A 228,119-nucleotide genomic window follows, 5' to 3' on the forward strand; every position below is an offset into this window, starting at 1 on the left:
CTGGTCTCGGAAATCTCCGCCGCCTGCCGCGAGCAGGACATCGGCGCCTCGCAGATCAACGAGGCGATCCAGCAGCTCGACAAGGTGACCCAGCAGAATGCCGGCGCCTCGGAAGAAATGTCCGGCACCTCGGAGGAGCTGGCCGCCCAGGCCGAGGAGCTGCAGACCTCCATCGCCTTCTTCCGCGTCGATCGCGCCTCCGGCGCCCCGCTCGCCCAGCAGCGCCGCCCGGCGCCGGCCGCGTCGCGTCCGGTCGCCAAGGCGCCCGCCGCGCCGCTTCGCAAGTCCGACAACAGCGTCAACGGCCAGCAGGCCCGCGCCCGCGGCTTTGCCCTCGACATGTCGATGGGCGGCCCGGATGCCGACGACGCAGACTTCAGGGAAAGCGCTTGATCATGGCCGGCACATCCTCCGAATCCCAATTCGTCACCTTCAGTCTCGACAGCGAGGTCTTTGCGGTGCCCGTCTCGGTCGTCCGGGAAATCCTCGACCACGAGGATGCCTTCAAGATCCCGCACGGGCCGGAATACCTGCTTGGGCTCCGGGACGTGCGGGGCCAGGGTGTGCCGGTCATCGACCTGCGTCTTCGTCTCGGCATGACGAAGACCGAGAAGACCCCGCATACGCGGGCCCTGGTGCTCGACGTGCCGATCGGTGAGAAGATCCTCACCCTCGGCCTCGTCGCCGACCGGGTCTTCGAGGTCATCCCCTTCCGCACCGACGAGATCGAGGGTGCGCCCGACATCGGCGTGCGCTGGCCGTCCGACTACATTGCCGGCGTCGTGCGCCGCAACGGCGGTTTCGTCGTCATCGTCGATCTCGCGCGCCTGTTCTCCGGCGCCGAGATGGCGATGATGGGTTCGGCGGGTCGTCTCGCCGCAACGGCATAGTTTCGGGAGCATGGGTGTGGGAGCAGCATTGCGGACGCAAGGGGCGGAGGACGGGTTAAGCAACCGGAACTTCGAAGCCCTGTCGCGCTATATCTACGACTACAGCGGCATCAAGATGCCGATCACGAAGCTGACAATGCTGGAGGGCCGGCTGCGCCGGCGCCTTCGGGCAACCGGCATTGCCAGCTTCAACGACTATTGCGACTATCTCTTCAAGCACGGCGGCATCGAGAAGGAAGCGATCTTCCTCATCGACGCCGTGACCACCAACAAGACCGACTTCTTCCGCGAGCCAAAGCATTTCGAGTACATGGCCGCGACCGGCCTGCCGGAAATGGTGGCGGCCGGCCACAAGCGGCTGCGGCTGTGGAGCGCCGCCTGCTCCATCGGTGCCGAGCCCTATACGATGGCGATGGTGATGCAGGATTTCGTCGATGCGTCGTCCGGCCTCGATTATCGCATTCTTGCCACCGACCTTTCGACCGAAGTGCTTGCCGCCGCCCGGCGCGGCGTCTATCCGCGCGACATGATCCAGCCCGTCCCGGCCGAGATGCAGCGCCGCTACGTCATGGTCTCGCGCCATGCCGGGCGCGGCGAGGTGCGAATCCATCCGCGCCTGCGCTCGACGATCGGCTTTGCCCGCATGAACCTCATGGACAGCGTCTACAAGGTGGGCGACCCCATGCACATGATCTTCTGCCGCAACGTATTGATCTATTTCGACAAGCCGACACAGGCCAAGGTGCTGTCGCGGCTCTGCGACTGCCTGGTTCCCGGCGGTTTTCTCTATGTGGGCCATTCCGAAACGGTCACCGGCATCTCCCTGCCGGTGCGCCAGGTCGCCAACACGGTTTTCAAGAAGATCTGATGGTCCTTCCCGGCAAAAAGATCCGCGTTCTCATCATCGACGACTCGGCGAGCGTGCGCCAGGCGCTGACCCACGTGCTGGAGCAGGATCCGGAGATCGAGGTGATGGGCGCGGCCTCAGATCCCTTCATGGCGGCCAAGAAGATCCAGGAAGAGGTGCCCGACGTCATCACGCTCGACGTGGAAATGCCGCGCATGGACGGCATCACCTTCCTGCGCAAACTGATGTCGCAGCGGCCGATCCCCGTCGTCATGTGCTCCTCGCTCACCGAGGAGGGCTCGGAGACGCTGATGCAGGCGCTGGAAGCCGGCGCTGTCGACATCATCCTGAAGCCGAAGATCGGCGCGGCCGACCACCTCGCCGAGTCCGGCACGCGCATCCGCGAGGCCGTCAAGGGCGCGGCCGTCGCCCGCCTTGGCCAGAACCGGCGCTCGGCCGCCGCCAGCGGGCCGACCGCAAAGCTCACGGCCGATGCCGTGCTGCCCCCGCCCTCCGGCCGCGCCATGGCCAAGACGACCGAAATGGTCGCCTGCGTCGGCGCCTCGACCGGCGGCACGGAGGCGCTGCGGGTTCTGCTGGAACAGTTGCCGGCCAACTCCCCCGGCATCGTCATCGTGCAGCACATGCCGGAAAAGTTCACCGCCGCCTTCGCCAAGCGCCTCAACAGCCTGTGCGAAGTGGAGGTCAAGGAAGCGGTCCATGGCGATCCCGTGCTGCGCGGCCATGTGCTGATCGCCCCCGGTGATCGCCATATGATGCTGGAGCGGCAGGGTGCGCGCTACCATGTCGCCGTGCGCGAAGGCCCCCTCGTCTCGCGCCACCGGCCGTCCGTCGACGTGCTGTTCCGCTCCGCCGCCCGTTCGGCCGGAGCGAATGCCATGGGCGTCATCCTGACCGGCATGGGCGACGACGGCGCACGCGGCATGAACGAGATGCACCAGGCCGGCGCCTATACGGTCGCGCAGGACGAGGCGAGCTCTATCGTCTTCGGCATGCCAAAGGAGGCGATCGCCCATGGCGGCGTCGACAGGATCCTGCCGCTGGATCAGATCGCCCGCGAAATCCTCGCCGCCGACCGGCGGAGATAGCCTGTCCCAGCGGCTTGCACGATGGTTCTGCGCCCGGCAAAGCAGGCGCCTTCATCGGGCATTAACCACAATCACCGAGGATGGCAAAGCACCATGCGAGGTGCTTTGAGAGCGATGACCGGCTCGACAACCGTTCCGGGGAGCCCCATGCCCGTCATCACCTTCGCCAACACCAAAGGCGGCGCCGGCAAGACCACCGCCGTGCTGCTGCTAGCGACCGAGCTTGCCCGCCTCGGCTTTCGCGTCTCGGTACTCGACGCCGATCCGCAGCACTGGATCACCCGCTGGCACGAGAACTCCAAAGGTCTGCTCGGCAATCGCCTCGCGGTGGTGCCCTATGTGACGATGGGCACGATCGACCGGCAGCTCGCCGAAGAGAAGGCGCGCGCCGATTTCGTCTTGATCGACCTGCCGGGATCGCGCAGTTCGCTCCTCGCCAAGGCGGTGGGCTATTCCGACTACGTGCTGATCCCCGTGCAGGGCTCCGCCATGGACGCGCAGGGCGGCGCCAATGTCATCGAGCTCCTGCAATATCTGGAAGACAAGGCCGATATCCATATCCGCCATTCCGTCGTGCTCACCCGTGTCAACTCCATGGTGACGACGCGCGCGATGCATGCGGTCAAGGACCTGCTCGCGGCTCGCCGGGTCCACCTTCTGCAGACGCCGATCATCGAACGTTCGGCCTTCCGCGACATCTTCGGTTGCGGCGGCACGCTCTATACGATGGACGCCCGGCGCGTCAGCAATCTCGACAAGGCGCAGGAGAATGCAAGGGCGCTGGCGCTGGAAGTGCTGCAGCAGATCCCTGCTGCGCTGCGGCCGACCGCGGCGGAGAGGCTGCGAAGCGTCGCCTGAGGCGCCCGCTTTCATTGCAGAGGCCGCGGAAACCGCGGCCTCTTTTCGTTTCAGCCGAGGCCTGGCTCAGAGCGCGGCGACGACGATGACTTCGACGAGGTAGTCCGGCGTTGCCAGCTTGGATTCGCCGGTGGCGCGGGCCGGGGTGTGGCCCTGCGGTGCCCAGACATCCCAGACGGCGTTCATCTTGGAGAAATCGGCCATGTCGGCGAGCCAGATCTGGGCGGAAAGGATGCGAGTCTTGTCGGTGCCGGCAAGCGCCAGCAGGCGGTCGACTTCGGCCAGCGCCTGCTTCGTCTGCTCGGTGACGTCCGAGCCCGCCTCACCGACCTGGCCGGCCAGATAGACGGTCCCGTTGTGCACGACGGCCTGGCTCATGCGCGGGCCGGTTTCAAAGCGTTTGATGTCCATGTCTCATTCCTGTCAGGCTTGAAATTCTTCGCGGGAGGCCGCGGGCACGCAACGGCCGGCGGTGGCCGTCTATACGAGGCCCGGCGCACGGACGCCAGTGGCCCGGCGGGAAATTCGCATGCACCGTGGGTCAGCCGACAGTTTTCAATCCATCGAGCGCCCTGGCAACGATCGTCTCGACGGCGGCGTCGATGCCGACAGTCACGACGCCAGCCTCACCGGACGGATCCTCCAGCGTGGCAAGCTGGCTGTCGAGCAGGCTCGCAGGCATGAAATGGCCATGCCGCGCAGCCATGCGGGCCGTGAGCAGATCGCGGCTGCCCTTGAGGAAGACGAAGGTCAGCGCTCCGCCGGCCGACTGGCGCAGACGGTCGCGATAGATCTTTTTCAGGGCCGAGCAGGAAACGACAACGCTCTTTCCCGCGTCGAGGCTGCCGGCGAGCGCCTGGCCGATCGTATCGAGCCAGGGCCAGCGGTCCTCGTCCGTCAGCGGAACGCCGCGGGACATCTTCTCGACATTGCCGGCGGGGTGCAGGCTGTCGCCTTCGATGAAAGCGGTGCCGAGGGCGGCGGCCAGACCATCGGCGACCGAGGTCTTGCCGGAACCGGAGACGCCCATGACGACGATCGCGCGGGTCGCCGTCATGGGCTGTTCGTCCTCACGCCACGCGCTTGCGGCGTTCGACGCGGGCGCGGATGGCGTCCACGTCGACGCGGGGCGTCGCGGCGAAAAGGGTCTTTGTGTAGTTGTGCTGCGGGTTTTCGAACACCTGATCACGGCTGCCGTATTCCACGGCTTCACCGAAGTACATCACCATCACGTCGTCGGCGATGTGGCGCACCACCGAAAGGTCATGGCTGATGAAGACATAGGTGAGCTTGAACTCGTCCTGCAGGTCGGCGAGCAGGTTGAGCACCTGGGCCTGAACCGAAAGATCGAGCGCCGAGACCGGCTCGTCGAGCACGAGCAGGCGCGGATTGAGCATCAGCGCGCGGGCGATCGCCACGCGCTGGCGCTGGCCGCCGGAGAACATGTGCGGGTAGCGCCCGTAATGCTTCTCCTCGAGGCCGACCTTCTTCAGCATGGCCATGGCGCGATCACGCCGCTCACCTGCAGGCACCTTGGTGTTGATGACCAGCGGCTCCGTGAGGATGTCGCCGATCTTCTTGCGCGGGTTGAGCGAGCCATAGGGGTTCTGGAAGACGATCTGCACCTTGCTGCGCATTTCCGCGGTCAGCGGCTCATGCGCGATGTCGACCTTGCGGCCGTCGATCAGCATGTCGCCCTCGGTGATCGGATCGATCATCGTGACCATGCGGGCAAGGGTGGACTTGCCGCAACCGCTTTCGCCAACGATGGCAAGCGTCTTGCCCTGCTCGACCTTGAAGCTCACGCCCTTGACGGCATGGACGGTCTTGGCGGGTTTGAACAGGCTTCCCGGGATATGGTAGTCGCGTTTCAGGTTCTTTGCTTCAAGAACAGGGGTCATCGGACTGCTCCTGCAAAAATCTCGGCGTCGGTCAGCTTTTCCGTGATCGTCGGCAGGCGCTCGCCGGTGGCATTTTCCGGCAGGGCCGAAAGCAGCGCCTTGGTGTAGACGCTCTTCGGGGCCGAGAAGAGCGACAGCACGTCGGCCTCCTCGATCTGGCGGCCCTTGTACTGCACGATGACGCGGTCGGCGGTTTCGGCGACGACGCCCATGTCATGGGTGATGATGATGAGGCCCATGCCGTGTTCGGCCTGCAGCTTCATCAGGAGGTCGAGGATCTGCTTCTGGATCGTCACGTCGAGCGCAGTGGTCGGCTCGTCGGCGATCAGCAGCTTCGGATTGCAGGCGAGCGCGGTCGCGATCATCACACGCTGGCACTGGCCACCCGACATCTGGTGCGGATAGTGGCCAAGGCGTTCTTCCGGGTTCGGAATACCGACCGACTGGAAGAGCTCGATCGCCCGGTCGCGGCGCGCTTTGCGGGAGAGATCCGTGTGGATGCGCAGCACTTCCTCGATCTGGTAGCCGACCGTGAAGCACGGATTGAGGCTGGCGATCGGCTCCTGGAAGATCATGGCGATATCCTTGCCGATGATCTTGCGCCGGTCGCTGTCGGACATGGCCTGCATGTCGCGGCCGTTGAAGGTGAGCACGTCGGCGGTCACCTTCGCCGTCCACGGGAGAAGCCCCATGGCGGCGAGCATGGAGACCGACTTGCCCGAGCCGGATTCGCCGACGATGGCGAGCACTTCGCCTTCGTCGACCTTGAGCGAAACGCCGTCCACGGCGCGGAAGGGACCGGAAGCCGTCTGGAATTCGACGGTGAGGTTTTTGACTTCGAGAAGCGACATCACGACCTCTTCAGCTTGGGATCGAGGGCGTCGCGCAGGCCGTCACCCATGAGGTTGATGGCAAGCACGGTGATGAGGATGGCAAGACCGGGGAAGGTGACGACCCACCAGGCGCGCTGGATGAATTCGCGCGCTTCGGCGAGCATCGTGCCCCATTCCGGCGTCGGCGGCTGCGCGCCCATGCCGAGGAAGCCGAGCGCCGCCGCGTCGAGGATCGCCGCCGAGAAGGCGAGCGTCGCCTGGACAATGAGCGGAGCGAGGCAATTCGGCAGGATGGTGAGGAACATCAGGCGCAGCGTGCCGGCGCCCGCGACCTTCGAGCCGACGACATAGTCCTTCGACTTCTCGGTCATCACGGCCGCGCGCGTCAGGCGCACGAAGTGCGGCTGGTTGACGAGCGAGATGGCGATCATGGCGTTCAAGAGGCCCGGCCCCAGAACCGCCACCAGCACGAGGGCAAGCAGCAGCGAGGGGAATGCCAGGATGATGTCCATGATGCGCATGATGAACGTATCGACCTTGCCGCGGAAATAGCCGGCGATAAGACCGATCAGCACGCCCGAGACCACCGAAAGCGTCACGACGACGAGACCGATGAAGAGCGAGAAGCGTGCGCCGTAGATGAGGCGCGAGAGGATGTCGCGGCCGACGGCGTCGGTGCCGAGAATATGCCCCCACATGCCGCCGTCCTGGAAGACCGGCGGCAGCAGGAGAAGTTCGCGGTTCTGGCTGCTCGGGCTGTGCGGCGCGACGAAGGGTGCGAAGACAGCGACGAACAGGATGACCAGGAAGAACGCGAGGCCGATGACGGCGCCCTTGTTGCGCGAGAAATAGAACCAGAATTCGGAAAGACCCGAGGGCGGCGTGCCACCCGTCTTGGTGTCGGCCGTGTTTTGAACCGTGCTCATGGATCGCCTCCTAGTGCCGGATACGCGGGTTGACCCAGCCGTAAAGCAGGTCGACCACGAGGTTGACGATCATGATGACGGCAGCGATCAGCATCAAGCCACCCTGCACCACGGCATAGTCGCGCTTGAAGACACTGTCGACCATCCACTTGCCGATGCCCGGCCAGGAGAAGATCGTCTCGGTAAGGATGGCGCCCGCGAGCAGCACGCCGACCTGAAGGCCGATCGTGGTGATGACGGGGATCATCGCGTTGCGCAGCGCATGCACGCCGATGACCCGGAACGGCGGCAGGCCCTTGGCGCGGGCGGTGCGGACATAGTCCTCGCCGAGCACTTCAAGCATGGCCGAACGGGTCTGGCGCGCGATGACGGCGAGCGGGATCGTCGCAAGGACGACCGTCGGCAGGATCAGGTAGGTCAGCGCCGATTTGAACGCCCCCGCCTGCCCGGAGATCAGGCTGTCGATCAGCATGAAACCGGTGACCTGCGGGAAGAAGTACATCAGCGAGATGCGCCCCGAGACCGGTGTCCAGCCGAGATAACCGGAGAAGAAGATGATGAGCAGCAGGCCCCACCAGAAGATCGGCATCGAATAGCCGACGAGGGCGACGCCCATGATCGACTGGTCGAGCCAGGTCCCGCGTTTCACCGCGGCGAAGACGCCGGCGGGAATGCCGAGCACGACGGCGACGATGATGGCGCAGAGCGAAAGCTCCAGCGTTGCCGGGAAGAGCAGCATGAAGTCATCGAGCACCGGCCGCTTGGTCACGATGGACGAGCCAAAGTCGCCCGTGAGCAGGCCGGCGAGATAGTCGAAATACTGGATGTACATCGGTCGGTCGAGGCCAAGCTGGTGCATGAGCTCGGCGTGTCGTTCCGGAGACATGACGCGCTCACCCGACATCAGCATGACCGGATCGCCCGGAAGAAGTCGAATGAAGGAGAACGCGATGAGCGATACCCCGAGGAACGTGGGTATCAGGACGGCGAGCCGTCCGAAGATAAAACGAAACATGGGAGCCAATCCCTTCATTTTTGTGAAAAACCGGCGGCCCGAATGTCTTCGAGCCGCCGGCCAATGCACGCTCTTTGCGGCGTGCGCTTTCTCGTAGCCGATATTACTCGGCGATGTCCACGCCTTCGAAGACGAAGTCGCCAAGCGGGGACTGGACGAAGCCCGAGACCTTCTTGCTCATCGGAACGACGGCGAGCGAGTGGTCGAGCGTGTTCCAGGGCGCTTCGCGCTTGAAGATGACCTGGGCCTCTTCATAGAGCTTGGTGCGCTCTGCAACGTCGGCGGTTTCCTTCGCCTTCGTCATCAGGTCGTCGAACTCCTTGTTGCACCACTGCGCACGGTTGTTGCCGCCGACGGCGTCGCAACCGAGCAGGGTGTCAAGGAAGTTGTCCGGGTCGCCGTTGTCGCCCGTCCAGCCGAGGATGGCCGCGCCGTCGCGGTCCTTGGCAGACGAGAGCTTCAGATACTCGGCCCATTCGTAGGAGACGATCTCGACTTCGACGCCGATCTTGGCAAGGTCAGCCTGCATCAGTTCTGCTGCGCGGCGGGCGTTCAGCATGTACGGACGCGCGACGGGCATCGCCCAGATCTTCATCTTGAGGCCGGCAGCGCCAGCGTCTTCAAGCATCTTCTTGGCCGCTTCCGGATCGAACTTGTCGTCGACGACGGCGTCGTTGTACGACCACATGGTCGGCGGGATCGGGTTCTTTGCAACCGTTGCCGCGCCCTGGAAGACCGCGTCGACGATGGCCTGGCGGTTGATCGCCATGTTGAGGGCCTTGCGGACCTCGACCTTGTCGAAGGGCGGAACCAGCGTGTTGTAGGCGAGGTATGCGACGTTGAGGCCAGCCTGCTCGGAGATGTGCAGGTTCGGGTCGGCCTTCAGCTCGGCGACGTCAGCGGCGTTCGGATAGGACATCAGGTGGCATTCGCCAGCCTTCAGCTTCTGCGCGCGAACGGCAGCGTCCGTGGTGATTGCGAAGACGAGATCGTCGATCTTCTGCTTGCCGCCCCAGTAGTCCGGGTTGGCCTTGTAGCGGATCGCGGCATCCGGCTGGTAGGCAACGAAGGTGAACGGGCCGGTGCCGAGCGGCTGCTGGTTCATCAGCTCCATCTTGCCGTCAGCCTGCAGCTTGTCGGCATATTCCTTGGAGACGATCGAGATGAAGGGCATGCCGAGGTTGGCGAGCAGCGGTGCTTCCGGGCGCTTCAGCGTGATCTTGACCGTCAGGTCGTCGACCTTCTCGATCTTGTCGAGCACATCGGGCAGACCCATGCCGGAGAAGTATTCCCAGGACGCGCCCGGCACGTACTTGTTCCAGGCATTGTCTTCCTTGTACTGACGCTCGAAGGAGAAGATCACGTCGTCTGCGTTCAGCTCACGCGACGGGGTGAAATACTCGGTCGTCTGGAACTTCACGCCCTTGCGGAGCTTGAAGGTATATTCCTTGCCATCGGCGGAAATTTCCCAGCTCTCGGCCAGCGCAGGCTCCAGCTCCGTCGTGCCGCGCTTGAATTCCACCAGCCGGTTGTAGACCGTGTGCGCTGCTGCGTCGAAGGTCTGACCGCCGGTATAGAGGCCGGGATCGAAGCCTTCCGGCGACGCTTCCGAGCAGTAGACGAAGGTCTTCGACCAGGCGGCCGTACCCATCAACGAGGCAAGCGCCGTCGCTGCGAGGAGAGTAGTCAGCTTTTTCATAGTGAGCTTCCCAGGTTTGCTTTTTTGTTCTCTTGTGCAGGCTCGGGTACACTTCCGGCCCCGACCTTGCCGGGGATGGAACGACATTTGCCGCAGGATTGCAATAAGTCCGCGAACAAATTTGTCCAACCGGAAAAAACCGCGGAAGATTATTCTCCACAGCATTAGAAACGGCTTCAAAAGCAACGCGAATCACCCACCCCCCGCCTTGTCAATCCCGACCTGAATGGATAGCGGCGACGCCGGCGTCGTGCCATAACGGGACATCGAGGCAAGAGGGACTGTCCTTCGCTGTTTCCCCCTGTGGCGGCGGGGCGAGACGAAAAGAGCGAAGGGCAGTCCTTCTTTCGTTTCTTCCTTTGTTTTCAGCACCTTGTTCGAACGACCACAAAAAAGTGGACCGCCATCACGAAATTGTCCGGCAAAACCCTTTGCCGCCAAAGATTGTGGCGCTAGATTTGACGCGTGGAATCCCTGGGGATAGAGACCACGTGCCCGTCTTGAACAAACACTACCGGCGCTATGATTTCGAAAGCGATCTTGAGAAGGCTCTCAATCGCGTTGATTTCTTTCGCATTTTCCATACCTTGGCGCTGCGCTACGGTTTCGAGCATTTCGGAATCCTGCAGCTGGCCAACGAACACGAGACGAGCCACCTTGCAGGCCGCCTCGTGCTGCACGACCTGCCAGCCGGCCTTGCCGAGGCCTATGACAAGCGTCATCGCCTGAACGATTCCGCCATCTTCAAAAGCTTCTACAAATCGACCATCCCGACCGTGTGGCTGAGCGATGACCCGGTGGAGAACGGCGCGGTCGGCAGCGGCGACTTCCTCGAGCAGATCGGCTTCGACATGGCGCTTGCCATTCCGGTCCACTCCATCGGGGGCATACGGTATGTGGTGCTCTTCCTGGGCGACGGCGAGGATATCGGCCGCAGCGCCCACTACGAGATCTGCTACGAGGCGAACTGCGCCTTCGACTACTTCTACCGCAAGGTCCTCGCCAACAAGGCAGGCATGGGTCTGACGCCGCGCGAGACGGAAATCCTGCGCTGGATCTCCTACGGCAAGACGGCAAGCGAGATCGCCCTCATCGTCTCGGTTTCCGAGCACACGGTGAACTCGCACACGGCAACGATCCTGAAGAAACTCGACGTGGTGAACCGTACGCAGATGGTGGCAAAGGCAATCCGCGAGCAAATCATCCAATAATGCCGCAAATCAGGTCCGCGGCGTTACCGATAGCAGAGTTAGGGACTTGTTAATGCGTGCCGCGTGGATGAGAGTAGCCGCGGCTTCCGGCCAACCATTCGATGCAATCAGGTTCACCCACCACTATGACCGCAACCGTGCATATCCTGCTTGTCGATGACGACCCTGCGGAAAACGTCATCCTCAGCGCGCTGATGCGCAAGGTGACAAGCTATGCGATCACCCTTCATTATGTAGAGACGGTGGAAGCGGCGCTGGATTTTATCCGTGCTGACGGGGTGCGGCTCGACATGATCCTGATGGACAACCGGCTCCAGCCGCAGGCGGATTTTCGCGAGACCGTGCCGGAACTCCGGCGCAACGGCTACATCGGCCCGGTCGGCGTCATTTCCTCCTCGATAAGCGATGCCTATTTCCAGAAGATCGACGATTACGGCGTCGACTTCCGCATCGACAAGGCCGAGCTCGACCCGACAGCCGTCGAGTTCATCCTCAGGGAATATGTCAGGCAGGACACAAGCGCCGGAGAGTAACCTCCGGCGTCTGGTGCACTTTCAGAAATTTGTGAAATGGATATGCCGCCAGCGCGATACCAAGCTGGAGGCGCCGGGCATTGCACCCGGCGAAGAAAGCGGAAAGGCCCTGTCTCAAGCCTCAGGCGGCGGGCTGCCGCACGGCCGCATTTTCCAGGCCAAGCAGCATGCCGATCTGCGGGCGGGCCTTGACCAGATCGTCGATCGTATATTGCTGCAGCACTTCGAAGAAGGCGTTGAGCGCCTTGCGCAGCGCCGAATTGAGGCCACAGCTATCGACCAGCGGGCATTCGATCTCCCCCGCCTCGAAACATTCGGCCATGGCGAAGGAATCCTCCGTCACCCGCACGACGTCGAACAGCGTGATCTCCGCCGCCGGCTTCGGCAGACGTACGCCGCCGTTGCGGCCGCGCACGGTCTCGATGATGCCGGCCCGCGTCAGCGGCTGGAGGATCTTGAACAGGAACAGCTCGGATACGCCATAGGCCCTGGCGATTTCCGGAACGCGGCTGAGTTTGTCACCATTCGCCGCGCAGTACATCAACATGCGCACCGCATAGTTGGTTTGTTTCGTCAGACGCATCGGGAACTCCGAATCCGGTTTTCTAGTCCGCACACATATAGGACACTTCGCTATTTAGAACAATTCCAAAAAGCGGAAAATCACATTCATGTTATGGCGGGGATCGCACGGTTGACTGCGAGGGGCAAGCCGTTAAACACGACTTTAGCAGTTAAGAATAAATGCACCAGGAGGACCCGATGCAACTGCTTAAGACGTCTCTTGCCGCCCTTGCCCTCTCGACCGCCGGTCTGGCCCTTGCCACACCGGCCTTTGCAGATGGTGAAGTCAACATCTACTCCTACCGTCAGCCGGATCTGATCAAGCCGCTGCTCGACGAATTCACGAAGGAAACCGGTATCACCACCAACGTGCTCTTCCTCGACAAGGGCCTGGTGGAGCGCATCCAGGCGGAAGGCGCGAACTCGCCGGCCGACGTCATCCTGACGGTCGACATCGCGCGCCTGACGGAAGCCAAGGAAGGCGGCGTCACGCAGCCGGTCCAGAACGACGTCATCAACAAGGACATCCCGGCGCAGTACCGCGATCCGGATGGCGACTGGTTTGGCCTGACCACGCGTTCGCGCGTCGTCTACGCGTCCAAGGATCGCGTCGCGCAGAACGAGATCACCTACGAGGAGCTTGCCGACCCGAAGTGGAAGGGCAAGATCTGCACCCGTGACGGCCAGCACTCCTACAATATCGGCCTGATCGCCTCGATGATCGCCCATCACGGCGAAGCCGAAGCCGAGAAGTGGCTGACCGGCCTGAAGAACAACCTCGCCCGCAAGCCCGACGGCGGCGACCGCGACCAGGCCAAGGCGATCCTCGCCGGCGAATGCGACCTCGCACTCGGCAACTCCTACTATGTCGGTCTGATGATGACCAACGAGAAGGAGCCGGAGCAGAAGGATTGGGCGGCAGCCATCAAGGTGCTGTTCCCGAACACCGCCGACCGCGGCAGCCACGTCAACGTCTCCGGCATGGCGCTCGCCAAGAACGCTCCGAACAAGGACAATGCGCTGAAGCTGATGGAATTCCTGTCGGCCGGCACCGCGCAGAAGATCTATGCCGAGCAGGTCTACGAATACCCGGTCCTGCCGGGTGCCGAGCCGTCCGAGGTCGTCAAGTCCTTCGGCACGCTGAAGCCGGATGCCCTGCCGCTCGTCGACATCGCGGCGAACCGCAAGAAGGCATCCGAGCTGGTGGACAAGGTCGGCTACAACGACGGCCCGTCGCAGTAACAGGAATGCCTCCCAAGGCCAAACCAGGAAACGGCGGCTCTCGGGCCGCCGTTTTCGTTCATTGCAGGTCCGGATCCGACTGGCCGGAGATGATCCGGCTGTAGTCGATGATGTCCTTCTTGCGCTGCGGCGTGCCCGGATGGGTGGAGAGGATGGTGGTATCCCCCTTGTCGCCGAGTTTTTCCTCCAGGAGACCGAAGAAGCGGGCGATCGCGGTGGGGTCGTAGCCGGCCTTTGCCATCAGCTCGACCGAGCGCCGGTCGGCTTCGGCCTCCGCACCGCGCGAATAGGAGAGCGCGAGGAGGCCGCCACCCTGCACCAGCACGTCCTCGACCGCCGAGCCGACGTCGCCGGCAATCAGCATGATGAGGCCGGTCATGCCGGCGGCGCGGTAGAACTGGCGCAGGCTGTGCTCCAGCTCGACATGGCCGATCTCGTGCGCGAGCACACCGACGATCATCTCCGTATCGCCACCTGCCAGTTCGACGAGCTGGTCGGTGAGGACGAGCGTGCCGTCCGGCAGCGCGAAGGCGTTCGGTCCGATCAGGCCGCCATCACGGAAATTGAGGGTATAGGCCCCTGCCCCGCGCGGCGACTGGGCAGCGATGCGGGCAAAGCCGTCGGCGATCTCCTTGCGGCGGCCGTCCGGCAGCTTCGTCGGCGAGAAGGTCGTCTGGTCGAGCGCTTCAAGCGTGCCCTGCGCCATCAACTGCGGCACGATCGGCGGCGTGGTGAGGATGGCGACCTCGACGAGCGCCGGCACGCCCCAGCGATAGACCACGCCACCCAACACGAAGGCGGCGAGCACGATGACGATCAGGCGGAGCCGGAACTGCTCCAGCCAGTGCACGAGGCCGGCGCCCCCCTTGCCGCGCGCGGCAAGATAGCGGTCGATGCCGTCATTGTCCCAGGTCTCGAAGACCGAGCCGTCCGGAAAGGTCACCCGGCGCGGGATGGCCCCGACGCGGCCGGAAATCTCGACCCAGGAGAGGCCCGCGCCGGCAAGCGGCTTCTCGCCGCCGACCGGCACCGCCGTGATTTCCCCGGCCCGCTCGACGAGGCGGGCCTCGACCGAGCGGCTGGAGCCGGCGGGATGCCAATCCCCGCCGGCGATGGTGGCATTGTCAGAAGCCAAAGTCGAAACCTTCAAAGTCCATGAACTCCGAGCCGACGGCCGAGCCCTGCGCCTCGATGCGGCTGAACAGCTCGCCGACATCCCCCGTGAAATGGATGCCGGTGTGCTCCCAGGTATAACGCGCCATGCGCACCGCCGCCCAGGGCCGCATCAGGCCGAGGGTCAGCAGCGTGACGATAACGTTGGAAATGGCGATCCAGGTGTAGCGGGTGCGCGAGACGTCGCTCAGCATGCGGTGCTGGCCATCGAAGGTGGTCGCCGACCAGGCGATGTTGCGCACGCCCGCGCGATAGAAGAGGCCTGCAATGCCGAAGGTCGCGAAGAGCACGATGTAGCCGATGACCGCGCTGATGACGAGCGGGATCTGCTGTTCCGGCGTCAGAGCGCCGGGCGTCTCGATCATCGGCAGGATCAGCGAGAGATTCATGAAGACGATGAGCGCGATGATGCCGAGGCCGACCAGCGCGATGAGGAACGACAGGAGCCAGGACTTATAGAGCGGGCCGAGCTGCGGGTCGGTATCGAAGGCCTTGCCGCCGTAGCGCAGGTTCGTGCCGACATAGCGCGAGACCCAGCGGCTGGCGAGCGGCGTGAGGATACCGATGGTGATGACGGCGAGCAGGCTGCCGAGAATGAAGGCCTTGAACGCGCCGCCCGCACCGCCGACGAAATCGAAGCGAACATTGCGGTAGCTCGTGACACGTGCGCTGAAGCGCAGGCCCTTGGCGACAAGCCAGGGCAACGCGATCAGAACGACGAGCGTCGGCAGCAGGACGAGAATCGGCACCAGCGTCGCAACCACGTTGAGCGCGATAAAGGCACCGAGAACGATGAGGCGGCCGATGAGGATCTGCAGACCCTTGGCGTGGTATTCAAAGGACCGGCCAAGCAGCACGGTATTGCCGTAGAAATAACGATTGCGCCGGACCTTGGCCCAGGCAGAATAGATGCCAAGCGTGATGATCGTCAGCAGCACATTGACGATCCAGATGCCAAAATATTCCGACGCCTTGCCGGTAAACGTGATGCGGTTAAAACCGCCCGCCTGTCCCGCGGGCGCAGCAGATGCTGCGAATGACATATCGTTTGCCCCTTCCGAATGCATAGACACGAGGGCTTAACGGGCCGGGATCGATGGCTATTCTTCGCAGGGCACAAAAAACTCGCAATGCAAAAAGGGCCCCCTTGCGGGAGCCCTTACAATCCTTCCGGCGGGACGGATCACTTCATCGTCGGCATGACGAATTCGGCGCCGTCCTTGATACCCGACGGCCAGCGGCTGGTGATCGTCTTGGTACGGGTCCAGAACTTGATCGAGTCCGTGCCGTGCTGGTTGAGATCGCCGAAGGACGAGGACTTCCAGCCGCCGAAGGAATGGTAGGCAAGCGGAACCGGGATCGGAACGTTGACGCCGACCATGCCGATGTTGATGCGGCTGGCGAAGTCGCGGGCCGCGTCGCCGTCACGGGTGTAGATCGCGACGCCGTTGCCGTATTCGTGCTTCATCGGCAGGTCGAGGGCTTCCTCGTAGTTCTTGGCGCGAACGACGGACAGGACCGGGCCGAAGATTTCGGTCTTGTAGATTTCCATGTCCGGCGTGACGTTGTCGAACAGGCAGCCGCCGACGAAATAGCCGTCTTCATAACCCTGAAGCTTGAAGCCGCGGCCGTCGACGACGAGGTTGGCGCCTTCTTCCACGCCCTTGTCGATGAGGCTCAGGATGCGGGCCTGGGCTTCCTTGGTGACGACCGGGCCCATGTCGGCCTTGTCATCGGTGTAGGGGCCGATGCGCAGGCTCTCGATCATCGGCGTCAGCTTTTCGATCAGCCGGTTGGCGGTTTCCTCGCCGACGGGGACGGCAACCGAGATCGCCATGCAGCGCTCGCCGGCCGAACCGTAGCCGGCACCCATCAGCGCGTTTGCGGCCTGGTCGAGGTCGGCATCGGGCATGATGATCATGTGGTTCTTCGCGCCGCCGAAGCACTGGGCGCGCTTGCCGTTGGCGGCAGCCGTGCCGTAGACGTAACGCGCGATCGGCGTGGAGCCGACGAAGGAGACGGCGGCGATATCCGGATGCGCCAGGATGCCGTCGACCGCACCCTTGTCGCCGTTGACGACGTTGAGGATACCGGCGGGAAGGCCAGCTTCGATCATCAGTTCGGCAAGGCGGATCGGCAGCGACGGATCGCGCTCGGAGGGCTTCAGGATGAAGGCGTTGCCGCAGGCGATAGCCGGGGCGAACATCCACATCGGGATCATGCCCGGGAAGTTGAACGGCGTGATCCCGGCGCCGATGCCGACCGGCTGGCGGATCGAATACATGTCGATGTTCGGGCCGGCGCCTTCGGTGAATTCGCTCTTGGAGAGGTGCGGAATGCCGATGACGAATTCGCAGACTTCCAGGCCGCGGATGACGTCACCCTTCGAATCCTCAACGGTCTTGCCGTGCTCGCGGGAGATCAGAACGGCAAGCTCGTCCATGTTCTGGTTCAGAAGCTCGACGAACTTCATGAAGACGCGGGCGCGGCGCTGCGGGTTGGTGGCGGCCCACTTCGGCTGCGCGGAAAGCGCGCTGTCGATCGCGGCCTGCAGGTCGGCGTCGTTGGCAAGTGCGACCGTCGCCTGGACTTCGCCCGTCGCCGGATTAAAGACGTTCGCGGTGCGGCCGCTGGTGCCGGCGACCTTCTTGCCGTGGATGAAATGGCCGATCTCGTACATGGGGAGCTCCTCCGTTGGTATGAAGAGATCATTGCACTTCAATTTGCACAACTCAATCACCTTGGATAAGGAACCGTTGTGCAAAAATTAAAGTCGGAGGCGGAAATGAACTGGGATGACGCCCGCATGTTCCTGGCGGTGGCCCGTACCGGGCAGCTGCTTGCCGCCTCCCGCCGCCTCGGCGTCAACCACGCCACGCTCAGCCGCCGCGTCAGCGCGCTGGAGGAAGCGCTGAAGACGCGGCTCCTCATCCGCCGCACCAATGGCTGCGATCTCACCGCCGAAGGCGACGCCTTCTTTCGCGCGGCCGAGCGGATGGAGACGGAGATGCTCGCGGTGCAGGCGAGCATCGGCCGTATCGATACGGCCGTCGCCGGCACGGTGCGCGTCGGGGCGCCGGATGGTTTTGGCGTGTCGTTTCTGGCACCTCGGCTCGGGCGGCTGACGGCGCGGCATCCGGAACTAAAGATCCAGCTCGTGCCGGTGCCGCGCTCCTTCTCGCTCTCCCAGCGCGAGGCCGACATCGCCATCACGCTGGAACGGCCGGAACAGGGACGCCTCGTCTCCTCCAAGCTGACGGACTATACGCTCGGCCTCTATGCCTCGCGCGCGTATCTCGCGGAAAACGGCACGCCGCAGGGCGTCGAGGACCTCAAAGCCCACCGGCGTGTTGGTTATGTGGAGGACCTGATCTTCACCGCCTCGCTCAATTTCACCGGCGAGGTCATGCGCAGCTGGGATGCCGGCTTCGAGATTTCCAGCGCGACCGGCCAGACGGAGGCCGTGCGTTCCGGCGCCGGTATCGGCATCCTGCACGACTATATCGCCCGGCAATATGACGAACTCGTCCGCCTCCTGCCCGGCACCGCCATCCGCCGCGCCTACTGGACGACCTGGCACGAAAGCGCGCGGGATCTCACACGCGTGCGCACCGTCGCCGAATTCGTGCAGGAACTCGTGCAGCAGGAGCACCACATCTTCTTGTAGGCGTCAGTCGCCCGTGGTCAGTGCGGCGGTTTCGGGCATCGGCACCAGTGCACTTTTCGCCCGGGCCGTCTGCGCGTCTTCCAGCGTTTCCACCGGCTTTTCAGAGACGGCAACCTTCACCTTCTCCTGGCCGGCCTCGCCTGGGAGCGGCACACGCACGGCATTGCGGATGACGGCCGGCTCTTCGGCCCGCTTCTCCTCCACGAGCCGGCGTTTCGGCGTGCGGCGCGGCACCACGCCGTCGTCGACAACCGCCACAGGCTCGGCGCGCACCGCGACGGGCTGGCTGCGCAGGACGCCGCTGCCGCCGGCATAGCGCAGCATGTCGAAGGTCTGGTCCGTCACGGGCTTCAGCCGCATTCCCGCCATCAACGCGGCGATGCGCTCTTCCGGCATGGAGGGATGGCAGAAGCGCAGGCGTACCTGCGCGGAATAATTGCCGTCTCCGAGACGGCCCATCGCCGTTTCGCTGAGCGGCGCCGTCCGTTTGGCGAACTGCCAGGCGTAGAGGCAGCTGCCGGAGGCGCCCAGCGGACCCGTCGCATAACCATAGATGCCGTGCGTGTTCTGGCCGGCGGCGGCGTTGATCCTCATCGCGACATCAGGCAGGGCCTGCCGCATCTCGGCGAGGATCGCCCGTCGCGTCGGGGCGCGCAGGAAGGAGACACCCTCGGAGGGCGTGCCGACCCGCACCGTCAACACGTTCTCGCCGGCAGAAGCCGTCGCGTTGGAATAGACGATCGCCTGCTCGAAGAAATCGCCGCGTACCGTCTGGCGCACACTTTCGATACGTCCGGAGATCGACGGGAGGTAGGCAGCGGCGAATTCCGGCGAGACCTCCGTCGAGATCGGCGGCGCGTCCGGACGGATGGATCCGGTTTCGAGGAAGGGGTCGTGCACGGCGGTGCAGCCCGTGGCGAGGAGCGGAAGTGCAGCGAGAAACAGCCAGCGCATGAAGAACCTATCGGATGGGAGCCGTGGAGACGGCGAGGCCGCGAGCGGCCGCCGGATCATAAAGATGCATGTTGAGCCGCGCGAAGACCGCCTGCGCCTGGCCACGATTGCCGAGATGGTAGTAGGCCCAGCCACGCAGCTGGCTGAGATCCGCCGGTTCGGCGACGAGGCTGGCCCGAGCGTTCAACGCATCGAGCACACGCTGGTACTGCTTGTGGTCGAAGGCCGAGCGGGCGCGCTGCCAGTAGATTTCCGCCCGGACCTCGCGGTCCCGCTTTTCCGCCAGCGGATAGAGGCCGACCATCGCCTCGGCATCGTCGGTCAGCCGGCCGCGCAACAGGGTCAGCGCCGCGCCATAGGCGGCGTCCGCCTGGGTGCGGCTGTTGCCGAGCGCCGCCTCAAAGGCGTTGCGGGCCTCCGCGAGCCGGTTCAACTCGAGATGGCACCAGCCCTTGATCAGCATGGCATCGGCAGAGATCGTGCCGCGCGCCTCCAGCGCGGAAATCTCCTTGATGCAGGCGCTGAAGCGCTTCGCCTTGAATTGCGCGAGATAGCCGGTGCCGCCGCCAGTCGCAGTCGCGACAGGCATCTCGACGGCGACGCTGCGCCGGCCCTTCGGCGGTGTCGCGACCTTTATCTCGGCCCAGATTTCCGGGTAGACTTCGCGGTATTCCGCCTCCAGCGCCGCATAGTCCTTCTTTGCAGCCAGACGCAGCAGGCTGAGGGCAAGGCCCTTGACGCGCACCGGCGCGCTTTCCCAGTCGAGTGACTTTTCAAACCAGGCCTTCGATGCCTCGTACTGCCGGGAATTGTAGGCATACCAGGCGAGGATTTCCGCATGGTCGGCATTCGACGTCGCGAGGATGGCGTTGCTGTAGGCGGTGACCGTCTTCACGTCCGCGTCCGGCTGGTCGGGCTTGGAAAAGCGCAGCGACAGCGCATTCATCAGGAATTCGGGATCGGCGGAGAGGTCGTCGACATAGTCTTCCGCGACGGCATAGGCCGCGTCCTGCTTGTTCTGCGCAGCAAGCGAGAGGTAGAGGCCCTTGGCGTTCTCCACGTCGCGACGCTTGGCGAGCGCCGCCTTGAACCAGCGTTCGGCATTTTCAGCCGACTTGAGTTTCAGGTCGTACCAGCCGAGCAACGAGAGGTCTTCGAGACGCTCGCCCTTTTCCGCCACCGCACGCAGCCGGCCGACCTCGCCTTCGGCAATCGGTGTCTGGCGCTTTTCATCCGCGTTGAAGTCCGCGACGTCCTTGCGGGTGAGGTCGAGTTCCACCGGCTGCAAGCCGGCCTGCAGCAGCGGCGAGGTCGCCAGCAGGTTCATCGCCTTACGCACGTCCTCAGCCGGGAAATCCCGCGTCGATTTTTGGAGGGTGGTGAGGATCTGCTGATCCGGCAGGCGCCTGTCGCCCTCCCGGAAGAGCAGGCCACGATAGGCACCCGCCAGCGCATCCTTGGCGCCGGTCTGCGCATAGGCGTCGAGCAGCATCCAGACGAGATCGACTTCCGTCTCGCCTGCGGGGTCGATGGTCTTGCCAGCCTCGATGACGCCCATCCAGTCCTTGCGGGCGGTTGCAGCCATCATCTCGACGCGCTGCTTGCGGCGGGCAAGCTTTCCTGAAAAATCCGCACTCGGCGCCCATTGCGGGTTTTCCGAACGGCGGCGGCCGATTTCGGCCTCGATGCCGTTAAAATCGTTCTTGTCGTAGAGCGTCCAGAGAGCGCTTTCATCGACCTGCCGGGCGGCGGGCGAATAGACGTCGGCAGGCACGACGAAATCCGGATATTTCAGCCGCAACCGGTTCGTCTCGGCCTCCAGCCGGTCCTGCTGCTTCTGCTCGGCATAATAATAGAGCGCGGCCAGCTCGACCTCGCCGGGGCCGGCCTTTGCATCGGCCGCCAGCGCCATCGATGACAGGGCCGGGGTGCCTAGCAGCAGGGTCGCAAGGAAAAGCGTTCTCATCGGTCGGACCTCACGCCCTTTTTCGGCACCGTCAGGCCGAGCCAGGCGGCGAGGGCACCGAGGCAGGCAAGCACGAGCAGCACATAGATCTGGAAATTGTCGGAGAACCACGCCGCCGCGACCCGGCGCAGGTTGCCGGGGCTGCGGTCCGACAGGTCGGCGATGTAACGATCCGCGGCCGGCAGGCTGACGAGCGAAAGGCTCGCCGTCTCGATCGCCGCGGTACCACCCTGAAGATCGCGCCAGACGGCGGGCTCGACGAGCCGGTTGACGCCCGCCTCCACATCCCGTGGCGCATCGGCCTTGATGACGGTCCAGGTGGCCAGCCCATCGGGCGAGCGCATCTGGGAAAGCGTCACCAGAGAGCCCTCGCCATGGGGCGCAAGCCGCGCCTCGTCCTCGCCTTCGTAGTTCAGCCAGCGGCCGAAACTGTTCGTCGCGGCGGCAAGCCAGAGCTGCGCCCGGGCGCCGAAGGAAAGCTCATCCTCCCCCGCCGCCGTGGAATCGTGGAAGGCCTGCAGGAGATCGGCGGTCTCGCTACCCGTCGCAGCGCCGCCGGATACCGAGGCGGTGACGACCGTGTCGGGTTTCAGGAGATCGGCGACCGACGCGCTGATGTCGTCCGCAGTCGGGAAGGCCGCTTTGTCCGCCGGCCCGAGTTCGGCGAAATCGTTCTGCGAGGAGACGACCAGCGCATCCCGCCCGGAACCCTCGGCGGGCGTACCGATAGCGATCCGTGCGTTGAGCGGCGCGCGGGCGGAAAGGGCAAGCCGCGCGAGCATGGTCAACCCGGCGCCGACCGACTGGTGATCCGCCCGATCGACGACGAGATCGAAGGGCTTGCCGCCGCCATAGGGATAGGCCTTGCCGGCAAGCGCCGCGAGATCAGGAAGCCGGCCGACCCGGGCAAGCGCGGGGACCTCGATGGCCGTCGTATCGAGCAGGATGAAGCGCGGCTTGCCGTCGTCACGCTCTTCCGGTCGGCAGGCATTATCCGCCGCGGTCGGCAGTTCGGCCAGCAGCTCTACGCGGTTGACGCCCGGGCGGAAGGCACGCAGCGGCAGTTCGATGCGCTTGCCGTCGAACTGCTCGCCTTCGCGGTTGCGGAAGGGATAGCTCTTCACGACCTTGTCGTTGACGCGCACAAGGAGCTGGGCGGTCTGTTCGAGGCCCGGCGAGGTGGCGGCGGAAAGGCGCAGATCGAGCGTCGCATATTCCGCCGGATAGAAGTCTGCCGGCATCTCCACGGCGAAATCGGTGCGCGAGAGGCGGCCGGAGAAGACGCGGGTCTCGTAGCCCGCCTCCCGGAGCGTGCGGCGCTCGCCGGCATCGACCGAAAGCAGGGCCCGGCCCTTCTCGAAGATGCCGGATTTGAGCCCGTCGGCCATCGGCCCCTTCACGGCAGCAAGCACCGCGGCATTGACATCGCCGAGATTGGCCGCGCGCAACACGACCGCCGCACGCCCGGACGTGGCGCCGGCCTGTACGGACAGTCCGCGCGGGGCGGCAGAAAGGCCGAGCCCGGCAAGCACTGTGCCGCCGCTGCGGTCCATCGCCATGACGAGGTCGATGCCGGGACCCGTGCCCGGCTTGTCCGCGATCGCTACGGTGATGTCGTCGCGATTCAGGAAAAGCACGAGGGCCTGCAGCACCGGCGCAACCTCGTTCAGCGCCTCGGCACCGGACGCGCCGGGAAGGACGACGCGGATTTCCGTGCGCTGCGCCGAATTGCGGCGAACGGCGAGCAGGCTGTCGAAATCAGTGAAGGGTGCGGCAACGCCGGTGGCAAAGCCGCTCAGCGCCGGATCGAGCTTCGTCCAGAGCTCGTAGGTCGCATCGAGCGAGCAATCCACACGGTGATGCTGGCGCGCGCGGACCTGCACGACATTACGGCCGGCCCGGAGGTATTCCGGAGCGACGGCGATCCTTTGCGTCAGGGTGCCGTTCGGCGCGGCGATAGCGAAATTGCCGACATCCCGGCCGTTCACCTCGACATCCACCTTCGCCGTATCGGGAAGCACCGAGACGGCGTTGATATAGGCAAGGTTCAAAGCACCGCCGGCGGAAACCTGCGGGCCATCCAGCTGGAAGGTAAAGGTCGCGACATCGTCCTCGCCGGCGAGCGTGAAGGCGCCGGCCGATTGCTCGAAGGGCACGAGCGTGATGGCCGCGGCGTTCTCCGCCGTTCCGGCCTTCTCGACATTGACCGGCCCGGGCAGCAGACCACCGGCAAGCGCCGTTCCCTCGAGGAGCGGCTTGACCGCATCGGCGACCAGGCCCTCTGCCCGGCCGGAGGCGGCCGAGGCGACGAGAAACGCAAGGCCGAGTGTAGCAAGGAGAGATGTCTTAGCCATAGGCCTGGGTTCCTGTGAGGACCGGCGGCAGATCGGCTGCACGGCCTGGGATCTTGGCATTGTTTTCCTTCACCACGATGGGAGCATCGGCGAAGGACTGGACGGCGCTTTCACGGATGAGGCCGGCGGAGTATCGCAAGGCACGCAGCGTCTCGCGGATGCTCCAGAGAGCGAAACGCGAGGTGCCCCAGAAGAAGCTGCGGCGCACCTGGCGACGGGCGATACGCTCCTGCAGTACCGCCTGGTCGGAATACATCAGCTCGGCGATCGCCAGGAAGGTTTCCGGCGTGCGCTCCTTGTAGGCGAAACCATGCACCGCGCCCTCGCCGGCTTCGCGGCTGGAACGGCAGACGACGTCGAAGGTGATGACCTGGCCGGCGCGGCGAAGCTCGATCGTCGCCTCAAGCGGTTTCTCGAGATCGATCTCCGGCGCCTTCTCGACGAATTCCACCGAGACGCCGCCAAAGGAAGCATCCTGGATGATGACGTTGGAGAGCTTGCCACCGGCCTTCATCAAGGCGTGGCGCTTGACCGGCAGGCGCTGGTTGCGGCGCAGTTCGCGGCGTTCGGCGACAGCACCGAGGGCAGCGCCGGCAAGGCCGAGATTGATGAGGTTCCAGCCCGCCACGATCATCAGCAGTTCAGTCGCGACCGGTTCCGTCAGGAAGCGGTAGCCGGAATAGAGCGCGGCCGCGAGAAGCAGGAAGAAGATGATGAAATAGGGTCGTGCCAGCGGCGAGAGCATGCTGCGGTCGAGCGTCTGGCCCTTGGCCGTCACATTGAAGGTGGGCTTGCGCGGGTTGCGGATCACGCTGACGATCGAGCCGAAGAGCAGCACCGACTGGACGTATTCGTAGAGCTCGGAGACCCAGGGCCAGCGCACGCGGCCGTAGAGGTAGCTCTGCATGGCAAAGGAGCCGATGAGATAGGTCACCGCATAGGAGGCGAATTCCAGGATATTGGCCTGGTAGATCTCCAGCGAGAAGAAGATGTAGAGCAGCGGCGAGAAGACGAAGGCAAGTCGCGACAGCGGGAACAGCCAGAAGAGATTGATGCCGGCATAGCAGATGCGCTGGGCGAGCGTCAGCCCCTTGGCGAGGAACGGCCGGTTGAGGATGAGGATCTGCAGCATGCCCTGGCACCAGCGGGCGCGCTGGCCGATGAAGGACACGAAGGTTTCCGGCTGAAGCCCGGCGATCAGCGGCTTGTCGACATAGAGGCTGTGCCAGCCCTTGGAATGCAGCGCCAGCGCCGTTTCGCAATCCTCGGTGATCGACTGGCCGGAAAAGCCGTTCGCCGCGACGAGCGCCGCGCGGCGCAGCACCGCCGCCGAGCCGCAGAAGAACGAGGCGTTCCACTTGTCGAGCCCGCGCTGCAGGATCGAATAGAACATCTCGTTTTCCGAGGGCATGCGCGCGAAGGTCTGGAGGTTCTTTTCCAGCGGATCGGGATTGAGGAAATAGTGCGGCGTCTGGACGAGGAAGAGCTTCTTGTCCTTGCGGAAATAGCCGACCGTCTCGCGCAGGAACTCGCGCACCGGGGCATGGTCGGCGTCGAAGACGACGACCAGTTCGCCGTTCGACACCTTCAGGCCCTCATTGAGATTGCCGGCCTTGGCATGGTCGTTCTGCTTGCGGGCATGATAGTGCACGCCGAGCGAGGCGCAGAGCGCCTTCAGCTGCTCGTGCCGGCGGATCGCCGCAATCGAGATGCGCGGATCCTTGTGGTTGCGCTTGGCCTCCGTGCCGCCGTCATCGAGCAGATAGACGTTCAGCTTGTCCTTCGGATAGCGCAGCGACTTTGCTGCCGCGAGCGTGCCGGCGAGCAGTTCCGGCTCCTCGTTGTAGGACGGGATGAAGACGTCGACAGTCGGTAGGCTCGCCGCATCGCCCTCCTCCGGGCTTTCGCGCTTCACCGGATCGGCCAGCATGAAGAAGCTGATCGCCAGCATGGCGAGGCAGTACATTTCCGCCAGATAGAGGACCAGGCCGGGAATGAAATTCAGCGGCTCGTAGATGCTCGGCAGCGTCTCTGTGGTGCGCCAGAACGCGTAGCGCATGGCAAGGATGCCGGCAAAGATGAAAGTGACGAGCCGGAAGGTGGCGCTCTTCGGGCGGGTCATCGCCAGAAACATCACGCCGAGCACAGCAAAACTCAAGATAAGCTGTGCCTGAAGGCTGATCGGCAGCCAGAGAAGGAACAGCCCGAACATGCCGGCGGGAATCGCCAGCCATTTGACGCACGTCATGTGCATTTGAAGAACCCCATTTGCATCGCGGCAGCGCGTCATGCGGACCGGTTCCGAACAGGAACGGGAGGACATTAGGGATCTATTGGTCAATGGATTCCTAATGGAGTGCCAAAACGGGAATGGCGCCAAAAGCGTGGTAAAGGAAGGGTTTACGCAGCGTCAGGGGTGGGCGGAAACAGGAGATTGCGGTCGTCCGGGCAGGCCAGGATTTGGCGAACGAAGAGCAGTGCCGACGGGAAGCCCGGCAACAGCTTCGAGCAGGCAGTCCCAACTATGGGCGCGTTCGGCGTGATCGACCCAGAAATCGAAAACCACCGGTAGCCGCTCCCGCGGCGTTGGGAGAAAGGGGAGGAACGACGGCGCCATGGTGCCGAAGCCGACTGCTGCGAATGAAGGGAGGGATATTCCTCTCTCCCGATAAGTCCTATCGAAAACAACTTATCAGGAGAGAGGAATGGTACGGTTGAGTGGGGTCGAACCACCGACCTCAGGTGCCACAAACCTGCGCTCTAACCAACTGAGCTACAACCGCACAAGGGCGCGTCAACCGCGCTTGGTGCGTCACATACGGGCAGTCGCACCATTTTTCAAGCCTTTTTTTAGAGGCTTGCACAAACGAAAATGGCCAGACGATCGTCTGGCCATTTTATCACGACGTGGAAAACCGCGCTATCGTCCGTATCAGACGGCCTTGAAGGACTTCATGGCCTTCTCGGCGGCAGACTTGCCGGGAGCGGTGACCTTCTCGGCAACCTTCTTGGAGGTTTCCTGCAGGGTCTTGGCCTGCTCGACGGCGACCTCAGCCTGCTTGCGCAGGAAGGCGGTCTGCAGTTCGAAGAGTTCGGAAACGGACTTCACACCAAGCAGGGCTTCCATGTGCGAAAGCGAATTTTCGGCATTGGTGCGCAGCGCTTCGATGGCCTTGAGACCGAGTTCGACGGAGCCGGCCTGGGCGCTTTCGAGCGTCGCTTCGACGGTCTTGGTCGCGTCTTCGGCAGCTTCCTTCATCTTGGCATAGGCTTCCTTGGTCTGCGCGGCGCCCTTTTCGGCGAACTCGCGGAAGCTCTCGGAGAACTTGCTCGGGTCGATGGATGCGATGGAGAATACGTCGTCGGTCTTCTTGGTAGCCATTGTCTGCGCTCCTTGGTTTGGCCCTCTCTAGAGGCGCCGTGTTCTTGGATGGCTTCTATATAGTCGATCTTCTTTTGCATTGCAACAAAATTGTGCAACGCACAAAAACCCACATGGCCGTTAACCCTTCTGCCTGAAAGCTCGGGGCTTTGCGGGCCAGGCGCTGGACCCTCCGCCTGTGCGTCGCTATTAATAAAGCGTTAATCGAAAGCCGGGACGCCGGAAGCCAGAACAGGCCTGAACATGTCCGCAAAACAGTATCCCTTTATCGACGTCGCCGTCCATGAACGGGTGCGCCTGCCCTTCGCCCGGGGCGAGGCGGTCGTGCTGTTTTCCAGGAACATGGCACGCGTGCTCTGGGCAAACGGCCGGGGCGCCGCCCTCTTCGGCCACGACAATATCTACGACTTCCTCGATGCCGGACCGGATCGCGCCGATGTGACCTTCCGCCAGCTGGCCGCGACCGCCCAGCAGGTGCAGGCGCCGGGCGATCGCCGTACCTTTCTGATGCGCATCGGCAGCGGCTTTCGCAGCGTGCCGGTAACGGCCGCCGTCGAGACCGTCACCATCCGCGCCGGCGACGACGCGATCCTGTTCAGCGCGCCCATCGGCACCGGACGGCAGGACCTGCACGAGACCGCCGCCGCCATGCTTACCGGGTTCGACGACCCGGACACGCACATGGCCGTGCTCGACAGCGCCGGTGCGATCGTTGCCGCATCGGAGGGTTTCGGTAGCCTCTCCATCAGCCCGGAAACGCGCCGTGCCCTCGTCGAGGCCACCGGACGCAGCATCGAGCGCCTCGTCAAACGCCCGATCGCCACCGGCCGCGGCCATCTTCCCGCCGCCATCGGCCGCATCGCCACCGATCCGCCACTCCACCTGCTCTTTGCCGTCGAAACGATTCTCGGCCATCTCGACCCGGCCGACGACGCGGCAGAACCCGCCGCCGCAACGCCGGCAGCAGCCGCTGTGGACACCGATATTCCGACGCCCGCCTTGGAGGCGCCGGCAGAGCCCGAGCAGATCGTCGAGACGGCAGAACCGATTTTTGAAACCGAAACGGTCCTCGCAGAGGACATGCCGGCAATCGAGGACGCCGCGGCGACGGGAAGCCCGGCTGAGATCATGGCCACCTCCGACGAGGGCGCCATTGAAGCCCCGGTTGCCGACGCTCTGCCGCAGGCTGCGGAAGCCGTGGAAAACATGCCGGACGCAATCGCCGGGCAAGAAGCCGTGGCGCATGCGGATGAGATCGCCGCCGAACCCGAGGCGGTTGCGGCAAGCGACGGCGCGGTAGACGGGAAGACAGCCGGCTTCACCTTCAATCCGCAGGGCCGGCCGATCCGTTTCGTCTGGAAGATCGACGCCGAGGGCCGGTTCAGCGAGATATCGGACGAGTTTGCCGCCGCCGTCGGCCCGCATGCCGCCGCCATCTCCGGCGAGCGCTTCTCCGACGTCGCCGCGCGCTTCGACCTCGACCCCGACGGCAAGATCGGCGACCTCCTGCGCCGCCGCGACACCTGGTCCGGCAAGACGATCCTCTGGCCGGCCGAGGGCACCAACCTCGTCGTGCCCGTCGATCTCGCCGCCCTGCCGACCTATTCGCGCAACCGGGAATTCGACGGCTTCCGCGGCTTCGGCATCGTGCGCATCGCCGATGCGGCTCCGGACTCGCATGCCCGCGGCCTGACGCTCGGTGTTACCGAGGATGAGCAGGCCGCCGAAATGGAGGAAGTCTTCGCCGAAGAAGCCGGCACCCTCCTGGAGAGCGCGGCCGAGGAGCTGGACGACACGGTCGAGCCGACGGAAGACCTTGTTGCGGACGCTGCAGACACGCCTGCCGCGGTCTCCACCGTGCCCGAGGAGATCGTCCAAGCGGACGAGCCGGCCCCGACGGCGCAGGACGCCGACGAAACGGCCGCGACAGCGGCTGCCCCTGCGACCGAAGACGAGGGCACGCCGGCAGCCCCTCTTGAGGACGAACAGGACGCCTTCCGCGGCGAGCGCCCGGCGCTGCGCCTTGTCGAGACACCGGCACGCCGGCAATCCGACAAGATCGTGCAGCTCGAGACCCGGCGCAATCGCGGTGGTCTTTTCGACGGCCTTTCGACTGGCGAACAGGCCGCCTTCCGCGAGATCGCCCGCCAGCTCGGCGAAACCTTCGGCAAGCGAAAGCCGGAGGACCAGCCGCCGGCCACGCCCGTGGAAACCGCAAACGGCAGCGAACAGCTGAACGAAACCACCCGCGACAACCAGCCGGAAACGGTTGAGAACGAGGATACCACCGTTGCGCTGGCAGCCGGCGAAAACGATGCGGAAGTGCCCGGCCTCGAAATCGGCCCGCATGCCGACGATCTCCTGAGCGAGCCCCAGGCCGAGACGCGCACGGCCATCGCCCCACCGCGTCGGCAGATGGAGTATGGCCTCACTGCCCCCGTCGTCGATGTTCTACCCGTTGCCCTGCTGGTGCATGTCGGCGACCGGCTCATCCATGCCAATCCGGAATTCTACCGCCTGACGGGGTATACGAGCCTTGAGGATCTTGAGGCATCCGGTGGGCTCGACATCCTTCTGGCCGGCCCCGACGAGGATACAGAGGATAGCGACGGCACGATGGCCCTGCGCCATGCCGACGGTGAAAACACGAGCGCCGTGCACGCCCGGCTCCAGTCGATCCGCTGGGAGGATGGCACGGCGCTGATGCTGGCGCTGACGCCGCTGCACGCAAGACCGGCCCTTTCGCTGGTCGAGACCGTACCGGCGCCGGCGGTCGAAACCGAGGAGCGCAACGCCGACCAGACGAGCGCCGCCGCGCTGCGCGTCGAGGTCAGCGAGTTGCGCTCGATCCTCGAAACGGCAACCGACGGCGTCGTCGTGGTCGGACAGGACGGCGACATCCGCTCGATGAACCGCTCGGCCAGCGCCCTCTTCAACTATGACGAGGACGAGACCCGCGGCCGGCCCTTCGCCATGCTGTTTGCCCATGAAAGCCAGAAGGCGGTGCTCGACTATCTCGCCGGGCTTTCCGGCCACGGCGTCGCAAGCGTGCTCAATGACGGGCGCGAGGTCATCGGCCGCGAGGCGAGCGGTGGTTTCATCCCGCTCTTCATGACCATGGGTCGCCTCTCTTCCTCCGCCGGTTATTGCGCCGTCATCCGCGACATCACCCAGTGGAAGCGCACGGAAGAGGAGCTGCGCAACGCCAAGCGGGCCGCCGAGACGGCGAATGCCCACAAGAGCGATTTCCTCGCCCGCGTCAGCCACGAGATCCGCACGCCGCTCAATGCCATCATCGGCTTTTCCGACATGATGGCGACGGAGCGCTTCGGACCGATCGGCCATCCGCGCTATATCGAATATGCCAATGATATCGGCCGCTCCGGCCGCCATGTGCTCGATATCGTCAACGACCTGCTCGATATTTCGAAGATCGAGGCGGGCGAGATGGAGCTGGAATTCACCGCTGTCGGTCTCAACGAGACGATCGCCGAGGCGGTCTCGCTGGTGCAACCCCAGGCGAATGCCCAGCGCGTCATTATCCGCACCTCGCTTTCGGCCACCGTGCCGCAGATCGTTGCCGACCTGCGCTCGATCAAGCAGATCGCGCTCAACATCCTGTCGAACGCCATCCGCTTCACCCTGCCGGGCGGGCAGATCGTCGTATCGACCGCCTACGAGGCGAACGGCAGCGTCGTTCTGCGCATTCGCGACACCGGCGTCGGAATGACGCGCAGCGAACTGGAGCAGGCAATGAAGCCCTTCCGTCAGGTGACGACCGGCGCGCGCAAGCGGGGCGACGGCACCGGCCTCGGCCTGCCTTTGACCAAGGCGATGGTCGATGCCAACCGGGCGAACTTCGCGATCAGCTCCACGCCGAACGAAGGCACGCTGGTCGAAGTGATCTTTCCTTCGCCGCGCGTGTTGGCAGATTGAACCGATTGGATTAGAGCGGGGGAACGAGGGCAAGGCGCAATGACGACCCCCTCGCCCGGCTCCCGCCGCCTCGTCCGCGAGGTTTCCGCGTGACGCAGGGTGATGGGAAACCGTTCGTGGCGCCTGCCCGCCGAAGGACCCCTTTTCCCGAGGTGAACGCCTTGCAGGTATCTTCCGAAAGCGCACCCAGGCCGGTGCTCGGCCGCAGGACCGGTGCGCGGCGCCATCCGTTCTTGTCGGCCTCCGCCATACTGGCAGCCGCCATCGTGCTGATGCCGGCGATCGCCATCGTCGTGATCGCCGCGACCGGCGGCACCGACAACTGGCCCCATCTTCTCAGCAACGTGATCCCGCGCGCGACGTTGCGCACGCTGATCCTTCTTGCCGGCGTCGGCACGATCACGGCGATCGTTGGTGTCGTCACGGCCTGGCTGGTGGCGAGCTGCGAGTTTCCCGGGCGGCGCCTGCTCTCCGGCCTGCTCGTGCTGCCGCTCGCCATTCCCGCCTATCTCGGCGCCTATGCCTTTGCCGAATTCTTCTCCTTCACCGGTCCGGTACAGACGGCCTATCGCGCACTGTTCGGCTTTCAGACGAGCCGCGACTACTGGTTTCCGGAGGTGCGCACCACGGGCGGGGCGATGCTGGTGCTGTCCAGCGTGCTCTATCCCTATATCTACCTTTCCGCCCGCTCGATGTTCCTGATGCAGGGCCGGGCGGCGGCCGACGTGGCGCGCACGCTCGGCGCGGGGCCACTTAAGGTGTTTGCGAAGATCCAGATTCCCATGGCGCGGCCGGCGATCATGGTCGGGTTGACGCTGGTTGCCATGGAGACGCTGAACGATATCGGCGCAGTGGAATATCTCGGCGTGCAGACGCTCACCTTCTCGATCTTCGACACCTGGCTCAACCGTGGCAGCCTTGCCGGGGCGGCGCAGATCGCCTGCATCATGCTGGTCTTCGTCATCTGCCTGATGATGGTGGAGCGCGCCGCGCGCCGCCGGCAGCGCTTTTCCAGCCAGAAGACGACGGCGGCCGTACACGATTCCGTGCGCCTGAAGCTTGCCGGCTGGACGAAATGGGCGGCCAGCCTCGCATGCCTCCTGCCGCCACTCATCGGCTTTGCCATTCCCGTCTTCGTGCTCGGCGGATATGCGGCGCGCCGGCTGGAGCAGTTCGCCTCCACACGCCTTCTTTCCGCGCTCTGGCACAGCGTCCTTGTTTCGGGCTCGACGGCCCTTGTCGCGGTTCTGCTCGCCTTTCTGCTCGCCTACGCCGCACGCACCACCCGCTCGCGCCTGAATGCCGCCGCCGGACGCTTCGCCTCCTTCGGCTATGGCGTGCCGGGCACGGTGCTGGCCATGGGCGTGCTGATCCCGCTTGCCAATTTCGACAATGCCGTCGACGCGTTCCTGCGCGCACAGTTCGGCATATCGACCGGCCTTTTGCTCTCCGGCACCGGCTTTGCCATCATCTATGCCTGCACGGTGCGCTTTCTCACCATGGCGGAAGGCACGATCGACGCGGGCTTCCACAAGCTCTCCCCGCATCTCGACATGGCGGCGCGCACGCTGGGGCGCACCAGCAGCCAGACCCTCTGGAGCGTGCTCCTGCCCATGATGCGCCCGGCAACGCTAACCGCAGCGCTGCTCGTCTTCATCGAGACCATGAAGGAACTGTCGGCGACGATCATGCTACGCCCGTTCAACTTCAACACGCTGGCGACGCTGGTCTACGAGGACGCCTCGCGGGCGAAGGTGGAGGATGCCGGTGTGCCCGCCATCATCATCGTCGCGGTCGGGCTCATTCCCGTCTTCCTCGTCTCGCGATCACTCGACCGGAAGGGTGAATAAAAAATAGGGCGGCATAAGCCGCCCCGATAGTTGGATGCTGTCCAACAAAAGCGTGGTGAACGGCTTCATGCCATCGGGGTCGGGTGCGACCGGAACGCCCGTCATCGGGCGCGCTCAAGTTGGCACGACCTTGCGCCATTCCGGCTTAACAAATCCTTACCTGACCAGTTCCGGCACAAACCTTTCGTTCACAACTTCGAAAACTTGGTTAATGCCGAAGGCCGAAATCGTTAACGCGCAAGACGCTTACGATTTCAGTGCCTCCAGATTGGCGAAGAGCTCCAGCGCCTCCGGATTGGCAAGCGCCTCCTTGTTCTTGACCGGCCGGCCGTGCACCACCTCGCGCACAGCAAGCTCGACGATCTTGCCCGACTTGGTGCGCGGAATGTCCGCGACCTCGATGATCTTCGCCGGCACGTGGCGCGGCGAGGCACCGGTGCGTATCTTCGTGCGGATCGTCTTTTCCAATGCCTCGTCCAGCACCTTGCCCGGGGCGAGGCGTACGAAAAGCACGACGCGCACGTCATCGTCCCAGTCCTGGCCGATGCAGAGGGCTTCGACGACGTCTTCCAGCTGTTCGACCTGATTGTAGATCTCCGCCGTGCCGATGCGCACGCCGCCGGGGTTCAGCGTCGCATCCGAGCGCCCGTGAATGACGATGCCATCATGGCTGGTCCATTCGGCAAAGTCGCCATGGCACCAGATATTGTCGAAGCGCTCGAAATAGGCGGCACGATATTTTGCGCCGTCCGGATCGTTCCAGAACATGACGGGCATGGAGGGGAAGGCCTTGGTGCAGACCAGCTCGCCCTTTTCGCCACGCACCGGATGGCCGTCCTCGTCCCAGACATCCATGGCAAGGCCGAGGCCCGGCCCCTGGATCTCGCCGCGCCAGACGGGCCGCAGCGGAACGCCGAGCACGAAGCAGGAAACGATATCCGTGCCGCCGGAAATGGAGGCGAGCTGCACGTCGGGCTTGATGCCCTCGTAGACGAAGGAGAAACCTTCGGGCGAGAGCGGCGAACCGGTGGAGGTCAGCAGGCGCAGGCTCGAAAGGTCATGCGTCGTGCGCGGCGTGAAACCGCCCTTGCGCACCGCGTCGATGTATTTGGCAGAGGTGCCGAAGACGGCGAATTTTTCGTCCCGGGCATAGTCGAACAGCACATTGCCGTCCGGATGGAAGGGCGAGCCGTCGAACAGGCAGAGCGTGGCGCCGACCGCAAGGCCGGAGACCAGCCAGTTCCACATCATCCAGCCGCAGGTGGTGAAATAGAACAGCCGCTCGCCGGCGACGAGGCCGCAATGCAGGTGGTGCTCCTTGAGATGCTGCAGCAGCGTGCCCCCGGCCGAATGCACGATGCATTTCGGCACGCCCGTGGTGCCCGACGAGAACAGGATGTAGAGCGGGTGGCGGAACGGCAGCTGCGCGAAGACGAGCGGCTTTGCCTCATAGGGTGCCATCAACGCATCGAGCGTGCGGCCATCCGGCAGGGCGCCTGCAAGCGCCTCGGCGTCGCCGGCATAGTGCACCACCACGACGGGGGCGCCAAGCTTCCCGGCCACGGCATTCACCTTGGCGGAGACGTCCTGCAGCTTGCCGGCATACCAGTAGGCATCGCAGGCAATAAACAGTTTCGGCTCGATCTGGCCGAAACGGTCGAGCACACCCTGCTCGCCGAAATCAGGAGAACAGGAGGACCAGATGGCGCCGAGCGAAGCGGCGGCCAGCATGCAGGCAATCGTCTCTGGCATGTTCGGCATCATGGCGACAACGCGGTCGCCTTCACCGATACCCATTGCAGCAAAAGCCTGCTGGAGCTTCGACACCCGGGCGCGAAGCGCATCCCACGACCAGCGATAGGACACCTTGTCCTCGCCGCGGAAGACGATGGCGTCGTCCGGACCACTCGCCTTCAGGAGATTTTCCGCAAAGTTCAGCCGGCCCTCGGGGAAGAACCGGGCCTCCAGCATGCGCTCGCCGTTTTCCAGCGCGACACCGCCCTTTTCGCCAAGGACGGCGCCGTCATCCCAGACCGCGGTCCAGAACGCCGCACGGTCCTCTACCGACCAGGCGTGCAGATCGTCGTAGGATTTCAGGTCGCGCCCGGCGATATGGCTGCCGGCCTTCATGAACAGGGCCATCGGGCTCTTTGCCAGGATGTCCGCCGAAGGTTTCCACAAGGGCATTTCTGACGTCATGCTTTCCTCCACTCCATGGCTTTCGTATAGCATGTTGCGCCGCAGTATAAAGTGGCGAACGCCGGTTCACGCCGTTGCCGGACGCAATTCCGCCATGGCGCCATTTGATTTCTTCGCCCCAAGCGCCTATCCCCGTTCGCTTGAAATGATGTGAACGCTGCCGGCAAAGGACCTGCATCCGAATGACCCTTTCCCGTTTCATCCAGTCGCGGCATTTCGTGCGGGGAATTCTTGTCGTTCTGGTGCTGTTTGCCGCGGTGCGCATCGGCTTTCCCTTCCTCATCCAGACCGACACGGTCGGCAGGGAGATCGAACAGACGCTCGAAGCCTGGACGGGCGCCGATGTGGATATCGGAAACGAAGCGGAGTTCGCGTTCTGGCCCTATCCGCGTGTGACGCTCGGCAATGTGCGGATCACCGCCGCGGCCGACGGGAGCGAGCTTGCGCATGTCGACGCCATATCGGCGAGCTTCGACCTCTTCGGCGCGGTGCGCGGCAAACCGGTCTTCAGCGATTTCGATCTGATCCGGCCGACGATCCATGTCGGCTGGGATGCCGAGGGGGTCTTCAACTGGCGCCACAGCGGCTGGCTGATGCAGGCGATCGACGCGACCAAATCAGCGCCGGAGGGGCAGGCGATACCGGAGCTGCCGGAGGAGCGTATCGGCACGATCAACGTGGTCGACGGCGTCATCGAGGTCGCGCAGGACGACGGGGCAGCGCCTTTCCGCATGTCGGATATCAACGGCAACATCGACTGGCCAGCCCTCAGGCGGCCGCTTGACCTCACGCTCTCCGGCATCGTCAACGGCGAGATGAGCCGCTGGACCTTCGGCTGCGACCAGCCGCTCGCCCTGCTCGCCGGCCTCAATGCCAATGTGCGCACCAACCTTTCCGCCGACCCGACGACGATGACCTTCGAGGGCATCGCCAATCTTTCGACCAACGCCTTCATCGCCGGCAACATGACGCTGTCGACGCCGTCGCTCGGGCATCTGCTTGCCTGGCAGGGCAAGGAAATCCCATCCGTCGGCAATCTCGGCCATATCAATGCCGAGGCGAAGGTGACGACGGCGGGCTACACGGCCAAGCTGGAAAATCTGAAGCTCACCCTCGACAATGCGCAGGCGACCGGCGTGCTGGACGTCAACATGCCGCCGGACGGCCTGCCGCAGGTGGGCGGCACGCTGGCCTTCGACCGGATCGACCTGCGCGCCTTCCTGACCGCCCTCTCGCCGCTTCCCGGCGCCGACCAGACCACGACCGGTATCGACACCGCCTTCATCCATCAATTCGGCATGGACCTGCGGCTTTCCGCCAAAAGCGCGGACTTCGCACCCTTCTCCCTGCAGGACCTTGCCGCCGGCATGCGCATCGAAAATGGCCGCGCCTCCTTCGATGTCGGCGACAGCCAGTTCATGGACGGGCGCATGACCGGGCGCATCGCGCTCACCGAACAGGGCTTTCGCGGCGGCGGGCGCCTGCAGATGTCGCTGAGCAACGTCGATATCGGTGCGATCGTCAACACGCTCGCCCTGCCCGGGCCGCTGCCTTCCGGACGAGGATCTGCGGATTTCGAACTGTCGACGGATCGGCCGCTCTGGGCGACGACGGCTTCGGACATGTCCGGCCAGTTCCGGCTGGCCATGGGACCGGGCACGCTCACCCATTTTAACCGTCAGGCCTTCGAGGAACGGGCGGCGAAAAACGCGTTCTTCAATTTCTCGGAAGCTTCAGAGGGATCGTTTGATTTCGTGCGGGCCGATGTGGAGGCCAAGCTCGACCGGGGCCTTGCCGAACTGACCAAGGCACAGATCGAAGGCAACGATAAGCTGCTGACGCTGTCCGGTATGATCCCCTATCGCAGCGGCAGCGTGGCGCTGGCCGGCACGCTCGCCGACCGGCCCCAGGCGGATGCCGCCGCCGTCGTCACGCCGGCAATCAGCTTCTTCGTCGGCGGTTCCTGGCCGGAGCCGGTGATCTCGCCGATCTCCATCCTGACGGGGCAGCAACCCCGCCAGTAGGCTTCCTGAGGCAAGCCTCAGCGGCCGGCGAAGGCCGCCTGTTCGTCGCGCAGGCGCTGCACCTCGCGCCGCTTCGTCATGATCGACGCGATGACGACACCGATGGCGACAAGGCCGATGAGCAGCGTACACGCCGCGTTGATCTCCGGCGTCACGCCGAGGCGTACCTGGCTGTAGATCTTCATCGGCAAGGTCGTCGCCCCCGGACCGGAGGTGAAGCTGGAAATGACGAGGTCGTCGAGCGACAACGTGAGGGCCAGCATCCAGCCGGACAACACGGCAGGCGCAATGATCGGCAACGTCACCTCGAGGAAGGTTTTCACAGGAGTGGCGCCAAGATCCATCGCTGCCTCCTCGACCGAACGATCGAAGGAGAGCAGGCGCGACTGGACCACGACGGTGACGAAACACATCGAGAAGGTGATGTGCGCCAGCGTCACCGTGACGAAGCCGCGATCAAAGCCGATGGCAACGAAAAGCAGGAGCAGCGAGAGGCCGGTGATGACCTCGGGCATGACGAGCGGTGCGTAGACCATGCCGGAGAACAGCAGCCGGCCGCGGAAGCGCGTATAGCGCGTCAGCGCCAGCGCTGCCATGGTGCCGAGAGCGGTCGCGACGGTCGCCGAGAGCAACGCCACGCGAATCGTCACCCAGGCGGCATCCATCAGGCCCTGGTTGTTGAAGAGCGAGACGTACCACTTCGTCGAAAAACCGGCCCAGACGGTGACCAGCTTCGATTCGTTGAACGAGAAGACGACCAGAAGCACGATCGGCAGATAGAGGAAGGAAAAGCCGAGAACGACCGAGGCGATGTTGAAACGGGACCAGGTGTTCATGGGTTTACCTCCCCTGCTCTTCGGCTTTCGCCTGCGCATTCTGGAAGAACACGATCGGCACGACCAGGATCAGCAACAGGATGGTGGCGACGGCGGCCGAGACCGGCCAGTCGCGGTTCGCGTTGAACTCGTTCCACAGCGTCTTGCCGATCATCAGCGTCTGCGATCCGCCGAGCAGATCTGGAATGACGAATTCGCCAACGGCCGGAATGAAGACGAGCATGCAGCCCGCCACGACACCCGGAATGGAGAGCGGGAAGGTTATCTTCCAGAAGGCCGACATCTGCGGGCAGCCAAGGTCCTGCGCCGCCTCGATCAACGTGTTGTCCATCTTCTCCAGCGCCGAATAGAGCGGCAGCACCATGAACGGCAGGTAGGAATAGACGATGCCGATATAGATCGCCCAGTTGGTGCCGATGATGATCAGCGGCTCGTCGATGATACCGGTGCCCATCAGAAACTGGTTGAGCAGGCCTTCCGGCTTCAGGATGGCGATCCAGGCATAGACGCGGATCAGGAAGCTCGTCCAGAACGGCAGGATGACGAGCATCAGCAGCGTGGGCCTGAGCGTGCGCGGCGCCTGCGCCATGCCATAGGCGATCGGATAGCCGATCAGAAGCGTGATGAAAGTGGAAACCCCGGCGATCCAGAGGCTCGACAGATAGGCGTTCAGATAGAGCGCATCCTCCGTCAGCCAGACGTAGTTGTCGAAGCTGAACTGTCCGATCTTCGCAAGGATGCCGGAAAGCCCGTCCGCCAGCGCAAAAGCCGGCTCATAGGGCGGCTGCGCGATCGCGGTGGTCGACAGCGAGATGCGGAAGACGATGAAGAAGGGAATGAGGAAGAAGAACAGCAGCCAGGCATAGGGAATGAGGATGACAAGGCGGCTGAAGATGGCGGAGCCGAGCTTGGTCATCAGGTCAATCCTTCAGCACGACGCCGGCCGTTTCGCCGAAGGAGACCCAGACCTTCTCGTCATAGGCGATCGGATCCTCAACTTCGCGCTGGGCATTCAGCATGGAGGCCTTCACGACCTTGCCGCTGTCGAGCTTGACGTAGAAGACGGTCATGTCACCGAGATAGCCGATATCCCAGATCTCGCCCGGGGCCGCATTGACGGAAGCGTCGGCAGGGGCGGCCCGCGTCACCTTCATCTTTTCCGGCCGGATGGCAAAGCCCGCGGCAGCGCCCGGCGCAGGGCCGTTTCCCGTCACCGTGCGGATGGTGAAACCCTCGTTGACGGCAAGCTCGATCTTGCCGTTGCCATTGGCCGAAACCTTGCCATCCAGGATGTTCACGTCACCGATGAAGTCGGCGACGAAGCGGGAGTTCGGGGCTTCGTAGATTTCCGCGGGTGTCGCCACCTGGATGACCTTGCCGTGGCTCATGACGGCGATGCGGTCGGCCATGGTCATCGCCTCCTCCTGGTCGTGCGTGACGACCACGAAGGTGAGACCGAGCTCCTGCTGCAGGTCCATCAGTTCGAACTGCGTTTCCTCGCGCAGCTTCTTGTCGAGCGCGCCAAGCGGCTCGTCGAGCAGCAGCACCTTGGGGCGCTTGGCGAGCGAGCGGGCGAGCGCCACGCGCTGGCGCTGGCCGCCGGAAAGCTGGTGCGGCTTGCGCTTGGCAAATTTCTCGAGCTTCACCAGCTTCAGCATCTGGGCGACGCGCTCGGCGATCTCGTTCTTCGGCATGCCGTCCTGGCGAAGGCCGAAGCCGATATTGCTCTCGACCGTCATGTGCGGGAAGAGCGCATAGGACTGGAACATCATGTTGACCGGCCGCTTGTACGGCGGGATGTTGGCAATGTCCTGGCCATCAAGGATGATTTCACCCGAAGTCGGCCGCTCGAAGCCGGCGAGCATGCGCAAAAGCGTGGACTTGCCGCAGCCGGACGCCCCGAGAAGGGCGAAGAATTCGCGGTGATAGATGTTGAGGGTGAGATCATCGACGGCAGTGAAATCGCCGAACCTCTTCGTGACATTGCGGAACGTGATGAATGGTTTTGCGTCCGGATCCGTCCAAGGTGCGAAGGAACGACGGATATTGCCGAGAGATTTCATTGCCTGTCCCCATCTCTTATTTTCTGGCGGCATAAATGAAATTGCCCGGAAGAGGCTTCCGGGCAATTCGTTCCGGACCGGTTATTGACCGGTCACGATCTTGGTCCAGGTCCGTGTGAACAGGCGCTGCGTCTTTGCGTCCAGCGTCGTGTTGGTGAAGAGCTTGGCCAGCGTCGCATCGTCAGGATAGATCGTCGCGTCTTCCAGGATCTCCTTCGGCATGACGGCCTGTGCCGCCTTGTTGCCGTTGGCATAGTGGATGTAGGTCGAAGCCTTCGCGATCACGTCCGGGCGCATGATGTAGTCGAGGAAGGCATGCGCCTCGTCGACATGCGGCGCATCGTTGGGGATCGCCATCTGGTCGAACCACATCTGCGTGCCTTCCTTCGGGATCGTGTAACCGACCTCGACGCCGTTGCCGGCTTCCTCCGCACGGTCGCGGCCCTGGAAGATATCACCCGACCAGCCGACGGCGATGCAGATGTCGCCATTCGCAAGACCGTTGATGAATTCGGACGAATGGAACTTGCGCACGAAGGGGCGGATCTTCATCAGCGCTTCTTCGGCCTTGGCAATGTCGGCCGGGTCATGGCTATCGGGATTGAGGCCGAGATAGGCAAGCGTGACGGGAATGATGTCGGTCGGCGAATCCAGGAGATTGATACCGCAATCCTTCAGCTTCTCGGCGTTGGCCGGGTCGAAGATCGCGCTCCAGCTATCGATCGTGTCCGTGCCGAGGGCTTCCTTGATCTTGGCCTTGTTATAGCCGATGCCGATCGTGCCCCACATGTAGTTGATCGAATATTCGTTGCCCGGATCGAACGGCTGCATGCGGGTGGCGACCATATCCCACATGTTCTTGAGGTTCGGCAGCTTGGACTTGTCGAGCTTCTGGTAGACGCCGGCCGAAATCTGGCGTTGCAGGAAGGTGTTGGTCGGCACCACCACATCGTAGCCCGTGCCGCCGGCAAGCAGCTTCGTCTCGAGGATCTCGTTCGAGTCATAGACGTCGTAGACGACCTTGATGCCGGTTTCCTTGGTGAAATCGTCGATGATCGAGGAATCGATATAGTCCGACCAGTTGTAGACGTTAACGACTTTTTCCTGCGCGAGCGCACCGCCCGCGCCAAACAGCGCAAGCGTGGCGGCAGTCGCCAAAAGAGTACGTTTTATCATTGATTTTTCTCCCAGTTTTTCTCTCGGACCTATGAGTTCGTATGAAGAACAGTCACCGATTATGGATGTTTTTCAAGAGGCGACAAGCGGCATTCTACTCAAACACAGGGCGAATTTTGATATCACATTGTTCCCATTCCTATCAGATTTGAAGCCCTAACGGCGGCGGAAATCAAGCAAAAAGTCACTGGAAGTCGAAAAGGCTGAGGCCAGCGACCATTTCGTCAAGGCCGAGAGGCCGCGTGACGGGCGGTTCGGCGCGGGCAAGACAGCCCTGCCGCTCGCAGAGCCGGCAGGCCGTTCCGACCGCCACCGCGCCCTCCCGCCGCACCGCTTCGCCGTAGACGGTATCCTCCGCATGGGCGGCATCGCAGCCGATCAACAGCGCGGTCCGGCGCACCCGCTCGGCAAAAACGCCCTGCGGCCCTTCCAGCGTGCGCGAGATGGCGAGGAAGGCGGCACCGTCAGGCATTTCCACCCGGTCGACGAGGATCTGCCCGGGCTGCGAGAAAGCGGAGTGAACGCCGAGCTTGGGACAGCTTCCGCCGAAGCGCGCCTGCGGAAAGCCCTGCGCGCCCGCCCGACGAAAGCGGTTGCCGGCATTGTCGATCTCCAGCATGAAGAAAGGCACACCCGCCCTGCCGGGCCTTTGCAGCATGGTCAGCCGGTTTGCCGCCTGCTCGTAGGAAACCCCGAAGCGCGAGCGCAGCACGTCGATGTCGTAGCGCACGCGCTGGGCCGTCGAATGGAAGGTCTCGTAGGGCATCATCAGCGCGTGGGCAGCGTAGCGCGCCAGCTCGAAACGGGCGATGCGCTTCGCCTCCGCCGTCGAGAAGGCGAGCTGGTCGAGTTCGGCGAAGATCTCGTCCTGAAGGGCGAGCTGCACCGTTTCCATGGCGATCTCGCGCAGCTGGTCGAAGGGCGACAGGCGCTCCGACAGGAAAAGCCGCATGGAATGTCGGTCGAAGCGACGGCGCAGGTTCGGCATGGTGTGGACGGGCAGAAGCCGCACGACGACGCCGTGCTCCTTGCGCAGCCAGCCTTTCAGGGCGGCGGCCAGGTCGTCGCCGGGCGCCAGCGCCGCATGAAACCGCTCCGCCGCCTCGTCGATGGCGCCGAAATAGTTAGGGCGCCCCTCCAGCTTGTCGCGCACCTCGTCCATCGGCAGCAGCGCACCCGACAGCGTCGTCGCATGGCCCTCGCGGGCCAGAAGATCGGCAAGGTCGGTGAGACGCGCAGCCTGTTCGCGATAGGCACGGTAAAGCTTCAGGATGCCACTTGCCACGTTAGGCGCCGCTTCGGCGATTTCCACCAGCTCTTGATCGCCGGGCAACTCTCCCGAAAGCAGCGGATCGGCGAAGACCTCGCGCAGCTGGCGCGCATTGCCAGCGCTTTCGCCCTGCAGCTCATCGAGATCCACCTTGTAGACGGAGGCGAGGCGCAAAAGCAGCTGGACCGTCAGCGGCCGCTGGTTGCGCTCGATGAGGTTGAGATAGGACGGCGAGATCGACAACCCCTCGGCCATTGCCGTCTGGGTAAGGCCGAGCGTGTTGCGAATGCGCCGGACTTTCGGGCCGGCAAAGATCTTGTTCTCCGCCATGTGTCAAATCCTTTACACCGATGCCACCACCGGAAGATTTACAATTTTTACTTTTTTACAGAGCACCTTTGTCAAAGACAAGACATCATTACCCGATTGCATCGCTGATTTTCCGGTTTTCTCTCGCCCTATTGTGCGCTGCGATGTAAATACTGTCACATGAAATCGGGCAACGAAGAAAGCCAAGCCCGATCCCGAGACATCGTACCGGAGGATATTATGACCGATTTTTACAATCTCGTCCCGAGCGCACCGAAGGGCCGGTTCGACGGCATCGAGCGCCCCTATACGGCCGAGACGGTCGAGAAGCTGCGCGGCTCCGTCCAGATCCGCCACACGCTGGCTGAGAACGGTGCGAACCGCCTGTGGAAGCTCATCCACGAGGAAGATTTCGTCAATGCGCTCGGTGCCCTCTCGGGCAACCAGGCCATGCAGATGGTCCGCGCCGGCCTGAAGGCGATCTACCTCTCCGGCTGGCAGGTCGCCGCCGATGCCAATACGGCCTCCGCCATGTACCCCGACCAGTCGCTCTACCCGGCCAATGCCGCACCGGAGCTCGCCAAGCGCATCAACCGCACGCTGCAGCGGGCCGATCAGATCGAAACGGCAGAAGGCAACGGCCTTTCGGTCGACACCTGGTTCGCCCCGATCGTCGCTGATGCGGAAGCCGGTTTCGGCGGCCCGCTCAATGCCTTCGAGATCATGAAGGCCTTCATCGAGGCCGGCGTTGCCGGCGTCCACTTCGAAGACCAGCTCGCCTCTGAAAAGAAGTGCGGCCATCTCGGTGGCAAGGTCCTGATCCCGACGGCAGCCCATATCCGCAACCTCGACGCCGCGCGCCTTGCCGCCGACGTCATGGGCACCTCGACGCTGGTCGTCGCCCGCACCGATGCGGAGGCCGCCAAGCTTCTCACCTCCGATATCGATGAGCGTGACCAGCCCTTCGTCGACAGGGACAAGGGTCGCACGGTCGAAGGCTTCTACCAGGTCAAGAACGGCATCGAGCCGTGCATCGCCCGCGCCATCGCCTATGCGCCGCATTGCGACCTGATCTGGATGGAGACCGGCAAGCCGGACCTAGAACAGGCCCGCAAATTCGCGGAAGCCGTGCACAAGGCGCATCCGGGCAAGCTGCTCGCCTACAATTGCTCGCCCTCGTTCAACTGGAAGAAGAACCTGGACGACGCGACGATCGCCAAGTTCCAGCGCGAGCTGGGTGCGATGGGCTACAAGTTCCAGTTCATCACGCTCGCCGGCTTCCACCAGCTGAACTACGGCATGTTCGAGCTCGCCCGCGGCTACAAGGACCGCCAGATGGCAGCCTATTCCGAGCTGCAGGAAGCGGAATTCGCCGCCGAGATCAACGGCTACACCGCCACCAAGCACCAGCGCGAAGTCGGCACCGGCTACTTCGACGCCGTCTCGATGGCCATTACCGGCGGCCAGTCCTCGACGACCGCCATGCATGAATCGACCGAGCACGAGCAGTTCCGCCCGGCCGCCGAGTAACCCGACCCGTCAACCTTTCAAGAACCCCAACAGAGCCGCATTCCTGCGACGGCAGGCGTACCACCTGCCTGCAAATGCTCAAAAGAGGAGAAATGCCATGACAGTCCAGACCCGAGTCAAGGAACGCGCGGAAGAACAGGCCTCCGCCATGACCCCCGACCAGCAGGCCATGATCCGCATGGTCGCCAACGACCTGCACCGCCTCAACCAGTCCGTCATGAAGGCGGTCGAGGCCGGCGTTTCGGTGGAGCTGGTCCGCTCCGCCCGCCATCATGGCGGCGAGGGCAACTGGGGCGACCTCCTGATCCCCGTGATCGTCACGCAGGGTCGCGGCTGACAGGCACCATCCAGTCGAAGCAAGATCCCCGGCGCTCCCTGCGCGCCGGGGATTTTCGTTTGAGGCCGGCCCTTAGGTCAGAGCTCTCGGCACCTCAGCCGACTGATAGAACGACACGATCTGGCCATCCGGATCGCGAAAGTCGGCGAACCAGCCGCCCGGCGCGTGCGAGACCGGCGTGACGATCTCGACGCCGGCCGCGGCCAGCCGCTCGATCACCGTATCGATGCCGCCATCGGCAAGACCGAAGACCACATTGGGCGTGTTGCCGGGTTGCGGATCGCCCTTGAAGACCATGAGATCCACCTCCGTGCCGATCTTCGTCATCAGGAAGGCGCCGGCATCCTCGTCCTCGTGGCGCTCGAATTCGATGCCGAGATACTCCCTGTAGAACCTTCGCGTGCGCTCGATATCGGCGACGTTGAAGATGATGGTGACGCCGTTGAAGTTTATCGTCATGCAAGCCTCCTGTTGTTGCGCCGGCTAGTTGCCGTCACCGTGCGAAACGTGATCGCGCCTCGAAAAGAAAATGGGAATGCCATCAGGATCGCGGATGGCGAAAGCGCGCGGGGCATGCGGCTTGAGGGCCTGCTTCAACGATCGCCGCGCAGGGCCGCCGGCCGAAAGCAGTGCAAACCCGTCCAGTGAAGCCGCCTCGCCACCGAAAGCGTCGAACGCGCTGCGCAGCCCGCTGAGACGCTGGCGGAAGGCCATGTCGCTTACTCCAAGCAGGTGTGTGATCTCGGCACGGCCGAGGCCGAGATTGACGAGAAGCGCCAGAACGCGCTGGGCGGGCGGCAAAGATGCCATGAAGACCGCCGCGAACAGGGGCGCAGGATCGGGCATGTCCTGCGGCGCTTCGAAAGCGGCTTCACGGACCCGTCGCCGCACGGCCGTCCTCGCGGTGAAGCGGGCGTGGTTGCGGATCGCACCCTTTGCCCAGGCCACGAATCCCGGATCCGTGATGCGCCGGCCGGCAGCGAGCGCCGACAGCAGGACGTCCTGCATCAGGTCGTCCGCCTCGTGCGCGACGCGGCTGTGGCGCCGGGCGCATTGCCGCAATGCGGCCAGGATCGTGCGGTGGGTCATGCCGGCCATGGGATCACAGGGCGCAGGGTTGGGCAACCTTGCCGGACGGAAGCAGCGAGGCTTCTGGCGGGCGCGGCTGCACGCCACGCCCGCGGGATGCACACCATCAGGCGGCGCGGTACATCGTCTGCTCGTCCGCCTCCAGGCGGAACTGCTCGACCAGCATCATCAGCGTATCGGCCTCATTTGCCAGCTTGCGGCTCGCCGCGGTGGTGATATCGACCATCGAGGCGTTCTGCTGGGTCATCTGGTCCATCTGGTTGACGGAGCCGTTGACCTCCTGCAGCGCTGCCGCCTGGTCGCGGCTTGCCGTCGCCATCATGTCCACATGCTGGCTGACCGTGACGATCTGCTGGCTGATCGCGGCGAGCACTGCGCCCGTTTCCTGCACGAGATGCGAGCCGGCGCTGACCTCGCTCGTCGATTTCTCGATGAGGCCCTTGATCTCGCGCGCAGCACTGGCCGAACGCTGGGCGAGCTCGCGCACCTCCTGTGCGACGACGGCAAAACCCTTGCCGGCTTCGCCCGCACGGGCGGCTTCGATGCCGGCGTTGAGGGCAAGCAGGTTAGTCTGGAAGGCGATGTCGTCGATCACCTCGATGATCTGCTCGATCTGGCGCGACGCCCCCTCGATACGGCCCATGGCGGCAATCGCATTGCTGACGACGGCGGCAGAGCTGTCGGCGCTGCGCTTGGTCGTGCCGACGACGATGTTCGCCTCATGCGCCCGCTCGGCGGAGGAGCGTACGGTCGCCGTGATCTGCTCGACGGCCGCGGCGGTTTCTTCCAGCGAGGAGGCCTGGGATTCGGTGCGCTTGGCCAGCGCATCGCCCGACTGCAGCATCTCCGCGCCGCTGCGCTGGATGGACAGCGCATTGTTGCGGATCTGGCCGAGCGTATCCTGAAGGCGCGTCAGCGAGACGTTGAAGTCCTGGCGCAACTGCTCCAGACGGCCGGAGAACGGCGTGTCGATCTGGCGCGACAGATCGCCCTGCGCGAGGCGCTCGAGACCGGCGGCCAGCGCGCTGACCGCAAAGTCGATCTCGCGGTCGAACGCCTGCTTTTCGACATCGTTGCGGGTGCGTTCGGCCTCCGCGGCCTTGCGCTGCTCTTCGCTTTCGGCCTCAACGCGGATCTTCGAGAGGGCGTTCTCCTTGAAGACGCCGAGAGCACGGGCCATGTCGCCGATCTCGTCGGCGCGGCCTTCGCCGGAAATACCCGTGTCGAGGAAACCGTCCGCCAGGCGGCGCATGGCGCCGGTGATCTGGCTGATCGGGCCCTTCAGCGTCAGCACGAGGGCGATGCCGGCAAGAACGGCGATCGCAGCGCCCGCGACGGTCGCGAGGATCGAAACCTGGTTGGCCTTTTCACGCTCGGTGCCGGCGCTGGTCTTCTGTTCCTCGGCAAACTGGCTGAGGAGATTCCAGATCGTATCGATGGACTGGCCTGCGGCCTCGAAATCGGCGGCGCGCTCGGTGCTGATCTTCACCAGTGCGGCGCTGTCCGCATCGATGCGGTCGAGCACCGGACGCAGCGCGTCGTCAACGGCGTCGAAGAAGGGAAGATCGCTCGCGCTGCCGCTGAGCGCCTTTATGTCGATGCGCAGGATAGACAGGTTGCCGAGCAGCTTGACGCGGTTCTGCTCCGACGTCTGGCCGAGGAAGCGCGCGGCGGCGACCTCGATGTCGTCGATCGAAGACACCAGCTTGCGCGTGGCCGACAGCACCGCCTCGGACTTGATGATCGGCGCGTCGAGTTCGCTGAAGATGCGGGTTGCTTCACGCATCTTTTCCGATGCGGCGCCCTGGAGCTGGATGGTGACCTGACGGAAGCGGTTCACCCGGCGTGCGATTTCCGGCACGGTGACGCTCGCCGGATCCGACGAGGACAGGAAACCGCCGAGTTCGTCGATCGTGTTGCGGATGGTGATGGATACGACCTTCTGGTTCTTCGGCAGGATCATCGCGATCGAACGTTCGGTCTTCGAAATGAAGGGATAGCGCTCCTTGATGACCTTCAGCTGGTCCTCCGGCGTTGCGCCGCGGCTGAACTCCGACAGAAGATCACCGAAGAACTTGCTGGCATTGGTCAGGCGCTCGGCCTCGCGCAGCATGCTCTTTGCGGAATTTTCGTTCTGGCGCACGGTGCGCTGCAGCTTCGTCGCCTCGTCGAGGATCTTCACCTGCTCGCTGGAGAGATAGTTGAGGTTCTTGGCCATGGTCTCGTGCAGGCCGTTCTCGTTGACATAGAGCGACCACAGCCCGTCCATGCGGGCCTCGATATCCTTCGTCTGGGCCTGCGCATCCACCAGCTTGGACTTGTCGGCATCGGGCGCGAGGCCATCCATCGTCGCCTGGAGAACCGCGTCCTGCGCGGTCAGGCGCTGGTGCACGGCGTCGCGGTTTTCTTCGCTGGTGTTCTGCAGGAACCGGTTCATGCCGGCATAGACATCCTTGAAGCCGCTCAGCGACTGGAGGACGCTGTTGGAAATCTCCATGCGGCCCTGCAGCAGGCCGGAGGCATAGAGCCCGGTGAAGCCCACGGCGCAGATGCTGAGCACGAAAGGCAGGATGAAGACCAGGACCTTGGTCTGGATCTTGAAGCGGGCGAGAATCTTATCAATGAACATGGCGGAACATCCGTTGTCGGCGTGCTCCACCCCTGCCCCTTTTTGAGGCCTCCCCAGGATTCGGACGCCGGATTACCGACTTCATGCGGCCGCAATGCCGCGTATCCGGGGGAGCAGTCATTGCCAGCCGTGTCGACATCCGTCATGGGGACGCGGCATCCGGAACCCTATGCGGCGGATGATCGGCGGCAATCTTTAAAATTCCATCACTATTTAAACCGATTTATGACAGGTGCCTGTCAGAACGCGGCAATAGCGAGGGCGATGACAAGGCTCGCGGCAAGCGAGCAATGGATGCCAATCGCAACGAGGCGCCGGCGGCTTTCCTCGGCGGTAGCGGCAATCGCGATGGCACGGGCGGGGCGGCGTCTTGCAGGCATGCGGCGATACTCCGTTACGCGGATACAGACACCCGGATGATCCGGCCAGCCGGCCCACATCATGTTGCCTCCGCCTTCACGAGGGAAGGTTGGAAACGCCGACATAGCGAGAGCATCCGCCCCGAGGTCTTAAAAGACGGTAAAGACCGTATCGCGAGGTCAGGCGTGCCCGCCCGCGGCATGGCCCGATGCCCAGGCCCACTGGAAATTGTAGCCGCCGAGCCAGCCCGTCACATCCACCGCCTCGCCGACGAAATAGAGCCCCGACACCGCCTTCGCGGCCATGCTGCGGGAATCAAGAAAAGCCGTATCGACACCACCGAGTGTGACCTCCGCGGTCCGGTAGCCTTCCGAACCGGGCGGGCGCAGGCGCCAGTCCCTCAGACGCTGAAGAAGCGCATCGATGCGGCGCCCCGGCTGTTCGGCGAGCGGCCCGTCGATGCCAAGCTCGGTGACGAGAAGCTGGGCAAGCTTCTTCGGCATGTGCTCGGCAAGAACGGTCTGCACCGCCTGCCGGCCGTTTTCCCGTCGCGCTGCGGCGATCACCGTCGCAAAATCCACATCGGGGCAGAGGGTGAGCGCAATCTCCTCCCCTTCCCGCCAATAGGACGAGATCTGCAGGATCGCCGGGCCACTGAGCCCGCGATGGGTGAAGAGCGCCGCCTCGCGGAATTCCGTCTTGCCGTGGCGGGCGACGACATCGACCGCCACGCCCGGCAGGCCTTCATGGGCAGCAAGTGTCGCGGGATCGAGCGTCAGGGGCACGAGGCCGGCGCGGGTTTCGGTAACCGCAAGGCCGAACTGTTCGGCAACGCGGTAGGCAAAGCCGGTCGCGCCCATCTTTGGGATCGACTTGCCGCCCGTGGCGATGACCAGCGAGGACGCTTCGACCGTTCCATGCTCTGTCCCCACGCGGAAGGATTGACCGTCATGCTCGATGGCGCTGATCGGCATCGACAGCCTCAACTCTGCACCCGCCGCCTTCATCTCGGCAAGCAGCATGGCGATGATGTCCTTCGCCGAACTGTCGCAGAAGAGCTGGCCCAGCGTCTTTTCGTGCCAGGGGATGCGGTGGCGCTCGACGAGATCGAGGAAATCACGCGGCGTATAGCGGGCAAGCGCCGACTTGCAGAAATGCGGATTGGCCGAAAGGAAGTTCTTCGGTCCCGCATGGATATTGGTGAAGTTGCAGCGTCCGCCGCCGGAGATGCGGATCTTCTCGCCCGGCGCACGGGCGTGGTCGATGACGAGCGCGCGGCGCCCGCGCCTGCCCGCCTCGATGGCGCACATCATGCCCGCCGCGCCTGCCCCGATGATGACGACGTCCCGCCGTTCTGCCACGTGTGCGATCCTTGTTTGCCTCTCCTTTCCGCTATCGCGACCGAAAGTCAATCGGGACGGGAAAAACAGATTTTCTTGAAGAATTCGCGTTTTCTACCCCCCGGGGGGAGCTAGCCAAGCAATAAACTCCGTCTATGATGGCATCATCATCAACCAAACCCGGTGTCTCATGCCGTCCAAAAAGAAAGTCGTTATCCCTACAATCGAAAAAGCTGCACGCTCTACCAAAATCCCTCCCGCCATCAGCGTGCCGCGCGGGGTAAAGACCTGGAAGGACGCCGCAGACTGGCTTCGCGCCCGCGGCATCGAAGACATCGAATGCATCACGCCCGACCTCGCGGGGGTTCCGCGCGGCAAGATGATGCCGTCGTCGAAGTTCACCTCGAACACATCGCTCGCCCTGCCTTCCGCCCTTTATCGCCACACGATTTCCGGCGACTATCCGGAGGAAACGGGCAATTTCCGCTATGAACCGCGCGACAGCGACCTGAAGCTGCTGCCGGATCTATCGACGTTGTCCGTCGTGCCGTGGGAGAGCGACCCGACCGCCCAGGTCATCTGCGACATCGTCGGCTCGACCGGCGAGAACGTGCCCTATACGCCGCGCAACGTCCTGAAGAACGTCGTGCAGATGTATCGCGACCGTGGCTGGAAGCCGGTCGTTGCGCCGGAGATCGAGTTCTACCTCGTCGCCGTCAACGACGACCCGGACTATCCGCTGCATCCGCCGAAAGGCCGGTCCGGCCGCGCCATCCAGGGTGGCCAGGGCTACTCCATCGCGGGGATCAACGAGTTCGACGAACTGATTGACGACATCTATCACTTCTCCGAACGACAGGGCCTCGAGATCGATACGCTGATCCACGAGGAAGGCCCCGCGCAGCTCGAAATCAACCTGCGCCACGGCGATCCGGTCGAGCTTGCCGACCAGGTGTTCCTGTTCAAGCGGACGATCCGCGAGGCGGCGCTGAAACACGGCATCTATGCCACCTTCATGGCCAAGCCCATGCAGGGACAGGCGGGTTCGGCCATGCATATCCACCAGTCTGTGGTGGAGATCGAAACGGGCAAGAACGTCTTCTCCAATCCGGACGGCTCGCCCTCGAAGGAATTCTTCCAGTTCATCGGCGGCATGCAGGCCTATGTGCCGAAGACGCTCGTCATGATGGCGCCCTATGTGAATTCCTACCGGCGCCTGACGCCCGACATGTCGGCACCTGTGAACAATGCCTGGGGTTACGACAACCGCACGACGGCGTTCCGCGTGCCGGTGTCGGATGCCGCCGCACGCCGCGTCGAAAACCGCCTGCCGGGTTCGGATGCCAATCCGTATCTCGCGCTGGCAGCTTCGCTCGGTTGCGGCCTGCTCGGCATCATGAACGAGCTGGAACCGACGGCGCCCACAGAAGACACCGCCAACGAAGGATCGATCGACCTGCCGCGCGGCCTGCTCGAGGCTGTATCGCTGCTCGAATCCGACCCGGCGCTGGCCGAGGTGCTGAGTGCGGAGTTCATCGGCCTCTATGCCGGCGTGAAGCGTGGGGAATTCGAGACCTTCATGCAGGTGATCAGCCCCTGGGAACGCGAGTTCCTGCTGCTCAACGTCTGAGCGGCCCCGGCGGTCCGGGCCGCCCGACAAGATCTGAGCCTGAGAGCGGCCGGCGCCCCGGCGCGCCGCCGCACCCTCTTGAACACGAGTGTGTGTAATGCCCTGGCAAAGCCCGATTTCTCCCGGCATCTCCTGGTATGAGACCAGTGTCGGCGAACGCCCCGAATATGCCCCCCTCGACGGCTCCGTCGATACCGACGTCGCCATTGTCGGCGGCGGCTTCACCGGCCTGCAGGCCGCCTACAATCTCGCGAAGAAGGGCGTGCGCGTCACGCTCATCGAGGCGCATCGCTTCGGCGACGGCGCGTCCGGCCGCAATGGCGGCCAGCTCGGCACCGGCCAGCGCGCCGAGGCGGAAAGCCTGGAAGCCGAACTCGGCTTCGAGCGCGCCAAGGCATTGTTCGACCTTGCGGAGAACGCGAAGCGCTACATCCACGATTTCGCCGAAAGCCAGACCCTCGATATCGACTATGTGCCCGGCCAGCTCAATGTCAGCCACAAGACAAGCTACGAGAAGGAATTCCGCGACCATATCGAGATCGCCGCGACCCGCTTCGGCTACAAGCACCTGAGCTACATGGACCGGGCGGAGACCGAGGAGCGCGTCGGCTCGAAGCGCTTCTTCTTCGGCCTGCGCGACACGGGCACGGGCCACATCCACCCCATGAAACTCCTCGTCGGCGTCGCCCGCGCGGCCAAGGCAGCCGGCGCAGACCTGCATGAAAAGACCCCCGCCCTGAAGATCGAACGGGCGGGCGGCAAGGCTGTCATCACCACCGCGCGGGGCACGATCCGCGCCGACAAGGCGCTGATTTGCTGCAATGCCTATATCGGCAATCTGGAACCGAAGACGGCCGCGCATGTCATGCCGATCCGTTCCTTCATCGGTGCGACCGTGCCACTCGACAAGTTCCCGTCGGTCATTCCCGGCGGTGAGGCGATCGCCGACACGCGTTTCGTCGTGCGCTATTTCCGCAAGACCCGCGACGGCCGCCTGCTTTTCGGCGGACGCGAGGCCTATTCGGAAAACCTCGACGACATGACGCCGCCCATCCGCAGGCAGATCGAGGAAGTCTATCCCGAACTGAAGGGTATAGAACTCACCCATGCCTGGGGCGGCTCCGTCGGCATCACCATGCCGCGCAAGCCCTATGTGCGCGAAGTCATGCCCGGCATCACCACGATCGGTGGCTATTCCGGCCATGGCGTCATGCTGTCGAACTATTGTGGCAAACTCTACGCCGAGGGGGTAACCGGCGGCAGCGCGGAACTCGACCAGCTGAAGGCCCTGAAAATCCCGGCCTTCCCCGGTGGTGCCCGGTTCCGCTCGCCGCTTCTGTTCCTCGCCATGACGTGGTACGCGCTACGCGACAAGCTCTGATCGAGTCGAAAGCACCGATTTTGTTGCGTTGCACGCTGGTGTTTTTAAATCGATTAGATTATAACACCCGGCAACAGAACGAGATCGAGATATCCGATGAGCAGCCAGATCATTCCCGTTGAGCCTTTCGACTATGTCGTCTTCGGCGGAACCGGCGATCTTGCGGAACGCAAGCTCCTTCCGGCCCTCTACCACCGGCAGCTCGCCGGCCAGCTTTCCGACCCGACGCGCATCATCGGCGCGTCGCGCACCGCCTATACGGATGCGGAGTACCGCAAGTTCGCCGTGGATGCGCTGAAGGAGCACCTGAAGCCCGGCGAATTCGACGAGGCCGAAGTCAAGACCTTCTGCGACCGGCTGTTCTATGTCGCCGTCGACGCCAAGTCCGACGGCGGCTGGGACAAGCTGAAGGAGCTTCTCGATGAGGGCAAGGAACGCGTGCGGGCCTTCTACCTCGCCGTCGCCCCCGCCATCTTCGGCGACATCTCGGAGAAGATCCGCGACCACAAGCTGATCACCAAGCAGACCCGCATCGTCGTCGAAAAGCCCATCGGACGCGACCTTGCCTCGGCCAACGAGCTGAACAACACGATCGGCAAGGTGTTCCGCGAAGAGCAGATCTTCCGCATCGATCACTATCTCGGCAAGGAGACGGTGCAGAACCTGATGGCGCTGCGCTTTGCCAACGCGCTCTACGAGCCGCTGTGGAACTCCGCCCATATCGACCATGTGCAGATCACCGTTGCGGAGGCCGTCGGCCTTGAAAGCCGCGCCGGCTACTACGACAAGGCCGGTGCGCTGCGCGACATGGTGCAGAACCACATTCTGCAGCTTCTCTGCCTCGTGGCCATGGAAGTGCCCTCCTCCATGGACGCGGAAGCCGTGCGCGACGAGAAGCTTAAAGTTCTGCGCGCCCTCAAGCCGATCGACCAGTACAATGTCGAGCGCCTCACCGTACGCGGCCAGTACCGCGCGGGCGCCTCGGCCGGCGGCCCGGTCAAGGGTTACCTCGAGGAGCTGGAAGGCGGCGTTTCCAACACGGAGACCTTCGTCGGCATCAAGGCCGAGATCGGCAACTGGCGCTGGGCGGGCGTGCCCTTCTACATCCGCACGGGCAAGCGGCTTGCCGCGCGCATGTCGGAAATCGTCATCACCTTCAAGCCGATCCCGCATTCGATCTTCGACCCCTCGGCCGGCCGCATCGAGGCGAACCAGCTGATCATCCGTCTTCAGCCGGACGAAGGCGTCAAGCAGTCGCTGATGATCAAGGACCCCGGCCCGGGCGGCATGCGCCTGCGCAACGTCTCGCTCGACATGAGCTTTGCCGAAGCCTTCGACGCCCGCAATGCCGACGCCTACGAGCGCCTGCTGCTCGACGTCATCAGGAACAACCAGACGCTCTTCATGCGGCGCGACGAAGTGGAAGCCGCATGGCGCTGGATCGACCCGATCCTGAAGGCCTGGGAAGCGACGGGCCAGCAGGCGCAGGGCTACACCGCCGGCACCTGGGGTCCGAGCCAGGCCATCGCCCTCATCGAGCGCGACGGCCGCACCTGGCACGAAACGTAAGGAAGCCCGATGAGCGCGAGACTGCATGAATTCAGGGATGGCGCAGCCTTGGCCGAGGGACTGGCAGACCGGGTTTCCGGCGTGCTGGCCGACGCCGTTGCCAGCCGGGGCCGCGCCAGCATCGCGGTCTCCGGCGGCTCGACGCCAAAAGCCTTCTTCAAGGCACTGTCGAACCGAGACATCGACTGGGGCAAGGTGACGATCACCCTTGTCGATGAGCGTTTCGTTCCCGCGGACAATCCGCGCTCGAACCACCAGCTCGTCGCCGACAACCTGCTCCAGGGCAAGGCGAAGGCCGCAGGCTTCCTGCCGCTCTATCGTGACGCCGGCAGTGCGGAGGAAGCCGCGACGATCGTTTCGGGGGACGCCGAGGCTCTTGGCCATCCTTTCGATGTCGCCATTCTCGGCATGGGTACGGACGGCCACACCGCGTCCTTCTTCCCCGGCGGCAGCCGGCTTGCCGAGGCGATCTCGCCGGAAACCCCGCGTGGCGTAATCACCATGGAAGCGGAAGGCGCAGGCGAGACCCGCCTCACCTTCACCTTCGCCAGCCTCCAGGATGCCCGCCTTCTGGTGCTTCATATCGAGGGCCAGGGCAAGAAGGACGTGCTTGCCGCGGCAGAAGCCGACGGACCGGAAAGCGACATGCCGATCCGCGCCATGCTGCGCCGCGCAGCAACGCCGATCGATATCTACTGGGCGCCCTGAAGCACCCTGCCGGGTAATACCGGTTTCACCCGGCGCGTAACGCCGATGATTGAAGCGGACAGCGCAGCTCTCCCGCGCGTTGCCGCATGCGAAAATGCCATCGAGAGAGGTAAGGATAGCTCCCATGTCCGCCGATAAACGCATCGAAGCCATTACAGCCCGCATCGTCGAACGCTCGAAGCCGCATCGCGAATCCTATCTCGCGCGTGTGCGCGCCGCCATCTCCAAGGGCGTGCACCGTTCGGTGCTCTCCTGCGGCAACCTCGCGCACGGCTTTGCCGTCTGTTCCCCCGCCGAGAAGGATGCGCTCGCCGGCGACCGCGTTCCGAACCTCGGCATCATCACCTCCTACAACGACATGCTCTCGGCCCACCAGCCGTTCGAGACCTATCCGGCGCTGATCCGCGAGGCCGCGCGGGAGGCGGGCGGCGTGGCGCAGGTCGCCGGCGGCGTGCCGGCCATGTGCGACGGCGTCACGCAGGGCCAGCCGGGCATGGAACTGTCGCTCTTCTCGCGCGACCTCATCGCCATGGCGGCCGGCATCGGCCTGTCGCACAACATGTTCGATTCGGTCGTCTATCTCGGCGTCTGCGACAAGATCGTGCCGGGCCTGACGATCGCGGCCCTCACCTTCGGGCATCTGCCCGCCATCTTCATTCCTGCAGGTCCCATGACCTCGGGCCTGCCGAACGACGAGAAGGCCCGCGTGCGCCAGCTCTATGCCGAAGGCAAGGCCGGCCGGGAAGAACTGCTGGAAGCCGAGTCGAAGTCATACCACGGCCCCGGCACCTGCACCTTCTACGGCACCGCCAACTCCAACCAGATGCTGATGGAGATCATGGGCTTCCATATGCCCGGCGCCTCCTTCATCAATCCTGGCACCCCGCTGCGCGACGCACTGACCAAGGAAGCCGCCAAGCGCGCGCTCGCCATCACCGCACAGGGCAATGAATTCACCCCGGCCGGCGAAATGATCGACGAGCGCTCCATCGTCAACGGCGTCGTCGGCCTGCATGCGACGGGCGGCTCGACCAACCACACGCTGCACCTTCTCGCCATGGCACGCGCCGCCGGCATCGTGCTCACCTGGCAGGACATTTCCGAGCTGTCCGACGTGGTGCCGCTGCTCGCCCGCGTCTATCCGAACGGCCTTGCCGACGTGAACCATTTTCACGCCGCCGGCGGCATGGGCTTCCTCATTCAGGAGCTTTTGAAGACCGGCATGCTGCATGACGACGTGCGCACCGTCTACGGTCAGGGCCTGCAGGCCTATACGATCGACCCGAAGCTCGGCGAAAACGGCGCGGTCGTGCGTGAACGCTCGCCGAAGATCAGCCACGATCCGAAGGTGCTCGCCAATATCGAGACACCCTTTCAGCCCACGGGTGGCCTGAAGATGCTGACCGGCAATATCGGCAGCGCCGTCATCAAGATTTCGGCGGTAAAGCCGGAGCGCCATGTCATCGAGGCGCCGGCAAAGGTGTTCCACGACCAGCAGGAACTCAATGTCGCCTTCAAGGCCGGTGAGCTGACGGGCGATTTCATCGCCGTCGTGCGCTTCCAGGGGCCGAAGGCGAACGGCATGCCGGAATTGCACAAGCTGACCACCGTGCTCGGTATCCTGCAAGACCGCGGTCAGCGCGTTGCCCTCCTCACCGACGGGCGCATGTCCGGCGCATCCGGCAAGGTGCCGGCAGCCATCCACGTCACGCCGGAGGCTGTCGACAACGGCCCGATCGGCCGCATCCGCAACGGCGATATCATCCGGCTGGATGCGACCCACGGCACGATCGAGGTTCTGGTGAATGCCGCCGAGTTCGCCGCCCGCCCGCAGGCGACGGCCGATCTCTCGGGCAACGAATTCGGCATGGGGCGCGAGCTTTTTGCACCCTTCCGCGCCATCGCAGGACCGGCCGACCATGGGGCGAGCGTGCTGTTTGCCTGATGGGTGGTCGGGGCGCTGCCGCCCCTCATCCGGCCTGCCGGCCACCTTCTCCCCGTAAACGGGGAGAAGGAAACAAGAGGCCAAGCCCCACTATCTCTCCCCGCTCATTGTTTGGGGAAAGCATCGCCACATTCCCCTTCTCCCCACCTGCGGGGAGAAGGTCGCGGCAGCGGGATGAGGGGCAGCCCCCAAAACGTCAGCTATAAATATCCAGCGTCCGGCCGTGATGGTTCCGGTGCGTCGAATAGACGAAGATGCGTTGCAGATCCTTGTCGGAGAGCAGGCGCAGGAAGCGCGCTTCGACGATGTCGTTGGTGTAGACGCGCTGCGTCAGGCAACCGATCATCGGCAGGCGGGCGCTGACGATGTCGAGGTAGAAGTTGCGTGGCAGCTGGAACTTCGTCGTCATCGTGATGACGGCACCGCTGCGCGACAATTTGGTGATCAGGCAGCGGCGGGAGACCAGGTTGACGAGACCGCCGTTCTCGGTGAACTCGATGCGCGCCTCGTTGCAGGTGTCCTCCATCGGGAAGCTCTTCTCCCGATCGTACATGAAGGACTCTTCCTTGTTCAGGTAGTTGTTACGCGGTACGGATCCCTGAATACCCATCGGCCTGCTGCCCCCCGGCACTGTCTGCTTTCGGCAAAAGCCTAGGGGAGCAACGCTTAACATCGGGTTGAGCGGCAGGGCTAAATCCTGCCGCTTCCCCTTCGCCTTCAGGATGCGCGATAACTCTTTCCGGCCGCATCGAAGAGATGCAGCTTCGCCTTGTCCGCCGTGAACCGCACCCGGTCGCCACGCTTGACGTCGAGGATGCCCGGGATCTTGGCGATGATCGGCTCGCCCTGCACGAGACCGTCGATATACAGCAGCGTCACTTCGCCGAGCGCCTCGACGATCGACACCGTACCCTCGAAGAGGAAATCCTCGCCAGTCGTGATCTGAAGGTCTTCCGGCCGTACGCCGAAGCTCGCGGTCTTGCCGACTTCGGAAGCCGCCGTCGGGATGTCAACGCTGGAGCGGCGCCCGCCCGTCAGCTCCAGCTCCGTCGAAGCGCCGGCCGCCGTGATCTTCGCGGGAATGATGTTCATCGCGGGCGAACCGATGAAGCGGGCGACGAAGAGGTTTGCCGGGCGCTCGTAGAGTTCCAGAGGCGGACCGACCTGTTCGATATGGCCGGCCGAGAGCACGACGATGCGGTCGGCAAGCGTCATCGCCTCGACCTGGTCATGCGTCACGTAGATCATCGTCGTGTCGGCCATCTGCTCGTTGAGCTTGGCGATCTCGATTCGCGTCGCCACGCGCAGGGCAGCGTCGAGGTTGGACAGCGGTTCGTCGAACAGGAAGACCTTCGGATTGCGGCAGATGGCGCGACCGATGGCGACGCGCTGACGCTGGCCGCCGGAGAGCGCCTTGGGCAGGCGGTCGAGATATTTGGTGAGCTGGAGGATATCGGCAGCCGAGCGCACGCGCCGGTCGATCTCCTCCTTGCTTTCGCCAGCGATGCGCATGCCGAAGGCCATGTTGTCGAAGACGGTCATGTGGGGATAGAGCGCATAGGACTGGAACACCATGGCGATACCACGCTTGGAAGGCGGCACGTCGTTGACGCGCTCGCCGTCGATCGTCATCTCGCCGCCGCTGATCTCCTCAAGGCCCGCGATCATGCGCAGCAGGGTCGACTTGCCGCAGCCGGACGGGCCGACGAAGACGATGAACTCGCCCTGCTTGATATCGAGATCGATGCCGTGGATCACATCCACCGCGCCGTAGGACTTGCGGATATCCTTGAGTACCAGCCCTGTCATGTCTCTCTCCCCTATAGTCCCTGTTTGGCGCAGTTCCGGAGGCGACCCGCCTTCCACTTTCGCCGGAATTGTTCTGACCGGTTACACGAAGCGCGCGAAAAACCCGCTCCAGGCCGGAAGTTCGATGCTTTCCGCATGCATCATGCTTTCAAACCCGTGGCCCTCCAGAACCTGCAGCGTGCCATCGGGCAAATCCGCAAGGCGCGCGATCGGGCTCATGTTGAAAGCGCAGAAAACCTTCTCGTTGCCGTGCGTGCGCACGAAGGAAAGGATCGCGCCTTCGGCCGACTGAAACGCAATCTCGCCCTTCACCAATGCCACGTGCTCCTTGCGGAAGGCAAGAAAGCGCCGGTAGTGCGCAAGCACCGAGGCCGCATCCCCCTCCTGTATGTCGACAGCGCGCTCGAGATGAACGGCCGGCACTGGAAGCCAGGGTTTTCCCTTGCTGAAGCCGCCGGACAGCTCGGTGCTTTCCCAGACCATCGGCGTGCGGCAGCCGTCGCGGCCCTTGAAATCCGGCCAGAACTGGATGCCATAGGGATCCTGCAGGTCCTCATAGGCAAGCTCGGCTTCCGGCAAGGCCAGCTCCTCGCCCTGGTAGATGCAGACCGAGCCGCGCAGCGACATCAGCAGGCTGGCCAGCAGCTTGGCATGGGCCTCATGATCGGTGACGGCGCTGCCCCAGCGGCTGACATGGCGCATAACGTCGTGGTTGGAGAAGGCCCAGCAGACCCAGCCCTCGGGCGCCGCCTTTTCCAAGGCATGCTGCGTGTCTGCGACGAAGGCCGGTGTCAGCGGTTCGGGCGCAAGGAACTCGAAGGCGTAGCACATGTGCATCTTGTCGCCGCCGGACGTGTATTCACCGGCGATTTCAAGGCCGCGCTGGCTGTCGCCCACCTCGCCAACGGCAGCGATGGCCGGAAACTCCTCCATGACCGCACGGAACCGTTTGAGGAACTCCAGATTTTCCGGCTGGTTCTTGTCGTAGAGATGTTCCTGGTAGTTGTAGGGGTTCACGGCCGGCGCGGTCTGGGCGTTGCGGCGCTCGGGGGCGAGCGACGGGTTGTCACGCAGCTCCTTGTCGTGGAAGTAGAAGTTGATCGTGTCGAGACGGAAGCCATCGACGCCGCGCTCCAGCCAGAAGCGGGCAACCGAGAGCAGCGCATTCTGCACTTCCGGATTGTGCAGGTTGAGGTCCGGCTGCGAGGTCAGGAAATTGTGCATGTAATATTGCAGGCGCGTCGGATCCCATTGCCAGGCCGAACCGCCGAAGATCGACAGCCAGTTGTTCGGCGGCGTGCCGTCCGGTTTGGAATCGGCCCAGACATACCAGTCCGCCCGCGGATTGGTGCGCCGGGAACGGCTTTCGACGAACCAGGGATGCTTGTCCGAGGTGTGCGACAGCACGAGGTCGATCATCACGCGGATGTTGAGGCGATGCGCCTCGGCGATCAGCGCATCGAAATCGGCGAGCGCACCGAAGATCGGATCGACGTCCTGGTAGTCGGAGACATCGTAGCCGAAATCCTTCATCGGCGAGGTGAAGAAGGGCGATATCCAGATCGCATCCACACCGAGGGAGGCGACATGGGAAAGCCGCTCCGCAATCCCCCTGAGGTCGCCGATCCCGTCACCGTTGGTATCCTGATAGGAGCGCGGATAGATCTGGTAGATCACCGCGCCACGCCACCAGTCCTTGTCCGGTACGAGAAGGGTGGAATCCGACATCGTCATGCTGCTTGTCCTGTGCATCTTTGATTTTTTACGCGATTGCGAATGCAAACCGCTTCACGCTTTTGTGGCAACTGCCTTCGTCAGCCACCCTTGACCGAGCCCGCCAGCAGGCCGCGCACGAGATAACGCTGCAAGCTGAAGAAGACGATCAGAGGAACGACGATGGTGATGAAGGCGGACGCCGTAAGGATTTCCCAGTTGCCACCGCGCGAGCCCAGAAGGTTGACGAGACGCCCGGTCAGAACGAGCTCCTCGTTGCCCGCGCCGAGGAAGACCATGGCGACGAGCAGGTCGTTCCAGGTCCACAGGAACTGGAAGATGGCGAAGGAGGCGAGTGCCGGGAAAGACAGTGGCAGGATGATCTTCACGAAGATATCGAAATCCGACGCACCGTCGACACGGGCCGATTCCATGATCTCGCGCGGCAGGCCAGCCATGTAGTTGCGCAGGAGATAGACCGCGAGCGGCAGGCCGAAGCCCATATGGGCGAGCCAGATACCGACATAGGTCTTCGCCGGCACGCCAAAGAAGGCGCCGACGCCGTTATAGAGCCGCAGCAGCGGGATCAATGACATCTGCAGCGGCACGACGAGCAGGCCGACGATGACAGCGATCAGGATCGCCCGGCCCGGAAAGGGCATCCAGGCGAGCGCATAGGCGCAGAAGGCGGCAACGAGGATCGGGATGATCGTTGCGGGGATCGCCACGGTGAGCGAATTGATGAAGGACCTGCCGATGCCCTCGGCATTCAGGACTTCGCGATAGTTGTCGAGGGTAAAGCGCGGCGGCGCGGAGGCGGTATAGAAGATGCGCTGGCCGCGCGTGCCCTCCATCTTCGTCGGCGAAACGATCTCGTAGCTGCCGTCCTCCTTGACGGTCAGCGTCTGGCCGTCGCCGATATCGGCGGCAGCGCCGGCCTCGAAGGCGGTCGGCTGCAAGGGGCGGAAGCCGAAGGCGGAGACCTTTGCGTCACTGCCTTCCAGCAAATTGCCGGATATGACGAACTTGCCGTCACGCTCGACCTGCGCCTCCGGGGCGGCAGCGCGGCCGGTCAGGTTCTGTGAGGAGGTGGAAAGCGCGGTCCACCAGCCGGAGACGGCGAGCTGGTCCTTGTCGCGCAGCGAGGAGATCAGGAGGCCCGCCGTCGGCAGGGTCCAGAGCGCGACGAGCAGAAGGACGGAAAGATGGACGGCGAAGACGAGCGGCGAACGGGACGAGGCGATCATCTCAGTGGCCTTCCATTTCCTTGGTGGCGTTGCGGATGTTCCAGATCATGATGGGTATGACCAGGATCATGATGACGACGGCAATGGACGCGCCGCGCCCGAAATCGCCGCCGCCGCGGAACATCCAGTCGAACATCAGGTTCGCCAGAACCTGCGTCTGCCATTGGCCGTTGGTCATCGCGAGCACGATGTCGAAGACCTTCAGCACCAGGATGGTGATCGTCGTCCAGACGACGGCGATCGTGCCCCAGATCTGCGGCACCATGATCTTGAAGAAGATCTGGAAACCATTGGCACCGTCGATGACGGCCGCCTCGATCGTCTCCTCCGGAATGCCGCGCAGCGCCGCCGAGAGGATGACCATGGCAAAACCCGTCTGGATCCAGATCAGGATGACCATCAGGAAGAAGTTGTTCCAGAAGGGGATGGTCATCCACGCTTCGGGCGAGCCGCCCATGGCGACGACGATGGCATTGAGGATGCCGATCTGCTCGGAGCCTTCGGCGCGGTAGTCGTAGACGAATTTCCAGATGACGGCGGCGCCGACGAAGGAGATCGCCATCGGCATGAAGATCAGCGTTTTCGCGATGTTGCCCCACCAGATGCGGTCGGTCAGCGCGGCGACGATCAGGCCGAAGAAGGTGGAGAGCGCCGGCACCACCAGCAGCCAGAGGAAATTGTTGAAGATCGACTGGCGGAACTCGCCGTCGTTGATCATCCAGGCGAAATTGCTGAAGCCGACGAACTGCTGGCCCGTGCGGTCATGGAAAGCGAGTCGAACGGACTCGAAGACGGGATAGACGAGGTAGATCGTCAGTGCGAAGAGCGCAGGCGCCATGAACAGCCAGGGCCGGATCGCATTGGTGATGCGCAGGTTCTTCGAAGCCTGCGCGCCCGTCAGCCCCTTGGAGGGAAACATCCTGTCGAGCAGGAAATTCGTCCCGAAGAAGTAGAGGACGCAGGCGAGAACGCCCCCGACCATCGTGAAGACGGCGAATAACAATTGCTGCACGGCAGTCCCTCCCCTGGAAAAGTCCCCTACGGCTTCTTTTCGTGCAGCGCGGCCTTCGCTTCAGGTGTTTGCTTGACGTCTTCCGAAGCCACATCGACTGTTCACGCGGCTTGGCCACCGCATGGTCCGGCTGCACGTTTGCATGCTCGGGAAAACCGGCCGGCGGCTGCCGGCCGGTTCGCCAGGATGTTACTTGATGGCGTCCCAGGCCTTCTGCACGCCGCCGGCGACATCGGCCGCGGACTTGCCGCCGACGAAATCGACCATACCGGTCCAGAATGCACCCGCGCCGATCTTGCCCGGCATCAGGTCCGAACCGTCGAAACGGAAGGTCGTCGAATTGAGCAGGATCTCGCCCTGCTTCTTCATCGGCGCATTGGCATAGGCCTCCTTGTTGGCGCTCTTGTAGGGCGTCAGGAAGCTGGTCTGCGCCATCCACAGTTCGTGCGCGATTGGCGTCTTCAGGAACTCGATGAACGCGCGGGCGGGCGGCGTGTCCTTGGTGATCATCGCGAGCGTGCCTGCGCCGAGCACGGGATTGCCGAGTTCCGGCTTGCTGGCATAGGGCGGCATGTAGAAGAAGTCCGCATCCTCGCCGACAACGGTGCCTTCCGGGAAGAAGGACGGGATGAACGACGCCTGATGGTGCAGGTAGCATTTCGGCGGCGAGGCGAAGAGGCCCTTCGGGCTGTCGCGGAAGTCGGTGGAGGCGACCGCCGCCGCGCCGCCATCGACGAACTTGTCGTTCTTGGCGAACCAGCCGAATTCATCGAGCGCGCCGACCACCGAAGCATCGGTGAAGGGGATTTCGTTCTTTACCCACTTGTCGTAGGTTTCCGGGGAAGCGGTGCGCAACATCAGGTCTTCGACCCAGTCGGTCGCCGGCCAGCCGGTCGCGCCGCCGGAACCGAGACCGATGCACCAGGGCGTGCCGCCGTCGGCGACGATCTGCTCGGTCAGCGCCTTCAGGTCTTCCATGGTCTTCGGCACTTCGTAGCCGGCATCTTCAAAATTTTCCGGCACGTACCAGACGAGGGACTTCACGTCGATCTTGTAGGGGAAGGCGAAGAGCGCGGCATTGCCGTCCTTGCCCTTGTAGGTCGAAAGATCGACCCAGGACTGGCCGGCGGCGTAATTGTCGAGCAGCCATTGCTTGGTCTCGTCGCCGAGCGGGGTCAGATAACCCTTGGAGGCAAGGTCAGCGATGAGGCCCGGCTGCGGCAGGATGGCGACGTCAGGCGGGCTGCCGGCCTGGGTGTCGATGACGATCTGCTGCTCGTAGTTTTCGGAAGAGGAATATTTGATCTCGACGCCCGTCGCCTCGGTGAAATAGGCGTAGACGATCTTGAAAAGCGCCTCGTCCTCACCGCGCCAGGGGCCGAAAATGGTCAGCGTCTGACCCTTGAGGTCGTGGCCCTTCTTGAAATCCTCGAAACTCTGCCAGTTGAACTTGGAATCCTCGCCCGGCTTGAATTTCAAGTCGGCCGCAGCGGCGCCGCTCGCCATCAAAAGAGCGAGCGCGGCCGTCATCAGCAATGTCTTTTTCACGAGATTTGCCTCCCATAGCAAACCCGCCCTCTCCCGGGGCAGGCATTCTCTAAAATACCCCAAAATTCAAAGCGCTTTGGATTTCCTTTCATCCCATTTCCTTCCGAGCTTCGTCAAGTACCCCTCAGAGGTTTGTGGATAAAAACGCAGGATTTAACGCAGTGCAGCGTAGTTTTGCGGCGCAAAAAGGCCAAATCCGCTTTTCCTAAATGATTTGCTGATGTTACATGCCAAAACGCTTTGGGACATATCCAGGGAACGAAAAGAGAAGACATCCAAAGCGCTTTTAATGTTTCAAGAAAGCTAAGCATGTGAATCTCAAGCAATTATCGCAGTTGCTGGGCCTCTCCCAGACAACCGTGAGCAGAGCATTGAACGGTTATCCGGAGGTCAATGCCGAGACACGCCAGCGCGTGCTCGACGCTGTCCGCGAGACTGGATACCGGCCGAACCGGGCGGCGCAACGGCTGGCAACGGGCCGGGCGGGCTCGATCGGCCTTGTCATGCCGACGGCCGATGGCATCGAATCCGACGTGCATTTCGGCGAATTCCTCGCCGGCCTCGGCGACGAGGCGGTCAAGCACGACTTTCATTTCGTCATCAACCCGAGCCATCCGGAAGAAGAGGTCGCCACCTGTCGGCGGCTGGTGGCGAGCGGCAATGTGGATGCGCTGTTCCTCGCCTATATGCGCGAGAAGGACCCGCGCATTGCCATGATGAAGACGTTGAAGACGCCCTTCGTCGTGCACGGTCGGTCGATCGGCGTGCCGACGGACTATCCCTATCTCGACATCGACAACACCGGCGCCTTCTACGATGCGACACGGCTGCTGGTGCAGCTCGGTCACCGGCATCTCGCGCTGATCAACGGACCGGATTATCTCGCCTTCTCGATCCGCCGCAAGAAAGGTACGGAGCGGGCGCTTGCCGAGCACGGCCTCACCTTGCGCGACGACTGCGTGCAGCATTCGCAAATGACGGACGAACACGGGTTTCGCGCCATGGAGCGCTTCCTCCAGCTTGAAGCGCCGCCGACCGCGGTCCTGTGTTCCAGCACGGTCCTGGCGCTTGGCGCCGTCCGGGCGATTAACCAGGCAGGGCTGAAGCTCGGCGTAGACATTTCGCTCATCGCCCATGACGACGTGCTGCCCATGCTGAAGCCGGAGAATTTCATGGTGCCGCTGACGACGACCCGCTCGTCGCTGCGTGCCGCCGGCCAGCGCATCGCCCGCCGCCTCATCGCCGACATCCTGACGCTCGAGACGCTCCCACAGCAGGAGCTCTGGAAGACGGACCTCATCGTGCGCGCTTCGACAGGCCCGGCGCCGGCGGGGAAGTAGGCTTCTGAGGAGGGCACTGCGCCGGGCCCTGCCCCTCACCCGAACCCTCTCCCCCCAAGGCGGGGAGAGGGGACGCCCCCACGAATGACGAGTGACTGAAGAAGGCGGCGCGGCACTTCTTCCCCGCTTGCGGGGGGAAGGTGGCCGGCAGGCCGGATGAGGGGCCGCTCTGGACCGATGATGTTTCCGCTCAGAACTTCGGTGGCGTGCGCCCGGCCTTGCGATAGGCGGCAATGACCGTGTTGGCCATCAGCATGGCAATGGTCATCGGACCGACACCACCGGGAACCGGGGTGATGGCACCGGCAACCTTGGCAACCTCATCGAAGGCGACGTCGCCGACGAGGCGGGACTTGCCCTCCCCCTTTTCCGGCGCGGCGATGCGGTTGATTCCGACATCGATGACGGTCGCGCCCGGCTTCACCCAGTCGGCCTTTACCATTTCCGGGCGGCCGACAGCAGCAACGAGGATATCAGCATTGCGGCAGGCGCCCGCGAGATCCTTCGTGCGCGAATGGGCGGTCGTCACCGTCGCGTTTGCGGCGAGGAGCAGAGCGGACATCGGCTTGCCGAAGAGGTTCGAGCGGCCGATCACCACGGCGTTGAGGCCGGACAAGTCCTCGCCATGCGTGCGGCGTACGAAAACCATGGCGCCGGCCGGCGTGCAGGAGACGAGCCCTCCTTCGAGATCGCCCGTCGCGACCTTGCCGGCGTTGACGACGTGCAGGCCGTCAACATCCTTTTCCGGCTTGATCGACTGGATGATCGGCTCGGAATCGAGGTGCTTCGGCAGTGGCAGCTGGACCAGGATGCCATGGATGGTCTCGTCGGCGTTGAGCGTCTCGACGAGGCGGGCAAGCTCCTCCTGCGTGGTCTGCTCCGGCAGCGTATGCTGGATGGAGGTAAAGCCGCATTCCTTGGCCATGCGGCTCTTGGAAGAGACATAGGCGTGACTTGCCGGATCGTCGCCGACGATGATGACGGCAAGACCAGGCTTCACGCCGGCATCCTTCTCCAGGGCAGCGGCAGCGGACTTCACGGTGTCAATCACGGAAGCGGCAACCTGCTTCCCATCGATAATGGTGGTCACATTTCTCTCCCTGGATGAAGTGCGCCCACTCTAGTGGGACGCCCGCGCGGCGGGATGGCCTCTTAACGCCCTATGCTGTCCAAAACGCATAATTTCAAGCATATCCTGCCGGAAAGCACAGATCCGGCCGACGAAAGTGCTTTTTCCTGTCAGCAATGAAAGGCAGGACCGCGGCATGACGGAACCGCGCACAGCCATGCAGAAAGTCCTTTTTTGACGCAGATTGCGGGATTCTTTTTCTTGAAGCAGCCGGAGTACGAAAACTCAAATGGTTGTTTTTCAAAGAATTTATCGGCAGCGTACCATCATGGTTAGCAATGCGTGAACACGGTCCGCCGCCTTTTCGGGAAATCCTTAAACGGCCTTTCAGGGGAACTTGCTAAATCGGCAGGCACCAATAGCAGCCTTGCGGGAACAGCATGACGCCCTATCCCACAGATCCCGTCGAACCCGCCGCTTTCGAGGTCATGACGACCTTGAAGACCGGCCGCTGCCCGCCTGCGGACGTTTCGAAAGGACCCTTGCCATGAACCTCGTGTCCGGCAACATCACCGCCTCGCAGCGGGATATTCTCGGCCTGCCGGTCTGCGATCTTGGCTGGGCGGAAGCCTTCGCCTTCGCGGAGGAGGTGGCGACCATGCCCTTCGGCCAAAGCGTCATCGCCTTCATCAATCCCGGCAATGCCAACCTGATGATGCGCGATCCCGAATACCGTTCCGTACTGGAGCGCCAGGTCGTGCTGCCCGACGGCGACGGCGTCGATATCGCCTCCATGGTGTTCCACGGCCGCAAGTTCCCGGCGAACCTGACAAGCATCGCCTTCGTTCCAGCGCTCCTCACCTATATTGCAAAACCGATGCGCGTTGCGCTGATCGGTGCACAATCCGAGACGCTGGTGCGCGCCGCAGACACCCTTCGCCAGCATACGCCCTGGCACGAGTTCCTGCCCATCGCCGACGGCCATTTCGACCAGGGCCAGTCGGATGCGATCATGGAGCGGGTGCGGGAGGCGAATGTCGACATCCTGCTCGTTTCCATGGGTAGCCCGGCGCAGGAGAAATGGATCGACCGGCATGTCGGCCCCGGCCATGCACGGCTGGTGCTCAGTCTCGGCCCGCTGTTCGATGCGCTCGCCGGTAACACCCCCGCGATCCCCGAGGCCGTTCGGCGGTTCCGGCTCGGCTGGTTCTACCGGCTGATGAAGGCGCCGTCGCGCCTGCCCCAGCACAGGGCACAGGCTGCCTTCGCCTATCATGTGCTGCGCTACAAGCTGTCCGGCACGGTGATGGTACGGGACGACGGTCACACGGCAAAGGCCGGCTCGCTCTGAGGCGGCCGGCCAGACTCATACGAATGCATGTATCCGCGCTAAGCGCCTGAAGCCTCTCCGGTTCCCTTCGGCCGGAATTGCCTTAGTGGCCGCCGCTCTTTTCCGCCGGTTTGCCGGCCGGAACCTCGCCCTTGACGAGCGTCTGGCCACGCTTGGGCGCGGGGTCCTGCACGGATGCGGTGGTGATGTAGTCGATCTGCTCGACATAGACCTCGGCTATGACCTCCGCCCCGAAACGGCGGTTCAGCCCTTCCTTGACGATGCCGCGGAAGGCTTCGACGTCGAAGCTGCCAACCGTCGCAACGTCGATCATCTTCTTGCCGACGAGCAGTGTATAAAGCTCGTCGGTGATCATCTGCGGCAGGGGAACGGTCTGCTTGGCCGCCAGCTCCTTGTTCGCCTTGTAGGCAAGCTTGGTCAGCAGGTAGCCATTGACGCCGCCCTCCCCGATCACAGGCACCGTCGTCGTGTATCCGCTGACGAATTCCAGCGCCGCTTCGCGCTCGGCCGCGGCCGTGTCCACCTTGGGGGCCGAGGCCATCTTCAGCGAAAAATAGACCGAGGCGAGCGTGATGGCGAGAATCCAGACGCCGGTGCCGATGAGCTTGATCATGTGCCGTAACCCAGGCGGAACTGCTCCTGCGAATAGGTACCGTCCGCCTCGAGATCCTGCACGGCATTCTTCAGGATAGAGACGACTTCGCGCACGGCCTCCAGATGGGCGGAAACACGCTGGGCGTTGGTGGCGAGCTTTTCACGCACCCGGCCGAGCTGACTGGAGAAGGTCTGCGGCACCTCGTCAGGGCGCACGTCGCGCGTCAGCATCGCCAGCTCATAGAGGCAGCGGCTCTTGTGGGCGTTCGAGGTTGGCAGATCGAAATCGGGATCACGACCGATATTGTCGTTCTCGTTGTCGATGATCGTTTCGAGCCGGCCGAGGACGGTGCGGATCCGCAGTTCGTTGGTTGCCTGTTCCATTTTGTTGTTCTCCGCTTAGATCTTCGTCTCGTGTTCCTTGATGCCCGGCGTCAGATCGGCAAAGGCTTGCCGCTGCAGGGCCTGCACCATGCCGGCTGCGACACGGTCGGTATTCTTGTCCTTCTCGGGCGAAGCCGCGCCGATGCCGCTGCTCTTGGCAAGGCTTTCGGCAATGCCGATGCCGCCGCCCTTGGCAAGCGCCTCGCCGAGCTGATCGGCCATCATTCCGCGCCACATTTCGCCGGCCGTGCCCTTGCCGTACATTTCCTCGCTGTCGGTCGGCAGCATGGACTTCACAAAATTCTGCAGCACCATCGATTCGAACTTGCGCATATGCTCCGGCACGGCCTTGCCGCCCACGGCGGACACGCCTTGTGCCGACTGGGCGCCGGCCGCATCCCGGTTGAGAATGCTGCCGACGGTGGCCTGGAAGCCTGCGCCGGCCTCGGCAAGGCTCGTCGCCTCGAAGGCGGCCTTGTTCGACTTCAGCCTGGCTTGCGCTTCCTGAACCTGGGTCGGGTCGGCAGCACGCACGACATCGAGCACCAGGTCGCTGGGGGGAGAAATTGCCACGTCCTTGAGCCTTTCAGGTGATCCTCGTGAGCCGAACCCGTCCTCATGGCGGTTCGCCGGCCTCTGACCGTTCAGGACAGCAGATCCGCCCGCGCCGCACCTGCGGCTGCTTCGGCAAACCCCGTCATCGTCCTGATGCGACTATCGCTGCTCAACCTTACGGGAGGCTGGTGGCAGATGACGAAGTCGTGACGCGGCTGCAGAGTAAATCCATATTGACGCAAGCTTGAAAAGGCCGCGAGAAATCGCCTGTCCTTACAGCGCCTTATTCCAAAACCACCTAATCGTCATTGCCCTTGTAGGCGATGTGCTGGTCGATGAGGTCGTAGATCGAATTGTCGGCGGCCTCGCGCTCCTCGGCGCTGCGGGCTTCCTTGCGATGCTCTTCCATGCGGTCGCCCTTGGTGCGCTCGCGCACCACGCGCATCTCGTGCATCTGCTGCACATTGGCCAGCATCTGGTCCTGCTGCTGCAACTTGCTGTACTGGCCGGAATAGTGCCGCGAAAAGCCGCGATGGATCGGATCCAGCGAGTTGATGGCGCCCGCGACGACCTCCATCGTCTCGCTGACCTCCTCGCGCTGGCGCGTGGTATTGGCAAGGTCGATCTCCGCCATCTTCTCCAGATGGCGCTGCACGCTGACGAGACGCTTCAGCTTGTCCGAGCGGTTCTGCGCCATCGCTATTCCCCCCGGAAGACCGGGGTGAAGCCGGCCGCAAAGATCTCGAGCAGAGAGGAGATGCCGAAGTAGAGCAGGAGCAGCCCCCCGGTGATGATGAAGGGCAGCGAGACGAAATAGATCGGGATCTGCGGCGCCAGCTTGTTGATGAGGCCGACGGCCACGTTGAAGACAAGACCGTAGAGGATGAAGGGGCTCGCGAGCCTCAGCATGATCATGAAGGTCTGGCTCAGCGTATCGGTGAGCGTGATCAGCGCGCCCTGCGGATTGAAGCCGGCACCGATCGGCATGACATTGTAGGATTCCACCAGCGCCCGCATGACGACATGATGGAAATCTAGCATGAAGAGCACCATCAGGCCGGCAAAGGAAAGCAGGTTCGTCAGCTGGTTTTCTGCCGTGTCCTCAAGCACATCGGGCGTCGGCGGCGCATTGAAGCCCATCATCATCGTCAATACCGTGCCGGCGAATTGCAGGCCAAGCACATAGTAGCGGGCGATGAGGCCGATAACGGCGCCCGTCAGGGTCTCGAAGACGATCAGCGAGAGATAGCTGTCGAGCGAGCCCGACGTGCGGGGGTAGATCGTGTCCCACAGGATCGGCAGCACCGCCATGGAAACCGCCACCGCAAGGAACAGACGGATCTGTACGGTGAGGCGCGCGGAAGAGAAGCCCGGCAGCAGCATGAAGCACCCGCCGACACGGCAGAAGGCGGCGAACAGCGCCAGCACCGTGCCCTGCGGGTCCGTTATCATGAAATGGAGCCGAGGATCTTGATCTCGATGCCCTTGGCGAGCTCGACATGCGAGAGAACCGGCAATGTGGCGAAGAGGCGCTCGATGATCATGCGCACATAAGAGCGGGATTCGGGCGACGTGACCAGTACAAAGGGCGTGCCGCGATCGAGAAACTCGCGGATAACCCGGGTTGCCTGCTCGGAAAACTCCTCAAGCTGGCGCGGATCGATATCGAATTCGACGATTTCGCCCTTGGTGTCGCGCTTGAGCGCCTGGTGGAAGACCATGTCCCACTTGTTGCCGAGGCGCAGCACGGGCAACACGCCGTTCTCCGCAAGGTCACCGCAGATCTGCTGCGACATGCGGATGCGCACGTGCTCGACGATCTGCTCGGTCTTGCGCACATGCGGGGCAAGCTCGGCGACCGCTTCCAGGATGAGATGCAGGTTGCGGATCGAGACGCGCTCGGCGAGCAGCAGCTTGAGGACGGCTTGAAGGCCGGAATAGGACATGTGCGACGAGCAGATCTCGTCCGCGAGCTTGCGGTATTCCGGATCCAGGCGCTCGATGAGCACCTTGACGTCCTTGTAGGACAGGAGCTGCGGCAGGTTGTTGCGGATGACTTCGGACAGGTGCGTGAGAACCACCGAGACGTTGTCGATCGGGTGGAAACCTTCACGGCGCAGGTCGTCTGCGAAGGTTTCAAGGATCGACACGGCCGGCATTCCGAAGGCGGGTTCGCGGATATCGTCACCCGGCACGCTCGGCTTGCGGCCGCCGCCGGTGACGACGAGGACTTCGCCGACGCGCACGATGTTGGATGCGATCGTCGTGCCATGGATTCGGATCTGATAGGACTTGTCGGGAATGGAGATGTCATCCGACACCTTGATTTCCGGCACGACGAAGCCGTACTGCCCAGCGAACTTCTTGCGCATCTTGCCGACGCGGAAGGCAAGCTCCTGATGCGCGCCGAGAAGGCGCGTGGAGACCTGCTTGCCGAGCAGAAGCTCGATTTCGGCAGTCTTCAGCACCGACTTGACCGAATCCTTCTCCTGGTCGCGGCTCTGCTGGACCTGCTGGGCCTCCTGCTCGCGCTTGACGCGGTTTTCCTCGGCAATGCGGCGCGGAATGATCCAGGCGCCGAAGGCCATGAGACCACCCAGTGCCATGAACGGGAAGAACGGCAGGCCCGGCATCAGCGCCAGCAGGATCATCAGGCCGGAGGCGACGAAGAGCGCGCGCGGATAACCGGACAGCTGGTTGACGACGGCCTGGTCGGTGGAGCCCGCCGTGCCGCCGCGCGAGACGATAAGGCCAGCGGCGAGCGAGACGATGAGGGCCGGGATCTGCGAGACAAGGCCGTCACCGACCGACAGCTTGACGAAGACGTCGGCGGCTTCGCCCAGCTCCATGCCGTGGCGGAAATAGCCGATGATGATGCCGCCGAAGACGTTGATGGCGGTGATGAGCAGGCCGGCAATGGCATCGCCGCGCACGAATTTCGAGGCACCATCCATCGAGCCGAAGAAGGAGCTTTCCTCTTCCAGTTCGCGGCGACGCAGCTGCGCCTGCTTCTCGTCGATGAGGCCGGCCGAAAGGTCGGCGTCGATCGACATCTGCTTGCCGGGAATGGCATCGAGGGTGAAGCGGGCGCCGACTTCCGCGATACGCGTCGCGCCCTTGGTGATGACGATGAAGTTCACCACGATGAGGATCATGAAGACGATGATACCGATGACGAAATCACCGGACATGACAAGGCTTGCAAAGCCGGCGATCACCCCGCCCGCGGCATCGTGTCCCTCGTTGCCATGCGAGAGGATGACGCGCGTCGTCGCGATGTTGAGCGCGAGGCGCACCATGGTCGCGATGAGGAGAACCGTCGGGAAGGACGAGAAGTCGAGCGGGCGCTGGATCCACAGCGCGACCATCAGGATCAGCACCGAGAAGGCGATGGAGAACGCCAGCCCGATGTCGATCATGAAGGCCGGGATCGGCAGGAAGAGGATCGACAGGATTGTCAGGATGCCGACGGCGAATGCGATATCGCGGCCGCTGGGGCTGACCTTCGGAAGGTTTATTGCCGGTACTTGCGCCATCTGAATGCGTCCCGTCTCGTCATGAGAGGCGGCGGCGCGTCACACGCGTCGCCCATTTCATCTCATGACCTACCCGGCGAAGCTTGCGCGAGGGTGGCAGGAGCGGACTAGAAGCCGCTTTCTATTCGGGAGAAGACGATGTTCGTGAAAATGGAGATCTGCGAGCCGATGAACGGGGCAGAGATGGCGATCGTCACGAAGATCGCCAGGATTTTCGGCACGAAGGTGAGGGTCATCTCCTGCACCTGGGTCAGCGCCTGCACGAAGGCAATGGCGACGCCGACGATCATAGCCGCAAGCACGGCCGGGCCGGAGGCCACGACCACCGTCCAGATGGCGGCTTGCGCTATATCGAGGGCGTCTGCCTCATTCACGTTTCGGGATCACTCGCCTTGGGTTCGCTGATCTTCACGCCGGGGCCGATGACGAGGGTCTTGCCCGAATCAAGTGTCGCGACGATGCCGTCATTGTATAGCGTGACTTCCTTGACCACGCCAGAAATCTTGCCGTCCTCGCTGGTAACGGTGCGACCGATGACGGAGTTGGCTTCCTGCAGCGAGGTGCGCTGCAGCAGGCTTTCCAGGTTCTTGTTCGTCTTGATGGTCTGCTCGACCTGGGAGAAGGTCGCAAGCTGCGCCATCTGCTGGGTCGCATCCATCGGCTCGGTCGGATCCTGGTTCTTCATCTGCGCCACGAGCAGCTTCAGGAAGCTCTCGTAGTTGATGGTCGCCGACTTCTCGTCGGTGCCGGATTCGGCGCCGGTGACGGTCGGAGTGTAGGGCTTTTCTGCCGCCGATGCGGCGCCGACGGGCGTTACCATGGTGCAATCTCCCTGCGGATCTGTTCGATCGTGGCCGGTGCCATTTCCTGGTTGTTGAGGATGCGATCCTCGATCGGGTAAAGCGCGCGGATCGCCTTCAGGGCTTCGAAGGCGCGGCCCTGCGTGACCAGCGCGTCGACGCGCTTGAGCTCCGCCAGCACTTCCTCGTTTTTGAAGCACGAGAGCAGCATGATCACCGACTTGCGGAACATGGCGATCGACTGTTCGGCGCCTTCCGGATTGATCAGCGACATCTGCGCGATGAAATAGAGCTGGCGAAGCGGCGTGGTCGCCTGTTCCGGCTGCAGGACGTGGTTCTCCAGAAGGAACGTGACATCGTTCAGGAACTCGATCGCGACCTTACGATCGACCCTGAGAACTGCGCCGTTGACGAAAATGCGCTCACCAGACTTCAGCGATATACGCAGTGTACTTTTCATTTTATGCCATCCTTGATGATGGTGGTGATGTCGATGATGCCCTGGAAGTTCGAGGATTCGCGTTTGCGGATCTTCTCGATTTCCTTGAGTATCCAGATGGCGATGGAGATGAGGTTGGCTCGCAGCTCCGCTTCGAGCTGGTTTTCCGAATCTCCGAGATCTTCGATGAAGCGGATCCAGACGCGGCGCGTGAAGTAGATCGCCTCGATAGCCTCCCGGCTCTGGTTGCCGCCATCGCTGGCCATTGCCGCTTTCAGGAGCGCAATCGACCGATCGAGGACCTGCCGTTCCCGATCTTTCGAGACGGCGACGCCTTCCTCCATGATCTCGGCATATGAAAACTGGTACATTCAGACATCCTTCATGTGTGTCCGTACCCTCTGGTTCATCAGAGGTAGTTCAGCAGGCTCAGGTTCTGGATCCTCGACGTGAGCGTGTAAGCGAGAGAAAGCTGCGATTCGAGTGTGGTGACGCGCGTCGCCGCTTCGTAGGTATCGATGCCTTCCATGTCCTTGATGCTGGTGCTCAGGATGGTGACCTGAGCATCGAGCGATGTATTGGCCTGGCTGACGCGCGCTTCGGAAATGCCGAGCTTCGAACGCTCGCCATCGATGCCGGAGATCGCGCGCCCCATGTAGTCGATCGCGGCATCGCTGACGGTCTTGCGGGCCTGTTCGCTGATGCCGAGCGACAGCATTTCCTGGCCGATGACGAGGCCGAGCGCCATGTAGCGCATGCCGTCGACATTGGTGTTGGTCGAGCTTTGCACCGTCTCGGCGGCGCTGATGCGGCTCTGCATGTTCTCGTCGGACGCATTCGACCAGTTCGTCTGCCAGTCCACCGGGTCCATGAAGCTGGTTTCAAGACTGTCGATGAAAGCCTGCATATCTGTCGCCGAAATGGCCGCGACGGCCGGATCGGTCTGCGGAAAACCGAAATGCGCGGCAAACGCGGCATCGAAGGCGACCTTCGCATCCGAGGCCGGCGACGTTTCCAGATAGTCCTTCAGCGGCATCACGTCGGTATTGATGCCCGCGAAGAGATACTCGCCGCTGAACGAGGTGTTGGCAGCCGAGGTGAAGGTGGAAAGCGCGTTGCCGAGGTTTTCCTTGGCGAGATCCAGCTGGTCCTGCGAGGTGATGCCGGAAAGCGCAATCAGCACGCCCATCGCGTCGTTCGCCGCCGTCGACATCTGGCCGAGCGCCTCCTGCGAGGCGGCGAGGCGCTGCGTCGTCAGCGCGTTTGTGCTCTTCAGCGATTCCATGCGCTGGAGATCGCGGTGCAGGTTCAGCGTGCGCGCAGTCTTGGCACCCAGTACGGCGCCGACATCGGCATGACGGCCGGTGACCGTTTCTTCCTGGAGCTGCAACATCTCCTTCTGCGCGCTGGCCACGGTGAGCCGCATCGCATTTTGAAGGGACATGTTGGAAACGAAAGAAGTCTTCATAACTTACCCCGCCGCCTGGAGGAGAGAGGCGATCATCTCATCGACCGCCGCCACGAGTTTGGCCGACGCCTTGTAGGACTGCTCGAGATCGAGCAGCAGGGCCAGTTCCTCGTCGAGGCTGACGGCCGTGACGTTGAGAAGCGCTTCCTGAGTGCGACCGAGCAGGGCAGACTTGTCTCCACCCGCCGTCGTCGCCGCGCTGCGGATCTCTTCCAGCCAGCCGACCGAACTGCTGGAAAAGGAAAGCAAGGTCGTTGTCGTTTCGATGGACGCGTCCGGATCGAAGGACATCGGTGCCTCGAAGGCCGACGCATAGCCGTTCAGAAGCTCGGAGAAACTGGCATTGTTGTCTGTGTTGTAGACGGCGTTGATCCCGTCCCGCAGCTTCGTCGGGTTTCCGCCTTCGCTGGAGATGACATCGGGATTGACCCTGATGACCGCAGCAAGACCCGGATCCGTAACAGCGGGCAGGCCGTTGCTGGTGAAGAGCCCCTCGACCCCGCCTTCGGAAAACACCTCGATCGCACCGCGCGCGATCTCGTCGAGTTGCTTCTGGAAGGTCGGCGCGACGTAGTCGCGAACCTGCAGCAGGGCGGCGATCGACCCTTGTGCGCTGGTGTTGCCGCCGGCGCCCGCCTGGACCGGCACCCCGTCGATGAGGACCTGGTTGCCGTCGACGGCCGCGGTGAAGGTGGTCGTGGGCAGGAAGCTCACGGTGCGCGGCACCGTTTCGAACAGGACCGTGCCGTCGCTGGTATAGAGCGCAAGGTCATTGTTCGTGCGGTTGACTGTCGTAACGCCGATGAGACCCGAGATTTCGGTCAGCAGCTTGTCGCGCTGGTCGAGCGCGTCGTTGACATCGGTGCCGGCAGCCGTGCCCTGGCGGACCTTGTCATTGTAGGTCTTGAATTCCGTGAGCAGGCGGTTGAGTTCCACCACCGCCGTATCGATGTCGGCATCCGCCTCCGCCCGCAGCTTCTGCAGGGCGTTCGACGTGCTGTTCAGCGCATTGGCGACGTCGATCGCATCCGACACCACCGTCTCGGCGAGCGAGACTTCGCTCGGCTTGTCGGCAAAGGTCTGGAGATTGTCGCGCAGTTTCGCCAGATAGGTGGAGGGGGCGAGTTCGTAGTCCTCGCCGCCCATCATCATCTTCATCTGCGTGAGACCGGCCAGGAGTGTTTCCTGGCCGCTCGACTTGGAGATCGAAAGCAGGTTCTGCTTCAGCAGCGCCTCGTTCTGGGCACGCTGCGTTTCCACCACGGTGGCACCGGAGGACGCCGTGGCGAGGATCGCCGCGCGGCGCGCGTAGTTCGGGTTGCTTGCATTGGCAATGTTCTTCGACGCGACGGCCGATTGCAGGCCTACGTTGGAGAAACTGGACTGAGCAGTCTTCATTGCTGCTGAAAGCGACATCGGATCTACCTAACTCTCGAATGCACGCGCGGCGTCATGCCGGCTTATCTCTTCAGATTGACGAGGACTTCCATCAGCTCGGAACCGGTCTGGAAGACCTTCGAGTTGGCCGTGTAGTTGCGCTGCGACTCGATCATGCTCGTCAGCTCTTCGGCGATGTCGACGTTGGAGTCTTCCAGCGCGCCGGAGATGATGGTGCCGTAGCCGCCATTGCCGGCGTAACCCATGACGACGACGCCCGAATCGCTGCTCTGCGAGTAGACGTTGCCCGGCAGCGGCTTGAGGTTGTCCGGGCTCTGCACGTTCGCCATCGCGATACGGTACTTCGGCGCAAGGTCACCGTTCTCGTATTTCAGGTAGACGATGCCGTCGTCGCTGATCTCGTAGCCGGCAACGCCGCTCGGGCCGATGCCGTCGATGTCGCCCTTGGCCGCGAAGTCCGCCGCAAGCTGCGTGCTGCCGCCGGTGGCGCCGCCGATTGAGATTTCCAACGGGTTGAGCACGCCGCCGCCGATGGTCGTGGGACCGGCGAGCGTGATGTCCGTCGGAGAGACGAGCTTGCCGTTCGTGTCGAAGGTCAGGGTCGTCGCAGCCAGGAGCGGCGTGACCGTGCCGCTGTCCGGATCGGTGTAGCTGACTTCCAGGCTCCACTCGTTCGGCGTACCGGTAGTGGAATACTTGAAGTCGAGCTTGCGCGTGTTGCCGAGGCTGTCATAGGCGACGAGCGAGGTGGTCTTGGAGAAGGGATCCTCGGCATTCGACGGCAGATTGGTGTGCAGGTAGCCCTTTTCGGACGCCTTCACGTTCAGTTCGCCGGATGCAAGGTTGATCTGCTCGAGGCCGGCAAAGCCGTTGATGACGATCGTCGGATCTTCGGTCGAGGAATAGGGGTAACCCATCAGCGTGAAGCCGGACGAGTTCTTCAGCGTACCGTCGTTCATCGGCGTGAAGGCGCCGGCGCGCGTCATGTATTCGACGCCGTCGGAACCCTGGACGATGAAGAAGCCCTTGCCGTTGATGGCAAGGTCGGTCGCCGAGGTAGTGTAGGTGAAGGTGCCCTGTGCGGAGATGGAGTACCGCACGTCCGTGTTGACGCCGCCGGAATTGTAGGCGCCGCCAGTGGAGGGCAGGATAAGGGAGGAGAACTGGGTTCCGGCCTTCTTGTAGCCGGTCGTGTTCGCGTTGGCGATGTTGTCGGCAACGGTGCTCAGGCGGTTCGCCTGTGCGTTCATGCCGGAAACACCCGTTCTCATCGTACCGTAGAGGCTCATGTCATTTCCCCGTTCGTCTCGTCACTACGACCCTATGGGACGGGCCTTGCGTGAAGCTGGCTGCCGGGGTCCGCCTTCCCCGCCAGCCGGCAATGTCGTGTCAGCTCTGCCAGTCGATGCAGTAGCCAAGGAAGCGCTTGGAATCGATCGGGTCGAAACCGAGCTTCTTGCGCAGCTTTTTCCGCAGCTTGCTGATGTGGCTCTCGACCACGTTCTCCTCGACGTCCTCGTCGAAGATGCCGTAGATCGCGTTGAAGATCTGGGTCTTGGAAAGCCGGCGGCCGCGGTTGGCGACCAAGTATTCGAGGATGCGGCGCTCACGGCGCGGAAGGGGGAAGACGTCCCCGGTGATTTCGGGATCGCGGCCATCGGAGAAGACGCGGATCGGACCGATATCGGTGTAGTTGGACAACGCCTTCAGGCGGCGCCGGATGGCCGCCGCACGGGCCAGGATTTCACGCGGATGAACCGGCTTGCGCACGACATCGTCGACGCCGCTGTCGAACAGCGCAAGGGTGGTTTCCAGGGAGGGCGTGTCGCTGACCGCGATCACGGGGGCCTGCGAGCGATCACGGATCGCGCGCGGCAGCTCCATGGAGAGCTGGCCCTGCCCGATCAGGAATGCCTCGACCGCATCGATGTCCGAATCGGCAGCGGTATTCACCCACTCGCCGAACTCACGGGGATCGAACCCCGTCGAGGGCACGCCCTCGCGACCAAAAAGAGAAGTATAGCCGTCTTTAACGAGCTCGCGCTCATCAACCACTACGATCATTCGTCCGCCTCCGAATCAGTGTGGTGCCTCGTTCAGGCAGTGGTACGAATCGGGCGAATCACCGGCAACTAGAGGAAGTGACTGGGTGGAATTAACAGTTGATTAAGAATTGCGTGCCGATTTGATCTATATATAGTAGGTTAATTCGGATTTTGCCACAATTTTACGGTGGAAAAGTTAACAAAGGTTAACGCTTCGCCTTGTCATCCCAAAACAGGGCGCATTCCTGCCACAATACGGCACAGGCCCCATCAAGGTCGAAATCTCAACTTTTAATAGAATTACTGACAGAACTGTTTCGCGTTCGCCGTCCAGCTTCCATAGCCCGTCGCGACCAGGTTTGCGATCACCCGGCAGACGTAGCGCTTCTGCGCGGGGTCATTGTTGGGACCGGCGTGATAGCGCGCCACGGCCATCGTCCAGGTCTCGTGCCGGGCGTGCAACCGCGCGAGGAATGCCGCCGCATACTCGACATTCTTGCGCGGGTCGAACATTTCCGCAGGCGAGGAAAACTGCTCGCCGTGGAAGTAGTGGTTGATCTGCATGCAGCCGAGATCGATCAGCTTGGCGCCCCGCGCCCGTGCCGCCTCGAAGGCCTGCAGGGCGTCCTGCCGGTCGCGGCCGAAGAAGGCCTTGCCTTCGATGTTCATGGCATAGGGTTGCAGCGAGCCCTTCCGGCCGGTCTCGGTGAGACCGACGGAATAGAGGATGCCGGCGGGGATGTCGTATTTCGCGGCCGCGGCCAGGATTTCCCGCTCGCACGCCCCGACGGAGGCTTCCGCGTCAGAGATAGACACCACCAGAGCGCTGAGGCTGGCCGCCAGCAAGGCCAGGAGCGTTGTCCGACGTGGTGCCTTCATGGGATGGTCCCTCGTGTGAAAAATTGCCTGCGCCCTCTCCATTGCTCCCCTGACGGCCATTGCCGCCCTCGCGGGCCTGCGGCTGGTTGGAGAACTGCTGTTGCTGCTGGCTCTGGCTGTCACCCTGCTGCGCATTCGAACTCCTGTCGGCCGGCGCGAGCTGGACGTTGACCTGATCGACGGCAAAGCCCTGCCCGCGCAATGCGCGCACGATGGCGTCCTGATCGTCGGTGAGCTGGCGATAGGCCTCGCCCGTCTCCACCTGCAGCGAGACGACGAGATCGTCGCCATGCAGGCGCAGCGTCGCCGTGACGAGACCGAGCTCGATCGGATGCATCTGGATCTTTAGCGTGTTGACGACCTTGCCGGTCGCTGCGGCCTCCGAGTGGCTGAGCCCGCCGGTGGCGCTCAGCGACGCCGCCCATTGCGGGTCCTGCGAAATCGCCGTCGTCACGGCAGCCGCGTTGCCGGCCTGAGCAAGGCCGATATAGCGGCGCGCATCGACCACGGTCACCGTCTCACCCTTCGGCCCGGTCGGGGTGGCATCCCGGAAGGTCGCACGATCGCCCTTGTCGGAAAGACTCATGTCGAGGTCCCGCCCCTTGCCATCGGCACGGATCAACCGGAAGAGCTGATCGGTATCGGACTGCGGCACCTCGCCGGCATCTGCCACGTGGGCTCCGTCGGCCTTGGCAGCAGCGTCGGCATGGGCATCGACCTTGGCCGATCCCTTGCCACCCGTCTGTACTTTTCCATCCGCCCCGGCGCCCGGAACGCCAGCCTTGGCGGCCGCCTCCAGCGACACTGCATTCGGCGCGGCCAGCATTTCGAGAAGATTGCCGACATCCGTCCCGACTTTCGGTGCAGCCTCCTGCGTTCCGTCCGCCGCCGCAGCGTCCGCGTCCACGGCCGCCTCCTCATCAAGGTGCGCGGCGGTCTTGCCGTCACGCAGTTCGCCCTGTGTCTTGCGCCCCTGCCGGCTCGCCGCCTCCAGCAAGGCAGCCGCCTTCTCGTCGAAAGGCCTGCTGTCCGCGTCGGCGGCATCCACCGCATGCTTGCCGGCGGCCTCCGCCGATCCCGCGGCATCACGGCGCCCGAGCTTTACACGGGTCTGATCCGTTTCTCCGCCGTCCTGCTCACCGCGGACAGCCGCACCGGAAATCGACAACCGCGCGCCCTTGCGCCCGCCGTCGCCTTCGCGCCCCGAAAGGCTGGCGATCGCACTGGCGAAACCGCCGTCCTCCGAAGCGCCGGCGGTTTGACCGTGGCTGGCCTTGCTCTTCCCGGGTGCCTGCCCCTGCACGACGCCCAGAACTCCACTACCGATGGTGCTCAACTGCCTTCTCCTTTCAAGAGCGCGTCGATTTCGTCGAGCTTGGACCTGCCGCCCGAGACGAATGTATCGAAGGCCGGGTCGATGCCGGCACTTTCTGGCTGCTCTTTCTTTTCCTGTTCCGGCTCGACCGCGGCGGCGACCGGCGTCTCTTCGCCACCCGCCCGCGGATCCATCGCCCGGTCTGCCAACTCGGCTTCGCTCAGTCCATCGGACGAGGCGTCCTCGGCCTGCTGCACGGGCTTGGCGAGGTCCGTCTCGGTCTGCGTCTCCGCCGCCACGGATACCGCCGGTTCGCGCAAGACCTCCTCGGCCACCGCGCGGGCCGCCGCCTTCAAGGCGCGGTCCTTGGTCGACAGTTTGTCGTCGGGAATTGCGATGATCGATTCCATCGCCTCCGCAACATCCCCTGATGGCACCGAGGCAAGGCCCGAATAGAGGTCTGCCAGCACCTTCGGCACGCTCTCCCCGTCGCCGGACAGCACCTGAGCCCGCTCGGCGGCAAGCGAAGCAAGCTTGTTCTTGCCCGAGATCGCCGCAAGGCGCGCCATACGCAGATAGACCTCGCGCTGGCGCGGCACGTCCATGAAGGAGAGGATTTCAAGGATGTCGTCCTCCTTGATCGCCTCGAAGTGATCGACCGCCAGTTTTACGAAGAGATCCGCGAACTGGCTGGCATAGGGCGAGCGCAGGTAGCGCCGTGCGTAGCGGTTGGCATAGGCCATGCTCTTGTCGATCCAGTCCGCCTCGCTGGCGATATAGATCGAGCGGCGCAGCGCCGCCTCCTCGACGATCGTGCCGGGGGCAACGAGCCGCGCCCAGTCGAAATAGGTAAGCGCGAGTGCCGGGTCCTTGCGCATGACCGAATTGGCCGACACCAGCGCCAGATAGGGGCCGACGCGCGAGCGCTTGTATTCCGGGAAGATTTCCGCGAGCGACTTGACGCTCTGGGTGCCGCGGCCGCTGAGGTAGCTGCGCAGGGCATCGGTCAGGCGGGAATCGAAGTGCCCGTCGACATCCTTCTTGATGAGCACTTCCAGCGTCTCGGGGTTGCCGCCGCTCATCGCATAGACGAGCGCGGCATCCACGTTGCGCGGATCGTCGAAGAGCGCGGATTCCCCCGTTCGCAGGCGCTCATCGATGGTGCTCAAAAGGAAACGCTGCATCTCCATTGCCGAGTGATCGCCAAGCGCCACCGTGTCCTGCACATATTGCAGAGAGCGGATCATCTTGTAGGGCGCAAGATCGTCGAGGTCTTCGGCGCGCGCGGGTGCGACGGCAGAGAGCGCTGCGCACAAGACCGTACCTGTCAGGAGAAAGCGCCGCAAGAAACCCATGGCGTCAACCGCCCTCGGCCTGGATAAGGATTTCGATACGGCGGTTGGCATCGGCCATCGGATCGGCCGGAACCTTCAGCCGCCGATCGGCAAAGCCGGTCACCTGACTCACGCGCTTCTCCTCAAGGCCGCCGCGCACCAGCATGTAGTAGGCGCTTTGCGCACGATCCATGGAAAGCTTCCAGTTGTCGTTCTTGCCACCGGCGAAGGGACGCGCATCGGTATGGCCACGGATGGCAATGGCGCCCGGCCGGCCCTCGAGGACCTTGCCGATCTTCTCCATCGCCAGCACCATTTCGCGCTTGGGAACGGCCGAACCGACATTGAACATCGGCGTGTCGAGCTGGTCGGTGAGGCTGACGAGCAAGCCACCCTCGGCCGGCGTCACGCTGAGCCCCTCGGCCAGCTTGCCAAGCGTGCCGATCTGCTCCGCCAGCTGTTTCTTCAGTTCGTCAGCCTTCTTTTCCTCGGCGGTCTTCTTCTCGTCTTCCTTGGCCTTGGCAGCCTCGGCAACGGCCTTTTCCGCTTCGGCCTTCGCGGCAGCAGCCTTCTCCGCCTCTTCCTTGGCGAGGGCCTCCTTCACGGTGTCGTCGCTCGCGGCCGCCATCTGCTGGCCGGTCTTGCCCTCGCTGCCGGCGTCCGTCGCCTGCGAGATCTCCACCTGCTGGGTCCAGAAATCAGGATCGAACGGATCACGATAGGCTTCGCCGCCATTGGCGCCGGTCGCCGGGCCGGACGTGGCTGCCCCGCCCTCGCCCTTGGCGCTGACATTGGCCTGCTGGCCGACTTCCTGTGCGATCTCCGACAGGACGGAATAGGGGTTTTCGAAGAAGTTGGCCTCGGAATACTTCGCTTCCTCGCCGGCCGTCGTCTTCTCGTCCTTGCCGCTTTCCGCGCCGTTGCCGCTCGCCTGCTGCTGGCCCTGCTCCTTGGATTTGTCCTGTGTCGCCTCGCCTTCAGCACTGTTGGCGGGCTTCTTCACCGATTTGTCGGCCGGCTTGTCGTCGGTCAGCTTGATCGGGTTGAAATAGGAGGCGACCGAGGCCTGCGTCTTCTCGTTTGCGGCATTGACGAGCCACATCACGAGGAAGAACGCCATCATCGCGGTCATAAAGTCGGCATAGGCGATCTTCCAGGCGGCCGAATGGTGGTCGCCCTCATGATCGCCATGGCGTTTGACGATAATGATCTCGTTCTTGCCGTGGTGGTGATTTTCGCCTTCGCTCATGCAAGCACCTTGCGTACGGTGTCAGCCCAGGCCGCCAGCCGCGTTACCAGGACGGTTTCGCCGAACTCCACCGTCAAATCGACATCCTGCATCTCGACATGCCGGAAGACCGGCGCGGGTTCGTCGAAATGCGCTTCCAGTTGCTGGAAGAGGTTTGCCGGCCCCTTCACGGTTATCGTCATGCCTTCGTCGCCCTGCAGGCCCTCGGTGATCATGCGGGCGAGATCGGCGACAGCCCCTCTTGCCAGTACGTCGTTCATCACCGGCGCCAGAACCTCGGCCGTATCGGCGGCGACGCGCTCGGCCACCTCGCCCGTCAGCGTGGAAAACCGCTCGGCAAGGGCACGGGCGTAATCCTTCTCGTAGCGCGCCTTCAGACTGTCGAGTTCAGCCTGGTGCGCCTCCTTGAGGGCTGTGATCTCGGCATCATGCTTGCTGCGAAGCTCTGTTTCGGCTTCCGCCTTGCCATCCGCAAAGGCCTCGGCGCGCTCGGCGGCCAGGTCCACCGGCGGCTCGGCCGGCGGCATGGCAAACGCCTGTGCCGCAACGCCGCCCCCCTCGTCGCCAAAGGACGGCGGCTGGAAGGTGGGCATCTTGGGGCGCGGCGGCGCGCCGAAATCCTTGAGGTAACGGGCGAGCTGCACGCTCATCGCGCATCCTCCCGTCCTGCCGCGTGCCGGACGAACGCAGGAACGGCCCGGCGGGAACCCCGCGGACCGTTTTGACGCTCGCTCTCGAAAACACTGGAACCTGACACCACCGCTGACCTGTCTCCTCGGACACGCACCTTCCGCAAGACGCAAGGCACACAATCTTCCTGATCGTGCCACCGAGCCTAGGGCTCCAAACTTGTGCGAGGATGAAGATGAAAGGTGTTGGGCCGCGCCAGGGCAAATAGCGCGGCCCAACCGCCCGCCTCGGCCGATGACCAACGGCCAGGGCGGAAGAGAAGAATTCACTGCCCTTACTGGCGGAAGAGCTGGAGGATGTTTTCCGCGCTCGAATTGGCGATCGACAGCGACTGGATGCCGAGCTGCTGCTGCGTCTGCAGCGCCTTCAGGCGGGTCGATTCCTCGTTCATGTCCGCATCGACAAGGCGGCCGATGCCCTTGTCGATCACGTCATTGAGGCTGCCGACGAAGCTCTCCTGCATCTCGATGCGGCTGCTGATGGCGCCGAGCGTGGACGCCGCGTTCGTGAGGTCCTTGAGAATATCGTCGACGACGCTGATCATGTCGTCGAGATCGGCATAGTCGGTGTTGCCGTCGATCTCGATGGGATCCCCGGAGGCCACCGGATCCGATGCGATCAGATAGTATTCCCGGGCGGTGCCCGTCGGATCGTCCACCAGTTCATCGGCGTCGATGGGCCGGGTGAGGTAACCCCGGGTGGGGTCCTGCACGTCGATCAGCACGGAATTCTGGGTGTCGAAATCGAGCGTGGCGACCTTGACGTTGCCGCTCGCGGTTCGAACGAAGGAGGCGACGACGGATTTGACGCCGAGCGGATCCGTGCCGGAATTGTAGAGCCAGTTCTCACCGGAGAAGGAGGCCGACTGGGCGGCCGAGACGAGCTGGTTCTTCAGCTCCTTCAGTTCGTCATTGATCTTGTTCTTGTCGACGCCCGGCTCGCGGGCGGCCACCAGCTTGGCCTTGATCTCGCTCATCACCTCGATGACGTTCTCGAGCGCCGTATAGGCGGTATCGACCTTGGCAGCACCGAGGCCGAGAGCGTCGGCGACGGTCGAGATGGCGCGATTGTCGGAACGCATCGTCGTCGCGATCGACCAGTAGGCGGCATTGTCGGCGGCGGTTTCGACGCGCATGCCGGACGAAACGCGGCCCTGGGTGGTTTCGAGTCCGTTGTCGATGGAACGGAGGGTCTGCAGCGCCGCCATGGCGGCGGAGTTGGTCAATATGCTGGTCATTGGCACTTGCCCTGAAAAGGAATTGTCGGGGACATGCCGGAGTGAGGCGGGAACCGGTAACGACGAAGGGCTTCATGCATCCGGCGCCGCTCGTTTGCCCTGGGCGCCAGTCCGTCGTTCTTAACAAAGGGTTAATGCTGAATGGTTAACAAATGGTTAACGCAGGAGATACGACAGCAGAAAGATAAAAATACAGTTTATTTCCGAAAGCCAGTTTTCGCCGTTTTTGAAGAAAGGCGACGCTACGGGGCTCCTTCCCCCATCGTCCTTTCACGAGGCGCCGTGCCGTCCCCGGACACGCCGCCCTACAACCAGCACGCTTCCACACCGAGGGCCTGCCTATCGGGGGATGGGGCAAGGTGGGATACAACCTGCGCTGCGCGCCTGTTAACCCAAAATTAAAAGCTGCCGATTAGAACTTAACGTGGTCGAAAAGGGCTGGCTGGGGCAATTTTTCTGCCCGGCTCGGTCTGCCCTGAAAAAGCATAGCCAATGGATGGCGTTTGCGACCGATGGCGTAGGGATCGGGGCTGCCATCAGCCCCGCGCATGATGCCCTTCCAATGCGCTGGCTCGTTCGAGCCATGTTTCATGTGACATTGTTTTCGTCCAACCGGACGTCCGGACCGTTAGCGCCGAAGATGGCGCTCGACCGAGCGGTATACGGCGGGTGCTTTGCGCGCCTGGGGACCCGAGGAGAAGATCGAACCTCTTCCCGCACGGTCGGTGGAACGAAAACGACGTTTGTCATCCGCTAACACAAGGGCGCGCGTCCATGACTTCGATTATCACCAATCTGACTCCCAGCCAGATCCGGAACCTTTCCACGAATGCGATCCAGCTCCTCAACACCGAGGACGTTGCGGCACTGACCTCCGAAAAGGTCGCGGCGCTCAGCGCTGCCCAGCTCAACGCCTTCACGTCGACGAGCCTGCTTTCCTTCACCTCGGACCAGATCGGCTCGATCGCCGTCAAGTCCATCGCCGGCCTCAGCGCCGCGCAGATCTCGTCGCTGACCTCCGGCCATATTACGGGCCTCAAGGCCACCCAGGCCGCGGCCCTCACCAGCGCGCAGGTTGCGACCTTCACCACGGACGAAATCGCCGTTCTGAACTCCTCGCAGATCGCAGCCCTCGGCTACCAGGTCCTTTCCACCATTGATTCCGCGGAAATCGCGCTCTTCACCACCGATGAGCTCGGCGCCATCAACGTCAAGGCAATCGCCGGCATCACCACAGCCGCCCTCGCCGGCATCGCGACGGCGAGCATCGCCGCCCTCGGTACCGCACAGATCGCCGTCCTCTCCAGCGGCCAGCTCAACGCCCTCTCCACCGGCCAGCTCGGCGCCCTCACCACCGGCCAGCTCGCCGGCCTGACGGCAAAGCAGGTTGGCACGCTCTCCTCGACGCAGATCGCCGCTCTCAGCACCGCCCAGATCGCATCGCTCTCCAGCGCGCAGATCAGCGCCTTCACCAGCGGCCAGGCTGCAGCCCTGTCGACGGGCCAGATCGCCGCCCTCACCTCCACGCAGGTCGCCGGCCTCAGCGGTGCGGCAGTCAAGACCCTCGATTCGGCGGAGCTTGCCCTCTTCAGCACGGACGAACTGGCAGCCATCAACGTCAAGGCCTTCGCCAGCCTCGACGCCGCCGCCCTCGCCGGCATCGCATCGGGCAGCATCGCCAGCCTGAACAGCGCGCATGTCGCCGCCCTGACCAGCGGGCAGGCTGCAGCCCTGTCGACGGCCCAGATCGCCGCCCTGACCAGCTCGCAGGTCGCAGCGCTCAGCGCCGCCGCCCTGAAGACCATCGATTCGGCGGAACTGGCCCTGTTCAGCACGGATGAACTGGCCGCCATCGGCGCGAAGGCCATCGCCGGCCTCGACACCGGTGCCCTTGCCGGCATCACGACCGCTGCCGTCGGCGCCCTCGGCACCGGCCAGATCGCAGCCCTCTCCAGCGCTCAGCTCAACGCCCTGTCCACCGGCCAGGTCGCCGCCCTCGGCACAAGCCAGCTTGCCGGCCTGAGCGCCAAGCAGTTCGCGACGCTCTCCAGCGCCCAGGTTGGTGCCCTCAGCACCGGCCAGATCGCTTCGCTGAGCAGCGCCCAGGTCGGCGCCCTGACCAGCGGTCAGGCAGCGGCCCTCTCGACGGCCCAGATCACCGCCCTCACCAGCTCGCAGGTTGCAGCACTGAGTGCAGCCGCTCTCAAGACGGTCGACTCGGCGGAAATCGCCCTGTTCAGCACGGATGAGCTGGCCGCCATCAACGTCAAGGCTCTTGCCGGTCTCGAAGCTTCGGCTATTGCCGGCATCACGACCGCCGCTATCGCCGCCCTCGACAGCAAACAGATCGGTGCCCTCACCAGCACCCAGCTGAACGCGCTGTCCACCGGCCAGCTTGCAGCCCTCACCAGCGGCCAGATCGCCGGCCTGAGCGCCAAGCAAATCGCGACAGTCAACAGCTCGCAGATCGCAGCGCTCAGCACCGGCCAGATCGCCGGCCTGTCGAGCGGCCAGATCGGCGCCCTGACCAGCGGCCAGGCAGCGGCTCTGTCGACGGGCCAGATTGCAGCTCTCACCAGCTCGCAGGCTGCAGCGCTCAGCGCCGCGACCCTGAAGACCATCGACTCGGCCGAACTCGCCCTGTTCAGCACCGATGAGCTGGCGGCCATCAACGTCAAGGCTCTCGCCGGCCTCGACGCCGCAGCTCTCGCCGGCATCACCACGGCTGCCATCACCGCCCTCGACAGCAAGCAGATCGGTGCCCTCACCAGCACCCAGTTCAATGCCCTGTCGACCGGCCAGCTCGCAGCCCTGACGACCGGCCAGCTCGCAGGCCTGAGCGCCAAGCAGGTCGCCACGATCAGCTCGACGCAGATCGCAGCCCTCAGCACCGGCCAGATCGCCTCGCTGGGCAGCGCCCAGATCGGCGCCCTGACCAGCGGCCAGGCAGCAGCCCTCTCGACGGGCCAGGTTGCAGCCCTCACCAGCTCGCAGGTCGCAGCCCTCAGCGCCACCGCGCTGAAGACCATCGACTCGGCCGAACTCGCCCTGTTCAGCACGGATGAACTGGCTGCCATCAACCTCAAGGCCCTTGCCGGCCTCGAAGCCTCCGCTCTCGCCGGTATCACGACGGCCGCCATCGCAGCCCTCGACAGCAAGCAGGTCGGTGCCCTCACCAGCACCCAGCTGAATGCGCTCTCCACCGGTCAGCTCGCAGCTCTCTCCAGCGGCCAGATCGCCGGCCTGAGCGCCAAGCAGGTCGCCACGATCAACTCGACGCAGATCGCAGCGCTCAGCACCGGCCAGATCGCCGGCCTGTCGAGCGCCCAGATCGGCGCCCTGACCAGCGGTCAGGCAGCGGCCCTCTCGACGGGCCAGGTTGCAGCCCTCACCAGCTCGCAGGTCGCAGCCCTCAGCGCGGCGGTCGTCAAGACCCTCGACGCGGCGGAACTGGCTCTGTTCAGCACCGATGAACTGGCCGCCATCAACGTCAAGGCCCTCGCCGGCCTCGAAACCTCGGCCCTCGCCGGTATTACGACGGCCGCCATCGCAGCCCTCGACAGCAAGCAGGTCGGTGCCCTCACCAGCACCCAGCTGAATGCCCTGTCGACCGGCCAGCTCGCAGCCCTGACGACCGGCCAGCTCGCAGGTCTCAGCGCCAAGCAGGTTGCAACGATCAACGGTTCGCAGATCGCAGCCCTCAGCACCGGCCAGATCGCCTCGCTGGGCAGCGCCCAGATCGGCGCCCTGACCAGCGCTCAGGCAACGTCCCTGACGACCGGCCAGATCGCAGCCCTGACGAGCTCACAGGTCGCAGCCCTCAGCGCCGCCGCCCTGAAGACCATCGACTCGGCGGAACTGGCCCTGTTCAGCACCGATGAACTGGCCGCCATCAACGTCAAGGCCCTCGCAGGTCTCGAAGCTTCGGCCCTCGCCGGTATCACGACGGCCGCCATCGCAGCCCTCGACAGCAAGCAGGTCGGTGCCCTCACCAGCACCCAGCTGAATGCCCTGTCGACCGGCCAGATCGCAGCCCTCGGCACCGGCCAGCTTGCAGGCCTCAGCGCCAAGCAGGTTGCAACGATCGACGGTTCGCAGATCGCAGCCCTCACCACCGGCCAGATCGCCTCGCTGGGCAGCGCCCAGATCGGCGCCCTGACCAGCGGCCAGGCAGCGTCCCTGACGACCGGTCAGATCGCAGCCCTGACAAGCTCGCAGGTCGCAGCGCTCAGCGCCGCCGCCCTGAAGACCATCGACTCGGCGGAACTGGCTCTGTTCAGCACCGATGAACTGGCTGCCATCAACCTCAAGGCCCTCGCCGGCCTCGAAGGTCCGGCCCTCGCCGGCATCACCACGGCCGCCATCGCAGCCCTCGACAGCAAGCAGATCGGTGCTCTCACCAGCACCCAGCTGAATGCCCTGTCGACCGGCCAGCTTGCTGCTCTCTCGACCGGCCAGATCGCCGGCCTGAGCGCCAAGCAGATCGCAACGGTCAACAGCTCGCAGATCGCGGCCCTCAGCACCGGCCAGATCGCCGCTCTCGACTCCAAGCAGATTGCGGGCCTGACCAGCGGCCAGATCGAGGCTCTGTCGACGACCCAGGTCGCGGCTCTGACCAGCTCGCAGATCGCGGGCCTCAGCGCAGCCGCCATCCAGGCAATGAGCTCGGAAGACATCAAGACCTTCACGACCGACGAAATCGCTGCAATCGGCCTGAAGGCCCTGCAGGGCCTGGCCACCGAGGACATCGCAGCCCTCGGTTCAGCCCAGATCCTGGCCCTCAAGGCCGAGCAGATCGCCGCGATGAACTCGGCACAGGTCGAAGCGGTCATCCAGGCCTACGCCGCGATCTAATCCAGACATGCAGCGGCGCGGTCCACACCGCGCCGCTGCTCTTTCTTCCGCCCCCTGCGGCGGCCTTCCCTTCCCGCAAAACGACCAGCCCGACGCAAGTCAACTCCGATAGCAAGGCAGACGAGCTCCTTTCGAGCCGTTCAACCGCCCGGCCAGCAGGCCCCCTTGCCGCAGGATGTCATGACCGTCAGCACCCCCATTCTCGCCGATCCCGCCGCATCGTTCCTCAACATCCTCGGGCGGGCCCGCAACCAGCAGCTTTCGCTGGCCGAGCTGTTCCAGATGACGGAAGGCCTGACGGCGGCCGGGGCGACAGTGCAGGCGGGCGAACTCTACAAGATCTGGATCGCCTTCAACGACAGCAACCCTTTGCTGCACCTTGCCTATTTCAATTATGCGGTTGCACTCTCGAAGGCCGGCGATGCAGCCGGCGCGCTGCAAGCCCTTCGCGCCGCGGTGCGCATCAACCCGCAATTCGGGCAGGCGCATATCAATCTCGGCAGGACGCTCGAAGACTGCGGTTTGACGGGACAGGCCGTACAACAATGGCGCATCTATGCCGATGCGACCGCCGACGTCACGCCGGACAAGATCAGCAATCGCCTGCTCAGCCTTCAGCATATCGGCCGCGTTCTGGAGGGCACAGGACATCTGGAGGAGGCCGAGGCCGCGCTCTGGCAGGCCATGGAGCTGCAGCCATCGCGTCCCGAGGCGGCACAGCACTGGATCTCGCTGCGCATGCGCCAGTGCAAGTGGCCGGTCTTCACGCCCTCCCTCCACGTCACGCCACGTCATTTCATGGATGCGACCTCGTCCATGACGATCGCCTGCTACACGGACGATCCCATTTTCCACCTGGCAAAGGCCCACCGCTACTGCCGCACGAATGTCGGCCGCCCGGCCGATCTCCAGGACTTCGCGCGCAATCCGGTGCAACAGAAATCCGGAACCGGGCAGCGGCTGCGCATCGGCTACGTCTCCTCGGACCTGCGTCAGCATGCGGTCGGTTTCGCGCTCAGCGAAGTGCTCGAATTGCATGACAAGGCGAGTGTCGAGATCTTCGCCTATTATTGCGGCGACCCGGCGCCTCTCGACCAGACCCAGGCACGCATCAAGCAGGCTGTCGACCATTGGCGCGATATCACCGCGCTCAGCGACATCGACGCCGCCCGCCAGATCGCTGCCGACGCGATCGACGTGCTCGTCGACGTCAACGGCTATACCAAGCATGCCCGCACCAAGATCTTCGCCTACCGGCCGGCACCCGTCATCGTGAACTTCTGCGGCTACCCGGGCACCGTCGCAAGCCCCTACCACCAGTACATGATCGCCGACGAGCATATCGTGCCGCCGGAAAACGAGATCTACTACACCGAGAAGGTCCTGCGCATCGCGTGCAACCAGCCGGTGGACCGCAAGCGTGCCGTCTCTCCGCGCCCGACACGCGCCAGTGTCGGCCTGCCCGAAAACGCCTTCGTCTTCGCGAGCTTCAACGGCATGCAAAAGATCACCGCCGCCTGCTTCGGGCGCTGGATGGCGATCCTCCTTGCAACGCCCGGCAGCGTATTGTGGCTGCTTGCCGGCGACGACAGCGTCAACGAGCGCCTGAAGCAGATCGCGACCCAGAACGGCGTTGCGCCGGAGCGCATCATCTTCGCCGGCAAGGCACAGAACCCCGACCACCTCGCCCGCATCGGCCTTGCCGATCTCTTCCTCGACACCTTCCCCTACGGCGCCCACTCGACGGCGGCCGACGCCATCACCCAAGGCCTGCCGGTGCTGACCATCGAGGGCAAGAGCTTCGCCTCGCGCTTCTGCGCCAGTATCGCTTCGGCCGCCGGCATTCCCGAGATGATCTGCTCCGGCCCGGATGACTACGTGCACAAGGCCGTCGCCTTTGCCCGGAACCCGGCAAGCCTCGCCGCAGTGAAGGGCTCGCTCCAGCGCCAGCGGGAGACCTGCGCACTGCGCGACATGCCGGCCCTTGCCCGCCGCCTCGAAGCGCTGTTCTGGCAGATGCAGGGTGACGCCGAACGCGGTGAAACGCCGGTGCCAGACCTGCGCAACCTCGACGTCTACTACGAAATCGGCGCCGAGCTTGCTGCCGCCGGGATCGAGTTCGAGACCGACGAGGCCTACCGGCTGCGCTACCGTGAGGCACTCGCCCGCCTCGATGAACACGCCCCGCTCTGGCCCGATGCCCGCCTCTGGCCGGCACCGGCCGCCTGACCCTTAGGCCCGCCCGCAATCCTGAAGTTCTGAATGACGAGGACAGCATGACCCCCGTAATCCTGGTGACCTTTGCCGGACGGCAGAAGCGAATGGAAATCCTCACCCAGTATGTCCGCCGGGCGATGGATCTCGGGATCATCGACGAGTGGCACATCTGGGACTTCACCCGGTCGGCTGAAGACCATGCCTGGGTGAGCCGGGAGTTCGGCCCGGTGCGCTACATGGGCTCGAAAGTGCCCTACCAGCCGGTCGGGGGCGTTTCGCGCCAGGCCTCGTTCCGCACCAGTGCCCGCATCCGGCACGACCTGCACATCACCCTCACCCCGCATGACCGGCCGAACGACCACTATGAATTCGTGGTCGGCGGCTGGCGGAACACCCATTCGGCGATGCGCAAGATCCCGCGCGAAAAGCTGGAGAACCCCGAGCGCGGCGACGATACCAACCTGTGGAGCGCGCCGACGCCCGGTGTGCTCTCTCCCGGCCGGCCGAACGATGTCGTGCTGTCACTCGATGCGGCCGGCGCACCGACGCTGCGCGTCAACGGCGTGACCATCGGCAGCTGGCCGGAACTCGACTTCTCTGCCGGCGCGGGCGTGCAGATGCGCGGCGGCTGGGGCGCGGACCTCGAGCTCTGCGATGCCGGCACCGCCACGCGGCGCTATATCGGCAATCCGAACGAGCAGATGCCCTACTGGCAGGCCTACGACTATTATGCCACGCGGCTGGAGGCCTTCTCCGATGCGGTGTTCCTGAAATGCGACGACGACATCGTCTATCTCGACATCGACGAACTTGACGGCTTCATCCAGTTCCGGCGGAACAACCCGCATTACTTCGTCGTCTCGGCCAATGTGGTGAACAACGGCGTCTGCGCCTATTTCCAGCAGGCCGCCGGCTCCATTCCACCCGCTGTCGGCCATTTCGAGTTGCCGCCGGGCGGCTTCGGCGGCAGCCTCTGGGAGAGCGCCGAGCGGGCCGTGAAACTTCACGACTTCTTCCTCGGCCAGGGTGGCAGGACGCTCGCCCTTCCGGCCAGGGTCGTCGACTGGACGGAGCGGCAGTCGATCAACTTCATCGCCTGGCTCGGCCGCGATCTCGTGCACATGGCCCTGCCCCAGGGCGACGACGAGCACGCACTGACCATCGGCGTTCCGACGCTCCTGCAGCGCCCGACGGCAATCTATTCGGACTTCACCGTGAGCCACCTGAGCTTCGGTCCGCAGGAGCGCGGATGGGACCCAAGCCCGCTCGTCGAGGCCTATGAAGTGCTCATGCGCGAACGCCTCTTTCCGGTTGACGAGGCGCCGCAGCTCGCCCTGCGGGCGACAGGCTGAGGGCCGGGTTCCATGCGCATGAAGGAAAAAATCCTCATCGTCGGCGCCGGCCTTTCCGGCGCCGTCATCGGCCGCACGCTTGCCGAGGCCGGCTACACTATCGAGATCGTCGACCAGCGAAACCATATCGGCGGCAACTGCCACACCGAACGGGACGAGGCGACCGGCGTGATGGTGCATGTCTACGGGCCGCATATCTTCCACACGGACGACACGGAAGTGTGGGACTATGTGAACGGTTTCATGACCTTCATGCCCTACAAGAACCGCGTGAAGGCGACGAGCGGCGGGCAAGTCTATTCGCTGCCGATAAACCTGCATACGATCAACCAGTTCTTCGGCAAGAGCTTCCGGCCGGACGAGGCGCGCGCCTTCCTGGAAGAGCAGGCGGACAAGACGATCACCGACCCGCAGACCTTCGAGGAGCAGGCACTGCGCTTCGTCGGGCGCGACCTCTACGAGGCCTTCTTCAAGGGCTATACGCAGAAGCAGTGGGGTTGTTCGCCGACCGAGCTGCCGGCCTCGATCCTGAAGCGCCTGCCGGTGCGCTTCAACTATGAGGACAACTATTTCTTCCACAAATACCAGGGCATGCCGGAGACCGGCTATACCGAGATGATCGCACGGATCCTCGATCATCCGAACATCACGGTGGCCCTGGAGACCGGCTTCCGGCGCGGCGAGAAGACCGGCTACAGCCATGTCTTCTATTCCGGTCCGCTCGACGGCTACTTCGACTACGAACTCGGCCGGCTCGGCTATCGCACGCTCGATTTCGAGCGCTTCACCTATGAGGGCGACTATCAGGGCTGTGCGGTGATGAACTATGGCGACGTCTCGGTGCCGTACACCCGTATCACCGAGCACAAGCATTTCTCGCCCTGGGAGAACCCCGCGGGCTCGGTGTGCTACCGCGAATTCTCGCGCGCCTGCGAGCCGGACGACATTCCCTACTACCCAATCCGCCTGGTGGACGAAAAGGCGCAGCTTGCCGACTATGTCGCCCGCGCGGAACAGGAGGCCGACGTTACCTTCGTCGGGCGCCTCGGCACCTACCGCTATCTCGACATGGACGTGACGATCCGCGAGGCACTCGATACGGCGCGGCTCTATCTCTCCCGCCGCGCGGAGAATGCGGCAATGTCGACCTTCCTGCACCCGCCACTCTGACGCGGACCAGCCAAACGAAAGAAGGCCCCGGATAGTCCGGGGCCTCCTGGGAACCGTGAAACGTCCTGTCGTCTTCCGATTAACGGAAGAGCGTGAGGATGCTTTCCGAAGCCGAGTTGGCGATCGACAGCGACTGGATGCCCAGCTGCTGCTGCGTCTGCAGCGCCTTCAGGCGGGTCGACTCTTCGTTCATGTCGGCGTCAACCAGACGGCCGATACCCTTGTCGATGGATTCCGTCAGCTTGGAGACGAACTCTTCCTGGAGATCGATGCGCATGCCGAGCGAACCGAGGTCGGCGGCCGCGCTGGTCATGTCTTCGAGCGCCGTGTCGACCATCTGGATCAGGTCGTCGAGTTCGGCACCAGTGGTGGTGTTGGTGATCGTGAAGCCGGAAACGGTGGCGTCCGGAATGGTGGAGGTCGCCGTCTGCGTTTCGTCGATGGCCCACACAGCACCGCCGCTGTCCGTCGCGAAAATCTCGTGGTCCGTTGCACCGGACTGATCAACCGCAGCAACCCACGTATCATCGGCGACCTTGACGTAGCCGGCAAAACCGTTCGTGCCGCCAGAAGCCACGACACCGAGGGAGTCAAACGTCGCACCGTCTGCGATGACCTCAGCGGTCGTGTAGCGAATGACATTGTAGGTGTCGGTCGTACCACCGATGTTGACGTTGACGGCCACGCCGTTGCCGTCAATGGCGGTTTCGCGGTCGAGGATACCCTGCTTGCCGCCGGTCGAGTCGAACAGGACCGTGGTCGCGTCTAGGTCGTAGTCGACCTTCTTCACCGACACATTGCCGCTGGCATCACGAACGAACGACGCAACGACGCTCGTTTTGGTACCGACATCCGCCTTCAGCCAGTTTTCGCCGGAGAAGGAGGCAGCATCGGAGATGCTGACGAGCTGCTGCTGCAGCTGGGTGATTTCTTCCTGGATCTTGTCCTTGTCGACGCCGTCTTCCGTGGCGGCGACCAGCTTCTTCTTGATTTCCTTGACGACTTCGACCGAGGAATTCATACCGGCATAGGCGGTATCAACCTTGGCGGCACCAAGGCCGAGGGCGTCCTGAACGGCGGAGAGTGCCATGTTGTCGGAGCGCATGGTGGTCGCGATCGACCAGTAAGCGGCGTTGTCGGACGCGCTACCGACGCGCAGGCCCGAAGATACGCGCGCCTGCGTTTCTTCCATGCTGCTGCTGATGGAGCGCAAGGTCTGGAGCGCGGACATGGCCGCAACGTTGGTAAGAATGCTCGTCATAAGAGTACTTGCCCCTGATTGGCTGAACGATAAGGGACATTCCGGGTTTCACCGGGAGCGGCAGTCAGCATCATGCCCACTAAATCCTTGATTTTTCAAAGATCAGTTTGCCGCTTCGATGGCCTTAGCTAATGCCAACATGGTTAAAGCTTTCCTAAGCGGCGCAGAAATTCGGGGGCAGGTGGAGTTTTTTTACAACCTTCGCGCGCACGCGCGTGCCAGAAAAGGGTTAAAAAAACGATAAGGCCGCCCCCTTTCGGGAGCGGCCTTATCGAGGTGTTTGATCGAACGGTCAGCCCCCGTTCGTCATTCCCATGTGCTTGCCGATTAACGGAAGAGCGACAGGATGTTCTGCGACGAGCTGTTGGCGATCGACAGCGACTGGATGGCCAGCTGCTGCTGCGTCTGCAGCGCCTTCAGGCGGGTCGATTCTTCGTTCATGTCGGCGTCGACCAGGCGACCAACGCCCTTGTCGATGGATTCCGTGAGCTTGGAAACGAACTCGTCCTGGAGGTCGATGCGCATGCCGAGCGAGCCGAGGTCAGCAGCCGCGCTGGTCATGTCTTCGAGCGCCGTGTCGACCATCTGGATCAGGTCGTCGAGTTCGGGACCCGTCGTTGCAGCGGTGATCGTGAAGCCCGAAACCGTCGCATCCGGAATGGTGGACGTCGCCAGCTTCGTTGCGTCGATGGCCCATACGGCACCGCCGCTATCCGTTGCGAAGATCTCGTGATCCGTCGCGCCGGACTGGTCGATCGCTTCTACCCAGGTATCGTCAGCAACCTTGACGTAGCCGGGGCGACCGGCCGTACCGCCAACTGCAACGTCGCCGCCAGCGTCGAATGCTGCGTTGTCGGCGATTACCTCGGCGGTCGTGTAACGGACCACGTTGTAGGTGCTCGTCGTGCCGCCGATGTTGACGTTGACTGCAATACCGTTGCCGTCGATCGAGGTCTCGCGGTCGAGGATACCAGCTTTGCCGCCGGTTGCGTCGAACAGAACCGTCGAAGCGTCGAGGGCGTAGTCGACCTTCTTGACCGAAACGTTGCCGCTGGCATCACGAACGAAGGATGCAACGACACTCGTGTTGTCGCCGACATTCGCCTTCAGCCAGTTTTCGCCGGAGAAGGAGGCAGCATCCGAGATGCTCACGAGCTGCTGCTGCAGCTGGGTGATTTCTTCCTGGATCTTGACCTTGTCAACGCCATCTTCCGTTGCCGTTACCAGCTTCTTCTTGATTTCCTTGACGACTTCGATCGAGGAATTCATACCGGCATAGGCGGTGTCAACCTTGGCGGCACCAAGGCCGAGAGCGTCCTGAACGGCGGAGAGCGCCATGTTGTCGGAGCGCATGGTGGTCGCGATCGACCAGTAAGCAGCGTTGTCGGACGCGCTACCGACGCGCAGGCCCGAAGATACGCGCGCCTGCGTTTCTTCCATGCCGCTGTTGATGGAGCGCAGCGTCTGGAGGGCAGACATGGCTGCTGCGTTGGTGAGAATGCTCGTCATTATCGTTGTCCCTTTGAACATAATACTGGTGGGGGACATACCGGACTGAAAACTTTACCGGTTACGGCGGTTCGGCATCATGCCAACTCGGTTTCTCCAGGGATCTGAAGGGATACCAAACCCGTCGTGTCTGAGCAAAACTCGCAGCCAATCATTGCCAACTCCTTAAATCGACAAAGTGCTTTCGAGCGACCGCCAAGTATGGTTAACCGCTGGTAAAATTTTATGGTTAAGAAAAGCTGACGCGCCTGAGCAACGCCAGGACGGCCACGCGATTTTACTGCCGGAATACTTTAGCTGAAGGAGCGGACCAGGCTGCCAACGAGCAGGTTCCAGCCGTCGATGAGGACGAAGAACAGGATCTTGAAGGGCAGCGAGATCGAGGTCGGCGGCAACATCATCATACCCATGGCCATGGTGATGGTGGCAACGATCATGTCGATGACGAGAAAAGGCAGCACGACGAGGAAACCGATCTCGAAGCCGCGGCGGATTTCCGAGATCATGAAGGCCGGGATGACGACGCGCAGGTCCGCGACGTTGTTTTCGACGACCGTCTGGCCGCGCTCTTCCGCAAGCGAGATGAAGAGTTCGAGGTCCTTGTCACGGGTATTGGCGACCATGAACTCTCGGAAAGGTTCGGCGATGCGCTTGGCCGCCTCCGTCTCGTCGATCTGGTTGGCGATCAGCGGTTCCACGCCGTTCTGCCAGGCCCGGTCGAAGGTCGGAGCCATGACGTAGAAGGTCATGAACAGCGCCAGCGAGACGAGGATCATGTTGGAGGGCGTCGTGGCGAGGCCCATGCCGGAACGAAGGATCGAGAACGCGATGACGAAGCGCGGAAAGCTCGTCACCATGATGAGGATGCCGGGCGCCACCGAAAGCACGGTGAGCAGGCCGAAAGTGCGGATGATCCAAGAGGCGACCGACCCGTCGACCTGCGCGTTCAGCAAATCACCCGGCAGCTGCAATTGCTGCTGGGCGTAGGCCACGCCGGTCATCGCCATCATGGCGACGAAGGTCAGAAGGGCTCGAATCATTCGATCACAAAGGTCCGGAACATGACGTTGGTTACGCGCCCTTCGGACCGAAGGTCAACCCGCTCCTGCAGGTCTTCCCGGAGATATTGGAACCCGCGCGGCCCCTGCACCTGCTGCAGCGAGACCGTGCGCATGTAGGCCATGATGTCCTGGTGGATTTCCTCGGCCAGCTTGACGTCGGGCACGCCCTTGAACATCAGCGCCACTTCGAGGCGGATGCGGTTGTCCGAGGGATAGGCGAGGTTGCTGGTGATCGGGTCGAGCAGCACGATGCCGTTGGCCTCGGTCGAGATATGCGGCACTTCCTGCGCCGCCTCGCCTTCCGCACCTCCCTCGCCGCCGGCTTCCGCCTTCGCCACCTCTTCCGCCGGCTTTTCGGCGGGCGGCGGGGCCAGCATGTTGCCCACCAGCCAGCCGCCACCAGCCGCGAGCAGCGTCAGCACGGCAATGGCCGCAATGGTGATGACCAGGGTCGGCTTCTTCTTTTCCGCGACGACCTCGTCTTCGTCCGCCATGTTCGTCTTCCAGTCTTGTCAGGGCTTGGTCAAAGCGGCGAGAGCAGGTCGACGGCCTGCTGGCCCCATGGCGGCTGCTGCACTTCGGTCAGACGACCACGGCCACCATAGGAGATGCGGGCTTCCGCAATGCGCTCGTAGGCGATCTGGTTGTCGGCATCGACATCCTGCGGGCGCACGATGCCGGCGACGTTGAGGATGCGCAGCTCGTGGTTGACGCGCACTTCCTGCGAACCGCTGATCAGGAGATTGCCGTTCTCGATGACGCCCGTCACGACAGCGGCAACGAGCAGGTTCAGTCGCTCGGACCGTTCCGTCGAGCCGTCGCCCTTGGTGCTGGTCGAGGAGCCGTATTTAAGGTCGGCTTCCGTATCGACCTTGAAATTGTTGCCCGAGCCGCCGAAACCGAAGTTCATGCCGCTTTTGTTGGTACGCGAACGGTCGGTCTTGTTGTCGAACGTGGCGCGATCGTTGACGCGGATGTTGACGGTCAGGATGTCGCCGACCTTGAAGGCGCGCGAATCCTTGAAGAGCGCAGACTGCTGGTCGCTCCAGATCGAATAGCCGGCGACCGCGGTGCGCGGCTGCTTGGGATACATGGCCATCTGCGGCGTTTCCGCGTAGTTGAGGCCGCTGCCGATCGGGCTCATCGAGGGAGCCCTGCCGATTTCGTCGATGGCCTGGCTCGTGCAGCTCGAAAGCGTGAGCGCCACGGCGAGTGCGGAGGCGATCTTCTTCATGACGGATCCTTTGCCTTTGACGTATTCGGATCGCCCGCAATGGCGATGAGACGGGTGAGCAGCGCAGCCTTGTCGGCCGGCATTTCAGCCAGAATGGTGCTCGACTGGCGCGGCGGCAGCTTCATGACGATCGCCGAGGCGATCTCCGGATTGATTTCGGCAAGCTGCGCAGCCGCGGCGTCAGGCTTCATCTTGCGATAGATCTCGACGAGCCCGCCCTCGGCCGTCTTGAGGAAGTTGTTGCGACGGTTCAGCCAGTCCTCGTATTCGGCGCGACGGGTTTCCAGCGTCTTGATGCGCGCGTCGATATCCTTCTGGAGGTTTTCCAGTTCCTGCTTCTGAAGCAGGTAGCGCTGGTCGCGCGCAGCGTCTGCGATATTCGTGCAGAACTCGCGGATCTCGTCGGCGGTCGCCTTGGTCGTCATGATGACGGGACGCTCCTCGGCGAAGGCGCCGGGAATGGCCATGAGCACGAAGCCGGCCAGCGGCAGTGCGAGCTTGCGCGCCAGCGTCTTCACGGCAGTAAGAGTCGTGACATCGGTCATTGCAGTACCAGTTCTGCCTGGAGGGCGCCTGCGGTCTTGATGCTCTGCAGGATGGAGATGATACCGTCCGGCTTGACGCCGATACTGTTGAGACCGGTGACCAGCGAGCGCAGGCTCGAACCGTCGAGCAGGGCGACCGTGCCGCCATCCTGCTGGACGAGGATGTCCGTGCTCGGCTCGATCGCGGTCTCGCCTCTGGAGAAGGGTTCCGGCTGCACGACCTTCGGCATTTCGTTGATCTGCACGGTCAACGTTCCGTAGCTTACCGCGACAGGTGAGATGCGGACGTCCTGGCCGATAACGATCGTCCCGGTACGCTCGTTGACGACGACACGCGCGGGCGCATCGGTCTCGATGACGAGGTTCTCGATATCGGCCATCAGGCGGGAGAGATCCGCCATCTTCGGCTTGGAAACGTAGACCGACTGCGAATCGCGCGACTCGGCGATCGGCGACCCGTACTGCGCGGCCGCATAGCGGTTGATCGCGTCCGCCATGCCGACGGACGTGGAGAAATCGGGGTTGCGCAGCTGCAGCACGAGATCGGAGCTGTCCTTGAAGCGCGAGGGAAGCTCACGCTCGATGATCGCGCCGTTCGGTACGCGGCCGGCCGTGGTGACGCCCTGCTGCACCGTGGCGGCCTCACCACCGGCGCTGATGCCGGTGACGACGATCGAACCCTGCGCGACTGCGTAGATCTGGCCGTCGGCGCCGGAGAGCGAGGTCATGACAAGCGTGCCGCCACGCAGCGACGAGGCATCGCCGAGCGAACCGACGGTCACGTCGATGCGGCTGCCGGGGCTCGCGAAGGGCGGCAGGTTGGCGGTGACGAGCACGGCCGCGATATTCTTGGCGCGCGTCTGGGTGCCAACCATGGAGATGCCGAGATTCTGCAGCATCGCCCGCATGGACTGTTCCGTGAAGGGCGAGGACCGCATGCTGTCGCCCGTACCCTGGAGGCCGACGACGAGGCCGTAGCCGATCAGCTGGTTGTCGCGGCCGGCCTGCAGCGAGGCGACATCCTTGATGCGGGCTGCCGGCAACGCCGGCCCGGCTGCCAGCATGAGGCAGGCGAGGACGGCAAGGGCACGGGAGAATAGATCACGCATCATTTCGCCACCACATGCACGGTTCCGTCCGCCATGACCGTGCCGGAGACGATCACGCCCGAATCCTTGTTGCGGACCCGGATGAGTTCGCCGACAGCGGCATCCTGCAGAGGCGTGCCGTTGGTGCGGATGACGAGCGAGCCATCGTCGAAGATCATCTGCACGGTGGTGCCACGGTTCACGAGAAAAGGTTCACGCAGGGCCGAGACGAGGATGACGCGGCCGGGCAACAGGGTGCGCTTGGTGATGAGCCCGTTGACGTCGGAGATGCTCTCGGCAAATCCCTTGACGATGTTCGGGTTGGTCACCTCGACCACCTCGAGCTGCCCCGCCTGGATCTCCTCGCCGGGATAGATGATGCGCTTGGGCACGACGGCGGTGCGCACATCGGCCAGAGCCGCATCGGCCACGAGAAGACCGACGAGCGCGGCGGGCGCGACGAGGGCCGCGCGCCACCGGGCTGACAGGGTCTTTCCACTCCGAAGAGCTGCTTTCAGGCGAAACATCATGTTCCCCGCGTGTTGGGTGTTATCTCAGGTTCTTGCTGACCACGGCCGCCATTTCGTCCGCGGCCTGGATGATCTTGGAGTTCATCTCATAGGCGCGCTGGGCGGAGATCAGATCAGTGATTTCCTTGACCGGATCGACGTTGGAGGCTTCGAGGTAGTTCTGCTGGATATAGGCGAAGCCCGCTTCGTCAGGCGCGCCGACATTGGCCGGGCCGGAGGCAGCGGTTTCGCGGAAGAGGTTTTCGCCGAGCGGCTCGAGACCGGCTTCGTTGACGAAATTCGCCAGCGTGATCTGGCCGAGTTCCTGCTGCTCGCCGCCGACCGTCGCATAAACCTGGCCGGACTTGCTGACGGTAATCTCTGTCGCATCCTGCGGCACGTTGATGCCCGGCACGACCGTATAGCCGTCGAGGGTGACGAGCTGGCCTTCGGCATTGGTGTTGAAGGCGCCGGCGCGGGTGTAGAGCGTCGACCCGTCTGCGGCCTCGATCTGGAACCATCCACGGCCGATCAGCGCGAGGTCGAAAGAATTGCCCGTGCTCGTCAGGCCGCCCTGGAGATGCAGGTTGCGGATGGCGGCCGTCTTGACGCCGAGGCCGATGATGGCACCTTCCGGCACCACTGCCTGGTTGGCACGGTTCGGCACGCCGGCGGCGCGTTCGGTCTGGTAGAGCAGGTCGGAGAATTCGGCGCGGGCGCGCTTGAAGCCGGTCGTGTTGATGTTCGCGATGTTGTTCGCGATGACTTCAAGGTTGGTCTGCTGCGCGTTCATGCCTGTGGCGGCGATGGCAAGGGCTTTCATGTCCGGTCCTCAGATCTGCATTCTTGCGACTTCGAGATAGGCGGTGACGACCTTGTCGCGGATGGCGATCGCGGTCTGCAGCGTCTGCTCGGCACTCATGACGGCATCGACCACTTCGCGGGTCGTCGCCTTGCCCTGGATGGCTTCGAATGACTTGGTCTCGCTGAGTTTCAGCGCGTTGGTCATATCGGTCGCCATGTCACCCATCACCTGGGCGAAGCTCATCTGGGTTCCCGTTCCCTGCACGGCCGCACCAGAGGCGGAAACCGAATTGGACGTCTCGGTGGTGACGCCCGAGAGGGCGTTTGTGGAGAAGAGCGAACCGACGCCCTTTACGCTTTCGATCATTGCGAGGCCCTCAGGAGGTCGATGGTCGCCGAGATCAGGTCACGCGACTGCTTGATGCTCTGCAGGTTGGCTTCATAGGAACGATTGGCTTCCCGCATGTCGGCCATTTCGATCAGCATGTTGACGTTCGGCATCTTGACGATGCCCTCGGCATTGGCCGCCGGGTTGCCGGGATCGTACTCCGTCGAGAACTCGCCCTCGTCGAAGCCGAGGCGTTCGACCTCGACGAGCGAGGCACCGGACGCCCGGTCGAGTTCGGCCGCAAAGGTCACCGTCTTGCGGCGAAAGGGATCGGCACCGGGGACGTCGCCGGTCGAACGGGCGTTCGCCAGGTTCTCCGAGACGATGCGGATACGGGTGGATTGCGCCTCAAGTCCCGAGGCCGCGACTTTCAGTGAAGCTAAGAGCGGATCCATTTTTTACCTTCTGACTGTCATCAGCATCATGCGATGAAAGGCCTTAACGAGGCCGGCATTCAACTCGAACTCACGCTTGACCTGGCCCTCTTTCATGAGTTCCTCGGCAAGGCCGACCGTGTTGCCGGACTCCTGCACGCCGATCCCGTCGGTGGGCTTGGTTTCGACGACGCGGCTCGCCATCTCGCCGCCATCGGTGAGATGGCCCGGCTGGGTCGCCGCCATGCGGATGCCCGTCGTTTCGAGCACCGCCTGAAAGGGCGTGACGTCCTTCGCCTTGAAAGCGGGGGTGTTGGCGTTGGCGATGTTGCCTGCAACCACACTCTGGCGGACGGATAGCCATTCGGCTTGTTTCGAGGCCAGTTCAAACAGTTGTATCGGTTGCATGACAAGCTCCATCCTTGTTCATGGCGAACCTACGGAGCCAATCTTGCGTCAGACTTGCTGCGCGGCGGTTTATCGGCAACCTGCTGAATTTGCGGGAGAATAAGTGCTGCGTCTTTCGCATACGCGCGGGGCGCGCGCCCTCATCCGGCCTGCCGGCCACCTTCTCCCCGCAGGTGGGGCGAAGGGATATGCCGTACCGGTTTCCTCAACCCAACACCCGCTCGAGGCGGCAAGCCTCCTCTCCCGCTTGCGGGAAGAGGGCTAGGGTGAGGGCAAAGCCACGAGCAATCGCCTTGCCCGCGGAGGTTCGTCAGTTGCGCTTGATGATGTCGCCGTTCGAGGTGACGATGACCCACGCGCCGTCGCGCTGTTCGAGGGTCGCAAGACGGCTGTTGTCCGGCAGGATCGAGCCGACGCGCACGATGTACATGCCGCTGGCATCCTCGATCAGCGCCCGACCGTTCGCCACATGCATCAGCCGAAAGCCGGACGAGGCCGGCAGCGGCTGGTCGAGGCCAGTTTCGACCGGTGTGCCGAGCGCCTTGTCCTTCTCGCCGACGCTGGGCGCGGTGGCCGTCGAGACCGGGTCGAGGCTTTCCAGCCCCGGATCGTTGTCGTCGTCCACCATGGCGGCGGGCGAAACGCTCATAACTTCCTTTGCCGCCGTTTCCGGCAGGTCGCGCGTCGTGCCCTCCCAGAGCGCCGGCACGGAGAATTTTTCCGGGTTCAGGAAGACATACCACGGGAAGAAGGCCGCCATGGCGGCGAGCAGCACGCCCGTGCCCACCAACAGCTTGTCGCCCGTCGAATAGCGTCCCTTTTCCGCGCGCTTCATCGGCTGAATGGTCTGGTCCGCGTCGAAATCCGTCACTGTCATCCCCTTCTCGTTGCCGGCGCACCGCCCTGCCCGGCCGCATTCTTCAGCGCCGTGGCAAGATCGGAGAATGCATCGCCGGCAGGCCGTTCGCCCGGCGTCTGTTTCAGAACCTCATAGATGATCGGCACTTGCTTGATCGCCATGTCGAGATCGGGATCGGCTCCCGGCCGGTAGCCGCCGATGAGGCGCAGGTCGCGCGTTTCCTCGAAGCGATGGATCAGCGCCTTCAGCCGTGCGACCAGCCGCTCCTGGTCCGGCGTCCAGGCCTTGCGGGCAAGACGCGAGATCGAGGCGAGCGGGTTGATCGGCGGATAGCGGCCCTCTTCGGCAAGGCTTCGCTCCAACACGATATGACCATCGAGGATACCGCGCGTCGAATCGGCGATCGGGTCGTTGTGGTTGTCGCCGTCGACGAGGATCGAGATGATCGCCGTGATCGTGCCCGCGCCCTCCGCACCCGGCCCGGCCCGCTCCAGAAGGCGCGGCAGCTCGGTGAAGACGGAGGCAGGATAGCCGCGGGCGATCGGCGGTTCGCCGGAGGCCGTCGCCACCTCGCGGATCGCATGGGCGAAGCGCGTCACGCTGTCGATGATCAGGAGCACGTTGTCGCCCTGGTCGCGATAGTGTTCGGCGATCGTCACGGCGGTCAGCGGCGCCATCTTGCGCAGCATCGGGCTTTCGTCACTGGTCGCGACGACCGCGACGGATTTCGCCAGGTTGTCGCCCAGCGTGTCCTCGATGAATTCGCGCACTTCGCGGCCGCGTTCGCCGACCAGCGCAATGACCACCTTGTCGAAGGCATCGGCCCGCGCCAGCATCGAGAGCAGCGTCGACTTGCCGACACCCGAGCCGGCGAAGATGCCGAGGCGCTGGCCGAGGCAGAGCGGGGCGAAGATATCGACCGCGCGCACGCCGGTGGAAAACCCCGTCTCGACACGCTTGCGCGTCATCGAGGGCGGGGCGGAATTGGAAATCGAGCGCCGCACGCCGCCCTGGACGAGCGGGCCCAGTCCATCGATCGGCTCGCCGAGCGCATTGATCGTACGACCGCACCAGTCCGATGTCGGCGCGACGCGGAACGCGCCCTTGCGGATGACCACGTCGTGGATGCCGATCGGCTCGCCCGGCTCGATCGGGCAGACGACGACCGTCTCTGGTTCGACGCGGACGACCTCGCCGAGATGGATGCCGGTCGGGCTGCGATGCGCGACGAACTCGCCGAGCCGCACATGGCGCGACAGGCCGCTGACCGTGTAGTTCCCGGCCGCAATGGTCTGGACATGGCCGCCATGCGCCACGGAGAATTCCGGGGAGGAGTACCGTTTGACGAGGCCTGCCAGCGCATTCAGCTTGCCGCCGGCCCTGCCCGTTTCGCTGCTCATGCCGTCCTGTGCCGAACTCATGGGCGCTTACCGGTTTCCGCCGAAGGTGCGGATGGCTTCCTTCAGCGATTCTTCTGAGTCGCGCATCAGCGAGGCGACGCTTTCGAAGGCGCGCGTGACCTGGATCAGCTGCGTCATCTCGCCGATGGCATTGACGTTGGATTCCTCGATGTAGCCCTGCACCACACCGGCATCGATGCGATCGACGACCGGTTCCGGCGGGATGTTGGTGATGATGCCGCTGTTGCCGGCGCGCACGAAGCCGCCGGAAAGGTCTGCCTGGAACAGGCCGAGTGCGGCGATGGGCTGGCCGTTCTGGTTGAGTTGGCCGTCGGCGCTGAGCAGGATCGGACCATTGGCGAGATCGAGCTGGATCGGTCCGCCGCCGGCATCGAGCACGGCATAACCGTTGAGGGTGACGAGCTCGCCGGCATCCGTCACCGTGAAGCGACCGTCGCGCGTCAGCGTCGGGCCGGAAGGCGTCTGCACCTGGAACCAGGCATCGCCCTTGATGGCGAAGTCGAGCGTGCCGCCCGTCTCGGTCATGCCGCCGCTACGCGTGGAGAGGAACTCGTTGCCCTGCGACACGAAGGCGACGTCGGCGACCTTCTGGTCGCTGACGACCTGGTTGAACTTTATTTCCGTGGCGCGGAAGCCGACCGTCGTCGAGTTCGCGACGTTGTCGGCCAGCGTCGTCAGGCGGCGGTCGAGCGCAAGCTGGGACGAAAGCGATACATAGAGTCCGGTCTGCACGTCAGCGACCTCCGAGTTTCAGATTGTTGATGGAAATGAGGAGATCCGTCGAAATGCCTGTCAGGCTCGACGGCTGGAAAGCGGTCATCGGGTCATAGCTGCCCGACGGGTTTTCCAGTTCCCACATGGAAGTGAAGCGCTCGAGGAACTTGCCGACCTTCGAGGTGTCCTTGAAGTCCTCGAGATTGAGCACGTCCTCGTAAAATTCCGCCTGCCGGTCGATATCGGTGGCCGCAAATTCTGCCGGAAGCTGCAGCGCGGTGCGCACGACCTGCGCCAGCGCATCATCGGCGATGATCGAGTAACCCGATGTGATGGAAGTTGCCATACGCTCGAAGTAGAGCGCGAGCCGCACGCCGGTATTGTCCTCGCCGGCGCTGACCTCCAGCGTCTGGCGGGTATATTTGTCGACGACGCCCTTCTGCGCACGCTCGAAGGTGGTGGCAACCTCACCGTGTCTGGCGAAGTTCAGCGACTGCGCCAGCTCCTTGTAGCGCGTGTCCGAGAGCTGGTTGGCGAAAGCCGCCTTGTCGTCCACGCCTTCCGTCAGCACCTTGCGCATGAAGGCCTTGGCATAGGCCATGTCCTCCAGCCCGTGCGCCTTCATCGCGTAGTTATAGAGCCTGGCATCGGCGAAGAAATCGTCGACCGACTTCACGCTGCCGATCTTGGCGAGATAGTATTCCGTCTCGCGCTTGACGTCCGGCTGCTCCGAAACGCGCTTCAGCGACGTCTGGAGGTCTGCGGTAATCAGCTTGTAGCTCGTATAGGTGGTCGTCACGATGGGCCGCCGATCAAGGTTCGGGAGGGCATGAATGCCCGTTTTGAACCATGATCCTCGCGGCTTTTGCTTGCGCGAACCTGATCGGTAAACCTGCCGTTAGGTACAGCTTCACGCAAGGCTGGAACCGTATTTCCGGAACGGTCAGAATTGTGTCGGGACACCTGCGCTCATGAACATCATTATCGGTCTAATCGTTACCTTCGGCTGCGTCCTTGGCGGCTACATGGCCATGGGTGGTCATCTGGAAGTGCTGAACCAGCCCTTCGAACTCCTGATCATCGGCGGCGCCGGGATCGGCGGCTTCATCGTGGCCAACACGATGAAGGTGATCAAGGAGACCGGAAAGGCGCTCGGCGAGGCCTTCAAGCACAAGGTTCCGAAGGAGCGCCACTACCTCGATACGCTCGGCGTGCTCTACAGCCTGATGCGGGACCTGCGCACCAAGTCGCGCAACGAGATCGAGGCGCATATCGACAATCCGGCCGAATCGCCGATCTTCCAGTCCGCCCCGACGGTGCTCGCCAACAAGGAACTGACCGCCTTCATCTGCGACTACGTCCGCCTCATCATCATCGGCAATGCCCGCAGCCACGAGATCGAGGCGCTGATGGACGAGGAAATCCAGACAATCACCCGCGACAAGATGAAACCCTATCATGCGCTTGGCACGATGGGCGACGCCTTCCCGGCCATCGGCATCGTCGCCGCCGTTCTCGGCGTTATCAAGGCCATGGGCGCCATCAACGAGAGCCCGGAAGTGCTCGGCGGCAAGATCGCCGCCGCCCTCGTCGGCACGCTGCTCGGGGTGTTCCTGTCCTATTCGATCGTCACGCCGATCATCACCAACATCAAGGTGGTGCGCGAAAAGCAGAACCGCCTCTACATCATCGTCAAGCAGACGCTGCTCGCCTACATGAACGGCTCCGTGCCGCAGGTGGCGCTGGAATATGGCCGCAAGACCATCTCCTCCTACGAGCGCCCGTCGATCGACGCGGTGGAACAGGAAATGATGAATCCCGGCGGCGGTTCGAAGGCGGCCTAAGAGATGAAGGATGCACGCGTGACCGAAGCCCCTTCAGCCATGGACCCGATCGTTCTCGCCCGCCTCACCGGCCGGCTCGGCGACCAGGCGACAATCTCCAAGCTCTGCGCCAGCCTCGGCGACGTCTTCGCCGAATTCCTGCCGGACATGCTGGAAAACGAACTCGGTTTCGAAGTTGCGGTCTCCTATGCGGGGTTTGCGACGGGCAAATACGGCCCGCTGGTCGAAGGCCTCGGCGGTGCCATGGCCTGCTGCGACGCGTCGCTGCGCAACTGGTGCGATCGATTCACGCTGATCTGCGACAGCCCGATGATCATCACGCTGGTCGAGAACATGCTTGGCGCCGTCAGCGATGCGATCGACGACCCGGAACCGCGCCCGCTCTCCAAGATCGAGCTCGACCTTGCGGCGATGATGTTCGACCGGATTTCCGGCGTTCTGAAGTCCGCGGTCATGGGCGCCAACGGATTTGAACCCTTCCTTGGCCCGGCGCACAATGTGGAAACCCGCAAGGCCTGCGAGGACGGTACGGACGAGGCCTTCGTCGCCATGGTCAACATGGCCGTTGGCATCGGCCCGGTGCTTTCGACCTTCCACGTCATCGTGCCGCAAGCCGTTCTCCTGAAATCGAACATCACCGCGCCGAAGCCTGCCAATGCGCCGAAGACCCGCGTCGAGTGGAGCGAGCAGCTCGGCGAGCAGGTCCGCCGCTCCAAGGTGTCGCTCGAGGCGCGCATCCGCCTGGAAGCGCAGACGCTCGACACGATCAGCCGCCTGCAGGCAGGTGACATCATCCCGTTCAACGAGGCCGGCGACGTTCGCGTGGAGGTCAATGCGAACGGCCGCAACCTCTATGTCTGCGAATTCGGCCGCTCCGGCGCCCGCTACACGGTTCGCGTCAAGGATACATACGGCTCGGAGGAAGACATCCTCCAGCACCTCATCGGATAGTTTGGGCATGATGCCTGCCTGGCGGCACGCCTCGGGCAAGTTTCGAATGGAATAGTGGTCTTATGGCATCGAAGAAAACACCCATCGTTGACGACATGACGTCTTCCCTCAATGCAGGCGACCAGGAACTGGAGCAGGCGATCGACGACCTGCGCGGCGTTCTTCAGAAAGATACTTCCGGCGGATTTGCCGCCGACCTTCCGGCGACCGTCGACAACGACCCGCTGGCCGCCTTCGGCGGCGATTTCGGCTCCTCGGACTTCGGCGGTGGCGCGACCACCCCGGATTTCGGCGCCGGCGCTGGCGCCAGCTTCGGCGGTTCGGATTTCGGTGGCGGAACCGATTTCGGCGGCAGCGACTTCGGCGCCGAGCCGGGCGAAGCCGCACGGCCGGGCAGCGCATTGCAGTCCAATCTCGACCTCATCATGGATATCCCGATCGATCTGCAGATCGTGCTCGGCTCCTCGCAGATGCAGGTCTCCAGCCTCATGAACCTTTCCGAGGGCGCCACGATCGCGCTGGACCGCCGCATCGGCGAACCCGTCGAGGTCATGGTCAACGGTCGCGTCATCGGCCGCGGCGAGATCACCGTTCTTGAAAACGACGACACCCGCTTCGGGGTCAAGCTCATCGAAGTGAAGAGTACACGCAAAGTCTGATACCGGTTGAGGTCTCAGGGGGATGGATCCATGATGGATTTCGAAAATTTCGGCACCTCCACTGCGGTCGGTGCACCGCTGTCGCAGGTCGAGAAGGCGGCAGCCGTGCTTCTCGCCATGGGCAAGGGTGTTGCCGGCAAGCTCTTGAAATATTTCACACAGAGCGAACTTCAGGCGATTATCGCCGCTGCGCAGAACCTGCGCGCCATCCCGCCCCATGAGCTGATCGATCTCGTCAACGAGTTCGAGGACCTCTTCACCGAAGGGGCCGGCCTGATGGACAATGCCAAGATGATGGAAGGCATTCTCGAAGAGGGCCTGACGCCGGACGAAGTGGACGGCCTGCTCGGCCGTCGCGCCGCCTTCCAGGCCTACGAGACGACCATCTGGGACCGCCTGCAGGATGCGGATCCGGTCTTCGTGGCAAAGTTCCTGCTCAACGAGCACCCGCAGACCATCGCCTACATCCTCTCCATGATGCCCTCGGCCTTCGGCGCCAAGGTGCTTCTGGAAATCCCGGACGATCACCGCGCGGACATCATCAACCGCACCGTCAATCTGAAGGATGCGAGCCCGAAGGCGACCGCGATCGTCGAGGCACGCGTCATCGAAATGATCAACGCGCTGGACGCCGAACGCAATTCGATCGGTTCGAACAAGGTCGCAGACCTCATGAACGAGCTGGAGAAGTCGCAGGTCGACGAAATGCTCGCCTCGCTCGAAACGGTCTCCACCGAATCGGTCAAGAAGGTCCGTCCGAAGATCTTCCTCTTCGAAGACGTGCTCTACATGCCGCAGAGAAGCCGCGTGTCGCTGTTCAACGACGTTTCCGGCGACATCATCACGGCGGCGCTGCGCGGTGCCTCGATGGAACTGCGCGAATCGGTCCTCTCGTCGATCGGCGCACGCCAGCGCCGCATGATCGAATCCGATCTTGCGGCCGGCGACCAGGGCGTCAACCCGCGCGAAGTGGCGATCGCCCGCCGCTCGATCACGCAGGAAGCCATCCGTCTCGCCGCGGCCGGACAAATCCAGTTGAAGGAAAAGGACGAGGAGCGCCAGGCGGCCTGATCCTCCTTGACACGGTAGCGCCACAGGCGGAGCGTATCTGCGGCCCGAATCTCCAGAATGGGGGTTCGGGCCGTTTGTTTTTGGCCGCCCTCGACGGCCCGGGAGCGCGACGTGTCGGACGACGACAAGGACAGTAAAACAGAACTTCCGACCGAGAAGAAGATTCGCGACGCGATGGAGAAGGGCAACACACCCTTTTCGCGCGAGATCACCATCTTCGCCTCGACGCTCGCGATCTATCTCTTTCTCGTCTTCTTCATGCCGGGCGGCGTTTCCCGCATGAACGAAACGCTGCGCGACTTCTTCGAGCAGCCGGAGGCCTGGAACCTCAAGACCGGCACCGACGTCATCGCCATCTTCCGCCACCTGGGCTGGGAAGCCGGTGCGATGCTTCTGCCCATTCTCGCGATGATGATGCTCTTCGGCATCGCCTCCTCGGTTCTGCAGAACCTGCCGAGCCCGGTCATGGAGCGCGTGCGCCCGCAGATCTCCCGCCTCAGTCCGATGAAGGGCCTCAGCCGCCTCTTCGGCAAGCAGGGCCTCGTCGAGTTCGGCAAGTCGCTGATCAAGATCCTCATCGTCTCGCTGGTCGTGGCATTCGCCATGCGCGGCGACTACTTCGCCTCGCTCGACACCATGTTTTCCGAGCCGGCCGCGCTCGTCTACATGATGACGTCCGACATCAACAAAGTGCTGCTGATCATCCTTTTCGCCACCGCGCTGATCGCCGGCATCGACTTCGCCTGGACGCGTCATCACTGGTTTTCAGAGCTGATGATGACGAAACAGGAAGTGAAGGAGGAAATGAAACAGTCGCAGGGCGACCCGATCGTGAAGGCCCGCATGCGCTCGATCCAGCGCGACCGCGCACGGCGCCGCATGATCACGGCCGTGCCGCGCGCCACGCTCGTCATCGCCAACCCGACCCACTTCGCCGTTGCACTGCGCTACGTACGCGAGGAGGGCGATGCCCCGGTGATCGTCGCAAAGGGCCAGGACCTCGTCGCACTGAAGATTCGTGAGATCGCCGAGGAGAACGGAATACCGGTTTTCGAAGACCCGCCGCTCGCACGCTCAATGTTTGCGCAAGTCTCGGTGGATAGTGTCATTCCGCCGGTGTTCTACAAAGCCGTGGCGGAGCTGATTCACCGGGTTTACGCAGCTTCGCCCCAGACCAGACGGGTAAACTAGATCCGATGAGAAAATGCACCTACTCCGCCGAGCGCGAGAAGATTGTTGCAGAAGCAATCTGCCCGGTCGCCACTGAGCTTCGCCTGCTCGATGCCGCCGATCTCGTCTCGTTGTTGCGTTTCGAGTGCTACGGGAACCTCGCCGACCTGGTCTCTTCGGCGGCTGAACTCTATTTCTTGCCAGGCACCGTGAATTTCGGTGCCGGCGGCGATTATCGTCTCGACTGGGACACCGAGCCGGAAGTGACGCTCGACATGGAACTGCGCCCGCAGGGCGTGACGGTCTATGCCAAGCTGATGCTCCAGAAGGACAAGGCCGGCGTGGAGGTCACGCACGTGGCGTTCAACAACCCGTCCGCCGATCCTGACGACAATACGGATTTCTTGCGCAAGAGCCTGGCGGAGGCGAAGTACGTGAAGTCCAATTCAGGCTCGCAGCACGCTCATTGAGCGTTCGGAGTCTCTCCGCTTTTCTTCGAATCGCGAAAGCGCACTCAACTCATCCTCGGTCTTGAGCCGAGGAACCGTGCCTTGCGCACAGGGGTGGAGGCTCAGGGCAAGCCCAAGCACAACGAAGAGAAAGCGCCCGGGAGTTCAACGGCGGCTCGGCCACTTCGCCGCCCGCTTCTTCAAGTAATATATCCAAGCCGGATGGCCTTGGCGATCGCCTGGATGCGGTTGACGGCATCGAGCTTGGTCGTCGCCGTGCCGAGATAGGCGTTCACGGTATGCACGGAAAGGCCCATCTTCTCGGCGATCGCCTCGGAGATGCAGCCGTCGCCGGCCATCTGAAGGCAGGCGATCTCGCGCTCGCTGAGCGCTTCGGAAGGGGCAAGCTTCCGCTCTTCCCCGGCCAGCATGTCGATGAGCACCTGGCAGCTCTTCATGTGCATGTCGACGATGAGATCGCTGGACGGAGCGATGAAGGTGCCTGTGAAGACGACATAGCCGTTGCCATGAGCGCCGAGCCGGACGGGAAAGGCGATGCCCGACCAGGGCAGCAGCCGCGCGGGAAGGCGCGCCGTGAAGGGTTCGGCTCCCGATTCGGCGAACTGGTTGTCGCCGGCCCCTTCCCAGAGCAGCGGCAGCATCGAGGCCTCAAGATGGGCCAGCATGGCAGCACCGTGTGCTTCGAGAAGCGCACGCGCGTTGCCATCCACATTTTGCGCCCAGTTGTGTAGCGACAGGGTCAACTTGCGGGCTGCCGGCAGACCATGGCCGCTGAGACGGAGCACCGCGAAATGCTCCGCACCGATGACCGTCTGCATCACCTGCAGCCGGGAAACGAAATCGGATGCCCGTGCCGCCTTCGGTGGACGCGCGAGGCGAATTTCCGTCTCCAGGACAGCGGGGGAGGAAAGCTGGATGTCCATGGCAGTTCTCCTGTCTGTTTGTTCTGCGCCGTTCCGGACGCAGAACCGCTCAAGCGCCTTGCTGTAATCGCGACGGCATGTTGTCTTGCCGCATTGTCCAGAGCCGAAGCCGTGCTGCTTCGACCGGAAATGCGTCTAGACGAGGCTGTTTCGAACGGCCCAGGCGATCGCTTCCGACCGCGTCTTTGTCGCGGTCTTGCGCATCACGCTGGTGATGTAGTTGTTGATCGTGTTGCGCGAAATACCGAGGATGACGGCGATTTCGTCGCTCGTCTTGCCTTCGGCGATCCAGTAGAGGCACTCGATCTCGCGCTCGGTCAGGTCCATCTCGCGATCGTGCCGGGCGATCACCCCCTGGCAGCAGACGCTGGCGAAATAGCCGGTCATGACGCCGACATCGCGCAACTTGCTTTGGGAGAGGATGAAATGCTCCGGGAAGAGCAGCAGGAGCGACATGCGCACCCGGCCGACCTGGAAGGCGATGACGCAGTATTCGCGGCTGACGCCGCTCGGCATGGCAATATCGTCAGCCATGTGATTGAAACAAGGTTTCAGCAGGCTGAGGCACTTGTCGAGTTCGCTCATGCGGGACTGGCTGGCGACGACGGCGCCGGCGATGCTGCGCACCAAGTCGAAAGGCCAGTCCGAGGCGACGACCGTCTCCATGCCCGCTTCGGGCGAGATGTCGTGCCGGACGAGAAGGTAGTGGGAGGCGCTGACATAGTCGGTCAGCGCCCTCAGACCGCAGGACAAGCCGGCGCGATCCGCACAGCGTCCCAGGTGTTGAACCAAAAGTTCACGCGCACTCTTACGCTCACCCGTCTCGGCAGAGAATCCATAGGATTCCCAGGCCGCGACATCCGACCGGATCGTTTCCATGATAGCCCCCTGTTCCGATTCCGAACGGAGATCCATGCCTCCTTCCCGTCAAAGGTTCGGAACCGTCCGAACCCCTTCCCGGTCAGGCCGCATCGGCAAGAATCACCAAGCGAATCAGTAACTAAAGTGTACATCGGCTATCGCTAAAAACCACCGCCATCTTCTCGGGATTTACTTTTGCCGGCTTCTGTGAGTCTGCACATGCAAGATGATTTGCTTTCCGGCGGCCGGCATGAGACGAGGGGTTAAGCCATTGTTAACCATTAATTATTGGCACACTGCGATCGACACCGCAGAGAAAGACGCTGCTAATTCGTGGAAAAATTGCGATCCAGCGCCCAATCACTCAACCGGAGCGGCGATGAATTTTTTTCACCTATCACGCGCCCGTGAGCGCAAGCGCATGCGGCACCGGTGCCAACACGACAAATTTGCTGCAACGGGACTGAATGAGCGTTGCCGAAAAGCGACAGGCGGGCGTCAAAAACGGACATCGCCGTTTTTCGGCGCAAACGAAAACGCGGCCGTTTCCGGCCGCGTTGCTGTTCCTTCCGAGTGCCCTGTTCAGGCTGCTTCCTTCTCGGCCGACCACTTGCGCAGGATCTTCGCAGCGCGCTCCTCGCTGATCTCGACCATGCGGCCGAGGCGGCGCTCCGGACCTTCCTTGACACGACGGTTGAAGGCACCGTCGCCATCGTCGCCGGCATTGAGCAGGTCGTCCGTGCTGTCGAAGCCGAAGTCCGCACCGAAGCCATCCATGAGGGCCGCTCCGGGGCCGCCGGCGCCGGCGGCGGGAGAGAAGTCGGGCAGTTCGAGGCCACCCATGTCGCTGTCCAGCGCATTGGCCGAGGCACCGCCACCCGTGACCGAGCGAACCGCCGGACGAAGGCCGAACCAGACCACCACGAAGGCGACACCGAGGAAGGCGAGTGCGTTGATGATGCCGCCGAGATTGCGCGTCAGCACTTCCATGATGCCGGGACCTGCCACCGCCTCGTCGAGAAGCTGGTGATCGAGGAACTCCATGGCGGTGATGGTGATGACGTCGCCGCGCTCGGCATTGAGGCCTGCGGCGGACGAGACGATCTTCTGCATCTCCGCGACATAGGCATCGACCTTCGCCTGGTCGGCCGGCTCGCCCACCATGGCTGCGACACGGGCGCGATTGACCACGACGGCGACCGACAGCTTCTCGACCGTGTAGCTGTTGCGCATGGTGGCAACGGTCTTGCTGTTGATCTCGTAGTTGGTCTGCTCTTCCTTCTTGTCGGCCTCGTCACTCGACTGCGGACCGTTGGCACCGCCCTGGGGGCCGCCCTGCGGAATGTTCTGCTCGACGGTTGCGGCCTTGTTGTCGGCCTGCTGCTGCGACTTCTGACTTTCGCGCGTCACCCGGACGGAGCGCTCGACGCGTGATTCCGGATCGTAGACCGTCTCCTGGATCTGCTGGGTATCCATGTTGAGCGCCGCGGTGACGCTGGCGCGGAAGTTGTCCATGCCGAGGAAGGGCGCGAGCGCCTTTTCGATGTTGCGCTCGACTTCGCTCTGCACGGTCTGTACGGCCGTCAGCGAACGGTTGATCGCGCCGTTCTCGGCATCGTCGCCGGAGGCGAGCAGCTGGCCGGCAGAATCGAGGATGGTAACGCCGTCGACCTCGAGGCCAGGAACGGAGGCGGCGACGAGGTGGCGGATCGCGGCGGCCGATTCACGGCCGGCCTGCGCGCTCGCACGGATCATGACGGAGGCGGTCGGCACCTGCTCGGCTTTGCGGAAGTTGCCGCGCTCCGGCATGACGATGTGCACGCGGGCGGCGGCGATGCCGCTGATCTGCTGGATGGTGCGGGCAATCTCGCCTTCGAGCGCCCGGACACGCGTTACTTCCTGCATGAACGAGGTAAGGCCGAGAGAGCCGACCTTGTCGAAAAGTTCGTAGCCGGAGTTGGCGCTGTTCGGCAGGCCGCGTTCGGCGAGATAGAGGCGCGCCTTGCCCGTCTGGCCGACCGGAACCTCGATGCTCGATCCATCCGTGCCAGTGTTGAAATCGATATTCGCTTCGGCGAGCGCCAGACTGATCTGGTTCGCATCGGTCTTTTCCAGACCGACATAAAGCGTCTCGTAGGCGGGCTTGTTGACCAGGATCCCTGCGGCGAGCACGAGACCGATCGAGACGACGGCGGCTCCCGCCAGCATCGCGAGTTTCGCCTGCCCCAGCGAAGCCAGGTTCTTGTAGACTTTCGTCAACTGTTCCAACAGATTCATTCTGTTCCCGCACGGACTAGTCGCCTGGGCCCCGGCCAACATGCCGGCACGATCAGACGCATTTTCAATCTCGTGGGACGGAGCCGGCACATTTCCGCACGCGCCGACCTGCCCCATGGAATACGCGGATCTAACTGATCCGGGCTGGAGACTAGACCGTGAAACTTGCGCGAGCATTTCGTTGCCGCGCGCCGGGCAAAAGCGGCAGAACGAAAGACGGCGCCTGGAGGGCGCCGTCGAACATTCTGATTATATTGGGAAATAGGCTAAAATGCCTCAAAATCGCCAGCAGCCTTGCCGAGCGGCTGGGAGTGGCCGTGGCGCATTCCGTTGCTCAGCGCCTTCTGCATGTCCGCAAGTTTCACCAGATTGAGCGCCGTCGTGACATCGACGATCCAGCTATCGGGAATGCTTGCAGTGATGGTGTCGATGAACTCGGCAAGCCCGCGCGTCTTCTGCACGGCAAGATCGATACCCTGCAGCACCATCATGCGCTCGGCAGCATCCAGCACAGCATCGCCATGGATGCCGGCGAGCTGCGGTTCGATGCGTTCGATCAGATAGGCGACATCGTGCAGTTCGGACACGATCCGCATCAGGACATCCGGAAGGGCTTCCTCCATGGCAGGGACTGCACTCAGATACTCGGCTTGCATGGATTACCCTTTTCCCCGTACGAGGCCGTCACCCTCTGGGACGGCCGGCTACGCAACACTGTTCGTACTTTCGCGCCCTTGCGACGAAACCGCCGCTCAGAAGAATTCGATCGAGCTTTCGACAGGCTTGGCAACGGGTGCGGGCCGCTGCTCCAGTGCCACCGTCTTCTGCGTCTCGACGCCCGTCAGGGCATATTGCCGGGCCCGGCCGCTCGACGGCCAGTATTCCAGCTTCCGGCCGTGCTCGCCGCCGGTGCTTTCACCAACGACCTTGATGCCTTCGTCCATCAGGAACTGCCGGGCAAAGCGCGCATTCTGCTCGCCGACATTGGAGAAGCGCGCGATCGTCCTCGCCCCGCCGAAGATCTTCGCCTCCAGCCGGTCACGCCGCGCGCCCTGCTTCAGGAGGCCGTTGATCAGAAGCTCCATCAGGTGCACGCCGTAGCGCGTGGCGTCACCCCCCGAGGCCATGGCTTCGGCCGAGCCGGGGAGCAGGAAGTGATTCATCCCCCCGACGCCAACGACCGGGTCGCGCATGCAGGCGGCCACACAGGACCCGAGAATGGTGGTGAGCACCACATTCGGATCGTTGAGGACCTTGTATTCGCCCTGAATGACATGGACGCGGCGCGTCCCGGCGTCTGATATCATTTCAATGCCCCGAACACGGCTTCGATGGCCGCCTTCATCTTCTCGATGGTGAACGGCTTGGCGAGGACGTTGTTCGCACCGAGGGCCGCCGCCTTCTGCACCAGCGCACGGTCGCCCTGCGCGGTGAGAATGATGAAGGCCGCCTTCTTGGTGGTGGGGTTCGACCGCACCGCCTGAAGGAACTCGATGCCGTCCATCTTCGGCATGTTGAAGTCGGAGATGACGAGATGGTGCGGCTGCTGGGACATGATGGCCATGCCCTGCGCGCCGTCGCCGGCCGCCGTGATCTGCTTGAAGCCCAGCTGCTGCAGGGCATCGCCCAGAAGCAGGCGGCTCGTCACCTGATCGTCAACGATAAGAACTTTGATTTTTTCAGCGATAGACATTATTCGCTCCCTTCTCTACGGGCCGCAGTTATTTTCAAGACTTCCTCCCCGATGGAGGAGAGCGGAAACTGGTGTTCTACGGCGCCAAGCTCGAAAGCCACTCTCGGCATTCCATATACGACGCAGGTTTTTTCGTTCTGGCCGATGGTCCGCGCCCCTGCGTGACGCATTTTCAACAGGCCGCTTGCCCCGTCCCGGCCCATGCCGGTGAGGATGACGCCGACGGCGTTCCGGCCGGCAAGCTCGGCCACCGAATCGAACAGCACATCCACCGAAGGGCGGTGGCCGTTGACCGGATCCCGTTCCACCAGCCGGCAGCAGGGCGCATGCGGGTTGGCGATCTGGAGATGGCGTTCACCACCGGGAGCCAGATAGATTTTGCCGATCTCGAGCCGCGCACCGTCCGTCGCTTCCTGCACCACGGGAGCGCAGAGCCGGTTCAGCCGGTCGGCGAAGCTCTTGGTGAAGGTCGGCGGCATGTGCTGCGTGATCACCGTCGGCGGGCAGTTGACCGGGAACTTCTGCAGCACCGCGATCAGTGCCTCCACACCACCCGTCGATGCACCGATGGCGATCACACGCCGGCCGGGCTTGTAGGCGGCGACCGGATTGACGTTGGCAGCGGTCGGCGCGAGCGGCGGCACATCCGTACGGACCTGGCGGCGCTGCGAGCGGGCGGCGGCCTTCACCTTCTCGGCAAGGTCGCCGAAGGGACGGGCATCGCCCGGCTGCGGCTTGCCGACGCAATCGAACGCACCGATCTCCAGCGCCATCAGCGAGGCTTCGGCACCGCGATGGGTGAGCGTCGAGACCATGATGACCGGCATCGGCCGGAGCTTCATGATCTTGTCGAGGAATTCGAGCCCGTTCATGTTCGGCATCTCGATATCCAGCGTCACGACGTCGGGATTGAGCTGCTTGATCGCGTTGCGGGCTTCCATGGCGTCGCCGGCCTGCCCGATGACGTTAACGTCCGGGTCGGCATTGAGCACGGCCGTGATCAGGCCGCGCATGGTCGGCGAATCGTCGACAACGAGTACGCGCGCGGGTGCCATCATACGCTCCTCCTGTGCTTGCCGGTGTAGCGGTAGGTTGTGATACCGATATTATCGAACTGGTTCTTCGCCTCGCCCGAGACGCGCTCGGAATGGCCGATATAGAGGTGGCCGTTGTCGCCCAGCATGCCGGCGAAGCGCGACCAGATCTTCATCTGTGTCGGCTCGTCGAAATAGATGACGACGTTGCGGCAGAAGATGACGTCGAACGGCCCCTTGAACGGCCATTGGGCCATCAGGTTCAGCTCGTTGAAGGTGATGAGCCGCTTGACGCGGTCGTCGATCTGCCACTTCTGCCGGCCGGCCGCATCCGTTTCGCGGAAGAACTGCTTGCGCATGGCGGGGTTGACCGTTTCCAGCGCATTGGCGTCGTAGGCGCCGGCCCGGGCAATGGCGAGGATCTTCGGATCGATGTCCGTCGCGAGGATGCGGAAATCGTAGTCGGCGACGTTCGGCATCAGTGAGAGCACGGTAAGTGCGATCGAATAGGGCTCCTGCCCATCCGAACAGGCCGCCGACCAGATGCGCACGCGGCCGCCATTTCGGGCGCGGGCAAGAAGATCCGGCAGGACCTCGCTCTTCAGATGGTCGAAATGGTGGTTCTCGCGAAAGAAGCGCGTGAAGTTGGTCGTCAGGTGCGACAGCATCTCCTTGCGCGGACCGGCACCGGCCGGCGAGGAAACAAGCGCGCAATATTCCCGGAAACCCTTCAGGCCGAGCTGGCGAATATGCTTCGACAGGCGCGAATAGACGAGCGAGGCCTTGGTCTCGTTGAGGTAGATGCCGGCGTCCGCATAAATCATCGCCGCAATCTCGGAAAGGTCCTTGCGCGTCAGCGGGTATTCGCCGCTTGCCAGGCACTCATCGGGAGACTGCCGCGTGTCGATGGCCGAAGAATAGGTCATGCGGCTTCACTTTCCGTATGCGGGAACAGGGCGTCGAGTTCGATGAGGCAGATCATGCGCCCCTCGATGGCGAGGATGCCGCGGGCATAGGCCTTTGCCGCCTCGTTGGCGATGTCGGGCGTCGGCTGCATGTTTTCGTCGGTCACAGTCAGGATGTCGGAGACCGCATCCACGAGCAGACCCACCACCCTCGCCCCGACCTGGGCGACGATGATGACATGCCGCACGGTCGGCTCGGCCGCCTTCATGCCAAGACGCAGCGACAGGTCGACGATCGGCAGCACGGCGCCGCGCAGGTTGATGACGCCAAGCACATAGGACGGCGCATGCGGCATCGACGTCGCCGGGGTCCATCCACGGATCTCCCGGACAGACATGATGTTTACACAGAACTCCTGGTCACCGATCCTGAAGGCGATCAGTTCACGTCCGTGCGAAAGGTTCTTTACCGCGTACGTCGTCATGGCGTCTTAACCGGTGGCAGCAAGCGAGATGTCTTGTCTCAAGGACTGGCCGCGCGAGGCGGCAACCACCGCATCGACGTCCAGGATGAGGGCCACGCGGCCGTCGCCGAGAATGGTGGCAGCGGCGATGCCGGGCACGTGGGTGTAGTTGGCCTCCAGGCTCTTGATGACCACCTGACGCTGGCCCTGGATGGCATCGACCATGAGGGCGCGCTGGCCGCCGCCTTCCGATTCGACGAGCAGAGCGACGCCCTCGATCGGATTGGCCTGCGTGGCGCGGAAATTGAGAATCCGGCCGACATCCACCAACGGGCAGAAGGAATTGCGGATCGAGATGAGCCGCTGCGAGGCGCCGAAGGAGTGGATGGCCGAGGCTTCCGGCTGCAGTGTCTCGACGATGGCCGTCAGCGGCACGACGAGCGTCTGGCCGGCGACCGTGACCACCATGCCGTCGAGCACGGCGAGCGTCAGTGGCAGGCTCATGGTGAAGACGGAGCCCTGCCCCGGCTTCGAGGAGATCGAGATGCGGCCGCCGAGCGCCTGGATGGAACGCTTGACGACGTCCATGCCGACGCCGCGGCCGGACAGGTCCGATACCTTGTCGGCGGTCGAGAAGCCGGCGTGGAAGATCAGGTTGTCGATTTCCTCGTCCGAGAGATTCGCATCGGCGGCGATCAGATCGTTGTCGATGGCCTTCTGGCGCACCTTCTCGCGGTTGATGCCGGCGCCGTCGTCGGCAAGCTCGATGACGATGCGGCCCGAGCGGTGTTTTGCCGTGAGGCGAACCGTGCCTTCCGGGTTCTTGCCGAGCGCTTCACGCTTCTCCGGCATTTCGAGGCCGTGATCGACCGCGTTGCGGATCATGTGCGTCAACGGTTCCGCCAGCTTGTCGATGACGGTCTTGTCGACTTCGGTGTTCTCGCCCTCGGTGATAAGGCGGACCGACTTTCCGGTGATGTCGGCGATTTCGCGGACGGTACGCGCCATGCGCTGGAAGACCGGCTTCACCGGCTGCGCGCGGATGGCCATCACCGAATCCTGGATCTCGCGGGTGAGCTGCTGCAGCTCCTCGAGACCCATATTGATGGAGGACGTGCCGTTGGTGTCGTTCTCCACGACGCTCTGCGAGAGCATCGCCTGGTTGATGACGAGTTCGCCGACGAGGTTGATCAGGCGGTCGACGCGGTCGAGATCGACGCGGATCGTCTGGCCGGCGGCGGCGGCCTGGTTGGCCTGGGCGGCGCTGGCGGCGGATGCGGCAGCGGCCTTGGCGTTTTCGGCGGCGCGGCTAGCGACCTGCGAGACCTTGGTTGCGGTCTCTGCGGCGGCAACAGCGGCGGCGGCATCGCTTTCCATCACGGCCGGCTCTTCGGTAGCGGCAGAGCCACTTTCGTCGAGGATCGAGAGATCGAAGGGAACCGGCTGCATCGGCAGCTCTTCGTCGTCGGCGGCATCGCCGACCATTTCTTCCTCGATCGTGTGGATGTCGAGGTCGCAATCCCATTCGGCGAATTCGAAGACAGAGCGCACACCGTCTTCACCCTTGTCCGTCGTGACCGAGATCTTCCAGGAGAAGTAGGCTTCCTCCGGGTTCATCTTGTCGAGCGGCGGCAGGCTGTCCATGTCGCAATAGACACTCATCTCGCCGAGGCGGGAGACGTCGCGCAGGAGGAGCACGGCCTCGTTGCCCTTGGCGTAGAGATCCTTCTTCGGCTTGAAGACGACCTGGCAGGTCGGCACGTAGTGATCGGCCGGCTCGTCGTCGAAATCACCGAAGGAGAAGGGGATCGGCTGGAAACCTTCGTCGTTGACCGCCGGCTTTTCGACGACCGGCGCCGGCGCGGCCGCCCTGGGAGCAGCGGCTGCGGGTTTTGGCGCAGGCGCTTCGGCAGCGGCCGGGGCTTCGCCATGGGCAAGCGCCTCGAGTTCGCGGATGAGGGTCCGGCTGCGGGCCTCGTCGACGCTTCCGCCGTCACGCGCCGCATTGGTCAGATCCGCCAGGACATCGGCGGACTTCAGCATGACCTTCAGGACGTCCTGGGTGGGCTCCAGCTTGTTGGATCGAACGCAATCCAGTGTCGTCTCGAACACATGGGCGAAGGAGACGAGATCGTCGAGGCCGAAGGCACCGGCACCGCCCTTGATCGAGTGCACGGCGCGGAACACGGCATTCACCGTTTCCGGGTCGCGGTCGCCGTCGTTCAGCTTCAAGAGGCCTGATTCCAGTTCCGCGAGCTGCTCCTCGCACTCCTGGAAAAAGATCTCTTTGATTTCGTTCATATCCATCGGGAGCAATCCTGGATTCGTGAATTTAGGCGGTTACGCGCTCAATTGCGTCGATCAGCTTGGTCGGATCGAAAGGCTTGACGATCCAGCCCGTGGCACCGGCCTGGCGTGCGCGGTTCTTCTTCTCGGCATCGCTTTCGGTGGTCAGCACGAGGATCGGGATCGCCCGGTACTTCTCGTTGCGGCGCACGCCCTCGATGAAGCCGAAACCGTCGAGGCGCGGCATGTTGATGTCGGTGACGATGACGTCTGGGTTGGCGTTTTCCAGCACTTCCAGACCTTCGACGCCGTCTTCGGCCTGGATGGTCTCGAAGCCTGCATTGTTGAGCGTGACCAGAAGCATGTTCCGGATCGTCCGGGAATCATCCACGGTCAGGACTTTTTTCTTCATTGCCTAGCCTCCTGTGCCAGCAAGTGATCAATATTCACACCGATAAGTTGCATTGTCTTCATGAAAGGGTCGGACACCTTGCCGAAGGTGAAAGGCTGCCTGTCCTCTTCCCAGCTCTTGGCGCCAGCCATCAGCACCTGGGCGCAGAGCGCGCCGACGCGCTCGACCGCGGAGGCGTCGATGACGAGCGGACTGCCCTTGAGGCCCATGAGCTGCTGGTGCAGCGCCGTCGCCTCGTTGAGATCGAGAACGGGGGCAAGGCTTAAACTTTTCTGAGCGGCTTTCTTGCTCGCCATTACCGTGTTCCTTGTTTGAAACAGTCTCTGCGTCTCACCAAAATCGCCGCTCCGCTGTCCGGAGCGACGGGCGGGTGACTTCCTTCCGAAATCCGGCTGCGCGCCGTCGAAAACCAGTGCCGTGGCCGTCTTGCCGCCATCTCAACCTCCAAAGCCGACGGCGCGGGCCGTCAGAAATTCGAGGGGAGAGGTCTCCGTCTCGCCGCGTTCCGGTACGGCGCGCGTTTGCGCGGAAACCGGCTGTACCGGACGGCGCAGATCACGCTGCGCGGAAACGTGGAACTCGCGGACCGTGCGGCCGAGTTCGAGAATGACCTTGTGCAGGTCGCCACCGGCGTTACCGACGCGGCCCGCATCCGCGGCATCCGCCTCAAGCGCGCGGCCGGCACGACCGATATCGGCCGTTACGCCGTCGAGCCCTTCGGCATCGGCCGCACTTTCACGCACGATGCCGGTAATGGCTTCGTTGATGCCCTCGACCTGGCGCACGATGTTGCCGATCGCATCCTGGGTGCGATGCACATGCTCGACGCCAGTCTCGACCTGCGCCTTGGTGCCTGTCACGAGCTGCTTGATCTCGCGCGCCGCATCCGCCGAACGTTGGGCAAGCGCCCGCACTTCCTGTGCGACGACGGCAAAACCGCGGCCGCTGTCGCCGGCGCGCGCGGCCTCGATGCCGGCATTGAGCGCCAGAAGATTGGTCTGGAAGGCGATCTCGTCGATGACGCCGATGATCTGGCCGATCTTTTCCGCCGAAGCCTCGATATCCGCCATGGCCGACATCGCCTCGCCGACGATGCTGCCGGAAAGGGCCACCGAAGCCTGCGTGGAGGCGGCGGCGGACTGCGCCTTGCGCGTCTCGCCGAGCGTCTGGCGCACGCGCTCGACGATGGAGCCGAGGGCGTTGGCCGTCTCGATCAGGTTCGCCGACTGCTCGGCCGAGCGCGCCGAGAGCGCGCCGGCATCGGAGGCGAGCGTGCCGACGAGACGATCGCTTTCGCTCGCCCGGTCGGCGGCGGACGTGAGGCGGGACTGGATCTCGTCGAGCGCGCCGTTCAGCGTCTCGGCCATGTCGCGCCAGGCATCCGGCATCTCGCCGGAAACGCGGGCGGAGAAATCGAGTGCGGAAAGGCTGCGGATCGTCTCGCCGAAGACGCGGTCGAGTTCGGCGCGGTCCTGCTGTCTTTGTTCACCGAGGGCGCGGTGATGGGCGTGGCGCAGCTCGTTGAAACGCAGCGAAACGCCGATCTCCGCATCGACCATCGCCGTGCGGAGAAAAGCGGAGATGAGGTCGGTCAATTCCTGCCGGCGGGCTTTTCCCGCACCGGGCAGGATGGATTTCGGCCAATATTCCTCGATGAGGCCGTTGACGACCGTCTCGACGACGATCGAATGGCCGGCGATGCGCCAGCGCGGGTCAAGGCCCATCTGGCTTTCGCTATCGGCGAGAACTTTTACACGCTCTGCATAGAGGCCGTCGAACCGCGCGTCGGTCAGGACGCTCCAGTGGGAGCTCTGGAGGTCATGCAGCCGGTCGATCTGGCGCTCGCTCTGGAAATGGCGGGCAGCATCGGGAAAGGTCTGGAAACGCTGGAAAAGGTCGCGGAGCGCCGTTTCGACATGCCGTTCGAGCGTCTGGCGATGGCGGCGGAGGGTATCGCCCTGGGCGGCCTCGACGCCGGCAAAGCGCAAACGGTCGCGCAGGCTGGCCGCCTGTCCCGTTCGAGCCTGTTCTGCCGGCATTTCCTGCACGCGTATGCTCCCAAACCCATGACGCCCGGCAGCCCTTGGGGCAGCCGCTGAACTTTCGCATGGAGAGGCGGTGGCCGAAGCCGTGGCCAGTCGACGATCCATGATCGAATTCGGTGAAACTCGAATACCGGCTCAGATCCGGTACGGCGGTTCGGCATCATGCCTGGGTGAGAAACGGCGAATTTCCCATTCCGACGTGTAGTCCCAATGTTTATGGTTAATTCCTTGCCTGAAGGTTAATGGTTCATGGCCTGCTTATGGCTTTGCTAAAATTAAAACGACCCGACGTAGCGTCAGCCTCACGCAAGCTCGCGCGCGTAGGGTGGAAGCATAGACTGACAATGACGTCAGGAGGAACGGACAATGATTGTTCTGGCACTGGGCGCCATCGTGATTGCTTCCGCAACGCTCGCCGCCATCTACCTGCTGCTCGATATCGATGCGGGCCGCGCGCCGGCCAAGGTCCGGGTTTTCTGAGCGGCCTTCACCCTTCGCAAGCGAGCCTGCGCCAGCGCGCCGCATAATCCGCCGCGCCCTCGGGCAAATTGTCCTCTGCCGACGCCAGTGCGGGCTCCGGCGCCCTGCACGCGGCAAGGCAGGCCGCGCCGACACTCGTGCCCGTCGCGCTGCCGCCGGAGAGCACCGCGCGCCCCGTCGCCACCTTCAGCATCATCAAAAACGCCCGGTTGGCAGCAAACGGCCCCTCGACGATGACAGGGCCTTCCGCGCCGATGAGGTCGAGGCAGGTCGCCGTCATCAGAGCAAGGTGGAAGGCGATGACGGCCTGTGCCGCATCCTCGCCCAGATCCTCGCGCGCAACGGTCCAGGTTGCCTTGCGGCCGGGGAACGGGCCGGATTCCTCCGGCAGCGACGGCAGCAGCATGGCGCCGCGCCGGAAAACCTCGGCGATGGCAGCGGGCGGCAGATCGCCCGACTTGCCGCCGAGCAGGGAGAACGCCCGGCCGCCCATGAAGCGGGCGGACGGCACCGGATCGCCAAGTGCGTTGACGTTGATCAGCGTATCGCGTGCCTCGTCCAGCACGACCGGCCGCGCGCCGATCGCCATCACCACCACCCAGGTGCCGGTGGAGACGACGGCATAGGGCCCCGTGCGGGTCAGCACGTAGGGCAGCAGCGAGGCGTTGGAATCATGGATGCCGCAATGAACGGGCACATCCGGCCGAAGCCCCGTCGCCACCGCGATCTCCGGAAGTATCGGGCCGAGCACATCGCCGGCTCTGCGTACCGCCGGCATCAAGCGCGTCCAGCCCTGGCTTTCCACAAGGCTGGAGAAGCGGCCGTTCCGCGGTTCCCAGAGATCGGCGTGGCAGCCGAGCGACGTTACCTCGCTGGCAGCGATGCCGGTGAGGCGGAAGGACCAGTATTGCGCATACATCAGCAGCCAGCGCGTTTTGGCAAAAGCGTCCGGAAACGCCTTCGACTGCCAATAGACTTGCAGGCCGGCGTTGAGCCCAACGGGCAGGACAGGCGTCCCGCTGTCTTCGAAGCGCGGGCGGATGGCGCGGTAGTCCTCTGCCATCGCCTGCGGGCCGTCATGTTCATAGTCGAGCACCGGCAGCACAAGATCGCCGTCCTCCCCGACCAGGGCAACGGTCGCGCCATGCGTGGTGACCGAGATGGCGTCGACCGGGCGCTCGCGGCCCAGCGCGGCAAAACTTTCCAGAAGAAAGGCCCAGAGCTTTTCCGTGTCGAAATGCGGATAGGGCGCGGCGTTCACCACGCCGTTCGGCATGGTGCGGGCGGCGACCTCGCGAAAATCCTCGCCATCGACGAGCACCACCTTGGCGTTCGTCTTGCCGACATCGACGACGGCGATGGTCTTCATCGGCTCATTCCATGTGAAAGACGGTGACGAGCGGCACGGCGACGGGTTCGTTGTCCGGCTTCGTCTCCATGATATCGGCCATGTGCACCCACCAGCGCTGCATGACGGGATGGTTGGGCAAGTCCGCCATCGCGTGGTCGTCGCGCCGCCAGAGTACGCCGAAGAGCAGGTTCGTCTCCTCGTCGAGGTGGATGGAATAGTCGGAGACGCCGGCGTCTTTCAAAAGCGCTGACAATTCCGGCCAGATCGCATCGTGCCGTGCCTTGTATTCGGCTGCCATGCCGGGGTTCAGCCGCATGCGAAAGGCGTATTTTTCCATGGCTCAACGGCTCCCGCGAAAACGCCGGTAGAGGATCGGCAGCGCGATGACGGAGATCAAGAGCAGGCCGATGAAGATCGACATGACGATGCCGGGCACATTGAGCAGGCCGAAGCCGAAGGTGACCATGCCCATGATCAGCGCCGCCAGCACAACGCCGGGAATGGTGCCCGAACCGCCGAGGATGTTGACCCCGCCGAGCACGACCATCGTCACCACCTCCAGCTCCCAGCCGAGGGCGATGGAGGGGCGCGTCGAGCCAAGGCGCGCGGTGAGGCAGATCGAGGCGATCGCCGCCATCAGGCCGGTCAACAGGAAGAGCACGAACTTCACCCGGCCGACGCGCACACCGGAGAACAGCGCAGCCGTCTGGTTGTTGCCGATGGCGTAGACGGCGCGGCCGAAATTCGTCTTGTGCAGCACCACGCCATAGACGACAGCAAGTGCCACGAAGAGGCAGAATTCGAAGGAGAAGACCCACCAGACATAGCCTTGCCCGAACCACGAGAAGCTGGCCGGATAACCGGTAAACGCCTGGTCGCCGAGGATCACGAAGGAGAGGCCGCGAAAGAGGCTCATCGTGCCGATGGTCACGACGATGGAGGGCAGGCCGAGGCCGGTGACCAGCAGGCCGTTGAACGCGCCGCAGAGGAGGCCGATGGCAAGGCCGACCAGAACCAGGGCGGGTGTATCGAAGCCGAGCTGCACGGCGTAGCCCATCACGGTGGAGGTGAGCGCGATGATCGAGGCGACGGAGAGGTCGATCTCGCCCGAAATGATGACCAGTGCCATGGCAAAGGCGATCATCGCCTTTTCGGTGAAATTGAAGGTCGCGTCGGACAGGTTCCACGGATCGAGAAAATAGGGTGAGGCGAAGGAATTGACGAGGAAGATCGCCAGCGCCACGGCGACGAGCAGCGTTTCCCAGCTTTTCACCAGCCGCGCGCCGCGGCCTTCCAGCCGGTCGGGGATGTGGCGCGCGATCATCTGCGTCTCAGCCATGGGCGGCCTCCGCTTTCCTGAGGATCACCCGGCCCTTGCGCTTTTCGGCGCGGGCGTTCACGGCGACGGCGATGATGATGACCGTGCCTGAAATCGCCATCTGGGCGAAGGGCGAGATGTTGATGACGGGTAGCGCATTCTTGATGACGCCGAGGAACAGCGCGCCGAGCACCGCCCCGCCGACCGAGCCGATGCCGCCGGCAATCGACACGCCGCCGATGACGCAGGCGGCGATGATGTCGAGTTCGAAGCCGGCCGCGATATCGACATAGGCGACCGCATAGCGCGAAACCCAGAGATAGCCGGAAAGGCCGGCGAGCGTGCCGGACAGGCAATAGGCAAGAAAGCGCGTGCGGCCGACATCGATGCCGGTATAGACGGCAGCATGCGGATTGCCGCCGACGGCGAAGAAGGCGCGGCCGATCGGCGTCAGGCGCATCACCACGAGCATCAGCGCGATGATGACCAGCGACAGCCAGGAGAGCAGCGGAAAGCCGAGCAGCGCCGTGCGCGGCAGCGCCTTGAAGGCGTCGCTCATTTGGTGCGCATTGATCCAGGCGCCGCCGGAGAGGAGGAAGATCAGGCCGCGATAGATGGTGAGCGTGCCGAGCGTCACGACGATGGGCGGGATGTCGAGCTTCCAGACGAGCAGGCCGTTGATCGAGCCGAGCAGCGCGCCGAGCGCCATCGATACCAGGATGATCAGCGGGATCGGCAGGCCGGGCATGGCGGCGTTGAGCATGGCTGCGACCATGCCGGACAGGGCAAGGTTCGCCGCCATGGAGAGGTCGATGCAGCGCGTCAGGATGACAGCCATCTGGCCGAGCGCCAGGATGATCAGGATCGACGTGTCATTATAGACATTGGCGAGATTGCCCGGCGTCACGAAGGGCGGGAAACGGAGGGCGATCAGCGCCACCAGCGCGAGGATCGCGACGACCAGCAGCATTTCGCGGTTCTTCAGCAAAAGCTTCATCACGCGGCCTCCTCGATGCCGGCGGCGGCGCGCACCAGCTTTTCCGCCGTCAGGTCCGCGCGCTCGAAACGGCCGGCGATGCGGCCCTCGCGCATGACGATAACCCGGTCCGCCATGCCCATGATCTCCGGGATTTCCGAGGAGACCATGATGACGCTGAGGCCCGAGGCGGCCAGTTCGCTCATGAAGGCATGCACGGCGGCCTTGGAGCCGATGTCGATGCCCTTGGTTGGCTCGTCGAGGATGATGACTTTCGGCCGCGTGGCCAGCCACTTGGCGATCACCACCTTCTGCTGGTTGCCGCCGGAGAGCGTGCCGACATCCTGGTCGAGCGAGGCGGCGCGCAGATCGAGCCGCGCGGTGTATTCCCGCGCCAGGGCGAATTCCGCCGCCATGCGCAAAAAACCGGAGCGCGAGGTGCGCGAGAGCGAGGGCAGCGTGACGTTCTGGAAGATCGGCAGGCCGATGATCGCACCCTGCCGGCCGCGCTCCTCCGGCACATAAACGATGCCGGCTTCAATGGCTTCGGCCGGCGAGCGGATGACCTTGATCTCGCCATGCAGTCTTATCGCGCCGGCCGACGGTTTCGTGACGCCGATCAGCGCCTGCATGAATTCCGAACGGCCCGCCCCGACAAGACCGTAGAAGCCAAGGATCTCGCCGCGACGCAGCTCGAAATTGATGTCCTCGAATTCGGTCGGGTGGCGGTAGCCGGAGACGGTCAGCACCGGCTCGCCGATGGCGACATCCTGCTTCGGGAAAACCTGGCCGACGTCGCGGCCGACCATCTGGCGCACCAGATCGTCCTGCGCCACCTCCGAAATCAGCCCCTCGCCCACCATGCGGCCATCTCGAAAAACCGTGTAGCGATCGGCGATGCGGAAAATCTCGTCGAACTTGTGGCTGATGAAGAGGATCGCCTTGCCGTCGGCCTTCAGCCGGTCGACCAGGTCGTAGAGTTCGTGGATTTCCTTGTGCGAAAGGGCCGCCGTCGGCTCGTCCATAATGACGACGCGGGCGTCGATGGAGAGCGCGCGGGCGATGGCGACGAGGTGCTTGCTGGCGATGCCGAGATCGCGCAGGCGGATCGACGGATCGAGATCGGCACCGACGCGGGCAAGCAGCGCGCGGGCGTTCGCGTTCATCGTCTTCCAGTCGAGAAGGCCGAAGCGGGTACGGGGGGCATGGCCCAAAAAGATGTTCTCGGCGACCGACAGCTCGTCGAACAGCACGGTTTCCTGATGGATGGCGGTGACGCCGGCTTTTGCCGCCGCGTTGGCGGTCGGGAAATGGGTTTCCGCACCATCGACGCGGATGGTGCCCTCATCGGGCTGGTAGATGCCGGTGAGGATCTTGACCAGCGTCGACTTGCCCGCCCCGTTCTCGCCGACCAGCGCCGTCACCGAGCCCGGATAGAGCGCGAGCGAGACCTCGGCGAGCGCGCGCACGCCGGGGAAACTCTTCGAAATCCCCTCGAGCGCGATGGCGGGCTTCATCCGCGATGTGGTCGTGTCCTGCAGCAAGTCTCGGTCCACCGGTTGGGTTATGGGCTCGATCGCGAGCGATGCGGGCGGGGCTACCCCTCACCCTAGCCCTTTCCCCGCAAGCGGGGAGAGGGAACAGAGGCGTTGCGGCTCGGTTTCCTTCTCCCCGTTCACGGGGAGAAGGTGGCTGGCAGGCCGGATGAGGGGCGCATTCCATTGAGACGCCAGATCAGAAGATCTTGGCGAATTCCTCGACGTTCTTGGCATCATAGACGAACGGATCGGCCATCGCGCCTTCGTTGTTGTCGTCGAGCTTGACGGTGCCCATGCGGCCCATCTTGAGTTCCGCGCCGGGTTTGGCTTCCGCGCCGCCGATCAGGTCATAGGCGATCATCGTCGCGGAATAGCCGAGATCGATCGGGTTCCAGATCGCGAAGGATTTGGAGGCGCCGGATTTCACATGGCCGGCCATTTCCGAGGGCAGGCCGAGGCCGGTGACGTTGATCTGGCCGATCTTGCCGGCATCGGTGACGGCCTGCGCGGCGGCGACGATGCCGACGGAGGTCGGCGCGATGATCGCCTTCAGGTTCGGATGCGACTGGATGAGCCCTTGAGTCTCGCGATAGGACTTGTCGGCAAGGTCGTCGCCATAGACGGTGGCGACCACGTTGATGCCCTTGTAGTTGCCGAGCACCTTGTTCATTTCGGCGATCCAGGTGTTCTGGTTCGTCGAGGTGGCGGTCGCCGAGAGCACGGCGACGTCGCCGCCCTCGGGCAGGTTGTCGGCGGCGAGCTTGATGATCATGTTGCCGATCAGCGGGTTCGACGACGGGTTGAGGTGCATCGAGCGGCCCTCGGGCGCCACGCCCGAATCCCAGGAGATGACCTTGATGCCGCGGTCCATCGCCTTCTTGAGGGCGGGCACCAGCGCATTGGTGTCGTTGGCCGAAACGGCGATGGCGTCGACCTTCTGGGCGATCAGCGAGTTGATCACCTCGATCTGGCCTTCCGCGGTCGTCGTCGTCGGGCCGGTATAGATGACCTCGACGTCGCCGAGTTCCTTGGCGGCTTCCTGCGCGCCCTTGTTGGCCGCTTCGAAAAAGCCGATGCCGAGCGCCTTGACAACGAGGGCGATCTTTTTGGTTTCCGCCTGCGCGGTGTTGGCGATCAGCGCGACCGAAACGGCCGCCGTCATGAGCAGTGTCTTTAGAATTTTCACGACTTCTCCTCCCAGTGAAATCAAAACTCCGGCCTCACGCCGAAGAGGGTGCATTCCCAGTCTTGGTGTCGGCCTGGACATTCGCGACGATCAGGTTGACGCCGGCCTGCTCCAGCATCGCGGCGTCCCTGTCCTCGATGCCCGAATCCGTGATGATGGTGGCGATGCGCTTCAGCCCGCACAGGATGAGGCTGGAGCGTTTTCGGAATTTCGTGGAGTCGACCAGCACGACCAGCTCGTCCGCCTGGTCGATCAGTTTCTGCTCCGCCTGGATCAGCAGCGGATCGGCCTCCATCAGCCCGAGCGGGCCGATGCCCTGCGCGCCCATGAACATGCGGCGCGCATAGAAATTGCGCGTCACATCATTGTCGAAAGGGCTGAGCACGATGTTCTGCTCGCGGTAGATCGTGCCGCCGGACAGCATGATCGTGTTCTTCGAGTGTTTCAGCAGGTGTTCGGCGATGTTGAACGAGTTGGTGAAGACCTGCATGCGGCGGTTGGTCAGGAAATGCACCATCTGGAACGTGGTGGTGCCGCCGTTAATGATGATCGGATCGCCGTCCTCGCAGAGCGCCACCGCCTCTTTCGCGATCGCCTGCTTCTGGCGGGTGTTGAGCGTCTCGTTGACCGTGAAGGGCCGGCCGGCGAGGCCGACGAACTGCGGCGGATGCAACGCCTCCGCCCCGCCGCGCACCCGGCGCAGCTTCTTCTGCACATGCAGCGCCGCGATGTCGCGCCGGATCGTCGCCTCGGAACTGTCGGTCAGGTCCACCAGCTCGGGCACGGTGACCACAGGCTTTTCCTGAACCGCGGACAGAATGATCCGATGTCTTTCCTTCTCGTGCATGGCTCCTCCAGTGCTGGCAATGCTTCCATCAGGATCGCGCAATGTCAATCATAGTCAATCATGTTTTTTCATTGTGCAGCGCAGTATGATTGTTTTTGATCGTTTCTGATTGACATCGGCGACGCTCTCATGTGATCTGAAAGCATGCCTTCAAGCGCGGCGATAGCCTTGCGCCTAGGAAATACCGGGAGGAAATGCCGATGCTGGAGAAGAACCAGGGCGCACGCCTTGCCAACCTGTGGGATGACGCCAGGGCGTCGACGATGAGCGAAGCCGAGCGGCTGCTTTATCGCTCCAACCTGCTGGGTTCCGACAAGCGCATCACCAATTACGGCGGCGGCAACACCTCGGCGAAGGTGACGGAGACGGACCCCCTCGGCGCCGGCGCGGTCGAAGTGCTCTGGGTCAAGGGCTCGGGCGGCGATGTCGGCACGATCAGGATGGATGGGTTTGCAACGCTTTACATGCAAAAGCTCCATGCGCTGAAGGGGCTTTATCGCGGCGTCGCGCATGAGGACGAGATGGTGGGCTACCTCCCCCACTGCACCTTCAACCTCAACCCGCGCGCCGCCTCCATCGATACGCCGCTGCATGCCTATGTGCCGAAGAAACATGTCGACCACATGCATCCGGACGCGATCATCGCGATTGCCGCCGCAAAAAACAGCCGCGAGCTGACGCGGAAAATCTTTGGCGACGACATCGGCTGGCTGCCGTGGAAGCGGCCGGGTTACGAGCTGGGCCTGTGGCTCGAAACATTCTGCCTGGACAATCCCGGCGCGCGCGGCGTGGTGCTGGAAAGCCATGGCCTCTTCACCTGGGGCGATACGGCGAAAGAATGCTACGAGACGACGGTCGAGATCATCAACAAGGCGATCGGCTGGTTCGAGGAAAATAACGTGGCTCCCGCCTTCGGCGGTGCGGTGAAGCCGGTGCTGCCGGCCACGGAACGCCGTGCGATTGCGGAAAAGCTGATGCCGGTCATCCGCGGCATGATCGGCCGGGACGAGAAGAAGGTCGGCCATTTCGACGATGGCGAGGCCGTGCTCGATTTCGTGACCTCGAAGAATCTTGCCCCGCTCGCCGCGCTCGGCACGAGCTGCCCGGACCATTTTTTGCGCACGAAGATCCGCCCGCTGGTCGTCGATTTCGATCCGGCCGATCCGGATATCGACAGGGCGCTTGCCGGCCTTGCCGATGCGATTGCCGCCTACCGAGCCGACTACGCGGCCTACTATGAGCGCTGCAAGCGGGACAACAGCCCCGCCATGCGCGACCCGAACGCGGTCGTCTATCTCGTGCCCGGCGTCGGCATGATCACCTTTGCCAAGGACAAGGCGACGGCGCGCATTTCCGGCGAATTCTATGTCAATGCGATCAATGTGATGCGCGGCGCTTCCGGCGTTTCCGATTATGTCGGCCTGCCGGAGCAGGAGGCCTTCGACATCGAATACTGGCTGCTGGAGGAGGCGAAACTCCAGCGCATGCCGAAGCCCAAGAGCCTGGCCGGCCGCATCGCGCTCGTCACGGGCGGGGCCGGCGGCATCGGCAAGGCGACAGCGGAGCGGCTGATGGCGGAGGGTGCCTGCGTGGTGCTCGCCGATATCGACGAGACGGCGCTGGCGTCGGCCGAGAAGGAGCTTGCCGGCCGCTATGGCAAGGATGTCGTGCGCTCGGTTTCGATGAACGTCACCGACGAAGCGCTCGTCGAAAAGAGTTTTGCCGACACGCTGGTGGAATTCGGTGGCCTCGACATCCTCGTCTCCAATGCCGGCCTCGCCTCCTCGGCAGTCATAGAGGACACGACGCTGGAACTGTGGAACAAGAACATCGGCATTCTCGCGACAGGCTATTTCCTCGTCTCGCGCGAGGCGTTCCGCATCTTCCGCCGGCAGAAGGCGGGCGGCAACGTGGTCTTCGTCGCCTCCAAGAACGGCCTTGCCGCCTCCCCCGGCGCATCGGCCTATTGCACCGCCAAGGCCGCCGAAATCCACCTCGCCCGGTGCCTGGCGCTGGAAGGCGCTTCGGAACAGATCCGCGTCAACGTGGTGAATCCGGACGCGGTGTTGCGCGGCTCGAAAATCTGGACCGGAGAGTGGAAGGAACAGCGTGCCGCCACTTATAAGACGGACGATCTCGAAGCGCATTACCGCGAGCGGTCCATGCTGAAACTCTCGGTCTTCCCGGAGGATATCGCGGAAGCCATCTATTTCCTCGCCTCCGACATGTCGGCGAAATCGACCGGCAACATCATCAATGTCGACGCGGGCAATGCCCAGTCCTTCACGCGCTGAGGAATTTTGCCGATGACGATGATTTCCGAAGACGTTGTTTCGCGCGAAAACGACAAGCGGGTCGCCGATCTCAAGAGCGACTACGCGCATCTCGGCGCGCAGCTCGCCCGCCGCGGCGTCGATATCGATGCGGTGAAGCGAAAGGTCGCGGCCTATGCGGTGGCGGTGCCCTCCTGGGGCGTCGGCACCGGCGGCACGCGGTTTGCGCGTTTTCCCGGCGAGGGCGAGCCGCGCAACATCTTTGACAAGCTGGAGGATTGCGCCGTCATCCAGGAACTGACCCGCGCCACGCCGACCGTCTCGCTGCACATCCCCTGGGACAAGGTGACGGACCTCAAGGCGTTGAAAGAAAGGGGCCATGCCCTCGGCCTCGGCTTCGACGCGATGAACTCCAACACCTTCTCCGATGCGCCGCAGCAGGAGCATTCCTACAAATACGGCTCGCTCTCGCACGCCAATGCCGCGACGCGACAGCAGGCCGTCGAGCACAATCTCGAATGCATCGCCATCGGCAATGCGCTCGGCTCCAAGGCCCTGACGGTGTGGATCGGCGACGGCACGAACTTTCCGGGGCAGGCGAATTTCACGAGGAGTTTCGAGCGTTATCTCGATGCGATGAAGGCCATCTACAAAGAGCTGCCGGAGGATTGGCGGCTGTTTACCGAGCACAAGATGTACGAGCCGGCCTTCTATTCGACGGTCGTGCAGGACTGGGGCAGCAATTACCTGATCGCGCAGGAACTCGGCCCGAAAGCCCATTGCCTCGTCGACCTCGGCCACCATGCGCCGAACGTCAATATCGAGATGATCGTCGCCCGGCTCATCCAGTTCAGGAAGCTCGGCGGCTTCCATTTCAACGATTCGAAATATGGCGACGATGATCTCGATACCGGCTCGATCGATCCCTATCGCCTCTTCCTCGTCTTCAACGAGCTGGTGGATGCGGAAGTGCGGCAGGCCGAGGGGTTTTCGCCGGCGCATATGCTCGACCAGAGCCACAATGTCACCGACCCGATCGAGAGCCTGATGCGCAGCGCCATGGAGGTCTGCCGCGCCTATGCGCAGGGCCTCATCGTCGATCGCGCGGCACTCGCCGGTTACCAGGAGACGAACGACGCGCTGATGGCCTCAGAGACGCTGAAGGCCGGTTTTCGCACCGATGTCGAGCCGATCCTCGCCATGGCGCGGCTGGAGACGGGCGGCGCGATCGATCCGGTCGCGACGTTTCGCGCCGCCGGTTACCGGGCGAAGGTGGCGAGCGAACGGCCGGCGGTGGCAGGCGGCGGCGGCGGCATCGTCTGACACCGCAGAAGAGAAGTTTTCAGCCCCTCTTGCTTTCCGGAAAACGGCTGCCAGATTGAACAGGGACAGAATGAGACTGTCTAAGGGAGCATCGTATGGGCATTGAAAGCATTCTCGTTTTCCTCATCGTCGGCGCGATTGCGGGCTGGCTGGCCGGCCTCATCGTTTCGGGCTTCGGCTTCGGCCTGATCGGCAACATCGTCGTCGGCATCGTCGGCGCCTTCATCGCCGGCTATCTCTTTCCGGCCATCGGCGTCAGCCTCGGCAGCGGCATCATCGCCGCGATCATTCATTCCACGATCGGCGCGGTGATCCTGCTCGTGCTCATCAAGGTCATCAAGCGCGCCTGATCGCACGCCATGAAAGCGAAAAGGCCGTGGCGGTTCCCCGCCACGGCCTTTTCGTTTCAGTTGACGCTCACCGGCTTGGAGCGCATGCGCGAGACCGTCTCACGCTCGGCCCGCTTGCAGCGCATCGGCGGCAGGCCGCGATCCATCAGCGCCATATCCTCCAAGACCATGTCACCCATCTTCTTGAAAGCGCTGTCCAGCGCACCCGCGCGGTGGGCCGAGCGGACGAAGCCCTTCAGCCGGCGCACGGGATGGTCCGCCGGCAGCGGCTCCTCCGGATAAACGTCGCTTGCCGCAACGATATGGCCGGTCTCGACCGCCGCCATCAGCGCCGGGAAATCGACGACGTCTGCCCGGCTGAGCAGGATGAAGGCCGCGCCCTTGCGCATCGAGGCAAAGGCCTCCGCCCCGAGAAAACCCTTGTTCTCGCTTGTCACGGAGGCGACGACGAAAACAAAGTCGCTCATGGCCAGCACCTCGGAAAGCGAGGCGGGCTCGACCCCGACATCCCGCAGCATCGAGGGCGGCAGCCAGGGATCGAAGACACGGATTTTCGCGCGGAAGCCCGAGAGCACGCGGTTCAGCGCCCGGCCGAGATCACCGAAGCCGACGACGCCGATCTCGGAGCCAGAGAGGAGGCGCGCGGACCGGTTGCCGTCCCCGCCCCACAATTCCGTCCCCTCGCGGAAGGCGACATCGGCGTCGATCACGCCGCGGGCAAGGTTCAGCGCCATGGCAAGGCCGAGTTCGGCCACCGGCTCGGCAAAGACCTGGCCAGTGGTGACGACATGGATGCCGCGCTCGAACAGAACCTCATAGGGCATGTTGTTGAGGAGATTGCTCTCGACATTGAGGATCGCGCGCAGGTTCGGCATGCGCGCCAGCGTTTCGGCGGAAAGCGGCGGCTGTCCGAGGATATAGCGCGCCTGGCCGAGCACCGCGTCGCCAAGCGCGGCTATGTCTTCGGGATCAGCCTCGACAATACGATAGGCCCGGCGCAAAGCGGCCTCTGCCGCGGGGGTGAAGATGAGGTCCAGCGTGCGCGGTTCGGGCACGCTGATCACCAGCGGCAGGCTTTCGTCGGTCATGGCTCCTCCGGATGAACGACCCCGGCCGGAACGGTCGGGGCATGAAAGGGCGCGCTACCAGTCGTAGCCGCGCAGGCTCCGCTCGCGCGACAGCGGCAGATAGCTGCCGCTCGAGGTCACACCGCCACGCGTACAGTTGTAGACCGTATGGCCCCATTGGCGTTTCGTGCTGTTTTCCGGCGGCGGCACATAGTGCGGGGAGCAGGAGACCGCTTCCTCGGCCTCGTCCTGCTCGGTCGTCACGACGCCAGGCAGATCATGGAAAACCTGTGCGCTGGCTACGGGCGCAAGCAGCATCGCGGCAAGAGCGGCAAGGACCAATCGTTTCGTCATATCATCTTTCGGCAGCAGGGCCGATCCTTCGCAATCCATAAAGAAGTACCGCAGGCCGGAAACATGCGCTATAGGCCTGCGGACACAGAGACAGCTTAGATGGGGTTTTTCATGGCAAGTGCAATCCGGTATCACGAAGGTGATATCTCGGCGGCGGATGCGGCCCGTTATGCCGGCGCGATCGCGATCGACACCGAAACGCTCGGCCTCATCCCGCGCCGCGACCGGCTGTGCGTCGTGCAGCTTTCGCCGGGCGATGGCAGCGCCGATGTCATCCGCATTGCCGCGGGCCAGAAGGACGCACCGAACCTTGTCGCGATGCTGGAAGACCCAGCCCGCCAGAAGATCTTTCACTACGGCCGCTTCGATATCGCCGTTCTGTTCCACACCTTCGGCGTGACGACGACTCCGGTCTTCTGCACCAAGATCGCCTCGCGCCTGACGCGGACCTATACGGACCGGCATGGCCTGAAGGACAATCTGAAGGAAATGCTGGAAGTCGACATTTCCAAGCAGCAGCAGTCTTCCGACTGGGCGGCCGAGACTTTGTCCCCGGCGCAGCTCGAATATGCCGCCTCCGACGTGCTGCATCTCCATGCCCTGCGCGACAAGCTGATGGCGCGCCTCGTGCGGGACGGCAGGCTGGCGCACGCGGAGGCCTGCTTCACGTTCCTGCCGACCCGCGCCAAGCTCGACCTGCTCGGCTGGGAGGAAACCGACATCTTCGCCCATAGCTGAGCCGCCCGTGCAGAACGGATGGCAACACCAGACCGGGCCGACGCTGGAACCGCTGCGCCGCCTGATCCGCGGCCGGCTTGAGACGCTCCCGCCCGGTCTTGCGGAATTCATCCTCTTCGGGCTGAAGCAGGCCTGGGCCTGCCTTTTCGGCGGGCTCATGCTGGGGCTGATCATCCTGACGAAACTCGTCTGGCAGCCCGACTGGCCGATCCATCGGTACGACGCGCTCTTCGTGATGGCGCTCGCCATCCAGGTGACGTTCCTCACGCTGAAGATGGAGACCTTCGAGGAAGCGAAGGTCATCCTCATCTATCACTTCGTCGGCACGGCCATGGAGATCTTCAAGGTCCATATGGGCTCCTGGGTCTACCCGGAGGAGGCGATCATCCGTGTCGGTGGCGTGCCGCTGTTTTCCGGTTTCATGTATGCCTCGGTCGGCAGCTACATGGCGCGTGCCATCCGCATCTTCGACATGCGCTTCACCCATTATCCGCCCTTCTGGATGACGGCGCTGCTGGCGATCGCCATCTACGTCAATTTCTACCTGCATCACTTCATCATCGACATCCGCCTGGGGCTCTTCGCCGCGACGGTGCTGCTCTTCTGGCGCGTGCGCATCTACTACACGGTGGAGGAGAAGCCGCGCTGGATGCCGCTCGTCGTCGCGGCCTTCCTCACCTCCATCTTTCTCTGGATTGCCGAAAACATCGGCACGGCGACGGGGGTGTGGCTCTATCCGGGCCAGACGACCTGGCACATGGTGCCCTTCACCAAGCTCGGCTCGTGGTATCTCCTGCTCTATGTCAGCTTCGTGCTGGTGACGATCGTCTGCCGACCGCAGCCGCCCGACACCCCCGAAAAGCCGCAGGCGCAGGCTTAACGCGCGGTTAATCCCCTGCAGCCTATTCTTCCGGCGAGACCGGAGGTTGCCATGTTGACACCCCTGCAAAGCGCGCAATCGACCGCCGCCGTCTCGGCGATGCAGTCGATCGTCGAAACGCTTGAGGAGCGCCGCCGCGAAGAGGCCGAGAAGGCCAGCGGACAGCCGAAAGACGACGCCCAGAAACAGGCGCATCTTCACTCCGACGATACGACGCGGCAAGCCAATGCGCGCATCAACGAACATTTCTTCGGCAGCAATGCCCGCGGCGAGGAAACGCTCGCCAAGCTTATTTCCCGCTTCAGCGACACACTCGGCGTCACGCAGCAGGACGGCGAAGGCGCCCGCGCCTTTGCCCAGCGCCTGGCCGACCGGCTGGCGCTCGTCGATCAGATATCGCTTCCCGCCAGGGGCAGCACACTCGATGTCACGCTTCGCGGCCTCGGGACAACCCTCACGGCCGTCAAGCAGGCCATGGCAGGCCCGTCCGACGATGCGGCCGCCAACCTCGTCGCCCGCCTCGCGCTTACCGCCGGCGTCACGCAGGGCGAAGGCGAAGCGGATGCCGACTTCGAGCAGCGCCTCTCCGGCATGCTGACGCGTCTTCGCGGCGAGCTGCCGGAAGACGTGGCGACGCTCGAGAAGAAATCAGGCCTTGCCGATCTCGGCCTCAAGGCGGCCGATCTCATCGCGGCGATCCGCAACCCCTACGGCACGGAAGCCGAACGGGTGAAGGAGGCGCTTACCGAAAAGGCCGAGACCGAAAAGGCGCTGACGCCGGAGATGCGCAAGGTGCTCGCCCGTCTGGAGGACGCGGCGAACCCGAAAACCATCGAGGAACTGAAGCTCGACCGGACCCGGCGTGATCCGACCCGCATCGAGGATGCGGAAACACGCAAGGAGCGCGAGGAGACGATCCGTTCGCTGGAAGCCGGCGAGAAGCTGGAGGACGTCCAGGAACTTCAGGACGCCGTCGGCCGCGCCCATACCGACGCCAACCGCATACGGGAAGACAAGCGGCGGGGTGACCCGGCCGCAGCCGCGCTCGACACCATTCAGCTTCTCGCTGCCGGCGCAGAGACGACCCAGCTTGCCGGCAAGGCTCCCGCAAAGCAGACAGAAGCCGGCGACACCAACGAAATTCCCGCAGAAACCACGGGCGAAGCGGTCCGCAATCTCGATGCCGCCGGCGTGCGCGAGCAGGAAGAACGCGACGCAGCGCGCAAGGAAATCTTCGCACTGCGCGTCGACGACAACGGCATCTACGATCTCATCACCCGCCAGATCATCGCTCTGTAACCGTCAGGTCTTGCGCCGCACGATGCCGAGCCGGGCAATCACTTCCGGCGGAATGCCGTAGCGGCGGATCGCGTCCTTCTGGCTTCGCAGGCCACACATTTCCCGCTGGATGAAGAAGGCCCAGACCTTGTCGGCCGCATCGTTGATGAGATCTTCCCGTTCCGCCTCGCCACAGCCCGCAGCAAGACGCGCGGCCAGCAGTTCCAGCGCCTTCTCCACCTTGAGCCCGTGCCGGCCGAGCGCGTCAGCCCGCTCCGACATCAGTTCGTATTCGAGAATATTGAGCCCCGTCTCCTTGTTGAAGGAGGGAGCGAGCGCTTGCGGCGGGCGAACGGTCATCTTTCGTCTCCAGTCACAGAACTCAAGATGGCGCGGCGAAAGCCTTGCCGCAAGGCCTCAGGCGGCGCGGGCGCGCACCGCCTCGAAGGTCCAGTCGACGAGGAGCTTGCCGTCGCGCCAGACGGGCTGCAGCAGGTTCTCGCGGCCAGCAAGCTGGTCGATGCGAGCGGCCTCAAGACCGCTGATACCCGCCACCACGGCCTGGCGCCCTGCCTTCGAAGCCTTGAGGTTCATCGTCGCCGGACGCTTGTAGACATCGTGCCAGGCGCCGTCGGTACTCTGCCTTGCATTGGCCTTCATGGCGAAGGAATAGGTGTCCCGGTTGACCTTCTGCAGCAACCCTGCCCCCATCCCGAAGGCGATGTTTTCCGCCGAGAAACCAAAGGCTTCCAGCCGGCCGAGGATGAGGCCGATATCGGCGGGCGAGATGCCGTCCCCCTGGATGACGCGCACGCTGTTGTCCAGCACCTTGTAGCCCTTGGCGTTGAGATGCGTGCCGAAGGCATAGGCAAGCTGGCGCACGACCTGAACCGGCGTTTCCACCGGGTCGCCGCTGTCCGGCCTGACGACGAGCGTGCCGCCGGCGGCCTGCACCCGATCCTTCAGCTGCTTGCCCCAGATCTCCGTGACGGCATGGTTGATGTCATAGCTGTCGGACACGACCGCATAGAGGCCCTTGTCGCCGAAGCGGTCGATCATGTTGCCATAGGCCTCGGCTTCGCGCTCCTGGCCCCAGGAGGTCATGGTCGAATGCTCGGAGGCGGGAATGGAGAAACCGGCCATTTCGGCGCCGTAGTAGCGGCGCGCGAAGAGCACGGCGCTCACCGTATCGGTCCCCATGAAATTGACGAGATGCGCTGCCCCGCCAATGCCCGCCTGCTCGAAGCTGGTCGTGCCGCGCGCGCCAAAATCGTGCAGGCGGAAGGGAAGCACGGCGGCGGGATCGTCGCAGGTCCTTTCCAGGATCGGCTGGATGATCTGCTTCACCTTGCGGGAATTGGAGGCGACCGTGCTCGGATACCAGATGGCGCGCAGCAGCGCCGTCTCGATGTAGGAGGTCAGCCAGTAGCAGTCGGGGTCAGTGTTCACCACCTGCGCTACCGGCACGCCGCGACGCACCAGCGTGCCCTCGGGCAGCGCCTCGATGAGCAGCGGCAGGAAGCCTCCATGTTTCGTGACGATATGCGTCCAGCCCGCGCGATTGAACGGCAGGCCATGCGCCGTGACGATGCCCTCGGCCTCGTCCACATCCGCCATCGTCACCGGTTTCGACAGATACTCCTTGAGAAACATCTGGAGGCCGAAGAACAGCACTTCCGCGTGCTCGGAATGGCCACGCGCCTCGACATAGGAGGAAATGGCGCGTGTTTCCGGCGGATATTGCAGATAGTGACTGAACTTGTAGCTGTCGGTGTTGAGGATGAGGTTGGTGAGGTTCATCAAGGGTCTCCGCCGCATCCGCGGCCGACGAACGGGCGGCGGCGCAACAGTGCCGCGAAGATTTACGCGAGCTGAGCATAAGGGGCAAGGGCCGCCGCGCGGGACAATTCGAGGTGGGCAATGCTGCATCGCGAAGCGCGACTCCACGCATTAGCAATTCGTTAACCATAAAATGCCAATTGTAATTTATGGAAAGTTGTTCGGAGTTTCGGGCTCGCCCGTCTGGCACAGCCGTGTGGTTCCGTGCCTGCCGGGTTGCATCCCGCCTCCCTCGTTCCTGCCCGGCTCGTCCGGGCCGAAAGCTCACCAGCTCGCAGCGTCGCGCATGATGCGCCATCCGAAGGAAGATGGATCATTGGCAGACCTTGCGATGCGGATGGCATCGGCAGGGAGAACAGGAGGCAGGCATGCTGCCGCGTATGGCAACGACGACCGATACCGTGCAGCCCTCCCTTGCCGTTCCGGCAGGCGCATCGGTCGAGGCCGCCGCCAGGCCGCAGCTTTCTGCCGCTGCCCTTGCCAACCTCAGGACGGAAGTGCTGTTGCGCCTCATCGAAACCATGCTGAAGCATATGCCGCGCACCGGGGAGGCAAACCCGGGCCGCGATCTTCTCGAAACCTTGCTTGCCGTGCTGAAGGCGCTGCCCGGCCGGGAGGCAGAAGATGGCCGAAAGCTCGCCGATCTTCTCGCCAAGCTGCCGCCGGAGCTTCGTCCGAGCGTCGAAAAGCTCATCAGCACCGTGCTCTCCTCCATGCCGACGCGCAGCCTCGTCGAGGTGTTGCGCAACCCGAACGGGCCAGAGGCGCAGAAACTTGCCACCCTGCTTTCCGCAAACCTCAAGGCCGACACGCCGGCGCCCCAGCCCATGGAAAGCCAGCAGAAGCCACTTGGGCTGAACGCCCAGCAGCTTGCCGCAGTCGGGCGTCATAGCCCGCAGCAAGCTGGCCAGCCGGCACAGCTTCTCGGCGATGCCCGTGCCCTGCAGACGATGTTGAAGCGCATCTTCGACTTCGACGGCGGCAAATCGCGCCCGGCAACGGCCCGGGCGCTCGAGACCGCCGCCGGCCGTCTCGCGCTTGACGGCCCTACCCCGCTGCCCGCTGGGGAAAACGCCACGGCGCGCAGCGCTCAGCCCGCGTCGACACCGACGGGCAAGGCTGGCCATCCGCTGCCCGTCGAGGCCACGGAAGCGGCGCTGCGCCACGAGGACGTCGAGGGAAGCGAGAAGGCAACACCAGCCGCAAAGCGGGAAGACGTCCCGGTCAAGGCGCAGGTCGCCAATGCAGCCGGACAGGCCCTGGCCCGCAGCATTTTGCAGGCCGTCGCCCGCGATATGACGCCGGCCTTGCTGATGCCGGCCGTCGCGCAGATGCTGGAGAACCTGACGCCGGAAGAGGCGAATTTCATCCGCTCCCTCCTGGAACGCCCGCTCGGCCCCGCGGACGACCCGGCTCCTGCCCTCTTCGGGACCGACGGCAGCGAAGAAGCCCAAGCGGTCGCCGAGGCCGGCAAGGCCCGTACCACACCGTCCCAAGCGACACCCACCCAGCCGGTGCAGACCGCAGAGCCGGACGACACCCTTGCGATGCCGCAGGCCCGCGAGGCGCTGCATGCCCTTCAGGCGGCGCTGGCCGATGTGACGCCGGAAAGGCTGCTTTCGGCCGCCATCCTGCGCGAAGGCATACCGCTCGCCTTCGTGCCCTATCTGCCGGCCGAGGAGGACCTCGACTGGCCCGAGGGCCGCGAACGGGGCGAGGAGGACGAAAGCGCGAACGAAGAGCATGGCGACGAGGAGCAAGCCGGCGGCGAGGCGGGCGAGGACGCCACCTTCGACGCCGACGGCGAAGAACCCGAGGCGGCCGACATGGCGAAGCGCCGCGAAAAGACCGCTGAAATGGTCGGCGTCATCGAGCCGGGCCTCGTCTTCTACCAGAAGCTCGGCGACTATTGGACCTGAGCAAAGCTCAAAAGAAAAACCCGCGGAGATCGCTCTCCGCGGGTTCTTGATGTCGAGATAAACGAAAGGCTTATTCGGCGTTGTTGCGGTTCTTCAGAGCCGCGCCGAGGATGTCGCCGAGCGAAGCGCCCGAGTCGGACGAACCGAACTGTGCGACGGCTTCCTTTTCTTCGGCGATTTCGAGCGCCTTGATCGAAAGCTGGATCTTGCGATCCTTCTTCGAGAAGTTCAGGACGCGCGCATCGACGGTCTGGCCGACCGAGAAACGCTCCGGACGCTGTTCGTCACGGTCACGCGACAGGTCGCCACGGCGGATGAACGACGTGATGTCCTCGTGGTTGACGAGCTTCACTTCGATGCCGCCATCGTTGATCGCGATGACTTCAGCCGAAACGACGGCGTTCTTGCGCAGATCGCCGGACGCAGCGGCGTCGCCGACCGAGTCCTTGCCGAGCTGCTTGATGCCGAGCGAGATGCGCTCCTTGTCGACGTCCACATCCAGAACGACAGCCTTGACGACGTCGCCCTTGTTGAACTCCTCGATGACCTGCTCGCCCGGACGGTTCCAGTCGAGGTCGGAGAGGTGCACCATGCCGTCCACGTCGCCGTCGAGGCCGATGAACAGGCCGAATTCGGTCTTGTTCTTGACTTCGCCTTCGACTTCCGTGCCAGCCGGGTGGCTGTGCGCGAAGGCCTGCCACGGGTTCTCGAGGGTCTGCTTGAGACCGAGCGAGATGCGGCGCTTCGTCGGGTCGACTTCGAGAACGACCACGTCGACTTCCTGGCTCGTGGACAGGATCTTGCCGGGGTGAACGTTCTTCTTGGTCCAGGACATTTCGGAGATGTGGATCAGGCCTTCGATGCCCGGCTCCAGCTCGACGAACGCACCGTAGTCGGTGATGTTCGTGACCGTACCGGAGATCTTCTTGCCGGTCGGGTACTTGGTGCCGATGCCATCCCACGGATCCGACTCGAGCTGCTTCATGCCGAGCGAGATGCGGTGGGTTTCCTGGTTGATGCGAATGATCTGAACCTTGACCTGCTGGCCGATGGACAGGATTTCCGACGGATGGTTGACCCGGCGCCAGGCCATGTCGGTGACGTGCAGCAGGCCGTCGATGCCACCGAGGTCAACGAACGCACCGTAATCGGTGATGTTCTTGACGACGCCGTCAACAACCTGGCCTTCTTCGAGGTTCTGAACGATTTCAGAACGCTGCTCGGCGCGCGACTCTTCGAGAACCGTACGGCGCGAGACGACGATGTTGCCGCGACGCTTGTCCATCTTGAGGATTTCGAAGGGCTGCGGGTTGTGCATGAGCGGGGTGACGTCGCGGATCGGACGGATGTCGACCTGCGAACGCGGCAGGAAGGCAACGGCGCCGTCGAGATCGACGGTGAAACCACCCTTGACCTGGTTGAAGATGACGCCTTCGACGCGCTCGCCGGCTTCGAACTTGACTTCGAGCTTGGCCCAGCTTTCTTCGCGGCGAGCCTTTTCGCGCGAAAGAACAGCTTCGCCGAGAGCGTTTTCGATGCGCTCGACGTAAACTTCGACTTCGTCGCCGACCTTCAGCGTGCCGTCCTTCGACTTCGCGCCGAATTCCTTCAGCGGGACGCGGCCTTCAACCTTGAGGCCGACGTCGACGATGGCAACGTCCTTTTCGATCGCGGTAACGATGCCCTTGGCGACATAGCCTTCGGCGAGATCGTTAGCGGCGAAGGATTCCTGCAGAAGGGCTGCGAAATCTTCGCGCGTGGGGTTTGCTTGAGACATTGAAACTCCTGGTGTGCCTGTGGGCACGGGCGCCGGGGGTTAGCGTTGATGAGGAACGAGGCCATGCCCGCTGCCCTTGAGGCAGCAAATCCGGCGCGGGGACAGGCCTTGTTCTATGCTGGTGCAATTCCGGAAGGAAAAGCTAGTGCTTCAATGCGGCGTCGATGATCGACTTGGCCGCCGAAAACGCCGCCTCTATACCCATTTCCGAGGTATCAAGCAAGTGCGCATCATCGGCCGGTTTCAACGGGCTGTCCGCCCGGCCCATGTCACGCGCGTCCCGCCGGCGGATGTCGTCGAGGATCGTCTCGAAATCGGCCATCCCGCCATTGCCGAGGATTTCGTCATGGCGGCGCCTGGCGCGCACCTCCGGCGAAGCCGTGACATAGAGCTTCACCGCCGCATCCGGGCAGACGACCGTGCCGATATCGCGCCCATCGAGCACCGTGCCCGGCTCGCGCGCCGCAAAGCCGCGCTGCGCCTCGACCAACGCGCGGCGCACGGATGGCATGACCGCGATCTTGGAGGCCGCCTCACCGATGTCATGAGCGGACAGCACCGCCCGGTCGAGCCCGCCGAGATCAAGCGTGCGCGCCACCTCGGCCGCGACAGCCTCGTCATCGAGCGGCAGACCACGATCGATGAGCGCCTTGGCCGTCGCGCGATAGGTCAGGCCCGTATCGAGGTGATGAAAGCCATAATCCTCCGCAATCCGGCGCGACAGCGTACCCTTGCCCGCGGCAGCCGGTCCGTCGATGGCGATTGTGAAAGTCATTCCGTCACCTGAAAATGGATGTGATCGTCATGGCGCGCAGCCCGGCAGCCCTGGAACCGCACGTACGGATGGGCGACACCGAGGCGTGCGGCCAGATGCGGCTCAATGAAAATCCGTTCCACACCGAATTCCGGTCCCTCCAAGGCAAGCCAGCGCAAGGCTGCACCCGTTCTAGCTTCGTCCAGCGTCCATGCAGGAAAAAACCCTTGCAGAAACCCCATGTTCCACCGAAGTGTCAAGAGATCGTCACGTTCGGTACATGGCAATGATGCGCCGGGCACAGGTTCTTCGAAGACGAAGTAGCCGACCGGTGAGCGCGCAGCCCTGTTCAGCGGCGTGCCCTTCTCATCGCGATAGTAAAACGCAATGTCGAGCTTGCGTCCGTCATCGTGCGACAGATGGGGCAGAAGCGGGAAACCGTCCAGAAACGGAAAATTGGCGTCGAGAACAAGCGTGACAGTCCCGGGAAACTCCAGAGCCATAGCCGCCGAGAGCGCTTCTGCAGCGCGCTTGGCCTCAACGGTGACGAAGTTGCGACTCAGCGCGCAATAAAGCGGGGACTGGACTTGCAGGCTGCCACTCCCGAAACAGGACAACGGCACACGACCGAAAAGAGGTGCCGTAAGTGCCGCAGCGGTCGTTGCCGAAACATACACCGACAGGAAAATCGCAAGACGAGCCGAGAGCCGGGTAACCTCGCCCCGCCGAGCCAGCCAACGCCCGGCAAGGTACGCGGCGCCGCCAATCTGCGTGAGCGCGGTCAAAAGAGAAAAGACAAGCGCGACGCGCAATGCCCTCGCGCCGATTCCCCTCAAGCCGACACTCCTTTATTCGATCTTCGCGCCCAACCCGGTCATGAGGTCCATGAACTCCGGAAAGCTCGTGGCGATCATCGTCGCGTCGTCCACCGTAACGGGGTTTTCCGAGACGAGGCCCATGACGAGGAAGCTCATGGCGATGCGGTGGTCGAGATGGGTGGCAACGGCGGCGCCCGAGGCGTTGCCGAGGCCCTTTCCATCCGGGCGGCCGCGCACGATCAGCGAGGTTTCGCCCTCGTCGCAATCGACGCCGTTGAGCTTCAGGCCGACCGCGACGGCCGAGAGACGGTCGCTTTCCTTGACGCGAAGCTCTTCCAGGCCGTTCATGACCGTCGTGCCTTCGGCGAAGGCGGCGGCGACGGCAAGGACGGGATATTCGTCGATCATCGACGGCGCGCGGTCTTCCGGCACCGTCACGCCCTTGAGGTCGGAGGAGCGCACACGCAGGTCCGCGACATCCTCGCCGCCGGCAAGGCGCGGGTTCAAGACTTCGATGTTTGCGCCCATTTCCTGCAGCGTCAGGATGAGGCCGGTGCGGGTCGGGTTCATCAGCACGTTGAGGATCGTCACATCCGAGCCCGGCACGAGCAGTGCCGCGACCAGCGGGAAGGCTGTCGAGGACGGGTCGCCCGGCACATCGATGACCTGACCGGTGAGTTTTCCCTGGCCTTCAAGGCGGATCGTGCGCACGCCGTCCGTATCCGTCTCGACGGTGAGGTTGGCGCCAAATCCCTGCAGCATCTTTTCGGTATGGTCACGTGTCATGATAGGCTCGATGACCGTGGTGATGCCGGGCGTGTTGAGGCCGGCGAGCAGCACGGCGGACTTGACCTGCGCGGAGGCCATCGGCACGCGATAGGTGATCGGCGTCGGCGTCTTCGGCCCGCGCAGCGTGACCGGCAGGCGGTCGCCGTCGGCGGACGTCACCTGCACACCCATTTCGCGCAGCGGATTGAGGACGCGGCCCATCGGGCGCTTGGTCAGCGAGGCGTCGCCGATAAAGGTGGAATCGAAATCATAGACGCCGACGAGGCCCATGGTGAGGCGGCAGCCTGTGCCGGCATTGCCGAAATCAAGCGGCGCCTCGGGCGCAAGCAACGCGCCGTTGCCGACACCGTTGATGATCCAGGTGTCGCCCTCCTTGCGGATCTTGGCGCCCATGGCCTGCATGGCCTTGCCCGTATTGATCACATCCTCGCCTTCGAGCAGGCCCGTGATGCGCGTCTCGCCGCTGGCAAGGCCGCCGAACATGAAGGAGCGATGGGAAATCGACTTGTCGCCGGGGATGCGGACGGTCCCGGACAGGCCGGAGGATTTGCGGGCGGTTGCGGGCCGTGCACTGGCGCCATGCGACATGGTCGTCTTCCTTATATACATCCACGGCTCCCCGGAGAGGATCGCCCGGGGAGAACGCGGGCTTGCTATCACAAACGATTTAAAGCGTCATCATCCCGGCGAAAAACATTCGTCGTACCGCCCCCTCAGCGCCTGCTCCATGTCCGGCCCAAAGTTAGGCTTTGACAGGATTGCCCAAGACGATTAAGGGGACCGGCTAATCATTTTACCGTTCAACGCGCCGGAACCCCGGCCCCGCCGGAAACATACGGCACAGAGAAGGCTTTGACTGTGGCAAAAGCGGAACTCGGAACCAAACGCATCGACCCGGAAACCGGCAGGAAATTCTACGACCTGAACCGCGACCCGATCGTTTCCCCCTACACGGGCAAGTCCTATCCGCTCTCCTTCTTCGAGGAAACGTCGGCAGCCGCCGTCCTTGAGAAGGACGAGGACGAGGACGTGAACGAAGTCGATACCGAGAACACGGAAGTCGAGCTCGTTTCGCTTGAGGATGCCGACGAGGATGCAGCAGGCGGCGACGACCTGCCGGACCTCGGCGACGACGACGTCGAGATCGACGGCGACGAGGATGATACGTTCCTCGAACAGGACGAAGACGACGACGATGACGACATGTCCGGCCTCATCGGCGTGACCGGCGACGAAGACGAAGCATAAGAGTTTGATTTTCCGGCCGGTTTCAAAAAAATCGGCCGGATTTCATTTTTCGGCTTGCCATCTCCGAAACCCGGAAGTAATAAGCCGCCACACCGAACGGCAACGCCGCTTCGGTTCCCGGAAACCGGCTCTGCCGGACCCGTTATGGGGCTATAGCTCAGCTGGGAGAGCGCTTGCATGGCATGCAAGAGGTCAGCGGTTCGATCCCGCTTAGCTCCACCAAACCTTCCTCAGGATTGACAGGCTGAACCTAAGGCTGCTCGCGTGTGCCTGGCACTTCGCGCTGGTCGGCATCCTCCAGGTCCGTCTTTACCAGGAAGGCATCCGTGTGTTCGCGGACGGCTTCGCGCAGGGCGGCGAGGTTCGGAACGTCGTCACCCTCGATCTCTCCGTCCCCCTGGTCGATTTCCCGTTCCGCCTGGTACCAGTGGTCATCAGGCTTGCCCTCAGGCCGACCCTGCTGCAGCCAGAGCTCGTGGGCGCGCTTGCGGATTTTCTCTTCGCGATCGTCGGTCATGGACTGGCTCCCTTCCGTTTTTGCGACAACGGCGGAGGGGAGAAGATGTTCCGGGGCTCCGCCCTCGCCTCCGGCTCATTATGTCCCCGCTTGCGCAGTTCAGGAAGCGCGAATAAGCATGTCCTGCCGCGCGTCTCTGGCATGACGCACGCCTTGTCGGGGGACAATCATGAGCTTTACGGAAACGACGACCACGTCCTGGTTCTCCAGGCTGAAGGGGGCGCTGATCAAGATCGTGGTCGGCTTCATCCTTCTCATCGCCTGCATCTGGCTCCTGTTCTGGAACGAAGGCCGGTCGGTGAAGACCTATCGGGCGCTCGTCGAGGGCGCGGGCCTCGTCGTCTCCGTCGACAATGGCAGCGTGGATCCGGCGAATGACGGCAAGCTCGTGCACATTTCCGGACCGGTGAAGCCGGTCGGCGTGCCGGAGGACGACGTGCTCGGCATTTCAGCCGAAGGGGCGGGCGGGCTCGAACGCATCGTCGAGATGTACCAGTGGGTGGAGACCTCGAAATCGGAGACGCGCAAGCAGCTCGGCGGCAGCGAGGAGACGGTCACCACCTATTCCTACCACAAGGAATGGAAGCGCAACGAGGTCAGCTCCGGCAGCTTCCGCCAGTCGGGCCACGACAACCCGCAAAAGCCGATCGACGATGCAAGCTTTCCGGTGGAATCGGCAACCATCGGCGCCTTCAGCGTGGACGGTCGCGCCGTTGCGCGTCTTGGCGATGAACGGCCCGTGCCGCTCACCGCGCTGGACGTGAACCGGATGGGCGAGGCCGTGGCACTCGGCAAGCCCGTCTCGACGATCGCCGGCCAGGCCGTCTTCTCGTTCAATCCCGAGGATCCGCAGGTCGGCGACATCCGCATCCGCTTCGAGCGTTCCGACATTGCCGAGGCGAGTTTCGTCGGCGCCCAGCGCGGCAGCGGCCTGACACCCTACAAGACGACCAACGGACGCGACCTCTTCCTCAGCGATGCCGGTCTCGTCGATGCGGCCGCCATGTTCGATGCGGCGCAGAGCGAGAACACGATCATCACCTGGCTGGTGCGGGTCGGCGGGCTTATCGGCATCTTCATCGGCTTCGCCTTCATCCTGTCGATCCTCGGCGTCATCGCGGACGTCGTGCCCTTCGTCGGCTCCATCGTGCGCTTCGGCACGACGGCGATCGCGCTTATTCTCACGCTGCTGATCGGGCCGGCGGTCATCGCCATTGCCTGGATCGCCTACCGCCCGCTGATCGCCATCGCGGTTCTCGCGGCCGGCGTTGCGTTGGCGACAGGCATCCTCTATCTGCGGCGCGGCAAGGCGGCGGCGACGGCACCTGCCCTCGGGCGGGCCTGAGACCGGCGCGGACACGGCAACGAACAGTGGGTAGCGCGTGACCTATTACGCCTCGAAGATCTTCTGGCTGGCAGCCCAGCCCCTGTCGCTTGCGCTTCTGTTGCTTGCTTTCGGCCTTCTGGCCGGGTTTTTGAAATGGAACCGTCTGCGGGCGGCGGCGAGCGGGCTCGCCGCTCTCGTGCTTTTCGTGACGCTGTTCACCACGACGGGCTCTGTCCTCCTGCAAGTGCTGGAAGATCGTATTCCAAGGGCGGTATTGCCCGCCGGCGGCCCTACCTGCATCATCATGCTCGGCGGCGGCATCGAGGCGGAGGTGATTGCGGCACGCGGCGGCTTCGAGATGAACCAGGCGGCTGACCGCTTCATCGAAACGCTGCGGCTGGCGCGGGAATTTCCGGCTTCGCGGATCCTCATTTCCGGCGGTGACGGCTCGCTGAGCGGCAGCTACGAGGGCGATGCGGCAGTGGCAACGCGCTTCTTCGAAGCCTTCGGTGTGCCCGCAGACCGGCTCATCCGCGAGACCGAATCCCGCACGACCTTCGAGAATGTCGCGAACACCAAAGACCTGCTCGCCGTAAACGGGCTGGATCGCTGCCTGCTGGTGACCTCAGCCTTCCATATGCCGCGCTCGGTCGGCCTGTTCAGCAAGCTCGGTCTCGAGGTTCTGCCCTGGCCGACGGATTTCCGCACGACGGGCCATGCCGGCCTGGCACTCGATTTCACCCAGCCCTCAACCAACAGCCAGCTGACAACGACGGCGCTCCGGGAATGGACGGGGCTGCTGCTCTACTATTTCGCCGGCCGCACCCATGCGCTCTTCCCGCAATAGGCCCTATTTCTTCGAGATCGTATCGAACTGGGCGCCGCGCACGCGGATGGTCATGATGCAATACTCTGAATCGTCCCGCCCGCAGCTTGCGGCATTGGCCTTCAGCTCCAGCACCATGTTGCCGTAGCGCTTCTTCATCTCGTAGCCGTAGAGATCGGCATTGGCGGCGAGGAAATAGCCGCCTTCCGCGACCTGGATGTAGAACTCATGGGGGCAGCCGACATTGCCGCAGAGGCCACCCGGCGTGCCGTCGCAATTGACGGCGCCGAGATTGAAGATCGCGTCGACGATGCCGTCATTGTTGAAATCGACGTTGTCGGCAAAATCCTCGCCGAAGATCGGCGCCTTGCAGCGCTTGGCGACCTCTGCCTCGACGGCCGCATGCGCATCCGGCACGATCTCCGCCGCACGGACCGGCAGGATGGTCGAAACCAGCGCGGCGGCGAGAAGTGCAAGGGTTCTGATGCGGATGGCCATCTGTCAAACCTTTCCATGGCGGGCGATTCGGTCAATATGCGGACGGGCCGGCGCCGCGCCTGATTCTGCCCGGGCGTACGGGCGCGCACTCTAGCGCAGGAAAGCTGTCGCGAGGCTTGGCGGCGAAGGAGGAATGCGTGTCGATCCTGGAACTGCTCGACTACACGGGCGTCGCCGTCTTTGCCGCCACCGGCGCGCTCTCGGCCTCGCGCAAGCAGCTCGATATCATCGGCTTCCTCTTCCTTGCCGCTGCGACGGGCATCGGCGGCGGCACGTTCCGCGACGTCATCCTCGGCGCGACACCGGTCTTCTGGGTGGTGAACCCGACCTATCTCATCGTCTGCATCGCAGTTGCGCTTGTCGTCTTCGTGCTGGCGCACCGTATCGAGTCGCGCTACCGCCTGCTGCTCTGGCTCGATGCCATGGGTGTCTCGGCCTATTGCGTGATGGGCGCGGCAAAGGGCCTTGCGGCCACCGGCTCGCCGACGGTGGCTATCACGACAGGCGTGCTCACCGCCAGCTTCGGCGGCATCCTGCGCGATCTTCTGGCGGGCGAGCCCTCCGTGCTGCTGCGGCCGGAAATCTACATCACCGCGGCGCTGATCGGCGCGGCGGGCTTTACGGCGGCGAGCGTAGCGGGCGCACCTCTCTGGATCGCGTCCGCCATCGGTATCGGCGCCGCCTTCATCGTGCGCGGCGGGGCGCTGCGCTTCGGCTGGTGCTTTCCGGTCTACAAGCCGCGGCCGGGGCGGCATCCGGACGACGTGATGTGAGGCGCAATCCCGCGATCAGGCCTTCTTCGGGCGCAGGCGGATGATCACGTCAACGTGAGCGATCTCCATGCCCTCGGGCGGCTCCGGCAGGTTGCCGATGGCGATGTTGCTCACGGGAATGTCGAGCACGTGGTTCTCGCCCTCGACGAAGAAATGGTGATGGTCCGACACGTTGGTGTCGAAGTAGGTCTTCGAGCTTTCGACCGCCAGAACCCGGATGAGACCGGCCTCGGTGAACTGGTGCAGCGTGTTGTAGACGGTCGCCAGTGATACCGGAACGCCGGCCGTGACGGCCTCTTCGTGCAGCTCTTCCACCGTCAGGTGACGGTCGCCCTTTGCGAAGAGCAGGTCCCCGAGTGCCACACGCTGGCGCGTCGGGCGCAGGCCGCAATGGCGCAGGCGCTCTTCGATGGGCATCTCGTGTGCATGCGTCATGGGCGACGGATCCGCTTGTCTGGCCTTGAACAACAATCTTGAACTTTCGATATAACTTTACGAGCGTCGGGATTCAATAGGATTGCGGCGGCCTGAAGGCCCTCAACATGCGGAAAAACCGGGGCCTTTGCTATTGTCACGGCAATTTGCGCTGGCTGTCACCGCTGGCATCATGTATGCGGACAGCTGAATGAACGTCCCGCCCGAAGAAGGCGGGGCGACAAAAAGGAGAAGGGCCGGGTGCTTCAATTCGTGCCACACCTTCTCTAAATCTAACGCAGATCAAGCGTTGTTCAGACCGGGGATGAGACATTCGATGACGACCAGGCAATCCAGCTACAACTACGAGGAAATTCTGCGCTGCGGCCGCGGTGAGCTGTTCGGCCCCGGCAATGCCCAGCTTCCTCTGCCGCCCATGCTGATGGTCCACCGCATCACCGATATTTCCGAGACCGGCGGCGCCTTCGACAAGGGCTATATCCGCGCCGCATACGACGTGAAGCCCGATGACTGGTATTTCCCCTGTCACTTTCAGGGCAACCCGATCATGCCCGGCTGCCTCGGCCTCGACGGCATGTGGCAGCTGACCGGCTTCTTCCTCGGCTGGTTGGGCGAACCAGGCCGCGGCATGGCGCTGTCGACCGGCGAAGTGAAGTTCAAGGGTATGGTCCGCCCCCACACGAAGCTGCTCGAATACGGCATCGACTTCAAGCGTGTCATGCGTGGCCGCCTCGTGCTCGGCACGGCGGACGGCTGGCTGAAGGCCGACGGCGAGACCATCTATCAGGCGACCGACCTGCGCGTCGGCCTGTCGAAAGACAAGGAAGCTTAAGGCGGCGCGAAAGCCATCGAAAGCCTGAGGGCGGCGCAAAGCCGCCTTCACAACGAGACGTTCTAGAAAAGGTCGGAAACATGAGACGGGTAGTTGTCACGGGTCTGGGGATCGTATCCTCCATCGGGAACAATGCGGACGAAGTGACGGCGTCGCTGCGCGATGCGCGCTCGGGCATCAGCTTCTCGCAGGATTTCGCCGACCATGGCTTCAAGTGCCAGGTCTGGGGCGCGCCCAACATCGACACGAGCGAGCTCGTCGATCGCCGCGCCGCCCGCTTCCTCTCGCAGGGCGGTTCATGGAACCACGTTGCCATGAAGCAGGCGATCGCCGATTCCGGCCTGGAAGAGGCGGACTACGCCGCCAACGAGCGCGCCGGTATCATCATGGGTTCGGGCGGTCCTTCCACCCGTACGCTGATCGAGGCTGCCGAGATCACGCTGAAGAACAATTCGCCCAAGCGCATCGGCCCGTTCGCCGTGCCGAAGGCAATGTCCTCGACGGCATCGGCGACACTCGCCACCTGGTTCAAGATCCACGGCGTCAACTACTCGATCTCGTCGGCCTGCTCGACCTCTGCGCATTGCATCGGCAATGCCGCGGAAATGATCCAGTGGGGCAAGCAGGACATCATGTTCGCCGGCGGCCACGAAGACCTCGACTGGACCATGTCGAACCTCTTCGACGCCATGGGCGCCATGTCCTCCAAGTACAACGACACGCCCACGACGGCCTCGCGCGCCTATGACGTCAGCCGCGACGGCTTCGTCATCGCCGGTGGCGCCGGCGTGCTGGTGCTGGAAGAATACGAGCGTGCGAAGGCCCGCGGCGCAAAGATCTATGCGGAAATCGTCGGCTACGGCGCAACCTCCGACGGCTACGACATGGTTGCCCCGTCAGGCGAAGGTGCGATCCGCTGCATGCGTCAGGCGCTTTCCACCGTGAAGGGCGATGTCGATTACATCAACACGCACGGCACTTCGACGCCTGTCGGCGATTCCAAGGAGATTGGTGCGATCCGCGAAGTCTTCGGCGACAGGATCCCGCATATCCAGTCGACAAAGTCGCTGACCGGCCACTCGCTGGGCGCGGCCGGCGTGCAGGAATCGATCTACGGTCTGCTGATGATGCAGGCCGGCTTCATCGGCGAAAGCGCGCATATCACCGAGCTCGACCCGGAATTCGACGGCGTGCCGATCGTGCGCAAGCGCATCGACAACGCCAAGATCGACACGGTTCTCTCCAACTCCTTCGGCTTCGGCGGCACGAACGCCACGCTGGTCTTCCAGCGCCACAACGGATGACGTCAATGACGGGGATCATGAACGGCAAGCGCGGCCTCATCATGGGGGTCGCGAACAACCATTCCATCGCGTGGGGGATCGCGCAGAAACTGGCCGATCAGGGCGCGGAACTCGCCTTCACCTATCAGGGCGAAGCGCTCGGCAAGCGCGTCAAGCCGCTCGCCGCCGAACTCGGCTCGGATTTCGTCATTCCCTGCGACGTCGAGGACATCGCTTCGGTGGATGCGACGATCGAGGCGATCAAGGAGAAGTGGGGCAAGCTCGATTTCGTCGTGCACGCCATCGGCTTTTCCGACAAGAACGAACTGAAGGGCCTCTACGCCGATACCTCGCGCGACAACTTCTCGCGCACGATGGTCATCTCCTGCTTCTCCTTCACGGAGATCGCCAAGCGTGCGGCTGAGCTGATGACGGACGGCGGCGCGATGCTGACGCTGACCTATGGCGGCTCCACGCGCATCATGCCGAACTACAACGTCATGGGCGTCGCGAAGGCAGCGCTCGAAGCCTCCGTACGCTATCTGGCCGGCGACTATGGTCCGCAGGGCATTCGCGTCAACGCCATCTCGGCCGGCCCGATCCGCACGCTCGCCGGTGCCGGCATTTCGGACGCCCGCGCCATGCTGTCCTGGCAGCAGAAGAACGCGCCGCTACGCCGCACCGTCACCATCGAGGATGTCGGCAATTCGGCGCTGTATCTGCTTTCGGACCTGTCGAGCGGTGTTACCGGTGAAATCCACTACGTGGACTCCGGCTACAACATCACCTCCATGCCGACGCTCGAGCGTCTGGCAAAGGCCGACAGCGAGTAACCAAAGACGGCGCGATGTTCTCGGACTTCGCGCCGTTTTCCTTCGTCAGAGCACCATCAGCACGACGACGAGCAGGAGCACGGCGGCCAGAACGCCGAGGAACAGCGCCTGCACGCGGTTGTTCATTTCCAGTGGCTTTCCCTCGGCTCCACGCTTCAGGAACGCCAGCGGCACCTCGGAGGTCGGCGTATGCCCCTCCCCTTCCTTCACATCCTTGGCGATGACTTCCGCCACATCTTCGGTAATCGGTGGCCTTGCAGGTCCAAAAGCCATTGCGGGTCTCCTGAACTGAAACGGTTCGGGAATGGTGAACCTGTTTCGGCCAATTGGCAATGCGACCTATTCTCCCAAAACGGGCAGCAGCGACAGCACCAGAAGCAGCGCCATCACCCGGTTGAACACCCTCAGGCTGCGCGCACTGGCAAGGAACCGGCCCGCACCGACGCCGATACCGGCCCAGGCCAATGTGCTCGCCAGCGTCGCGCCGCCGAAAATAACGGCAAAGGCGGCGGGTACGGCGAGGCCTTGAGCAGTGCTACCGCCATAAGTGACGACAGCGCCGGCCACCATCACCCAGAGCTTCGGATTGACGAGTTGCAGCAGCGCGCCCTCGACGAAGGTGAACGGCCGACGCCGATCACCCTCCCCCGTCACCCCGACCGGCGCGGTGGCGATGCGCCAGGCGAGCCACAGCAGATAGGCGATGCCGACCCATTTCAGCACCAAGTGCACACGCGGCTCGGAGACGATGGTTCCCCCTGCCGCAGCGACAGCGAAGATGATGGCCGCCACGCCGGCACCCATTCCGACGGCCACCGGCAACGTCCGGCGAAAACCATGGTTGGCCCCCGAGGCTGTCACCATCGTATTGTTCGGCCCCGGCGTGCCCGCCATGGCGAATGCGAAACCCGTGGCCGCCAGTATCCAGGCCCAATCCATGCTGCTCTCCCGTCAAACCTGACAAAGCCTAGCAGCCGTTCCGCGCAAGCGGGTTGCCAAGATGCCAAGACTGGGGGAGATTTTGGTATTGGATGCCGTGATCCGGCTTGAACGTTTGTGAGAATTTCAATGCAACTGGACGAGATAGACCGCCGTATCCTGCGAGAACTGCAGCAGAATGGCCGGCTGCAGAATATCGAGCTGGCCAAACGCGTCGGCCTGTCGCCGTCGCCCTGCCTGCGGCGCGTGAAGCTTCTGGAGGAGGCCGGCATCATCAGCCGCTACGTGGCGGTGATCGACCAGGCGAGGGTCGGCCTCACCCTCTCCCTGTTCGCCCGCGTCTCGCTGACGGCACAGGACGCAGAAACGATCGACCATTTCATCGCGGCGATGAAGCGACTGCCCGAAGTGGTGGAGTGTTACATCATGCTCGGCGAGAGCGACGCGCTGCTGCGCGTCGTCGTCTCGGATCTGGAAGACTATCGCCGCTTCCAGTCGACCCATCTCACCCGCAGGAACGGCATCCAGACCGTCAAGACGGACGTGCCGAGCGAGACGATCAAACAGACTTTCGCGCTTCCCTTGTAGGGTTCAGCGCTTGCCCCAGAGAACCTTGAAGCGGGCGTTGCGGCAGACTTCACCGCTCTCCTTGAAGGCTTCCTTCAGCACGGGCTCGTAGGGCAGGCCGCGGTTGGCGACCATCAGCAGGCGTCCGCCGGCCTTCAGCGATTTTGCCGCCATGCGGATCATGCCGGCGCCGAGCGAGTGATCGGCCGCGTGTCCCTCATGGAAGGGCGGGTTCATGACGATGAGGTCGTAGTGATCGCGCGGCGTCTCGGCCGTCAGGTCGAACCAGTAGTAGCGGGCGGGAATGTTCGGGCAATTCTCCGCCATGTTCTCCTTGGCGGCTTCCAGCGCCTCGTAGTGCGCCTCGAAGAGGTCGATGCCCTTCACCTGCGGTGCGCGACCGCCGAACATGACGGAGAGATAGCCCCAGCCCGCACCGAAATCGGCGGCGTGGCCGTGGAAATCTTCCGGGATACGGGTCGCGAGCAGTTCGGAGCCCTCGTCGATCCGGTCATGCGAGAACATGCCCGGCGCCGCGGTGAAACGGCCGACGATGCGCACCGGCTTGGCGGCGAGCTTGGAAATGGCCTCGGACGGGTCTTCCGGACGGGCGAACCAGATGGCAAGGCCATGGTACTTCGGCATGTAGTCGCCGGAAAGGCCGAGCTGGTCGAGGCGCTTGCGCATCGACTGCACGCCGTCTTCCTTGCTGCCGGCAACGACGATGAGGCCGCCTGTGCGCACCCGGCGCAGCGCCTCGGCGATGCGGTTCTCGTTCTCGCCCTTGTGCTTGTTGATCAGGATGAGCGCGCCGTCGAAATCCTCACCCTCGATGACTGGCTTGACCGGCACGCGCACGGCCTCCAGCCCGCGGTGGAGCGCCCGTTGCGGCTGCACGGCTTCCAGTGTCGCGGCAAAACCTTCCGGCGGGCGCTGACCGGCTTCGGCGCCGAGAAAGAGATAGCGTTCGCCCTCTTCCGGCATGGCAAGCGTGCCGGCGGCAAAGGGATGAAACAGGGTCTTGAGGGCTTCGCGGGTCATGGCGGGCTTTCGGCGGTCGAGCAATTCCAGCAAGGCTCAAGGCGGTTTGCGTTCAGAATTGCGAAACTAATGGGTCTGTCAAAGGAAAGGGGCGCGGAACATTCCGCTCCGCGCCCCTTCTAAAGGTAGAAGGTCCGATTACTCGGCGGCTTCGCCGTCGCCCTTCTTGTCGGCAGCGACTTCCTTGCCGGTCGCCTGGTCGACGACCTTCATGGAGAGGCGGACCTTGCCGCGCTCGTCGAAGCCCATCAGCTTGACCCAGACCTTGTCGCCTTCCTTGACGACGTCGGAGGTCTTGGCAACGCGCTCCTGGGCGAGCTGCGAGATGTGCACGAGGCCGTCGCGCGGGCCGAAGAAGTTGACGAAGGCGCCAAAATCGGCGGTCTTCACGACCGTGCCTTCGTAGATCATGCCGACTTCCGGTTCCGCGACGATCGAGTGGATCCACTTGCGGGCCGCTTCGATCTCCTTGCCGGAGGAGGATGCGATCTTGATCGTGCCGTCGTCTTCGATGTTGATCTTGGCGCCGGTCTTCTCGACGATTTCGCGGATGACCTTGCCGCCCGTGCCGATGACTTCACGGATCTTGTCGACCGGGATGTTCATGACTTCGATGCGCGGTGCGAATTCGCCGAGCTGGCTGCGGCCTTCGGAGATGGCATTGGCCATTTCGCCGAGGATGTGCTTGCGGCCGCCCTGCGCCTGGCTGAGCGCGACCTTCATGATCTCTTCGGTGATACCGGCGATCTTGATGTCCATCTGCAGCGAGGTGATGCCGTCGGCGGTGCCGGCGACCTTGAAGTCCATGTCGCCGAGGTGGTCTTCGTCACCGAGGATGTCGGAGAGAACGGCGAAACGATCGCCTTCGAGGATCAGGCCCATGGCGATGCCGGCAACCGGCTTTGCCAGCGGAACGCCAGCGTCCATCAGTGCGAGCGAGGTGCCGCAGACCGTTGCCATCGAGGACGAGCCGTTCGACTCGGTGATCTCGGAGACGACGCGCAGCGTGTAGGGGAACTGTTCCGCCGTCGGCAGCATCGGGCGGATAGCGCGCCAAGCGAGCTTGCCGTGGCCGATTTCGCGGCGGCCCGGGGAGCCCATGCGACCCGTTTCACCGACCGAGTAGGGCGGGAAGTTGTAGTGCAGCAGGAAGCGTTCCTTGTACATGCCGGTCAGGCTGTCGACATACTGCTCGTCTTCGCCGGTGCCCAGCGTCGCAACGACGACGGCCTGGGTTTCACCGCGGGTGAAGAGTGCCGAACCGTGCGTACGCGGCAGGATGCCGACTTCCGAGACGATGGCGCGAACGGTGTCGAGATCGCGGCCGTCGATGCGGCTCTTGGTGTCGAGGATGTTCCAGCGAACGATCTTGGCCTGGAGGTGCTTGAAGACGGCGCCGATGACTTCGGCCGTGTACTTCGGCTCGACGCCTTCCGGGAAGAAGTGGGCCTTCACCTTCGCCTTGACGGCGTCGACGGCGGCGTAGCGGTCGGCCTTCTGGGTGATCTTGTAGGCGGCGCGCAGTTCGGTTTCGGCGAGGCCCAGCATTTCGGCTTCGAGCGCGGAATGATCTTCCGGGGTGAAGTCGCGGGGTTCCTTGGCAGCCACTTCAGCGAGCTTGATGATCGCGTCGATGACCGGCTGGAAGCCCTTGTGGCCGAACATGACGGCGCCGAGCATGACGTCTTCGTTCAGTTCCTTGGCTTCGGATTCGACCATCAGGACGGCGTCCTGCGTGCCGGCGACGACGAGGTCGAGAACGGACTCGTCCATCTCGTCGAGATGCGGGTTCAGGACGTATTCGCCGTTGATGTAGCCGACGCGCGCGCCGCCGACCGGGCCCATGAAGGGAACGCCGGAGATCGTGAGCGCTGCGGAAGCGGCAACCATCGACAGGACGTCGGGATCGTTTTCGAGGTCATGCTGGACGACCGTCACGACGACCTGCGTGTCGTTCTTGTAGCCTTCCGGGAAGAGCGGGCGGATCGGACGGTCGATCAGGCGGGAAACCAGCGTTTCCTTTTCCGACGGACGGCCTTCGCGCTTGAAGTAGCCACCCGGGATCTTGCCGGCGGCGTAGGTCTTTTCCTGGTAGTTGACGGTCAGCGGGAAGAAATCCTGGCCCGGCTTCGGCGCCTTGGCGGAAACGACGGTGGCGAGAACGACGGTTTCGCCGTAGGTCGCGAGAACCGCGCCATCAGCCTGACGGGCGATCTTGCCGGTTTCCAGCTTGAGCGGACGGCCCGCCCATTCGATTTCAACCGTATGGGTATCGAACATGTCTTGTCCTTCTTGGCAGATACGCGCACCGCCGCCCGAAAAGGCGCAGGTGGTCTATCCGCTTTCATGACGCATCATGGGCAAGACAACGGGAGGCTTCCGGGTGGTGGCTCGCGAACTCTGCGGGCGAAGGCTCTTTGAGCCCGGCCGACGACAGGCGCGCGCCTGAAGCATCCTGCAATCCTGCCCCATGACAGGTCATCGGTTGGTTCCGCAGGACCGGCCCATCCGGCCTGCTGGAGAATTCCGTTTCACGAGGCGGTCGCAACCGGCACAGGGGGAACGGTCTGGCGAAGCGTCTGCTCCGCAAAAGAAAGCGGCGGGCGCTCACGAAGAACGCCCGCCGAAATTGCTTAGCGGCGAATACCGAGGGCAGCAATCAGCTTGCTGTAACGGGCATCGTCCTTCTTCTTGAGGTAGTCAAGAAGCGAGCGGCGGCTGGAAACCATGGTCAGAAGGCCACGACGGGAGTGGTTGTCCTTCTTATGGCCCTTGAAGTGTTCCGTCAGGTTGTTGATACGCTCGGTCAGGATCGCAACCTGGACTTCCGGAGAACCGGTATCGCCTTCGACGGTAGCGTATTCCTTGATCAGCGCAGCCTTGCGCTCAGCAGTGATCGACATCGTATGTCCTTTCATGAATGGGAACAAAGGTCGCCAAAAGCCGGGATGTCGTCCAGCGATGGCCGTGAAGGCAAGCGGGGAAGGCCCCGCATTGCTGGCGGTGCCTATAAACCATTCCCTCATGAAAGGAAAGAGCCGTCATCAACGCCTCTCAGCGCTGCTCGGCCGGTTGACTGGGTGCGGCCTCGCGTGCGTCGCCGGGCTGCTTGCATTCGATATAGGCGCCGAACACCCAGCCGAGCCGTTCGCCTTGCCGCGCGACGAAAAGCCAGTGCTTAGCACCGATCTTCATCTCGTCGACGATCTCGACCTGCGTACCGTTGACAAGCGTCGTCAGGATCGCACCGTTCGGAGCCGAGCGCACATTGAGCGGCGTGCCGGTCGGGTCGTCGACCGAGCACTGACCATAGGCGGCGAAGGCCGGAGAAGCCGAAAGGGCAAGGAACGCCGCGACGGCGCCTCCGTGCAGGAATGACGTCATGAAAAACACCTGTGGTCGATGTGTCTGAAAAGGACAGGGTTCCTCATTGCGCTGCACCCTGCTGCTGGTGAACGTCCTCGTCACGCAGCCGCGCAAGCGGGATCCTCACCCGCCATTCGATACCGTCGTCATGCACGGCGAAATCGAGCTTCGCATCGAGCGCCATGCCGAGCATGCGCTCCAGCACGACGCTGCCGAAACCCTTGCGGCTTGCGGCAATGGCGTCCTTGTCGATCGCCGCCTGGCTCTCGCGCCAGACGAGGTTCAGGTCCTCGCCGCTCGCTACCCAGCTCAGCGACACGATCCCCGTTTCGTTGGCGAGCGCACCATACTTCGTGGCATTGGTCGACAGTTCGTGCAGGGCCATGCCCAGCGTCTGCGAGGCCTGAGGATCGAGGAGCACGGCGGGGCCGGTGATGCACACACGCTCCGCATCCGCAGGCGTGAAAGGCTTCAGCTGATTTTTCGCCAGTTCCATCAGGTTCACGCCCTGTGTGGCATTGGCGATCATCAGGTCTGTCGAGCGGGCAAGACCGGCCACGCGCTTGCGGAACGTTTCGGCGAAATCGCTGGCATTTTCCGCGCTCGCCGCCGACTGGTTGAGCATCGCCTGGATAACGGTGAGCTGGTTCTTGGAGCGGTGCGCCACCTCCCGCATCAGGAAGCGCACCTCGTTTTCCGATTTCACCCGTGCATCCGCAGCCTCGGCAAGCGCGCGGGAGACGGTCTCCAACTCGGAAATGGCATAGGGGCGCGGAGCGACCCGCTCTCCCTGGCCGAGCCGGCGCGCGTCATGCGCGAGCAGCCGCACGTCGCGCGACAGTACGCGGGCGATGCCGACGGCGCTGATGGCGGCGAGTGCGGCAAAGACAGCCCCGCCGATCGTCAGCCAGAGGAAGGAAGAGACGGCGGGCGCCTGCACATCCGACGACTTCGCCCAGGCGATCATGCGCCAGCCGGCAAGCGAGGAGAATTCAGTGACGACCTGATAGTCCACACCGTCCCCCTTCATGGTGCTGACGCCGAGGCGCAGCGACGGCACGACACGCAGGAAGAAGGGTTGGCCGGTTTTCTGTTTCTCATCGGTCGATGCGATGACTGTGCCGGCGGAATCCAGCACCGCCGCATTCCAGCCGGGCGAAAGCACATCCGGATTGACAGCGCGCCGCAGCGCATCGGCATTCTTTGTCAGCGTCAGCAGGACCGGCTCACCATTGGCAAGCCGCACCGGCATATAGACGTTGAACACCCATTGCTGCGCGGTGCGGCCGAAGAACAGGTCGGAAACCATACGCTCGCCCCGCGACAGCGCCAGGCGTGCCGAAACCGGCTCCGAGGCGACATTGAGCGGCATGCCGTAGGGAACGCGCGTGTTGAGGCGCTGCTTCATCGCCTGATCGATGACGAGGAAATAGATGTCCGTACCCTGCAGCGTCTTGCTTGCCTGGGCATGCAGGGTGGCATAATCGCCCTTCGGCAGACTTTCCGACGTGGACAGGAAATTGAGCGTCGAGAACATGCCCGTGATTTCACGCTCGACGGCGCGATTGACGGCGCTTGTCGAAGTGCGCAGCAGCGATTCGAAGATGCGCTCCTGCGCCTCGGTGGTGCGCTTCAGCACGACGATGGAGAACAGGAAGGCGGGAATGACGACGACGAGGATGAGGCAGACGAGATAGAATGCGACGGGATGGTGCATACGCCGGCGGCTTTCGGCAGGGCCAGCGCCCTCCACCGTATCCTCGGCGGATACCGTTCTGTCAGTCGGCGCAATCGTCAACGGCCAGCCCTTTCACCCCTCGCCCGCAGGCAGCCGGAACGGCAAAGCACCGCCCGGCCCGCCCTCGAACGAACCTCGCCGGCCCATAAAGCCTATAGCTTGTGGTGAAATCAAGTCGGCGGCGATTGGTTCCGCCGACCTTGTTCAGCCGCCGAAGACGCGCTTCGGCCGGAACTCGCCGCCACCGATCTCGCCGATCGCGACCAGCTTGCCACGGGCCGTGGCATAGGCTTCATCGGCAGAAACCGGGGCATCCCGGCCACGCAGGATGATCGGATTGCCCATACGCAGGCGGTGCGCCTGGTCGTCGTTGATGACGATCTGCGGCAGGCTGGAAAGCGCTTCGCCCGTGTCGATCAGGAAAGCATCGAGGGCCGCCAGCCGTTCGGCCTCGTCGGCGATCTCCTCGAGTGCCGTCAGGTCGGCGAGCGGCACCATGCTGTCCTCGCCGAAAGGCGCGACGAAGGTGCGGCGCAAGGCCGAGATATGACCGAAGCAGCCGAGCTGGCGGCCAAAATCACGGGCGAGCGCACGCACGTAGGTGCCCTTGCCGCATTCCACCTCGAATTCGGCCGTGTTCTCATCCGGGCAGCCGATCAGCGTCAGGCGGTGGATCTCCACCTCGCGCGAGGGGATTTCGACAATCTCGCCTTCGCGGGCAAGATCGTAGGCGCGTTCGCCCGCGATCTTGATCGCGGAGAACTGCGGCGGGATCTGCTGGATGACGCCGGTATACTCGCCGAGGATCGCCCGGATCGCCTCGGCGGCAGGCCGCTTTTCGGAACTCTGCGTTACCTCGCCCTCAAGGTCATCCGTCGTGCGTTCTTCGCCCCAGGTCACCGTGAATTCGTAGATCTTGCGGCCGTCCATCACATAGGGCACGGTCTTGGTCGCATCGCCGAGCGCGATCGGCAGCATGCCGGAGGCCAGCGGATCGAGCGTACCGGCATGGCCAGCCTTCTGCGCCTTGAGCAGCCATTTGATCTTGGCGACGGCTTCGGTGGAGCCGAAATCGAACGGCTTATCGAGGATGAGCCAGCCGGAAACCGGCCGGCCCTTGGGTTTGCGGGGTCTGGACATATTCTACCTGGATTACTTGTCGTCGTCGCCGTCTTCGGCCGAAAGATCGCGAGCGACTTCCGGCGAACGCAGGAGATCGTCGATCTTCTTGTAGTTGTCGAAGCTCGTATCGTCACGGAAACGAACGTCCGGCATGTACTTCATCTGGCGAAGCTGCGGGCCGAGGCGGCCGCGAATGAACTTCGAATTGCGGTTCAGCGCGTCGATCACCGCCTCATGGTCCTTCACGCCGAGCGGCGTGACATAGGCCGTCGCGTGCTTGAGATCGGGCGACATGCGCACTTCCGAAATCGAGATCACGGTCTTTTCGAGAAGCGGGTCGCGCACTTCGCCGCGCTGGAGGACCTGGGTGATCGCCGCGCGCACCTGCTCGCCTACGCGCAGCATGCGTTGCGACGGCGCCGAGGATGTTGCTCTGGTCATGGTCGTCACCTTCAAAAAAATGCGAGCGCCGAAACGGTTCGGCGCTCGCACGATGGTCTATTCGCCGGACGCTTACAGCGTGCGGGTGATGTGCTCCACGCGGAAGCACTCGATCGTGTCGCCGGCGCGGATGTCTTCGTAGTTCTCGAAGGCCATGCCGCACTCCTGGCCCATCGGCACTTCGGCGACTTCATCCTTGAAGCGCTTGAGCGTCTTGAGCTTGCCTTCGTGGATGACGACGTTGTCGCGCACCAGACGGACACCGGCGCCACGCTCGACCTTGCCTTCGATGACGCGGCAACCCGCGACCTTGCCGACCTTCGTGATGTTGAACACCTCGAGGATTTCGGCATTGCCGAGGAAGGTTTCGCGACGTTCCGGCGAAAGCAGGCCCGACATCGCTGCCTTCACGTCATCCACCAGATCGTAGATGATGTTGTAGTAGCGGATTTCGAGACCGGCCCGCTCGGCAGCCGTACGAGCCTGTGCATTGGCACGGACGTTGAAGCCGATGATGGCGGCGTTCGAAGCTTCGGCAAGCGAGATATCGGATTCCGTGATGCCACCGGCACCGGAATGAACGATACGGGCGCGGACTTCGTCCGTGCCGAGCTTTTCCAGCGCGCCGGCAATGGCTTCGATCGAGCCCTGCACGTCACCCTTGATGAGCAGCGGGAACTCCTTGAGGCCGGTGTTCTGCAGCTGGCTCATCATCTGCTCGAGCGAGCCACGCGAACCGGCCTGGCGTGCCACCTGCTTTTCGCGGGCGAGGCGCTGGCGGTATTCCGAGATCTCGCGGGCGCGGGCTTCGTTCTCGACCACGGCGAACTTGTCGCCGGCAGCCGGGGTACCCGAAAGGCCGAGCACTTCGACCGGCATGGACGGGCCGGCTTCCTTGACGTGTTCGCCCTTGTCGTTGACGAGGGCGCGTACGCGGCCCCACTGGTCGCCGGCAACGACGATCTGGCCCGGGCGCAGCGTGCCGGTCTGCACGAGAACGGTGGCAACGGCGCCGCGACCACGATCGAGCTGGGCTTCGACGACGACGCCCTCTGCCGTGCGGTTCGGGTTCGCCTTGAGGTCGAGGATTTCGGCCTGCAGCAGGACGGCCTCGAGCAGCTTGTCCAGGTTCAGCCGGTTCTTGGCCGAAACTTCCACATCGAGCGTTTCACCGCCCATGGATTCGACAAAGACCTCGTGCTGGAGGAGCTGGTTGCGCACCTTCTGCGGATCGGCTTCGTGCTTGTCGATCTTGTTGATCGCCACGATGATCGGAACACCCGCCGCCTTGGCGTGATTGATGGACTCAATCGTCTGCGGCATCACGCTGTCGTCGGCCGCGACCACGAGGATCGCAATGTCCGTCGCCTGCGCACCACGGGCACGCATGGCGGTGAACGCCGCGTGACCGGGGGTGTCGATGAAGGTGATCTTATGGCCGTTGTGCTCGACCTGGTAGGCGCCGATATGCTGCGTGATGCCGCCGGCTTCGCCAGCAACCACGTTTGCATGCCGGATGGCGTCGAGCAGCGAGGTCTTGCCGTGGTCGACGTGGCCCATGATGGTCACGATCGGCGGGCGCGATTCCAGATCGCCAGCATCGTCGGAAACGTTGAAGATGCCTTCTTCGACGTCGGATTCCGAAACGCGCTTGACGGTGTGGCCGAATTCGCCGGCGATGATTTCAGCAAGGTCGGCGTCGATCAGATCGCCGGGCTTCATCATCTGCCCTTCCTTCATCAGGTACTTGATGACGTCGACGGCACGTTCGGACATGCGCTGCGACAGTTCCTGAATGGTGATCGTCTCCGGCAGGATGACTTCGCGCATGACCTTTTCGCGCGTCTCCTGCATCATGGAGCGCTTGAACTTCTCCTGGCGGCGGCGCATGGCCGAGAGCGAGCGACCGCGCTGTGCGCCATCCTCGTCGCTCGATGCCGTCGTCAGCGTCAACTTGCCCTGGCGACGGCCGTCATCGGCCTTCGGGCGGGCCGGAGCCTTGGCCGGTTCCGGGCGCTTGACGGCGCCGCGGTTGACAGGCGCGCCACCGCGCGGGCGCTTGTCGCCTTCATCTTCGGCTTCATGGCGGCCACGACCGGCAACCGGCGTGGAAGCCGGAGCGGGCGTGCGGCCGGGCTGTGGGCGGGCTTCGGCAGCCGCCGGAGCGGGCCTTGCGACCGGCTGCGCGACGACCTCTTCCACGACGGGTGCGGGTGCGGCGGCCTCAGCGGCACGGCGCTCGGCTTCTTCCTTCTCGCGGACGAGGCGTGCTTCTTCCTCCGCAACGCGGCGGGCTTCGTCCTCAACCTTGCGACGGGCTTCGTCCTCGGCGCGCTGGCGGGCTTCGGCGGCGTCGCGGATCTGCGCTTCTGCAAGCGCGCGGCGACGGGCCTCGACTTCGTCAGGCGAAAGCTGGTTCAGCACAACGCCGCGCGGACGGTTCTGTTCGACCGGGCGGGAGGGCTGCTGGTGTACGGGGCGCGAAGGCTGCGGCGCGGGACGCGTCTGCTGCGGCTCCGGCTGGCGCTGCACGGGCGCGACGGGCGTCGATGCCTGGCGCTCTTCACCCGGGCGGCTGAAGTGGCGCTTCGTGCGGGTCTCGACCACGACGGCCTTGGTGCGGCCACGACCCATGTCCTGGCGCACGGTTCCCTGCTGAACCCCCGAGGGCTTCAGGCTAAGGGTCTTCTTGCCAGCCACATTGATCGTCTTGTCGTCTTCGTTGTCGGTCATTCCGTTCCGTTCCTAAGATCAGAGCCGGATGCGTATCACCTGGCCCTGTCGTTCAAATGTGTTCATCCAATGCGATTTCGGCCGGCCGAATGCCGGTAACCGCGTCATTGGTTTGTCTGGCGAGCGCCACCCTGTGCCATCATTTGGCTGTCGCCCCGGTATTTCTCGAGCATGATTGCGCGCTTCACTACACCCTCACCCGCCTGCCCTGCAAGCGCTGCGGCATGGATAAAAGCATTACTTCCCAAAAGGCCCTCCAATTCGCTCTCCGAAAAGAGCTTGAAGGAGGGTATTTCCGTTTCGTCGTCCGTCAGAAAGCTTGCAGCCTTCCGCGCCTGGTCTATTTTCCGCACACCATCGGCCGCCGCGTCCGTCGCATGGAAGACGGCAAGAGCAGCCAATGCGCGCACCGCCTGGTCGACCTTCGAGGAGCCGGTGATGAACTGGCCCGCCTTGCGCGCCATGTTCATCATGCCGCCGAGCTGGGCGGCGATAAGCCGGTCCACCTCGGCGCCGAGTTCCGGCCCGGCCTTGGCTTCCGTCTTCAGCGCACGCCCGAAAAGCTTCCTGGCGACCGCCTTGTCGACAATCGCCCGTTCCGCCTTCACCCAGCATCCGCGCCCGGGAAGTTGACGCTTCAGGTCCGGCACGACGCTGCCGTCGGGACCTGCAACGAAGCGGATCAGGTCGTCCGCCTCGCCCTTTTCGCGCGTCACGATGCACATGCGGTCGTTCACGCCATCCTCGTCCTTCTTGCCCATATAGGTTTCCGTTTCCGTCAACGCAAACCGCTGTGCAAGTCAGCGGGCGACATGTCCAACTCTGGAGGACGCCGATCAGGCGTCCTGTTCGCCGCCCTCGACGACCGGCTCTTCCTTGGCGAGATCCTCTTCCGTGATCCAGCCGGCCGCGAGGCGCGCCTGGACGATCATGGCTTCGGCTTCGGCGCGCGAGAGTTCGAACTTCGAGAACAGACCCTCGAACTTCTTCGTCTCGCCATCCTTGCGTTCCGACCAGCCGACGAGGTCGTCGGCAGCGCAGCCGGCGAAGTCTTCCATGGTCTTGATACCGTCCTCGCCGAGCGCGACGAGCATCTGGCCCGTCATGCCGTCGATCTGGCGCAGGTCATCGGAAACGCCGAGTTCCTTGCGCTTGGCGTCCATCTCGGCCTCGATGCGGTCGAGATATTCGCGGGCGCGGGTCTGGATTTCCTGGGCCGTGTCCTCGTCGAAACCGTCGATCGAAGCGATTTCGTCGAGATCGACGTAGGCCAGTTCCTCGACGGCGGCAAAGCCTTCGGAAGCCAGAACCTGGCCGACCATCTCGTCGACGTCGAGCGAATCCATGAACAGGTTGGTGCGTTCGTTGAATTCCTTCTGGCGGCGCTCGGACTCCTCGGCTTCCGTCAGGATGTCGATGTCCCAGCCGGTCAGCTGCGAGGCGAGGCGGACGTTCTGACCGCGACGGCCGATGGCGAGCGAGAGCTGCTCATCCGGCACGACCACTTCGATACGCTCGGCATCCTCGTCGAGAACCACCTTGGCGACTTCCGCCGGCTGCAGGGCGTTGACGATGAAGGAGGCCGGATCCTGCGACCACGGAATGATGTCGATCTTCTCGCCCTGCAGTTCGCCGACGACGGCCTGAACGCGCGAGCCGCGCATACCGACGCAGGCGCCGACCGGGTCGATCGACGAATCGTTCGAGATGACGGCGATCTTGGCGCGCGAGCCCGGGTCACGGGCGACGGACTTGATCTGGATGACACCGTCGTAGATCTCGGGCACTTCCATGGTGAAGAGCTTCACCATGAACTGCGGATGGGTACGCGACAGGAAAATCTGCGGGCCGCGCTGCTCGCGGCGCACGTCGTAGACGAAGGCGCGGACGCGGTCGCCGTAGCGCATGTTCTCGCGCGGGATCATCTCATCGCGGCGGATGATGCCTTCGCCGCGGCCGAGGTCGACGATGACGTTGCCGTATTCGACACGCTTGACCGTGCCGTTGACGATCTCGCCGATGCGGTCCTTGTATTCGTCGTACTGGCGGTCACGCTCGGCTTCGCGCACCTTCTGCACGATGACCTGCTTGGCCGACTGGGCGGCGATGCGGCCGAAATCCATCGGCGGCAGCGGATCGGCGATGAAATCGCCGAGCTTGGCGTCCGGGTTGCGGTCGCGCGCCAGTTCCAGCGGGATCTGGGTCGAATAGTCCTCGGCGTGCTCGACGACTTCCAGCAGGCGCTGGAGGCGGATTTCGCCGGTCTTGGAATTGATGTCGGCGCGGATGTTCGATTCCGTGCCGTAACGCGAGCGGGCTGCCTTCTGGATGGCGTCGGCCATCGCGGCAAGCACGATCTCGCGGTCGATGACCTTTTCACGGGCCACGGCATCCGCAATCTGCAGAAGCTCAAGCCGGTTCGCACTGACTGCCATTGTCTCAGGTCTCCATGGTCAGGCCGGGGCCTTGGCCTCCGGCATCGTGGAGCGGCGCACCGCTCCGGTTCCGTCCTCTCCATCCCGCCCGCAAGGAGGGCAAACACCCCCGGGACGGAACGTACTCACAAACTCAATCGTCGCCGTCTTCGTCGTTCTGGTTCGCAGCCTGCGCGGCCTTGGCCTTCTTGTCGGCCGCCAGCGCATCACGAATCAGGTCGTCGGTCAGGATCAGCCGGCCCTCGGCAAGCGCCGTGAAGGGAATGACGACCGTCGGTTCGTCGCCGGCGGCGGGCTGGTCCCGCTCCAGGGTGAAGCCGTTCTCGTCAGCCGCGACGATCTTGCCGCGAAAGCGCTTGCGGCTGTCGACGAGGATCGACGTCTCGCATTTCAGCAGATGGCCGAGCCAACGCGAAAAATCCGACTTGCGGACCATCGGCCGGTCGATGCCGGGCGACGAGACCTCCAGATGATACGCCTTGTCGATCGGATCCTCAACGTCGAGCACGGGCGAGACGGCCATCGAGACCCTCTCGCAATCCTCTACCGTCATCGTGCCGTCCGGCCGCTCGCACATGATCTGCAGCGTCGCGCCGTTCTGCGCCGAGAGGCGTACGCGCACCAGCTGGTAACCGATCTGCTCGATGGTCGGCTCGATGATGTCGGCGACGCGCCGGTCGAGACCGGTCTCGACGATCAGCCGCGGCTCGATGACCGCATTTCCTGTTTCACTCGTGTCGGACATGACATGCCCTCCCGGGATAGTCGTTATCATGCACTCGATCGGGGCAATAAAAAAGAGCGGGTCCTCGCGGGCCCACTCTTCATCTGACGATCAAGAATTTGCGGCTGATATAGACCGTGTTTGTCACAATTGCAAGGTCGGCCGGCCTGCTTGCCTGTGGGCGGCCTGATCGCACAGCTTTTGCCGCCACCGGCTTGCCCCTTTTGTCCTATGGACTAGATTGTCGACAACGCTGCATCGAGAATGAGTGCCTGCCCGTGCCAGACCGGAGATCCTCCCTCGCCCCTTTCAGGAACGAAACCTTTCGGGTGATCTGGGCGGCGAGCCTGATCTCCAATTTCGGCGGGCTCATCCAATCCGTGGGCGCAGCCTGGATGATGGCCTCGATCACCTCCTCGGCCAACATGGTGGCGCTGGTACAGGCCTCGACCTCGCTGCCGATCATGCTGTTCTCCGTCGCCGCCGGGGCGCTTGCCGACAATTTCGACCGGCGCAAGCTGATGCTGACGGCCCAGTGTTTCATGCTCGCCGTCGCGATCGGCCTGACGCTCTGTACGTGGTACGGCGTTATCACACCCTGGCTGCTCTTGACTTTCACTTTCCTGCTCGGCTGTGGCACGGCGCTCAACAATCCGGCCTGGCAGGCCTCCGTCGGCGACATGGTGCCGCGCGAGGACCTTCCCGCCGCCGTCTCGCTCAACAGCATGGGCTTCAACCTCACCCGCAGCGTCGGCCCGGCCATCGGCGGCGCGATTGTCGCTGCAGCGGGAGCGGCGGCAGCCTTCGCCGCCAATGCGCTCAGCTATTTCGCCCTTCTCTATGCCCTCTTCCGCTGGAAGCCGAACATCTCGCCGAGCGGCCTGCCGCGTGAGGATTTCGGTCGCGCCATCTCGGCGGGCCTGCGCTACGTCTCCATGTCGCCGAACCTCGGCAAGGTGCTGCTGCGCGGCTTCGCTTTTGGCCTTGCGACGAGTTCCATCCTCTCGCTCCTGCCCTTGATCGCCCGCGACCTCGTTTCGGGCGGACCGCTGACCTACGGCATCCTGCTCGGCTGTTTCGGGCTGGGCGCGATCGGCGGCGCCCTGATGAACGCGCGAGTGCGCGAGCGCCTGACGACGGAGACCATCGCCCGCCTTGCCTTTACCGGCTTTGCCGTCAGCGCCAGCGTTTCGGCAGTCAGTTCCTCCGCGCTTTTGACCGGGGCCGTGCTGCTGATCGCCGGCGCCTCCTGGGTCATGGCGCTCTCGCTCTTCAACACGACGGTGCAACTTTCGACGCCGCGTTGGGTCGTCGCCCGGGCACTCTCGCTCTATCAGACGACCACCTTCGGCGGCATAGCCGCCGGGAGCTGGATCTGGGGCACAACGGCCGACACCCACGGCGCCGAAGCCGCACTCCTCGCCTCGGCTGTGGTAATGATCGCCGGCGCGGCGCTCGGCCTTCGCTTCAAGCTCCCCGAATTGCAGAGTCTCAATGTCGACCCGCTCAACCGCTTCAGCGAGCCGGACCTGCCACTCGACCTGAAACCGCGCAGCGGCCCGATTGTCGTCCTGATCGACTACGAGATCGCGGAAGATGACATACCGGAATTCCTGGAGGCGATGACCGAGCGGCGGCGCATCCGCATCCGCGACGGCGCCGGCCAGTGGGCGCTGATGCGCGATCTCGAGAACCCGACGATCTGGACGGAGACCTACCATGTGCCGACCTGGGTGGAATATGTGCGCCACAACCAGCGCCGCACCCATGCCGATGCCGCCAACGGCGAGAAGCTGCGCCTGCTGCACAGCGGCGCTGAACCGCCCCGGGTCCACCGCATGATCGAGCGGCAGACGATCGTGCCGCATGAGTATGAGCGCTTCAAACGGCAGGCGGATATCCATTGACGCCAAGCACCATCCCGTTCGAACGGAACGGGATCAGCCTCGGCCCTCCTCACGGATTTACCGCAGTTTCGCCTTGAGCGAGGCATCCGGATAGCAGGTGGCTGTCAGGCCGCTCTTGGCCTGCCAGTCGCCGAGCGAGCGGCGGGTCTTGTAGCCCGGCAGGCCGTCGACCTTGCCGACATCGTAGCCCTTGGCGACAAGCGCCTTCTGCATGGCGAGCACATCCGAGCGCAACATCTTGCCGACATCGCCCCACGCCCCCTTGAACGACCCGCTGCCATAGGCGATGCGGTCACCAAGATTGCCGATGAAAAGGGCGTAGAGGTCGGAGTTGTTGTATTCCTTGAGCACGTAGAAATTCGGCGTGACGATGAATTCCGGACCGTGCGTTCCGGCCGGAACCAGCATCATGCCGGACGCCTTGGCCTCACCGGAAGGAAAACCCTTGCCGGAAATGCGGGTAATGCCGCTCGATGCCCAGGCGGAGATGGGCTTTGCCAGATCCGGTCCCTCCTGCGCGCAGGAAACGCCCGCCGGGATCGAGACCTCGTAGCCCCAGCCGCGCCCCGCCTGCCAGCCCTTCTTGGCGAGGTAGTTGGCGATCGATGCAAGGCTGTCGGGCACCGAACCCCAGATGTCGCGCACGCCGTCACCGTCGAAATCGACGGCATATTGCAGGAAGCTGGTCGGCATGAACTGTGGCTGGCCGAGCGCGCCGGCCCAGGAGCCCTTGAGCTGATCGACGGTCCGGTCGCCGCCATCGACGATATGCAGCGCCGCGATCAGCTCCTTGCGGAACATGTCCTTGCGCGTCGACATGAAGGCCTTTGTGGCGAGCACCTCCACGGCAGAATAAGGGATCTTCGCGCTGCCGAAGCCGGATTCCCGGCCCCAGACGGCAACGACGATCTCGCCCGGCACGCCGAAGCGCTGCTCGATCCTGCGCAGGGTCGCCGCATGGGTCTTGGCAAGTCGGCTGCCCGTTCCCGCCAGCCCCTGCAGGCGCTTTTCGGAGAAATAGGCGCCGGGTGAAGAGAACTCCGCCTGGCTCTGCGCCTGCTCCTTCTTCGGCTTGGAGCCGGGCGGCACGAGGTCGGGCAGATCCCAGTTGAGCGCCACGCCCTGCATCGCCGCGCGAAACGTCCTTTCGCTGACGCCGGTCTTCTGCGCCGCCGGCCAGAGGTCGTTGTCGATCCAGGCGCGAAACATCTTCTCGACCTCCGCCTTGGAGGCAGCCTCGGCGGGTGCCAGAAGGCCAAGCGAGATCAGCGCGGCGCCGAGGACGCCCTTGATGGTTTTGCGGATGATCGGCATGAAGCCTCCTCAGATCGCCGTGCGGGCGCGCAAGGCGGCCGTCAAGGTTCCTTCGTCGAGATAATCGAGCTCGCCGCCGACCGGCACGCCATGGGCGAGCCGGGTGATCTTTACCTCGAGGCCGGAGAGCTGGTCGGTGATGTAATGCGCCGTCGTCTGCCCCTCGACGGTGGCGTTCACGGCGATGATCAGCTCGCGCACGCCGCCCTTCGCCACGCGATCAACGAGGCCGCGGATGTTGAGGTCGTCAGGCCCCACGCCGTCGAGCGGCGAGAGCGTGCCGCCGAGCACATGGTACGCCGCGTTCATCGCGCCGGCGCGCTCCAGCGCCCAGAGGTCGGACACGTCCTCGACGACGATGATGACCGCATGGTCGCGCCGCACATCCGTGCAGACGGTGCAGGGGTCGCTCGTATCGACATTCCCGCAGCACGAGCAGATGCGCACCTTACGGTGCGCCTCGCCCATCGCGTCGGCAAGCGGGCCGAGCAGCTGGTCCTTCTTCTTGACGAGATGCAGCGCGGCGCGGCGCGCCGAGCGCGGCCCGAGGCCCGGCACCTTCGCCAGAAGCTGGATGAGTTTTTCGATTTCGGGGCCAGTGACTCGTTTTGCCATTGCCGGTATCTAGCTCATATCCGGGGGAAACGGAATCCACCTTGCTGGAGGCAGCGTTTGATCAGAATTCTCGCCGTTTGCACGGGTCTTGCCCGTCCGCTTCCGGGCAAAAGCTACAAGACGGGCATTTTCAAGACACCGACCGATGCGGCTGTCGTCGTCGATCGCGAGGGGTTGCTGGGCGACACGATCTGCGACCGGAAACACCATGGCGGGCCGGAACAGGCGGTCTACGGCCTCGGCGGGATCGACCTTGCCTGGTGGTCGAAGGAACTCGGCCACACGCTGGAACCGGGAACCTTCGGCGAGAACCTCGTCATCGAAGGCCTCGACAGCCGCAGCGTCTCGGTCGGCGACCGGATCGAGACGGAGAGCGTGCTCCTCGAAGTGACATCCACCCGCATTCCCTGCAACACGCTGACCGCCCGCATGGGCGATCCGGCCTTCGCGAAACGCTTCATGCAGGCCGGTCGGTCGGGTTTTTACTGCCGCGTGCTGCAGGACGGCGTGATCCAGGCCGGCGACGCCGCAACCTACACGCCCTTCGACGGCGAGCCTGTGACCATGCCGGAGCTGCTGCGCACCTACGGCAAGAACGTCTCCGAAGAAGACCGGCTGCGCTATCTCGCCGCGCCGATCAACGACAAGCTGCGCGCGGCCCTCACCGGGTGATCAGCGGGTGGCGATGGCCGCCGCGGCACCGGCCATGGTGCCAGCGCTGAGACGGTTGGCGATGCGCACGGCGCGCGGGCTCTTCAGGAACAGACGGGCGCGCGAGGCGAGGAAGACCCACGCAAGGTCGATCGCGACGAGCACGACGAACATGGTGACGACCAGCTCAGCCCAGCCGACGAGGGTGACGGCGCCGAGATCGATGATCGCCGGCAGGAGCGCGACGTAGAACATCATGATCTTCGGATTGCCGAGCGTCACGGTCAGGCCGGCGAAGAACAGCTTTACACCCGAGCGCGCCTCCGGCAGGGCACTGTCGCCGGTTTCCGTCGGCGCGAACCACATCTTCCAGGCGAGATAGAGCAGGTAGGCGACGCCCAGCCACTTGATGGCGACGAAGGCGGCATGAAAGGTCTCGGCGATCGCGGCGAGCCCCAGCACGGCGCAGGTGAGCCAGATGCCCTCGCCGATCCACATGGCGGCGAGGAAGGGCAGCACATCCCTTGCCCCGCGCGACAGCACGCGGGCGACCAGCGCCGCAATGCTCGGGCCGGGCGAACCGGCCGCCATCATCAGCGCGCCGGCAAAGACAAGCAGGGTCATCAGGCTCATCGGGTTCCTCCTCGAAAAACCCGAGCCTACAGGATCAGAACGGCAGTTTGAAGCCGGGCGGGATCGGCAGGCCGGCGGTCAGCGCCTTGGTCTTTTCGGCAGCCTGCGCCTCGGCCTTGTCCTTGGCGTCCTTGTGGGCCGCAACGATCAGGTCCTCGAGGATCTCCACGTCGTCTTCCTTGAAGAGCGAAGGATCGATTTTCAGACCCTTGAGATTGCCCTTGCCGTCAAGCGTGACAGAGACGAGGCCGCCGCCGGAGGTGCCGTTCACCTCGAGGGCGGCGATCTCCTCCTGCATCTTCTCCATCTTGGCCTGCATTTCCTTGACCTTGCCCATCATGCCCATGATGTCGCGCATCGGTCTCTCCTCTTTCTGAATGGATGTTGGAACGTTTGTTTTCGCGCAATTCCGCTCCGCATCTCGGCCGGAACTGCTAGTGTTCGATATCGTCGCCGGGCAGGATGTCGCCCTCGGCGGATTCCGCGACGGCCGCAGCCTCCACGGTTTCCGGCTCGTCTTCCGTTTCCTGAACCTTGATGCGCACGTCCATGATCTTGGCGCCCGGAAAGCGCTGCAGGATGGCAGCCACATCGGGGTCCTGGCGCGCATCGGCGACGCGGGCCTCCTGCGCCATCGTCTCGGCCTCGGCCAAGGTCGGCCCGCCCGGTTCGCGCGACAGGATCACCATCCAGCGGATGCCGGTCCATTCCTGCAGCCGGCTCGACAGGTCGTTGACGAGCGATTTCGGCGCATCGTTGGCAAGGCCGATCTCCAGACGCCCGGCCTCGACGCTGACCGGCCGTACGAAGGCGCGCACGAGGGCACGCAGGCGGATGTCGCGGTTCTTCGTGCAGAGCTCGGCAATATCGGCGACCGACTTCACCGGCACCTTCGGTTCGGCTGTCGGCTGCGCGGCCGGGGCAGTCTCGATACGGCCAACCGGCAGGGATGCGGGCTCGGCCTGCGGCACGGGTCGCAGCATCGTCACCGTCCCGCCACCCGACTGGACGCGCTGGACCGGGGCTTCGGGTGTGCGCGCGACGGCGGAAAGCGCGGTTTGCGCCGTCGGCTGGCCGCCATTGCCGCCATATTGCAGCGCGCGGCTACCATTGCCACTACCCTCGCCGCCCGACAGCTCCGCGAGGCGGCGGGCCGCCTCTTCCGGCGAAGGCAGGTTGGCGGCGTGGGCGAGGCGGATGATGACCATCTCGGCGGCGCCCGCCGGACGGCTGGAGGCCTCCGTCTCCGGAATGCCCTTCAGGAGCATCTGCCACATGCGCGACAGCGCGGTGACCGCGATGGAATTGGCGAACTCGACGCCGCGCACGCACTCGACCTCGCTCAGCGACTGGTCGCCGGCAGCATCGGGCACATATTTCATGCGGGTGACGAGATGGGTGAAATCGGCCAGGTCCGTCAGCACGACGGGCGGGCTGGCACCGGCCTCGTATTGCGCGGAAAATTCGGCGAGCGCGGCTGCGGCATCGCCCTTCACGACATGTTCAAAGAGGTCGACGATGCGCGCGCGGTCGGCAAGACCGAGCATGCCGCGCACGGCGTTCACCTCGACGCGACCGCCGCCATGGGCGATCGCCTGGTCGAGCAGCGACAGGCCGTCACGGGCCGAACCTTCGGCGGAGCGGGCGATCATGGCGAGCGCATCCGGCTCGAATTCCACGCCTTCCTTGCCCAGGATGGTGGTGAAGAGGCCGACGAGATCGGAGGCGCCGATCCGGCGCAGGTCGAAACGCTGGCAGCGCGACAGGACGGTGATCGGGACCTTGCGGATCTCCGTCGTGGCGAAGATGAACTTGACGTGCTCCGGCGGCTCCTCGAGCGTCTTCAACAGGCCGTTGAAGGCCTGCGTCGAGAGCATGTGCACTTCGTCGATGATGTAGACTTTATAACGTGCCGAAACCGGACGATAGCGCACCTGCTCGATGATCTCTCTGATATCGTCGATGCCGGTGTGGGAGGCGGCGTCCATCTCGATGACGTCGACATGCCGGCCCTCCATGATGGCCTGGCAATGCTCGCCGGGCACGCGAAGGTCGATCGTCGGGCGGTCGATTTCGGCTGTCTTGTAATTCAGCGCGCGGGCGAGAATGCGGGCGGTCGTCGTCTTGCCGACGCCGCGAACGCCGGTCAGCATGTAGGCCTGCGCGATACGACCGGTCTCGAACGCGTTGGTCAGCGTGCGGACCATCGGTTCCTGGCCGACCATCAGGTCGGAGAAATCCTTCGGGCGGTATTTTCGCGCGAGAACCCGGTAGGCTGCGGGTTTTTCGCTGGACGGATTGGGGGTTACGTCGCTCATAGACCCTGCCGCTAATCGAACTCTCAGTCCCGACAGGACGGCCAGGATCAGGACGGTAAGGTGGGAGGCTGGCACGATGACCCGTGCCGGGGCTCGTTAGGGCTGCTTCCTTCCGGACCTGACCCGGTTGGCGAGTGGCTCGTCCACCACCAACCTCCCGACCCCCATATCGGCAATATTCCATCCGAATGCAAGCGCGGCTGATAAAAAACTGTTGGAGGGAATTTGGATGCCGTGGCATGACTCTAGGAAACAGGCATGCCGGGAGAACCCCTTGAGCGACTTTCAACTCGACGAACGGATCGTACGCGACAGCGATCTTCTCACCAAGATCGGCCTTTGCGAGCTGCGCCTGATGAAAGACAGCCGCTGGCCCTGGCTGATGCTGGTGCCGCAGCGGCCCGGCGCCAGCGAGATTTTCGACCTGACGCCCCTCGACCAGACCATGCTGACCTTCGAGACGACGCTTGTCGCCGAAGCACTGAAGACGGTGACGGGAGCGACGAAGATCAATGTCGCCGCGCTCGGCAACATCGTCCGCCAGCTGCATGTTCATGTCATCGCACGCAGCGAGGGGGATGCGAACTGGCCCGGCCCCGTCTGGGGCTTCGGCACCGCCGAACCGCGCACGGCCGACGAAACCAAGGCCTTCTCGGCCAAAATCCTGGACGCGCTGACACCATGAAGCCATCGCTCTTCGATCTCTACCGCCCGCACCCCGAACCCAGCACCATGGTGGCGTTCGCGGAGAACAGCCTCGACCGCCAGTCGGAGCACCGCGCGCCGGACTGCCTGGAACAGGCCTTCAAGGCGGAGACTGTGCATGCCTTCGCGATCGCCGGGGGAAAACTCGTCGTCAAACACGACGAGAAGATCATCGACCCGCTGTTTGCGCCCTACGAGCTCGCCGAGCTCGGCCCCGTGCCGGAGGAAGCCATCCTGCTCGGCTACCTGAAGAACGGCGAGCCACGGCTGGCGATCCCCGTCGGAGCCGATCCCGAGACCCTGCAGGAGCCGCTGAAGGCGGCGGACGGGCGCACGCTCTACCGCCAGCAGATGCTCGACGACGACCTGCTCGGACAGTTCGCCCAGGCCTCCAGCCTGATGACCTGGAACGGCAACAACCGTTTCTGCGGCAAGTGCGGCGCGCCGACCCGCTCGGAGATCGGCGGCTACCGCCGCGTCTGCGAGGCCTGCAGCCACACGATCTTTCCGCGCACCGATCCGGTCGCGATCATGCTGGTCATCGACATCGAGCGGGATCTCTGCCTGCTCGGTCGTTCACCGCATTTCCCCGAGGGCATGTATTCCTGCCTCGCGGGTTTCCTCGAGCCCGGCGAAACGATCGAGCATACGGTGCGCCGCGAGACGCTGGAGGAATCCGGTATCAAGGTGGGGCGCGTGCGCTACCATGCCTCGCAGCCCTGGCCTATGCCGCATTCACTGATGATCGGCTGCTACGGCGAGGCGATTTCCTTCGACATCCGCCGCGATGAGCAGGAGCTGGAGGATTGCCGCTGGTTCACCCGCGAGGAGACGGCGGCGATGATCGCGCGCAGTGCCACGTCCGGGGTTGCGCCCGGCACCACCACTCCGCCGCCCAAGGGTGCCATCGCGCACCGCCTGATGCGCGACTGGCTGGACTGGACGGTCTGAACCGTCAGCGCCAACCGGGATGCGGCCGGTCGCCGGGGTGTTCGCGCAGCCGTACGCGCGGTGCCAGAAGACGGGCGATGACGGGGCTTATGACAACGGTGAGGGCGATCCAGGCCGGCAGCGGGTATTTGGCCTGTGCATCGAGTGACGGTATCGCCAGAATGGCAACGGCGCCAACGCCGAAGACGACGGCATTCACCATCGACGAGACGAGGATCGTTATGTGGTAATCGTGCGCATGAGCATCTCCTTTCTCGGAAAGGGCCGCCACCTGCGGCCCGTTCCCTTTGGAAATGCCCCTGCAACGGGCCGGTTCCGGCCCGTCTGACGATCGTCAAGTCTCAGAACGCACTGCGCATCGGATGGGCGCGATAGGTGCCGAGGATGCGGACCTTTTCAGAAAAGAAGCGAAGCTCCTCCAGCGCCCGGCGCACCGGCAGATCGTCCGGGTGGCCTTCGATATCGGCATAGAACTGCGTGGCGTAGAACTTGCCGCCGATCTGGTAGCTTTCCAGCTTCGTCATGTTGATGCCATTCGTCGCGAAACCGCCGAGCGCCTTGTAGAGCGCAGCCGGGATGTTGCGCACATTGAAGACGAAAGTGGTGACGATGATCTCGTCTCCATCCCGCTCCACCGGCGCCGTCTCGCGCGACAGCACGACGAAGCGGGTGACGTTGCTTTCCGTATCCTCGACATTCTCCGCGACGATGGAGAGGCCGTAGAGATCGGCCGCAAGGCGCGGGGCGAGTGCAGCCATGGTGCGGTCGCCGGTTTCCGAGACGAGCTTGGCCGCGCCCGCCGTATCACCCGCGATCACCGGCTTCCAGCCGTTGAGGCGGACGATCTTGCGGCACTGGCCGAGTGCGTGGATATGGCTGTGCACCGTGCGGATCTCGTCCTTCGCCACACCCGGCAACACCATGAGCTGGAAGCGGATCGGCATGAAATATTCGCCGATGATATGCAGCCGCGATTCCGGCAGCAGGTGATGGATGTCGGCGACTCGGCCGGCGATCGTGTTCTCGATCGGAATCATCCCGAGGTCGGCGTCACCGTTCTCGATGGCCAGGAACGCGTCCTCGAAGGTCTGGCAGGGCAGCGGCTCCATGTTCGGGAACATATCGCGGCTGGCCATGTCGGAATTGGCGCCAAACTCGCCCTGGAAGGCGATCCTGTTGGTCTTCATGATCATGGCGGGGTCCGGTCAGAGAGGGGTGGCCGCGAGCATGGCGCGGGCCTTTTCGAGGTCGGCCGGAGTATCGACACCCAGCGGAACGGTGTCAACGATCTCGGCATCGATGCGCATACCCGCTTCGAGGGCGCGCAACTGCTCCAGCGATTCCCGCTTTTCGAGCGTCGAGGGCTTCAGCGCGACGAAGGCTTCCAGCGCCTTGCGACGGTAGGCGTAGAGGCCGATATGGTGGTAGAGCGGACCCTTGCCGTGCGGCGCCGTCGCGCGCGTGAAATAAAGAGCGCGCAGGCGACTGTCGCTGAGCGGCGAGCCGACGACCTTCACGACATTCGGATTGGTCTTTTCTTCTTCGTCGCGAATCTCGGTGGTCAGGGTGGCGATGTCGGTCGCGGCATTTTCCAGCGGGCGAAGGGCGGCGCGGATCGTCTCCGGATCGATCGTCGGCAGGTCGCCCTGCACGTTGATGATGATTTCGGCCCGTCCCTCGGGATCGCTCTTGGTCAGCGCCTCATGGATGCGGTCGGAACCGGACTGGTGGTCGACACGGGTCATCACGGCCTCGAAGCCGGCGGCCACCACCGCGTCAAAGATATCCTGGTGATCGACGGCAACGACGATCCGTCCGACATTGGCCTCGGCCGCGCGGCGCGCAACCTGCACGATCATCGGCAGGCCCGCAATGTCGGCGAGCGGCTTGCCCGGAAGCCTAGTCGAGGCCATGCGCGCGGGAATGAGAACGAGGGTCTTGTCAAAATTGGCGGAATTCATCTGCAGCCCTTCAAAACCCCCGGGAAAAGTGTCAAAAAGTCTCAGTGCGGGGGCTACAATCACTGTTGCAACGAAGCAGCAAAAGACATAGGTTCCGCGCGATTTCAAGACTGGCCGGCGTGTGTCCGCCGGTTCCTAGGGGAGCGTTTGGATGAACTCTTATGTGAACATGGGCGTAGGTGCCCTGCTCGGCACCGTTTTCGTACTGATGTCCGTGTCGATCGCTTCTGAAGGCATTTTCCATTCGGGCGCTCCCGAGAAGGAAGGCTTCGCGATCGTGGCAGAGGAAACCGGCGGCGAGGCAGCCGGCGGCGGCGAAGCTGCTGCAGTCGTTCCGATCGCCACGCTGCTCGCGACCGCCGACGCGGCAGCCGGCGAAACCGTCTTCAAGAAATGTGCGAGCTGTCACACCACGGAGAAGGGCGGACCGAACAAGGTCGGACCCGGTCTCTGGGACATCGTGAACCGCCCGGTCGCCTCGCATGAGGGCTTCAGCTACTCTGCCGGCATGACCACCTTCTCCGAAGGCCACAAGATCGTCTGGGACTACGACCACCTCAGCTTCTTCCTGGAGGCGCCGAAGAAGCACGTTCCCGGCACCGCCATGGGCTTTGCCGGCCTGAAGAAGAACGACGAACGCGCCAACCTGATCGCCTATCTGCGCACGCTCTCCGACAACCCGGCTCCGCTGCCGACCGCTTCCAGCGAAGGTGCGGATGCAGGCGCGGCGGCTCCGGCAGACGGTGCGACGGCAACCGAAGGCGCAGCTCCTGCTGATGGCGCTGCCACCACGACGGAAGGCGCAGCACCCGCAGAAGGCGGCGCAACGACGACCGAGGGCGCAGCCCCGGCAGAAGGCGGCACCGCAACGCAGGGCACCACCACGGAACAGCCGGCTCAGTAAGACGCCAGCGCACAAGACGAAAAACCCGGCCATCGCGCCGGGTTTTTTATTGCCGCCACAAGGAAACAGCCTCACCCCAGGAGCCAGGCCCAGAAGGAAACCGTGAAGACGCCGAGCGCCGTCGTCATTGTTATCGTCGATGAGGCAAGCGCGTGACCGACGCCGAAATGGTTGGCGAGCAGCCACGCATTGATGCCCGTCGGCACCGAGGAGCACAGCACCATTGCCGCCGTCCATTCCGGGCTGAGGCCGAGCAGCCGGCAGGCGACATAGACCGAGCCCGGCAGCAGCACGAGCTTGAGGCTGGTCATCGCAAGCGCGATGCCGGCATTGCCGCCGACCTTGTACTTGTTGAGCGCCATGCCGATCGAGATCAGCGCTGCCGGCGCCGCCGCCCCCGCCAGCTGGTCGACCACCACCTTGACGGGCCCGGCCAGTGGCACGCCCCCGGTATGGAACAGCGCTCCGGCGACGAGGCCTATCACCAGCGGATTGCGCACCAGGCTCTTGCCGATACCGAGAAGGAGCGTGCCGATACTCTGCGGCTCGCGCGTGCCGTCCTTGCGCTCTGCCCGCTCCATCAGGATCGTGCCAGCGATCATCATGACCGGCAGGTGTACGGAAAGCAGCACCGAGATCGCCACCAGCCCCTCCTCACCGACGATGCGCGAGACCAGCGGCAAGCCGATGAAGACCGTGTTGGCGAAGGCGGAGGAAACGCCGGCAAGCACGCCGATCCGGCGGTCGCGCCTGAAGCCGAGCGTGGCGACGAGATGCGCGACCGTCCAGGTGAAGGCAACACCGGCGAAATAGCCGATCCAGATGCGCAGGGGCGACTCGCCGGCGAAATCGGCCTCCGCGATGGTGCGGAACAAGAGGACGGGCACGGCGACCCGGAAGACGAACTCTCCCAGCCCCTCCCCCAGCGCCTCGCGCAGGTAACCGGTGCGCACGAGCAGCCAGCCGATGAAAATCAGCGCGAAGATGGGCAGAACATTGAGGGCGACGTCGGACATGAAACCGTCCCGGGGAGCAGGGAAAAATTGGCAGGACGAGTACCCTGCAGGCCTCATGGGTATGGCAAAGCCCGGGGAGGGTCCAGCGCGAAAGGGCAGCGCGCAAATGAAAAAAGCGAGGGTTATCCCCCCGCTTCCTCATCCCGGCCTGGCCGGGGAAGTGTTTCACACGGGGTGCCAGTACATCCGTGGTCACCGCGCTTGCGAAACACGACTTTCGTGTCTGACGATGCTTCTATCGGCCCGCTGTTACAGCGATATGACAGAAACGGTTCGCCCGTGATTTGAAGTCTGCGCCGATATGGTTAACAAAAGGTTAACGCGGCGCCTTGCCAAAAAATTTCGCATTTCCGGCGATTGAACAGCGACGCTGAAACGTCTTCCCCCTGGTTCCATGCGCCACCCCCTTTCCGGCCCTCCCGACGCGCTCCGTCTTTCGATTGACAAGCCGTATCCGGGTCTGGACAGTGGCGGCGGCAACGAGACGGGCAGCGTTAGGAGGACTTCATGTCTATGCGCGCATTCTTCGGTTTCTCGGCACTTCTTCTGGCTGCCGTCGCCTCCCCTCCCCTCCCTGCAGGCGCGCAGGAAACGCGCACCGTGGTCACGAGCGAGAACAGCGATTATTTCGGCTTCGACCTGCGCACCGTGCAGGACGTCACGCTCGACCAGTGCAAGACCGATTGCGTCGACGACCTGTCCTGCCGCGCCTTCACCTATAATCCCAAGGTGAAATGGTGCTTCCTGAAGAGCGACTTCAACCAGCTCAACCATTTCCAGGGCGCAGTCGCCGGCAAGATCGTGCGTGCGGACGCCGCCGCCGATATCGGCGCACCGCCGGCCATGGCCTTCATCAGCGACTACATGATGAGCGACGCCCGCTCCTTCCGCAATTCGCTGTCGCTCGCCGCCGAGCATACCGGCCAGGGCGCGGAAAGCCTTGCCTCGCTCGGCCGCATCGAGACCGCGTCTGGCCGCTTCGACCAGGCGCTGATCGCCTTCAAGGGTGCGCTTTCGCTGACGCCGGACGACTACTATCTCTGGATCGAGACCGCCGAATCCATGTCTCGCGCCTACAACAACAGCTACCTCGCCGGCCAAGGTGCGCTTGCGGCGATCAATGCCTATGACCTCTCGCGCACGACGGAAACCCGCGCCCGGGCGCTGGCGGTGCTTGCCGACACGCTCGACAAGTCGGGCAACTATCGCGCCGGTATCAATGCCTACAAGGCAAGTCTGGAGCTGAAGGAGGACGTCGCCGTGCGTTCGGCCTATCTCGGCCTCCGCGCCCGCCAGGGCTTCCGCGTCGTCAACCACACCATCGATTCCGACAGCGCGACACCACGGGCCTGCGTCGAGTTCTCCGAACCGCTCGTCAAGTCCGGCGCGGACTATGCATCGTTCGTGACGCTGGACGGCGCGGCACCGAAAGCCGTGGAGGCCAAAGACCGGCAGATCTGCGTCGAGGGACTGAACCACGGCCAGCGCTACAAGATCGCCTTCCGCCCGGGCCTGCCGTCGGCGGTCGACGAGCCGCTGGAATCGGTCGTCGACCTCGACATCTATGTGCAGGACCGCGCCGCCATGGTGCGCTTCACCGGCGACGGCTTCGTGCTGCCGGGAAGCGTGCGCCGCGGCATCCCGATCGTTTCCGTCAACACCGACAGCGCCGACCTGAAGCTCTATCGCGTCGGTGACCGTGCCATCACCTCGCTGCTTTCCGAAAGCCGCTTCCTCACCCAGCTCGACGGTTACTCCGCCAGCCGCATCGAAAACGATAACGGCGAACTCGTCTGGCAGGGCAAGATCGATATCTCGCCCGAGCTCAACAAGGACGTCGTCACCAGCTTCCCGGTCGACGAGGCGCTGCCGGAGCGCAAGCCCGGCGTCTATGTCCTGACCGCCGCCGCCTCGAACGGCCGCTCCAACGAATGGGATGCCAAGGCGACACAGTGGTTCGTCGTCTCGGATGTCGGCCTCACCACCTATGCCGGCACGGATGGCCTCAACGTCTTCGCCCGCTCGCTCGACAGCGCTGGCCCGCTCGACGGCGTCGAGCTTCAGCTGATCGCCAAGAACAACGAGGTGCTCGGCACCGCGACGACCGATGCGGACGGCCGCGCGACCTTCACCGCCGGCCTGATGCGCGGCACCGCCGCCAACACGCCAGCCGTGATCCTCGCAAAGAAAGGCACGTCCGACTTCGTTTTCCTCGACATGACACGCGCCGGCTTCGACCTCTCGGACCGCGGCGTCACCGGCCGGCCGGCACCAGGCGCCATCGACGTGCTCGCCTGGACCGAGCGCGGCATCTACCGTGCCGGCGAGACCGTGCACGCGACGGCGCTCGCCCGCGACATCGAAGCCAATGCCGTCGAAAAACTGCCGCTCACCTTCGTCTTCAATCGCCCTGATGGCGTAGAGGATCGCCGCATCGTCAGCGACGGTGCCGCGCTCGGCGGCCATGCCGTCGATCTGCCGCTGCAGGAAAACAGCATGCGCGGCACCTGGACCATGCAGATCTTCACCGATCCCAAGGGGAGCGCGATCGGCGAAAAGCAGTTTCTCGTCGACGATTTCGTGCCCGACCGCATCGAATTCGACATGGCGAGCGAAACGAAGGCCATCGAGACCGGCGTTCCCGCGGAGGTCTCCGTCGAAGGCCGCTACCTCTACGGCGCGCCGGGCGCGGGCCTTGAGATCGAGGGTGATGTCGCCCTGAAACCGACCCGCCAGGACGCCGCCTTTCCCGGCTACGTCTTCGGTCTTGCCGACGAGGAGGCACTCGAGGAAAGCACCACGCCGCTCGAAGGCCTCGACGTTCTCGACGACGACGGCAAGACGACCTTCGAGGTGAACATCGCCGACCTTCCCTCGACCACCCAGCGCCTCGAAGCGCTGGTCACGCTGCGCATGATGGAAGAGGGCGGCCGCGCCGTCGAGCGCAACCTGACCCTCCCGGTCAAGGCGGCCGGTGCGATGATCGGCGTAAAGCCGGAATTTTCCGATGGACTTGCGGAAAACAGCGTTGCCAACTTCACCGTCGTCGCTGTGGCGCCGGATGGCTCCCGGCAGGCGATGCAGGGCATGCCCTGGAAGCTGCTCGCCGTCGAGCGGAACTACCAATGGTATCGCGACGGCAGCTCGTGGCGTTACGAGCCGGTGCTTTCGACCAAGCAGATCGCCGACGGCACGGTCGATGCCGGTAAGGATGGCGGGCGCATATCGGTGCCTGTCACCTGGGGCCGCTATCGCCTGGAAGTGGAAAGCGCGGAGCCCGAAGGCCCGGCGACCAGCATCGAGTTCGACGCCGGCTGGTATGTCGCCGCAACCTCGACGGAAACGCCCGACGCGCTCGAAATCTCGCTCGACAAGGAAAACTATGCGGTCGGCGACACGGCCAAACTGAAGATCTCGTCGCGCCATGCCGGCCAGGTGCTGATCACCATCGGCGCCGAAAGCCTGATCGCCACCCAGACCGCCGCCATCGGTGCCGAGGGCGGCGAGGTGGAAATACCGATTACCAGGGAATGGGGTCCCGGTTCCTACGTCACAGCGACGCTCTTCCGTCCGGGGACGGACCAGGAAAGCCGCATGCCGATGCGCGCCATCGGCATCACCTGGCTGAAGGTCGATCCGGCCGACCGCAAGCTGAATGTCGCACTCGACGTTCCGGAAAAGACGCTGCCGCGCCAGCCGCTCGATATCGAGCTTACCCTTGCCGGCGCAGGCGCCAATGAGGAAGCCTATATCACGGTCGCCGCCGTCGATGTCGGCATCCTCAACCTCACCCGCTACGAAGCGCCCGATCCGGCCGGCTGGTATTTCGGCCAGCGCCGGCTCGGCATGGAGATTCGCGACCTCTACGGCCGGCTGATCGACGGCTCGCTCGGTGCCACCGGGCGGCTGCGCACCGGCGGCGACGGCGGCGAAGGGGCGCTTTCCGGCAATCCACCGACCGAAAAGCTCGTTGCCTTCTTCGCCGGCCCTGTGAAGCTCGATGCGGAAGGCAAGGCCAAGGTCAGCTTCGACATTCCGCAATTCAACGGAACGGCCCGCATCATGGCCGTCGGCTGGACGAAGACCGGCGTCGGCAGCGCGTCGAAGGACGTCGTCATCCGCGATCCGGTCGTGGTAACCGCGAGCCTGCCGAAATTCCTCGCTCCCGGGGACCGCGCCGACCTGAGGCTCGACATCACCAACACCGATGCCCCGGCCGGTGACTACATGGTCGAAGTCACCCACAACGCCTCCGTGATGGTCGAGCAGACCGGTGCGGGCCAGACGCTGCGGCTCGAGCCGGGCGGCAAGACGGCGCTCACCCTGCCGTTGATCGGCGGCGAGGCCGGCGACGGCGTCGTGACGGTCAAGCTCTCGAACGGTTCCGGCATGTCGCTGGAGCAGGCGCTCAACGTGCCGGTGCGCCCGGCCGCCATGCCGATCACCACGCGCCGGCCGATCGAGATCGCCGCCAATGGCAGCCTGACGATCGACGACCAACTCCTGGCCGACAGCCAGCTTGCCGGCGCCTCCGTCAGCCTCAGCGTTTCGCGCGCCGCCGCCTTCGACATCCCGGCACTCTTGATGGCCCTCGACCGCTATCCCTATGGCTGCACGGAGCAGACGACCAGCCGTGCATTGCCGCTGCTCTATCTCAGCGAGCTCTCCAAACAGTCCGGCCTTGCCGAGGACACGGAAACGCAGAAGCGCGTGCAGGACGCGATCTATCGCGTGCTGGCCAACCAGTCCTCCTCCGGCAGCTTCGGCCTCTGGGGGCCGAGCTACGGCGACCTGTGGCTCGACGCCTTCGTCACGGACTTCCTGACGCGGGCCCGCGAGCAGAAGTTCGACGTGCCGGAACAGGCCATGCTGCAGGCGCTTTCCAACCTGCAGAACGCCATCTCCTACGACGTCAACGTCTCCAGCCAGGGCAACGAGATCGCCTATGCGCTCTATGTGCTCGCCCGCAACCGCAAGGCCGCGATCAGCGACCTGCGCTACTATGCCGACACGAAGCTCTCGGAGTTCTCCTCGCCGCTCTCCCGCGCGCACCTTGCCGCCGCGCTCGGGCTCTACGGCGATGCGCAACGCTCGATGACGATCTTCTCCAATGCACTCGGCCTGTCGCGCGACAGCGTGCTGAATGCCAGCCTCTCGCGCACCGACTACGGTTCGTCGCTGCGTGACGGGGCTGCCATTCTGGCGCTTGCAGCCGAAGCCCGCCCGGTTCCCACCATCATTCCGGACCTAACGAAGCTCGTCGCCAAGCAGTGGGAAGACAAGCGCTGGACCAGCACGCAGGAACAGACCTGGATGCTGCTCGCCGCCCGTTCCGTGAAGGATGCCGACAAGGGCCTGGAGCTCGAGATCAACGGCGCCGCGCATTCCGGCGGCTACGCCGCGCAGATGACGGGCAAGGCGCTGATGGAGAACCCACTGACGGTTGCCAACCGTACCGGCGAGCCAGTCTCGGCCATGCTGACGACGGTGGCAGCCCCGGCCGACCCGCTGCCGGCCGGCGGCGACGGCTTTGCCATCGAGCGCAGCTACTACACGCTGGACGGCGAGGAGGCGAACGTCTCCGAGGCGACGCAGAACGAGCGCTACGTCGTGGTGCTGAAAGTGACGGAGCACAATGACTGGCCGTCGCGCATCATCATAACCGACCTCCTGCCCGCCGGCTTCGAGATCGACAATCCGAGCCTCGTCGACAGCGCGAAGCTGGCGAATTTCGACTGGATCGGCGAGATCGAGCCTGCCCATACGGAGTTCCGCTACGACCGCTTCGTCGCGGCCTTCAACCGCAGCGCAGGCGACAATCGCGAGGTGACGCTCGCCTACGTCGTGCGCGCCGTGACACCGGGCACCTACGACCACCCGGCCGCACAGGTGGAGGACATGTACCGTCCGCAATACTCCGCCCGCACGGCAACCGGCCGCATGCAGGTCGTCAAGGCCGAGTAAGGGGCTGAGCGAGAGGACAGGCCAATGGCGCTCTGGCGCAAGCTCCTGATAGGCTCCCTCGGCGGGGCGGCGTTCATCGCCGCCCTCGCCGCCGGGCTCGACTATGCCGATCGCGCCTATCCGCCGCCGGTCACCGTGGCGGACACCGTTTCAAAGGAAGTGCTCGACCGCGACGGCCGCCTGCTGCGGGCCTTCGCGACGCCGGACGGGCTCTGGCGGCTGAAGACCACGGCTGCCGATGTCGATCCGCAGTTTCTGCGCATGCTTGTGGCCTATGAGGACCGGCGTTTTCACGAGCATGCGGGTATCGACCCGCTGGCGCTGCTGCGTGCGGCCGGGCAGTTCGTCACGAATGGCCGCATCGTCTCCGGCGCCTCCACGCTTTCCATGCAGGTCGCCCGGCTGATCGAGCCGCGCGAGAACCGCTCGATGCTGGCCAAGCTGCGCCAGATGGCCCGCGCGGTCCAGCTCGAACGGCGCCTCTCCAAGGCCGAGATCCTCGATCTCTACCTGACGCTCGCTCCTTATGGCGGCAATCTGGAAGGTGTACGTGCGGCCAGCCTCGCCTGGTTCGGCAAGGAGCCGAAGCGTCTTTCCGTCGCCCAAGCCGCCCTTCTCGTCGCCCTGCCGCAGCTTCCCGAAAAGCGCCGGCCGGACCGGCACCGCGCTGTTGCGGAGAAGGCGCGCGAGCGCGTGCTCGCTCGCATGGCCGTTTCCGAGATCATCGGCGAGGGCGAGGCGGAGCGCGCCAGCGCGGAAGCGGTGCCCGACCGCCGCCGCCAGCTTCCCGCCTATGCCGCGCACCTTTCGGAGCTTGCGCTGCGCAAGGATACCAAGGCGGCCGAACACAGGACGACGCTCGACCGCACCGTGCAGGACGGGCTGGAGACGGTGGCGCGCGAGGCGGCCGAGCGACTCGGCCCAAAGGTCTCGATCGCCATGGTGATGGCCGATGCCCGCACCGGCGAGATCCTCGGCGAGGTCGGCTCGGCGGACTATTTCGACGGCAGCCGTGCCGGCTGGATCGACATGACGCGCATCCGCCGCTCGCCCGGCTCGGCGCTGAAACCCTTCATCTACGGCCTTGCCTTCGAGGAAGGCCTCGTCGCGCAGGAAACCATCGTCGAGGATCGGCCTGCCGACTTTTCCGGCTATCGTCCGCGCAATTTCGACATGACCTACCAGGGGGACGTCAGCGTGCGCAAAGCGCTGCAGCTGTCGCTGAACGTGCCCGCCGTGCGCCTGCTGGAGGCGGTCGGCCCGACGCGGCTGATGGTGCGCTTCCGCCGCGCGGAGGTGCATCCCGAGCTGCCGCCGGGCGAAACGCCCGGCCTTGCCATCGGCCTTGGCGGCGTCGGCATCACGCTGCGCGACCTCACCCAGCTCTATGCGGCGCTTGCCAATCGCGGCCTGCCGGTGCGCCTTGGCGATGGCATCGTGCGCGACGCAGCGGGGATAACGGGCGATCCGCTGCTCGACCCCGTCGCCGTCTGGCATGTCTCGGATGTGCTTTCCGGCGTCACGCCGCCCACCGGCAGCCGCCGCCTCGGTATCGCCTACAAGACCGGCACGAGCTACGGCTACCGCGATGCCTGGTCCGTCGGGTATGACGGCCGCCATGTGCTGGGCGTCTGGGTTGGCCGGGCCGACAACGGCGCGGTGCCGGGCCTCACCGGCTACGGCGCCGCCGCGCCCATCCTGTTCGAAGCCTTCGCCCGGTCCGGCCTCGCCATCACCGCACTGCCGCGCGCACCAGCCGGCGCGGTGCGCATTGTGCAATCCGAGCTTCCGGCAAGCCTTCGCCGCTTCTCGACCACGGCAAGCGGCCTTGTGGCCACGACCGCACGCGAACCGGCACCGGAAATCGTCTATCCGCCGGAAGGCGCCCATGTGGAACTCGGCGCGACGACCGGCAAAGACATCTCACCGCTCGTGCTGAAACTCCAGGGCGGACGGGCGCCCTTCCGCTGGCTCGCCAACGGCAAGGTCCTGCCCGATGCCGCGCGCCGGCGCACGACGCAGTGGATGCCGGAGGGGGCTGGTTTCTCGACGCTGACCGTCATCGACGCCGCCGGGCGGGCAGCCAGCGTCAGGGTGTTCATCGAGTAGCGTGGGTCGCCCCTCATCCGCCTGCCGGCACCTTCTCCCCGCAAGCGGGGCGAAGGAGATATCCGGTTTCCCCAACCATTACCCATTGGCAGGGCGCGTCCCCCGCATGCGGGAAGAGGGCTAGCGTCAGGGGTAACGCCAGAGCTGCGACGTCACCGGGACACTACCTTGCCGTATCCGTCAGCACCCATCCCGGCTTGCGCTTTTCCAGAAACGCCGTGACCCCCTCCGCCGCTTCCGGCGTCTCCCAGGTGTCGGCCAGGCGCGTCAGGGTCATGTCGATGACCTTGTCGTCGATCGGCGGGGCAAGCGCGTGGGCAAGCGCCTTCGCCGCCGCGACCGCCTCCGGCGAGGCCGCGAAATAGGGGGCGATCTCGGCCTCGACCGCCGCGTCCAGTGCCTCGGCCGGAACGACGGCGCTGAGGAGGCCGATATCGCGTGCGGTCGGTGCATCGAACAGACGAGCGGACGTAGCGAAGCGCAGGAAGGCGGCGGGGCCGATACGGGCGGCGACATAGGGGCTGATCGTCGCCGGGATGAGGCCGAGGCGGGTTTCCGTCAGGCCGAAGCGCGCACCTTCCACCGCGATCGCCGCATCGCAGACGCTGACGAGCCCGACACCTCCGCCATAGGCCTGGCCGTTGACCCGGGCAACGAGCGGCTTGGGCAGGTCGCGCAGCGCCTTCAGCATCACCGCAAGCCGGCGTGCCTCCACGATGCGCACCTCGCGCGTGGCCGCGATCTGCTCCTTCATCCAGTTGAGATCACCGCCGGCGCAGAAGCTTTCGCCCTCGCCGGTGAGCACGACGAGGCGCACGGCCCTGTCCTCGCCGAGAAGGCCGGCGACCGCCGTCAGTTCGCGGATCATCGGGCCGGACAGCGCATTGTGCTGCGCATGGCGGCGCAGCGTGAGCATAGCCACGCCGCGCCGGTCGACGGATACGGAAATCGTCTCGAAATTCATGGCTTCACCTCCTCGCCCCGCAAGGGCGCAAAATGCTAGGCGCCCTTGCCGGAGATCCGGCGCGCGAAAACGGCGGCCAGCGCCAGCTTCTCCCGGTCGAGGCCCGTCTCGAACCCCGCCGCCGCTAGCATGTCGGCGACGGCAAGCGTATCCACATTGCCGCGCGCACCCGGCGCATAGGGGCAGCCACCGAGCCCACCGACCGAGGCATCGAAGACGGCAAGTCCATGATCCAGCGCGACGCGGATATTGTCGAGCGCCATCCCGCCCGTATCGTGAAAATGGCCGGCGAGCCTTTCCGGCGCGGCAATCGTCAGCACGACATCCAGCATGGCCGCGACCTCTTCCGGCCGGGCGCGGCCGATCGTGTCGCCAAGGCTCACCTCGTGGCAACCAAGAGCCAGCAACTGCCCGACCACCCATGCCACGGCGGCGGGAGCCACCGGGCCGTCATAGGGGCATTGTACGACGCAGCTGACATAGCCGCGCAGCGGAATGCCATCGGCTTTCGCCGCTTGCGCGACCGGCCGGGCCCGCTCGATGCTCTCGGCGATCGAGCAGTTGAGGTTGGCCTGCGAAAAGCCTTCGGAGGCGGAGAGGAAGACGGCGACCTCATCGACACCGGCGGCTTTCGCCGCCTCGTAACCCTTCATGTTGGGCACCAGCGCCGCATAGGAAACACCCGGCCGGCGCGCGATACCGGCCATCACCTCGGCTCCGTCGGCAAGCTGCGGCACCCATTTCGGGCTGACGAAGCTCGTCGCCTCGATGCGGCGGAATCCGCAATCCGAGAGGCGATCGATCAGCGCAATCTTGTCCGCGGCGGGGATGATCGCCTTCTCGTTCTGCAGGCCGTCGCGGGCGGCCATCTCGACGATTTCGATGCGGCGACTCATGCGGCCTCCTCCGGCTCCAGCGCCAAAAGCAAGGCGCCTTCGGCCACCTGATCGCCGACGGCGACGGGCACCACGGCCACCACCCCGTCACGCGGGGCTGCCAGCACCAGCTCCATCTTCATCGCCTCCATGGTCACCAGCGCATCGCCGCGGGTGACGCGCGCGCCCGGCGCGACGGAGACGATGCGCACGAGCCCCGGCATCGGGGCAGAGAGCCGGTCACCACCCGCCGCTGCCTCGCCTTCGTGGCCGGCCTCCTCGGCAAGCGAAAAGGCATGGGCATGACCGCCGAGGAAGACGATGGTATCGGCACCCTCGTGATGAACGGTCGCAGACAGGATGCGGCCATCGACATCCGCGCGCACGGACCGGCCGTCGCTCGCCAGCAGGCCGATCTCGGTAGCGATGCCAGCGTGCTCGACGCGGAAACGGTTGCCGCCGCGGAAGGTGATCCGCAGCGCATGCTCCGCACCGCCATGGTCGAGAAAGACGCTCCGGGTCGCCTCGCTCCACAGCCGGAAACCGCGGACCTGGCTCCATGGATCAGGGTCGGCCGGTGCGTCAAGAAAGCCGAGCGCCGAGAGGGCGGCAAGTGCAAAAACCTCCTCGACTGCTTCGGGATCGGCCAGCAACCCCTCGCCTGCCCGACCGATCAGGCCCGTATCGACATCGCCCGCAGCAAAGGCCGGCAGGCGGCAGAGACGGGCGAGAAAACCGGTATTGGTCGTCAGCCCGCCGACGCGGCAGGCTTCGAGCGCCGCTTCCAGCCGCGCCAGCGCCTCCCTGCGGTTGCGACCATGGGTGATCACCTTGGCGATCATCGGATCGTAGTATGGGGTGATGATATCCCCGACGCGCACGCCGGAATCGATGCGCGCTTCGCCCGGCAGGTCGAAGACCGTAAGGCGGCCGGTCGCCGGCAGGAAGTCGCGCGCCGGGTTTTCCGCGTAGAGCCGGGCCTCGAAGGCCCAGCCGTCGATGACAAGCTCGTCCTGCCGCCTCGGCAGGGGTTCGCCTGCGGCGACGCGAAGCTGCCATTCGACGAGATCGAGACCGGTGATCGCCTCCGTCACCGGGTGCTCGACCTGCAGGCGCGTGTTCATTTCCATGAAGTAGAAGCGATCCTGCCGCAGGCCTTCGGAAACGTCCGCGATGAACTCGACGGTGCCGGCCCCGCTATAGCCGATAGCCGCGGCCGCACGCACCGCGGCCTCCCCCATCACGGCCCGCATCTCCGCCGTCATACCGGGTGCCGGCGCTTCCTCGATGACCTTCTGGTGGCGGCGCTGGAGCGAGCAATCGCGCTCGAAGAGATGCACGACATTGCCGTGCCCGTCGCCGAAGACCTGCACCTCGATATGACGGGGTTTGGCCATGTATTTCTCGACCAGCACGCGTCCGTCGCCGAAGGCGCTTTCCGCCTCGCGCCGGGCGCTTTCGAGCGCGGCGGCAAAATCGGCGGGCCGCTCCACCCGCCGCATGCCCTTGCCTCCGCCGCCGGCGCGGGCCTTGATCAGCACCGGATAGCCGATCGCCTCCGCCTCGCCGGCAAGGAAATCGGCCTCCTGCCGTTCACCATGATAGCCCGGCACAACCGGCACGCCGGCCTTTTCCATCAGCGCCTTTGCGGCGTCCTTCAACCCCATGGCGCGGATCGCACTCACCGAAGGGCCGATGAAGACGAGGCCCGCCGCCTCCACCGCCTCAACGAAATCGGGGTTCTCCGAGAGGAAGCCGTAGCCGGGATGCACCGCTTCGGCACCGCTCGCCTTGGCGGCCGCAATAATGGCCGCACTGTTCAGGTAGCTGCCGGCCGCCTCTGCCGGGCCGATGCGGATGGCCTCGTCGGCCATCGCAGCATGCAGGGCTTGGCGGTCCGCGTCGGAGTAGACAGCGACCGTCGCAACGCCCATGCGGCGGGCGGTGCCGATGACGCGGCAGGCGATTTCGCCGCGGTTGGCGATGAGGATCTTTCTGAACATCCTGCCTCCGGCAAACGGATAGGGAGACGCGGGACCGGGGTCCCGCGCGTTATCGTGCGGCAATGGCCTCGACCTCGAGCATCCACTTCTCGTCGAAGATGGCACAGACCACGACGCTCATCGCCGGGGCGATGGCGCCGAGATAGTCGCTGCGGATCTCGCGGTTGGCGGTCGCGTGGTGCCGGTCGGAGAGGAACGTCGTCACCTTGACGAGGTCGGCCTTGGACATGCCCGCCGCCTTCAGCTGCGCATCGATGTTGCGCCAGACGAGGCGGGCCTGTTCCTCGAAGGTTTCCGGCACCTTGTCGTCGTCCGACACGGGGATCTGGCCGCTGATAAACAGCAGCGTCTTGAAATCCTCGATCTTCACGGCCTGCGAATAGCCGCCGCGCGGGGCGGGTGCGTTCTTGGCATTGATGGTTTCGCGGTTCATGGCATTGCCTCCTCTACATCCTGAAGACGCCGAAACGAGTGGGCTCGACCGGCGCATTGAGCGCCGCCGAGAGCGAGAGCGCCAGCACGTCGCGCGTCTTGCGCGGATCGACGATGCCGTCGTCCCAAAGCCGTGCCGAGGCATAGAGCGGATGGCTCTGCCGGGCGAACATGTCGATGGTCGGCTGCTTGAAGGCGGCCTCCTCCTCGGTGCTCCAGCTGCCGCCCATGCGCTCGATGCCCTCGCGCCGGACGGTTGCAAGCACTCCCGCCGCCTGCTCGCCGCCCATGACGGCGATGCGGCTGTTCGGCCAGGTCCAGAGGAACCGCGGCGAATAGGCCCGGCCGCACATGCCATAGTTGCCCGCGCCGTAAGAGCCGCCGATCAGGACGGTGATCTTCGGCACCTTCGCCGTCGCCACGGCGGTGACAAGTTTGGCGCCATGTTTGGCGATGCCCTCGGCCTCGTATTTGCGGCCGACCATGAAACCGGTGATGTTCTGCAGGAAAAGCAGCGGAATGCCGCGCTGGGCGCAGAGTTCGATGAAATGCGCGCCCTTGAGGGCGGCCTCGGAGAAGAGCACGCCATTGTTGGCGATGATGCCGACCGGAAGACCATGCAGCGCGGCAAAGCCGCAGACGAGCGTGGTGCCGAAGCGTGCCTTGAACTCGTCGAAGCGGGAACCGTCCACCACGCGGGCGATCACCTCACGCACGTCGTAGGGCGTGCGCGTGTCGGCCGGCACAATGCCGAGCAACTCTTCCGGGTCGTAAAGCGGTGCGTTGCCTTCGCCGGATTTCGCGAGCGGCGGCTTGTGCGTGTTGAGATTGGCAGCGATCTGGCGGGCGATGGCAAGCGCATGGCGGTCGTCACGCGCGAGGTGGTCGGCGACGCCGGAAAGACGGGTGTGCACGTCGCCGCCGCCGAGATCCTCGGCCGTCACCACCTCCCCCGTCGCAGCCTTCACCAGGGGCGGGCCGGCAAGGAAGATCGTGCCCTGGTTCTCGACGATGACGGTCTCGTCACTCATGGCCGGAACATAGGCGCCGCCGGCCGTGCAGCTGCCCATAACGACGGCGACCTGCGGGATACCGGCGGCCGACATCTGCGCCTGATTGTAGAAGATGCGGCCGAAATGATCGCGATCAGGGAAGACCTCGTCCTGGTTCGGCAGGTTGGCGCCCCCGCTGTCGACGAGATAGATGCAGGGCAGCCGGTTCTCCGCGGCGATCTCCTGCGCGCGAAGATGCTTCTTCACGGTGATGGGATAATAGGTGCCGCCCTTCACCGTGGCATCGTTGCAGACGATCATGCATTCACGGCCGGAGACACGGCCGATGCCCGATATCATTCCGCCGGAGGGCGAGGCGCCGTCATAGAGGCCGTGACCGGCCGTGAGGCCGATTTCGAGGAAGGGAGAGCCGGGGTCGAGCAATTGCGCGACACGGTCCCGCGGCAGGAGCTTGCCGCGGGAAACGTGGCGCTCGCGCGCCTTCGCCCCGCCGCCATCCATGGCAAGGCCGGCTGCCTCCTCCACCAGGGCGAGCGCCTCGAGCATGGCCTTGCGGTTCGCCGCAAAGGTTTCGCTGCGGGTGTTCACGGCCGAAGGGATGACCGGCATCACAGCGTCTCCTGGAAAATTTCGCGGCCAATGAGCATGCGGCGGATTTCCGAGGTGCCGGCGCCGATCTCGTAGAGTTTCGCATCGCGCAGCAGGCGGCCCGTCGGATAATCGTTGATGTAACCGTTGCCGCCAAGGGCCTGGATGGCCTCTAGGGCCAGCTTCGTGGCGTTCTCGGCGGAAAGCAGGATGCAGCCGGCGGCGTCCTTGCGCGTCGTCTCGCCCCGGTCGCAGGCGGCGGCGACGGCATAGACATAGGCGCGCGCGGCATTGAAGGCGACATACATGTCCGCCACCTTGCCCTGCATCAGCTGGAATTCGCCGATCGGCCGGTCGAACTGCTTGCGCTCGTGCAGATAGGGGATGACGACGTCGAGGCAGGCGGCCATGATGCCGAGCGGGCCGCCCGAGAGCACCACGCGCTCGTAATCGAGACCGGACATCAGCACGTTGACGCCGCGCCCGACGGTGCCCATCACGTTCTCCTCCGGCACCTCGCAATCGGCAAAGACGAGTTCGCAGGTGTTGGAACCGCGCATGCCGAGCTTGTCGAGCTTCTGCGCCGTCGAGAAGCCCTTGAACCCCTTTTCCACGAGGAAGGCGGTGATACCGCGCGGGCCAGCTTCCGGGTCCGTCTTGGCATAGACGACCAGCACGTCCGCATCCGGCCCGTTGGTGATCCACATCTTGTTGCCGTTCAGCACGTAGCGGTCGCCGCGCTTTTCGGCACGCAGCTTCATCGAGACGACGTCGGAGCCGGCCCCCGGCTCCGACATGGCGAGCGCGCCGATATGTTCGCCGGAAATCAGCTTCGGCAGGTATTTTTCCCGCTGCGCGGCGCTGGCATTGCGCACGATCTGGTTGACGCAGAGGTTGGAGTGGGCGCCATAGCTGAGGCCCACCGAGGCCGAGGCGCGGCTGATCTCCTCCATCGCCACACAATGGGCAAGATAGCCCATGCCGGATCCGCCAAAACTTTCCGGCGCGGTGATGCCGAGCAGGCCAAGGTCACCCAGCTCACGCCAGAGCGGCATGGGAAAAGTGTTGCTGCGGTCGATTTCCGCCGCCTGCGGGGCGATACGGTCGCCCGCAAAACGCCGCACGCTCTCTCTCAGCGCGTCGATTTCCTCACCAAGCCCGAAGCTCATTGCAGCATCGTACATGTCCGTCCTCCCCGGCCGGATGCCCCGGCATCCGCCTGCTTCCTCAAATCGCGGAACCGAACGACCGGCTCCATCGCGGCCTCAGGCGGCCGCTCTGTCTTGTCCTGCCGTGTCGAAGACCAGGCGCATCTCCGCCTCGCGCGCCCGCACCCGCTTCACCGCCGCCTCCTTCACCGGGCCGTAACCACGAATTTCGCCGTAAAGCGACATGAGCGCAACGGCGGCATCGAGATTCTCGCAGCGAAGATTGTGCAACACGTGCTCGACCAGTGCCACATAGTCGGCGATGAGCTGGCGCTCCATGCGCCGCTCCGCCGTGCGGCCGAACGGGTCGAAGGCGGTGCCGCGCAGGCCCTTCAGGCCGGCGAGCAGGCCGAAGGCCGGCAGCATCCAGCGGCCAAAGCGGCGTTTCCGCGGACGACCGTTCGCATCCTCGCCTTTCAGGAAGGGCGGCGCGAGGTTGAAGGCGATGCTGTATTTGCCCTCGAACTGCTCCGCCAACCCGGCCTTGAAGGCGGGATCGGTGAAGAGTCGCGCCACCTCGTATTCGTCCTTGTAGGCGAGCAGCTGGGCATAGACATGCGCGACGGCGCGGACAAGCCGGTCGTCCGGCCCGAGGGCCCGTTCCGCCTCGCGCACACGCTCGACCAGCGCCTTGTAACGATCGGCAAGAGCGGCGTTCTGGTAGGCCGTCAGGTGTTTCACGCGATGAGCGACCAGTTCGTCCGGCGCCATGGTCTCCAGCATCGCGACCGGCTTGCCGGCATGCAGCAGGCGTTCGGCGCGGGCCGGGTCGGCGGCGATCAACCGGCCCCAGCCGAAGGCGGCGAGCGTGGCGTCGACGGCAACGCCATTCAGCACGATCGCCTGCTCGATCGACTGGCGCGTCAGCGGGATGAGGCCTTTCTGCCAGGCGAAGCCGGTCATCAGGATGTTCGTCGCCATGGCATTGCCGGCCACCTTCTCGGCGATCGTCGTGAAATCGAGAAGATGGGAGGGATCGCGCAGTGCGGTGCGCACCGTGCCCTCGACATCGCGGCGGCGGAAATCGAAGTCGCGCTGGCGCACGAAATCGGCGACCGGCGTCAGCTTGGTGTTGACGACGCCGGTCGTGCGGTGCTGGTCGCACAGCGTCACGGCATCCTTCGAGGCGGCCACAACGTCGTCGGCAGCAAGGAGGAGATCCGCACCGCCCGTGACGATGCGCGGCGAGGAGACGTCCTCGTCGGCAAGGCCGATGCGCAGGTGGCTCATCACGGCGCCGCCCTTCTGGGCAAGTCCGGCCATGTCGAGGATCATCGGCGACTTGCCGTCGAGATGGGCGGCCATGCCGAGGATGGCGCTGATCGTCAGGATGCCGGTACCGCCGATGCCGGCAATGGCGATGTTGTAGGAACGGTCGCCGATCGCAACGATGTCGGGCTCGACAACGCCCGACATGTCGGGATTGGCGCGCGCGGCCTTGCGCAGCCGGCCGCCTTCCACCGTCACGAAGGACGGGCAGAAGCCCTTGAGGCAAGAGTAATCCTTGTTGCAGGTCGACTGGTTGATCCTGCGCTTACGGCCGAACGCTGTGTCGAGCGGTTCGACGGAGACGCAGTTCGACTGCGTGGAACAGTCACCGCAGCCTTCGCAGACGGCGGGATTGATCAGCAGGCGAACCGGCGGGTCTTCCATCAGGCCCCGGGAGCGGCGGCGACGCTTCTCCGCCGCGCAGGTCTGCACATAGACGATGGCGGAGCAGCCGGGCGCCTCGCGGATATCGCGCATCACCCGGTCCATCTCGCCGCGGTGCCGCACGATGACGCCGGGCGCAAGCATCGCCCGCGAATAGGCGTCCGGATGATCGGAAACAAGGTAGATCGGCGCCACACCCTCGTCATGCAGCTGCCGTGTCATCACTTCGGGGCTGAGGGGGCCATCGACGGGCTGGCCACCGGTCATGGCCACCGCATCGTTGTAGAGCAGCTTGTAGGTGATGTTGACGCCGGCGGCGACGGACTGGCGGATCGCCAGGATGCCGGAATGATAATAGGTGCCGTCGCCGAGATTGACGAAAATGTGCTTCTCGTCGCTGAAGGGCGCAATGCCCGACCACGGCACGCCCTCGGCACCCATATGGGTGAAGGTCGTGGTGTCGCGGTCCATCCACTGCACCATGTAGTGGCAACCGATGCCGGCGGTCGCCCGGCTCCCCTCCGGCACCTTCGTCGAGGTGTTGTGCGGACAGCCGGAGCAGAAATAGGGCACGCGCTCGACCGGCGCCATGTGCGCCTTGCGGATCTTCTCGCGCTCCAGGAGATAGGCGAGTTCATTGGAAATGACCGTCTTCAGGCCGGCGTAGAAGTCGAACTGCAGGAGGCGGGCGGCGATCGCCCGCGCCACCATGCCGACGGACAGTGCCTCCGACAGCGGCAGGAACGGCTTGTCCTGATGATCGAACTTGCCGACGATGCGCGGCCGCTCGCCGTGGTGCCAATTGAAGAGCTGCTGCTTGATCTGGTTCTCGATGATCTCGCGGCGCTCCTCGACGACCAGCACCTCCTCGAGGCCCTGCGAGAACTCGCGCACGCCCTCCGGCTCCAGCGGCCAGGGCATGCGGACCTTGTAGATGCGCATGCCGATCTCGGCCATCTCGGCCGGACCGAGCGAAAGCTCCTTCAGCGCCTGGAGCACATCCTCATAGGCCTTGCCCGACGCGATAATACCGAAGCGGGCGCGCGGCACGTCGTGCGTCACCTCGTCCACCCGGTTGGCGCGGGCAAAGGCAATGGCGGCATACCCCTTGTAGGTCTGGAGGCGCTCGTCCTGCGGCAGCGGCGGATCGGGCCAGCGCAGGCTGAGGCCATCCCGCGGCAACTCGAAATTGTCCGGGATGACGAACTGGCGGCGTTCGCCCGCAAGATCGACGGAAGCCGTCGTCTCGACCGTGTCGGCGATGAACTTCATGCCGACCCAACAGCCGGAATAGCGCGACATGGCGGTGCCGAGCAGGCCGTATTCGATGAATTCATGAATCGAAGACGGATAGAGCACCGGGATCAGCGCCGACATGAAGGCATGGTCCGACTGGTGCGGAATGGAGGACGACTTTGCCGAATGGTCGTCGCCGGCAAAACAGAGCACGCCGCCATGTTTCGCGGTGCCGGCGGCATTGGCGTGCTTCAGCACATCGCCACAGCGATCGACGCCCGGCCCCTTGCCATACCAGTAACCGGCGACGCCATCATAGCGCGCACCCGGGGAAAGGTGGAGCTGCTGCGTGCCCCAGACGGCGGTGGCCGCCAGATCTTCGTTGACGCACGGCCGGAACACGATGTCGTGCGCCGCCAGGTGCTTCTTCGCTTTTGCAAGCTGCTGGTCGTATCCGCCGAGCGGCGATCCACGATAACCCGAGATGAATGCGGCGGTGTTCAGCCCCGCAGCACGGTCGCGCCGCATCTGAACGATGGGCAGGCGCACGAGGGCCTGCGTGCCGGAAAGGAAGATCCTTCCCTCCTCCGCCATATACTTGTCCTCGAGAGAAAAGCTCTGCTTGAGCATGACTTCCTCCTCGATGGCTCTCCTCCATGAAAGCCATCCTCCATATGTAGGAGCCTACCCATGGATTGGGAGGAGCGGGTCCTTATTTTCGCGGTGGAGAATCACGGTTTGAGGATGGCATCCGCAAAGAATGCCCTCCGGTGCAAAGCCATCCTCATTTCCCGTCAGATCGGAACGCGATGCGTGTTCTTCAGCTCATCGAGCGCGAAGCTGGAATTGACGAAGCCGACGCCGGGCAGCCGCAGAAGCGCCTTCTTCAGGATCTCTTCGTACTGGCGCACACTGCTCGTCAGGACACGCAGCACATAGTCGTGGTCGCCGGTCATGGAGTAACACTGCACGACCTCGGGCATATGCTTCACCGCCTTCTCGAATTCCAGCAGCGTCGCCTCGTCGTGCTGCTTCAGCCGCACGAAGCAGAACACCGACACCTCGAATCCGACACGCTTCGGATCGACGGCGACGATGCGGCCGCGGATGATGCCCTGCCGTTCCATCTCCTTGATGCGCCGCCAGCAGGGCGTGTGGCTGAGGCCGACGCGCTCGCCGATCTCGGCGACCGTGAGCTCCGGCTCGCTCTGGAGCAGCCGCAGGATCTTGCGGCTCGTCTCGTCCATGCCGCCTTCGCCCATCTCACAGGAGCCCACGGGTAGAGAGGTTGCGCATCAGCGCCGTGATGCCGAAGGTCCAGGGCGGGCATTCGGTGGAAAGGCGCACCGTGTTGGTGAGGGCGCCGAGCTCGGCATTGGAGATCGTCACCCGGTCGCCGGTCTTATGGGTAAACCCCTGGCCGGGCGTGTCGCGGTCCTCGACGGGCGCGAAAAGCGTGCCCATGAACAGCAGGAAACCGTCGGGGTATTGATGGTGCTTGCCGATCGTCTGGGCGACGAGATCGAGAGGATCGCGGCTGATCTCGCGCATCGTGCTGCGCCCCTTCAGGACAAACCCGTCCTCGCCCTCGATCAGAAGGTCGAGATCGGCCTTGCGCACGTCGTCGATCGAATAGGTCGCGTCGAAGAGGCGGATGAACGGGCCGATGGCGGCGGAGGCATTGTTGTCCTTCGCCTTGCCGAGCAGCAGCGCCGAGCGCCCTTCGACGTCACGCAGGTTCACGTCGTTGCCGAGCGTCGCACCCTTGACGCGACCCCGGCTGTCGACAGCAAGCACGATTTCCGGCTCCGGATTGTTCCACTTGGAGATCGGGTGCAGCCCGACCGAGGCGCCCCAGCCGACGGCGGCCAGAACCGGCGCCTTGGTGAAGACCTCGGCATCCGGCCCGATCCCGACTTCGAGATATTGCGACCAGACGCCTTCCTCGATCAGCGCCGCCTTGACCTTTGCCGCTGCCTCCGAGCCCGCCTTCAGGTCGCGCAGGCTGTCGCCGATGATGGCGATGACACGGCCGCGCACCTTCTCCGCCAGCGCCGGATTGCCCGCCGCCTTCTCCTCGATCACACGCTCGATCATCGAGCGGGCGAAGGTGACCCCGCAGGCCTTGACCGCCTGGAGGTCGCAGGGCGCGAGCAGATGGGGCCGGGAGAAATTGCCGGCACCCTCGATGGAGTTCTCCAGCACCGCGACGAGCGCACCGAGGTTCTCACCGGGCGCGGCATGCGCAACAGCGGCCGGATCGTCCTTCTCCAGCAGGGCCTGCATGGTGGGAATCTCGGAAGACGTGATGTCGCGCAGCCTGCCGTCCTGCAGCACCACGATCGCCGGACCCTGCACATCCGGCCGCCAGATGCGCCCGACAAAAGTCCCTTGCGAAAAATCTCCTGCCGTCACCGTCACGCGCCGCTCCTCCTGAAAACCTCGACAGGAGTTCTAGACCGAAAAGCATGGCAGGGAACAGGGTAGAGACAGGCGTGCACAAACGAAAATAAGGGGATGGCGGGCGAGACCGCCGCCATCCCGTCCTGTCAGGCCGGCCGGGTGCGCACAGCCGAGACGATGGTGAGTGCTGCCAGCAACAGAACAGCACCGCTGGCCACGAAGACGCTCGTCACGCCGCTTGCATCGAACAAGGCTCCGCCTGCGGCGGCGCCGGTGGCGATGGCGAAGTTGATGGCGGCGACGAAGAGGCCGCCTGCGCTCTCGGCCTCATCCGGCACCGCGCGGGTGATCCACGTCGACCAGGCGACCGGCACGGCACCGAAGGCTAGGCCCCAGAGGGCGACCATGGCCGCATCGCCGGCAAGGCTGCCGCCGAAGGTGGAGAGCGAGAGAGCGAGCACCCCCATCACGACGGGCATGATCGTCAACGTGAAGCGCATGGAGCGCTCCAGCAGCACGGCGCCAAGATAGTTGCCGAAGAAGGTGGCGATGCCGAAGCCGAGGAGAACAGCCGAGAAACCCTCGACACCGAGACCAGTCACCGTTTCAAGGAACGGCCTGATATAGGTAAAGAAGGCAAAATGACCGGTGAAGACGAGCAGGATCGCGAACATTGCGAAGCCGACGCCCGGCCGTGCCAAGACCTCGACGAGCGTGCCGAAGCGCGAATGGCCGCGCGGCGGAAGCGAAGGCAGCGTCGCAAGCTGCACGACGAGCGCCAACGCGCCGAGTACGGCAGCGCCCAGAAAGACATTCCGCCAGCCGACGATATCACCGACATAGCTGCCGACGGGCGCCGCGAAGACCGTGGCTGCCGAAACGCCGAGGAACATGACCGACAAGGCCTTCGGTACGACGGCCTCCGGCACCAGCCGCATCATGGTGGCCGCCGAAAGCGTCCAGAAACCGCCGAGCGCCATGCCGAGCAGCACCCGCCCAGCCAGCAGCATGGCGAGATTGGACGCCATCGCCACCAGGAGGTTCGAGAAGATCAGGAGGACAGAAAGGCCAAGCAGCACGAGCCGCCGGTCGATCCTGCGCGTCACCACCGTGATCAGCAGGCTCGTCACCAGCGCGACCGCCGCCGTCGCCGTCACCGCCTGGCCGGCCATGCCCTCGGAAATCCGGAGATCTGCCGCCATCGGCGTCAGCAGGCTTGCGGGGAGGAACTCCGCCCCCACCAGCCCGAACACGCCGAACGTCATTGATATCACGGCCCCCCAGGCCGGCCGCGCGTCCGCGTCGCTTTGCGGCGCTGCGATTGTTGCATCCGTCATCTGACATCCCTTTCCTGTTGCAGTGCGTGCTGCAAAAGGTGGGTTGAAACGCAAGACGCACAATGTCATTTTATCCGCAATGTTTGATCAATCGTCCGGCCTTCAAAAAAACAAGCATGATCCCGTCAGCGAACTCCTGATGGGCATGCGCCTGCGCGGTGCCAGCTACGGCCGGCTCCAGCTCAGCCCACCCTTCGGCATCCGCTTTCCGGCGGGGCCGGAAGCCCGCTTCCATTTCGTCGCCCGCGGCAAGGTCCTGCTGCGCGCGCCGGGCGAGGTCGGGCGCGAACTCGCCTGCGGTGATGCCGTGCTTCTGCCGCGCGGCGAAGTGCACGAGATCGTCACCGGATCGCACGTCCAGATCCGTGACTACGAAAGTTACACGCGAAAGCCGCTCTGCGCCGATGTGGCAGCGGTGGAGGCCTGTATCAAGACCGCCGACCGGGAAAACGATACGCTGATCTTCACCGGCCGCATGGAGTTCGAACTCGACACGTTGCACCCGCTGGTCGGCCTCATGCCGCCGATCATGTCGGTCGGCGCGCTGATCGGCCGGCAGCCCGAACTGATGCCGCTGCTCGATGCCATGGAACGGGAAATGGGGGAGGAGCGTGTGGGCTCGGCCGGCATCCTCGCGCGCCTTGCCGACGTGATCGCCGCGTCCATCGTGCGTGGCTGGGTGGAGTGCGGCTGCGGCGATGCGACGGGCTGGATCGAGGCGCTGCGCGACCCGCGCCTCGGCCGCGTCATTGCGGCGTTGCACCGCGAGCCCGGCAGGAACTGGACGCTTGCCGACATGGCCGGGGAAATGGGCAGCTCCCGCTCGGTCTTCGCAAAACGCTTCGTCGAGGTGACGGGCGTCACGCCGCAGCGCTACGTCCTCGCCCTGCGCATGCGCCTTGCCGAGCAATGGTTCCGCCGCGACAAGCTCTCGATCGACACCGCCGCCCGCCGCCTCGGCTTCGGCTCGCAGGCCGCCTTCGCCCGCGCCTTCAAACGCGTCGTCGGCGAACCACCGGGACACACGCGCAAGAAGACGGCGGCGGCGAGCGCTTTGGAAAATGGGACGGCGGGGAGGAGAAAGAATGGTGCTGCTAGAGAGATTTGAACTCTCGGCCTCTCCCTTACCAAGGGAGTGCTCTACCCCTGAGCTATAGCAGCATCCGGCGAAACGAAGGTCTGTTCCGCGTGAGCGAGGGCCTATTGCCATAGGTCATCCGGCAGTGCAAGCGGCGATTTCGCGATTGTTGCAACAAATCTGGTGACGGCGGTGCTTTTTTGCCGGGATGGATTTCGATAAGAGGACGGAGATGAACGGCAAAGACGAGACAAAAAGCGGGAAGATCAGGACCGAAGCGGAGATTCGCGCGGAGCGGCTGGCCAAGACGTTGCGCGACAATCTCCAGCGGCGAAAACAGCAGGCGCGCGCCCGCCGGGCCGGCGCGGCGGACGAAACGACCGGACTTCCCGGAGGCAATCCTGCCGCAAAAAAAGACGAATCGGACGGTTAGTCGGGCATGTCTTCAGCCGAAGACGACGGGGGTGGTTTTCCAACCGGCGCGCGCAAAAGGGCGGGCGGCCGGCATGGTCTTCATTTTTCGATCGCGATGCTCTAAAGAGGCCGCCATCTCCGAAAGCCGAAATTCTTTGAGAAAGGCGGGCCCGGCCCGTAATCGCACATGGATCGTATCCGAATTGTAGGCGGCAACGAACTTCGGGGCACCATCCCGATTTCCGGCGCCAAGAATGCCGCGCTGCCGCTGATGATCGCCTCGCTTCTCACCGACGACACGCTGACGCTGGAAAACGTGCCGCACCTTGCCGACGTCGAGCAGCTCATCCGCATCCTCGGCAACCACGGCGCCGACATTTCCGTCAATGGCCGCCGCGAGCGCCAGGGCGAAGGCTATTCGCGCACGATCCACTTCACCTCGCGCAACATCGTCGACACCACGGCGCCCTACGAGCTCGTCTCGAAGATGCGCGCCTCCTTCTGGGTCATCGGCCCGCTGCTTGCCCGCGAAGGCAAGGCCCGCGTCTCGCTGCCAGGCGGCTGCGCCATCGGCACGCGCCCGGTCGACCTCTTCATCGAGGCGCTTGCCGCGCTTGGCGCGAAGATCGAGATCGACGGCGGCTACATCGAGGCGACGGCGCCGGACGGCGGTCTTATCGGTGCGCGCTACACCTTCCCGAAGGTCTCCGTCGGTGCGACGCACGTCCTGATGATGGCGGCGACGCTCGCCAAGGGCACGACGGTCATCGGCAATGCCGCCCGCGAGCCGGAAGTGCAGGACCTCGCCAAGTGCCTCAACGCCATGGGCGCCAAGATATCCGGTGCAGGCACCGCGACGATCACCATCGAGGGCGTCACCCAGCTGTCCGGCGCGCGCCACCGCGTGCTGCCCGACCGCATCGAGACCGGCACCTATGCCATGGCGGTCGCCATGACGGGCGGTGACGTGACGCTCGAAGGCACCGATGCTGCGCTGCTCGATACCGCACTCGAAGCGATCCGCCGGTCCGGCGCCGAGATCACCTCGACGGAAAGCGGCATCCGCATCGTGCGCAATGGCGGTGGCATCAAGCCGGTCGACGTGGTCACCGATCCCTTCCCGGGCTTCCCGACCGATCTGCAGGCCCAGTTCATGGGCCTGATGACCAAGTCGAGCGGCATTTCGCACATCACCGAGACGATCTTCGAGAACCGCTTCATGCATGTGCAGGAGCTGGCCCGCCTCGGCGCGAAGATCTCGCTCTCCGGCCAGACGGCCAAGATCGAAGGCGTCGAGCGGCTGCGCGGCGCCCCGGTCATGGCAACGGACCTGCGCGCCTCGGTCTCGCTGGTCATCGCCGGCCTTGCCGCCGAAGGCGAGACCATGGTCTCGCGCGTCTACCACCTCGACCGCGGTTTCGAGCGGCTCGAGGAGAAGCTCACCCGTTGCGGCGCCGTCGTCGAACGCGTCAGCGACTGATCTTCCTTGCGCGGCAGGCGTTGCAGTCTGCCGCGCGCCGTCCTATCTCGTGGGAAAGACCGGGATGCTGCAAACCGCGGCGTTCCCAAGCATTTTCCGCAATGCCGCTTGCGAAGGCGCTTTCCCGCCCCTTCGCCGGATTGCCCCTGAAGGACGCGCCATGGACAGCCTGAAACTGCTCGCTCTCGATACGGAAGACCTTTCCGTCGTTTCCACCCATCTGCAGGACGCCGTCTTCAAGACCGACGGCCTCTCCTATGACGCCCGCCACGGCATCTTTTCCGTCGTCGTCAACCGCTTCGTCTGGGAAAAGGCGGCCGGCCGCGGCAAGGCCTTCGAGCGCCGCCGCGCCGTCGTCGCCTTCAAGCGTGTCAACGCCGTGCGCTCGCTCGGTATCGACCGCAAGGACCAGGACGCCGTCTTCTCCTTGCTCGCCGTGAATTTCACCCAGAAGGGCGAAGGCCCGGACGGCACGCTGGAACTCGTACTCTCCGGCAGCGCCTCCATCGCGCTCGATGTGGAATGCGTCGAAGTTCAGCTTGCAGATACCGGCGGGGCATGGGAAACCAGCTTGAAGCCCCGCCATCCGGCGGTTTGAAGGATTTTTGCCGGCGCTTTGGCCGGAAGACGACAGGACGGACGACTTGGCGATCAGACTTGACTACCAGAGCAGTGATTTCGAAAGCCGGTTCGCTGCCTTCCTGACCACCAAGCGCGAGGTCTCCGAAGACGTCAATGCCGTCGTGCGCACGATCATCGAGGACGTGCGCGCCCGCGGCGACGCGGCGCTGGCCGACTATTCGAAGAAATTCGACGGCCTCGATTTTTCCGTCACCTCCATGCGCGTCTCGCTGGAGGAGATCGAGACGGCCTATGACGCGGTCGATCCGAAGATCATCGCCGCGCTCGAGCTTGCCGCCCAGCGTATCGAAAAACACCATGCCCGCCAGCGGCCGAAGGACGACATCTACGAGGATGACATCGGCGTCGGCCTCGGCTCGCGCTGGACGGCAATCGACGCCGTCGGCCTCTACGTGCCGGGCGGCACCGCGAGCTATCCGAGTTCCGTGCTGATGAATGCCGTACCGGCCAAGGTCGCCGGCGTGCCGCGCCTCGTCATGGTCGTGCCGGCGAAGGACGGCGAGATCAACCCGGCAGTGCTCGCCGCCGCGCGCATTGCCGGCATCGACGAGATCTATCGCATCGGCGGCGCGCAGGCTGTCGCGGCCCTTGCCTACGGCACGCATACGATCGCCCCTGTCGCCAAAATCACCGGACCGGGCAATGCCTTCGTCGCCGCCGCCAAGCGCCAGGTCTTCGGCACGGTCGGCATCGACATGATCGCCGGTCCCTCCGAAGTGCTCGTCATTGCCGATGGCGACAACGATCCGGACTGGCTCGCCGCCGACCTTCTCGCCCAGGCCGAACACGATGTCGGCGCGCAATCGATCCTCGTCACCGACAGCGTGGTGCTTGCCGACGCGGTCGAGGCCGCCGTCGAGCGGCAGTTGAAGACGCTGAAGCGTGCCGAGACCGCCGCCGCGAGCTGGCGGGATTTCGGCGCCATCATCCTCGTGCCGGACCTTGTCAGGGCCGTGCCGCTCGCCAACCGCATCGCGGCCGAGCACCTGGAGATCGCCACCGCCGATCCCGACGCGCTAATGTCCAAAATCCGCAATGCCGGCGCCATCTTCGTCGGCCGCCACACGCCCGAGGTCATCGGCGACTATGTCGGCGGCTCGAACCATGTGCTGCCGACAGCCCGGTCCGCCCGTTTCTCCTCCGGCCTCTCGGTGCTCGACTACATGAAGCGGACCTCGATCCTCCGGCTCGGCGCCGACCAGTTGCGGGCCCTCGGCCCTGCCGCCGTCACGCTTGCCGAGGCCGAGGGGCTCGGCGCGCATGCCCGTTCCGTCGCCATCCGGCTCAACCTGGAGACATAGGGCATGGGCCAAAAGGGCAGCTTCCGCCTCTGCGACGTGGTGCTGGACGACACGATCGGCCGCGCCACGCCCGATGTGGAGCACGAGCGTGCCGTTGCCATCTTCGACCTTATCGAGGAGAATTCGTTCGAGCCGATCGGCCATGCGGGCGGCCCCTACCGCCTCAACATCTCGCTGCTCGATTCCAAGCTGGTCTTCGCCATCCGCACCGAAGCGGGCGAGGCCGTGGCCACCCATATCCTCTCGCTGACGCCCTTCCGGCGCATCGTGAAGGACTATTTCCTGATCTGCGAGAGCTACTACCAGGCGATCCGCTCGGCAACGCCCAGCCAGATCGAGGCGATCGACATGGGCCGGCGCGGTATCCACAACGAGGGCTCGCAGACGCTGATGGACCGGCTTTCGGGAAAGATCCGCTTCGACTTCGATACCGCGCGCCGGCTTTTCACGCTCGTCTGCGTTCTCTACTGGCGCGGGTGAGTGGATGGAGGGCGTCTTCCCGGCACCACAGGAAGCCCGGTCGCGAACGCCCCGTTCGATACTCTTCATGTGCCGCATGAATGCGGTGCGCTCGCCGATGGCCGAGACGATCGCCCGCAGCGTGCTGCCTGGCACCTATGTCGCCTCGGCCGGCGTGCGTCCCGGCGAACGCGATCCGTTCGTCGATGCCGTGCTCGGCGAAGTGGGCCTCTCGCTCGGCCGCCATGCGCCGCACTCGCTCGACGAACTGGAGGACGATTATTTCGACCTCATCGTGACGCTCGCCCCGGAAGCGCACCACGCCGCGCTCGAGCTCACCCGCTCCATGGCCGTCGACGTCATGTACTGGCCGACGCCCGATCCGACAGTGGCGACCGGCACCCGCGAGCAGATTCTCAGCTCCTACCGCGAGGTTCGCGAGTTCCTGAAGATGCTGATAGAGAAGCGTTTGAAGGCCCCCGGCTAGGCGCATAGCTGCCCTGTTTCCGGCAAATGCAGAAAGCCGGCGCTTCGGTGTTCACAAAGCACTGGGGATTGTGTAGTTTCCGGCAACTTTTTCGAGGCGGGCATCCGGCCTCCCCGAATCCACCCTACAGGAATATCGCTCAAAGATGGCAAAAGAAGAAGTCCTCGAATTTCCCGGCGTCGTGACGGAACTGCTCCCGAACGCCACCTTCCGCGTCAAGCTCGAAAACGAGCATGAGATCATCGCACACACCGCAGGCCGCATGCGCAAGAACCGCATCCGCGTTCTCGCCGGCGACAAGGTACTGGTCGAGATGACGCCCTATGACCTCACCAAGGGCCGCATCACCTATCGTTTCAAGTAAGCTCCTCCCAACGGGATGTGCGGCCGCGCCTCTGCCCGGCCTGCAGCCCGAGAGCTGAAACCGGCGCACCCCGGAGATCCCATGGCGCAGACCGACACGCTCATCCTGGCATCCGGCTCGCCGCGCCGCGTCGAACTTCTCGCGCAGGCGGGCATTGAACCCGCACGCCTGATGCCCATGGACATCGATGAGACGCCGAAGCGCTCCGAGCATCCCCGCTCGCTGGCGCGCCGGCTCTCCACGGGCAAGGCACAGGCGGCGCTCGCTGCCATCAAGGGTGATCCCGCCTTTGCCGGCAGCTATATCCTGGCGGCCGATACGGTCGTCTCCGTCGGCCGGCGCATCCTGCCGAAGACGGAGATGATCGACGAGGCCTCCAGCGCCCTGCACCTGCTCTCCGGCCGCAGCCACCGTGTCTTCACCGGCGTGTGCCTCGTCACACCGGACCGGACCGTGCGCCAGAAGGTCATCGACACGAAGGTCCGCTTCAAGCGGCTCTCGACCACCGACATCGAGGCCTATCTCGCCTCCGGCCAATGGCGCGGCAAGGCAGGCGGCTACGCCATCCAAGGCATTGCCGGCAGCTTCGTCGTCAAGCTGGCTGGCTCCTACACCAACGTGGTCGGCCTGCCGCTGTACGAAACCCTCGCCCTGCTATCCGGCGAAGGCTTCGACGTGCATGCCGGCTGGACGGACGCCTGACGTGGTGAACGAGAGCGAAAAACCGACGGCCATCGTCGCCCCCTTGCGCAAGGCCGTACCCTGCCCGATCTGCAAGCGCCCTTCGGCGCGCGAGCACTATCCCTTCTGCTCGAACCGCTGCCGCGACGTCGATCTCAACCGCTGGCTCTCCGGCTCCTACGCCATTCCCGTCGCCGACGACGAAGCGAAAGCCGACGAGGACGATATGTGACGCTCCTGTCACACGCCGAAAACACAATCTTTTCCACAACTTGCAAAGCCAGCCATTTTTCCCGCAAAAAACACCCGAGAGGGCTGGACACATTTTTGCAAGATGCTATAACCCCGCTCGCTTCCGGGGCGAAACCAAGCGCCCCACGGATTTCCAAGTGAAATCCAACCAGATGCCCGGATAGCTCAGTTGGTAGAGCAGCGGATTGAAAATCCGCGTGTCGGTGGTTCAAATCCGCCTCCGGGCACCATTAAGCCCTTAAAATCATTGAATTTTTGAAAAGCTCTTTGAGCCAGCATGTGCTGGAAATACGCTAGCACACGTCTAGCACACCCCGCAAAATTGCTCTTTTCCTTCAAGGCCCGGCATGCCTGCCACGGTCATGCGTTCGCACAGTTTTAGCGCAGGCGTGCTAGCAGCGTATCCGTTCCACTTTTCGGACTGTGCCGGTTACTCGCATGTAAAGACGAAAGACGACGGCGTTGGAGCCGTCGACGAGAGCGACGAATTTGTGACCTACGTGTTTCGGTTAAAGGAGAGGATTAGCCGCAAATGGATCACGCCTTAGATGCGGCGACCCTGCCTCCGGGTGCCACATACATTCCCGAATTCCTTTCCCGAGAGGAGGAGGCAATCAAAGATCAGCTCGACGCCGGAGAATGGAGCAATGCGCTTAAGCGCCGCGTGCTGCATTTTGGCTATCTCTATGACTATAGAGCGCGTGCCGTTTTGGCAGACGCTTATCTAGGTAAGCTACCTCCATGGCTTGAAACGTTTGCAGAACGATTGGTCACGCGGGGCTATTTCGTTGATTTGCCAGATCAAGTGATCGCGAATGAGTATTTGCCGGGTCAAGGCATAAGCGCCCACGTCGATTGTGCGCCGTGTTTCGATGACACGATCATTTCGATAAGCCTTTTGTCCCAATGCGAGATGAATTTTCGGGAACGATCCAGTTCCAGATCACTTGCAGTTTTGCTCCATCCACACTCAGGCATATTGCTGAAGGGGGTGAGCCAATATGACTGGACGCATGAAATTCCAGCCCGAAAGTCAGATGTCGTGGACGATACGAAAGTGAATCGCGGCAGAAGGATATCTCTGACGTTTCGAAAGGTTATTCAGGCTACTGGAAAACCTCTTTAAAGCATCCCTCAGCTCCTTGGGGGTCGAGGGATGCTGTCAGTTTAGCCAACCAGCCGCTTAGCCACACGGGGAAAGCATTTTGCTGGGGGCCGTAAAATGCTTAGTGAGAATTCGCGTTGCTCATCCCCGCGAATTTCGAGGCGTCCCCAGAGCGCCTTTACGCCTCGATTGATAGCTCCAAAATTCGGATATTTGCTGCGGTAGCCGCGGGTTTGAAAACATCTTTTCGTTCCGGCTTCCCCGTCGAAGTCGCGCATGGCCTAACCTATATCATAACAACGGCTTCGACTTTGATCGAGCGAGATAATGCCGGTGATCTTGTAAGGCTTTTTCTTTCGACGATAACCGTAATAGCGGGCAGCTGACTGGATTTTCCGCCAGTCCACCCCGGGGAAGACCTCGCAGATTTCCTCTTTTCTAGCCTCCGGATAGAGTTTCCGTAGTTGCTGTCTCGCTGACCAGTGCCAGGGAGGCACCAAACCTAATTTTTGGCAACGTGTTTGGAATGCCTTTTTTGATCGCGTACCCGACCTGCGTGAATCGCTTCAATCGCTGGTGGCGAGCGGGTCATTGGACACACATTCTACAAGCTGTCTCAAAGGCTTACGACGGCGACATCCAGGTGATCGGCAGTTCTTCGATCCGGGCTCACCGGCATGGGCGAACGGCTCGAAAAGGGAGCGATCCCATTGCATGGGTCATTCACGCGGTGGGCTGACCACCAAGATGCATGTGCTCTTCAATGTCCCCGGTCGGTCCGATCCGGGTGAAACTGACCGAAGGCCAGGCGCATGACGGGCGCTCGGCGGCTGACATGTATGGGTCGATCGGTGCGGGCCAGACGCTGCTCGCTAATCGCGCCTACGTCAGCGACGCATTACGTGATACTCTCACCGCCTGCGGTGCGGTGGCCAACAGCCGCCCCATGCCGACGCAAAGGCGTTTTCCGGCCTTTGACGCTGTGCTCTATAGCAGACGCAACCGCGCCGGACGCTTCTTCAGCAAGATCAAACACTTCCGAGCCGTTCCAACCCGACACGACAAACGCGACGACACCTTCCTGGCATCCATCCAACTCGACGCACTACGAATATGGCTGCGGACTTATGAGCCAGTGGCCTAGCCGGCCGAGCGCGCCGCTTCTTCCATTTCCTCCCAGCTTTCGTCCATCGCGTAGGTCGGCGAGAGGAAGGGGATGCCGATGTGGCCGTAGCGGATGGACAGTTGGCGTTCGGCGGTTTCCTCGTCGATCCGGGCGATGCGGGCGAGGTAGATGACGGAGGCAAGGCCCGTGCGGTCGGAGCCCGAACGGCAATGGATGAGGATCGGGCGGGGCGCGTCCTTTAGGAGCGTGGCGAGTTCGTCCGCCGCCTTGGGGTCGAGACGCCGGTCGGCCTGCATGGGGAAATCAATGAGGGTGAGGCCGAGACGCTTGGCTGCGGCGACCTCGTCCCTGTACCAGGCCGCCCGCTCGTTCCGCCCCCTCAAGTTGACGATGGTTCGGATCTTGTAGCGCGCGGCATAGGCTGCGATCTCGGCCGGCGTGGGCTGGTTCGAGCGGTAGACCTCTCCGGGCACCACGGTGGCGAAATTGCCGGTGAGCTGGATCGCCACGAGATAGATGCCGAGCACGACGCCTGCCGCGCCATAGGTAAGCGCAACCCACTTCAAGAACCGCTTCATGCCTGCCTTCCCTGCCAATCGTGGTGGCAGGATCGGCCGTGCGCCTGACAGGAGCCTGAACGTCAGCCAGCGGCACAAAATCCGCACTCTTCCATCACCGATTTCGATGGGTATGTCAGCGAAACTGGCGTGAATGACGGGCAGAAACCGGCTAGGTCTTGGGCCCGTCATCGTCGTGAAACGTGTTCCAATCCTGTCGGAGTGATCTTCCATGTCCCTCATCGAAAGCCTCAGCCCGCGCTCGCTCCGCGCCCCGGAAAGCGGGATCGTCGAAGTGGTCAACTATGCGCGCGGGCGCGACGGGCTGATCCCGCTCTGGGTTGGCGAAGGGGACCTGCCGACGCCGGACTTCATTGCCCGGCCCGCAGCCGAGGCGCTGCTGCGCGGCGAGACCTTCTACACCTGGCAGCGCGGGATTCCGGAGTTGCGCGCCGCCCTTTCGCGCTACTATGCCCGGCGCTTCGGTGCGGCGTTGCCGGCCGAGCATTTCTATGTCGTCGGCTCGGGCATGCAGGCGATCAAGCTGGCGATCGAGGCGCTCGTCTCGCCGGGCGACGACATGGTCTACCTGACACCAGCCTGGCCGAATTTCGCCGCGGCAGCCGAGCTTTCGGGCGCCAATCCCATCGCCGTTCCGCTCGCCTTTGCCGGCGGGCGCTGGCAGATCGACCTTGAACGCGTGGAGGCGGCGATCACCCTGAAGACCCGCGTTCTGTTCGTCAACACACCCTCCAATCCGACCGGCTGGACGGCGACGCGCGATGACCTTGCCAGCCTGCTGGCCATCGCACGGCGCCATGGTCTCTGGATCATGGCCGACGAGATCTATGCGCTGTACCACTATGCCGGCGGCCGGGCGCCCTCCTTCCTCGACGTGATGGAGGACGGCGACAAGGTCGTCTTCGTCAATTCTTTCTCCAAGAACTGGTCGATGACCGGCTGGCGCGTCGGCTGGATCGTCGCCCCGCCCGAAATCGGCCAGGTGCTGGAAAACCTCATCCAGTATTCCACCTCGGGCGTGCCGCAGTTCCTGCAGCAGGGCGCCATCGTGGCGCTCGACGAGGGCGATGCCTTCGTGCAGGCGAATATCGACAAGGCCACGAAGAACCGTGACGTCTTCTGTGACGCGCTGATCGCCACCAACCGCGTCGAGACGCTGAAGCCGGACGGGGCGCTCTATGCCTTCCTGAAGATCGATGGCGTGACGGATTCGCGCCATGCCGCGCTCGACATCGTCGACCGCACCAATGTCGGGCTTGCACCGGGCACGGCTTTCGGGCCGGGCGGCGAACTCTTCATGCGCGCCTGTTTCCTGCGCGATCCCGGCCAGGTCGCGGAGGCGGCCGACCGGCTTGCCCGCTACATCGCCGCACGCTGACGGCGATCAAAGACGGCCGAGCACGAAATCAGCGCGCTCGGCCACCGGCATTTTCGGCACGACCGCAACCTCGTAGCCGAGCGCGGGATAGGCCTTTTCCAACCGCGCGTATTCGGCAAGCGCGGCCGCAAGATCATGCCGGCGCTCCGGATCGGCGGCGTAGATTTCCGGCCAGGGCGGCGTGAGGAAGACCTGCCTGTTGTAGCGATGCGCCGCGGCCAGCGCAGGCAGAACCGGCTCCCCACCCTCCGCATCGAGAGCGACGGCCGCATCGATCAAGCCACGATCGAAGAAGACGAAGCCGGGATGGTGCTGCATTGCCGCCCGATCGGCGAGCGCCATCGCAATGGCCCGCCTGGCAAAGGCGGCGAGATCCAGCCAGGGCAAGGCAGTACCGCCACCCGCCAGCTCCGCCTGCACGATACGGCGGCCGGGCTCCTCGACAACGGCGTGGCCGCGCCGGCGAAGCTCTTCCAGAAGCGTGGACTTCCCTCCGCCGGAACAGCCGGAAAGTACGACGAAGCGATCGGACATGATGGTCTTCCTTGTGTTGGGCAGGAGCGGCCCGCAAATGCGCCGCAATTGCGGTTGCGTCTTGCCGGCCGGCAGGGTGATATGCCGGCAATTCAGTCGATTCGGGGAATAACATGGCGGTTCTGGTTACGGGCGGTGCGGGTTACATCGGCAGCCACATGGTCTGGGCGCTCATCGATGCCGGCGAGGAGGTCGTTGTGCTCGACCGGCTCTCGACCGGCTTCCGCTGGGCCGTGGCGCCCGAGGCGCGCTTCTACGAGGGCGACCTCGCCGATGCCGCGCTGCTGGCGCAGATCTTCTCCGAAAACAGCATCGACGCGATCATCCATTTTGCCGGGTCGATCATCGTGCCGGAATCGGTTGCCGATCCCCTCTCCTACTACGACAACAACACGGCCAAGTCACGGGCGCTGATCGCCGCGGCCGTCACGGCGAAGATCCCGCATTTCGTCTTCTCCTCCACCGCCGCCGTCTACGGCACGCCCGACGGCACGGAACCGGTGCTGGAAAGCGCGGCGCTGCGACCGGAATCGCCCTATGGTTCGTCCAAGCTGATGACCGAGATCATGCTGCGCGACACGGCCGCCGCGCACGACTTCACCTATACGGCGCTGCGCTACTTCAACGTCGCCGGCGCAGATCCGCGTGGACGCACCGGCCAGTCGACGGCAGGAGCCACGCATCTCATCAAGGTGGCGAGCGAGGCGGCCCTCGGCAAGCGCGCCGGCATGGATGTCTTCGGCACCGACTATCCGACGCCTGACGGCACCTGCGTGCGCGACTATATCCACGTCAGCGACCTCGCCAATGCGCATCTGAAGGCACTTCAGCGCATGCGGGCAGGCGGTGGTTCGATCGTCGCCAATTGCGGCTATGGCCGCGGCTTCTCCGTGCTGGAAGTGCTGGAACAGGTGAAAACCGTTTCCGGCAGGGACTTTCCGGTGCGCTTCGCCCCCCGCCGGCCGGGCGATGCGGTGCTGATCGTCGCCAACCCCTCCGTTGCGATGCGGGAATTGGGCTGGACGCCGGAGCATGACAATCTCGGCTTCATCGTGCGCACAGCGCTCGACTGGGAAGAGCACCTCGGCAAGCGCAACCAGATATGACGGCTATTTTTCGCCGAGCAGCGCCTTTTCGTGGGCGATGGCGCGGTCGATAAGCCGCGCCCAGATCTCTTCGTAGAAGGCACCGTCGAGGCCAAGGACCTCGGCATTGCGGTGCGCGTTGTCGCGCACTTCCCGGACGCGCTCCGGCACGTCGGCGGGGATGTCGAGCCCGGCCTTGATCTCGGCCGCCCGGCCGATGAAGCTCCAGCGCTCGGCAAAGAGCGCCATGAGCGCCCGGTCGACCCGATCGATGTTTTCCCGGATGTCCGCCATCGTCGTGCAGTCTGCGGCCGTCTTCGCCATTGCGGTCTCCCTTGTCGGGACCCCGATAGCAGAGGAATGTTTGGGGGGGAAGCCGCCAGCGTCTCCTGAGACGCAAGGCCACATGCAGGCCCGGGGGTTAAGCGGAAGGAGGGTGCGGTCCTGTCTTCCACTTGCGGGCCTGCATGCTGGCCGAGGCGGAACCTAGGCAAGCAAGCTGGCGCGAGGCTGGACGCTTTTACGTAACGTGAGCCGTTGTTTTTCCTCGGCCGTGCGGGGCGTTTTCGAGAGCCGGCTACGTGCCGATGGCAAGCTTGATGGCAAAGCCAAGGATCGTCACCGCCAGCACGCCGCCCGCCCAGAGGCCGACGAACCAGAGCAGTTTACGGCCGGTCGAACCCTCCGTCATCAGTGGTAACCCTCCTCGGGATCGACCTTGCCGCGGAAGACCCAATAGGCATAGGCGGTGTAGCCAAGGATCATGGGAATGAGCACCAGCGCGCCGACCAGCAGGAAGGCAAGGCTCTCCTCCGGTGCGGCGGCCTGCCAGATCGTCAGTGCGGTCGGCACGATGTAGGGATAGAAGCTGATGCCGATACCGGCGAAGCCGAGAACAAAAAGGCCGAGCGCGGCAATGAAGGGCCGCGAATCGTGCCCCGTCCTGAGGCCCTGGACCAGCAACGCAAAGCAACCGAGCACGAGCAGCGGCACCAGCAGGCTGAAGAGAAGCGTCGGCCAGTGGAACCAGCGGTCGAAGTAGAGCGGCTCCAGGAAGGGCGTCCACAGGCTGAAGACCCCCATGGCCAAGAGCGTGCCGATACCGGCCTTCAGGGCGTAGCCGCGGGCACGCTCGGCAAGCGGACCACGCGTCTTCATCACCAGCCAGGTGGCGCCGAGCAACGCGTAGCCGACTAGGAGCGCAAACCCCGTGGCAACGGAGAAAGGCGTCAGCCAGTCCCACCAGCCGCCGACATAGGCACGGTTTTCCACCGGAATGCCCTGTACCAGGGCGCCGAGCGCCACCCCTTGCGTGAAGGCGGCAACCATGGAGCCGCCGGAAAAGGCGATATCCCAGAGGAATTCGCCGCGCCGGGTGCGCCAGCGATATTCGAAAGCGACGCCGCGGAAGATGAGGCCGAGCACCATGAGGAGCAGCGGCATGTAGAGCGCCGGCAGGATGGTGGCATAAGCAAGCGGGAAGACGGCCATCAGTCCGCCACCGCCCAGCACCAGCCAGGTCTCGTTGCCGTCCCAGACGGGCGCGACGGAATTCATCATCACGTCGCGATCGTGTTTCTCCTTGAAGAAGGGAAAGAGGATGCCGACGCCGAGATCGAAGCCGTCGAGGATGACATAGGCGAGCACCGCGAAGGCGATGATGGCGGCCCAGATGAAGGGAAGATCAATGGCCATGGTGATGGCTCCCGGACTTGGTGGCGACGGCGGCGGCGGGCGTGATGCCGGCCGAACGGAGAGGACCTTCCGCAAGATCCGGCATGGGGTCGCGCGGCAGGCGGCCCATCAGGCGCAGGATGTAGAAGGTGCCGGCGCCGAAGACGAGGAAATAGACCACAATGAACGCGATCAACGAAGTGGCGACGGCCGGCGCATCGATGGGCGCGACGGAATTGGCGGTGAGGAGATGGCCGTAGACGGTATAGGGCTGGCGGCCGACCTCCGTCGTTACCCAGCCGGCCAGAACGGCGAGGAAGCCGGCGGGGCCCATCAGGACGGCGGCGCGGTGCAGCCAGCGGTTCTCGCCGAGCGTCCCGCGCCACCGACACCACAACGACCACAGCCCTATACCCAGCATGGCAAAGCCGATGGCGACCATGATGCGGAAGGACCAGAAGACGATAGCGACCGGCGGCTGCAGCTCCTTCGGTATCGTATCGAGCCCGGCAAGCGGTGCTTTGAGGTCATGCTTCAGGATGAGGCTCGACAGTTTCGGGATCTCGATGGCGTAATCGACGCGCTGTTCGGCCGAATTCGGAATGCCGAACAGAATGAGCGGCGCACCGTCGGGATGGCTCTGGTAGTGCCCCTCCATCGCCATGACCTTGGCCGGCTGATGCTCCAGCGTGTTGAGGCCATGCATGTCTCCCGCGAAGATCTGGATCGGTGCGACGATGGCCGCCATCCACATCGCCATGGAGAACATCTTCCTCGCACGCTTCGGCGCATCGCCGCGCAGGAGATGGTACGCGCCGACACCACCGACCACGAAGGCCGTGGTGAGATAGGCAGCCAGCACCATGTGCACGAGGCGATAGGGGAAGGACGGGTTGAAGATTACCGCCCACCAGTCGACCGGCACGAACTGGCCGACGTCGTTGATGGAAAAGCCAGCCGGCGTCTGCATCCAGGAATTGGCGGCGAGGATCCAGGTGGCCGAGATCAGTGTGCCGACGGCAACCATGAGCGTGGCGAAGAAGTGCAGTTTCGGGCCGACGCGGTTGAGGCCGAACAGCATGACGCCGAGGAAGCCAGCCTCCAGGAAGAAGGCGGTCAGCACCTCATAGCCCATCAGCGGGCCGATGACCGGCCCCGCCTTGTCGGAAAAGACGCTCCAGTTCGTGCCGAACTGGTAGGACATGACGATGCCGGAGACGACGCCCATGCCGAAGGCGAGCGCGAAGATCGTCTTCCAGAAATTGAAGAGCGTGAAATAGACCTCGTCCTTCGTCCAGAGCCACAGCCCTTCCAGCACGGCGAGATAGCTCGCCAGACCGATCGAGAAGGCGGGGAAGATGATGTGGAACGACACCGTAAAGGCAAACTGGAATCGGGCGAGCAGTGTTGCGTCCAACGATTCGAACATTGGCCACGTCCTTTCGTAAGGCTGGCGCGGGCCTCGACAGGCCGCGGTCGCAGAAAAGAATGTGGTTCAAAACAGGCAAAGGTCAATTCTGCCCCTCCGCCCACGTTGCCGCACCGCGACAATCGCCCGCGTGCGGCATTTCGGCCGGCGCTGCCTTGGCCAAAAACGAACAAAGCTCCCGGGGCGGAACCGGGAGCTTTGGCGGCGGTTGGGAGAACTCTCTTCGTTAGTTGGCGACCGCTGTACGGTCGAGGCCAGGATAGTAGTCGCCGTTGGCGGGACCGACCCGGCGGGTTGTGGTTTCCGTCCGGGGATAGACGTAGCCGTTTGCCATGCGGGCCTGGCGCTTGGCTTCGATCATCCGGTCTTGCTTGGCGCTGGGCCAGGTGCCTTCGTAGTAGCTGCCGCCGGCAAGGGCGGCCGAGCCGCCGAACAGCGAGGCTGCGAGCAACGAGACGGCAAAGGTTGTGGTGAGAGACTTGCTCATCGTTTCATTCCTTGATCAGTCTTGGGAGGTGGTCTGGTTGTTACACGATCGGCGTTCAGCGGTCGTTCCGGTCAAGGCCCCTGTAGTAGTCGCCCTTGGCAGGGCCGACGGCTACCTCGATCGACGCGGGCGCTGCATCGCCATTGCCGACGCTCTGCGTGGTGACGGGGTCGATGGTCTGGCTCTGCGCCTGGTCGCGGTCGACGCTACGATAGTAATCGCCGTCACCGCCTGCGAGCGCTGCGGTGCTGCCGTAAACGGATGCGGCGAGGAGGGCGGTTACAAAGGTCGTGCTCAAGGTTTTGGTCATTGTCTTGTTCCTTTCCATACATGCATCGTGAAACTGCGGGTCAGTTTCACCGTGGCTGCGCAGATCGCCTGCCATCGGTGGCGACGGGGACGATCCGGCGGATTGCCGCAGGGCGCGCCCGGGTGGCGCTCGCCAGGTTCTTTCCTTCAATAGGGTTCGGCATCGTCATGTCCTTCCGTCTTCCAGAAGCAGCTCCGCCGCCTCCGTGAAATAAAGATGGTCCCTCAATTTGCGGGATGGAAGGGTCTTAAATTGGAAACAGCCGTCAACGTTTTTTGAACAATCAAAACGGCAGCGGCGACGCACAACCAAATAGGTAAAAAACGACAAAACCGTCCAATCGGATGGTTTTGCATCGAAAAATTCTTACGGCCTAAACATTTGATTTATATGGAAAATAATCGCGCACCTTCTCCTGGAAGGGCGGAGGCACACGCGAAGGCTGCGGCAGAAAAAGACTGCATTCACAATTGCGGCATGGAAAACCGCTGCACTGATTTCAAGAGTTTCACGAATGTGTGAGGAGCAAAAAACCGCGCCGAAATCACCTCCAGCGCGGCTTGAACTGTGTCGAGATTGTGTCCGACAGCCGGACCTTGCGGCCTCGTCACAAGCCGAATCCGTCGATCGGACCTAGCCGTCGCGCAGACAATGTTCGACCAGTTCCGTCCAGAAGGCCGCGCCGACCGGCAGGAGGTCGTCGTTGAAATTGTAGCCGGGGTGATGCAGCGACTTGTCGTTTTCGCCACCCTTGCCGCCAAGGAAAAAGTAGGTACCCGGCCGTTCCTTCAACATATAGGCAAAGTCCTCGCTTCCCATGAAGGGGCGGGCGAGATCGATGACCTTGTCGGCACCGGCAAAGCGGATGGCGAGGTCGCGCACGAGATCTGTCTCGGCCTTGTGGTTGACCGTCGCATCGTAGAAGCGCTGGTAGTTCACCATGGCGCTCATGCCATAGCTCTCGGCCTGGCGTCCGGCGATCAGGCGGATGCGGCGTTCCAGCTCGTCGCGCACATCAGGATCGAAGGAGCGGATGCCCACGACGATCTCGGCCCGGCTCGGGATGATGTTGCTCGCAGAGCCCGCATGGAACGAGCCGACCGTCACGACCGTCGGGTCGAGCGGATGGATGTTGCGCGAGACGATGGTCTGCAACGCCATGACGATCGACGCGCCGCAGACGATCGGGTCGAGCGTCTCCTGCGGTTCCGCGCCGTGGCCGCCGACACCGTTCACCGTGATACGCGCCTCATCGACCGCCGCCATGATCGGGCCTTCGCGCAGCGCAAACTGGCCGAAAGGCAGACCCGGCTCGTTGTGCAGGGCAAAGACGGCATCGCAGGGAAACCTGTCGAACAGCCCCTCCTCCACCATGATCTTCGCACCGCCGAAATTCTCCTCCGCCGGCTGGAAGATCAGATGCACGGTGCCATCGAAATTGCGCCGCTCGGCAACCGCCTTGGCCGCCCCGAGCAGCATGGCCGTGTGCCCGTCATGGCCGCACGCGTGCATTTTCCCCGGCGTCTTGCTGGCATAGGGAAGACCGGTTTCCTCGAAGATCGGCAGCGCATCGATATCGGCGCGGATGCCGATCGACTTTCGGCCGGTGCCGTTCACCAGCGTCGCGACGAGGCCGGTTTTCGCAAGACCGCGCGTAACCTTGTAGCCGTAGCCTTCGAGATGGCGTGCGATGACATCGGAGGTGCGGACCTCTTCCAGGCCCAGTTCCGGATGTTCGTGCAGGTCGCGGCGGATCGCCACCATTTCCGGCATGGAATTCTTGAGGGTCGTATGGATCGTCATGTCAGGCAC

General features: G+C 63.9%; 207 protein-coding genes, 4 tRNA genes, 1 other RNA gene and 2 pseudogenes (1 of these 214 running past the window's edge). 69 read left to right on the forward strand and 145 right to left on the reverse strand.

The window, feature by feature from the left end:
• The 5 genes and pseudogenes from EXZ48_RS12345 to EXZ48_RS12365 all read left to right on the forward strand — a co-directional run.
• Window positions 1–393 (forward strand): annotated as a pseudogene (locus EXZ48_RS12345) (methyl-accepting chemotaxis protein); the annotation flags it as partial.
• A gap of 2 nt (window positions 394–395) precedes the next feature.
• On the forward strand, window positions 396–890 hold the full coding sequence (locus EXZ48_RS12350; protein WP_023516699.1) for a chemotaxis protein CheW: 495 nt from the start codon (window positions 396–398) through the stop codon (window positions 888–890).
• 10 nt (window positions 891–900) lie between these two features.
• On the forward strand, window positions 901–1,758 hold the full coding sequence (locus EXZ48_RS12355; RefSeq protein ID WP_130516243.1) for a protein-glutamate O-methyltransferase CheR: 858 nt from the start codon (window positions 901–903) through the stop codon (window positions 1,756–1,758).
• Window positions 1,758–2,846 carry a chemotaxis response regulator protein-glutamate methylesterase gene (locus EXZ48_RS12360; protein ID WP_130516245.1) on the forward strand — a complete coding sequence of 363 codons (1,089 nt, stop codon included), beginning with the start codon at window positions 1,758–1,760 and terminating at the stop codon, window positions 2,844–2,846. The genes EXZ48_RS12355 and EXZ48_RS12360 overlap by 1 nt, the downstream gene beginning before the upstream one ends.
• 147 nt (window positions 2,847–2,993) lie before the next feature.
• Window positions 2,994–3,704, forward strand: a complete 711-nt coding sequence (locus EXZ48_RS12365; RefSeq protein WP_130516247.1) for a ParA family protein — start codon at window positions 2,994–2,996, stop codon at window positions 3,702–3,704.
• 66 nt (window positions 3,705–3,770) lie between these two features.
• Here EXZ48_RS12365 and EXZ48_RS12370 read toward each other — a convergent pair whose 3' ends face one another.
• The 7 genes from EXZ48_RS12370 to EXZ48_RS12400 form a co-directional block, all read right to left on the reverse strand.
• Window positions 3,771–4,115, reverse strand: coding sequence for a RidA family protein (locus EXZ48_RS12370; protein ID WP_023516703.1), 345 nt, complete (start codon window positions 4,113–4,115; stop codon window positions 3,771–3,773).
• A gap of 130 nt (window positions 4,116–4,245) precedes the next feature.
• The gene (locus EXZ48_RS12375; protein ID WP_130516249.1) at window positions 4,246–4,761 is read right to left on the reverse strand and encodes a gluconokinase; all 516 of its coding nucleotides are present in this window, start codon (window positions 4,759–4,761) and stop codon (window positions 4,246–4,248) included.
• 13 nt (window positions 4,762–4,774) lie between these two features.
• Complete coding sequence (locus tag EXZ48_RS12380) at window positions 4,775–5,605, reverse strand: dipeptide ABC transporter ATP-binding protein (RefSeq protein WP_023516705.1); 831 nt, start codon at window positions 5,603–5,605, stop codon at window positions 4,775–4,777.
• Complete coding sequence (locus EXZ48_RS12385) at window positions 5,602–6,456, reverse strand: ABC transporter ATP-binding protein (protein ID WP_023516706.1); 855 nt, start codon at window positions 6,454–6,456, stop codon at window positions 5,602–5,604. The genes EXZ48_RS12380 and EXZ48_RS12385 overlap by 4 nt, the downstream gene beginning before the upstream one ends.
• Window positions 6,456–7,364, reverse strand: a complete 909-nt coding sequence (locus EXZ48_RS12390; protein WP_023516707.1) for an ABC transporter permease subunit — start codon at window positions 7,362–7,364, stop codon at window positions 6,456–6,458. Before EXZ48_RS12390 ends, EXZ48_RS12385 begins: the two co-directional genes overlap by 1 nt.
• Window positions 7,365–7,374: 10 nt before the next feature.
• Entirely contained in the window at window positions 7,375–8,379 is a 1,005-nt protein-coding gene (locus EXZ48_RS12395; RefSeq protein WP_024270966.1) for an ABC transporter permease subunit, read from the reverse strand.
• A 103-nt stretch (window positions 8,380–8,482) separates the two neighbouring features.
• Window positions 8,483–10,078 carry an ABC transporter substrate-binding protein gene (locus EXZ48_RS12400; RefSeq protein ID WP_024270965.1) on the reverse strand — a complete coding sequence of 532 codons (1,596 nt, stop codon included), beginning with the start codon at window positions 10,076–10,078 and terminating at the stop codon, window positions 8,483–8,485.
• Between the two features lie 491 nt (window positions 10,079–10,569).
• Between EXZ48_RS12400 and EXZ48_RS12405 the strand changes: the two genes are divergently transcribed.
• The gene (locus EXZ48_RS12405) at window positions 10,570–11,289 is read left to right on the forward strand and encodes a LuxR family transcriptional regulator (RefSeq protein ID WP_024270964.1); all 720 of its coding nucleotides are present in this window, start codon (window positions 10,570–10,572) and stop codon (window positions 11,287–11,289) included.
• Window positions 11,290–11,414: 125 nt separating this feature from the next.
• Entirely contained in the window at window positions 11,415–11,822 is a 408-nt protein-coding gene (locus EXZ48_RS12410) for a response regulator (RefSeq protein WP_024270963.1), read from the forward strand.
• A gap of 121 nt (window positions 11,823–11,943) precedes the next feature.
• On the opposite strand, the gene rirA is transcribed toward EXZ48_RS12410, so the two are convergent.
• Window positions 11,944–12,405, reverse strand: coding sequence for an iron-responsive transcriptional regulator RirA (gene rirA, locus EXZ48_RS12415; protein WP_024270962.1), 462 nt, complete (start codon window positions 12,403–12,405; stop codon window positions 11,944–11,946).
• 179 nt (window positions 12,406–12,584) lie between these two features.
• On the opposite strand from rirA, the gene EXZ48_RS12420 reads away from it, so the two are divergent.
• Complete coding sequence (locus EXZ48_RS12420; protein ID WP_130516251.1) at window positions 12,585–13,628, forward strand: Fe(3+) ABC transporter substrate-binding protein; 1,044 nt, start codon at window positions 12,585–12,587, stop codon at window positions 13,626–13,628.
• 58 nt (window positions 13,629–13,686) lie between these two features.
• Here EXZ48_RS12420 and EXZ48_RS12425 read toward each other — a convergent pair whose 3' ends face one another.
• The 3 genes from EXZ48_RS12425 to EXZ48_RS12435 all read right to left on the reverse strand — a co-directional run bounded on the left by EXZ48_RS12425 (window position 13,687) and on the right by EXZ48_RS12435 (window position 17,481).
• Window positions 13,687–14,763 carry a M48 family metallopeptidase gene (locus tag EXZ48_RS12425; protein WP_037408173.1) on the reverse strand — a complete coding sequence of 359 codons (1,077 nt, stop codon included), beginning with the start codon at window positions 14,761–14,763 and terminating at the stop codon, window positions 13,687–13,689.
• Window positions 14,753–15,844: a YjgN family protein gene (locus tag EXZ48_RS12430; protein WP_245462035.1), complete on the reverse strand. Its 1,092-nt coding sequence runs from the start codon at window positions 15,842–15,844 to the stop codon at window positions 14,753–14,755. Before EXZ48_RS12430 ends, EXZ48_RS12425 begins: the two co-directional genes overlap by 11 nt.
• 140 nt (window positions 15,845–15,984) lie before the next feature.
• On the reverse strand, window positions 15,985–17,481 hold the full coding sequence (locus tag EXZ48_RS12435) for a CoA-acylating methylmalonate-semialdehyde dehydrogenase (protein WP_130516252.1): 1,497 nt from the start codon (window positions 17,479–17,481) through the stop codon (window positions 15,985–15,987).
• Between the two features lie 105 nt (window positions 17,482–17,586).
• On the opposite strand from EXZ48_RS12435, the gene EXZ48_RS12440 reads away from it, so the two are divergent.
• Window positions 17,587–18,468, forward strand: a complete 882-nt coding sequence (locus EXZ48_RS12440) for a LysR family transcriptional regulator (protein ID WP_130516253.1) — start codon at window positions 17,587–17,589, stop codon at window positions 18,466–18,468.
• Between the two features lie 3 nt (window positions 18,469–18,471).
• On the opposite strand, the gene bcsN is transcribed toward EXZ48_RS12440, so the two are convergent.
• From bcsN to EXZ48_RS12470, 6 genes are all read right to left on the reverse strand, one after another.
• Window positions 18,472–19,422: a cellulose biosynthesis protein BcsN gene (gene bcsN / locus EXZ48_RS12445; protein WP_130516254.1), complete on the reverse strand. Its 951-nt coding sequence runs from the start codon at window positions 19,420–19,422 to the stop codon at window positions 18,472–18,474.
• A gap of 7 nt (window positions 19,423–19,429) precedes the next feature.
• Entirely contained in the window at window positions 19,430–21,388 is a 1,959-nt protein-coding gene (locus tag EXZ48_RS12450) for a hypothetical protein (RefSeq protein WP_130516255.1), read from the reverse strand.
• Complete coding sequence (locus EXZ48_RS12455) at window positions 21,385–23,742, reverse strand: cellulose biosynthesis cyclic di-GMP-binding regulatory protein BcsB (RefSeq protein ID WP_165909347.1); 2,358 nt, start codon at window positions 23,740–23,742, stop codon at window positions 21,385–21,387. Before EXZ48_RS12455 ends, EXZ48_RS12450 begins: the two co-directional genes overlap by 4 nt.
• Window positions 23,735–25,996 carry a UDP-forming cellulose synthase catalytic subunit gene (gene bcsA / locus EXZ48_RS12460; protein ID WP_245462036.1) on the reverse strand — a complete coding sequence of 754 codons (2,262 nt, stop codon included), beginning with the start codon at window positions 25,994–25,996 and terminating at the stop codon, window positions 23,735–23,737. The genes EXZ48_RS12455 and bcsA overlap by 8 nt, the downstream gene beginning before the upstream one ends.
• 452 nt (window positions 25,997–26,448) lie before the next feature.
• Window positions 26,449–26,525: transfer RNA gene (locus tag EXZ48_RS12465), tRNA-His, on the reverse strand.
• 149 nt (window positions 26,526–26,674) lie between these two features.
• On the reverse strand, window positions 26,675–27,124 hold the full coding sequence (locus EXZ48_RS12470) for a phasin (protein ID WP_050745426.1): 450 nt from the start codon (window positions 27,122–27,124) through the stop codon (window positions 26,675–26,677).
• Between the two features lie 243 nt (window positions 27,125–27,367).
• On the opposite strand from EXZ48_RS12470, the gene EXZ48_RS12475 reads away from it, so the two are divergent.
• On the forward strand, window positions 27,368–31,060 hold the full coding sequence (locus tag EXZ48_RS12475) for an ATP-binding protein (RefSeq protein ID WP_130516258.1): 3,693 nt from the start codon (window positions 27,368–27,370) through the stop codon (window positions 31,058–31,060).
• A gap of 272 nt (window positions 31,061–31,332) precedes the next feature.
• Window positions 31,333–32,910, forward strand: coding sequence for an iron ABC transporter permease (locus EXZ48_RS12480; protein WP_130516589.1), 1,578 nt, complete (start codon window positions 31,333–31,335; stop codon window positions 32,908–32,910).
• Window positions 32,911–33,156: 246 nt separating this feature from the next.
• Here the strand turns inward: EXZ48_RS12480 and EXZ48_RS12485 are convergent, their stop codons facing one another.
• A complete protein-coding gene (locus tag EXZ48_RS12485; protein WP_130516260.1) occupies window positions 33,157–35,109 on the reverse strand; it encodes an acetoacetate--CoA ligase in 1,953 nt (650 codons plus the stop codon).
• 182 nt (window positions 35,110–35,291) lie between these two features.
• Between EXZ48_RS12485 and EXZ48_RS12490 the strand changes: the two genes are divergently transcribed.
• Complete coding sequence (locus EXZ48_RS12490; RefSeq protein WP_130516262.1) at window positions 35,292–37,133, forward strand: AsmA-like C-terminal region-containing protein; 1,842 nt, start codon at window positions 35,292–35,294, stop codon at window positions 37,131–37,133.
• A 17-nt stretch (window positions 37,134–37,150) separates the two neighbouring features.
• On the opposite strand, the gene EXZ48_RS12495 is transcribed toward EXZ48_RS12490, so the two are convergent.
• The 5 genes from EXZ48_RS12495 to EXZ48_RS12515 all read right to left on the reverse strand — a co-directional run bounded on the left by EXZ48_RS12495 (window position 37,151) and on the right by EXZ48_RS12515 (window position 42,808).
• Window positions 37,151–37,969: an ABC transporter permease subunit gene (locus tag EXZ48_RS12495; protein WP_024270957.1), complete on the reverse strand. Its 819-nt coding sequence runs from the start codon at window positions 37,967–37,969 to the stop codon at window positions 37,151–37,153.
• A 4-nt stretch (window positions 37,970–37,973) separates the two neighbouring features.
• Complete coding sequence (locus EXZ48_RS12500; RefSeq protein WP_024270956.1) at window positions 37,974–38,885, reverse strand: ABC transporter permease subunit; 912 nt, start codon at window positions 38,883–38,885, stop codon at window positions 37,974–37,976.
• Window positions 38,886–38,889: 4 nt separating this feature from the next.
• Complete coding sequence (locus EXZ48_RS12505) at window positions 38,890–40,032, reverse strand: ABC transporter ATP-binding protein (RefSeq protein ID WP_130516264.1); 1,143 nt, start codon at window positions 40,030–40,032, stop codon at window positions 38,890–38,892.
• A gap of 81 nt (window positions 40,033–40,113) precedes the next feature.
• Entirely contained in the window at window positions 40,114–41,223 is a 1,110-nt protein-coding gene (locus EXZ48_RS12510) for a polyamine ABC transporter substrate-binding protein (RefSeq protein ID WP_197032927.1), read from the reverse strand.
• 169 nt (window positions 41,224–41,392) lie between these two features.
• Complete coding sequence (locus EXZ48_RS12515; protein ID WP_024270953.1) at window positions 41,393–42,808, reverse strand: short-chain fatty acyl-CoA regulator family protein; 1,416 nt, start codon at window positions 42,806–42,808, stop codon at window positions 41,393–41,395.
• A gap of 219 nt (window positions 42,809–43,027) precedes the next feature.
• Here EXZ48_RS12515 and aceA point away from each other — a divergent pair, with 219 nt between their 5' ends.
• Entirely contained in the window at window positions 43,028–44,317 is a 1,290-nt protein-coding gene (aceA, locus tag EXZ48_RS12520; protein ID WP_023516666.1) for an isocitrate lyase, read from the forward strand.
• A gap of 97 nt (window positions 44,318–44,414) precedes the next feature.
• Window positions 44,415–44,654: a hypothetical protein gene (locus EXZ48_RS12525; protein WP_023516665.1), complete on the forward strand. Its 240-nt coding sequence runs from the start codon at window positions 44,415–44,417 to the stop codon at window positions 44,652–44,654.
• Window positions 44,655–44,726: 72 nt separating this feature from the next.
• Here the strand turns inward: EXZ48_RS12525 and EXZ48_RS12530 are convergent, their stop codons facing one another.
• From EXZ48_RS12530 to EXZ48_RS12545, 5 genes are all read right to left on the reverse strand, one after another.
• Window positions 44,727–45,113 carry a VOC family protein gene (locus EXZ48_RS12530; protein WP_023516664.1) on the reverse strand — a complete coding sequence of 129 codons (387 nt, stop codon included), beginning with the start codon at window positions 45,111–45,113 and terminating at the stop codon, window positions 44,727–44,729.
• A gap of 24 nt (window positions 45,114–45,137) precedes the next feature.
• A complete protein-coding gene (locus EXZ48_RS12535; RefSeq protein WP_050745430.1) occupies window positions 45,138–45,752 on the reverse strand; it encodes an RNA polymerase sigma factor in 615 nt (204 codons plus the stop codon).
• 97 nt (window positions 45,753–45,849) lie between these two features.
• Window positions 45,850–48,372 (reverse strand): methyl-accepting chemotaxis protein, encoded by a 2,523-nt coding sequence (locus tag EXZ48_RS12540; RefSeq protein WP_130516266.1) that lies wholly within the window; start codon window positions 48,370–48,372, stop codon window positions 45,850–45,852.
• 239 nt (window positions 48,373–48,611) lie between these two features.
• Entirely contained in the window at window positions 48,612–48,752 is a 141-nt protein-coding gene (locus tag EXZ48_RS34860; protein WP_165909348.1) for a hypothetical protein, read from the reverse strand.
• A gap of 159 nt (window positions 48,753–48,911) precedes the next feature.
• Complete coding sequence (locus tag EXZ48_RS12545) at window positions 48,912–50,093, reverse strand: NAD(P)/FAD-dependent oxidoreductase (protein WP_130516268.1); 1,182 nt, start codon at window positions 50,091–50,093, stop codon at window positions 48,912–48,914.
• A gap of 169 nt (window positions 50,094–50,262) precedes the next feature.
• On the opposite strand from EXZ48_RS12545, the gene EXZ48_RS12550 reads away from it, so the two are divergent.
• The 5 genes from EXZ48_RS12550 (at window position 50,263) to edd (ending at window position 57,305) form a co-directional block, all read left to right on the forward strand.
• Window positions 50,263–51,702, forward strand: a complete 1,440-nt coding sequence (locus EXZ48_RS12550; protein WP_024270950.1) for a glutamine synthetase family protein — start codon at window positions 50,263–50,265, stop codon at window positions 51,700–51,702.
• A gap of 97 nt (window positions 51,703–51,799) precedes the next feature.
• Window positions 51,800–53,083, forward strand: coding sequence for an FAD-binding oxidoreductase (locus EXZ48_RS12555; RefSeq protein WP_130516270.1), 1,284 nt, complete (start codon window positions 51,800–51,802; stop codon window positions 53,081–53,083).
• Window positions 53,084–53,179: 96 nt separating this feature from the next.
• Complete coding sequence (gene zwf, locus EXZ48_RS12560; protein ID WP_023511849.1) at window positions 53,180–54,652, forward strand: glucose-6-phosphate dehydrogenase; 1,473 nt, start codon at window positions 53,180–53,182, stop codon at window positions 54,650–54,652.
• A gap of 9 nt (window positions 54,653–54,661) precedes the next feature.
• Entirely contained in the window at window positions 54,662–55,360 is a 699-nt protein-coding gene (gene pgl, locus EXZ48_RS12565) for a 6-phosphogluconolactonase (protein ID WP_130516272.1), read from the forward strand.
• Window positions 55,361–55,484: 124 nt separating this feature from the next.
• The gene (gene edd, locus EXZ48_RS12570) at window positions 55,485–57,305 is read left to right on the forward strand and encodes a phosphogluconate dehydratase (RefSeq protein WP_130516274.1); all 1,821 of its coding nucleotides are present in this window, start codon (window positions 55,485–55,487) and stop codon (window positions 57,303–57,305) included.
• Window positions 57,306–57,501: 196 nt separating this feature from the next.
• Here edd and EXZ48_RS12575 read toward each other — a convergent pair whose 3' ends face one another.
• The 6 genes from EXZ48_RS12575 to EXZ48_RS12600 form a co-directional block, all read right to left on the reverse strand.
• Window positions 57,502–57,915, reverse strand: a complete 414-nt coding sequence (locus EXZ48_RS12575; RefSeq protein WP_023511846.1) for a hypothetical protein — start codon at window positions 57,913–57,915, stop codon at window positions 57,502–57,504.
• A 107-nt stretch (window positions 57,916–58,022) separates the two neighbouring features.
• A complete protein-coding gene (locus EXZ48_RS12580; protein WP_130516276.1) occupies window positions 58,023–59,114 on the reverse strand; it encodes an ABC transporter ATP-binding protein in 1,092 nt (363 codons plus the stop codon).
• Window positions 59,115–59,195: 81 nt separating this feature from the next.
• Window positions 59,196–60,848, reverse strand: coding sequence for an alpha-glucosidase (locus EXZ48_RS12585; protein ID WP_130516278.1), 1,653 nt, complete (start codon window positions 60,846–60,848; stop codon window positions 59,196–59,198).
• A gap of 80 nt (window positions 60,849–60,928) precedes the next feature.
• A complete protein-coding gene (locus EXZ48_RS12590; RefSeq protein ID WP_130516280.1) occupies window positions 60,929–62,074 on the reverse strand; it encodes a carbohydrate ABC transporter permease in 1,146 nt (381 codons plus the stop codon).
• Between the two features lies 1 nt (window position 62,075).
• The gene (locus EXZ48_RS12595; protein ID WP_023516575.1) at window positions 62,076–63,086 is read right to left on the reverse strand and encodes a carbohydrate ABC transporter permease; all 1,011 of its coding nucleotides are present in this window, start codon (window positions 63,084–63,086) and stop codon (window positions 62,076–62,078) included.
• A gap of 189 nt (window positions 63,087–63,275) precedes the next feature.
• Window positions 63,276–64,616, reverse strand: a complete 1,341-nt coding sequence (locus EXZ48_RS12600; protein ID WP_371687656.1) for an ABC transporter substrate-binding protein — start codon at window positions 64,614–64,616, stop codon at window positions 63,276–63,278.
• A 329-nt stretch (window positions 64,617–64,945) separates the two neighbouring features.
• On the opposite strand from EXZ48_RS12600, the gene EXZ48_RS12605 reads away from it, so the two are divergent.
• Window positions 64,946–65,974, forward strand: a complete 1,029-nt coding sequence (locus EXZ48_RS12605; RefSeq protein WP_037408163.1) for a substrate-binding domain-containing protein — start codon at window positions 64,946–64,948, stop codon at window positions 65,972–65,974.
• Between the two features lie 190 nt (window positions 65,975–66,164).
• Here EXZ48_RS12605 and folD read toward each other — a convergent pair whose 3' ends face one another.
• Window positions 66,165–67,064, reverse strand: a complete 900-nt coding sequence (gene folD / locus EXZ48_RS12610) for a bifunctional methylenetetrahydrofolate dehydrogenase/methenyltetrahydrofolate cyclohydrolase FolD (RefSeq protein WP_023515738.1) — start codon at window positions 67,062–67,064, stop codon at window positions 66,165–66,167.
• 526 nt (window positions 67,065–67,590) lie between these two features.
• On the opposite strand from folD, the gene EXZ48_RS12615 reads away from it, so the two are divergent.
• Entirely contained in the window at window positions 67,591–68,394 is an 804-nt protein-coding gene (locus EXZ48_RS12615; protein ID WP_130516283.1) for a WecB/TagA/CpsF family glycosyltransferase, read from the forward strand.
• An 82-nt stretch (window positions 68,395–68,476) separates the two neighbouring features.
• On the opposite strand, the gene EXZ48_RS12620 is transcribed toward EXZ48_RS12615, so the two are convergent.
• From EXZ48_RS12620 to EXZ48_RS12715, 20 genes are all read right to left on the reverse strand, one after another.
• A complete protein-coding gene (locus EXZ48_RS12620; protein ID WP_023515740.1) occupies window positions 68,477–69,007 on the reverse strand; it encodes a hypothetical protein in 531 nt (176 codons plus the stop codon).
• Complete coding sequence (locus tag EXZ48_RS12625; protein ID WP_023515741.1) at window positions 69,004–69,372, reverse strand: hypothetical protein; 369 nt, start codon at window positions 69,370–69,372, stop codon at window positions 69,004–69,006. The genes EXZ48_RS12620 and EXZ48_RS12625 overlap by 4 nt, the downstream gene beginning before the upstream one ends.
• 15 nt (window positions 69,373–69,387) lie before the next feature.
• Window positions 69,388–69,945, reverse strand: a complete 558-nt coding sequence (locus EXZ48_RS12630) for a rod-binding protein (RefSeq protein ID WP_023515742.1) — start codon at window positions 69,943–69,945, stop codon at window positions 69,388–69,390.
• A gap of 280 nt (window positions 69,946–70,225) precedes the next feature.
• On the reverse strand, window positions 70,226–70,624 hold the full coding sequence (locus EXZ48_RS12635) for a hypothetical protein (RefSeq protein WP_024270947.1): 399 nt from the start codon (window positions 70,622–70,624) through the stop codon (window positions 70,226–70,228).
• A gap of 2 nt (window positions 70,625–70,626) precedes the next feature.
• Window positions 70,627–71,379: a flagellar biosynthetic protein FliR gene (gene fliR / locus EXZ48_RS12640; protein WP_023517399.1), complete on the reverse strand. Its 753-nt coding sequence runs from the start codon at window positions 71,377–71,379 to the stop codon at window positions 70,627–70,629.
• Entirely contained in the window at window positions 71,376–73,463 is a 2,088-nt protein-coding gene (flhA, locus tag EXZ48_RS12645; RefSeq protein ID WP_024270946.1) for a flagellar biosynthesis protein FlhA, read from the reverse strand. The genes fliR and flhA overlap by 4 nt, the downstream gene beginning before the upstream one ends.
• Window positions 73,464–73,570: 107 nt before the next feature.
• Window positions 73,571–73,837: a flagellar biosynthesis protein FliQ gene (fliQ, locus tag EXZ48_RS12650; protein ID WP_023516601.1), complete on the reverse strand. Its 267-nt coding sequence runs from the start codon at window positions 73,835–73,837 to the stop codon at window positions 73,571–73,573.
• On the reverse strand, window positions 73,834–74,283 hold the full coding sequence (gene flgD, locus EXZ48_RS12655) for a flagellar hook assembly protein FlgD (protein ID WP_024270945.1): 450 nt from the start codon (window positions 74,281–74,283) through the stop codon (window positions 73,834–73,836). The genes fliQ and flgD overlap by 4 nt, the downstream gene beginning before the upstream one ends.
• Window positions 74,277–74,723 carry a flagellar biosynthesis repressor FlbT gene (gene flbT / locus EXZ48_RS12660; RefSeq protein ID WP_024270944.1) on the reverse strand — a complete coding sequence of 149 codons (447 nt, stop codon included), beginning with the start codon at window positions 74,721–74,723 and terminating at the stop codon, window positions 74,277–74,279. Before flbT ends, flgD begins: the two co-directional genes overlap by 7 nt.
• Window positions 74,720–75,073: a flagellar biosynthesis regulator FlaF gene (gene flaF / locus EXZ48_RS12665; protein WP_024270943.1), complete on the reverse strand. Its 354-nt coding sequence runs from the start codon at window positions 75,071–75,073 to the stop codon at window positions 74,720–74,722. The genes flbT and flaF overlap by 4 nt, the downstream gene beginning before the upstream one ends.
• Before the next feature lie 38 nt (window positions 75,074–75,111).
• Entirely contained in the window at window positions 75,112–76,170 is a 1,059-nt protein-coding gene (locus tag EXZ48_RS12670; RefSeq protein WP_130516285.1) for a flagellar hook-associated family protein, read from the reverse strand.
• A 3-nt stretch (window positions 76,171–76,173) separates the two neighbouring features.
• Entirely contained in the window at window positions 76,174–77,586 is a 1,413-nt protein-coding gene (flgK, locus tag EXZ48_RS12675) for a flagellar hook-associated protein FlgK (protein ID WP_130516286.1), read from the reverse strand.
• Between the two features lie 44 nt (window positions 77,587–77,630).
• The gene (locus EXZ48_RS12680; protein ID WP_023515618.1) at window positions 77,631–78,857 is read right to left on the reverse strand and encodes a flagellar hook protein FlgE; all 1,227 of its coding nucleotides are present in this window, start codon (window positions 78,855–78,857) and stop codon (window positions 77,631–77,633) included.
• A 100-nt stretch (window positions 78,858–78,957) separates the two neighbouring features.
• Window positions 78,958–79,632: a transcriptional activator Rem gene (gene rem / locus EXZ48_RS12685; protein WP_023515619.1), complete on the reverse strand. Its 675-nt coding sequence runs from the start codon at window positions 79,630–79,632 to the stop codon at window positions 78,958–78,960.
• Window positions 79,633–79,913: 281 nt separating this feature from the next.
• The gene (locus EXZ48_RS12690; protein WP_050745445.1) at window positions 79,914–80,492 is read right to left on the reverse strand and encodes a transglycosylase SLT domain-containing protein; all 579 of its coding nucleotides are present in this window, start codon (window positions 80,490–80,492) and stop codon (window positions 79,914–79,916) included.
• Window positions 80,416–81,828 (reverse strand): flagellar hook-length control protein FliK, encoded by a 1,413-nt coding sequence (locus EXZ48_RS12695; protein ID WP_130516287.1) that lies wholly within the window; start codon window positions 81,826–81,828, stop codon window positions 80,416–80,418. The genes EXZ48_RS12690 and EXZ48_RS12695 overlap by 77 nt, the downstream gene beginning before the upstream one ends.
• Window positions 81,825–83,162, reverse strand: a complete 1,338-nt coding sequence (motC, locus tag EXZ48_RS12700) for a chemotaxis protein MotC (RefSeq protein WP_130516289.1) — start codon at window positions 83,160–83,162, stop codon at window positions 81,825–81,827. The genes EXZ48_RS12695 and motC overlap by 4 nt, the downstream gene beginning before the upstream one ends.
• A gap of 4 nt (window positions 83,163–83,166) precedes the next feature.
• On the reverse strand, window positions 83,167–84,390 hold the full coding sequence (locus tag EXZ48_RS12705) for a MotB family protein (RefSeq protein WP_023515230.1): 1,224 nt from the start codon (window positions 84,388–84,390) through the stop codon (window positions 83,167–83,169).
• Window positions 84,387–85,040 carry a hypothetical protein gene (locus EXZ48_RS12710; protein WP_130516291.1) on the reverse strand — a complete coding sequence of 218 codons (654 nt, stop codon included), beginning with the start codon at window positions 85,038–85,040 and terminating at the stop codon, window positions 84,387–84,389. Before EXZ48_RS12710 ends, EXZ48_RS12705 begins: the two co-directional genes overlap by 4 nt.
• Before the next feature lie 314 nt (window positions 85,041–85,354).
• The gene (locus tag EXZ48_RS12715; RefSeq protein ID WP_023515228.1) at window positions 85,355–86,317 is read right to left on the reverse strand and encodes a flagellin; all 963 of its coding nucleotides are present in this window, start codon (window positions 86,315–86,317) and stop codon (window positions 85,355–85,357) included.
• A 774-nt stretch (window positions 86,318–87,091) separates the two neighbouring features.
• Between EXZ48_RS12715 and EXZ48_RS12720 the strand changes: the two genes are divergently transcribed.
• From EXZ48_RS12720 to glf, 4 genes are all read left to right on the forward strand, one after another.
• Window positions 87,092–91,171 carry a hypothetical protein gene (locus EXZ48_RS12720; protein WP_130516293.1) on the forward strand — a complete coding sequence of 1,360 codons (4,080 nt, stop codon included), beginning with the start codon at window positions 87,092–87,094 and terminating at the stop codon, window positions 91,169–91,171.
• A gap of 180 nt (window positions 91,172–91,351) precedes the next feature.
• Window positions 91,352–93,400, forward strand: a complete 2,049-nt coding sequence (locus EXZ48_RS12725; protein ID WP_130516295.1) for a glycosyl transferase — start codon at window positions 91,352–91,354, stop codon at window positions 93,398–93,400.
• Window positions 93,401–93,447: 47 nt separating this feature from the next.
• Window positions 93,448–94,740 carry a hypothetical protein gene (locus tag EXZ48_RS12730; RefSeq protein WP_130516297.1) on the forward strand — a complete coding sequence of 431 codons (1,293 nt, stop codon included), beginning with the start codon at window positions 93,448–93,450 and terminating at the stop codon, window positions 94,738–94,740.
• Window positions 94,741–94,752: 12 nt separating this feature from the next.
• Window positions 94,753–95,910 carry a UDP-galactopyranose mutase gene (glf, locus tag EXZ48_RS12735; protein WP_130516299.1) on the forward strand — a complete coding sequence of 386 codons (1,158 nt, stop codon included), beginning with the start codon at window positions 94,753–94,755 and terminating at the stop codon, window positions 95,908–95,910.
• 79 nt (window positions 95,911–95,989) lie between these two features.
• Here glf and EXZ48_RS12740 read toward each other — a convergent pair whose 3' ends face one another.
• The 16 genes from EXZ48_RS12740 to EXZ48_RS12815 all read right to left on the reverse strand — a co-directional run bounded on the left by EXZ48_RS12740 (window position 95,990) and on the right by EXZ48_RS12815 (window position 108,884).
• Window positions 95,990–97,171: a flagellin gene (locus tag EXZ48_RS12740; RefSeq protein ID WP_024270502.1), complete on the reverse strand. Its 1,182-nt coding sequence runs from the start codon at window positions 97,169–97,171 to the stop codon at window positions 95,990–95,992.
• 327 nt (window positions 97,172–97,498) lie between these two features.
• On the reverse strand, window positions 97,499–98,680 hold the full coding sequence (locus EXZ48_RS12745) for a flagellin (protein WP_130516301.1): 1,182 nt from the start codon (window positions 98,678–98,680) through the stop codon (window positions 97,499–97,501).
• Window positions 98,681–98,973: 293 nt separating this feature from the next.
• Window positions 98,974–99,720: a flagellar type III secretion system pore protein FliP gene (fliP, locus tag EXZ48_RS12750; RefSeq protein ID WP_024270504.1), complete on the reverse strand. Its 747-nt coding sequence runs from the start codon at window positions 99,718–99,720 to the stop codon at window positions 98,974–98,976.
• A complete protein-coding gene (gene fliL, locus EXZ48_RS12755; RefSeq protein WP_130516303.1) occupies window positions 99,717–100,235 on the reverse strand; it encodes a flagellar basal body-associated protein FliL in 519 nt (172 codons plus the stop codon). The genes fliP and fliL overlap by 4 nt, the downstream gene beginning before the upstream one ends.
• 29 nt (window positions 100,236–100,264) lie before the next feature.
• Entirely contained in the window at window positions 100,265–100,975 is a 711-nt protein-coding gene (gene flgH / locus EXZ48_RS12760; protein ID WP_023517384.1) for a flagellar basal body L-ring protein FlgH, read from the reverse strand.
• On the reverse strand, window positions 100,972–101,520 hold the full coding sequence (locus EXZ48_RS12765) for a MotE family protein (protein ID WP_050745456.1): 549 nt from the start codon (window positions 101,518–101,520) through the stop codon (window positions 100,972–100,974). Before EXZ48_RS12765 ends, flgH begins: the two co-directional genes overlap by 4 nt.
• The gene (locus EXZ48_RS12770) at window positions 101,517–102,629 is read right to left on the reverse strand and encodes a flagellar basal body P-ring protein FlgI (protein WP_165909353.1); all 1,113 of its coding nucleotides are present in this window, start codon (window positions 102,627–102,629) and stop codon (window positions 101,517–101,519) included. Before EXZ48_RS12770 ends, EXZ48_RS12765 begins: the two co-directional genes overlap by 4 nt.
• On the reverse strand, window positions 102,629–103,138 hold the full coding sequence (gene flgA, locus EXZ48_RS12775) for a flagellar basal body P-ring formation chaperone FlgA (protein ID WP_130516307.1): 510 nt from the start codon (window positions 103,136–103,138) through the stop codon (window positions 102,629–102,631). Before flgA ends, EXZ48_RS12770 begins: the two co-directional genes overlap by 1 nt.
• A gap of 19 nt (window positions 103,139–103,157) precedes the next feature.
• Complete coding sequence (gene flgG, locus EXZ48_RS12780) at window positions 103,158–103,940, reverse strand: flagellar basal-body rod protein FlgG (protein WP_023516327.1); 783 nt, start codon at window positions 103,938–103,940, stop codon at window positions 103,158–103,160.
• Between the two features lie 9 nt (window positions 103,941–103,949).
• The gene (locus EXZ48_RS12785) at window positions 103,950–104,288 is read right to left on the reverse strand and encodes a flagellar hook-basal body complex protein FliE (RefSeq protein ID WP_023516326.1); all 339 of its coding nucleotides are present in this window, start codon (window positions 104,286–104,288) and stop codon (window positions 103,950–103,952) included.
• Entirely contained in the window at window positions 104,285–104,704 is a 420-nt protein-coding gene (flgC, locus tag EXZ48_RS12790) for a flagellar basal body rod protein FlgC (protein ID WP_024270506.1), read from the reverse strand. The genes EXZ48_RS12785 and flgC overlap by 4 nt, the downstream gene beginning before the upstream one ends.
• Before the next feature lie 3 nt (window positions 104,705–104,707).
• Window positions 104,708–105,091: a flagellar basal body rod protein FlgB gene (gene flgB / locus EXZ48_RS12795; protein ID WP_024270507.1), complete on the reverse strand. Its 384-nt coding sequence runs from the start codon at window positions 105,089–105,091 to the stop codon at window positions 104,708–104,710.
• A gap of 310 nt (window positions 105,092–105,401) precedes the next feature.
• On the reverse strand, window positions 105,402–105,968 hold the full coding sequence (locus EXZ48_RS12800) for a hypothetical protein (RefSeq protein ID WP_050745459.1): 567 nt from the start codon (window positions 105,966–105,968) through the stop codon (window positions 105,402–105,404).
• Window positions 105,965–107,350: a flagellar protein export ATPase FliI gene (gene fliI, locus EXZ48_RS12805; protein WP_088016502.1), complete on the reverse strand. Its 1,386-nt coding sequence runs from the start codon at window positions 107,348–107,350 to the stop codon at window positions 105,965–105,967. Before fliI ends, EXZ48_RS12800 begins: the two co-directional genes overlap by 4 nt.
• A 27-nt stretch (window positions 107,351–107,377) precedes the next feature.
• Window positions 107,378–108,103 (reverse strand): flagellar basal-body rod protein FlgF, encoded by a 726-nt coding sequence (flgF, locus tag EXZ48_RS12810; RefSeq protein ID WP_023516095.1) that lies wholly within the window; start codon window positions 108,101–108,103, stop codon window positions 107,378–107,380.
• A 1-nt stretch (window position 108,104) separates the two neighbouring features.
• Window positions 108,105–108,884, reverse strand: coding sequence for a DUF1217 domain-containing protein (locus EXZ48_RS12815; protein WP_023516094.1), 780 nt, complete (start codon window positions 108,882–108,884; stop codon window positions 108,105–108,107).
• Window positions 108,885–109,056: 172 nt separating this feature from the next.
• Between EXZ48_RS12815 and motA the strand changes: the two genes are divergently transcribed.
• The 6 genes from motA (at window position 109,057) to EXZ48_RS12845 (ending at window position 114,250) form a co-directional block, all read left to right on the forward strand.
• Window positions 109,057–109,929 (forward strand): flagellar motor stator protein MotA, encoded by an 873-nt coding sequence (gene motA / locus EXZ48_RS12820; protein ID WP_024270508.1) that lies wholly within the window; start codon window positions 109,057–109,059, stop codon window positions 109,927–109,929.
• A 39-nt stretch (window positions 109,930–109,968) separates the two neighbouring features.
• Window positions 109,969–110,880, forward strand: a complete 912-nt coding sequence (locus EXZ48_RS12825) for a FliM/FliN family flagellar motor switch protein (protein WP_037407022.1) — start codon at window positions 109,969–109,971, stop codon at window positions 110,878–110,880.
• A 62-nt stretch (window positions 110,881–110,942) separates the two neighbouring features.
• Entirely contained in the window at window positions 110,943–111,539 is a 597-nt protein-coding gene (gene fliN, locus EXZ48_RS12830) for a flagellar motor switch protein FliN (RefSeq protein ID WP_130516309.1), read from the forward strand.
• Window positions 111,540–111,569: 30 nt separating this feature from the next.
• Window positions 111,570–112,610 (forward strand): flagellar motor switch protein FliG, encoded by a 1,041-nt coding sequence (gene fliG, locus EXZ48_RS12835; RefSeq protein WP_024270510.1) that lies wholly within the window; start codon window positions 111,570–111,572, stop codon window positions 112,608–112,610.
• A gap of 57 nt (window positions 112,611–112,667) precedes the next feature.
• Complete coding sequence (gene flhB / locus EXZ48_RS12840; protein WP_081870590.1) at window positions 112,668–113,801, forward strand: flagellar biosynthesis protein FlhB; 1,134 nt, start codon at window positions 112,668–112,670, stop codon at window positions 113,799–113,801.
• A gap of 5 nt (window positions 113,802–113,806) precedes the next feature.
• The gene (locus EXZ48_RS12845) at window positions 113,807–114,250 is read left to right on the forward strand and encodes a hypothetical protein (RefSeq protein WP_024270512.1); all 444 of its coding nucleotides are present in this window, start codon (window positions 113,807–113,809) and stop codon (window positions 114,248–114,250) included.
• Between the two features lie 179 nt (window positions 114,251–114,429).
• Here EXZ48_RS12845 and visR read toward each other — a convergent pair whose 3' ends face one another.
• From visR to EXZ48_RS12945, 20 genes are all read right to left on the reverse strand, one after another.
• Entirely contained in the window at window positions 114,430–115,173 is a 744-nt protein-coding gene (gene visR, locus EXZ48_RS12850) for a transcriptional regulator VisR (protein WP_023517008.1), read from the reverse strand.
• Between the two features lie 135 nt (window positions 115,174–115,308).
• Window positions 115,309–116,052 carry a transcriptional regulator VisN gene (visN, locus tag EXZ48_RS12855; RefSeq protein WP_088016503.1) on the reverse strand — a complete coding sequence of 248 codons (744 nt, stop codon included), beginning with the start codon at window positions 116,050–116,052 and terminating at the stop codon, window positions 115,309–115,311.
• Between the two features lie 564 nt (window positions 116,053–116,616).
• Window positions 116,617–118,311 (reverse strand): flagellar basal-body MS-ring/collar protein FliF, encoded by a 1,695-nt coding sequence (gene fliF / locus EXZ48_RS12860; RefSeq protein ID WP_023516891.1) that lies wholly within the window; start codon window positions 118,309–118,311, stop codon window positions 116,617–116,619.
• A gap of 266 nt (window positions 118,312–118,577) precedes the next feature.
• Window positions 118,578–118,967: a hypothetical protein gene (locus EXZ48_RS12865; RefSeq protein WP_023516890.1), complete on the reverse strand. Its 390-nt coding sequence runs from the start codon at window positions 118,965–118,967 to the stop codon at window positions 118,578–118,580.
• Between the two features lie 96 nt (window positions 118,968–119,063).
• Window positions 119,064–119,618 (reverse strand): chemoreceptor glutamine deamidase CheD, encoded by a 555-nt coding sequence (cheD, locus tag EXZ48_RS12870; RefSeq protein ID WP_023514235.1) that lies wholly within the window; start codon window positions 119,616–119,618, stop codon window positions 119,064–119,066.
• The gene (locus EXZ48_RS12875) at window positions 119,615–120,004 is read right to left on the reverse strand and encodes a response regulator (protein ID WP_023514236.1); all 390 of its coding nucleotides are present in this window, start codon (window positions 120,002–120,004) and stop codon (window positions 119,615–119,617) included. The genes cheD and EXZ48_RS12875 overlap by 4 nt, the downstream gene beginning before the upstream one ends.
• A complete protein-coding gene (gene cheB / locus EXZ48_RS12880) occupies window positions 120,004–121,062 on the reverse strand; it encodes a protein-glutamate O-methylesterase CheB (protein ID WP_037407012.1) in 1,059 nt (352 codons plus the stop codon). Before cheB ends, EXZ48_RS12875 begins: the two co-directional genes overlap by 1 nt.
• Window positions 121,059–121,964, reverse strand: coding sequence for a protein-glutamate O-methyltransferase CheR (gene cheR, locus EXZ48_RS12885; protein ID WP_023513412.1), 906 nt, complete (start codon window positions 121,962–121,964; stop codon window positions 121,059–121,061). Before cheR ends, cheB begins: the two co-directional genes overlap by 4 nt.
• Window positions 121,961–122,428, reverse strand: coding sequence for a chemotaxis protein CheW (locus EXZ48_RS12890; protein WP_023513411.1), 468 nt, complete (start codon window positions 122,426–122,428; stop codon window positions 121,961–121,963). Before EXZ48_RS12890 ends, cheR begins: the two co-directional genes overlap by 4 nt.
• Window positions 122,429–122,434: 6 nt before the next feature.
• Window positions 122,435–124,714 (reverse strand): chemotaxis protein CheA, encoded by a 2,280-nt coding sequence (locus EXZ48_RS12895; RefSeq protein ID WP_130516311.1) that lies wholly within the window; start codon window positions 124,712–124,714, stop codon window positions 122,435–122,437.
• 25 nt (window positions 124,715–124,739) lie between these two features.
• Window positions 124,740–125,105, reverse strand: coding sequence for a chemotaxis response regulator CheY1 (gene cheY1, locus EXZ48_RS12900; RefSeq protein ID WP_024270516.1), 366 nt, complete (start codon window positions 125,103–125,105; stop codon window positions 124,740–124,742).
• Window positions 125,102–125,401, reverse strand: coding sequence for an STAS domain-containing protein (locus EXZ48_RS12905; protein ID WP_024270517.1), 300 nt, complete (start codon window positions 125,399–125,401; stop codon window positions 125,102–125,104). The genes cheY1 and EXZ48_RS12905 overlap by 4 nt, the downstream gene beginning before the upstream one ends.
• 141 nt (window positions 125,402–125,542) lie before the next feature.
• Window positions 125,543–127,144, reverse strand: a complete 1,602-nt coding sequence (locus EXZ48_RS35890) for a globin-coupled sensor protein (RefSeq protein ID WP_305850417.1) — start codon at window positions 127,142–127,144, stop codon at window positions 125,543–125,545.
• 493 nt (window positions 127,145–127,637) lie between these two features.
• On the reverse strand, window positions 127,638–128,999 hold the full coding sequence (locus EXZ48_RS12915; RefSeq protein WP_130516315.1) for an FGGY-family carbohydrate kinase: 1,362 nt from the start codon (window positions 128,997–128,999) through the stop codon (window positions 127,638–127,640).
• 4 nt (window positions 129,000–129,003) lie between these two features.
• Window positions 129,004–129,318, reverse strand: coding sequence for an L-rhamnose mutarotase (rhaM, locus tag EXZ48_RS12920; RefSeq protein WP_130516317.1), 315 nt, complete (start codon window positions 129,316–129,318; stop codon window positions 129,004–129,006).
• A 3-nt stretch (window positions 129,319–129,321) separates the two neighbouring features.
• The gene (locus tag EXZ48_RS12925) at window positions 129,322–130,320 is read right to left on the reverse strand and encodes an ABC transporter permease (protein ID WP_130516319.1); all 999 of its coding nucleotides are present in this window, start codon (window positions 130,318–130,320) and stop codon (window positions 129,322–129,324) included.
• Complete coding sequence (locus EXZ48_RS12930; RefSeq protein ID WP_130516321.1) at window positions 130,313–131,299, reverse strand: ABC transporter permease; 987 nt, start codon at window positions 131,297–131,299, stop codon at window positions 130,313–130,315. The genes EXZ48_RS12925 and EXZ48_RS12930 overlap by 8 nt, the downstream gene beginning before the upstream one ends.
• Window positions 131,296–132,792: a sugar ABC transporter ATP-binding protein gene (locus EXZ48_RS12935; protein ID WP_130516591.1), complete on the reverse strand. Its 1,497-nt coding sequence runs from the start codon at window positions 132,790–132,792 to the stop codon at window positions 131,296–131,298. The genes EXZ48_RS12930 and EXZ48_RS12935 overlap by 4 nt, the downstream gene beginning before the upstream one ends.
• A 217-nt stretch (window positions 132,793–133,009) precedes the next feature.
• The gene (rhaS, locus tag EXZ48_RS12940; protein ID WP_023514583.1) at window positions 133,010–133,999 is read right to left on the reverse strand and encodes a rhamnose ABC transporter substrate-binding protein; all 990 of its coding nucleotides are present in this window, start codon (window positions 133,997–133,999) and stop codon (window positions 133,010–133,012) included.
• A 34-nt stretch (window positions 134,000–134,033) separates the two neighbouring features.
• Window positions 134,034–134,846: a DeoR/GlpR family DNA-binding transcription regulator gene (locus EXZ48_RS12945; RefSeq protein WP_050745470.1), complete on the reverse strand. Its 813-nt coding sequence runs from the start codon at window positions 134,844–134,846 to the stop codon at window positions 134,034–134,036.
• Between the two features lie 200 nt (window positions 134,847–135,046).
• Between EXZ48_RS12945 and EXZ48_RS12950 the strand changes: the two genes are divergently transcribed.
• The 3 genes from EXZ48_RS12950 (at window position 135,047) to EXZ48_RS12960 (ending at window position 138,792) form a co-directional block, all read left to right on the forward strand.
• Complete coding sequence (locus EXZ48_RS12950) at window positions 135,047–137,140, forward strand: bifunctional rhamnulose-1-phosphate aldolase/short-chain dehydrogenase (protein WP_130516323.1); 2,094 nt, start codon at window positions 135,047–135,049, stop codon at window positions 137,138–137,140.
• Between the two features lie 12 nt (window positions 137,141–137,152).
• Window positions 137,153–138,442, forward strand: coding sequence for an L-rhamnose catabolism isomerase (rhaI, locus tag EXZ48_RS12955; protein WP_130516325.1), 1,290 nt, complete (start codon window positions 137,153–137,155; stop codon window positions 138,440–138,442).
• 95 nt (window positions 138,443–138,537) lie between these two features.
• Entirely contained in the window at window positions 138,538–138,792 is a 255-nt protein-coding gene (locus EXZ48_RS12960) for a GlsB/YeaQ/YmgE family stress response membrane protein (protein WP_024270520.1), read from the forward strand.
• 56 nt (window positions 138,793–138,848) lie between these two features.
• Here the strand turns inward: EXZ48_RS12960 and EXZ48_RS12965 are convergent, their stop codons facing one another.
• Both EXZ48_RS12965 and EXZ48_RS12970 read right to left on the reverse strand, forming a co-directional pair.
• Window positions 138,849–139,880, reverse strand: coding sequence for a hydroxyacid dehydrogenase (locus tag EXZ48_RS12965; protein WP_130516327.1), 1,032 nt, complete (start codon window positions 139,878–139,880; stop codon window positions 138,849–138,851).
• Window positions 139,881–139,934: 54 nt separating this feature from the next.
• Complete coding sequence (locus tag EXZ48_RS12970; protein WP_130516329.1) at window positions 139,935–140,213, reverse strand: hypothetical protein; 279 nt, start codon at window positions 140,211–140,213, stop codon at window positions 139,935–139,937.
• Window positions 140,214–140,324: 111 nt separating this feature from the next.
• Here EXZ48_RS12970 and EXZ48_RS12975 point away from each other — a divergent pair, with 111 nt between their 5' ends.
• The 3 genes from EXZ48_RS12975 to EXZ48_RS12985 are packed head-to-tail and all read left to right on the forward strand — an operon-like array spanning window position 140,325 to window position 143,130.
• Complete coding sequence (locus EXZ48_RS12975; protein ID WP_130516331.1) at window positions 140,325–140,951, forward strand: ribonuclease D; 627 nt, start codon at window positions 140,325–140,327, stop codon at window positions 140,949–140,951.
• Between the two features lie 43 nt (window positions 140,952–140,994).
• Window positions 140,995–141,831 (forward strand): DUF817 domain-containing protein, encoded by an 837-nt coding sequence (locus EXZ48_RS12980; protein ID WP_130516592.1) that lies wholly within the window; start codon window positions 140,995–140,997, stop codon window positions 141,829–141,831.
• 51 nt (window positions 141,832–141,882) lie between these two features.
• A complete protein-coding gene (locus EXZ48_RS12985; RefSeq protein WP_130516333.1) occupies window positions 141,883–143,130 on the forward strand; it encodes a hypothetical protein in 1,248 nt (415 codons plus the stop codon).
• A gap of 3 nt (window positions 143,131–143,133) precedes the next feature.
• On the opposite strand, the gene EXZ48_RS12990 is transcribed toward EXZ48_RS12985, so the two are convergent.
• Window positions 143,134–143,469, reverse strand: a complete 336-nt coding sequence (locus EXZ48_RS12990; RefSeq protein WP_050745475.1) for a DUF6665 family protein — start codon at window positions 143,467–143,469, stop codon at window positions 143,134–143,136.
• 57 nt (window positions 143,470–143,526) lie between these two features.
• Window positions 143,527–144,909: a nicotinate phosphoribosyltransferase gene (locus EXZ48_RS12995; RefSeq protein ID WP_130516335.1), complete on the reverse strand. Its 1,383-nt coding sequence runs from the start codon at window positions 144,907–144,909 to the stop codon at window positions 143,527–143,529.
• A 407-nt stretch (window positions 144,910–145,316) separates the two neighbouring features.
• Between EXZ48_RS12995 and EXZ48_RS13000 the strand changes: the two genes are divergently transcribed.
• The gene (locus EXZ48_RS13000; RefSeq protein ID WP_130516337.1) at window positions 145,317–146,867 is read left to right on the forward strand and encodes a hypothetical protein; all 1,551 of its coding nucleotides are present in this window, start codon (window positions 145,317–145,319) and stop codon (window positions 146,865–146,867) included.
• A 70-nt stretch (window positions 146,868–146,937) separates the two neighbouring features.
• Here EXZ48_RS13000 and rpsA read toward each other — a convergent pair whose 3' ends face one another.
• The 4 genes from rpsA to aroA form a co-directional block, all read right to left on the reverse strand.
• On the reverse strand, window positions 146,938–148,644 hold the full coding sequence (gene rpsA / locus EXZ48_RS13005) for a 30S ribosomal protein S1 (protein WP_024270000.1): 1,707 nt from the start codon (window positions 148,642–148,644) through the stop codon (window positions 146,938–146,940).
• A 142-nt stretch (window positions 148,645–148,786) separates the two neighbouring features.
• Window positions 148,787–149,419 (reverse strand): (d)CMP kinase, encoded by a 633-nt coding sequence (gene cmk / locus EXZ48_RS13010; RefSeq protein ID WP_130516339.1) that lies wholly within the window; start codon window positions 149,417–149,419, stop codon window positions 148,787–148,789.
• Window positions 149,416–150,234: a hypothetical protein gene (locus EXZ48_RS13015; RefSeq protein WP_371687654.1), complete on the reverse strand. Its 819-nt coding sequence runs from the start codon at window positions 150,232–150,234 to the stop codon at window positions 149,416–149,418. The genes cmk and EXZ48_RS13015 overlap by 4 nt, the downstream gene beginning before the upstream one ends.
• Before the next feature lie 12 nt (window positions 150,235–150,246).
• A complete protein-coding gene (aroA, locus tag EXZ48_RS13020; RefSeq protein WP_130516341.1) occupies window positions 150,247–151,593 on the reverse strand; it encodes a 3-phosphoshikimate 1-carboxyvinyltransferase in 1,347 nt (448 codons plus the stop codon).
• A gap of 270 nt (window positions 151,594–151,863) precedes the next feature.
• On the opposite strand from aroA, the gene EXZ48_RS13025 reads away from it, so the two are divergent.
• Together EXZ48_RS13025 and EXZ48_RS13030 are read left to right on the forward strand one after the other, a co-directional pair.
• A complete protein-coding gene (locus tag EXZ48_RS13025) occupies window positions 151,864–152,253 on the forward strand; it encodes a TIGR02300 family protein (protein WP_023513807.1) in 390 nt (129 codons plus the stop codon).
• Between the two features lie 146 nt (window positions 152,254–152,399).
• A tRNA-Ala gene (locus EXZ48_RS13030) sits at window positions 152,400–152,475 on the forward strand.
• Window positions 152,476–152,503: 28 nt separating this feature from the next.
• Here the strand turns inward: EXZ48_RS13030 and EXZ48_RS13035 are convergent.
• Window positions 152,504–152,758: pseudogene (locus EXZ48_RS13035) on the reverse strand (DUF2934 domain-containing protein); the annotation flags it as partial.
• Window positions 152,759–152,939: 181 nt separating this feature from the next.
• Here EXZ48_RS13035 and EXZ48_RS13040 point away from each other — a divergent pair.
• The gene (locus tag EXZ48_RS13040; protein ID WP_130516343.1) at window positions 152,940–154,115 is read left to right on the forward strand and encodes a TMEM43 family protein; all 1,176 of its coding nucleotides are present in this window, start codon (window positions 152,940–152,942) and stop codon (window positions 154,113–154,115) included.
• 37 nt (window positions 154,116–154,152) lie between these two features.
• Window positions 154,153–154,944 carry a YdcF family protein gene (locus tag EXZ48_RS13045; protein WP_130516344.1) on the forward strand — a complete coding sequence of 264 codons (792 nt, stop codon included), beginning with the start codon at window positions 154,153–154,155 and terminating at the stop codon, window positions 154,942–154,944.
• A 3-nt stretch (window positions 154,945–154,947) separates the two neighbouring features.
• On the opposite strand, the gene EXZ48_RS13050 is transcribed toward EXZ48_RS13045, so the two are convergent.
• Window positions 154,948–155,421 (reverse strand): hypothetical protein, encoded by a 474-nt coding sequence (locus tag EXZ48_RS13050; protein ID WP_023513600.1) that lies wholly within the window; start codon window positions 155,419–155,421, stop codon window positions 154,948–154,950.
• 137 nt (window positions 155,422–155,558) lie between these two features.
• Between EXZ48_RS13050 and EXZ48_RS13055 the strand changes: the two genes are divergently transcribed.
• Window positions 155,559–156,194 carry a trimeric intracellular cation channel family protein gene (locus EXZ48_RS13055; RefSeq protein WP_023513601.1) on the forward strand — a complete coding sequence of 212 codons (636 nt, stop codon included), beginning with the start codon at window positions 155,559–155,561 and terminating at the stop codon, window positions 156,192–156,194.
• 15 nt (window positions 156,195–156,209) lie between these two features.
• On the opposite strand, the gene irrA is transcribed toward EXZ48_RS13055, so the two are convergent.
• Window positions 156,210–156,629, reverse strand: coding sequence for an iron response transcriptional regulator IrrA (gene irrA / locus EXZ48_RS13060; protein WP_024270001.1), 420 nt, complete (start codon window positions 156,627–156,629; stop codon window positions 156,210–156,212).
• A gap of 316 nt (window positions 156,630–156,945) precedes the next feature.
• Between irrA and fabA the strand changes: the two genes are divergently transcribed.
• The 3 genes from fabA (at window position 156,946) to fabI (ending at window position 159,577) form a co-directional block, all read left to right on the forward strand.
• Window positions 156,946–157,461, forward strand: a complete 516-nt coding sequence (gene fabA / locus EXZ48_RS13065; protein WP_023512507.1) for a 3-hydroxyacyl-[acyl-carrier-protein] dehydratase FabA — start codon at window positions 156,946–156,948, stop codon at window positions 157,459–157,461.
• Window positions 157,462–157,541: 80 nt separating this feature from the next.
• The gene (gene fabB / locus EXZ48_RS13070) at window positions 157,542–158,765 is read left to right on the forward strand and encodes a beta-ketoacyl-ACP synthase I (protein WP_130516346.1); all 1,224 of its coding nucleotides are present in this window, start codon (window positions 157,542–157,544) and stop codon (window positions 158,763–158,765) included.
• Between the two features lie 5 nt (window positions 158,766–158,770).
• Window positions 158,771–159,577 (forward strand): enoyl-ACP reductase FabI, encoded by an 807-nt coding sequence (gene fabI, locus EXZ48_RS13075; protein ID WP_023512505.1) that lies wholly within the window; start codon window positions 158,771–158,773, stop codon window positions 159,575–159,577.
• Between the two features lie 45 nt (window positions 159,578–159,622).
• Here fabI and EXZ48_RS13080 read toward each other — a convergent pair whose 3' ends face one another.
• Complete coding sequence (locus EXZ48_RS13080; RefSeq protein ID WP_130516348.1) at window positions 159,623–159,850, reverse strand: hypothetical protein; 228 nt, start codon at window positions 159,848–159,850, stop codon at window positions 159,623–159,625.
• 66 nt (window positions 159,851–159,916) lie between these two features.
• Window positions 159,917–160,516 carry a LysE family translocator gene (locus EXZ48_RS13085; protein WP_130516350.1) on the reverse strand — a complete coding sequence of 200 codons (600 nt, stop codon included), beginning with the start codon at window positions 160,514–160,516 and terminating at the stop codon, window positions 159,917–159,919.
• A 129-nt stretch (window positions 160,517–160,645) separates the two neighbouring features.
• Between EXZ48_RS13085 and EXZ48_RS13090 the strand changes: the two genes are divergently transcribed.
• Window positions 160,646–161,104, forward strand: a complete 459-nt coding sequence (locus tag EXZ48_RS13090; RefSeq protein WP_130516352.1) for an Lrp/AsnC family transcriptional regulator — start codon at window positions 160,646–160,648, stop codon at window positions 161,102–161,104.
• A gap of 3 nt (window positions 161,105–161,107) precedes the next feature.
• On the opposite strand, the gene EXZ48_RS13095 is transcribed toward EXZ48_RS13090, so the two are convergent.
• The 11 genes from EXZ48_RS13095 to rimP all read right to left on the reverse strand — a co-directional run bounded on the left by EXZ48_RS13095 (window position 161,108) and on the right by rimP (window position 174,704).
• Window positions 161,108–162,124, reverse strand: coding sequence for a class I SAM-dependent methyltransferase (locus EXZ48_RS13095; protein ID WP_037405168.1), 1,017 nt, complete (start codon window positions 162,122–162,124; stop codon window positions 161,108–161,110).
• Window positions 162,125–162,262: 138 nt separating this feature from the next.
• Window positions 162,263–164,404 carry a polyribonucleotide nucleotidyltransferase gene (gene pnp, locus EXZ48_RS13100; RefSeq protein ID WP_050742545.1) on the reverse strand — a complete coding sequence of 714 codons (2,142 nt, stop codon included), beginning with the start codon at window positions 164,402–164,404 and terminating at the stop codon, window positions 162,263–162,265.
• A 353-nt stretch (window positions 164,405–164,757) separates the two neighbouring features.
• Complete coding sequence (gene rpsO / locus EXZ48_RS13105) at window positions 164,758–165,027, reverse strand: 30S ribosomal protein S15 (RefSeq protein ID WP_024270002.1); 270 nt, start codon at window positions 165,025–165,027, stop codon at window positions 164,758–164,760.
• A 151-nt stretch (window positions 165,028–165,178) separates the two neighbouring features.
• Window positions 165,179–165,508, reverse strand: a complete 330-nt coding sequence (locus tag EXZ48_RS13110) for an SH3 domain-containing protein (RefSeq protein WP_082342311.1) — start codon at window positions 165,506–165,508, stop codon at window positions 165,179–165,181.
• A gap of 43 nt (window positions 165,509–165,551) precedes the next feature.
• Window positions 165,552–167,288: a sensor histidine kinase gene (locus tag EXZ48_RS13115; protein WP_245290108.1), complete on the reverse strand. Its 1,737-nt coding sequence runs from the start codon at window positions 167,286–167,288 to the stop codon at window positions 165,552–165,554.
• A 144-nt stretch (window positions 167,289–167,432) separates the two neighbouring features.
• The gene (gene truB, locus EXZ48_RS13120; protein ID WP_050742547.1) at window positions 167,433–168,368 is read right to left on the reverse strand and encodes a tRNA pseudouridine(55) synthase TruB; all 936 of its coding nucleotides are present in this window, start codon (window positions 168,366–168,368) and stop codon (window positions 167,433–167,435) included.
• A 12-nt stretch (window positions 168,369–168,380) separates the two neighbouring features.
• Window positions 168,381–168,791, reverse strand: coding sequence for a 30S ribosome-binding factor RbfA (gene rbfA, locus EXZ48_RS13125; protein WP_023513549.1), 411 nt, complete (start codon window positions 168,789–168,791; stop codon window positions 168,381–168,383).
• Window positions 168,792–168,863: 72 nt separating this feature from the next.
• Window positions 168,864–171,524: a translation initiation factor IF-2 gene (infB, locus tag EXZ48_RS13130; RefSeq protein ID WP_024270003.1), complete on the reverse strand. Its 2,661-nt coding sequence runs from the start codon at window positions 171,522–171,524 to the stop codon at window positions 168,864–168,866.
• Between the two features lie 104 nt (window positions 171,525–171,628).
• Window positions 171,629–172,285 (reverse strand): RNA-binding protein, encoded by a 657-nt coding sequence (locus tag EXZ48_RS13135; protein WP_023512370.1) that lies wholly within the window; start codon window positions 172,283–172,285, stop codon window positions 171,629–171,631.
• A 75-nt stretch (window positions 172,286–172,360) separates the two neighbouring features.
• The gene (gene nusA, locus EXZ48_RS13140) at window positions 172,361–173,959 is read right to left on the reverse strand and encodes a transcription termination factor NusA (RefSeq protein WP_023512371.1); all 1,599 of its coding nucleotides are present in this window, start codon (window positions 173,957–173,959) and stop codon (window positions 172,361–172,363) included.
• A gap of 133 nt (window positions 173,960–174,092) precedes the next feature.
• Entirely contained in the window at window positions 174,093–174,704 is a 612-nt protein-coding gene (gene rimP / locus EXZ48_RS13145) for a ribosome maturation factor RimP (protein ID WP_050742549.1), read from the reverse strand.
• Between the two features lie 257 nt (window positions 174,705–174,961).
• Between rimP and EXZ48_RS13150 the strand changes: the two genes are divergently transcribed.
• Entirely contained in the window at window positions 174,962–176,590 is a 1,629-nt protein-coding gene (locus EXZ48_RS13150; RefSeq protein ID WP_023512373.1) for an MFS transporter, read from the forward strand.
• A 57-nt stretch (window positions 176,591–176,647) separates the two neighbouring features.
• Here EXZ48_RS13150 and EXZ48_RS13155 read toward each other — a convergent pair whose 3' ends face one another.
• Window positions 176,648–177,904, reverse strand: a complete 1,257-nt coding sequence (locus EXZ48_RS13155; RefSeq protein WP_130516354.1) for a lytic murein transglycosylase — start codon at window positions 177,902–177,904, stop codon at window positions 176,648–176,650.
• A 9-nt stretch (window positions 177,905–177,913) separates the two neighbouring features.
• Window positions 177,914–178,519 (reverse strand): recombination mediator RecR, encoded by a 606-nt coding sequence (recR, locus tag EXZ48_RS13160; RefSeq protein ID WP_023512375.1) that lies wholly within the window; start codon window positions 178,517–178,519, stop codon window positions 177,914–177,916.
• 60 nt (window positions 178,520–178,579) lie between these two features.
• Here recR and EXZ48_RS13165 point away from each other — a divergent pair, with 60 nt between their 5' ends.
• Entirely contained in the window at window positions 178,580–179,191 is a 612-nt protein-coding gene (locus EXZ48_RS13165) for an MOSC domain-containing protein (RefSeq protein WP_130516594.1), read from the forward strand.
• Here the strand turns inward: EXZ48_RS13165 and EXZ48_RS13170 are convergent, their stop codons facing one another.
• From EXZ48_RS13170 to ffs, 4 genes are all read right to left on the reverse strand, one after another.
• A complete protein-coding gene (locus EXZ48_RS13170) occupies window positions 179,192–179,803 on the reverse strand; it encodes a LysE family translocator (RefSeq protein ID WP_023512377.1) in 612 nt (203 codons plus the stop codon). It abuts the gene before it with no gap.
• A 34-nt stretch (window positions 179,804–179,837) separates the two neighbouring features.
• On the reverse strand, window positions 179,838–180,161 hold the full coding sequence (locus EXZ48_RS13175) for a YbaB/EbfC family nucleoid-associated protein (protein ID WP_023512378.1): 324 nt from the start codon (window positions 180,159–180,161) through the stop codon (window positions 179,838–179,840).
• A gap of 76 nt (window positions 180,162–180,237) precedes the next feature.
• Complete coding sequence (locus EXZ48_RS13180; protein ID WP_130516356.1) at window positions 180,238–182,121, reverse strand: DNA polymerase III subunit gamma/tau; 1,884 nt, start codon at window positions 182,119–182,121, stop codon at window positions 180,238–180,240.
• 60 nt (window positions 182,122–182,181) lie between these two features.
• An RNA gene (ffs, locus tag EXZ48_RS13185) (signal recognition particle sRNA small type) lies at window positions 182,182–182,279 on the reverse strand.
• A 71-nt stretch (window positions 182,280–182,350) separates the two neighbouring features.
• On the opposite strand from ffs, the gene EXZ48_RS13190 reads away from it, so the two are divergent.
• Entirely contained in the window at window positions 182,351–182,806 is a 456-nt protein-coding gene (locus EXZ48_RS13190; protein WP_024270005.1) for an HIT domain-containing protein, read from the forward strand.
• Window positions 182,803–183,777 carry an NAD(+) diphosphatase gene (nudC, locus tag EXZ48_RS13195; protein ID WP_050742553.1) on the forward strand — a complete coding sequence of 325 codons (975 nt, stop codon included), beginning with the start codon at window positions 182,803–182,805 and terminating at the stop codon, window positions 183,775–183,777. Before EXZ48_RS13190 ends, nudC begins: the two co-directional genes overlap by 4 nt.
• Window positions 183,778–183,781: 4 nt before the next feature.
• On the opposite strand, the gene EXZ48_RS13200 is transcribed toward nudC, so the two are convergent.
• The 3 genes from EXZ48_RS13200 to EXZ48_RS13210 form a co-directional block, all read right to left on the reverse strand.
• Window positions 183,782–184,048, reverse strand: coding sequence for a hypothetical protein (locus EXZ48_RS13200; RefSeq protein ID WP_245462043.1), 267 nt, complete (start codon window positions 184,046–184,048; stop codon window positions 183,782–183,784).
• A gap of 70 nt (window positions 184,049–184,118) precedes the next feature.
• Complete coding sequence (locus tag EXZ48_RS13205) at window positions 184,119–184,970, reverse strand: prephenate dehydratase (RefSeq protein ID WP_023517208.1); 852 nt, start codon at window positions 184,968–184,970, stop codon at window positions 184,119–184,121.
• Between the two features lie 12 nt (window positions 184,971–184,982).
• Entirely contained in the window at window positions 184,983–185,738 is a 756-nt protein-coding gene (locus EXZ48_RS13210; protein ID WP_050742555.1) for a 3-deoxy-manno-octulosonate cytidylyltransferase, read from the reverse strand.
• Between the two features lie 151 nt (window positions 185,739–185,889).
• Between EXZ48_RS13210 and EXZ48_RS13215 the strand changes: the two genes are divergently transcribed.
• Window positions 185,890–186,642 carry a cytochrome c family protein gene (locus EXZ48_RS13215; protein WP_023515735.1) on the forward strand — a complete coding sequence of 251 codons (753 nt, stop codon included), beginning with the start codon at window positions 185,890–185,892 and terminating at the stop codon, window positions 186,640–186,642.
• A gap of 71 nt (window positions 186,643–186,713) precedes the next feature.
• Here EXZ48_RS13215 and EXZ48_RS13220 read toward each other — a convergent pair whose 3' ends face one another.
• A complete protein-coding gene (locus EXZ48_RS13220; protein WP_050742556.1) occupies window positions 186,714–187,658 on the reverse strand; it encodes an AEC family transporter in 945 nt (314 codons plus the stop codon).
• 513 nt (window positions 187,659–188,171) lie between these two features.
• Here EXZ48_RS13220 and EXZ48_RS13225 point away from each other — a divergent pair.
• Complete coding sequence (locus tag EXZ48_RS13225; RefSeq protein WP_130516596.1) at window positions 188,172–193,622, forward strand: alpha-2-macroglobulin family protein; 5,451 nt, start codon at window positions 188,172–188,174, stop codon at window positions 193,620–193,622.
• A 24-nt stretch (window positions 193,623–193,646) separates the two neighbouring features.
• Window positions 193,647–195,731 (forward strand): penicillin-binding protein 1C, encoded by a 2,085-nt coding sequence (gene pbpC / locus EXZ48_RS13230; RefSeq protein ID WP_130516358.1) that lies wholly within the window; start codon window positions 193,647–193,649, stop codon window positions 195,729–195,731.
• Between the two features lie 163 nt (window positions 195,732–195,894).
• Here the strand turns inward: pbpC and EXZ48_RS13235 are convergent, their stop codons facing one another.
• From EXZ48_RS13235 to EXZ48_RS13280, 10 genes are all read right to left on the reverse strand, one after another.
• Window positions 195,895–196,695, reverse strand: a complete 801-nt coding sequence (locus EXZ48_RS13235) for a crotonase/enoyl-CoA hydratase family protein (RefSeq protein ID WP_130516360.1) — start codon at window positions 196,693–196,695, stop codon at window positions 195,895–195,897.
• A 35-nt stretch (window positions 196,696–196,730) separates the two neighbouring features.
• Window positions 196,731–197,591, reverse strand: a complete 861-nt coding sequence (locus EXZ48_RS13240; protein WP_130516362.1) for a hydroxymethylglutaryl-CoA lyase — start codon at window positions 197,589–197,591, stop codon at window positions 196,731–196,733.
• Window positions 197,588–199,573 (reverse strand): acetyl/propionyl/methylcrotonyl-CoA carboxylase subunit alpha, encoded by a 1,986-nt coding sequence (locus tag EXZ48_RS13245; protein WP_130516364.1) that lies wholly within the window; start codon window positions 199,571–199,573, stop codon window positions 197,588–197,590. Before EXZ48_RS13245 ends, EXZ48_RS13240 begins: the two co-directional genes overlap by 4 nt.
• A gap of 49 nt (window positions 199,574–199,622) precedes the next feature.
• Window positions 199,623–200,006: a RidA family protein gene (locus EXZ48_RS13250; protein ID WP_050742562.1), complete on the reverse strand. Its 384-nt coding sequence runs from the start codon at window positions 200,004–200,006 to the stop codon at window positions 199,623–199,625.
• A gap of 13 nt (window positions 200,007–200,019) precedes the next feature.
• The gene (locus EXZ48_RS13255; protein WP_130516366.1) at window positions 200,020–201,627 is read right to left on the reverse strand and encodes a carboxyl transferase domain-containing protein; all 1,608 of its coding nucleotides are present in this window, start codon (window positions 201,625–201,627) and stop codon (window positions 200,020–200,022) included.
• Window positions 201,627–202,775, reverse strand: coding sequence for an isovaleryl-CoA dehydrogenase (locus EXZ48_RS13260; RefSeq protein WP_305809618.1), 1,149 nt, complete (start codon window positions 202,773–202,775; stop codon window positions 201,627–201,629). Before EXZ48_RS13260 ends, EXZ48_RS13255 begins: the two co-directional genes overlap by 1 nt.
• Before the next feature lie 96 nt (window positions 202,776–202,871).
• Window positions 202,872–206,333, reverse strand: coding sequence for an indolepyruvate ferredoxin oxidoreductase family protein (locus EXZ48_RS13265; RefSeq protein ID WP_130516368.1), 3,462 nt, complete (start codon window positions 206,331–206,333; stop codon window positions 202,872–202,874).
• Window positions 206,334–206,497: 164 nt separating this feature from the next.
• Window positions 206,498–206,950, reverse strand: coding sequence for an Lrp/AsnC family transcriptional regulator (locus EXZ48_RS13270; protein WP_024270192.1), 453 nt, complete (start codon window positions 206,948–206,950; stop codon window positions 206,498–206,500).
• 16 nt (window positions 206,951–206,966) lie between these two features.
• On the reverse strand, window positions 206,967–208,124 hold the full coding sequence (locus EXZ48_RS13275) for a fumarylacetoacetate hydrolase family protein (RefSeq protein WP_207900410.1): 1,158 nt from the start codon (window positions 208,122–208,124) through the stop codon (window positions 206,967–206,969).
• Between the two features lie 128 nt (window positions 208,125–208,252).
• Window positions 208,253–209,443, reverse strand: coding sequence for an MFS transporter (locus tag EXZ48_RS13280; protein WP_023514845.1), 1,191 nt, complete (start codon window positions 209,441–209,443; stop codon window positions 208,253–208,255).
• Between the two features lie 79 nt (window positions 209,444–209,522).
• On the opposite strand from EXZ48_RS13280, the gene EXZ48_RS13285 reads away from it, so the two are divergent.
• Window positions 209,523–210,551, forward strand: a complete 1,029-nt coding sequence (locus tag EXZ48_RS13285; protein WP_130516370.1) for an AraC family transcriptional regulator — start codon at window positions 209,523–209,525, stop codon at window positions 210,549–210,551.
• Here the strand turns inward: EXZ48_RS13285 and EXZ48_RS13290 are convergent.
• A tRNA-Thr gene (locus tag EXZ48_RS13290) sits at window positions 210,530–210,604 on the reverse strand. The two genes, EXZ48_RS13285 and EXZ48_RS13290, sit on opposite strands and share 22 nt — an antisense overlap.
• Window positions 210,605–210,753: 149 nt before the next feature.
• On the opposite strand from EXZ48_RS13290, the gene EXZ48_RS13295 reads away from it, so the two are divergent.
• The 12 genes from EXZ48_RS13295 (at window position 210,754) to EXZ48_RS13350 (ending at window position 218,850) form a co-directional block, all read left to right on the forward strand.
• The gene (locus EXZ48_RS13295; protein ID WP_023514846.1) at window positions 210,754–210,954 is read left to right on the forward strand and encodes a hypothetical protein; all 201 of its coding nucleotides are present in this window, start codon (window positions 210,754–210,756) and stop codon (window positions 210,952–210,954) included.
• 168 nt (window positions 210,955–211,122) lie between these two features.
• Window positions 211,123–212,415 (forward strand): UDP-N-acetylglucosamine 1-carboxyvinyltransferase, encoded by a 1,293-nt coding sequence (gene murA, locus EXZ48_RS13300; RefSeq protein ID WP_023514847.1) that lies wholly within the window; start codon window positions 211,123–211,125, stop codon window positions 212,413–212,415.
• A gap of 160 nt (window positions 212,416–212,575) precedes the next feature.
• The gene (locus EXZ48_RS13305) at window positions 212,576–213,013 is read left to right on the forward strand and encodes a DUF2948 family protein (RefSeq protein WP_050742810.1); all 438 of its coding nucleotides are present in this window, start codon (window positions 212,576–212,578) and stop codon (window positions 213,011–213,013) included.
• Window positions 213,014–213,059: 46 nt separating this feature from the next.
• Entirely contained in the window at window positions 213,060–214,358 is a 1,299-nt protein-coding gene (hisD, locus tag EXZ48_RS13310) for a histidinol dehydrogenase (RefSeq protein WP_130516371.1), read from the forward strand.
• 3 nt (window positions 214,359–214,361) lie between these two features.
• The gene (locus EXZ48_RS13315) at window positions 214,362–214,838 is read left to right on the forward strand and encodes a UPF0262 family protein (RefSeq protein ID WP_023514850.1); all 477 of its coding nucleotides are present in this window, start codon (window positions 214,362–214,364) and stop codon (window positions 214,836–214,838) included.
• 4 nt (window positions 214,839–214,842) lie between these two features.
• Window positions 214,843–215,304: a low molecular weight phosphatase family protein gene (locus tag EXZ48_RS13320; RefSeq protein ID WP_037405840.1), complete on the forward strand. Its 462-nt coding sequence runs from the start codon at window positions 214,843–214,845 to the stop codon at window positions 215,302–215,304.
• Between the two features lie 145 nt (window positions 215,305–215,449).
• Entirely contained in the window at window positions 215,450–215,668 is a 219-nt protein-coding gene (gene infA, locus EXZ48_RS13325; protein ID WP_004435948.1) for a translation initiation factor IF-1, read from the forward strand.
• An 81-nt stretch (window positions 215,669–215,749) separates the two neighbouring features.
• A complete protein-coding gene (locus tag EXZ48_RS13330) occupies window positions 215,750–216,370 on the forward strand; it encodes a Maf-like protein (RefSeq protein ID WP_130516373.1) in 621 nt (206 codons plus the stop codon).
• A 4-nt stretch (window positions 216,371–216,374) separates the two neighbouring features.
• On the forward strand, window positions 216,375–216,581 hold the full coding sequence (gene yacG, locus EXZ48_RS13335; protein ID WP_245462075.1) for a DNA gyrase inhibitor YacG: 207 nt from the start codon (window positions 216,375–216,377) through the stop codon (window positions 216,579–216,581).
• Between the two features lie 174 nt (window positions 216,582–216,755).
• Window positions 216,756–216,831: transfer RNA gene (locus EXZ48_RS13340), tRNA-Phe, on the forward strand.
• Window positions 216,832–217,133: 302 nt separating this feature from the next.
• Entirely contained in the window at window positions 217,134–217,727 is a 594-nt protein-coding gene (locus tag EXZ48_RS13345; RefSeq protein WP_130516378.1) for an alpha-ketoglutarate-dependent dioxygenase AlkB, read from the forward strand.
• A 742-nt stretch (window positions 217,728–218,469) separates the two neighbouring features.
• Window positions 218,470–218,850: a transposase gene (locus EXZ48_RS13350; protein WP_165909349.1), complete on the forward strand. Its 381-nt coding sequence runs from the start codon at window positions 218,470–218,472 to the stop codon at window positions 218,848–218,850.
• Here the strand turns inward: EXZ48_RS13350 and EXZ48_RS13355 are convergent.
• Entirely contained in the window at window positions 218,847–219,410 is a 564-nt protein-coding gene (locus EXZ48_RS13355; protein WP_023515457.1) for a dual specificity protein phosphatase family protein, read from the reverse strand. The two genes, EXZ48_RS13350 and EXZ48_RS13355, sit on opposite strands and share 4 nt — an antisense overlap.
• A 211-nt stretch (window positions 219,411–219,621) precedes the next feature.
• Between EXZ48_RS13355 and EXZ48_RS13360 the strand changes: the two genes are divergently transcribed.
• Window positions 219,622–220,788 carry a pyridoxal phosphate-dependent aminotransferase gene (locus EXZ48_RS13360; RefSeq protein ID WP_130516382.1) on the forward strand — a complete coding sequence of 389 codons (1,167 nt, stop codon included), beginning with the start codon at window positions 219,622–219,624 and terminating at the stop codon, window positions 220,786–220,788.
• A gap of 6 nt (window positions 220,789–220,794) precedes the next feature.
• On the opposite strand, the gene EXZ48_RS13365 is transcribed toward EXZ48_RS13360, so the two are convergent.
• Complete coding sequence (locus EXZ48_RS13365; protein ID WP_130516384.1) at window positions 220,795–221,322, reverse strand: AAA family ATPase; 528 nt, start codon at window positions 221,320–221,322, stop codon at window positions 220,795–220,797.
• A 113-nt stretch (window positions 221,323–221,435) separates the two neighbouring features.
• Here EXZ48_RS13365 and galE point away from each other — a divergent pair, with 113 nt between their 5' ends.
• Window positions 221,436–222,428, forward strand: a complete 993-nt coding sequence (gene galE, locus EXZ48_RS13370; protein ID WP_023515460.1) for a UDP-glucose 4-epimerase GalE — start codon at window positions 221,436–221,438, stop codon at window positions 222,426–222,428.
• A 3-nt stretch (window positions 222,429–222,431) separates the two neighbouring features.
• Here galE and EXZ48_RS13375 read toward each other — a convergent pair whose 3' ends face one another.
• The 7 genes from EXZ48_RS13375 to EXZ48_RS13405 all read right to left on the reverse strand — a co-directional run.
• Window positions 222,432–222,731: a chorismate mutase family protein gene (locus tag EXZ48_RS13375; protein WP_050742571.1), complete on the reverse strand. Its 300-nt coding sequence runs from the start codon at window positions 222,729–222,731 to the stop codon at window positions 222,432–222,434.
• A gap of 366 nt (window positions 222,732–223,097) precedes the next feature.
• Complete coding sequence (gene cydB, locus EXZ48_RS13380; protein ID WP_130516386.1) at window positions 223,098–224,102, reverse strand: cytochrome d ubiquinol oxidase subunit II; 1,005 nt, start codon at window positions 224,100–224,102, stop codon at window positions 223,098–223,100.
• Complete coding sequence (locus tag EXZ48_RS13385; protein ID WP_130516388.1) at window positions 224,092–225,510, reverse strand: cytochrome ubiquinol oxidase subunit I; 1,419 nt, start codon at window positions 225,508–225,510, stop codon at window positions 224,092–224,094. The genes cydB and EXZ48_RS13385 overlap by 11 nt, the downstream gene beginning before the upstream one ends.
• Window positions 225,511–225,736: 226 nt before the next feature.
• Window positions 225,737–225,997 (reverse strand): hypothetical protein, encoded by a 261-nt coding sequence (locus EXZ48_RS13390; protein ID WP_023514984.1) that lies wholly within the window; start codon window positions 225,995–225,997, stop codon window positions 225,737–225,739.
• A 55-nt stretch (window positions 225,998–226,052) separates the two neighbouring features.
• On the reverse strand, window positions 226,053–226,307 hold the full coding sequence (locus EXZ48_RS13395; protein ID WP_130516390.1) for a hypothetical protein: 255 nt from the start codon (window positions 226,305–226,307) through the stop codon (window positions 226,053–226,055).
• A 633-nt stretch (window positions 226,308–226,940) separates the two neighbouring features.
• Window positions 226,941–228,110 (reverse strand): M20 aminoacylase family protein, encoded by a 1,170-nt coding sequence (locus EXZ48_RS13400; protein ID WP_130516392.1) that lies wholly within the window; start codon window positions 228,108–228,110, stop codon window positions 226,941–226,943.
• 1 nt (window position 228,111) lies between these two features.
• Window positions 228,112–228,119: the 3' end of an ABC transporter permease subunit gene (locus EXZ48_RS13405; protein WP_130516394.1), read on the reverse strand. 811 nt of this gene lie beyond the right edge of the window; only the last 8 of its 819 coding nucleotides appear in the window; its start codon lies off the right edge, out of view — the gene reads right to left on this strand; it ends in the stop codon at window positions 228,112–228,114.

The organism is Shinella sp. JR1-6, assembly GCF_004284735.1.
In the GTDB taxonomy this organism is placed as follows: Bacteria; Pseudomonadota; Alphaproteobacteria; order Rhizobiales; family Rhizobiaceae; genus Shinella.

Bases quoted from the DNA above. Each gene is read 5' to 3' on its own strand.
- EXZ48_RS12515 (WP_024270953.1), bottom strand. From the start codon at position 42,808: ATGGCGGAGAACAAGATCTTTGCCGGCCCGAAAGTCCGGCGCATTCGC.
- fliF (WP_023516891.1), bottom strand. From the start codon at position 118,311: ATGAATCTGTTGGAACAGTTGACGAAAGTCTACAAGAACCTGGCTTCG.
- flgK (WP_130516286.1), bottom strand. From the start codon at position 77,586: ATGTCGCTTTCAGCAGCAATGAAGACTGCTCAGTCCAGTTTCTCCAAC.
- EXZ48_RS13305 (WP_050742810.1), top strand. From the start codon at position 212,576: ATGGACAGCCTGAAACTGCTCGCTCTCGATACGGAAGACCTTTCCGTC.
- EXZ48_RS12495 (WP_024270957.1), bottom strand. From the start codon at position 37,969: ATGAACACCTGGTCCCGTTTCAACATCGCCTCGGTCGTTCTCGGCTTT.
- EXZ48_RS12950 (WP_130516323.1), top strand. From the start codon at position 135,047: ATGCTGGAGAAGAACCAGGGCGCACGCCTTGCCAACCTGTGGGATGAC.
- EXZ48_RS12785 (WP_023516326.1), bottom strand. From the start codon at position 104,288: ATGATCGAAAGCGTAAAGGGCGTCGGTTCGCTCTTCTCCACAAACGCC.
- rem (WP_023515619.1), bottom strand. From the start codon at position 79,632: ATGATCGTAGTGGTTGATGAGCGCGAGCTCGTTAAAGACGGCTATACT.
- EXZ48_RS12845 (WP_024270512.1), top strand. From the start codon at position 113,807: ATGAGAAAATGCACCTACTCCGCCGAGCGCGAGAAGATTGTTGCAGAA.
- EXZ48_RS12370 (WP_023516703.1), bottom strand. From the start codon at position 4,115: ATGGACATCAAACGCTTTGAAACCGGCCCGCGCATGAGCCAGGCCGTC.
- EXZ48_RS12430 (WP_245462035.1), bottom strand. From the start codon at position 15,844: ATGTCATTCGCAGCATCTGCTGCGCCCGCGGGACAGGCGGGCGGTTTT.
- EXZ48_RS12620 (WP_023515740.1), bottom strand. From the start codon at position 69,007: ATGATCAAGCTCATCGGCACCGGCGTCTGGATTCTCGCCATCACGCTC.
- edd (WP_130516274.1), top strand. From the start codon at position 55,485: ATGTCCGCCGATAAACGCATCGAAGCCATTACAGCCCGCATCGTCGAA.
- EXZ48_RS12590 (WP_130516280.1), bottom strand. From the start codon at position 62,074: ATGATCGCCTCGTCCCGTTCGCCGCTCGTCTTCGCCGTCCATCTTTCC.
- EXZ48_RS12420 (WP_130516251.1), top strand. From the start codon at position 12,585: ATGCAACTGCTTAAGACGTCTCTTGCCGCCCTTGCCCTCTCGACCGCC.
- EXZ48_RS12960 (WP_024270520.1), top strand. From the start codon at position 138,538: ATGGGCATTGAAAGCATTCTCGTTTTCCTCATCGTCGGCGCGATTGCG.
- EXZ48_RS12995 (WP_130516335.1), bottom strand. From the start codon at position 144,909: ATGAACCTCACCAACCTCATCCTCAACACCGACAGCTACAAGTTCAGT.
- flgA (WP_130516307.1), bottom strand. From the start codon at position 103,138: ATGATGTTTCGCCTGAAAGCAGCTCTTCGGAGTGGAAAGACCCTGTCA.
- infB (WP_024270003.1), bottom strand. From the start codon at position 171,524: ATGACCGACAACGAAGACGACAAGACGATCAATGTGGCTGGCAAGAAG.
- EXZ48_RS12670 (WP_130516285.1), bottom strand. From the start codon at position 76,170: ATGAAGACTTCTTTCGTTTCCAACATGTCCCTTCAAAATGCGATGCGG.
- cydB (WP_130516386.1), bottom strand. From the start codon at position 224,102: ATGGCCATTGATCTTCCCTTCATCTGGGCCGCCATCATCGCCTTCGCG.
- EXZ48_RS13215 (WP_023515735.1), top strand. From the start codon at position 185,890: ATGAACTCTTATGTGAACATGGGCGTAGGTGCCCTGCTCGGCACCGTT.
- truB (WP_050742547.1), bottom strand. From the start codon at position 168,368: ATGTCCAGACCCCGCAAACCCAAGGGCCGGCCGGTTTCCGGCTGGCTC.
- EXZ48_RS13360 (WP_130516382.1), top strand. From the start codon at position 219,622: ATGTCCCTCATCGAAAGCCTCAGCCCGCGCTCGCTCCGCGCCCCGGAA.
- flgH (WP_023517384.1), bottom strand. From the start codon at position 100,975: ATGAAGAAGATCGCCTCCGCACTCGCCGTGGCGCTCACGCTTTCGAGC.
- EXZ48_RS35890 (WP_305850417.1), bottom strand. From the start codon at position 127,144: ATGCCGGCAGAACAGGCTCGAACGGGACAGGCGGCCAGCCTGCGCGAC.
- EXZ48_RS12435 (WP_130516252.1), bottom strand. From the start codon at position 17,481: ATGTACGAGATCGGCCATTTCATCCACGGCAAGAAGGTCGCCGGCACC.
- EXZ48_RS12550 (WP_024270950.1), top strand. From the start codon at position 50,263: ATGCCGTCCAAAAAGAAAGTCGTTATCCCTACAATCGAAAAAGCTGCA.
- EXZ48_RS13175 (WP_023512378.1), bottom strand. From the start codon at position 180,161: ATGCGCGACATCATGGGCATGATGGGCAAGGTCAAGGAAATGCAGGCC.
- EXZ48_RS12410 (WP_024270963.1), top strand. From the start codon at position 11,415: ATGACCGCAACCGTGCATATCCTGCTTGTCGATGACGACCCTGCGGAA.
- EXZ48_RS12480 (WP_130516589.1), top strand. From the start codon at position 31,333: ATGCCGGCGATCGCCATCGTCGTGATCGCCGCGACCGGCGGCACCGAC.
- motA (WP_024270508.1), top strand. From the start codon at position 109,057: ATGAACATCATTATCGGTCTAATCGTTACCTTCGGCTGCGTCCTTGGC.
- EXZ48_RS12895 (WP_130516311.1), bottom strand. From the start codon at position 124,714: ATGGATATGAACGAAATCAAAGAGATCTTTTTCCAGGAGTGCGAGGAG.
- pnp (WP_050742545.1), bottom strand. From the start codon at position 164,404: ATGTTCGATACCCATACGGTTGAAATCGAATGGGCGGGCCGTCCGCTC.
- EXZ48_RS12970 (WP_130516329.1), bottom strand. From the start codon at position 140,213: ATGACGAAACGATTGGTCCTTGCCGCTCTTGCCGCGATGCTGCTTGCG.
- pgl (WP_130516272.1), top strand. From the start codon at position 54,662: ATGAGCGCGAGACTGCATGAATTCAGGGATGGCGCAGCCTTGGCCGAG.
- EXZ48_RS12680 (WP_023515618.1), bottom strand. From the start codon at position 78,857: ATGAGCCTCTACGGTACGATGAGAACGGGTGTTTCCGGCATGAACGCA.
- cmk (WP_130516339.1), bottom strand. From the start codon at position 149,419: ATGACTTTCACAATCGCCATCGACGGACCGGCTGCCGCGGGCAAGGGT.
- EXZ48_RS13040 (WP_130516343.1), top strand. From the start codon at position 152,940: ATGAGCTTTACGGAAACGACGACCACGTCCTGGTTCTCCAGGCTGAAG.
- fabI (WP_023512505.1), top strand. From the start codon at position 158,771: ATGACGGGGATCATGAACGGCAAGCGCGGCCTCATCATGGGGGTCGCG.
- rirA (WP_024270962.1), bottom strand. From the start codon at position 12,405: ATGCGTCTGACGAAACAAACCAACTATGCGGTGCGCATGTTGATGTAC.
- EXZ48_RS12525 (WP_023516665.1), top strand. From the start codon at position 44,415: ATGACAGTCCAGACCCGAGTCAAGGAACGCGCGGAAGAACAGGCCTCC.
- EXZ48_RS12500 (WP_024270956.1), bottom strand. From the start codon at position 38,885: ATGACCAAGCTCGGCTCCGCCATCTTCAGCCGCCTTGTCATCCTCATT.
- EXZ48_RS13085 (WP_130516350.1), bottom strand. From the start codon at position 160,516: ATGGATTGGGCCTGGATACTGGCGGCCACGGGTTTCGCATTCGCCATG.
- EXZ48_RS13190 (WP_024270005.1), top strand. From the start codon at position 182,351: ATGCCGTGGCATGACTCTAGGAAACAGGCATGCCGGGAGAACCCCTTG.
- EXZ48_RS13385 (WP_130516388.1), bottom strand. From the start codon at position 225,510: ATGTTCGAATCGTTGGACGCAACACTGCTCGCCCGATTCCAGTTTGCC.
- EXZ48_RS13240 (WP_130516362.1), bottom strand. From the start codon at position 197,591: ATGAGTCGCCGCATCGAAATCGTCGAGATGGCCGCCCGCGACGGCCTG.
- EXZ48_RS12705 (WP_023515230.1), bottom strand. From the start codon at position 84,390: ATGAGCGAAGGCGAAAATCACCACCACGGCAAGAACGAGATCATTATC.
- EXZ48_RS13220 (WP_050742556.1), bottom strand. From the start codon at position 187,658: ATGTCCGACGTCGCCCTCAATGTTCTGCCCATCTTCGCGCTGATTTTC.
- EXZ48_RS12555 (WP_130516270.1), top strand. From the start codon at position 51,800: ATGCCCTGGCAAAGCCCGATTTCTCCCGGCATCTCCTGGTATGAGACC.
- EXZ48_RS13000 (WP_130516337.1), top strand. From the start codon at position 145,317: ATGCTGCCGCGTATGGCAACGACGACCGATACCGTGCAGCCCTCCCTT.
- EXZ48_RS12615 (WP_130516283.1), top strand. From the start codon at position 67,591: ATGAACCTCGTGTCCGGCAACATCACCGCCTCGCAGCGGGATATTCTC.
- EXZ48_RS13260 (WP_305809618.1), bottom strand. From the start codon at position 202,775: ATGAGCTTCGGGCTTGGTGAGGAAATCGACGCGCTGAGAGAGAGCGTG.
- zwf (WP_023511849.1), top strand. From the start codon at position 53,180: ATGAGCAGCCAGATCATTCCCGTTGAGCCTTTCGACTATGTCGTCTTC.
- visN (WP_088016503.1), bottom strand. From the start codon at position 116,052: ATGGAAACGATCCGGTCGGATGTCGCGGCCTGGGAATCCTATGGATTC.
- EXZ48_RS13375 (WP_050742571.1), bottom strand. From the start codon at position 222,731: ATGGCGAAGACGGCCGCAGACTGCACGACGATGGCGGACATCCGGGAA.
- EXZ48_RS12380 (WP_023516705.1), bottom strand. From the start codon at position 5,605: ATGACCCCTGTTCTTGAAGCAAAGAACCTGAAACGCGACTACCATATC.
- murA (WP_023514847.1), top strand. From the start codon at position 211,123: ATGGATCGTATCCGAATTGTAGGCGGCAACGAACTTCGGGGCACCATC.
- EXZ48_RS12540 (WP_130516266.1), bottom strand. From the start codon at position 48,372: ATGTTCATTGATAAGATTCTCGCCCGCTTCAAGATCCAGACCAAGGTC.
- EXZ48_RS12965 (WP_130516327.1), bottom strand. From the start codon at position 139,880: ATGACCGACGAAAGCCTGCCGCTGGTGATCAGCGTGCCCGAACCGCGC.
- EXZ48_RS12985 (WP_130516333.1), top strand. From the start codon at position 141,883: ATGTTGACACCCCTGCAAAGCGCGCAATCGACCGCCGCCGTCTCGGCG.
- EXZ48_RS13170 (WP_023512377.1), bottom strand. From the start codon at position 179,803: ATGAGCCTGATGACCCTGCTTGTCTTTGCCGGCGCGCTGATGATGGCG.
- flhA (WP_024270946.1), bottom strand. From the start codon at position 73,463: ATGGCGCAAGTACCGGCAATAAACCTTCCGAAGGTCAGCCCCAGCGGC.
- recR (WP_023512375.1), bottom strand. From the start codon at position 178,519: ATGGCAAAACGAGTCACTGGCCCCGAAATCGAAAAACTCATCCAGCTT.
- EXZ48_RS13365 (WP_130516384.1), bottom strand. From the start codon at position 221,322: ATGTCCGATCGCTTCGTCGTACTTTCCGGCTGTTCCGGCGGAGGGAAG.
- EXZ48_RS12585 (WP_130516278.1), bottom strand. From the start codon at position 60,848: ATGACGATGTCGGATTCCACCCTTCTCGTACCGGACAAGGACTGGTGG.
- rpsA (WP_024270000.1), bottom strand. From the start codon at position 148,644: ATGTCTCAAGCAAACCCCACGCGCGAAGATTTCGCAGCCCTTCTGCAG.
- EXZ48_RS13235 (WP_130516360.1), bottom strand. From the start codon at position 196,695: ATGAATTTCGAGACGATTTCCGTATCCGTCGACCGGCGCGGCGTGGCT.
- EXZ48_RS12490 (WP_130516262.1), top strand. From the start codon at position 35,292: ATGACCCTTTCCCGTTTCATCCAGTCGCGGCATTTCGTGCGGGGAATT.
- cheB (WP_037407012.1), bottom strand. From the start codon at position 121,062: ATGATGGCACCCGCGCGCGTACTCGTTGTCGACGATTCGCCGACCATG.
- EXZ48_RS13245 (WP_130516364.1), bottom strand. From the start codon at position 199,573: ATGTTCAGAAAGATCCTCATCGCCAACCGCGGCGAAATCGCCTGCCGC.
- flhB (WP_081870590.1), top strand. From the start codon at position 112,668: ATGGGGGTTCGGGCCGTTTGTTTTTGGCCGCCCTCGACGGCCCGGGAG.
- EXZ48_RS12730 (WP_130516297.1), top strand. From the start codon at position 93,448: ATGACCCCCGTAATCCTGGTGACCTTTGCCGGACGGCAGAAGCGAATG.
- EXZ48_RS13080 (WP_130516348.1), bottom strand. From the start codon at position 159,850: ATGGCTTTTGGACCTGCAAGGCCACCGATTACCGAAGATGTGGCGGAA.
- EXZ48_RS12485 (WP_130516260.1), bottom strand. From the start codon at position 35,109: ATGACGTCAGAAATGCCCTTGTGGAAACCTTCGGCGGACATCCTGGCA.
- EXZ48_RS13110 (WP_082342311.1), bottom strand. From the start codon at position 165,508: ATGACGTCATTCCTGCACGGAGGCGCCGTCGCGGCGTTCCTTGCCCTT.
- nudC (WP_050742553.1), top strand. From the start codon at position 182,803: ATGAAGCCATCGCTCTTCGATCTCTACCGCCCGCACCCCGAACCCAGC.
- EXZ48_RS12385 (WP_023516706.1), bottom strand. From the start codon at position 6,456: ATGTCGCTTCTCGAAGTCAAAAACCTCACCGTCGAATTCCAGACGGCT.
- EXZ48_RS13255 (WP_130516366.1), bottom strand. From the start codon at position 201,627: ATGCCGGTCATCCCTTCGGCCGTGAACACCCGCAGCGAAACCTTTGCG.
- EXZ48_RS13095 (WP_037405168.1), bottom strand. From the start codon at position 162,124: ATGACCCGCGAAGCCCTCAAGACCCTGTTTCATCCCTTTGCCGCCGGC.
- EXZ48_RS12575 (WP_023511846.1), bottom strand. From the start codon at position 57,915: ATGGGTATTCAGGGATCCGTACCGCGTAACAACTACCTGAACAAGGAA.
- EXZ48_RS12945 (WP_050745470.1), bottom strand. From the start codon at position 134,846: ATGCACGAGAAGGAAAGACATCGGATCATTCTGTCCGCGGTTCAGGAA.
- EXZ48_RS12990 (WP_050745475.1), bottom strand. From the start codon at position 143,469: ATGACCGTTCGCCCGCCGCAAGCGCTCGCTCCCTCCTTCAACAAGGAG.
- EXZ48_RS13280 (WP_023514845.1), bottom strand. From the start codon at position 209,443: ATGACGGATGCAACAATCGCAGCGCCGCAAAGCGACGCGGACGCGCGG.
- EXZ48_RS34860 (WP_165909348.1), bottom strand. From the start codon at position 48,752: ATGCCTGCAAGACGCCGCCCCGCCCGTGCCATCGCGATTGCCGCTACC.
- rimP (WP_050742549.1), bottom strand. From the start codon at position 174,704: ATGTCCGACACGAGTGAAACAGGAAATGCGGTCATCGAGCCGCGGCTG.
- EXZ48_RS12395 (WP_024270966.1), bottom strand. From the start codon at position 8,379: ATGTTTCGTTTTATCTTCGGACGGCTCGCCGTCCTGATACCCACGTTC.
- EXZ48_RS13180 (WP_130516356.1), bottom strand. From the start codon at position 182,121: ATGAGCGACGTAACCCCCAATCCGTCCAGCGAAAAACCCGCAGCCTAC.
- EXZ48_RS13285 (WP_130516370.1), top strand. From the start codon at position 209,523: ATGTTTGATCAATCGTCCGGCCTTCAAAAAAACAAGCATGATCCCGTC.
- EXZ48_RS13205 (WP_023517208.1), bottom strand. From the start codon at position 184,970: ATGATCATGAAGACCAACAGGATCGCCTTCCAGGGCGAGTTTGGCGCC.
- EXZ48_RS13315 (WP_023514850.1), top strand. From the start codon at position 214,362: ATGGGCCAAAAGGGCAGCTTCCGCCTCTGCGACGTGGTGCTGGACGAC.
- rhaM (WP_130516317.1), bottom strand. From the start codon at position 129,318: ATGGAAAAATACGCCTTTCGCATGCGGCTGAACCCCGGCATGGCAGCC.
- EXZ48_RS12890 (WP_023513411.1), bottom strand. From the start codon at position 122,428: ATGACGACGTACGCGGTAAAGAACCTTTCGCACGGACGTGAACTGATC.
- EXZ48_RS13355 (WP_023515457.1), bottom strand. From the start codon at position 219,410: ATGAAGCGGTTCTTGAAGTGGGTTGCGCTTACCTATGGCGCGGCAGGC.
- EXZ48_RS12360 (WP_130516245.1), top strand. From the start codon at position 1,758: ATGGTCCTTCCCGGCAAAAAGATCCGCGTTCTCATCATCGACGACTCG.
- EXZ48_RS13135 (WP_023512370.1), bottom strand. From the start codon at position 172,285: ATGGGCAAGAAGGACGAGGATGGCGTGAACGACCGCATGTGCATCGTG.
- rbfA (WP_023513549.1), bottom strand. From the start codon at position 168,791: ATGACCAGAGCAACATCCTCGGCGCCGTCGCAACGCATGCTGCGCGTA.
- EXZ48_RS13395 (WP_130516390.1), bottom strand. From the start codon at position 226,307: ATGACCAAAACCTTGAGCACGACCTTTGTAACCGCCCTCCTCGCCGCA.
- EXZ48_RS13050 (WP_023513600.1), bottom strand. From the start codon at position 155,421: ATGGCCATCCGCATCAGAACCCTTGCACTTCTCGCCGCCGCGCTGGTT.
- EXZ48_RS12925 (WP_130516319.1), bottom strand. From the start codon at position 130,320: ATGGCTGAGACGCAGATGATCGCGCGCCACATCCCCGACCGGCTGGAA.
- EXZ48_RS13090 (WP_130516352.1), top strand. From the start codon at position 160,646: ATGCAACTGGACGAGATAGACCGCCGTATCCTGCGAGAACTGCAGCAG.
- EXZ48_RS13330 (WP_130516373.1), top strand. From the start codon at position 215,750: ATGGCGCAGACCGACACGCTCATCCTGGCATCCGGCTCGCCGCGCCGC.
- EXZ48_RS13320 (WP_037405840.1), top strand. From the start codon at position 214,843: ATGGAGGGCGTCTTCCCGGCACCACAGGAAGCCCGGTCGCGAACGCCC.
- EXZ48_RS12635 (WP_024270947.1), bottom strand. From the start codon at position 70,624: ATGGCGCAGAACCGCTCGGACAAGCTGAAGCGTCTCGTCAGCGTGCAG.
- infA (WP_004435948.1), top strand. From the start codon at position 215,450: ATGGCAAAAGAAGAAGTCCTCGAATTTCCCGGCGTCGTGACGGAACTG.
- EXZ48_RS12770 (WP_165909353.1), bottom strand. From the start codon at position 102,629: ATGCGTGATCTATTCTCCCGTGCCCTTGCCGTCCTCGCCTGCCTCATG.
- EXZ48_RS13210 (WP_050742555.1), bottom strand. From the start codon at position 185,738: ATGAATTCCGCCAATTTTGACAAGACCCTCGTTCTCATTCCCGCGCGC.
- EXZ48_RS13400 (WP_130516392.1), bottom strand. From the start codon at position 228,110: ATGACGATCCATACGACCCTCAAGAATTCCATGCCGGAAATGGTGGCG.
- fliI (WP_088016502.1), bottom strand. From the start codon at position 107,350: ATGAGCAGCGAAACGGGCAGGGCCGGCGGCAAGCTGAATGCGCTGGCA.
- EXZ48_RS12530 (WP_023516664.1), bottom strand. From the start codon at position 45,113: ATGACGATAAACTTCAACGGCGTCACCATCATCTTCAACGTCGCCGAT.
- EXZ48_RS12580 (WP_130516276.1), bottom strand. From the start codon at position 59,114: ATGACAGGGCTGGTACTCAAGGATATCCGCAAGTCCTACGGCGCGGTG.
- aroA (WP_130516341.1), bottom strand. From the start codon at position 151,593: ATGTCGCATGGCGCCAGTGCACGGCCCGCAACCGCCCGCAAATCCTCC.
- cheD (WP_023514235.1), bottom strand. From the start codon at position 119,618: ATGATATCAGACGCCGGGACGCGCCGCGTCCATGTCATTCAGGGCGAA.
- EXZ48_RS13345 (WP_130516378.1), top strand. From the start codon at position 217,134: ATGGATCACGCCTTAGATGCGGCGACCCTGCCTCCGGGTGCCACATAC.
- EXZ48_RS12935 (WP_130516591.1), bottom strand. From the start codon at position 132,792: ATGAAGCCCGCCATCGCGCTCGAGGGGATTTCGAAGAGTTTCCCCGGC.
- visR (WP_023517008.1), bottom strand. From the start codon at position 115,173: ATGGACATCCAGCTTTCCTCCCCCGCTGTCCTGGAGACGGAAATTCGC.
- fliL (WP_130516303.1), bottom strand. From the start codon at position 100,235: ATGGCGGACGAAGACGAGGTCGTCGCGGAAAAGAAGAAGCCGACCCTG.
- EXZ48_RS12715 (WP_023515228.1), bottom strand. From the start codon at position 86,317: ATGACCAGCATATTGACCAACTCCGCCGCCATGGCGGCGCTGCAGACC.
- EXZ48_RS12375 (WP_130516249.1), bottom strand. From the start codon at position 4,761: ATGACGGCGACCCGCGCGATCGTCGTCATGGGCGTCTCCGGTTCCGGC.
- EXZ48_RS13155 (WP_130516354.1), bottom strand. From the start codon at position 177,904: ATGCCGATCATCCGCAAAACCATCAAGGGCGTCCTCGGCGCCGCGCTG.
- fliN (WP_130516309.1), top strand. From the start codon at position 110,943: ATGGCATCGAAGAAAACACCCATCGTTGACGACATGACGTCTTCCCTC.
- EXZ48_RS12450 (WP_130516255.1), bottom strand. From the start codon at position 21,388: ATGAGAACGCTTTTCCTTGCGACCCTGCTGCTAGGCACCCCGGCCCTG.
- EXZ48_RS12825 (WP_037407022.1), top strand. From the start codon at position 109,969: ATGGACCCGATCGTTCTCGCCCGCCTCACCGGCCGGCTCGGCGACCAG.
- EXZ48_RS12535 (WP_050745430.1), bottom strand. From the start codon at position 45,752: ATGGCCGGCATGACCCACCGCACGATCCTGGCCGCATTGCGGCAATGC.
- bcsA (WP_245462036.1), bottom strand. From the start codon at position 25,996: ATGCACATGACGTGCGTCAAATGGCTGGCGATTCCCGCCGGCATGTTC.
- flgC (WP_024270506.1), bottom strand. From the start codon at position 104,704: ATGGATCCGCTCTTAGCTTCACTGAAAGTCGCGGCCTCGGGACTTGAG.
- fliP (WP_024270504.1), bottom strand. From the start codon at position 99,720: ATGATTCGAGCCCTTCTGACCTTCGTCGCCATGATGGCGATGACCGGC.
- EXZ48_RS12720 (WP_130516293.1), top strand. From the start codon at position 87,092: ATGACTTCGATTATCACCAATCTGACTCCCAGCCAGATCCGGAACCTT.
- irrA (WP_024270001.1), bottom strand. From the start codon at position 156,629: ATGACGCATGCACACGAGATGCCCATCGAAGAGCGCCTGCGCCATTGC.
- EXZ48_RS12745 (WP_130516301.1), bottom strand. From the start codon at position 98,680: ATGACGAGCATTCTCACCAACGCAGCAGCCATGTCTGCCCTCCAGACG.
- EXZ48_RS12690 (WP_050745445.1), bottom strand. From the start codon at position 80,492: ATGAAGGCACCACGTCGGACAACGCTCCTGGCCTTGCTGGCGGCCAGC.
- EXZ48_RS12710 (WP_130516291.1), bottom strand. From the start codon at position 85,040: ATGAGCGTGCAGCTCGCCCGTTACCTCAAGGATTTCGGCGCGCCGCCG.
- EXZ48_RS12455 (WP_165909347.1), bottom strand. From the start codon at position 23,742: ATGGCTAAGACATCTCTCCTTGCTACACTCGGCCTTGCGTTTCTCGTC.
- aceA (WP_023516666.1), top strand. From the start codon at position 43,028: ATGACCGATTTTTACAATCTCGTCCCGAGCGCACCGAAGGGCCGGTTC.
- EXZ48_RS12865 (WP_023516890.1), bottom strand. From the start codon at position 118,967: ATGCAAGCCGAGTATCTGAGTGCAGTCCCTGCCATGGAGGAAGCCCTT.
- flgB (WP_024270507.1), bottom strand. From the start codon at position 105,091: ATGCAACCGATACAACTGTTTGAACTGGCCTCGAAACAAGCCGAATGG.
- flgG (WP_023516327.1), bottom strand. From the start codon at position 103,940: ATGAAAGCCCTTGCCATCGCCGCCACAGGCATGAACGCGCAGCAGACC.
- nusA (WP_023512371.1), bottom strand. From the start codon at position 173,959: ATGGCAGTCAGTGCGAACCGGCTTGAGCTTCTGCAGATTGCGGATGCC.
- motC (WP_130516289.1), bottom strand. From the start codon at position 83,162: ATGGGTTTCTTGCGGCGCTTTCTCCTGACAGGTACGGTCTTGTGCGCA.
- EXZ48_RS13350 (WP_165909349.1), top strand. From the start codon at position 218,470: ATGTCCCCGGTCGGTCCGATCCGGGTGAAACTGACCGAAGGCCAGGCG.
- fliG (WP_024270510.1), top strand. From the start codon at position 111,570: ATGATGGATTTCGAAAATTTCGGCACCTCCACTGCGGTCGGTGCACCG.
- EXZ48_RS12905 (WP_024270517.1), bottom strand. From the start codon at position 125,401: ATGGCGAGCAAGAAAGCCGCTCAGAAAAGTTTAAGCCTTGCCCCCGTT.
- EXZ48_RS12800 (WP_050745459.1), bottom strand. From the start codon at position 105,968: ATGACAGTGACGGATTTCGACGCGGACCAGACCATTCAGCCGATGAAG.
- flgD (WP_024270945.1), bottom strand. From the start codon at position 74,283: ATGGTAACGCCCGTCGGCGCCGCATCGGCGGCAGAAAAGCCCTACACT.
- EXZ48_RS12475 (WP_130516258.1), top strand. From the start codon at position 27,368: ATGTCCGCAAAACAGTATCCCTTTATCGACGTCGCCGTCCATGAACGG.
- EXZ48_RS13295 (WP_023514846.1), top strand. From the start codon at position 210,754: ATGAACGGCAAAGACGAGACAAAAAGCGGGAAGATCAGGACCGAAGCG.
- EXZ48_RS12600 (WP_371687656.1), bottom strand. From the start codon at position 64,616: ATGACGGCCGCGCTCGCTCTTTTGATGGCGAGCGGCGCCGCTGCGGCC.
- EXZ48_RS12355 (WP_130516243.1), top strand. From the start codon at position 901: ATGGGTGTGGGAGCAGCATTGCGGACGCAAGGGGCGGAGGACGGGTTA.
- EXZ48_RS12740 (WP_024270502.1), bottom strand. From the start codon at position 97,171: ATGACGAGCATTCTTACCAACGTTGCGGCCATGTCCGCGCTCCAGACC.
- EXZ48_RS12470 (WP_050745426.1), bottom strand. From the start codon at position 27,124: ATGGCTACCAAGAAGACCGACGACGTATTCTCCATCGCATCCATCGAC.
- fabA (WP_023512507.1), top strand. From the start codon at position 156,946: ATGACGACCAGGCAATCCAGCTACAACTACGAGGAAATTCTGCGCTGC.
- flaF (WP_024270943.1), bottom strand. From the start codon at position 75,073: ATGTACCAGTTTTCATATGCCGAGATCATGGAGGAAGGCGTCGCCGTC.
- rhaI (WP_130516325.1), top strand. From the start codon at position 137,153: ATGACGATGATTTCCGAAGACGTTGTTTCGCGCGAAAACGACAAGCGG.
- EXZ48_RS12365 (WP_130516247.1), top strand. From the start codon at position 2,994: ATGCCCGTCATCACCTTCGCCAACACCAAAGGCGGCGCCGGCAAGACC.
- pbpC (WP_130516358.1), top strand. From the start codon at position 193,647: ATGGCGCTCTGGCGCAAGCTCCTGATAGGCTCCCTCGGCGGGGCGGCG.
- flbT (WP_024270944.1), bottom strand. From the start codon at position 74,723: ATGAAAAGTACACTGCGTATATCGCTGAAGTCTGGTGAGCGCATTTTC.
- fabB (WP_130516346.1), top strand. From the start codon at position 157,542: ATGAGACGGGTAGTTGTCACGGGTCTGGGGATCGTATCCTCCATCGGG.
- EXZ48_RS12390 (WP_023516707.1), bottom strand. From the start codon at position 7,364: ATGAGCACGGTTCAAAACACGGCCGACACCAAGACGGGTGGCACGCCG.
- EXZ48_RS13390 (WP_023514984.1), bottom strand. From the start codon at position 225,997: ATGAGCAAGTCTCTCACCACAACCTTTGCCGTCTCGTTGCTCGCAGCC.
- EXZ48_RS13225 (WP_130516596.1), top strand. From the start codon at position 188,172: ATGCGCGCATTCTTCGGTTTCTCGGCACTTCTTCTGGCTGCCGTCGCC.
- EXZ48_RS12915 (WP_130516315.1), bottom strand. From the start codon at position 128,999: ATGAAGACCATCGCCGTCGTCGATGTCGGCAAGACGAACGCCAAGGTG.
- EXZ48_RS12505 (WP_130516264.1), bottom strand. From the start codon at position 40,032: ATGAAATCTCTCGGCAATATCCGTCGTTCCTTCGCACCTTGGACGGAT.
- EXZ48_RS12725 (WP_130516295.1), top strand. From the start codon at position 91,352: ATGACCGTCAGCACCCCCATTCTCGCCGATCCCGCCGCATCGTTCCTC.
- cheR (WP_023513412.1), bottom strand. From the start codon at position 121,964: ATGACCTATTCTTCGGCCATCGACACGCGGCAGTCTCCCGATGAGTGC.
- EXZ48_RS12350 (WP_023516699.1), top strand. From the start codon at position 396: ATGGCCGGCACATCCTCCGAATCCCAATTCGTCACCTTCAGTCTCGAC.
- fliR (WP_023517399.1), bottom strand. From the start codon at position 71,379: ATGATAACGGACCCGCAGGGCACGGTGCTGGCGCTGTTCGCCGCCTTC.
- rpsO (WP_024270002.1), bottom strand. From the start codon at position 165,027: ATGTCGATCACTGCTGAGCGCAAGGCTGCGCTGATCAAGGAATACGCT.
- EXZ48_RS13270 (WP_024270192.1), bottom strand. From the start codon at position 206,950: ATGGACGAGACGAGCCGCAAGATCCTGCGGCTGCTCCAGAGCGAGCCG.
- EXZ48_RS12765 (WP_050745456.1), bottom strand. From the start codon at position 101,520: ATGACCGATGTCACGACTCTTACTGCCGTGAAGACGCTGGCGCGCAAG.
- EXZ48_RS12440 (WP_130516253.1), top strand. From the start codon at position 17,587: ATGAACTGGGATGACGCCCGCATGTTCCTGGCGGTGGCCCGTACCGGG.
- EXZ48_RS12400 (WP_024270965.1), bottom strand. From the start codon at position 10,078: ATGAAAAAGCTGACTACTCTCCTCGCAGCGACGGCGCTTGCCTCGTTG.
- cheY1 (WP_024270516.1), bottom strand. From the start codon at position 125,105: ATGAAGAAAAAAGTCCTGACCGTGGATGATTCCCGGACGATCCGGAAC.
- EXZ48_RS13265 (WP_130516368.1), bottom strand. From the start codon at position 206,333: ATGCTCAAGCAGAGCTTTTCTCTCGAGGACAAGTATATGGCGGAGGAG.
- EXZ48_RS12625 (WP_023515741.1), bottom strand. From the start codon at position 69,372: ATGGAACAGGCAACCAACGAACTGCGGATCCGCACCGTCCTCGGCCGG.
- EXZ48_RS13250 (WP_050742562.1), bottom strand. From the start codon at position 200,006: ATGAACCGCGAAACCATCAATGCCAAGAACGCACCCGCCCCGCGCGGC.
- EXZ48_RS12975 (WP_130516331.1), top strand. From the start codon at position 140,325: ATGGCAAGTGCAATCCGGTATCACGAAGGTGATATCTCGGCGGCGGAT.
- galE (WP_023515460.1), top strand. From the start codon at position 221,436: ATGGCGGTTCTGGTTACGGGCGGTGCGGGTTACATCGGCAGCCACATG.
- bcsN (WP_130516254.1), bottom strand. From the start codon at position 19,422: ATGCGCTGGCTGTTTCTCGCTGCACTTCCGCTCCTCGCCACGGGCTGC.
- EXZ48_RS12875 (WP_023514236.1), bottom strand. From the start codon at position 120,004: ATGTCTATCGCTGAAAAAATCAAAGTTCTTATCGTTGACGATCAGGTG.
- glf (WP_130516299.1), top strand. From the start codon at position 94,753: ATGCGCATGAAGGAAAAAATCCTCATCGTCGGCGCCGGCCTTTCCGGC.